202 protein-coding genes, 7 tRNA genes and 3 rRNA genes (1 of these 212 cut by a window edge) are annotated in these 230,686 nt (G+C 33.6%); 122 read left to right on the forward strand and 90 right to left on the reverse strand.

What is annotated here, in order from left to right:
- The first annotated feature begins 56 nt into the window (after positions 1–56).
- Complete coding sequence (locus OZP10_RS21065; protein WP_281632630.1) at positions 57–593, forward strand: endonuclease V; 537 nt, start codon at positions 57–59, stop codon at positions 591–593.
- Positions 594–757: 164 nt separating this feature from the next.
- Positions 758–1,813: a serine hydrolase domain-containing protein gene (locus OZP10_RS21070; protein ID WP_281632631.1), complete on the forward strand. Its 1,056-nt coding sequence runs from the start codon at positions 758–760 to the stop codon at positions 1,811–1,813.
- 42 nt (positions 1,814–1,855) lie between these two features.
- Here the strand turns inward: OZP10_RS21070 and OZP10_RS21075 are convergent, their stop codons facing one another.
- Positions 1,856–2,437, reverse strand: a complete 582-nt coding sequence (locus OZP10_RS21075; protein ID WP_281632632.1) for an HD domain-containing protein — start codon at positions 2,435–2,437, stop codon at positions 1,856–1,858.
- A gap of 129 nt (positions 2,438–2,566) precedes the next feature.
- Here OZP10_RS21075 and OZP10_RS21080 point away from each other — a divergent pair, with 129 nt between their 5' ends.
- From OZP10_RS21080 to OZP10_RS21095, 4 genes are all read left to right on the forward strand, one after another.
- Positions 2,567–3,373: a hypothetical protein gene (locus OZP10_RS21080; protein ID WP_281632633.1), complete on the forward strand. Its 807-nt coding sequence runs from the start codon at positions 2,567–2,569 to the stop codon at positions 3,371–3,373.
- 28 nt (positions 3,374–3,401) lie between these two features.
- Complete coding sequence (locus tag OZP10_RS21085) at positions 3,402–3,956, forward strand: hypothetical protein (RefSeq protein ID WP_281632634.1); 555 nt, start codon at positions 3,402–3,404, stop codon at positions 3,954–3,956.
- A gap of 12 nt (positions 3,957–3,968) precedes the next feature.
- Entirely contained in the window at positions 3,969–4,532 is a 564-nt protein-coding gene (locus OZP10_RS21090) for a Crp/Fnr family transcriptional regulator (protein ID WP_281632635.1), read from the forward strand.
- Between the two features lie 74 nt (positions 4,533–4,606).
- A complete protein-coding gene (locus OZP10_RS21095) occupies positions 4,607–5,407 on the forward strand; it encodes an MBL fold metallo-hydrolase (RefSeq protein ID WP_281632636.1) in 801 nt (266 codons plus the stop codon).
- Positions 5,408–5,510: 103 nt separating this feature from the next.
- Here the strand turns inward: OZP10_RS21095 and OZP10_RS21100 are convergent, their stop codons facing one another.
- Positions 5,511–5,918 carry an XRE family transcriptional regulator gene (locus OZP10_RS21100; protein WP_281632637.1) on the reverse strand — a complete coding sequence of 136 codons (408 nt, stop codon included), beginning with the start codon at positions 5,916–5,918 and terminating at the stop codon, positions 5,511–5,513.
- A 93-nt stretch (positions 5,919–6,011) separates the two neighbouring features.
- Positions 6,012–6,593, reverse strand: coding sequence for an RNA polymerase sigma factor (locus OZP10_RS21105; protein WP_281632638.1), 582 nt, complete (start codon positions 6,591–6,593; stop codon positions 6,012–6,014).
- A gap of 251 nt (positions 6,594–6,844) precedes the next feature.
- Here OZP10_RS21105 and OZP10_RS21110 point away from each other — a divergent pair, with 251 nt between their 5' ends.
- Positions 6,845–7,507: a hypothetical protein gene (locus OZP10_RS21110; protein ID WP_281632639.1), complete on the forward strand. Its 663-nt coding sequence runs from the start codon at positions 6,845–6,847 to the stop codon at positions 7,505–7,507.
- A 51-nt stretch (positions 7,508–7,558) separates the two neighbouring features.
- Here the strand turns inward: OZP10_RS21110 and OZP10_RS21115 are convergent.
- The 3 genes from OZP10_RS21115 to OZP10_RS21125 all read right to left on the reverse strand — a co-directional run bounded on the left by OZP10_RS21115 (position 7,559) and on the right by OZP10_RS21125 (position 7,957).
- Positions 7,559–7,639 (reverse strand) — tRNA-Tyr (locus tag OZP10_RS21115).
- 79 nt (positions 7,640–7,718) lie between these two features.
- Positions 7,719–7,793: transfer RNA gene (locus OZP10_RS21120), tRNA-Val, on the reverse strand.
- Positions 7,794–7,882: 89 nt separating this feature from the next.
- Positions 7,883–7,957, reverse strand: a tRNA-Val gene (locus OZP10_RS21125).
- Between the two features lie 267 nt (positions 7,958–8,224).
- Between OZP10_RS21125 and OZP10_RS21130 the strand changes: the two genes are divergently transcribed.
- Positions 8,225–10,009, forward strand: a complete 1,785-nt coding sequence (locus OZP10_RS21130; protein WP_281632640.1) for an ABC transporter ATP-binding protein — start codon at positions 8,225–8,227, stop codon at positions 10,007–10,009.
- 185 nt (positions 10,010–10,194) lie between these two features.
- Here the strand turns inward: OZP10_RS21130 and OZP10_RS21135 are convergent, their stop codons facing one another.
- On the reverse strand, positions 10,195–11,364 hold the full coding sequence (locus OZP10_RS21135) for a proline dehydrogenase family protein (protein ID WP_281632641.1): 1,170 nt from the start codon (positions 11,362–11,364) through the stop codon (positions 10,195–10,197).
- Positions 11,365–11,611: 247 nt separating this feature from the next.
- On the opposite strand from OZP10_RS21135, the gene aroB reads away from it, so the two are divergent.
- The 5 genes from aroB (at position 11,612) to recQ (ending at position 18,125) form a co-directional block, all read left to right on the forward strand.
- The gene (gene aroB / locus OZP10_RS21140; RefSeq protein ID WP_281632642.1) at positions 11,612–12,679 is read left to right on the forward strand and encodes a 3-dehydroquinate synthase; all 1,068 of its coding nucleotides are present in this window, start codon (positions 11,612–11,614) and stop codon (positions 12,677–12,679) included.
- Positions 12,680–12,982: 303 nt separating this feature from the next.
- Positions 12,983–14,386, forward strand: a complete 1,404-nt coding sequence (locus OZP10_RS21145; RefSeq protein ID WP_111424946.1) for a type III PLP-dependent enzyme domain-containing protein — start codon at positions 12,983–12,985, stop codon at positions 14,384–14,386.
- 98 nt (positions 14,387–14,484) lie between these two features.
- Complete coding sequence (locus OZP10_RS21150) at positions 14,485–15,453, forward strand: deoxyhypusine synthase family protein (RefSeq protein WP_095931202.1); 969 nt, start codon at positions 14,485–14,487, stop codon at positions 15,451–15,453.
- A gap of 8 nt (positions 15,454–15,461) precedes the next feature.
- Complete coding sequence (locus OZP10_RS21155) at positions 15,462–15,875, forward strand: DNA primase (protein ID WP_281632643.1); 414 nt, start codon at positions 15,462–15,464, stop codon at positions 15,873–15,875.
- Positions 15,876–16,016: 141 nt separating this feature from the next.
- Entirely contained in the window at positions 16,017–18,125 is a 2,109-nt protein-coding gene (gene recQ, locus OZP10_RS21160) for a DNA helicase RecQ (protein ID WP_281632644.1), read from the forward strand.
- Positions 18,126–18,299: 174 nt separating this feature from the next.
- Here recQ and OZP10_RS21165 read toward each other — a convergent pair whose 3' ends face one another.
- From OZP10_RS21165 to OZP10_RS21180, 4 genes are all read right to left on the reverse strand, one after another.
- Positions 18,300–18,815, reverse strand: a complete 516-nt coding sequence (locus OZP10_RS21165) for a DinB family protein (RefSeq protein ID WP_281632645.1) — start codon at positions 18,813–18,815, stop codon at positions 18,300–18,302.
- Between the two features lie 10 nt (positions 18,816–18,825).
- A complete protein-coding gene (locus OZP10_RS21170) occupies positions 18,826–21,411 on the reverse strand; it encodes a phosphoenolpyruvate carboxylase (RefSeq protein WP_281632646.1) in 2,586 nt (861 codons plus the stop codon).
- A gap of 91 nt (positions 21,412–21,502) precedes the next feature.
- Positions 21,503–21,982, reverse strand: coding sequence for an Lrp/AsnC family transcriptional regulator (locus OZP10_RS21175; RefSeq protein WP_008468989.1), 480 nt, complete (start codon positions 21,980–21,982; stop codon positions 21,503–21,505).
- A 77-nt stretch (positions 21,983–22,059) separates the two neighbouring features.
- Positions 22,060–23,214, reverse strand: coding sequence for a M14 family metallopeptidase (locus OZP10_RS21180; protein WP_281632647.1), 1,155 nt, complete (start codon positions 23,212–23,214; stop codon positions 22,060–22,062).
- Between the two features lie 312 nt (positions 23,215–23,526).
- On the opposite strand from OZP10_RS21180, the gene OZP10_RS21185 reads away from it, so the two are divergent.
- Entirely contained in the window at positions 23,527–23,982 is a 456-nt protein-coding gene (locus OZP10_RS21185; protein WP_281632648.1) for a helix-turn-helix domain-containing protein, read from the forward strand.
- Positions 23,983–24,066: 84 nt separating this feature from the next.
- Here OZP10_RS21185 and OZP10_RS21190 read toward each other — a convergent pair whose 3' ends face one another.
- A complete protein-coding gene (locus OZP10_RS21190; protein ID WP_281632649.1) occupies positions 24,067–24,618 on the reverse strand; it encodes a 1-acyl-sn-glycerol-3-phosphate acyltransferase in 552 nt (183 codons plus the stop codon).
- A gap of 64 nt (positions 24,619–24,682) precedes the next feature.
- On the opposite strand from OZP10_RS21190, the gene OZP10_RS21195 reads away from it, so the two are divergent.
- From OZP10_RS21195 to OZP10_RS21220, 6 genes are all read left to right on the forward strand, one after another.
- Positions 24,683–25,348 (forward strand): spermidine synthase, encoded by a 666-nt coding sequence (locus OZP10_RS21195; protein WP_281632650.1) that lies wholly within the window; start codon positions 24,683–24,685, stop codon positions 25,346–25,348.
- 5 nt (positions 25,349–25,353) lie between these two features.
- Complete coding sequence (locus OZP10_RS21200) at positions 25,354–26,031, forward strand: peptidoglycan DD-metalloendopeptidase family protein (protein ID WP_281632651.1); 678 nt, start codon at positions 25,354–25,356, stop codon at positions 26,029–26,031.
- Between the two features lie 6 nt (positions 26,032–26,037).
- Positions 26,038–26,514 carry a hypothetical protein gene (locus OZP10_RS21205; protein ID WP_281632652.1) on the forward strand — a complete coding sequence of 159 codons (477 nt, stop codon included), beginning with the start codon at positions 26,038–26,040 and terminating at the stop codon, positions 26,512–26,514.
- A gap of 12 nt (positions 26,515–26,526) precedes the next feature.
- Positions 26,527–27,051 carry a hypothetical protein gene (locus OZP10_RS21210; RefSeq protein ID WP_281632653.1) on the forward strand — a complete coding sequence of 175 codons (525 nt, stop codon included), beginning with the start codon at positions 26,527–26,529 and terminating at the stop codon, positions 27,049–27,051.
- A gap of 47 nt (positions 27,052–27,098) precedes the next feature.
- On the forward strand, positions 27,099–27,569 hold the full coding sequence (locus OZP10_RS21215) for a nuclear transport factor 2 family protein (RefSeq protein WP_281632654.1): 471 nt from the start codon (positions 27,099–27,101) through the stop codon (positions 27,567–27,569).
- Between the two features lie 111 nt (positions 27,570–27,680).
- Entirely contained in the window at positions 27,681–29,423 is a 1,743-nt protein-coding gene (locus OZP10_RS21220; protein ID WP_281632655.1) for an APC family permease, read from the forward strand.
- A 191-nt stretch (positions 29,424–29,614) separates the two neighbouring features.
- Here the strand turns inward: OZP10_RS21220 and OZP10_RS21225 are convergent, their stop codons facing one another.
- Positions 29,615–31,102: an aminotransferase class V-fold PLP-dependent enzyme gene (locus OZP10_RS21225; RefSeq protein WP_281632656.1), complete on the reverse strand. Its 1,488-nt coding sequence runs from the start codon at positions 31,100–31,102 to the stop codon at positions 29,615–29,617.
- Positions 31,103–31,285: 183 nt separating this feature from the next.
- On the opposite strand from OZP10_RS21225, the gene msrA reads away from it, so the two are divergent.
- On the forward strand, positions 31,286–31,819 hold the full coding sequence (gene msrA, locus OZP10_RS21230) for a peptide-methionine (S)-S-oxide reductase MsrA (RefSeq protein ID WP_281632657.1): 534 nt from the start codon (positions 31,286–31,288) through the stop codon (positions 31,817–31,819).
- Positions 31,820–31,917: 98 nt separating this feature from the next.
- Complete coding sequence (locus tag OZP10_RS21235; RefSeq protein WP_281632658.1) at positions 31,918–33,486, forward strand: protein adenylyltransferase SelO; 1,569 nt, start codon at positions 31,918–31,920, stop codon at positions 33,484–33,486.
- A 72-nt stretch (positions 33,487–33,558) separates the two neighbouring features.
- On the opposite strand, the gene OZP10_RS21240 is transcribed toward OZP10_RS21235, so the two are convergent.
- Both OZP10_RS21240 and OZP10_RS21245 read right to left on the reverse strand, forming a co-directional pair.
- Complete coding sequence (locus tag OZP10_RS21240) at positions 33,559–34,527, reverse strand: YpdA family putative bacillithiol disulfide reductase (protein WP_281632659.1); 969 nt, start codon at positions 34,525–34,527, stop codon at positions 33,559–33,561.
- A gap of 2 nt (positions 34,528–34,529) precedes the next feature.
- Positions 34,530–35,003: a CYTH domain-containing protein gene (locus OZP10_RS21245; protein ID WP_281632660.1), complete on the reverse strand. Its 474-nt coding sequence runs from the start codon at positions 35,001–35,003 to the stop codon at positions 34,530–34,532.
- Between the two features lie 184 nt (positions 35,004–35,187).
- On the opposite strand from OZP10_RS21245, the gene OZP10_RS21250 reads away from it, so the two are divergent.
- Positions 35,188–36,099 carry an OmpA family protein gene (locus OZP10_RS21250; RefSeq protein ID WP_281632661.1) on the forward strand — a complete coding sequence of 304 codons (912 nt, stop codon included), beginning with the start codon at positions 35,188–35,190 and terminating at the stop codon, positions 36,097–36,099.
- A 16-nt stretch (positions 36,100–36,115) separates the two neighbouring features.
- On the forward strand, positions 36,116–36,661 hold the full coding sequence (locus tag OZP10_RS21255) for a hypothetical protein (RefSeq protein WP_281632662.1): 546 nt from the start codon (positions 36,116–36,118) through the stop codon (positions 36,659–36,661).
- Positions 36,662–36,791: 130 nt separating this feature from the next.
- Here the strand turns inward: OZP10_RS21255 and OZP10_RS21260 are convergent, their stop codons facing one another.
- The 7 genes from OZP10_RS21260 to menD form a co-directional block, all read right to left on the reverse strand.
- Positions 36,792–37,829: an o-succinylbenzoate synthase gene (locus tag OZP10_RS21260; protein ID WP_281632663.1), complete on the reverse strand. Its 1,038-nt coding sequence runs from the start codon at positions 37,827–37,829 to the stop codon at positions 36,792–36,794.
- Positions 37,830–37,919: 90 nt separating this feature from the next.
- Entirely contained in the window at positions 37,920–39,158 is a 1,239-nt protein-coding gene (locus tag OZP10_RS21265) for a tetratricopeptide repeat protein (protein ID WP_281632664.1), read from the reverse strand.
- Positions 39,159–39,343: 185 nt separating this feature from the next.
- Positions 39,344–40,021 (reverse strand): metal-dependent hydrolase, encoded by a 678-nt coding sequence (locus OZP10_RS21270; protein ID WP_281632665.1) that lies wholly within the window; start codon positions 40,019–40,021, stop codon positions 39,344–39,346.
- A 28-nt stretch (positions 40,022–40,049) separates the two neighbouring features.
- Entirely contained in the window at positions 40,050–41,012 is a 963-nt protein-coding gene (menA, locus tag OZP10_RS21275) for a 1,4-dihydroxy-2-naphthoate octaprenyltransferase (protein ID WP_281632666.1), read from the reverse strand.
- An 85-nt stretch (positions 41,013–41,097) separates the two neighbouring features.
- The gene (locus OZP10_RS21280; RefSeq protein ID WP_012024845.1) at positions 41,098–41,931 is read right to left on the reverse strand and encodes a 1,4-dihydroxy-2-naphthoyl-CoA synthase; all 834 of its coding nucleotides are present in this window, start codon (positions 41,929–41,931) and stop codon (positions 41,098–41,100) included.
- Between the two features lie 733 nt (positions 41,932–42,664).
- On the reverse strand, positions 42,665–43,519 hold the full coding sequence (locus OZP10_RS21285; RefSeq protein WP_281632667.1) for a CvfB family protein: 855 nt from the start codon (positions 43,517–43,519) through the stop codon (positions 42,665–42,667).
- Positions 43,520–43,672: 153 nt separating this feature from the next.
- The gene (gene menD, locus OZP10_RS21290; protein ID WP_281632668.1) at positions 43,673–45,334 is read right to left on the reverse strand and encodes a 2-succinyl-5-enolpyruvyl-6-hydroxy-3-cyclohexene-1-carboxylic-acid synthase; all 1,662 of its coding nucleotides are present in this window, start codon (positions 45,332–45,334) and stop codon (positions 43,673–43,675) included.
- A 177-nt stretch (positions 45,335–45,511) separates the two neighbouring features.
- On the opposite strand from menD, the gene OZP10_RS21295 reads away from it, so the two are divergent.
- Both OZP10_RS21295 and OZP10_RS21300 read left to right on the forward strand, forming a co-directional pair.
- Positions 45,512–46,687 carry a thioredoxin family protein gene (locus OZP10_RS21295; RefSeq protein ID WP_281632669.1) on the forward strand — a complete coding sequence of 392 codons (1,176 nt, stop codon included), beginning with the start codon at positions 45,512–45,514 and terminating at the stop codon, positions 46,685–46,687.
- A 16-nt stretch (positions 46,688–46,703) separates the two neighbouring features.
- Complete coding sequence (locus OZP10_RS21300; protein ID WP_281632670.1) at positions 46,704–47,201, forward strand: GNAT family N-acetyltransferase; 498 nt, start codon at positions 46,704–46,706, stop codon at positions 47,199–47,201.
- 190 nt (positions 47,202–47,391) lie between these two features.
- Here the strand turns inward: OZP10_RS21300 and OZP10_RS21305 are convergent, their stop codons facing one another.
- A complete protein-coding gene (locus OZP10_RS21305) occupies positions 47,392–47,979 on the reverse strand; it encodes a glutathione peroxidase (protein WP_281632671.1) in 588 nt (195 codons plus the stop codon).
- Between the two features lie 781 nt (positions 47,980–48,760).
- On the opposite strand from OZP10_RS21305, the gene OZP10_RS21310 reads away from it, so the two are divergent.
- From OZP10_RS21310 to OZP10_RS21330, 5 genes are all read left to right on the forward strand, one after another.
- Entirely contained in the window at positions 48,761–49,291 is a 531-nt protein-coding gene (locus OZP10_RS21310) for an RNA polymerase sigma factor (RefSeq protein WP_281632672.1), read from the forward strand.
- Positions 49,291–50,079 carry an anti-sigma factor gene (locus tag OZP10_RS21315; protein ID WP_281632673.1) on the forward strand — a complete coding sequence of 263 codons (789 nt, stop codon included), beginning with the start codon at positions 49,291–49,293 and terminating at the stop codon, positions 50,077–50,079. The genes OZP10_RS21310 and OZP10_RS21315 overlap by 1 nt, the downstream gene beginning before the upstream one ends.
- Positions 50,080–50,163: 84 nt before the next feature.
- Positions 50,164–50,553 carry a DoxX family protein gene (locus OZP10_RS21320; RefSeq protein WP_281632674.1) on the forward strand — a complete coding sequence of 130 codons (390 nt, stop codon included), beginning with the start codon at positions 50,164–50,166 and terminating at the stop codon, positions 50,551–50,553.
- Positions 50,540–51,586 carry a hypothetical protein gene (locus OZP10_RS21325; RefSeq protein WP_281632675.1) on the forward strand — a complete coding sequence of 349 codons (1,047 nt, stop codon included), beginning with the start codon at positions 50,540–50,542 and terminating at the stop codon, positions 51,584–51,586. Before OZP10_RS21320 ends, OZP10_RS21325 begins: the two co-directional genes overlap by 14 nt.
- A gap of 67 nt (positions 51,587–51,653) precedes the next feature.
- Entirely contained in the window at positions 51,654–52,382 is a 729-nt protein-coding gene (locus OZP10_RS21330) for a DUF3667 domain-containing protein (RefSeq protein ID WP_281632676.1), read from the forward strand.
- Between the two features lie 70 nt (positions 52,383–52,452).
- On the opposite strand, the gene OZP10_RS21335 is transcribed toward OZP10_RS21330, so the two are convergent.
- A complete protein-coding gene (locus OZP10_RS21335) occupies positions 52,453–55,668 on the reverse strand; it encodes a cytochrome c biogenesis protein CcsA (RefSeq protein ID WP_281632677.1) in 3,216 nt (1,071 codons plus the stop codon).
- 288 nt (positions 55,669–55,956) lie between these two features.
- On the opposite strand from OZP10_RS21335, the gene OZP10_RS21340 reads away from it, so the two are divergent.
- The 12 genes from OZP10_RS21340 (at position 55,957) to OZP10_RS21395 (ending at position 70,271) form a co-directional block, all read left to right on the forward strand.
- Positions 55,957–56,718, forward strand: coding sequence for a Rossmann-like and DUF2520 domain-containing protein (locus OZP10_RS21340; RefSeq protein ID WP_281632678.1), 762 nt, complete (start codon positions 55,957–55,959; stop codon positions 56,716–56,718).
- Positions 56,702–57,229, forward strand: a complete 528-nt coding sequence (locus tag OZP10_RS21345) for a KdsC family phosphatase (RefSeq protein WP_281632679.1) — start codon at positions 56,702–56,704, stop codon at positions 57,227–57,229. Before OZP10_RS21340 ends, OZP10_RS21345 begins: the two co-directional genes overlap by 17 nt.
- An 82-nt stretch (positions 57,230–57,311) precedes the next feature.
- Complete coding sequence (locus OZP10_RS21350) at positions 57,312–58,238, forward strand: geranylgeranylglycerol-phosphate geranylgeranyltransferase (protein WP_281632680.1); 927 nt, start codon at positions 57,312–57,314, stop codon at positions 58,236–58,238.
- Positions 58,231–58,815 carry a Maf-like protein gene (locus OZP10_RS21355; RefSeq protein WP_281632681.1) on the forward strand — a complete coding sequence of 195 codons (585 nt, stop codon included), beginning with the start codon at positions 58,231–58,233 and terminating at the stop codon, positions 58,813–58,815. The genes OZP10_RS21350 and OZP10_RS21355 overlap by 8 nt, the downstream gene beginning before the upstream one ends.
- A gap of 10 nt (positions 58,816–58,825) precedes the next feature.
- Positions 58,826–59,356 carry a mechanosensitive ion channel domain-containing protein gene (locus OZP10_RS21360; protein ID WP_281632682.1) on the forward strand — a complete coding sequence of 177 codons (531 nt, stop codon included), beginning with the start codon at positions 58,826–58,828 and terminating at the stop codon, positions 59,354–59,356.
- 103 nt (positions 59,357–59,459) lie between these two features.
- A complete protein-coding gene (locus OZP10_RS21365) occupies positions 59,460–60,560 on the forward strand; it encodes an AI-2E family transporter (RefSeq protein WP_281632683.1) in 1,101 nt (366 codons plus the stop codon).
- Between the two features lie 247 nt (positions 60,561–60,807).
- Positions 60,808–62,472 carry a BamA/TamA family outer membrane protein gene (locus OZP10_RS21370; protein ID WP_349293748.1) on the forward strand — a complete coding sequence of 555 codons (1,665 nt, stop codon included), beginning with the start codon at positions 60,808–60,810 and terminating at the stop codon, positions 62,470–62,472.
- A 187-nt stretch (positions 62,473–62,659) separates the two neighbouring features.
- Complete coding sequence (locus tag OZP10_RS21375) at positions 62,660–63,163, forward strand: hypothetical protein (protein WP_281632685.1); 504 nt, start codon at positions 62,660–62,662, stop codon at positions 63,161–63,163.
- A 208-nt stretch (positions 63,164–63,371) separates the two neighbouring features.
- Positions 63,372–64,997, forward strand: a complete 1,626-nt coding sequence (locus OZP10_RS21380; protein ID WP_281632686.1) for an LVIVD repeat-containing protein — start codon at positions 63,372–63,374, stop codon at positions 64,995–64,997.
- A gap of 170 nt (positions 64,998–65,167) precedes the next feature.
- On the forward strand, positions 65,168–67,699 hold the full coding sequence (locus OZP10_RS21385; RefSeq protein ID WP_281632687.1) for a PIG-L family deacetylase: 2,532 nt from the start codon (positions 65,168–65,170) through the stop codon (positions 67,697–67,699).
- 113 nt (positions 67,700–67,812) lie between these two features.
- Positions 67,813–69,537: a sodium:solute symporter family protein gene (locus tag OZP10_RS21390; protein WP_281632688.1), complete on the forward strand. Its 1,725-nt coding sequence runs from the start codon at positions 67,813–67,815 to the stop codon at positions 69,535–69,537.
- A 107-nt stretch (positions 69,538–69,644) separates the two neighbouring features.
- The gene (locus OZP10_RS21395; RefSeq protein WP_281632689.1) at positions 69,645–70,271 is read left to right on the forward strand and encodes an MCP four helix bundle domain-containing protein; all 627 of its coding nucleotides are present in this window, start codon (positions 69,645–69,647) and stop codon (positions 70,269–70,271) included.
- Positions 70,272–70,480: 209 nt separating this feature from the next.
- On the opposite strand, the gene OZP10_RS21400 is transcribed toward OZP10_RS21395, so the two are convergent.
- The 5 genes from OZP10_RS21400 to OZP10_RS21420 all read right to left on the reverse strand — a co-directional run bounded on the left by OZP10_RS21400 (position 70,481) and on the right by OZP10_RS21420 (position 74,265).
- A complete protein-coding gene (locus OZP10_RS21400) occupies positions 70,481–71,323 on the reverse strand; it encodes a DUF2911 domain-containing protein (protein ID WP_281632690.1) in 843 nt (280 codons plus the stop codon).
- A gap of 69 nt (positions 71,324–71,392) precedes the next feature.
- Positions 71,393–72,055: an HAD family hydrolase gene (locus OZP10_RS21405; protein ID WP_281632691.1), complete on the reverse strand. Its 663-nt coding sequence runs from the start codon at positions 72,053–72,055 to the stop codon at positions 71,393–71,395.
- Between the two features lie 178 nt (positions 72,056–72,233).
- The gene (locus OZP10_RS21410) at positions 72,234–72,947 is read right to left on the reverse strand and encodes a tRNA threonylcarbamoyladenosine dehydratase (protein WP_281632692.1); all 714 of its coding nucleotides are present in this window, start codon (positions 72,945–72,947) and stop codon (positions 72,234–72,236) included.
- 71 nt (positions 72,948–73,018) lie between these two features.
- A complete protein-coding gene (locus tag OZP10_RS21415) occupies positions 73,019–73,666 on the reverse strand; it encodes a TatD family hydrolase (RefSeq protein WP_281632693.1) in 648 nt (215 codons plus the stop codon).
- Positions 73,666–74,265, reverse strand: coding sequence for a DUF1684 domain-containing protein (locus OZP10_RS21420; RefSeq protein WP_281632694.1), 600 nt, complete (start codon positions 74,263–74,265; stop codon positions 73,666–73,668). The genes OZP10_RS21415 and OZP10_RS21420 overlap by 1 nt, the downstream gene beginning before the upstream one ends.
- Positions 74,266–74,364: 99 nt before the next feature.
- Here OZP10_RS21420 and OZP10_RS21425 point away from each other — a divergent pair, with 99 nt between their 5' ends.
- The 7 genes from OZP10_RS21425 to OZP10_RS21455 all read left to right on the forward strand — a co-directional run bounded on the left by OZP10_RS21425 (position 74,365) and on the right by OZP10_RS21455 (position 81,289).
- On the forward strand, positions 74,365–75,582 hold the full coding sequence (locus tag OZP10_RS21425; protein WP_281632695.1) for an MDR family MFS transporter: 1,218 nt from the start codon (positions 74,365–74,367) through the stop codon (positions 75,580–75,582).
- Positions 75,583–75,748: 166 nt separating this feature from the next.
- Positions 75,749–76,117: a BlaI/MecI/CopY family transcriptional regulator gene (locus OZP10_RS21430; protein WP_281632696.1), complete on the forward strand. Its 369-nt coding sequence runs from the start codon at positions 75,749–75,751 to the stop codon at positions 76,115–76,117.
- A gap of 7 nt (positions 76,118–76,124) precedes the next feature.
- Positions 76,125–77,726, forward strand: coding sequence for a M56 family metallopeptidase (locus tag OZP10_RS21435; protein WP_281632697.1), 1,602 nt, complete (start codon positions 76,125–76,127; stop codon positions 77,724–77,726).
- A 28-nt stretch (positions 77,727–77,754) separates the two neighbouring features.
- Positions 77,755–78,123: a BlaI/MecI/CopY family transcriptional regulator gene (locus OZP10_RS21440; protein WP_281632698.1), complete on the forward strand. Its 369-nt coding sequence runs from the start codon at positions 77,755–77,757 to the stop codon at positions 78,121–78,123.
- A gap of 10 nt (positions 78,124–78,133) precedes the next feature.
- Complete coding sequence (locus tag OZP10_RS21445; RefSeq protein WP_281632699.1) at positions 78,134–80,005, forward strand: M56 family metallopeptidase; 1,872 nt, start codon at positions 78,134–78,136, stop codon at positions 80,003–80,005.
- A gap of 232 nt (positions 80,006–80,237) precedes the next feature.
- A complete protein-coding gene (locus OZP10_RS21450; protein WP_281632700.1) occupies positions 80,238–80,381 on the forward strand; it encodes an SsrA-binding protein in 144 nt (47 codons plus the stop codon).
- 62 nt (positions 80,382–80,443) lie between these two features.
- Positions 80,444–81,289 carry an EamA family transporter gene (locus OZP10_RS21455; protein ID WP_281632701.1) on the forward strand — a complete coding sequence of 282 codons (846 nt, stop codon included), beginning with the start codon at positions 80,444–80,446 and terminating at the stop codon, positions 81,287–81,289.
- Between the two features lie 84 nt (positions 81,290–81,373).
- On the opposite strand, the gene OZP10_RS21460 is transcribed toward OZP10_RS21455, so the two are convergent.
- The gene (locus OZP10_RS21460) at positions 81,374–81,928 is read right to left on the reverse strand and encodes a fasciclin domain-containing protein (RefSeq protein WP_281632702.1); all 555 of its coding nucleotides are present in this window, start codon (positions 81,926–81,928) and stop codon (positions 81,374–81,376) included.
- Between the two features lie 214 nt (positions 81,929–82,142).
- Here OZP10_RS21460 and OZP10_RS21465 point away from each other — a divergent pair, with 214 nt between their 5' ends.
- Genes OZP10_RS21465 through OZP10_RS21475 form a run of 3 tightly spaced genes read left to right on the forward strand, consistent with a single transcriptional unit; the run spans position 82,143 to position 83,746 of the window.
- A complete protein-coding gene (locus OZP10_RS21465; protein WP_281632703.1) occupies positions 82,143–82,667 on the forward strand; it encodes an ExbD/TolR family protein in 525 nt (174 codons plus the stop codon).
- 12 nt (positions 82,668–82,679) lie between these two features.
- On the forward strand, positions 82,680–83,207 hold the full coding sequence (locus OZP10_RS21470) for an ExbD/TolR family protein (RefSeq protein ID WP_281632704.1): 528 nt from the start codon (positions 82,680–82,682) through the stop codon (positions 83,205–83,207).
- Between the two features lie 11 nt (positions 83,208–83,218).
- A complete protein-coding gene (locus OZP10_RS21475; protein WP_281632705.1) occupies positions 83,219–83,746 on the forward strand; it encodes an ExbD/TolR family protein in 528 nt (175 codons plus the stop codon).
- Positions 83,747–83,853: 107 nt separating this feature from the next.
- Here OZP10_RS21475 and rpsA read toward each other — a convergent pair whose 3' ends face one another.
- The 6 genes from rpsA to lon form a co-directional block, all read right to left on the reverse strand.
- On the reverse strand, positions 83,854–85,629 hold the full coding sequence (gene rpsA / locus OZP10_RS21480; protein WP_281632706.1) for a 30S ribosomal protein S1: 1,776 nt from the start codon (positions 85,627–85,629) through the stop codon (positions 83,854–83,856).
- A 419-nt stretch (positions 85,630–86,048) separates the two neighbouring features.
- Positions 86,049–87,425 carry a nucleoside permease gene (locus OZP10_RS21485; RefSeq protein WP_281632707.1) on the reverse strand — a complete coding sequence of 459 codons (1,377 nt, stop codon included), beginning with the start codon at positions 87,423–87,425 and terminating at the stop codon, positions 86,049–86,051.
- 70 nt (positions 87,426–87,495) lie between these two features.
- Positions 87,496–88,188 carry a (d)CMP kinase gene (gene cmk, locus OZP10_RS21490; protein WP_281632708.1) on the reverse strand — a complete coding sequence of 231 codons (693 nt, stop codon included), beginning with the start codon at positions 88,186–88,188 and terminating at the stop codon, positions 87,496–87,498.
- Positions 88,189–88,231: 43 nt separating this feature from the next.
- A complete protein-coding gene (locus OZP10_RS21495; RefSeq protein ID WP_281632709.1) occupies positions 88,232–88,837 on the reverse strand; it encodes a murein L,D-transpeptidase catalytic domain-containing protein in 606 nt (201 codons plus the stop codon).
- Between the two features lie 107 nt (positions 88,838–88,944).
- Complete coding sequence (porQ, locus tag OZP10_RS21500; protein ID WP_281632710.1) at positions 88,945–89,964, reverse strand: type IX secretion system protein PorQ; 1,020 nt, start codon at positions 89,962–89,964, stop codon at positions 88,945–88,947.
- Positions 89,965–90,107: 143 nt separating this feature from the next.
- Positions 90,108–92,561 carry an endopeptidase La gene (lon, locus tag OZP10_RS21505; RefSeq protein ID WP_281632711.1) on the reverse strand — a complete coding sequence of 818 codons (2,454 nt, stop codon included), beginning with the start codon at positions 92,559–92,561 and terminating at the stop codon, positions 90,108–90,110.
- Between the two features lie 275 nt (positions 92,562–92,836).
- Here lon and OZP10_RS21510 point away from each other — a divergent pair, with 275 nt between their 5' ends.
- Genes OZP10_RS21510 through OZP10_RS21525 form a run of 4 tightly spaced genes read left to right on the forward strand, consistent with a single transcriptional unit; the run spans position 92,837 to position 95,720 of the window.
- Positions 92,837–93,391 carry an RNA polymerase sigma factor gene (locus OZP10_RS21510; RefSeq protein ID WP_281632712.1) on the forward strand — a complete coding sequence of 185 codons (555 nt, stop codon included), beginning with the start codon at positions 92,837–92,839 and terminating at the stop codon, positions 93,389–93,391.
- A 14-nt stretch (positions 93,392–93,405) separates the two neighbouring features.
- Complete coding sequence (locus OZP10_RS21515; RefSeq protein ID WP_281632713.1) at positions 93,406–93,939, forward strand: anti-sigma factor; 534 nt, start codon at positions 93,406–93,408, stop codon at positions 93,937–93,939.
- Complete coding sequence (locus tag OZP10_RS21520; protein WP_281632714.1) at positions 93,923–94,981, forward strand: hypothetical protein; 1,059 nt, start codon at positions 93,923–93,925, stop codon at positions 94,979–94,981. Before OZP10_RS21515 ends, OZP10_RS21520 begins: the two co-directional genes overlap by 17 nt.
- Before the next feature lie 19 nt (positions 94,982–95,000).
- Entirely contained in the window at positions 95,001–95,720 is a 720-nt protein-coding gene (locus OZP10_RS21525) for a head GIN domain-containing protein (protein ID WP_281632715.1), read from the forward strand.
- A 92-nt stretch (positions 95,721–95,812) separates the two neighbouring features.
- On the opposite strand, the gene OZP10_RS21530 is transcribed toward OZP10_RS21525, so the two are convergent.
- The 6 genes from OZP10_RS21530 to OZP10_RS21555 form a co-directional block, all read right to left on the reverse strand.
- The gene (locus tag OZP10_RS21530; RefSeq protein ID WP_281632716.1) at positions 95,813–97,117 is read right to left on the reverse strand and encodes an MFS transporter; all 1,305 of its coding nucleotides are present in this window, start codon (positions 97,115–97,117) and stop codon (positions 95,813–95,815) included.
- 150 nt (positions 97,118–97,267) lie between these two features.
- A complete protein-coding gene (locus OZP10_RS21535; RefSeq protein WP_281632717.1) occupies positions 97,268–98,077 on the reverse strand; it encodes a M48 family metallopeptidase in 810 nt (269 codons plus the stop codon).
- Positions 98,078–98,161: 84 nt separating this feature from the next.
- Positions 98,162–100,561 (reverse strand): glycoside hydrolase family 31 protein, encoded by a 2,400-nt coding sequence (locus OZP10_RS21540; RefSeq protein WP_281632718.1) that lies wholly within the window; start codon positions 100,559–100,561, stop codon positions 98,162–98,164.
- Positions 100,562–100,763: 202 nt separating this feature from the next.
- The gene (gene glgB, locus OZP10_RS21545) at positions 100,764–102,668 is read right to left on the reverse strand and encodes a 1,4-alpha-glucan branching protein GlgB (protein ID WP_281632719.1); all 1,905 of its coding nucleotides are present in this window, start codon (positions 102,666–102,668) and stop codon (positions 100,764–100,766) included.
- A gap of 91 nt (positions 102,669–102,759) precedes the next feature.
- Positions 102,760–104,040 carry a glucose-1-phosphate adenylyltransferase gene (locus OZP10_RS21550; RefSeq protein ID WP_281632720.1) on the reverse strand — a complete coding sequence of 427 codons (1,281 nt, stop codon included), beginning with the start codon at positions 104,038–104,040 and terminating at the stop codon, positions 102,760–102,762.
- Positions 104,030–105,457, reverse strand: a complete 1,428-nt coding sequence (locus OZP10_RS21555) for a glycogen synthase (RefSeq protein WP_281632721.1) — start codon at positions 105,455–105,457, stop codon at positions 104,030–104,032. Before OZP10_RS21555 ends, OZP10_RS21550 begins: the two co-directional genes overlap by 11 nt.
- A gap of 115 nt (positions 105,458–105,572) precedes the next feature.
- On the opposite strand from OZP10_RS21555, the gene OZP10_RS21560 reads away from it, so the two are divergent.
- Complete coding sequence (locus OZP10_RS21560; RefSeq protein WP_281632722.1) at positions 105,573–106,439, forward strand: alpha/beta hydrolase; 867 nt, start codon at positions 105,573–105,575, stop codon at positions 106,437–106,439.
- 48 nt (positions 106,440–106,487) lie between these two features.
- On the forward strand, positions 106,488–107,132 hold the full coding sequence (locus OZP10_RS21565; RefSeq protein WP_281632723.1) for an endonuclease III domain-containing protein: 645 nt from the start codon (positions 106,488–106,490) through the stop codon (positions 107,130–107,132).
- A 1-nt stretch (position 107,133) separates the two neighbouring features.
- Here OZP10_RS21565 and OZP10_RS21570 read toward each other — a convergent pair whose 3' ends face one another.
- From OZP10_RS21570 to OZP10_RS21620, 11 genes are all read right to left on the reverse strand, one after another.
- A complete protein-coding gene (locus OZP10_RS21570) occupies positions 107,134–107,568 on the reverse strand; it encodes a nuclear transport factor 2 family protein (RefSeq protein ID WP_281632724.1) in 435 nt (144 codons plus the stop codon).
- 12 nt (positions 107,569–107,580) lie between these two features.
- The gene (locus tag OZP10_RS21575; protein WP_281632725.1) at positions 107,581–108,033 is read right to left on the reverse strand and encodes a DUF1569 domain-containing protein; all 453 of its coding nucleotides are present in this window, start codon (positions 108,031–108,033) and stop codon (positions 107,581–107,583) included.
- Between the two features lie 107 nt (positions 108,034–108,140).
- Positions 108,141–108,226, reverse strand: a tRNA-Leu gene (locus OZP10_RS21580).
- Positions 108,227–108,232: 6 nt separating this feature from the next.
- Positions 108,233–108,305 (reverse strand) — tRNA-Phe (locus OZP10_RS21585).
- Positions 108,306–108,376: 71 nt separating this feature from the next.
- Positions 108,377–108,486: ribosomal RNA gene (gene rrf / locus OZP10_RS21590) — 5S ribosomal RNA — on the reverse strand.
- 147 nt (positions 108,487–108,633) lie between these two features.
- Positions 108,634–111,514, reverse strand: a 23S ribosomal RNA gene (locus OZP10_RS21595).
- A gap of 128 nt (positions 111,515–111,642) precedes the next feature.
- Positions 111,643–111,716, reverse strand: a tRNA-Ala gene (locus tag OZP10_RS21600).
- An 89-nt stretch (positions 111,717–111,805) separates the two neighbouring features.
- Positions 111,806–111,879, reverse strand: a tRNA-Ile gene (locus OZP10_RS21605).
- A 126-nt stretch (positions 111,880–112,005) separates the two neighbouring features.
- Positions 112,006–113,519: ribosomal RNA gene (locus tag OZP10_RS21610) — 16S ribosomal RNA — on the reverse strand.
- The 16S, 23S and 5S rRNA genes sit together here with 4 tRNA genes alongside, the layout of an rRNA operon.
- 230 nt (positions 113,520–113,749) lie before the next feature.
- Positions 113,750–113,983 carry a hypothetical protein gene (locus OZP10_RS21615; protein WP_281631418.1) on the reverse strand — a complete coding sequence of 78 codons (234 nt, stop codon included), beginning with the start codon at positions 113,981–113,983 and terminating at the stop codon, positions 113,750–113,752.
- Positions 113,984–114,585: 602 nt separating this feature from the next.
- On the reverse strand, positions 114,586–115,263 hold the full coding sequence (locus OZP10_RS21620; RefSeq protein ID WP_281632726.1) for a DUF4294 domain-containing protein: 678 nt from the start codon (positions 115,261–115,263) through the stop codon (positions 114,586–114,588).
- Between the two features lie 81 nt (positions 115,264–115,344).
- Between OZP10_RS21620 and OZP10_RS21625 the strand changes: the two genes are divergently transcribed.
- From OZP10_RS21625 to OZP10_RS21655, 7 genes are all read left to right on the forward strand, one after another.
- Complete coding sequence (locus OZP10_RS21625) at positions 115,345–116,433, forward strand: M42 family metallopeptidase (RefSeq protein ID WP_281632727.1); 1,089 nt, start codon at positions 115,345–115,347, stop codon at positions 116,431–116,433.
- Positions 116,434–116,496: 63 nt separating this feature from the next.
- Positions 116,497–117,177, forward strand: coding sequence for a response regulator transcription factor (locus OZP10_RS21630; protein ID WP_281632728.1), 681 nt, complete (start codon positions 116,497–116,499; stop codon positions 117,175–117,177).
- Positions 117,174–118,535, forward strand: coding sequence for a sensor histidine kinase (locus tag OZP10_RS21635; protein WP_281632729.1), 1,362 nt, complete (start codon positions 117,174–117,176; stop codon positions 118,533–118,535). Before OZP10_RS21630 ends, OZP10_RS21635 begins: the two co-directional genes overlap by 4 nt.
- A gap of 84 nt (positions 118,536–118,619) precedes the next feature.
- Complete coding sequence (locus tag OZP10_RS21640; protein WP_281632730.1) at positions 118,620–119,867, forward strand: TolC family protein; 1,248 nt, start codon at positions 118,620–118,622, stop codon at positions 119,865–119,867.
- A gap of 12 nt (positions 119,868–119,879) precedes the next feature.
- The gene (locus OZP10_RS21645; protein WP_281632731.1) at positions 119,880–120,965 is read left to right on the forward strand and encodes an efflux RND transporter periplasmic adaptor subunit; all 1,086 of its coding nucleotides are present in this window, start codon (positions 119,880–119,882) and stop codon (positions 120,963–120,965) included.
- Positions 120,966–120,970: 5 nt separating this feature from the next.
- Complete coding sequence (locus tag OZP10_RS21650) at positions 120,971–122,236, forward strand: carbohydrate porin (protein WP_281632732.1); 1,266 nt, start codon at positions 120,971–120,973, stop codon at positions 122,234–122,236.
- Positions 122,237–122,315: 79 nt separating this feature from the next.
- Positions 122,316–125,414 carry an efflux RND transporter permease subunit gene (locus OZP10_RS21655; RefSeq protein WP_281632733.1) on the forward strand — a complete coding sequence of 1,033 codons (3,099 nt, stop codon included), beginning with the start codon at positions 122,316–122,318 and terminating at the stop codon, positions 125,412–125,414.
- A gap of 163 nt (positions 125,415–125,577) precedes the next feature.
- On the opposite strand, the gene OZP10_RS21660 is transcribed toward OZP10_RS21655, so the two are convergent.
- Entirely contained in the window at positions 125,578–125,958 is a 381-nt protein-coding gene (locus OZP10_RS21660) for an ankyrin repeat domain-containing protein (RefSeq protein ID WP_281632734.1), read from the reverse strand.
- Positions 125,959–126,341: 383 nt separating this feature from the next.
- Between OZP10_RS21660 and OZP10_RS21665 the strand changes: the two genes are divergently transcribed.
- On the forward strand, positions 126,342–126,878 hold the full coding sequence (locus OZP10_RS21665; protein WP_281632735.1) for an SRPBCC family protein: 537 nt from the start codon (positions 126,342–126,344) through the stop codon (positions 126,876–126,878).
- Between the two features lie 57 nt (positions 126,879–126,935).
- On the opposite strand, the gene OZP10_RS21670 is transcribed toward OZP10_RS21665, so the two are convergent.
- The 7 genes from OZP10_RS21670 to OZP10_RS21700 form a co-directional block, all read right to left on the reverse strand.
- Entirely contained in the window at positions 126,936–127,346 is a 411-nt protein-coding gene (locus tag OZP10_RS21670) for an ankyrin repeat domain-containing protein (RefSeq protein WP_281632736.1), read from the reverse strand.
- A 152-nt stretch (positions 127,347–127,498) separates the two neighbouring features.
- On the reverse strand, positions 127,499–127,879 hold the full coding sequence (locus tag OZP10_RS21675; RefSeq protein WP_281632737.1) for an ankyrin repeat domain-containing protein: 381 nt from the start codon (positions 127,877–127,879) through the stop codon (positions 127,499–127,501).
- A 300-nt stretch (positions 127,880–128,179) separates the two neighbouring features.
- Positions 128,180–129,133, reverse strand: coding sequence for a phosphoribosylaminoimidazolesuccinocarboxamide synthase (locus OZP10_RS21680; RefSeq protein ID WP_281632738.1), 954 nt, complete (start codon positions 129,131–129,133; stop codon positions 128,180–128,182).
- Between the two features lie 91 nt (positions 129,134–129,224).
- A complete protein-coding gene (locus OZP10_RS21685; RefSeq protein WP_281632739.1) occupies positions 129,225–129,818 on the reverse strand; it encodes a hypothetical protein in 594 nt (197 codons plus the stop codon).
- A 111-nt stretch (positions 129,819–129,929) separates the two neighbouring features.
- Positions 129,930–130,760, reverse strand: coding sequence for a Cof-type HAD-IIB family hydrolase (locus OZP10_RS21690; RefSeq protein WP_281632740.1), 831 nt, complete (start codon positions 130,758–130,760; stop codon positions 129,930–129,932).
- 166 nt (positions 130,761–130,926) lie between these two features.
- Positions 130,927–131,499 carry a hypothetical protein gene (locus OZP10_RS21695; protein ID WP_281632741.1) on the reverse strand — a complete coding sequence of 191 codons (573 nt, stop codon included), beginning with the start codon at positions 131,497–131,499 and terminating at the stop codon, positions 130,927–130,929.
- A 142-nt stretch (positions 131,500–131,641) separates the two neighbouring features.
- On the reverse strand, positions 131,642–132,592 hold the full coding sequence (locus OZP10_RS21700; RefSeq protein WP_281632742.1) for a PhoH family protein: 951 nt from the start codon (positions 132,590–132,592) through the stop codon (positions 131,642–131,644).
- Between the two features lie 263 nt (positions 132,593–132,855).
- Between OZP10_RS21700 and OZP10_RS21705 the strand changes: the two genes are divergently transcribed.
- The 6 genes from OZP10_RS21705 (at position 132,856) to OZP10_RS21730 (ending at position 139,150) form a co-directional block, all read left to right on the forward strand.
- Entirely contained in the window at positions 132,856–133,683 is an 828-nt protein-coding gene (locus OZP10_RS21705; RefSeq protein ID WP_281632743.1) for an SAM hydrolase/SAM-dependent halogenase family protein, read from the forward strand.
- Positions 133,684–133,995: 312 nt separating this feature from the next.
- Positions 133,996–134,292 carry a putative quinol monooxygenase gene (locus OZP10_RS21710; protein ID WP_281632744.1) on the forward strand — a complete coding sequence of 99 codons (297 nt, stop codon included), beginning with the start codon at positions 133,996–133,998 and terminating at the stop codon, positions 134,290–134,292.
- 149 nt (positions 134,293–134,441) lie between these two features.
- Positions 134,442–135,167: a gliding motility-associated ABC transporter permease subunit GldF gene (gene gldF / locus OZP10_RS21715; protein WP_202006407.1), complete on the forward strand. Its 726-nt coding sequence runs from the start codon at positions 134,442–134,444 to the stop codon at positions 135,165–135,167.
- On the forward strand, positions 135,167–136,852 hold the full coding sequence (gene gldG, locus OZP10_RS21720; RefSeq protein WP_281632745.1) for a gliding motility-associated ABC transporter substrate-binding protein GldG: 1,686 nt from the start codon (positions 135,167–135,169) through the stop codon (positions 136,850–136,852). Before gldF ends, gldG begins: the two co-directional genes overlap by 1 nt.
- 107 nt (positions 136,853–136,959) lie before the next feature.
- Complete coding sequence (gene dnaN / locus OZP10_RS21725; RefSeq protein WP_111423316.1) at positions 136,960–138,078, forward strand: DNA polymerase III subunit beta; 1,119 nt, start codon at positions 136,960–136,962, stop codon at positions 138,076–138,078.
- 442 nt (positions 138,079–138,520) lie between these two features.
- The gene (locus OZP10_RS21730) at positions 138,521–139,150 is read left to right on the forward strand and encodes a DsbA family oxidoreductase (RefSeq protein ID WP_281632746.1); all 630 of its coding nucleotides are present in this window, start codon (positions 138,521–138,523) and stop codon (positions 139,148–139,150) included.
- 84 nt (positions 139,151–139,234) lie between these two features.
- On the opposite strand, the gene OZP10_RS21735 is transcribed toward OZP10_RS21730, so the two are convergent.
- Entirely contained in the window at positions 139,235–139,366 is a 132-nt protein-coding gene (locus OZP10_RS21735; protein WP_262510489.1) for a hypothetical protein, read from the reverse strand.
- A gap of 223 nt (positions 139,367–139,589) precedes the next feature.
- Between OZP10_RS21735 and OZP10_RS21740 the strand changes: the two genes are divergently transcribed.
- From OZP10_RS21740 to OZP10_RS21770, 7 genes are all read left to right on the forward strand, one after another.
- Positions 139,590–139,910 (forward strand): hypothetical protein, encoded by a 321-nt coding sequence (locus tag OZP10_RS21740; protein WP_281632747.1) that lies wholly within the window; start codon positions 139,590–139,592, stop codon positions 139,908–139,910.
- Between the two features lie 17 nt (positions 139,911–139,927).
- The gene (locus tag OZP10_RS21745; RefSeq protein WP_281632748.1) at positions 139,928–140,314 is read left to right on the forward strand and encodes a YidH family protein; all 387 of its coding nucleotides are present in this window, start codon (positions 139,928–139,930) and stop codon (positions 140,312–140,314) included.
- Positions 140,315–140,356: 42 nt separating this feature from the next.
- Positions 140,357–141,361, forward strand: a complete 1,005-nt coding sequence (locus OZP10_RS21750; RefSeq protein ID WP_281632749.1) for a ligase-associated DNA damage response exonuclease — start codon at positions 140,357–140,359, stop codon at positions 141,359–141,361.
- 84 nt (positions 141,362–141,445) lie between these two features.
- Positions 141,446–143,047: an ATP-dependent DNA ligase gene (locus OZP10_RS21755; protein WP_281632750.1), complete on the forward strand. Its 1,602-nt coding sequence runs from the start codon at positions 141,446–141,448 to the stop codon at positions 143,045–143,047.
- Positions 143,047–145,506 carry a ligase-associated DNA damage response DEXH box helicase gene (locus OZP10_RS21760; protein WP_281632751.1) on the forward strand — a complete coding sequence of 820 codons (2,460 nt, stop codon included), beginning with the start codon at positions 143,047–143,049 and terminating at the stop codon, positions 145,504–145,506. Before OZP10_RS21755 ends, OZP10_RS21760 begins: the two co-directional genes overlap by 1 nt.
- A 5-nt stretch (positions 145,507–145,511) precedes the next feature.
- Positions 145,512–146,147 carry a ligase-associated DNA damage response endonuclease PdeM gene (pdeM, locus tag OZP10_RS21765; protein ID WP_281632752.1) on the forward strand — a complete coding sequence of 212 codons (636 nt, stop codon included), beginning with the start codon at positions 145,512–145,514 and terminating at the stop codon, positions 146,145–146,147.
- Positions 146,148–146,282: 135 nt separating this feature from the next.
- Positions 146,283–148,223 (forward strand): oleate hydratase, encoded by a 1,941-nt coding sequence (locus tag OZP10_RS21770; protein WP_281632753.1) that lies wholly within the window; start codon positions 146,283–146,285, stop codon positions 148,221–148,223.
- 126 nt (positions 148,224–148,349) lie between these two features.
- Here OZP10_RS21770 and OZP10_RS21775 read toward each other — a convergent pair whose 3' ends face one another.
- The 4 genes from OZP10_RS21775 to OZP10_RS21790 all read right to left on the reverse strand — a co-directional run bounded on the left by OZP10_RS21775 (position 148,350) and on the right by OZP10_RS21790 (position 154,688).
- The gene (locus tag OZP10_RS21775; RefSeq protein ID WP_281632754.1) at positions 148,350–149,480 is read right to left on the reverse strand and encodes an efflux RND transporter periplasmic adaptor subunit; all 1,131 of its coding nucleotides are present in this window, start codon (positions 149,478–149,480) and stop codon (positions 148,350–148,352) included.
- A 1-nt stretch (position 149,481) separates the two neighbouring features.
- The gene (locus OZP10_RS21780; RefSeq protein WP_281632755.1) at positions 149,482–153,858 is read right to left on the reverse strand and encodes a CusA/CzcA family heavy metal efflux RND transporter; all 4,377 of its coding nucleotides are present in this window, start codon (positions 153,856–153,858) and stop codon (positions 149,482–149,484) included.
- Positions 153,859–153,938: 80 nt separating this feature from the next.
- Entirely contained in the window at positions 153,939–154,316 is a 378-nt protein-coding gene (locus OZP10_RS21785) for a hypothetical protein (RefSeq protein ID WP_281632756.1), read from the reverse strand.
- 75 nt (positions 154,317–154,391) lie between these two features.
- A complete protein-coding gene (locus OZP10_RS21790) occupies positions 154,392–154,688 on the reverse strand; it encodes a winged helix-turn-helix transcriptional regulator (RefSeq protein WP_281632757.1) in 297 nt (98 codons plus the stop codon).
- A gap of 90 nt (positions 154,689–154,778) precedes the next feature.
- Between OZP10_RS21790 and OZP10_RS21795 the strand changes: the two genes are divergently transcribed.
- From OZP10_RS21795 to OZP10_RS21830, 8 genes are all read left to right on the forward strand, one after another.
- Complete coding sequence (locus tag OZP10_RS21795; protein WP_281632758.1) at positions 154,779–155,027, forward strand: hypothetical protein; 249 nt, start codon at positions 154,779–154,781, stop codon at positions 155,025–155,027.
- 105 nt (positions 155,028–155,132) lie between these two features.
- Positions 155,133–157,487, forward strand: coding sequence for a mechanosensitive ion channel family protein (locus OZP10_RS21800; protein ID WP_281632759.1), 2,355 nt, complete (start codon positions 155,133–155,135; stop codon positions 157,485–157,487).
- 418 nt (positions 157,488–157,905) lie between these two features.
- Positions 157,906–158,517, forward strand: coding sequence for a phage tail protein (locus OZP10_RS21805; RefSeq protein WP_281632760.1), 612 nt, complete (start codon positions 157,906–157,908; stop codon positions 158,515–158,517).
- A gap of 10 nt (positions 158,518–158,527) precedes the next feature.
- The gene (locus OZP10_RS21810) at positions 158,528–159,124 is read left to right on the forward strand and encodes a phage tail protein (RefSeq protein ID WP_281632761.1); all 597 of its coding nucleotides are present in this window, start codon (positions 158,528–158,530) and stop codon (positions 159,122–159,124) included.
- Positions 159,125–159,134: 10 nt separating this feature from the next.
- Positions 159,135–159,731, forward strand: coding sequence for a phage tail protein (locus OZP10_RS21815; protein ID WP_281632762.1), 597 nt, complete (start codon positions 159,135–159,137; stop codon positions 159,729–159,731).
- A gap of 11 nt (positions 159,732–159,742) precedes the next feature.
- The gene (locus OZP10_RS21820) at positions 159,743–166,414 is read left to right on the forward strand and encodes an MBG domain-containing protein (protein ID WP_281632763.1); all 6,672 of its coding nucleotides are present in this window, start codon (positions 159,743–159,745) and stop codon (positions 166,412–166,414) included.
- Between the two features lie 29 nt (positions 166,415–166,443).
- A complete protein-coding gene (locus OZP10_RS21825) occupies positions 166,444–167,760 on the forward strand; it encodes an OmpA family protein (protein WP_281632764.1) in 1,317 nt (438 codons plus the stop codon).
- Between the two features lie 251 nt (positions 167,761–168,011).
- Positions 168,012–168,608 (forward strand): Crp/Fnr family transcriptional regulator, encoded by a 597-nt coding sequence (locus OZP10_RS21830; protein WP_281632765.1) that lies wholly within the window; start codon positions 168,012–168,014, stop codon positions 168,606–168,608.
- A gap of 157 nt (positions 168,609–168,765) precedes the next feature.
- Here OZP10_RS21830 and OZP10_RS21835 read toward each other — a convergent pair whose 3' ends face one another.
- From OZP10_RS21835 to OZP10_RS21865, 7 genes are all read right to left on the reverse strand, one after another.
- Positions 168,766–169,137 carry a group III truncated hemoglobin gene (locus OZP10_RS21835; RefSeq protein WP_281632766.1) on the reverse strand — a complete coding sequence of 124 codons (372 nt, stop codon included), beginning with the start codon at positions 169,135–169,137 and terminating at the stop codon, positions 168,766–168,768.
- Positions 169,138–169,168: 31 nt separating this feature from the next.
- Positions 169,169–169,936 carry an ABC transporter permease subunit gene (locus OZP10_RS21840; RefSeq protein ID WP_281632767.1) on the reverse strand — a complete coding sequence of 256 codons (768 nt, stop codon included), beginning with the start codon at positions 169,934–169,936 and terminating at the stop codon, positions 169,169–169,171.
- Positions 169,920–170,642 (reverse strand): ABC transporter ATP-binding protein, encoded by a 723-nt coding sequence (locus tag OZP10_RS21845; protein ID WP_281632768.1) that lies wholly within the window; start codon positions 170,640–170,642, stop codon positions 169,920–169,922. Before OZP10_RS21845 ends, OZP10_RS21840 begins: the two co-directional genes overlap by 17 nt.
- Positions 170,639–171,871: a nitrous oxide reductase family maturation protein NosD gene (locus OZP10_RS21850; RefSeq protein WP_281632769.1), complete on the reverse strand. Its 1,233-nt coding sequence runs from the start codon at positions 171,869–171,871 to the stop codon at positions 170,639–170,641. Before OZP10_RS21850 ends, OZP10_RS21845 begins: the two co-directional genes overlap by 4 nt.
- 81 nt (positions 171,872–171,952) lie before the next feature.
- Positions 171,953–172,918 (reverse strand): nitrous oxide reductase accessory protein NosL, encoded by a 966-nt coding sequence (locus OZP10_RS21855; protein ID WP_281632770.1) that lies wholly within the window; start codon positions 172,916–172,918, stop codon positions 171,953–171,955.
- A 91-nt stretch (positions 172,919–173,009) separates the two neighbouring features.
- Positions 173,010–174,983, reverse strand: coding sequence for a Sec-dependent nitrous-oxide reductase (gene nosZ, locus OZP10_RS21860; RefSeq protein ID WP_281632771.1), 1,974 nt, complete (start codon positions 174,981–174,983; stop codon positions 173,010–173,012).
- A gap of 32 nt (positions 174,984–175,015) precedes the next feature.
- On the reverse strand, positions 175,016–175,504 hold the full coding sequence (locus OZP10_RS21865; RefSeq protein WP_281632772.1) for a c-type cytochrome: 489 nt from the start codon (positions 175,502–175,504) through the stop codon (positions 175,016–175,018).
- A gap of 127 nt (positions 175,505–175,631) precedes the next feature.
- Here OZP10_RS21865 and OZP10_RS21870 point away from each other — a divergent pair, with 127 nt between their 5' ends.
- The 10 genes from OZP10_RS21870 (at position 175,632) to OZP10_RS21915 (ending at position 185,834) form a co-directional block, all read left to right on the forward strand.
- Entirely contained in the window at positions 175,632–176,000 is a 369-nt protein-coding gene (locus OZP10_RS21870) for a hypothetical protein (RefSeq protein ID WP_281632773.1), read from the forward strand.
- Between the two features lie 75 nt (positions 176,001–176,075).
- On the forward strand, positions 176,076–176,924 hold the full coding sequence (locus tag OZP10_RS21875) for a hypothetical protein (RefSeq protein ID WP_281632774.1): 849 nt from the start codon (positions 176,076–176,078) through the stop codon (positions 176,922–176,924).
- A gap of 60 nt (positions 176,925–176,984) precedes the next feature.
- Positions 176,985–178,982 carry a TonB-dependent receptor gene (locus OZP10_RS21880; RefSeq protein WP_281632775.1) on the forward strand — a complete coding sequence of 666 codons (1,998 nt, stop codon included), beginning with the start codon at positions 176,985–176,987 and terminating at the stop codon, positions 178,980–178,982.
- A gap of 191 nt (positions 178,983–179,173) precedes the next feature.
- The gene (gene nadA / locus OZP10_RS21885; protein WP_281632776.1) at positions 179,174–180,106 is read left to right on the forward strand and encodes a quinolinate synthase NadA; all 933 of its coding nucleotides are present in this window, start codon (positions 179,174–179,176) and stop codon (positions 180,104–180,106) included.
- A 29-nt stretch (positions 180,107–180,135) separates the two neighbouring features.
- Complete coding sequence (gene nadB / locus OZP10_RS21890) at positions 180,136–181,650, forward strand: L-aspartate oxidase (protein WP_281632777.1); 1,515 nt, start codon at positions 180,136–180,138, stop codon at positions 181,648–181,650.
- Between the two features lie 29 nt (positions 181,651–181,679).
- Positions 181,680–182,411: an iron-sulfur cluster repair di-iron protein gene (gene ric, locus OZP10_RS21895; RefSeq protein WP_281634779.1), complete on the forward strand. Its 732-nt coding sequence runs from the start codon at positions 181,680–181,682 to the stop codon at positions 182,409–182,411.
- Positions 182,412–182,425: 14 nt separating this feature from the next.
- Positions 182,426–184,549 carry a ribonucleoside triphosphate reductase gene (locus OZP10_RS21900; RefSeq protein ID WP_281632778.1) on the forward strand — a complete coding sequence of 708 codons (2,124 nt, stop codon included), beginning with the start codon at positions 182,426–182,428 and terminating at the stop codon, positions 184,547–184,549.
- On the forward strand, positions 184,530–184,697 hold the full coding sequence (nrdD, locus tag OZP10_RS21905) for an anaerobic ribonucleoside-triphosphate reductase (RefSeq protein WP_198858071.1): 168 nt from the start codon (positions 184,530–184,532) through the stop codon (positions 184,695–184,697). Before OZP10_RS21900 ends, nrdD begins: the two co-directional genes overlap by 20 nt.
- Entirely contained in the window at positions 184,651–185,367 is a 717-nt protein-coding gene (locus OZP10_RS21910; RefSeq protein ID WP_281632779.1) for an anaerobic ribonucleoside-triphosphate reductase activating protein, read from the forward strand. The genes nrdD and OZP10_RS21910 overlap by 47 nt, the downstream gene beginning before the upstream one ends.
- Before the next feature lie 20 nt (positions 185,368–185,387).
- Positions 185,388–185,834, forward strand: coding sequence for a CopD family protein (locus tag OZP10_RS21915; protein ID WP_281632780.1), 447 nt, complete (start codon positions 185,388–185,390; stop codon positions 185,832–185,834).
- Between the two features lie 33 nt (positions 185,835–185,867).
- Here OZP10_RS21915 and aspT read toward each other — a convergent pair whose 3' ends face one another.
- Positions 185,868–187,544, reverse strand: coding sequence for an aspartate-alanine antiporter (gene aspT / locus OZP10_RS21920; RefSeq protein ID WP_281632781.1), 1,677 nt, complete (start codon positions 187,542–187,544; stop codon positions 185,868–185,870).
- 238 nt (positions 187,545–187,782) lie between these two features.
- On the opposite strand from aspT, the gene OZP10_RS21925 reads away from it, so the two are divergent.
- The 3 genes from OZP10_RS21925 to OZP10_RS21935 all read left to right on the forward strand — a co-directional run bounded on the left by OZP10_RS21925 (position 187,783) and on the right by OZP10_RS21935 (position 189,749).
- Positions 187,783–188,553 (forward strand): helix-turn-helix domain-containing protein, encoded by a 771-nt coding sequence (locus tag OZP10_RS21925; RefSeq protein WP_281632782.1) that lies wholly within the window; start codon positions 187,783–187,785, stop codon positions 188,551–188,553.
- A 78-nt stretch (positions 188,554–188,631) separates the two neighbouring features.
- The gene (locus OZP10_RS21930) at positions 188,632–189,258 is read left to right on the forward strand and encodes an NAD(P)-dependent oxidoreductase (RefSeq protein ID WP_281632783.1); all 627 of its coding nucleotides are present in this window, start codon (positions 188,632–188,634) and stop codon (positions 189,256–189,258) included.
- A 5-nt stretch (positions 189,259–189,263) separates the two neighbouring features.
- Positions 189,264–189,749 (forward strand): anthrone oxygenase family protein, encoded by a 486-nt coding sequence (locus tag OZP10_RS21935; protein WP_281632784.1) that lies wholly within the window; start codon positions 189,264–189,266, stop codon positions 189,747–189,749.
- 214 nt (positions 189,750–189,963) lie between these two features.
- Here OZP10_RS21935 and OZP10_RS21940 read toward each other — a convergent pair whose 3' ends face one another.
- From OZP10_RS21940 to OZP10_RS21955, 4 genes are all read right to left on the reverse strand, one after another.
- Complete coding sequence (locus OZP10_RS21940; protein ID WP_281632785.1) at positions 189,964–190,464, reverse strand: GNAT family N-acetyltransferase; 501 nt, start codon at positions 190,462–190,464, stop codon at positions 189,964–189,966.
- 129 nt (positions 190,465–190,593) lie between these two features.
- The gene (locus OZP10_RS21945; protein WP_281632786.1) at positions 190,594–190,962 is read right to left on the reverse strand and encodes a hypothetical protein; all 369 of its coding nucleotides are present in this window, start codon (positions 190,960–190,962) and stop codon (positions 190,594–190,596) included.
- Between the two features lie 46 nt (positions 190,963–191,008).
- Positions 191,009–191,704 (reverse strand): LytR/AlgR family response regulator transcription factor, encoded by a 696-nt coding sequence (locus OZP10_RS21950; protein ID WP_281632787.1) that lies wholly within the window; start codon positions 191,702–191,704, stop codon positions 191,009–191,011.
- Positions 191,701–192,723 (reverse strand): sensor histidine kinase, encoded by a 1,023-nt coding sequence (locus tag OZP10_RS21955; RefSeq protein WP_281632788.1) that lies wholly within the window; start codon positions 192,721–192,723, stop codon positions 191,701–191,703. Before OZP10_RS21955 ends, OZP10_RS21950 begins: the two co-directional genes overlap by 4 nt.
- A gap of 141 nt (positions 192,724–192,864) precedes the next feature.
- Between OZP10_RS21955 and OZP10_RS21960 the strand changes: the two genes are divergently transcribed.
- The 3 genes from OZP10_RS21960 to OZP10_RS21970 all read left to right on the forward strand — a co-directional run bounded on the left by OZP10_RS21960 (position 192,865) and on the right by OZP10_RS21970 (position 196,888).
- Positions 192,865–195,252, forward strand: coding sequence for an outer membrane beta-barrel family protein (locus OZP10_RS21960; RefSeq protein WP_281632789.1), 2,388 nt, complete (start codon positions 192,865–192,867; stop codon positions 195,250–195,252).
- 169 nt (positions 195,253–195,421) lie between these two features.
- Positions 195,422–196,009 carry a TetR/AcrR family transcriptional regulator gene (locus OZP10_RS21965; protein WP_111423278.1) on the forward strand — a complete coding sequence of 196 codons (588 nt, stop codon included), beginning with the start codon at positions 195,422–195,424 and terminating at the stop codon, positions 196,007–196,009.
- 69 nt (positions 196,010–196,078) lie between these two features.
- Positions 196,079–196,888: an SDR family NAD(P)-dependent oxidoreductase gene (locus OZP10_RS21970; RefSeq protein WP_281632790.1), complete on the forward strand. Its 810-nt coding sequence runs from the start codon at positions 196,079–196,081 to the stop codon at positions 196,886–196,888.
- A gap of 75 nt (positions 196,889–196,963) precedes the next feature.
- Here the strand turns inward: OZP10_RS21970 and OZP10_RS21975 are convergent, their stop codons facing one another.
- On the reverse strand, positions 196,964–197,695 hold the full coding sequence (locus OZP10_RS21975) for a beta/alpha barrel domain-containing protein (RefSeq protein ID WP_281632791.1): 732 nt from the start codon (positions 197,693–197,695) through the stop codon (positions 196,964–196,966).
- Between the two features lie 227 nt (positions 197,696–197,922).
- On the opposite strand from OZP10_RS21975, the gene OZP10_RS21980 reads away from it, so the two are divergent.
- Positions 197,923–198,915: a hypothetical protein gene (locus OZP10_RS21980; protein WP_281632792.1), complete on the forward strand. Its 993-nt coding sequence runs from the start codon at positions 197,923–197,925 to the stop codon at positions 198,913–198,915.
- Between the two features lie 62 nt (positions 198,916–198,977).
- Here OZP10_RS21980 and OZP10_RS21985 read toward each other — a convergent pair whose 3' ends face one another.
- Both OZP10_RS21985 and OZP10_RS21990 read right to left on the reverse strand, forming a co-directional pair.
- Positions 198,978–200,078 (reverse strand): PepSY-associated TM helix domain-containing protein, encoded by a 1,101-nt coding sequence (locus tag OZP10_RS21985; RefSeq protein ID WP_281632793.1) that lies wholly within the window; start codon positions 200,076–200,078, stop codon positions 198,978–198,980.
- A gap of 55 nt (positions 200,079–200,133) precedes the next feature.
- A complete protein-coding gene (locus OZP10_RS21990; RefSeq protein ID WP_281632794.1) occupies positions 200,134–202,515 on the reverse strand; it encodes a TonB-dependent receptor in 2,382 nt (793 codons plus the stop codon).
- Positions 202,516–202,857: 342 nt separating this feature from the next.
- On the opposite strand from OZP10_RS21990, the gene OZP10_RS21995 reads away from it, so the two are divergent.
- The 5 genes from OZP10_RS21995 (at position 202,858) to OZP10_RS22015 (ending at position 209,565) form a co-directional block, all read left to right on the forward strand.
- Positions 202,858–203,757, forward strand: coding sequence for a carbohydrate kinase family protein (locus OZP10_RS21995; protein WP_281632795.1), 900 nt, complete (start codon positions 202,858–202,860; stop codon positions 203,755–203,757).
- A 229-nt stretch (positions 203,758–203,986) separates the two neighbouring features.
- On the forward strand, positions 203,987–206,167 hold the full coding sequence (locus OZP10_RS22000) for an HAD-IIB family hydrolase (RefSeq protein WP_281632796.1): 2,181 nt from the start codon (positions 203,987–203,989) through the stop codon (positions 206,165–206,167).
- A gap of 205 nt (positions 206,168–206,372) precedes the next feature.
- Positions 206,373–207,884 (forward strand): glycoside hydrolase family protein, encoded by a 1,512-nt coding sequence (locus OZP10_RS22005; RefSeq protein WP_281632797.1) that lies wholly within the window; start codon positions 206,373–206,375, stop codon positions 207,882–207,884.
- Between the two features lie 325 nt (positions 207,885–208,209).
- Entirely contained in the window at positions 208,210–208,800 is a 591-nt protein-coding gene (locus tag OZP10_RS22010) for a Crp/Fnr family transcriptional regulator (protein ID WP_281632798.1), read from the forward strand.
- Between the two features lie 75 nt (positions 208,801–208,875).
- Positions 208,876–209,565, forward strand: a complete 690-nt coding sequence (locus tag OZP10_RS22015; RefSeq protein ID WP_281632799.1) for a CPBP family intramembrane glutamic endopeptidase — start codon at positions 208,876–208,878, stop codon at positions 209,563–209,565.
- Between the two features lie 61 nt (positions 209,566–209,626).
- On the opposite strand, the gene OZP10_RS22020 is transcribed toward OZP10_RS22015, so the two are convergent.
- A complete protein-coding gene (locus tag OZP10_RS22020; RefSeq protein ID WP_281632800.1) occupies positions 209,627–209,983 on the reverse strand; it encodes a hypothetical protein in 357 nt (118 codons plus the stop codon).
- Between the two features lie 172 nt (positions 209,984–210,155).
- Between OZP10_RS22020 and OZP10_RS22025 the strand changes: the two genes are divergently transcribed.
- Genes OZP10_RS22025 through OZP10_RS22055 form a run of 7 tightly spaced genes read left to right on the forward strand, consistent with a single transcriptional unit; the run spans position 210,156 to position 215,510 of the window.
- Positions 210,156–211,283 (forward strand): NAD(P)/FAD-dependent oxidoreductase, encoded by a 1,128-nt coding sequence (locus OZP10_RS22025; protein WP_281632801.1) that lies wholly within the window; start codon positions 210,156–210,158, stop codon positions 211,281–211,283.
- Positions 211,284–211,997, forward strand: coding sequence for a methyltransferase domain-containing protein (locus tag OZP10_RS22030; protein ID WP_281632802.1), 714 nt, complete (start codon positions 211,284–211,286; stop codon positions 211,995–211,997).
- The gene (locus tag OZP10_RS22035; RefSeq protein ID WP_281632803.1) at positions 211,994–213,046 is read left to right on the forward strand and encodes a type III polyketide synthase; all 1,053 of its coding nucleotides are present in this window, start codon (positions 211,994–211,996) and stop codon (positions 213,044–213,046) included. The genes OZP10_RS22030 and OZP10_RS22035 overlap by 4 nt, the downstream gene beginning before the upstream one ends.
- 11 nt (positions 213,047–213,057) lie before the next feature.
- A complete protein-coding gene (locus tag OZP10_RS22040) occupies positions 213,058–213,495 on the forward strand; it encodes a 3-hydroxyacyl-ACP dehydratase FabZ family protein (protein ID WP_281632804.1) in 438 nt (145 codons plus the stop codon).
- On the forward strand, positions 213,492–214,760 hold the full coding sequence (locus OZP10_RS22045) for a beta-ketoacyl-[acyl-carrier-protein] synthase family protein (RefSeq protein ID WP_281632805.1): 1,269 nt from the start codon (positions 213,492–213,494) through the stop codon (positions 214,758–214,760). The genes OZP10_RS22040 and OZP10_RS22045 overlap by 4 nt, the downstream gene beginning before the upstream one ends.
- Before the next feature lies 1 nt (position 214,761).
- Positions 214,762–215,016: an acyl carrier protein gene (locus OZP10_RS22050; protein WP_281632806.1), complete on the forward strand. Its 255-nt coding sequence runs from the start codon at positions 214,762–214,764 to the stop codon at positions 215,014–215,016.
- Entirely contained in the window at positions 215,013–215,510 is a 498-nt protein-coding gene (locus OZP10_RS22055; RefSeq protein WP_281632807.1) for a 4'-phosphopantetheinyl transferase superfamily protein, read from the forward strand. The genes OZP10_RS22050 and OZP10_RS22055 overlap by 4 nt, the downstream gene beginning before the upstream one ends.
- 3 nt (positions 215,511–215,513) lie before the next feature.
- On the opposite strand, the gene OZP10_RS22060 is transcribed toward OZP10_RS22055, so the two are convergent.
- Positions 215,514–215,864, reverse strand: a complete 351-nt coding sequence (locus OZP10_RS22060; RefSeq protein ID WP_281632808.1) for a DUF488 domain-containing protein — start codon at positions 215,862–215,864, stop codon at positions 215,514–215,516.
- 133 nt (positions 215,865–215,997) lie between these two features.
- Here OZP10_RS22060 and OZP10_RS22065 point away from each other — a divergent pair, with 133 nt between their 5' ends.
- Entirely contained in the window at positions 215,998–216,816 is an 819-nt protein-coding gene (locus tag OZP10_RS22065) for a helix-turn-helix transcriptional regulator (protein WP_281632809.1), read from the forward strand.
- On the opposite strand, the gene OZP10_RS22070 is transcribed toward OZP10_RS22065, so the two are convergent.
- Positions 216,813–217,262 carry a YybH family protein gene (locus OZP10_RS22070; RefSeq protein ID WP_281632810.1) on the reverse strand — a complete coding sequence of 150 codons (450 nt, stop codon included), beginning with the start codon at positions 217,260–217,262 and terminating at the stop codon, positions 216,813–216,815. The two genes, OZP10_RS22065 and OZP10_RS22070, sit on opposite strands and share 4 nt — an antisense overlap.
- 203 nt (positions 217,263–217,465) lie before the next feature.
- Here OZP10_RS22070 and OZP10_RS22075 point away from each other — a divergent pair, with 203 nt between their 5' ends.
- The 3 genes from OZP10_RS22075 to OZP10_RS22085 all read left to right on the forward strand — a co-directional run bounded on the left by OZP10_RS22075 (position 217,466) and on the right by OZP10_RS22085 (position 220,837).
- Positions 217,466–218,251, forward strand: coding sequence for a polysaccharide deacetylase family protein (locus OZP10_RS22075; RefSeq protein ID WP_281632811.1), 786 nt, complete (start codon positions 217,466–217,468; stop codon positions 218,249–218,251).
- 77 nt (positions 218,252–218,328) lie between these two features.
- Complete coding sequence (locus OZP10_RS22080) at positions 218,329–219,402, forward strand: response regulator transcription factor (protein ID WP_281632812.1); 1,074 nt, start codon at positions 218,329–218,331, stop codon at positions 219,400–219,402.
- An 82-nt stretch (positions 219,403–219,484) separates the two neighbouring features.
- A complete protein-coding gene (locus OZP10_RS22085; protein WP_281632813.1) occupies positions 219,485–220,837 on the forward strand; it encodes a hypothetical protein in 1,353 nt (450 codons plus the stop codon).
- Positions 220,838–221,114: 277 nt separating this feature from the next.
- On the opposite strand, the gene OZP10_RS22090 is transcribed toward OZP10_RS22085, so the two are convergent.
- The 5 genes from OZP10_RS22090 to OZP10_RS22110 all read right to left on the reverse strand — a co-directional run bounded on the left by OZP10_RS22090 (position 221,115) and on the right by OZP10_RS22110 (position 227,320).
- Positions 221,115–222,896, reverse strand: a complete 1,782-nt coding sequence (locus OZP10_RS22090; protein ID WP_281632814.1) for a mechanosensitive ion channel family protein — start codon at positions 222,894–222,896, stop codon at positions 221,115–221,117.
- A 92-nt stretch (positions 222,897–222,988) separates the two neighbouring features.
- Positions 222,989–223,495: an acetolactate synthase small subunit gene (locus OZP10_RS22095; RefSeq protein WP_281632815.1), complete on the reverse strand. Its 507-nt coding sequence runs from the start codon at positions 223,493–223,495 to the stop codon at positions 222,989–222,991.
- A gap of 361 nt (positions 223,496–223,856) precedes the next feature.
- Positions 223,857–224,882 carry an NAD(P)-dependent alcohol dehydrogenase gene (locus tag OZP10_RS22100; protein WP_281632816.1) on the reverse strand — a complete coding sequence of 342 codons (1,026 nt, stop codon included), beginning with the start codon at positions 224,880–224,882 and terminating at the stop codon, positions 223,857–223,859.
- 216 nt (positions 224,883–225,098) lie between these two features.
- Positions 225,099–225,701: a murein L,D-transpeptidase catalytic domain-containing protein gene (locus OZP10_RS22105; protein WP_281632817.1), complete on the reverse strand. Its 603-nt coding sequence runs from the start codon at positions 225,699–225,701 to the stop codon at positions 225,099–225,101.
- A 338-nt stretch (positions 225,702–226,039) separates the two neighbouring features.
- Positions 226,040–227,320: a S28 family serine protease gene (locus OZP10_RS22110; protein WP_281632818.1), complete on the reverse strand. Its 1,281-nt coding sequence runs from the start codon at positions 227,318–227,320 to the stop codon at positions 226,040–226,042.
- Positions 227,321–227,516: 196 nt separating this feature from the next.
- Between OZP10_RS22110 and OZP10_RS22115 the strand changes: the two genes are divergently transcribed.
- Positions 227,517–228,734, forward strand: coding sequence for a M24 family metallopeptidase (locus OZP10_RS22115; protein WP_281632819.1), 1,218 nt, complete (start codon positions 227,517–227,519; stop codon positions 228,732–228,734).
- 410 nt (positions 228,735–229,144) lie between these two features.
- On the opposite strand, the gene OZP10_RS22120 is transcribed toward OZP10_RS22115, so the two are convergent.
- Positions 229,145–230,686, reverse strand: the end of a protein-coding gene (locus OZP10_RS22120) for a M43 family zinc metalloprotease (RefSeq protein WP_281632820.1). Its footprint extends 2,307 nt past the window's final position; only the last 1,542 of its 3,849 coding nucleotides appear in the window; the start codon falls outside the window, past its right edge — the gene reads right to left on this strand; the stop codon is at positions 229,145–229,147.

Consider the following 230,686-nt stretch of genomic DNA (forward strand, 5'->3'; position numbering starts at 1 on the left):
AGAAGTTTCTAAACGATTTTTCTATTTTTAGGCTTTAATACTTTATTAAACAATATATGATCCTAGCTTTTGATACTTATTACTTTGACCAAAAAGCAAAAACAATCTGTCTTGACTTTGCGAATTGGAATGAAGATAGAGATTTTAAAATTCATTCTGAAACAATAGACAATGTATCAGAATATATTCCTGGCGAATTTTATAAAAGAGAATTACCATGTATTTTGAGTTTGTTAAACCAAATAGATTTGTCTAAGATTGAAGTTATTGTTGTTGATGGTTTTGTATACTTAAATGACGAACAGAAATATGGTTTAGGAGGTCATCTGTACGAAAAGCTAAATAAACAAATTCCGATTATTGGTGTTGCTAAAACGAATTTTGCTTCTATAGAAAAAAATAAAAAAGCTTTGTTTAGAGGAGATAGCAAGAAGCCGTTGTACATTACTTCTATCGGAATTGATTTGGATGAAGCTTATAAAAAAGTCGAAAGCATGCATGGAGAATTTAGAATGCCAACTTTATTAAAAGAATTAGATAGATTGACGAAGGAAAATTTAGAAACAGAAAAAGAGGAAAAGACACATATATAATTCACTTATTATCAATATATTAAAATTAGTCATACTCGTTCTAAAAAAAGTCGAACCATTTTTTTTAAAGAAAATGCGTTCGACTTTTTTTATTCGGTCGCCCGAGTCTGGTTTCTTTTTCAATTTTGTATCGAAATAAAATTCTAACATCAAAAAACGATACAATGAAAACTTCAGTAAAATTTTTAGCAGTTCTTTTAGTAAGTAACTTTTCTTTTGGACAAGATATCAACAGAAAAATTGATTCTATAATAAAAGACAATTATCAAAAGAATCCCAACGTTGGTATCAGTGTTGGTTTTATCAAAGACAACAAAGAATATTACACTTCGTATGGTAATCTAGATTCTAAGAGTGATGCCAAAATTGATAAAAACTCGATATTCGAAATTGCTTCGATCACTAAAATTTTGACTTCTAATTTAATTGCACAAGCAGTGAATGAGAATAAAATTAAAACCGATGATTTTATAGACGCTTACCTTCCTACAGCATATGTACTGCACCCAAATCTTCAAAAGAAAATAAGAATTTCAGATTTGGCCTCTCACCAATCTGGTTTGCCTGATATTGATTTTGGGAAACTGATTGAACTTAATCCGCAACAGCCTGTAAGCAGCGTAACACAAGAAACATTATCTTCATTAGTTAATAACTGCACAGAATTAGCAGATTATGGCAAATATCGCTATTCAACAATAGGATATACTTTGCTTGGTCAAATATTAGAAAAGATCTATAATAAAAGTTATGATGAAATTATCAGAGAAAAGATGATTCAGCCATTAAAAATGAAAAGAACATTTACAAAAGATTTTAATGTAAAAAACATCACTACAAGCCATAATCCAGATGGCGGAATTCAGGAATTCTTCAAATGGAATATTACAGCTCCAGCTGGATTAATAAAATCAAACGCTTCAGATATGATTCTTTATTTAAAAGCTGTTCTAAACGAAAAAAGCGCTGTTGGTAAAGCTGCATTGATTACAGAAAAAATCTACTATAAAGACCAAAAAAGAGAAATGGGATTAGGTTTAGGTATTATGACAGATGATAAAAATACCATTTATTCAAAATCTGGAGATTCTATGGGACAGTCTTCTATTATATGTTATAATAGAGACAAAAATTGGGGAATCATTATATTATTAGATCAGCGAAATTCAAAAATGAGACAAAATTTACTAAATACAATCTATGATACTGTTTTAAAATAAACTAAAATAAAAACTCCTCAATTTATTTGAGGAGTTTTGTTATTAAAGTTGCTCAGCGGTGCTCAGAAAACGATTATACTCTAGAATCTTATTCTTTAACCTTTCTGCTAAATAAGCGTTTCCATCTTTAAGCTCATTGTGAATAATTTCGGCTTCTTCAATATATTTTAACTTTTTCTCATCATTCCAATAATACGGAGGTTGATATAAATTACATATTCTATCCGCCATTTTTACAGCCCAAACTTCTATTGGCTGCTTTTTAATTCTGTTTAAGCTATCGCGCATTTTTTCAAACGAATCCTGAATTTCCTCATTTTTAGTTAATGCCAAAACTCCCGATGCGACCTGAGTTCCAAATAAATCAATAACTTTTTCATAAGTAAATGCAGTGTCTTCAATAGTATCATGAAGCATTGCACATTTTACAGCTAAATCGGCATTCATATCTTCTGTAAACCGCACAGCATTTAAAACTTCAAAAACCACACTTCCAATATGATTGATGTATTCTACCCTTTCACCTTCATTACTGCCTCCATATTTTTGTCCGTCATGAAGTTTTGAAACCAATTGCCAAATATTTTGTATTTCGTCTATAGACCAGTCTTTTTGCTGTTGCATAATTTTAATTTTGATTGGATGTAATTTATTGCTTTTTTTCGAATATTGAAAACATTCAATCAACCTTCTGCTTTTCTTTTATGATATGATTGTATATTAGCTTCAACTAAAACTAAATCTTTAATCGGAATGAATAATACTCAAGAGCTAATAGAAATATTACCTTTTCCCGAATTTGAGAATACTTTTAATAGTATAAATTCAAATGAAAAATTTGTTTTTTTGCCTCTTGCTACACTTCAATTTAAGAAGCATTCAGAATTTGAGAATAAGAGCTTTCATTTTGTTTCGATTTGGGATACAGGAGATTATGAGGAAAGTTTTTTTAATGAGTTTAGAAAAAGTATAAGTTGTATCAAATTCAAAATAGAAAACAATAAGTATTCTTATCCAGAAGGCTTGAATTTTCCTTTTGTTGATTTATTATCTCAAGCATATGATTTAACTCACCAAAATTTCCAGCAGAATTTAGATTACTATTTAGAACCTAAAAGCTATCATGAATTTTCCTCTGAAAAAAGTATTTTCAGCCAAGGACGAGAATTTGTCTTTAATTCCTTAAACGGCATCGATAAATTTGAATCAAGTTATTATTATGAAAGGATAACACAATATTTATATACCAAAGAAAAATATAAACTTTTTGACAAAATAAATCCACAGTTTACTTATTCTGAAACTTTTATCGGTATAACAACGACCAAAGAAGAAGTTATGACAGGATTTAATGAAGAGGGAAAATCTAAAGATGAAATCATTAATAATCTGCTAGGAACGCCAGAATGGTTGCAGTCGCCTGAAGAAATTCCGGAAAAACTAAATTTAATTTTTATAGGAAGTGTTTATGAAGGAGATTTTACAAATGGATCAGCAGAAATATATCTTTTTTGGGATAAAGAAAATGATGAAGCCTATCAATTTTTTCAGTGGACATAGAGACGATTAAACATTAAGTTAAATTACGATGCAGGAAATTTTAGAAATAAAAGAACTAAATACCGAGGACATAAAATTTCTTAAAAAAGAATTAAAAAAAACGTATGTGCTTTCATTTTTTCTATCTCTCTTAGGCATTGCATTGCCAATTTACTTAATTTATCTAACTGTTACTAATAGTGATCTTGAAGACAAAGGATTTCCATTATTAATGATAGTAGTAATTTTTGGCTTTTGGACTTATGCTGCTATCAAAGCAATGATAACTACTAGAGAAGAAAAACAGAATTTATTACTGCAAAAAAAGATAGAAGGAAATCTGAAAGTTTTAGAAAAAGAAATTGTAACTAATGAAGGTTATGAATCGGATACAGAATCATATGAAATAACAATTTATTCTGAGATTGAACAAAAACACAGAAATATTTCAATTAATAGAAAAGACTATGATAAAATCGAAGTTGGAGATTTTGTTGGAATAACCTATTTTACTGATAATACTTCTATAAAAGCACTAATTTTTAAAGAGCAAGATTTAAAGTATAAGTCTTTTACACACAAGAGAAAGTCTGATCAAAAGTAAACAGAAGCTTTTATGACATCATTAATAGAATATTTTGAAAAGTTAGGCTTTCCAGAACATACATTAGCTGAATTTTTAAGCTGTATAAAAACAAGACAATTTTTGGCAAATGAGCTAATTTTAGTCCAAGGACAGTCAGAAAATTATTTATCATTTGTAGATTCAGGAGTTGTTAGATATTATGTGGTCGCAAACGACAAGGAAATTACTTTTGATTTTGCGTTTAAAGATTCCTTTTACTGCGCCTACGACTCATTTTATAATAGAGCTAAAACCGAAATTTACGTTCAGGCATTAACTGATTGCCTATTATATTCTATATCATACGAAAGTTTACAGCGTCTTTACGAAAAATGCGAAACAGCAAAGAAACTTGGACGCATCGCAACTGAATATTTGCTTGATAAAAAAGTAAAAAGAGAATTGGATCTTCTGACCAAAACACCGCAAGAAAGGTATGAAAGGTTGCTATTTGAACAGCCAAAATACATTCAGCAGATTCCGCTAAAGTATCTTGCTTCTTATATTGGCGTGGTACCAGAAACTTTAAGCCGAATAAGAAAACGCATTTCTTGACCAAAGTCAATTTGCAGACCATTTATTAGACTCAGATTTGTACGAACATTTTAACAATTTAAAATCAAGTACAAATGAAAGTTACAATTACACATATCGACACGGCTTGCGTGCTGATAAACATAAATGGATTTAAAATTTTGACTGACCCTACTCTTGATAAAAAAGATGGATTTTTTCCTCAATATGTCAGCAGTCCGATGGCATTTTCAAAAAAATACTGCAGTCCTTCCCTATCTATTGAAGAAATTGGAAAAATAGATTTGGTTTTGTTAAGCCATGATCATCATAGTGATAATTTGGACAAAAAAGGGCGTGTATTTATTCAAACAGTTTCAACTGTTCTCTCCACAAAAGACGCTGTAAAACGGTTAAAAAACACCAATACAATAGGACTTGACAACTGGCAGGAATATGAAGTTGAAACTGAAAAGGTAAAAAAACTAAAAATTACTGCTATACCGGCTCAGCATACTAATATCAAAAGATTGAACAAAGTTATGGGAAAAGTGATTGGTTTTACATTAGAATGGGAAGGTCAGCAAAACGGCTGTTTGTATATTTCGGGAGATACAGTTCTTTTTGAAGGTTTGCATGAACTGGAGCAAAAGAAAAAAGTAGAGATTGCTATTTTGCATTTAGGAGCTGGAGCATTTCCGTACTTAAAAAAGAATCTAAGAGTTACGATGAATGGCGAAGAGGCAATTGCCGCGGCTAAACTTTTAAAACCTAGTATTGTAATTCCGATACATTACGAAGGCTGGTGGCACTTTAAGCAATCTGTAAAATCTTTAAAGAGCGAAATTGAAAAGTCTGAGGTAAAGGGGAAATTTTTGTGGCTAAAAAGTGGTGTTGAGACAATTCTAGCAAAATAGAGTCTTAATAAACTTAGCTATGGAATTAAAATATCAGAAAACATAAATTAAAACAAAAAGAGACCGTGAAAGTCTCTTTTTGTTTTAAAAATATCTGAAAAGCTTATTTATCTTTAATTAGTTTTTCCAAAGCTTTAATATGTTCGTCTTTAGCTTTTAAAAGTTCTGTATTTAATCGTTTAATTTCTTCTAAAGCTTCAATCCATTTGTCTATCGGGTTCACATTAAAAGTTGGATAATAATTATAGCCGTTAGATTGATCATTAAATGTATTAGAAATAATATTTATGGCTTGTTCTTCATCCAAGTTTCGAAACGCTTCGACAGGAATTCTCAAAGAATTAGAGATCTGTTTCAGCAGACTGTCTTCAATTACGTCTTTCTGCTCTAGCATAGAAATTTTCTTCTGGTTCCAGTCTTCTCCCAAATCATAAGCCAATGCCTCTTGTTTTATGCCTAACATTTCTCTGAAACGCTTAACGTTTCTTCCCTGATGAATTTTCTGTTCCATAATGAATATTAATTTTCTGAAATTTCAAAGATAAAAAACATCTCGTAAAATATCTTTTTTATTAGATATTATATCCAAATCTAGAATGTTTTTTTATGCTAATACAATCTTTTTTTTCTCAATAATTTTCCGCAAATTATTCAATGCATAACGCATTCTTCCCAATGCTGTATTTATACTAATTTCTTTCTCCTCAGCTATTTCTTTGAAACTCATATTGCAATATATTCTCATTATCAATATTTCTTTTTGATCGTAAGCAAGCTCTTCTATAAGTTTTTTAAAATCAATTTGAAGCTCGTCTACAATTATTCTATTTTCAATATTTGGAGAATTATCAAATAGAATAGAAAAAAAAGAAAATTCATCAGTATCTCTTTGCATTGGCATTCGTTTTATTTTACGAAAATGATCAATAATCAAATTGTGAGAAATTCTCATTACCCAAGAAACGAATTTTTCTTCTTCCTTATATGAGTTGTTTTTAAGTGTCTTAATTACTTTAACAAACGTATCTTGAAAAATATCATTTGCAAGATCTGTATCCTTAATCTTCGAATATATAAAACCATATATTCGTGATTTATGTCTATTTATTAATTTTGAGAGTGCTTCTTCGTTGCCTTCTACATATTTTTTTATCAATAAAGAATCAGGCATAGTCAATTCAGTCATTATTTTAAACTTTTAATTTTTGGAGTTGCAAAATTACAGATGAATTGAATGTATCTTTTTGCTTATTAGGGCTTTAAAGTATAAAAATAGGATCATTTTTTTGTATAGTTCCAGTCTTCTTCAAACACATAAGTGTAACATTTCTAACTATTCTTGTTGTAGAGGTTTTTGTTTATATTAAAAAGTCTAAAATATTACTTAAAATATTTTTTAAATTGCCTGAAATAGAAATCATTTATTATTCGCAGAAAATGAATAAAACAACAATAATACTAATTTTAGCAACAGTAATTTTTTCTTGCAAGCAAGAAAGTAAATCGGAGCTGAATTCTATTAATGTACAAACTTTAGATTCAGTAAAAACCACAGAAAAGAGAAAAAAGTCAATAAGTAATGATGATAAAAGCATTTATACTAAATATGAATACACTGATTCTGCCGGTAAAAATCTAATACTGCAAAACAGCCTGCCAAAAGGTGGAATTAGTTATACTGATCCTAGAGGGCATAAATATATTTATGCTATATTTTGGACTCGAATAATTAATGAAACAGATAATTCTATTGAATTGAAAATCAACTTTCCCATGGATTCTTATGAGATTCCTGCTTTGCCTGGGAAATATTATAAAACATTGATTCCTTCTGACACGATGACAATTCAGAAAATACCTTTATTTAATTATGGTTTGACAAATTTGGAACCTTTTTTTGATAAGAATATTGATAAGCCGTCTTCATTAAAAAGAATTATAAGACCAAAAGAATTGACTGGTTTTTATGTTGTAACACTTCGTTTGGTTGGAGGTGAGAAATATGGTGTCTTACGAACAGAATTTAGTTTAAAAGGACAAAATCTTTTTTATAAAATAAGAGATAAAGAAATTCAGTGTGGAAGTATAGAAATAAAATAAACTTATTAAAAGCAAAAAGCCTGCATATCTTTCGATTTACAGGCTTTTTTGTGGGGAGAGCAGGATTCGAACCTGCGAAGTTCACACAGCAGATTTACAGTCTGCCCTCGTTGGCCGCTTGAGTATCTCCCCAAATCTGAGTGCAAATAATGATTCATTGCATTCAGGAAAGTCAAAAAAAAAAATCCTTAATTTCTTAAGGAGTTTTTTGTGGGCGATGAGGGGTTCGAACCCCCGACCCCCTCGGTGTAAACGAGGTGCTCTGAACCAGCTGAGCTAATCGCCCTATTTTACTAGGTTGCTATCATTTGTGATTGCGAGTGCAAATATACATTTAGAATTTATATTTGCAAGCCTTTTTTATTAAAAAATTTGTGGGCGATGAGGGGTTCGAACCCCCGACCCCCTCGGTGTAAACGAGGTGCTCTGAACCAGCTGAGCTAATCGCCCTATTTTACTAGGCTGCTATCGTTTGTGATTGCGAGTGCAAATGTACAGCTAGATTTTATATTTACAAGCCTTTTTAGAAAAAAAATGAAATATTTTTTTACGTTTTTATTTAGAAGGCTATTTTTCAAACCTTTAAAAAATGAAGTTTTTTTACTATTTTCTTATAATTTCGTTAAAAAGCCAAATTGAGAGCTGTAATTCTTAATATTCCTTTGTAGTGATTCGACTTAGTTATACATTTGCATACCTAAAAAATAGTATACTCTAATGGCACGATTTAAAGAAAATGATTTGCCTAAATCAAAAATAACGGCTACCTCACTTAACAAAGCAAAAACAATTTTCACATACGCAGGACATCACAAATGGAAATTCTTCATTGGTTTGATTTTTCTGCTTTTAACAGGTGCTACCGCCCTAGCCTTTCCAAAATTAATGGGAATGCTGGTAGATTGCGTAAAAAATAAGAACAACGACGAAGCAAATACAATTGCTTTGGGGTTAGTAGTAATTCTGTTTCTACAGTCTTTTTTCTCATTTTTCAGATTATCATTATTTGTAAATTTTACCGAAAATACACTAGCAAACTTACGCTTGGCTTTATACACGAATCTGGTAAAATTGCCCATGACTTTCTTCTCTCAAAAAAGAGTTGGTGAATTAAACAGTAGAATTAGTGCCGATATTACACAGATTCAAGATACTCTAACAACAACAATTGCGGAGTTTTTACGTCAGTTCATCTTAATCATTGGTGGAGTTATTCTTTTAGCAACTGAAAGCTTCAAATTGACGCTATTAATGCTTTCAGTAGTGCCTTTAGTAGCAATTGCAGCGGTTGTATTTGGTCGATTTATTAGAAAATATTCTAAAAAAGTACAAGATCAGGTTGCCGAAAGCCAGGTAATAGTAGAAGAAACAATGCAAGGAATTAGTATCGTGAAAGCTTTTGCTAACGAATGGTATGAAATTGCAAGATATAAAGGAAAAATTAGCGAAGTGGTAAAATTGGCTATTAAAGGCGGTAAATACCGAGGTTATTTTGCCTCGTTTATCATTTTCTGTTTATTTGGAGCAATTGTAGCAGTAGTATGGTATGGCGTTCGTTTAAGTATTGCTGGTGAAATGAGCGTTGGCCAGTTAATTTCGTTCGTGTTGTATTCTACTTTTGTTGGAGCTTCATTTGGGGGAATTGCCGAATTATATGCTCAAATCCAAAAAGCAATTGGTGCAACAGAACGTGTTTTTGAATTGCTAGACGAAAATCCAGAGAAAATCAATTCAGATTCAAGTCAAAATCAAGAAAAAATAAAAGGAAATGTTACTTTTAAAAATGTAGCATTTAGTTATCCTACACGTCAAGAAATACAAGTTTTGAAAGATGTAAACTTCTCAGCAGAATTTGGTCAGAAAATAGCAATTGTTGGCCCTAGCGGCGCCGGTAAATCTACTATTTCTTCTCTTCTGCTTCGTTTCTACGATATTACTTCTGGAGAAATTACTGTGGACGGAAAAAATATTTATGACTACGATTTAGAAAACCTTCGCGGAAATATGAGTATTGTTCCTCAAGATGTAATTTTATTTGGAGGAACCATTAGAGAAAACATCGCATACGGAAAACCAGACGCAACAGATGAAGAAATTATGCAAGCTGCAAAACAAGCCAACGCATTTAATTTTGTTGATGGTTTCCCTGAGAAATTTGAAACTTTGGTAGGAGAACGCGGCGTTAAGCTTTCTGGAGGTCAGCGTCAACGTATTGCGATTGCAAGAGCCTTGCTTAAAAACCCAAGTATTTTGATTTTAGATGAAGCTACATCGTCTTTAGATAGTGAAAGCGAAAAACTAGTTCAAGAGGCTCTAGAAGTATTAATGGAAGGCAGAACGAGTATTATCATTGCTCACCGTCTTTCGACAATTAGAAACGCAGATAAAATCCTAGTTTTGGATAACGGAAAAATTTCTGAAGAAGGAACACATCAAGAATTAATAAGCTTAGAAAACGGAATCTATAAGAATTTAAGCAACTTGCAGTTTAGTAACTCTTAAAAGGAAATTTCAGTTTTATAAAATCCATATTCCAATAAAAAAAACTCCATTTGAAAATCAAATGAAGTTTTTTTTTAAAAACCTCAAATAGCAAATCCGAGAGGTTTTAAATAAAAAAGCTTCAATGGAAATTGAAGCTTTTTTATATAAACTGTAGACTATAAACTGAGACTGAAAATTAAAAATTATTTCCCTTTTCTTCGTTTACGTTCTGCTTTAATCATAGATAATTCGCGGCTTGTTTGTCCAGCTACAGAAGTATTTTCTTCTGCACGACGAATCAAGTATGGCATAACATCTTTTACAGGTCCGAATGGTAAATATTTTGCAACATTATAACCGTTTTCAGCTAAGTTATAGCTAATATTATCACTCATTCCGTATAATTGACCGAACCAGATTCTAGAATCATTTTTAGCGATTCCTTTCTGAGCCATCATTTCCATTAACTTGTATGAACTTGATTCGTTATGAGTTCCGGCAAAAATGGCCATTTTATCAATATGCTCTAACATATATTGTACAGCATTATCATAATTTACATCGGTAGCTTCTTTAGAAACACAGATTGGAGAAACATAACCTTTTTCTTCGGCTCTTTTGTTTTCTTTTTCCATGTAAGCGCCACGAACCAATTTCATTCCAATATAAAAACCTTCTGTTTTTGCAACATCGTGAAGTTTTTTAAGATAATCTAAACGATCCCAACGGTACATTTGCAAAGTATTAAATACAATTGCTTTTTCCTTATTGTACTTACGCATCATATCAGTCACCAAATCATCGGCAGCATCCTGCATCCAGCTTTCTTCACCATCAATTAATAATGCAACATCTTTTCTGTGAGCTTCGCTGCATATTTTATCAAAACGAGCTACTACTCTATCCCATTCTGCTTGCTCAGCAGGGTTTAAAGTTTGTTTCTCGCCTAATTTTTCATACAGTTCAAAACGTCCTAAACCTGTCGGCTTGAAAACAGCAAACGGAATTGCCAAACGTTCTTTAGCAAAATCTACTGTTCTTAAAGTCATTTCTAAAGCAGCATCAAATTGCTCTTCTTCTTCTTTTCCTTCAACTGAATAGTCTAAAACAGAAGAAACTCCTTTTGTAAACATTTTGTCTACCACAGTAAGGCAGTCATTTTCGTTTACACCGCCACAAAAATGGTCAAAAACAGTTGCTCTAATTAATCCCTCTACTGGTAAATGAGCTTTAATTGCAAAATTAGTTACAGCAGTCCCAATTCTTACTAAAGGCTCGCTGTCAATCATTTTGAAAAGAAAATAAGCTCTATCAAGTTCCGTGTCACTCTTTAGTGAAAATGCAACTTGCGTGTTATCGAATATCTTTTCCATTAAAATTTATTTTTTATGCAAATATAGAGAGTGTTTTGAATATTTTTCACTAAACAGCATCATATTTTTCAATATTCTTAACAAGAACATCTCAAATGTTAATTTGTGAAGTAAATATTTATTTCTTGAATAATTTTAGCTTAATTTTAAAGATGCAAACCTGCATTTTAAACAAATTAGCCCGAAAGTTTGAATATTATTACGTTTAAAATGCCTTATTTTGCGCTTTCAAAACAACAAAAGAATTATGCAATCTATTCAAGCCAATAATTATCTCGTACATTTTAATGAGAATGCTTACGAAGCTTTAAATAAACATTTAAAAGAAAGTAAATATTCTAATATATTTATAATTGTTGATGATCAAACTAATGAGTATTGTTTATCTAAATTTATTCCAGTTTTGGAAACAGATTTGGCAATCGAAATCATCGAGTTTGAAGCTGGAGAAGCAAATAAAAACATAGAAACTTGTATTGAGATCTGGAATATTTTGACAGAACTTGGAGCTGACAGAAAATCGCTTATTATTAATTTAGGAGGCGGTGTTGTTACAGACTTAGGCGGTTTTGTTGCTTCTACTTTTAAAAGAGGTGTAGATTTCATTAATATCCCTACTACTCTATTATCTATGGTTGATGCTTCTGTTGGAGGAAAAACAGGAGTTGATTTAGGGAATCTTAAAAATCAAATCGGCGTTATCAACGTGCCGCAAATGGTTTTGATTGATACACAATATTTGGAAACTTTGCCACAAAGCGAAATGCGTTCTGGTTTAGCAGAAATGCTTAAACATGGTTTAATTTATGATGCGCCTTATTGGAGACAGTTTTCAGATTTAAAATCGATTGTTTTTGATGAATTGGATCAATTGATTTATCGTTCTGTAGAAATTAAGAATGAAATCGTTATTCAAGACCCAACAGAGAAAAATATTCGTAAAGCTCTAAACTTCGGACATACGTTAGGTCACGCTATTGAAGGCTATTTCTTAGAAAGTGAAGAAAAAACAACTTTATTGCATGGAGAAGCGATTGCAGTCGGAATGATATTAGAAAGTTATATTTCGCTTCAAAAAGGATTGATTTCTGAACAAGAATACAGAGAAATAAAAGCGGTAATTAAAGATATATACGATGATGTAATTTTTGAAGAAAATGACATTGATCCGATCTTAGAATTGCTAATTCACGACAAAAAAAATGAATACGGTTTAATTCAATTTGCATTGATTGAAGGAATCGGAAAAATAAAAATTAACCAATCCGTTGAAAATAAATTGATTCTAGAAGCGTTTCAGGATTATAAATCTTAAACTTTTTTTAATCAAAAGCGTTGCATTTGGTATATATTATTTTTTACATTTGCCCCATGAAAACAAACAAGCAGCAAAGGCACTTTAGCTCTTACAGAAACAGACTCAACAGTTCTTTATTAAGAATGTTGAACCGTTTTTATAATAGTAAAAGCCCTTTTTGTTTTGATGTTTTCCAATGTACAAAAGCTGAGCATGAAAAACTGCCTATTATATTTGCCAATATTAGAGTTTGAATTTAAGATTAAGCCCCAAAAAGCATAAAATTAAAGTAAAATACAATCTCTAAACATTGATAAATAAATGAATACAAAATATTCTGATCTAATAAACCAAACATACTACTTTCCACAAGAGGAATTTAAACTAAACAAAGACAACCTATTATTTCACAACATCGATTTGATGAAATTGGTTGAACAGTATGGTACGCCATTAAAGTTTACTTATTTACCTCAGATTTCTGAAAACATCAACAAAGCAAAAGCATGGTTCAGAAAATCAATGGAAAAAAATAAATACGAAGCAAAATATTACTATTGTTATTGCACAAAAAGCTCTCATTTTGAATATATTATGAATGAAGCTTTCAAGAATAACATTCACATCGAAACATCATCTGCTTTTGATGTAAATATTGTGGAGAATTTATTAGAAAACGGTAAAATCAATAAAAGCACGTATGTAATTTGTAACGGTTTTAAAAGAGACGAATACATTACTAATATTGGTAGATTAATCAACAACGGACATAAAAACACTATTCCGATTATTGACAACTACGAAGAATTAGATTTGCTTCAGGCAGAAATTAAAGGAAAATTCAAAATTGGAATCCGTATTGCAGCCGAAGAAGAACCTAAATTTGAGTTTTATACTTCTAGATTAGGTATTGGTTACAAAAACATTGTTTCTTTCTATAAAAAACAAATCCAGGAGAATGATAAATTAGAGCTGAAAATGCTTCACTTTTTCATCAATACTGGTATAAACGATACTTCATATTACTGGAATGAGCTTGTAAAATGTATAAAAGTATACATTGCTCTTAAGAAAGAGTGCCCTACTCTAGACGGTTTAAACATCGGAGGTGGTTTTCCAATTAAAAACTCACTTGCCTTTGAGTATGATTATCAATACATGATTGATGAAATTATCAATCAGATTAAAATTGCTTGTGATGAAGCCGAAGTTGATGTTCCAAATATTTTTACGGAATTTGGATCGTTTACTGTAGGTGAAAGCGGTGGTGCAATCTATCAGATTTTGTATCAAAAACAACAAAATGATAGAGAAAAATGGAATATGATCGATTCATCTTTCATTACCACTTTACCAGATACGTGGGCTATAAACAAACGTTTTATTATGCTGGCAGTAAACCGCTGGAATGATACTTACGAACGGGTTCTGTTAGGAGGTCTTACTTGTGATAGTGACGATTATTACAATTCTGAACAAAACATGAACGCCATTTATTTGCCTAAATACAACAAAGAGAAACCTTTATATATCGGATTCTTTAATACTGGCGCTTATCAAGAAACAATTGGAGGATACGGAGGTCTGCACCACTGTCTGATTCCGCAACCTAAACACATTTTAATTGATCGTGATGAAAATGGAATTCTGGCAACCGAGGTTTTCTCAGAACAACAGACTTCAGACGATGTATTGAAGATTTTAGGATACAAAAAAAAGGTGTAAAAAAAACGGCAGATTAAGTAATAATTTTTCTTAAAAAATTCTTAATTTGCATTAACATCCTAAAAGGTTAAACTTTTTAATTCAAAAAAAACAAAAAAATGAAAGGACCAATCAGTCAGTTTATTGAAAAACACTATTTGCATTTTAATTCTGCTTCATTAGTAGATGCAGCAAAAGCATACGAGCAGCAATTAGCTGATGGTGCTAAGATGCTGGTAAGTATGGCTGGCGCAATGAGTACAGCAGAAATTGGAAAAATTTTTGCCGAAGTAATCAGACAAGACAAAGTGCATATTATTTCATGTACTGGAGCAAACTTAGAAGAAGACATCATGAATTTAGTAGCTCATTCTCACTACGAGAGAGTTCCTAATTACCGTGATTTGACACCAGAAGACGAATGGGCCTTGTTAGAAAGAGGATTAAACCGTGTTACAGATACGTGTATTCCTGAGCATGAAGCTTTCCGTCGTTTACAAAAACACATTTACAAAATTTGGAAAGATGCAGACGACAAAGGAGAGCGTTACTTCCCACACGAATTTATGTATAAAATGTTGTTATCTGGCGTTTTAGAAGAATATTATGAAATTGATCTAAAAGATAGCTGGATGTATGCAGCTGCAGAGAAAAATTTACCAATTATCGTTCCAGGATGGGAAGATAGTACAATGGGTAATATCTTTGCTTCATACGTAATTAAAGGAGAATTAAAAGCGTCTACCATGAAATCTGGAATTGAGTACATGACTTTCCTTGCAGATTGGTATTCTAAAAACAGTTCAAACGGAATTGGATTCTTCCAAATCGGTGGTGGTATCGCTGGTGACTTCCCTATCTGCGTAGTACCAATGTTGTATCAAGATATGGAAATGCACGATGTTCCATTTTGGAGCTATTTCTGCCAAATCTCAGATTCAACAACTAGTTATGGTTCTTATTCTGGGGCAGTTCCAAATGAAAAAATCACTTGGGGTAAATTAGACATCAAAACCCCAAAATTTATTATTGAATCGGATGCTACGATTGTTGCTCCGTTAATTTTTGCATATTTATTAGATTTATAAAATAATTTATGAAAAGAGTTATAGTAGACTACGCCAAACTTACCAACGAAATTTTAAACCTTTTGGTAGAAAAATTTCCTGATGGTTATGATGATTCGGATGTAATCCGTTTTAGAAATGCTAAAAACGAATTGGTTGAAGCTGTTGAAGTTCGTACTGAAGACACAATTTATTTGGTAAAAATTAGTACTAAACTTGCTGACAGAATTGAAAACTACGATGAAGATGATGATTTAGATGTGGATGTAGATGCAATTGCACCAGTAAAAGGATTGGATCTTGATGATGATATTAGCAATGACGATGACGAAGATGATGATAATCAAGACAAACCTGATTCTGATGGTGGCGACGACGACGATGATGATGACGATGATAAAGCAGACACTGATTATGATGAAGATGAAGAAGATGAAGATTAATACATTTTCTTTTCTATAAATAAAAGGAACTCTATTTGGAGTTCCTTTTTTTATAATAATGCAATACAAATTCAACAAATTATATTTTTATTTTTATAGGATTATTTTTACATTTAAATCTTAAACAAAAAATATACGCCTATGACTTCAGAAATTTTACATACTACATTAAAAGAAAATTTTGGTTTCGAGAAATTTAGACCAAATCAAGAAACTATAATTAATACGATACTATCTGGACAAGATACTTTGGCAATTATGCCTACTGGTGGTGGAAAATCAATATGTTTCCAGCTCCCAGCTTTAATCTTGCCTGGAATTACAGTTGTAATATCACCTCTGATTGCATTAATGAAGGATCAAGTAGATAGTCTAAAAACCAACGGAATATCAGCTTGTTACATTAATAGTTCCCAATCATCACAAGAACAGCAATATTATATTGATAACTTAAAATCAAATCATTTTAAATTAATTTACATAGCTCCCGAAAGTCTTTCTTATTTAGATATGGCTTTCAACGAGTTAAATATTAGTTTAATAGCAATTGACGAAGCGCATTGTATTTCATCTTGGGGACATGACTTTAGACCTGCCTATACTAATTTGGGTTATCTAAAAAGCCGCTTGCCTTCTACTCCAATATTGGCGCTAACTGCTACAGCTGATAAAGCAACGCGTACCGATATAACCAAGCAATTAAATCTGAAAAATCCGAAAACATTTATCGCTTCTTTTGATCGGGCAAATCTAAGTCTGGAAGTCCGTCCTGCTTTGGATCGAGTTAAACAAATAATTGATTTTATTGAAAACAAACCCAACGAATCGGGAATAATTTATTGCTTAAGCCGTAAAACTACCGAAGAGTTAGCAGAAAAATTGAAAAAAAACGGTGTAGAAGCTAAAGCGTATCATGCTGGTCTTGATAATGAAACGCGTGCTAAAACGCAAGATCAATTTATAAATGACGATTGTCAAGTAGTTTGCGCTACCATCGCTTTTGGAATGGGAATTGACAAATCGAATGTCAGATGGGTTATCCATTACAATTTGCCAAAGAATATCGAAGGTTATTATCAGGAAATAGGACGCGCCGGACGTGATGGTCTTCCAGCCGAAACAGTTTTGTTTGAAAGTTATGCCGATGTGATTCAGTTACAAAAATTTGCTTCCGAAGGATTGAACTCCGATATTCAGCTTGCAAAATTAGATAGAATGAAGCAGTATGCTGACGCTGTAAGCTGTCGTAGAAAAATTCTGCTTTCTTATTTTGGTGAATTGGTCACTGAGAATTGTGGAAACTGCGATATTTGCAAAAATCCGCCAACTTTTTTCGATGGAACGATTCTCGCGCAAAAAGCTTTGTCTGCTATTGTACGTTTAAAAGAATCTGAACCTTTGGCTGTAATTGTTGATTTTATAAGAGGTTCGAGAAATGCGTATATTTACGAAAAAAATTATCAAGAGCTAAAAACGTACGGAATTGGACACGACGTTTCTTGGTACGACTGGAATCAATATCTTATTCAGCTTATCAATTTAGGATATTGCGAAATTGCCTTTCATCAGCATAATAAAATTCTGCTTACTCCTTTTGCAAAGAAAGTTTTGTTTGAAGGAGAACAAGTTAAACTGACAACTGTTGTGAAAAAGGTAATTGACAAAACTGAGGTTAAAGAATCCAAACCAAAAGCGTCTAAAAATTCTCTTTTTGAAACTCTTAGAAAACTACGCTACGAAATTGCTCAAGAAGAAGAAGTTCCTGCTTATGTTATTTTTAGTGATGCTTCTCTTCGTCAAATGGAAATCTTAAGACCTATGAGCGATGAAGAGTTTCTTTCTGTAGAAGGTGTCGGGAAAGCGAAACTGGAAAAATATGGAGCAGATTTCATTAAAGCAATTATTGAATTTGAAAGAAATAAATCTGTTGTAAAAAAAGAGAAAAAAGACAATACTTATAAAAAGACTCTGGAATTATTTCAAAATGGAGTTTCAGTAGAAGAAATTGCAGAACAGCGCGATTTGAGCTCAACTACAATTATTTCGCATTTAGCAAAATTATATGTTGATGGTCATGATTTAGATTTAAGCCAGTTTGTCTCTGAAGACGAAATCTTAAAAATTGAAAAAGCTCAGATAGAACTAGAAAATCCAAATGCATTAAGACCTTACTTTGATTATTTTGAAGAAAAAATGTCTTATGATAAAATTCGATTTGGATTGGCGTTTTTGGAGAAAAAACTTAAATAAGTTTGTCATCTTGACGAAGGAAAGATCACACTAGAAATTTGACAAAGAGTAGTTAAGCACCAAACCCGACAGGTTTTTAAAACCTGTCGGGTTTACTGAATATAAAATCAATAAGAAATCCCAAACTCCAACGAAATTGGAATTTGGGATTTTAAATTTTCAAATATTTAATTTTTACAAATATCTTTCTTCAAAAACTTTTTGATGATGTTTCTGATGCCCAATCATGACAAAACCTAAAGCACGAACAGAAATCGGATTATTAGATGCTGTTCCAATTCTTTTTAGTTGTTCTTCAGATAAACTTTTGTAAAACAATAAAGTCGAATGTCTTACAGCTGAAAACTCAGTAAGCAAATCTTGAATACTTCTGCTGTTTGAGTTTGTGTTATCTGCATAATCATTTTCTTCAAAACTTGGCAAAGGCGTTTTATCGTTTCTTGAAAAACGCAAAGCGCGATATGCAAAAATTCTTTCAGTATCAATAACATGCTGAATGATATCTTTGATCGTCCACTTCCCTTCCGCGTAGCGATAATCAAATTTATCCATTGGAATATTTTGCACAAATCGGATAAACTCATGAAGTGAAATTTCTAATTCTTCAATCAAAATTCCATCTCCAGCTGCTTTTACATAGGTTCCAAAATGGCCTGAATATTCATTATCTAATAATTCTGCTGCTTTCATTTTTTATATTTTAAGCTGAATTTCTACTTGCGTTCGTATTTCCAAATAATGATCTTGTTACGATTTTCTCGTAAACTTTAACTAATTCTTCATTAGGAACTTCAGCTTTGTTTAATTCGTTAATTCTCAATAAAGCATATTGCTGAATAGTCAATAACGGCAAAACAATACGCTCTCTAATCTGAATTGAGGCAATACCATCAGGATAATTTTCCATCAAGGTTTTGTGTCCAGCAATTTTCAATAAAAGACGTTTCGTTTCTGAGAATTCATCGTAGATAATCTGCCAGAATTCACCAAACTCAGGATCATTTTTCATATAAGCGGTCAATGGCAAGAAAGATTTTGCTAACGACATCATACTATTTTCAAGCAATGTTTTGAAAAATAATGAATTATGATACAAATCACTTACTTTATCCCATTGTCCAGATTCCTCAAAATGTTTTAAAGCTGAACCAACTCCAAAGAATCCTGGTACATTTTGTTTCAACTGACTCCATGAACCTACAAACGGAATTGCTCTTAAATCGGCAAAATCCAATGATTCAGATTTGCTTCTTTTTGAAGGACGGCTTCCAATGTTCGTTTTTGAATAATATTTCAGCGTACTCATTTTTTCTAAGTACGGAATAAATTTCGGATGATTTTTGAAGCTTAAATATTTATCATAACCCAAATTAGCTAAATCTGTCAAGATTTGAGTTTCATCTGCAGTCAGTTCATTTTTCTCTTTGCTAAAAACTTGATTGGTAACACCTGCACTTAATAAATTCTCGATATTATAACGACAAGAATCTAAAGTTCCAAAATTAGAGCTAATCGTTTGCCCTTGAACTGTAATCTGAATTTCGTTGTTTTCAATTTTTGGCCCAAGAGATGCATAGAATTTATGTGTTTTTCCACCGCCACGAGCAGGAGGTCCACCACGTCCATCAAAGAAAATAGCTTTAATTCCGTATTCTCGAGAGATTTTTGTTAATGAAATTTTAGCTTGATAAATACTCCAGTTCGCCATTAAATAACCGCCATCTTTAGTTCCATCAGAGAATCCAAGCATAATTGTTTGTTTGTTTCCTCTAGATTTCAAATGTTTAGCATATTCTGGATTGGTATACAACTGCTCCATTATAGAATGCGCATTTTGCAAATCGTCTACAGATTCAAAAAGCGGAATAATATCTACAGTTGGTTTTTCCCAATTATTCAAACGAATCATCGCAAAAGTTTCCATTACATTCAAGGCACTTTCGTTATTACTAATGATATAACGATTTGCTCCTTCTTCGCCATTATTTTGCTGAATGGTTTTAATTGCTTGTACGGACTCTAAAGTGTATCTTGTAATTTCACTTTCAAAATCAGCAGGATTTAGATTCCCCTTAACTTTCGATAAAACATCAATTTTTTGATCTTCTGTCAATTCGAAATAATTTTTCGGAAAAACATCAGAACCCGAATTCAAATAATAGTTTACAACATCTTTGAAAACCGCGTTGTGAATTTTACTATTCTGACGAATATCTAAAGTAGCAAAATGGAATCCGAATAAATTAATTTTTACTAGAAGCGCGTCCAATTCATCCAAATATAAAGATTGATGTTTCTCAATAATTATACTTCGAATTTTGTTCAGTTGTGTTAATAATTCCTCTAATGTGATAAAAATATCTCCTTTAGAATAAAATACAGAACGATAAAGTTTATGTTCAAGTTCTGCAACCAAATCATCTACACCAGAGAAAGTTAGCTTACGTTTTAAATTTCTCATTTCTACATAATAGCACTTTAAAATTGAAGTACGCAAACGATCTGCAACTTTAAGCGTTATATCTGTAGTAACAAAAGGATTTCCATCACGATCACCACCTGGCCAAAATCCTAATTTGATTAATTGGTTCTCAATTGAATTTCCGTGTAAAATATTTTTCTGCAGATAATGCACAATTTCTCCAGCAGTAGCATAAAATACGTTCTCTAGATACCAAATTAAACTTACAGCTTCGTCGTAAGGATTTGGCTTTTCTTTCTGAATGAAAGGTGTTTTTCCTAACTGAGCAAGTAATTGTTTAATCTCCAAAAGATCATTTTTACGAATCGCTTCTGTCAAGTCATTGATAATTCCTAAAACTGGTCCAGGATAAAATTGAGTTGGGTGTGCTGTTAAAACTGTACGAACATTAAAGCTTTCAAGAAATTCGATCAATTCATCATCTTTCTCTTTTGCATCAGATTTCTCTTTAATGTCACGAAGAGATCCGCGTCCTTCCATATTGTTAACCTCTGGAAAAGCAGCGTCTTCAATAGCGTCAAACAATACAATTTGACGTTCTATATATTGAATAAATCGAAACATTAAATCGATTTTTTCATCTTCAGAAACGTTGTTTAAGAATTTATTTGAGAAGAAATCTACAATTTCTTTTGGTGTTTCCTGTTTTTTAAAGCCCGTTTCGCAAGTCTCTGTAAACAAAGGAAGTAAAACTCCCGTATTGTCTATAGAATCAAAAGGTAATGTTATAAAAACACTATTATAAATGTGGTATTTTGAGAGAACGTCTTGATTAAAACGCTCAATTTTCGGCAACGTATACATAATCGTGTTATAGTTGGTTGGTTAATTAGTCATAAAAAAACCCCAAGAATAAACTTGAGGTATATTTTAATATAGCATTCAAGAAAAGTTATTACATATTTTTGAAAATAGTATGCATCAAACGCTTCTTATCGTTTATACTTTCCTCTAATGAAATCATAGTTTCTGTTCTGTAAACACCATCAATATCGTCAATCATAAAGATAACCTCTTTCGCGTGCTTAGTGTCTTTTGCTCTAATTTTGCAAAAGATATTGAATTTTCCAGTAGTTACAGAAGCTACAGTTACGAATGGAATTTGATTGATTCGCTCTAATACAAATTTAGTCTGAGATGTATTATTAAGGAAAACCCCAACATAAGCAATAAATGAATAACCTAATTTATCGTAATCTAAGGCTAATGAAGATCCCATGATGATACCGGCATCTTCCATCTTTTTAACTCTAACGTGTACTGTACCAGCAGATATCAATAGTTTTTTTGCAATGTCAGTAAACGGAACTCTCGTATTGTCTATTAACATATCTAAAATCTGGTGATCTACTTCATCTAAACGAAATTTACTCATAATTGTTTAATTAATATTACTAATTGCTATTACAAAGTATAAAATTATATATAAAAAACAACAAATTCACATAAAAATTAACTTTTTATTAATCCGTTAACAAATTTAACATTTTTATTTAAATAAAAATTTGCTTTTTGATCCGTTTTAGGAAAGTTTTGGAAATCGTCCGAATATTCTGCGCCTTTTGCGTCGTATTCGTAGTGACCAAAATAATTTTCCAACTCGCCTACTTCAACAATGTAAGCGTTAAAATGAATCTTATTTTCGATTAATTCTTCTTTGTATTGTGCGACAAAATTCGTAATAATTTCGATACCATCATAATTTATTTTGACATTTTTATACATAAAATCATAAAAAACCACATTATTTTGTGAAATATTCAAATATTCGCCAAATCTATTATCAACTAAATCGTTTTCGGATATCAGTTTGAAGCTCTGAATTAACGCGAAAAATATGAATTTTCTTGTAATTTCGCGCTCATAATCCCCAGGAAAGTGTCCTGCCTCAAATAGTATAGTTGGAACACCTAAAAATTGAAAAGTGTCTCCTATACAATTAATATTGAAGGAGTCATCGAAACGTCCAACTTGTCCTGGAATATATTTTTGAAGTTCTTCATTGATTCCAGCAATTACATTTATAGCTTTTAATCTATTGTCATTCACTTCCCTTTCTTCATTATAAGAAGGAGCCAAAAAAGATACTGTTGCAGGTTTTCCAGTTGTGCCTGCTCCAAATATTGTACGCTGATCGTGTAGATTAAAACAGAAATCTGGTTTAAATTTTTCAAATACTTCACGTAAAACTTTACTTTCTGGTTGTGTAAGATCTTGCGAATCACGATTTAGATCTATTTCATTAGCATTTGCTCTTGTGTAAAGTCTTGCTCCATCTGGATTAAGCATTGGTATACAGTAAAACGTAAAAGTCTCTAGCATTTGCTTTGCAAAATCGGTATTATCATTCAATAAATTAATGAAATCAAATAGAGCTTTTGTCGTTGTGCTTTCGTTTCCATGCATTTGTGACCAAAGATAAGCACGAGTTTTTCCAGTTCCGACTTGATAACTATATATAGGTTCGCCTAGAACAGATGTGCCAATAGTCTGCACTTGACCATTTGTATTTAGTTTATCTAAAAGTGGTTTAATATGGTCTAAAGTGATATATCTGCCAGAGATAGACTGTTCCTTGTATTGAGTAAAAAGCTGTTCTAAATTCATTGTGTTTCTATTAGTTTACAAAAGTAAACATCTTTATTTTTACAATTGTAAACAGTAGAAAAAATTAATAATTTAGAATTGTAAACAGTTTTAAGAGAGAGGCGATCTTACTATTGATAACTTGTTTTAATTGAGCTTTTTAAATTTACATATAGTATCTAAATTGATTAATTTCAGTTAATTATAAATATTTATTTCAATTTTAAATTTAACATAAAAATGAACTCTATTTAAAATTGCAACAATAATATTCGAATACTGTTTCTTTTTGTTTACATTTGTAAATGATAGAATTTAAAGCAGGAATTTACAATGGTAAACATAGATGATTTTGTAAAAAGACTTGAATCTGTATTGGATTATTATGGTTTAAACGCATCTGCATTTGCTGATAAAATTGGTGTACAACGTTCTAGTATGTCTCACCTTTTATCAGGAAGAAATAAGCCAAGTTTAGATTTTATAATGAAAATTCTAGAAGTTTTTCCAGATGTAGATTTATATTGGATTCTGATCGGAAAAGGAACTTTTCCTAAAAGCAATAACGAGGAATCGACAGAAATTGAAAAAACTTCCTCTCCTATTGTATCGAATGAGAATATGGGGAATGATTTATTTTCGGTTGTAGAAATAAATTCGGAAGAAGAAAAAATAGAAACCAAAAAATCTCATGTTCTAAAAAATGAAAAATTTAGTTTGCAAGATGATGAAATTGAAAAAATAGTGATATTCTATAAAAACGGCACTTTTAAGGCCTATTCTCCATAGTTCAAAAATTAGCGCGTATTTGACTATTTGTCCAGAAAAATTTCAAATATGCGATTCTCACGCGTTTGGAAAAATTCTCAGAAATTACAATTTAATTCCGTTTTCAGGAATTTTTCCTAAAACACCTTTATAATGTTCTTTCAAAACTTCGAAATCGGCTTCATAATCTCCGGTTGGCAAAAATGGCTTACCAAGATTTACTTCTTTTTTTCCCCAATCAAAAGCAACAGGAACAATTGGCACTTTCGCTTTAAGCGCAATAAAATAAAATCCTGTTTTTAGCTCATTCACTTTTTTTCTAGTTCCTTCTGGAGCCACAGCCAAACGAAAGACTTCTTTTCGTTCAAAAATTGTGGCTATTGCATCAACTTTGTTCAATCCGCCAGAACGATCTAGTGGTTCTCCACCAACATTTCGAAAATAAAATCCAAAAGGAAATCTAAATAATTCCTTCTTTGCTACAAAATTCATCTGTAATCCAGATATGCCTCGGGTAAAAAGACCAATGTAAAAGTCATGATTACTCGTATGAGGCATCACCACCAATACACATTTTTTTACTTCGGCGTTTTCGATTCCTACTATTTTCCAGCCCATTAGCTTGAAAAAGATGAATTTGTAAAATAGTTTTTTCATTAAAGGTTTATTATTTGGTGCAAAATAAAAGATTTAATGGTAAATTTGAGTAAAAGCATAAGAAATGATTCGAAAATTTTTCAGTTATATAATTCCAATAAAAATATTTAAGAAAAAATCGGCCAGAAGTAAAATGATCGAAGTTACTTGGGCAAACGGGGAATTAGTACTGGACACTGAAAACACAAATTATTCCTATGGAAGTTTACAGCGTATATTAAGGTATGGGCTTCGAAACATTGGTTACGATAAAATAGTAGAAATGGATCACATTCTATTATTAGGAGTTGCTGGCGGAAGTGTCGTTAAGACATTAGTAGACGAAATAGCATACAAGGAAAAAATAACTGGAGTTGAAATTGACCCAGATATGATTCAGATAGCCAATCAGTATTTCAATCTTAATCAAATTAAACAGTTAGAAGTTGTTATTGACGATGCTTTTGAATTTGTACTGAAAACGAAAGACAAATACGATCTAATTATAATAGACATTTTTGAAGACACCCATATGCCAAACTTTTTGTTTGAAAAGTTTTTCGTTGATAGAGTTTGCACACTTTTAAAAGATGATGGTTTTGTTTTGTTCAATACCATGATTTTAGACGAAGCGCACAATGTTAGAAATAGAAAGTATGTTGCCGAAGTCAATCCAAAAATATTTAAAACAAAGATGCTGCCCCGCATTGAAGTCCATAACGAATTAATAATTATAAACAAAGTTGCTTAAATTTTATGAAACCCCTTTCTTCAATCTTAAACGCCCTGCCACCTACTAAAGTTATTGATGCCTCAATTAATCTTTCTGAATATGTCCCATTAAATTTGTCCGTTTCAAATCAGGAATTGGTCGATAAAAAACTGGACACTTCAGAAGATTTTGAAAAATATATTTCAAATTATCTAAAAGAAAACAATGCCAAAGTTGCCTTTGGAGGTTATATAGAAGGTCGATTTTTATATCAAAGAAGTCCCATTTTTTTGGATGCTTCAAAACCAGAACGTAATATTCATATTGGATTAGATTTGTGGGCAGAAGCCGGAACCACAGTGCTTGCAGCTTTAGATGGAAAAGTGCATAGTTTTAAAAACAACGAGGGTTTGGGCGATTACGGCCCTACTATTATATTAGAACACGAAGTTGAAAAGGAAAAATTTTATACTTTATACGGACATTTATCGTTAGAAAGTATAGAGAATCTAAAGATCGGAGACTATTTTAGGAAAGGTGAAAAGATTGCCTGCTTAGGAAACGCCTCAGTAAATGGAGATTACGCCCCTCATGTCCATTTTCAAATTATTCACAATATTGGTGATTATCAAGGAGACTATCCTGGTGTCTGCAATACAGGCGACCTTAACTTTTATATCGAAAATTGTCCCGATCCTAACTTATTATTAAAAATTACTTAAATAGTTATGAAGAAAGCAGGATTGATTATATGTTTGTTGTTATTAATTGGATGTAAATCTAAAACCGTAAGCAGAGATACAGAAGATTTAAAAATAAAAAAAGTTTCTGGAGCAGATGTAAATGCAAATCAGCAGCGTAAAGCTTATGATTTAGGAAAAAGAGTTTTAGAAACTTGTAATACTTCAAAATTTAAACCTTTTAATGAAACTGAAGTTACTAAATCGGTTATGGAAAATACAACAGAAGAACGTTTAACCAAAACCTGCCAAAGATTTAGACAATACTACGGAAGTTTTATAGATTTAAAATTAGATGGAGTTTACAGAACCAAAAATGAAGTCATTTACCGTTATCATGCTTTGTATACAAAAAAAGTTGCCAATAAAGAATTACGCATTTTTGTAAATGAAGACAATCTTGTTTCTGCCATAAAATCTATGGATTGGGATGAGAAATTTGATGCCAAATTAGCCGATCAATAAATTAAGATACCTATGAATTTTAAACTGCCACTTTTTCTTTTATTATTTGTTTCAATACTTGCTTCAGCACAGCAAACTATAAGTGTAAAAGGATCTGCACCTTATCCTGCAACACAAGAATATACTTTCATCTGCGAAAAATATGCTTATTCTGGCGAAATAAATGTTCAAATAGCTAAAACAGAAAAAGGAGGTGTTTTAAAACTAACTGTTTCTACAGCAAATGACAAAGCAAAGATTGCTGGTGGTGTCTACGTCGATTTGACAAATGCCGATGTAATTGCATGTACAGACAAAAATGTAAAAGAATCTTCAGAGGGTAAAACAACTGCCTACTATTATTTTACGCCTGCAGAATGGTTGAAGCTTAAAAAGACTGATATTTATGCAATTAGATTTATAATTGCTGGTGGGCCAGATATTTCAGGAAATCTAACTGGACATTTTACAGCATATAGTAAAGTAAAGTATTTCTCAACAGCATTTGATAAGTCAAAAAAAACATTTGATACAGCTAAAGAAATTAGTGTTTTGTAATGATTTTTTAATATAATAAATCTTATATTTAACATAAATATTTTTTTATGAATGCAAATGAAACCTTGATTACAAAATTCTATACTGCTTTCGCGAATGCAGACGCCAAAACAATGAGCGAATGTTATCATCCAAAAGTTCATTTTATCGATCCAGCTTTTGGTTTGTTGAAAGAAGAACAGGTTTCTAAAATGTGGGAAATGTTGCTTTTAAAGAGTAAAGGGAATTTAAAAATTGATTTTTCAAATGTAAAAGCTGATGATTTTACAGGCTCTGCAAATTGGACAGCAACCTATAATTTCAGTAAAACCAATAGAAAAGTCATCAATAAAATTGCAGCCGAGTTTGTTTTCCAAGACGGATTAATCATCAAACATACTGATAATTTTGATGTTTGGAAATGGTCAAAACAAGCCTTTGGCTTAACAGGTTATTTATTAGGTTGGACTGGTTTTTTCCAGAAAAAAGTACAGGCACAAGCTTTATCGTCATTACAACAATTTCAGAAAAATAAATAAAACTACATCCTTTAAAAAGTATATTAGATTTAAACCTCAGTATCTGCCTCTCTCCGATTATAATTATTTTGTTGCTTATTATTTTACTAAAAGTATTAATTCTAAATGCTGATGAAAGAAATCGTACACAAAAAATTAAATCAATTACAGGCAACTGCAATCTGCGGAAACGATATTAGTTCTTCTTGTCTTTATGTTTCTGCTTTAACCATTTTGTATGCAGGACAATATGCTTGGATTTCTCTTCTAATTGTTGCTGTTGTTTTATTTTTGTTTAGAAAAATTTACGCCGAAGTCGTTGGTGCAATTCCTTTAAATGGTGGCGCTTACAACGTTTTATTAAATACTTCAACAAAACGTTTGGCTTCTATTGCAGCAACTTTGACTGTTCTGTCTTATATGGCAACTGCCGTAATTTCAGCATCTGAAGGTATGCATTATCTACACGGAATTTTTGAAGGTCTTAATGTTACCATCGCTACAGTAGTGGTTTTAGTTCTATTTACAGGATTAGCAATTTTAGGAATTGGAGAATCTGCATTTGTGGCCGTTATCATTTTTATGACTCATATTGGTACTTTGACCTTGCTGGTTTTGGCATCTGTTTGGTTTGTTTTAATGCATGGCTTAGACACATTTCATATCAATTGGCAAACTCCGATTGCTTCAGGAAATATAAAAACAGCTCTTTTTCTTGGATTCTCTGCAGCTATGCTTGGAATTTCTGGATTTGAAAGTTCTGCTAATTTTGTTGAAGAGCAAGAACAAGGCGTTTTTCCTAAAACATTACGAAACATGTGGGGAATTGTCAGTTTCTTTAATCCTGTAATCGCAATATTATTGATAAGTGTGATTCCACTCGCAGAAGTTGGAGAAAACAAAGAATCGCTTCTAGCTCATTTGGGAGAAACAACAGGCGGATCTTGGCTTGCTTGGCTAATTTCTATAGATGCCGTTCTTGTTCTTTGTGGAGCTGTTCTGACTTCATTTGTTGGTGTTTCGGGACTTTTAAACCGAATGACGTTAGATCGAATTTTACCTAACTATTTTCTAAAACAAAACAAAAGAGGTTCACATTACCGAATCGTTTTAAGTTTTTTAATTCTTTGTTTGTCTGTTCTTTTTGCCACAAATGGACACTTAGAATCTTTGGCAGGAGTGTATACGTTTTCTTTTCTAGCAGTAATGGCTCTTTTCGGAATTGGAAATTTGCTTTTAAAGTATAAACGCAACAAACTCCCGAGACCAGAACGTGCGCGTGGGATTGCGGTTGTAACTGCTGTAGTTTTTGTGATTGCTGCCTTTTTTGGAAATATGCTTCTCAATATCAATTCGTTTTATACTTTCTTGCAATATATGGTTCCAGCATTAATCTTTGTCTGGATTATGCTAAATCGTGTTATTTTAATACGTTTATTAATCGAAGCATTAGAATATTTTTATCAGCCTCTGCGTAAAATGGTCGTATTAAGCAATCGTTATTTAGAGAAATTAAGCTCCAAGATTAATTCTCAAGAATTTGTATTTTTTACAAAAGGTGACGACATTACCATTTTGAATAAAGTTTTGCAATATGTTGAAGACAACGAAACTACAAAGAAATTGAAAATTGTTCATGTCAAAAAAGATGCTGTAGATAACGAAGCGCTCAAAAAAGATTTGGAAGTCTTAGATCGTGCTTATGACAGTCTCGACATTGAATTTATAGAAATTGAAGGCGTATTTGGTCCAGAAATAATTGACGAACTTTCTCAAAAATGGAACATTCCAAAAAACTTTATGTTCATTGGTTCTCCTGGAAATAAATTTTCTTATCGAGTTGCCGACTTAGGCGGTGTTCGATTGATTATGTGATTTTTTTTAAGTTTTTCTCCTTTGAGACCTCAATAAACGCAAAAATTATCAAATAAAATTTATAAAAATCTTTACAATCTTTGCGTTAAAAGAAATAGCCACAAATTATAAAGATTAAAAGGATTTAAAAAAAATCTGCGTTAATCAGTATAATCTGTGGCTAAAAAATCTTTATTTTTTTTTAGTAAAATCTAAGATTTAAACCAGCTTTCCACTAATTCATCTTCAAACGAAGTTGCATCCTTATGAATAAACTCATTTCGATTTTTATCGTAAGAATAATCTAAAGCCCAAGTTTTATGGTTTGCGGCCAATTCTTTGATACTATTACAAACAAAAGCAATTTCGTCATCAGTTGTCGTTGGGTGAATTGACATTCTAATCCATCCCGGCTTTTTGATTAAATCCCCAATCGTAATTTCATTAACCAATTTATTAGAAGTTTCTTGATCAACATGCAATAAGTAATGACCATAAGTTCCTGCACAACTGCATCCTCCTCTAGTTTGGATTCCAAAACGATCATTTAAGATTTTAACTCCTAAATTAAAGTGAAGATCATCAATAAAAAACGAAATTACACCAAGGCGCTCTTTGTGCTGTCCTGCTAAAATTTTAATATTCGAAATTGGTTCTAATTCAGAGAAAACATAGTCAACGATCTCATGCTCACGCTCCATTATGTTTTCAATTCCCATTTCTTCTTTTAGCTCAATTGCCAAAGCAGTTTTGATAACTTGTAGAAATCCAGGTGTTCCACCATCTTCTCGATCTTCAATGTTATCAATATATTTATGTTCTCCCCAAGGATTTGTCCAGCTTACAGTTCCTCCGCCAGGACAATCAGGAATCATATTTTTGTATAATTTTTTATTGAAAATTAAAACTCCAGAAGTTCCAGGACCACCTAAGAATTTGTGAGGTGACATAAAAACAGCATCTAAATAAGCTTCTGGGTCAGATGGATGCATATCAATTTCTACATAAGGGCCTGAACAAGCAAAATCAACAAAACACACACCATTATATTGATGCATTAGTTTTGCAGCTTCATGAAAAGGAGTTCTTAAACCTGTAACATTCGAACAAGCAGTAATAGAAGCAATTTTGATAGTTCTATCTTTATATTTTTCCAATAAACCTTCAAGGTTTTCTAAATTAAAAAGACCTTTTTCGCAAGATGGAATAATCTCCACATCGGCAATAGTCTCTAACCAAGAAGTTTGATTAGAATGGTGCTCCATGTGCGAAATAAAAACAATTGGCTTTTTCTCGGCTGGAACATTTGTAAAACTCTTTAAGTTTTCAGGAATTTTCAATCCTAAAATACGCTGGAATTTATTGATGACTCCAGTCATTCCAGTTCCATCAGTAATTAAAACATCGTCATTATTAGCATTTACATGACGTTTAATAATATGTCTTGCATGATGGTATGCTTTTGTCATAGCAGTACCAGATACAGTAGTTTCAGTGTGAGTATTGGCTACAAAAGGTCCAAACTGATTTAATAGTTTTTCCTCAATCGGACGATATAACCTTCCGCTGGCAGTCCAATCTGTGTAAATTATTGATTTTCTGCCATAAGGCGAAGTAAATTCTTGATTTATACCGACAATATTCTTTCTAAATTCCTGAAAATAAGTTTCCAGTGTCATGGTACTATTTTTGCTATTCATTAGTTGTGCCTTGTGTTTGACTGCAAATATATATAGTTTTTTATAAAATTGCGAATTTATCAATAGTAAACTTCAAACACTATATTACCGTTTGGTATTTTTAGTTAAAACAACTTTTTTTTAATAAATTATCATAATATCCTATCGAATTAATAGGCATTAAATTTAAAGAAAGTAATATTTATGGAAAATTTATCAGTAGCTACCTTTGGTGGCGGATGTTTTTGGTGTATAGAAGCTGTAATTCAGCGTTTAAAAGGTGTAGAATCAATAAAATCTGGATATTCGGACGGATTTATAAAGAATCCAGCTTATCGCGAAGTATGTACAGGAAGAACAGGACATGCCGAAGTAATACAAGTGACTTTTAATCCTGACATAATTTCATATCATGACTTAATTTTCATATTCATGACAAGTCATGATCCAACAACATTAAATCGCCAAGGTGGTGACAGTGGAACGCAATACCGTTCTATAATCTTATACCATGATGACACTCAAAAAGAGATTGCAGAAAAGGTTTTTGAAGAAGTTCAGCCTGCTTACGCAGATCCAATTGTAACGCAATTAAAACCTTTTGAAGTTTTTTACGAAGCAGAAGATTATCATCAGAATTATTATAATGAAAATCAAGAAGTGGGATATTGCCAAGTTGTAATTGATCCAAAAATTCAAAAACTTAAAAAAATGTACGCTGACCGATTGATTGGATAAAAGTTTTTTGCCACAGATTACACAGATTAAAATGATTTTTAAAAAGAGAAATCTAAAACAATCCTTTTAATCTGTGGCAAAAATAAGAAAGACACAAAATGAAAAATTTAAAAATAAATAATCGATTTACTGTCGAACTACCAGCAGATCCAGACTTGGCTAATGAAATTCGTCAGGTTAAAAACACGTTGTTTTCATACGTAAATCCGACAAAACCCTCAAATCCAAAATTGATTCATGCCTCTGAAGAAGTTGCAGCATTAGTTGGCATTTCTAAAGATGAAATTCAATCAGAAGAATTTCTAAATGCATTTTCTGGGAAAGAAATTCTTCCAGAAACAAAACCGTTTGCCATGTGTTATGCGGGGCACCAATTCGGAAATTGGGCTGGACAATTAGGAGATGGACGTGCCATTAACTTAACAGAAGTTGAAAATAATGGTGAGTTTTATACATTACAATTGAAAGGAGCAGGAAAAACTCCCTATTCTAGAACTGCAGATGGTTTGGCCGTTTTGCGTTCTTCGATAAGAGAATACTTATGTGCTGAAGCCATGTACAATTTAGGCGTTCCTACTACCCGATCGCTTTCGCTTATTCTATCTGGAGATCAAGTTTTACGAGATATTTTATATAACGGAAATCCTGCTTATGAAAAAGGTGCCATTGTCTGTCGTGTAGCCCCATCTTTCATTCGCTTTGGAAGTTATGAAATGCTTACTGCCAGAAACGAACTGAAAAATCTTAAACAATTTGTCGAATTTACAATTAAGCATTATTTCCCTGAAATTACTGGAGAACCAAAAGAGCAATATTTGCAGTTTTTCCAGAAAGTTGCTGACACGACTCGTGAAATGATTTTGCATTGGCAACGCGTCGGATTTGTTCATGGTGTAATGAATACCGATAATATGTCTATTCACGGAATCACGATTGATTATGGCCCGTACGGCTGGCTTGAAAATTATGATCCGGACTGGACGCCAAACACAACCGACAGTCAAAATAGAAGATACCGTTTCGGAAATCAGCCTCAAGTGGCACAGTGGAATTTGTTTCAATTGGCAAATGCTCTTTATCCATTAATCAATGAAGCAGCGCCTTTAGAAAAAATCTTAGATACGTTTATAACTGATTTTAAAAGTAACTACAAAACAATGTTTTTAAGCAAATTAGGAATATTTACTTCAAGTGAAACTGATGATAAAATTATTAAAGGTTTGGAAGAAATTCTGCAGTTATCAGAAACCGATATGACTATCTTTTTTAGAAATCTTAGTAAAATTAAAAGAGAGGATTCTGTAGAACAAGCATTCGAAAAAATAGAATACGCATTTTACATTCCAGAAGAAATAAAAGAAAATATTCTAGATGCTTGGCAAAAATGGTTTACCGTTTATTTGAAAAGATTGAATGCAGAAGAACTTACGGATGATGAACGTTCAGAAAAAATGAATCAGATTAATCCGAAATATGTACTTCGGAACTATATGGCACAATTAGCCATTGATGCTGCAGATAAAGAGGATTATTCTTTAGTTAATGAACTATTCCAGCTTCTGAAAAATCCATATGATGAACAGCCAGAATCTGAGAAATGGTTTGCAAAACGTCCTGATTGGGCAAGAACAAAAGTTGGCTGTTCAATGTTGTCTTGTAGTTCTTAAAAGTTTTTTTGCCACAGATTAAAAAGATTCTAATGATTAATCCTAAGAATCCTTTTAATCTGTGGCATTTTTTTATTTCGTAGTAATATGATTTATAATCATATTAGCATGAATTCTAGAGTTCTCTATAAACCATTTATGGGTCTGCATTCCACCACAAACTACTCCAGCAAGAAATAAACCTTCTACATTAGTTTCCATCGTTTCTGGATTGTAAACCGGGATTTTCAATTCGTCATTAGAAAGCTGAATTCCAATTTTTTCCAGAAAATTCAAATCCGGTTTGTAGCCTGTTAGTGCTAGAACAAAATCATTTTTAATTGTAACCTTTCCGTTTGGAGTTTGAATTTCTACTTCATCTTCACTTATTTCAGTAATATTTGACTCAAAATAAGCTTTAATACTTCCTTCGGCAATACGATTTTCAATATCTGGTTTTACCCAATATTTTACGCGACTATTAATTTCGTTTTTACGAATTACCATAGTCACCTCTGCTCCTTTTCTCCAGCATTCCAAAGCAGCGTCTACAGACGAATTATTAGCGCCTACTACCAAAACTTTTCTAAAAGCATACTCATGTGCTTCTTTATAATAATGGCGAACTTTTGCAAGGTTTTCGCCTAAAACATTCATTTGAATAGGAATATCATAGAAACCAGTTGCGATTATAACATTCTTAGATTCGTAATTTTGCTTATCAGTTGCTATCTTAAAAATGCCTTCATTTTTCTGTACATCAAGTACTTTTTCAAATAAATTGATATTGAATTTAAAGTAACGATGAATATTTCGATAATACTCCAAAGCTTCCTGACGTCCTGGTTTTGGTGCCAAACAGTTAAACGGAATTTCGCCAATTTCCAATCTTTCTGCGGTAGAGAAAAAGGTCATATAGAGCGGATAATTAAAAATACTATTAACGATTGCCCCTTTTTCTATAATTAAATAGCTTAATTTTTTCTTTTCGGCTTCTATTGCACAAGCCAGACCAATTGGTCCGCCGCCCACAATTACAAGGTCATATATTGATTCTGTCATTTTTATTTCTGCCAGTCTTTAAAAGGATTTTTACTCAAATAAGCATTATAATATCTCTCGTCGTTGGTAACTTCTTCTCCAAGCCAATCCGGTTTTTCAAAAACTTCATCTTCAGAGTTTAATTCAATTTCGGCCATTACTAAACCTTCATTTTCGCCATAAAATTCATCAACTTCAAATACATGCTCTCCAGATTTTATTTCATAGCGCGTTTTTTCAATCTTACCCTTTTCGCACAATTTTAATAATTCTTGCGCTTCATCTAACGGAATTTCATTTTCCCATTCAAAACGCGACATACCACTACTATGGCTTATTCCTTTTATGGTTATAAAACCCTTCTCTCCTTTAATTCTAACCCTAACGGTGCGCTCTGGCGCAGAACTCAAATAGCCCTGAGCAATTTTATTCTGAGTAAAAGCTTGCTTCTTGAAGTCATCAGATTTCACAAGAAACTTTCTTTCTATTTCGATCATCTTAAATGCAGATTATTTTTTTATGCAAGTTACTCATTTTAATCAAGCCTTTTGAAGTATAAAAAATGAAAAATAAGTTAATTTATTATGTTTTATTTCAAAGTAATAACATCAAAATAATTGATTATTAACATGTTATAACTATTATTTTAATTAAATTTGATAGAATCTTAATACGAAATATATGTCTAAAAAAGCACTTTATTTGTTAGGCATTGCAATAACCATCATTTTGGGTACTTTTTTATATCTGAAATTTTGTTGCAATTGCTGTGAGAAAACCACAACGGACATTGCTCCAAAAACAGTGACCACTACTGTTGCAGAGCCTAATTTTGTTCCGTTTGTATTAAATGGTCCCGGAATTAATTATCAGACAAATGATAATTTAAAGTTCCTTAAAAACAGTGCAAAGCTTATTATGCCTGTCAGTGATTCGGTCACAACTGGTCTTGATAACTTAAAGAAATTCTTAGAGGCAAATCCGAAACAGAAAATTACGATAACCGGTTATGCGACTTCAGACGAGACAAATTCGACGACTTTTGAAAATCTAGGTCTCGCAAGGGCAAATGATGTCAAGAATTACTTTGTTTCAAAGGGATTATTAGAAAATCAGTTTTCTACGAAAGGTACCATTATAGATAAATGGAAAATGAGTGGAGATACCCTTCTAGGGCCTGCTGAATATTTATTTGAAGCTATTGATACAACGGCTGCTCCAAATGATGAATGGAGTGCATTGAAAGCAAAAATAAACGCAGATCCGTTAATTCTCCATTTTAATACAAATAAATCTAGCGAGAAATTAAGTGCTGCCGAAAAACAAAAAGTTACTGATATTGCTAAATATGCAGAGAATGTGAAAGATGCTGTGATTGTGGTAATTGGACATTCTGACAATGTTGGAAACCGTGACTCAAACATTGTTTTAGCACAAAAAAGAGCCGATTTTTCAAAAGATTATCTTTCTAAAAACGGAATTGATAATACCAGAATTGAAACGCAATCTAAAGGTCCAGACGAACCTATTGGCGATAACAATACGGCTGACGGAAAGGCTGCAAATAGAAGAACTGTAATTACCATTAAATAATTAAAAATATACGATCATGAATATACCTTGTGTCTTAATACCTATTCTAGTAGGTTTAATCTGTGGAATCTTAGGTTATTTACTAGGAAAAATGAATTCAAAAAATGATGATTCACTTTCTGCTTCACTTCAAGCTGATTTAGATGCCTGCAAGGCCAATACACGAAACTTGAATGCAAGAATCGCTACTCTAGAAGCTGATTTGGCCGCGAAAGCGAAAGCTTCTGTACAATCTTTTGCTGCTTCCGCTCCTGCTACGATTCCTTTTGATGCTGTTTTGGCTGCAAATGTTTTAGGCAAGAAAATTAAAGAGAATGACTTGAAAATTGTGGAGGGAATTGGCCCTAAAATAGAAGCTTTATTTAATGCTGCTGGAATCAATACTTGGTATGAGCTTTCGCAAACAGCTACCGAAAAACTGCAATCTATTCTAGACGCTGGTGGAGAAAATTACGCTATGCATAATCCTAGTACATGGGCAAGACAGGCTCTTATGGCTTACCAAGGCAAATGGCAGGATTTAAAAGAGTGGCAAGACAGTCTTTTAGGCGGAAAAGAGTAAAAGAAGGTTCAAAGATGCATAGCTGCAAAGGAACAGAGGTTTTTCAATCTCTGCTTATATGAACTAACAAAAAAGACGTAAAGCCTTTATACTTTACGTCTTTTTTTATTTTATCAGTTTGTATGTTTTCTTAGAAAAAATCCGATTGCCATTCTAGTTTAGAATTGTACCAAAGTTTTCCATTTTTAACTTCGAGAGGACAATCTATATTATTAGTATATAATGCTCCAGTTCCTAAACCTTGTGGCATATCTGAATGCAAGGTGTATGTCCATTGCGCAATAGCATTTAATCCAATATTACTTTCTAACGCTGAAGTGATCCACCAGCCAATATTATATTTTTCAGCTAGCGTAATCCATTCTTGAGTGCCACGGAAACCACCGATAAAACTTGGTTTTAAAATGATATATTGAGGCTTAATTTCCTGGAGTAATTTTTCTTTTTCTTCTAATGAAAATACACCAATTAGCTCTTCGTCTAAAGCAATTGGAAAAGGTGTCTGCTCACACAGTTTAGCCATTTCTAATACATTCCCTTTTTTAATTGGCTGTTCTATACTATGAAGCTGAAATTGACTCAATTGATTTAACTTATCTAAAGCTTCTGTTAAAGAAAAAGCTCCGTTAGCATCTACTCTGATTTCTATTTCTTCTGCTGAAAAATGGCTTCTTATAAATTGCAATAATTCTAATTCTTTATTAAAATCAATAGCGCCAATTTTAAGTTTTATGCAATCAAAACCATCAGCTAATTTTTCTTCAATCTGCTGTTTCATGAAAGCTGCTTCACCCATCCAAACTAGTCCATTAATAGGAATTGAAGCTGTATTTTTTGTAAAATCAGAAGGAAATAGAATAAATGGATTTTCACTTTTAAGAGACAAAAAAGCCATTTCTATTCCAAATTGTATAGAAGGAAACTCTAATAAAGCATTCCAAAGTACTGTTTCACCTAAATGAATATTATCACAAGCCCATTTTAGCTTTTCTTCATAATCTTCGCGATCGTCAGCGCTTAAACCACGAAGTATACCGCACTCTCCTATTCCTTTTTTTCCGTTTTCTTCCAAGATTATAAACCAAGTTTCTTTCTCGGTCATAACTCCTCTGGAAGTTCCTGACGGACGTTTAAAATCTAGTAAATATTTATGGTACGATGCTTTCATTATTAAAGGTGCTAAGGTAATGAGGTCCTAAGTTTAAAAAAACTAGCTTTAAGAAGCATTTCATTTCTAAACAACTTAGTTTTTTTTACCTTAATTATATAATTTTAAGATTCTTTCAAAATCTTTTGAAGGTAAACCAGCTTTTTCAAATTCGGCAAAATCAAGTTTTGTTTTTGCAATCCAGCTTAAACTGTCTGTTACATTTTGCGCCTGATACTTTTTGTAAATCGCTTTGGCAGCGCTATAGTCATCGCTTACTAAATAAGTATGTGCCAGATTCAATTTGACTAATAATTCTGTATCATCCAATTTTTCGCCCTCTTGAAGTACTTTTAATGCTTTTGCATATTGTTTTGTCAAAATGTAACAATAGCCCAACCAGCTGTAATCTAATGCAGTTGCTTTTCCTTCGTTTACAATTGTATTTAATTTCGGAATTGCTTCGTTATATTTTTGGGCTTTGATTAAAGAAGCTGTTTGCGCTCTTAAATCGTTGAATACGTTTTTAGAAATATCAGCATCTTTATAACAGCTGTTTCCGAAATCTTTGTAGACTTTTGTTTTCTCGACAGCTAATAATTTTTGAAACTCGTCATAACGATATTGTTTCATGATTTTGTTTAAGATGCAAACGCAAAAATCATCCGAATTGGCCATTTTTTGTGCCATTGTGGAAGTTTTACATAAGCTTATAATCTCATTTTTATTGTCTTGGTTCCAACCACGGTTTAATTTTGTATCTACCCAAGGCACTACTTCTAAAACTACTTTTTGACTTAGAAGCCAGTTCTTGCTTTCAAAACCGAACCAGATTGTGCCAATATTTTCTTTTAAACAAGACGATTTATTGACAGATAATCTTTTGGCGTCTTTGCTGACAGGTTCTGCTTGAGAATAGCAAGCTTTGTCAATTTTACCGTCTGCAACGTATTTTTTTGCATTTTCATTGGATGTAAAAATGGAATACGTGCACTCGTCATCGCCGGAAATCTTGGACATCAAGAAAACAGCACCTGCTGAACCTTGACTAACTCCTGTTGGATCTGGAATTGCTTTTAATAAGGAAACCAAACTATTGGCCATTTCCTGATTTTTATCTAAAAGTGTGATTCTATATACAATTTCTGTAGTTCCAACTGGTAAATCTTCTGTTGGTATAGAAATTCTATCGCGTGCGGGAACCATAATTTCTTTGGTTGTTGCACGTTCTTTGTCCCAATAACCGTCTTTTTGCGCAAAAGCGTTATAAGAAGTCGCGATAAATAGTAATAAAAGGATTTGTTTGAAAGTTGTATTTTGTGATGATGCTTTAATTGCCACAGATTTCACAGATTAAAATGATTTTTATTTTAAAAAACTTTAATTCAATTAACATAGATTATGCCAAATAACTTTCTTTTGGAATTGAGTGCCCTAGCCCCGATAGAGGCGGTATCTCCCGATTTAGAAAAACAAGGCTTTTTCAGCCGTAGTTTTTGTTAATCGGGAATTTAGCCGAAAGCGGGATTAGCTTCTTATAATTCAATAGAATCTCCTATTGGTAAAAGCATTAAATCTTTTCCTTTATCGAAGAATTTACGAATTGCTTCTTCATGATTGATTTCGATATAACCAAAAGTATCATAGTGATATCCTAAAACTTTGTCGCATTCTACAAAATCTGAAGCAATAATAGCATCTTCAACATCCATTGTAAAATTGTTTCCGATTGGAAGAATCACTAAATCTAGTTTTGTGCGAAGCGGAATCAATTTCATATCGTAAGTCAAAGCTGTGTCTCCAGCGATATAGATATTTTTATGTTCGCCCTCAATTACAAAACCTCCAGGATTTCCGCCGTAAGAACCGTCAGGAAAACTGCTTGAGTGAATTGCATTTACATATTTTACTTTTCCGAAATCAAATTTCCAGCTTCCTCCGTGATTCATTGGATGCGAATTGAATCCTTTTTTTGCATAATGGCTTGCAATTTCTGCATTTGAAACAATAACTGCATTTGTGTTTTTTGCAATGGCTTCAACATCCAAAACGTGATCAGCATGCGCATGTGTCAATAAAATATAATCTGCTTTGATTGTACTCAGATTGATTGAAGCAGCTTGTGGATTTCCGGTAATAAATGGGTCTACAATAATGTATTTCCCTCCTACTTCAATTCCTAATGAAGCGTGTCCGTAGTATGTAATTTTCATTTTGTCACTTTTTAAGTTAAACATTGTTTTATCTTCCTCCTAAAAAGAGGTTTACAATAATGTCTGAAATCAAAGAAATCATGCATACTGTAAGTAATATAGAAAGCAAGAATGTGCTTAATGCAAGTTTTTTTAATTCTGGATCTAATAATTTTGGATCTTGATTTTTGTAAACTGTGATTAAATGTTTTGTTAATGGAATATAAGCCAGTAAAAACAAATACTGATCAAAGTTATAATCGCTTAAGATAGCAAATGCAATAACCAAAATCATTGCAGTGATAATCAAGAAGAAGTGATATTTTTTAGCATTTTGAGCCCCAATCTGTACTACGATTGTATTTTTTCCTGATTTTTTATCAGATTCTTGATCACGCATATTGTTTAGGTTTAAAACTCCAACGCTCAATAATCCGATGGCAACAGCTGGAAGAATTAAAAGCGGATCTACTTCTTTTGCGTATAAAAAGTTCACTCCTAAAGTGCTCACTAGTCCGAAGAAAATAAAAACGAATAAATCTCCTAATCCTCTGTAACCGTAAGCAGAATTACCTACTGTGTAACGAATTGCAGAAATAATAGCGGCAATTCCTAACAAAAGAAAAAAGATAGAATAACCGAAATTATCCTTTCCAAAGGCAAAATAGATCAAGATTATAGCAGACAGCAAAGTAAAAAAAGAAGTAATAATAATGGCTTTTTTCATTGCTTGAGGCGTAATAACCCCACTTTGAATAGCGCGTTGCGGCCCTACTCGATCTTCATTATCAGTACCTTTTACTCCATCTCCATAATCGTTTGCAAAATTGGATAATACCTGTAATCCTAATGTTGTCAATAAGGCAAAACCAAAAACTTTCCAGCTGAATACTTCTGTTGGAGTGTTAATAGTTTCTGTTGGATTTGACAAAGCATAAATGCTTCCAACTATAATTCCGGAAACTGATAAAGGTAATGTGCGTAATCTCGCGGCTTCAATCCAATGTTTCATTATTTGTTTTGTTTGTTTAGTTTCAGCTTTCAAGTTTTAGGTTCCTATCTTGAAACCTGAAACTTGAAACTATATTATAACTTATTTACGGTAACCACTTATTTTCGCCAAAGTTTGGTTTTCTTTTTTCTAAGAAAGCGTTTCTTCCTTCTTTTGCCTCTTCGGTCATATAAGCCAAACGAGTTGCTTCTCCTGCAAAAACTTGCTGTCCGACCATTCCGTCATCTGTTAAGTTCATTGCAAATTTTAGCATTTTTATAGAAGTTGGTGATTTTTGAAGAATTTCTTGAGCCCATTCATAAGCAGTTGCTTCTAGTTCGTCATGCGGAATTACAGCATTTACCATTCCCATTTCAAAAGCTTCTTGAGCAGAGTAATTTCTACCTAAAAAGAAGATTTCACGTGCTTTTTTCTGTCCGACCATTTTGGCCAAATAAGCAGATCCGTAACCGCCATCAAAACTAGTTACATCGGCATCTGTTTGTTTAAAAATAGCATGTTCTTTACTTGCAAGCGTCATATCGCACACTACGTGTAAGCTATGTCCACCACCTACAGCCCATCCAGGAACTACTGCGATAACTACTTTTGGCATAAAACGAATTAAACGCTGTACTTCTAAAATGTTTAAACGGTGCTGCCCATCGTCTCCAACATATCCTTGGTGTCCGCGTGCATTTTGATCGCCGCCACTGCAAAAAGAATAAACTCCATCTTTTGTAGAAGGTCCTTCAGCTGAAAGTAAAACTACACCAATTGAAGTATCTTCTTGAGCATCATAAAAAGCTTGGTATAATTCTGAAGTAGTTTTAGGTCGGAAAGCATTTCTAACATTTGGTCTGTTAAATGCTATTCTTGCTACTCCATTGCATTTTTTATAAGTTATATCTTCAAATTCTCTGGCTGTAATCCAATCCATTTTGATTTTTTGTTTTAATAATTATACGGTAAAAATAAAGCATTTTTACTATTTTACCTACTCAATCCGTCTTAAGTCTTTACTAAATTGACGTGCAATGTTAACAATTGGTATTTACTTACAAAAAATAACATTTTTTAACATTAGTTTAGAAAAATAATAATTAATTTTACAGCCTAGAAATCAATGAGATACAAAAATTTCAAAGATTTCAGATTGATTTTCTTTCACTGATTTATTAACCTAAAAAATGATTTTTTTGAGAAAATTTAAAAAATTTGTCGCTCATTTTTTTAGGGTTTTAAGTAACAAACCTCAATTAAAAGAGCAAATGATTTATGTGTTTGTCGAAACTTCAAAAAGAAAAAAGTAACACCTAAGGTTAAATGTTAGAATTGTATCTATAGTTAGTATAGGAATGATAACGATAAAAGAAGAAAAAAGTACTAATTCATACTTTCTAAAAGTTATTTTATAAAACCAATGGATTAGCCGTGAAATTCTTTTTTTGCTGTTAAGATAGGTACTTCAAATCATTTAAAAGACATACCATCAATGGGATAATTTCTAAAATTCGTAAAGTTATTGTTCTGAGATGGACTCGAATTATTTTATTTCTGTTTTTTTTTAATTACAATTTTTTTTAAAACTGAATAAAAAGCGAAAGGCTGCTTGTAATGAGCAGCCTTTCGTGTTATAATAATTTTGCTAATGCAAAATAAATTTCAAATTTTTATTCTTTTACCAGATAAATCCCATCGTCTTTTATTTCGATCAATTTTTCTTTATACAGAGATCCAATCGCTTTTTTAAATGATTTTTTACTCATTTTTAAAACTGTCTTAATATCTTCGGGATGAGAATTGTCATTCAATCTAAGAAAACCTCTGCTTGCTCTTAACTCATTAAGAATTTTCTCGGCATTTGGTTCTATACTTTCAACACCTTGCGGCTGAAGCGCAACATCAATTTTGTTATCAGGACGAATGGTTTTGATATAACCGCGCATTCTATCGCCAGTTCTTATTGAATCGTCATAAACTTCATCTTTATACAAAAGTCCTTTATGTTGCTCGTTTATAATAACATTGATTCCCATATCGGTAATATGAGAAACAATTAAGTCAACTTCTTCGCCTTTTTCAACTGTTAAATTGTCGTTGCTCAAAAATTGATTGGTTTTACTTGAAGCCACAAGACGATTTGTTTGTTTATCCATGTACAAGTAAACCAAGTACCGTTTTCCTTTTTCCATTGGACGCGCTTGTTCTTTGAATGGAACCAGAATATCTTTCTCCATTCCCCAATCCATAAAAGCCCCCACATTATTAATATAATTCACCCTTAAAAGAGCAAATTCATTCAATAAAATATAAGGCACCAATGTTGTTGCCACAGGTCTCTGTTCGTGATCAAGATAAACAAAAACGATTAGTTCTTCTCCAATTTCAAATACTTTAGGTACATATTTATTGGGAAGCAAAACATCGTGAACTCCTTCTGGGTCTTTTTCAGGACTTCCTAAAAACAAACCTACTTTGGTATCACGTAATATAGTTAGAGTATTGTATTTTCCTATTTCTAGCATTTTAATAAATTTCTAAGCAGCAGAACTGCTAAGTTTCTGAGGCGCAAAGGTACGAAGTTTGGCGCGCTACAGAGAATTTAATTTAACAAATCTTACTTTATGAAGAAAACAAAAAAAATCCTTTTCAATAAATATCAAAAAGGATTGTAATTTTTAGATTAAATGTTTGAAATACTGCTTTAAAATCACATCGTTCTGGGCAGTCGGAGTAAAAATTTCCAAAATTCCAGGTGTATCATCTGAATTATATAATTCTCGCAAAGCATTTTCTAATGAATCGTTATCATTTGCCGTGAAATAATTCAATTGATACATCTTTGCCAAATGTTCTGCTGTCAGTTTATGCGATGTTTCAAAATAAGTATTAAAAACAGGCTTTTCCTGATGCCCTGGTAAAATTCTAAAGATTCCTCCTCCACCATTATTAATTAGAATAATTTTGAAGTTTTTAGGAATATAGGAATTCCATAAAGCATTACTGTCATATAAAAAACTAATGTCTCCTGTAATAAAAACAGTTTGTTTTTGGTTTCCAACAGCTGCACCAATTGCAGTAGAAGTACTTCCGTCGATTCCACTTGTTCCTCGATTACAGAAAACTTCAATAGAATTATCAATATCAATCAATTGTGCGTAACGAATAGCAGAACTGTTACTTATCTGTAACATGCTATTTTTACGTAATGATTCGATTACTTTTTCAAAAACTTTAAAATCCGAAAATTCTATTTTACTCAAATAGTCTTTTCTTTTCTCTAATCTCGTTTGGTAAACCGTATCTACATTATTAAAATAATTACTTTTTACAAAAGACGTTTTTGAAAGTAGATCTTTAAAGAAATCATTTGGTTTCATTTCAAAATGTTTTGTCAATGCTCCAAATGTATCATATGCTCGCAAAGTATCAATATGCCAATGCTCTTTTGGTTTGTATTTTCGCAAAAAGCCTTTAATTCTTTTTGAGACAACCATTCCTCCAAAAGTTATTAAAACTTCAGGGTTAAATTTCTTAAAATCAAAATCATCAAAAGGCGTAATTAAAGTATCAATTGAATTAATAAAACTCTCATGATGAAGATTTGAAGTCGTTTCTTTAAGCACTACTACCGACGGATCTGAAGCTAAATTTTCAATGATTTCCTGGTCAATACTATTTGCTTCATTAACTCCAACTAAAATTAATTTTCGTTTGGCATTATTCCAAACAGAAACAAATTCATCGCTATTTTCTATAGTGTGAGGAAAATTTTCTGGATTTGGAACTGTGATTTTTGGTTTTACAGAAAGTTCTTCTGTGGTTTCATATAAGGGTTCTTCGAAAGGTGCATTAATATGTACTGGACCTTTTTTAAGAATTGCGGTTTCAATTGCTAGATTGATTTTTAAATCATTTTCTTCTGATGCTTCTTCGGTTAAATTGGCATTAAAAACAGAATGATTAGCAAACACATTTTCCTGACGAATGGTTTGTCCGTCACCAATATCGATTTTACTTTGCGGACGATCGGCAGAAATTACAATTAATGGAATCTGGCTGTAAAATGCTTCAGCAAGAGCAGGATAATAGTTTAATAAAGCAGATCCTGAAGTACAAACAATAGCTGTCGGCTGTTTGGTCTGCTGTGCAATTCCTAAAGCAAAGAAGGCAGCACAACGTTCATCTGCAATACTATAACAAGTAAATTTTGGATTTTGAGCAAATCCGATAGTTAACGGTGCATTTCTAGATCCTGGAGAAATTATGATATTAACAATGCCTTTGGCAGATAAAATTTCGATAATGCTTTGTGCAAGCGCTATTTTGGGGTAAATCATTACGGTCGCGTATTACTATTTTAAAGAAAATCTTTTAGTCTGATTTTTCTTTATCTTGTTTACAAAGTTACAAACTTCACATTTGATTTATATTATAATTAGGAATATATTAAGGCTCTTTCTAGAAAAAGCGAATATATTTGTAAAATCGAATGATTAATAAAAGCCTGACCTTATATGCGTTTCTTATTTATACTTTTTTTATCTGTTACTTTTCAAACTATTGACGCACAAAATAAGTTTGTGCCTGTTGATGTTCCTTACAAAACAGCTTTAGAAAATGCAAAAAAAGAAAGAAAACCGGTTTTTGTAATGCTTTATGCAGATTGGTGTCCGCATTGTAATTTAATGAAAACAGAAGTTTTAAGTGATCCAGCTATTATGGAATTTTTAAATAAAAATTTCATCTGCACTTATAAAAATATAGAAAAAGAGGAAGGAATTGCTTTAAAGAATCAATTCAATACAAAATCGCTCCCTACATTTTTATTTCTTGACAGCAATGAAACGCTGATTTATGCATTAAAAGGCGAAATGAAAAAGCCTGAATTTCAGAATGAACTAAACAATGCATTAAATCCAAAAATGCAATTGCCATATTTAGAAAAACAGTTTCTTGCAGATCCTAGCAATTCTGACAAATTCTTTGTTTATCTGAATACTTTAAAAAAAGGAAAAGACAGGACAGATTTGTCAGTTCCAACTCATATTTATTTAGACACACAATCTGAAAAACAATTGGTAAGCGAATTAAACTGGCGTGTAATTGCCAATGGTGTAACCGATATTAAATCTAGAGAATTTCAGTATGTTATAAATCATCAGAAAGAATTTGCTGCTGTAGCTTCTCAAAGCCGTGTTGACCGAAAAATCGAAAGTATTGTAAATGAATTGCTTCGTCCTTTGGTTGATAATTTAGACACTATAAATTATTACAAACAAAGAGAAATTGCTAAATCTATTCGATTGCAAAAAACAGATTCTCTAGTTTTTAAATATGATTTAACTTTAGCAGAAAGAACCGAAAAATGGGATTTTTATAAAAAAGTTACGCTTGAAGATACTCAGAAATTAGTTTGGAACGATGCTAGCTTTTTGAAAGATATTGGAAATACTTATTTTAAGCATATTAAAGATAAGGAGAGTTTAAAAAAAGCTATTTTCTGGGTTGATCGCTCTTTAGAATTAAGCGATTCTTACGATGGAAATTTGCTTGAGGCCAAACTTTATAACAAAATAAAAGATAAAAAGAAAGCTTTAGAATATGCCAAAAATGCCAAAGCCATTGCAAAAGAAATGGACTGGAATTCTAAAGAAGCAGATACTTTATTAGCTGAATTAAATACCAAATAACCTGTAATAATAACCAATGAGCATTATTTTACGACCTGCAACGGCAAACGATTTACAAAAGATTCTAGAAATTGTAAATCATTCGATTTTACATACGACCGCAAATTACAGTTACCAAACCCAAACTTTGGATGTACAGATCAAATGGTTTGAAGATAAAAAAGCTAAAAATCTTCCTGTAATTGTAGCTGATTTAGATGGTGAAGTGGTTGGTTTTGGAAGTTATGGGCAGTTTAGAGAAAAAATTGGCTATCAATATACTGTGGAGCATTCTGTATATGTTGTTGACAATATTATAGGAAAAGGAATTGGCTCAAAGCTTTTAACAGAATTAATTCGTTTAGCAAAAGAACAAGGATATCATGTAATGATCGGTGCGATTGATGCTGATAACGCAGGAAGTATCGCTTTTCATGAAAAATTTGGATTTGTAGCTACAGGAACAATTCGTGAAGTAGGCTATAAATTTGATCACTGGCTGGATTTGGTTTTTATGCAGCTTATTTTAGTTTAACCGCAAAGGATGAAGATTTTTTATTCTTTGTCATTCTGAGGAACGAAGAATCACATAAGTAATTCCATATAGTAATTCTCCAATCTTTGTCGAATTCCGAGTGCGATTCTTCGTCCCTATGAATGACAAAAAAATCCACAAATTTGATTATTTCAATTTTGTGGATTTTTTGGTTTAGATAGTTATGCTTTTAACTTTTAATCCAATTGATAACTTCAGGTTCTGTTACTAAAGTTTTTGGTTTAATTACTTTAACCAATTCCCCTTTTTCGTTGATTAAGTACTTTTGAAAATTCCATTCTACTTCAGAATCCTGTAAACCGTTTCTCGATTTCTCAGTTAAGAATTTATAAACTTCACACATATCGCTTCCTTTAACAGAAACCTTGTTCATCATAGGAAAAGTCACGCCATAATTCTGTTGGCAGAAAGTTTCAATTTCTTTAGCCGTTCCTGGTTCTTGAGATGCAAAGTTGTTTGCAGGGAATCCAACAATTACGAAACCTTTATCTTTATACTCTTTATAAACCGCTTCTAAATCTTTGTACTGAGGTGTTAAACCGCATTTTGAAGCAGTGTTGACAATCATGATTTTTTTGCCTTTTAAAGAAGCAAAGTCAAAAGTATCTCCAGATAGATCTTCTACTTTAAATTGATAAATTGTTTCTTTTGCCATGGTTTTATCTTTTTTAGATAATTTGTTTGAACTAGTTTGAGCATTTAATCCTGTTACAGATAAAAGAGCGGCTCCAAATAGTATAAATAGTACTTTTTTCATCTTATAATTTTTTATAAAATTAGCTAAAATCCGTTTCACAAAACTATTTTGGATCTTTAATTTTTGCCAATCAAAAGTTAAATAAAAAATGAAGCCTAACGTTAATCAGACGTTAGGCTTCCCCCCATACAAACAAATCAAACCATGAATTAATTATTATGCAATCTTTTATAAATTATAGTTGATGACTCGGTTGTGTTCGAAAATTTCTTTCCCCCCCAATATGTCAAATGGCTTTCAAAAAATCTTTTAATGGCTTGTATTGATGTAAATTTAAATCCTAAAATATCCGAAAGACATATTAAAAAAATCTTCGACCTGGAAGTCCGAGTACATCAACTATATAATATTTTCTCTTTTCTTATTTCTAACGAATTATTAATAAGCGCGGCATTCTTTTGTGCATCGTGATAAAGTACCTTCTAAAAAATCCTTTTTAGTAAAAACAGATAATGCCAAAACTGTTGTTAATCCCACTATTAATATTTTGACTATTATTTTGCTATCCATAGGTCTTTAATAATATTATAACAACAGCTTTTTATGTTTTTGGTCACTTTGTCTAAGATCTTTCTGACCTTATTAAAAACATTTACGTAATTGCATTGTTTTTGGTTTTAAAAAAATGAAAAAAAAATGCATTTTTTTCTGACCCCTTTATTTTCTTAGGTTTTAGACTATTAAAAAAAAATAAAAAAATGAAGAAAAAATAAAGTAACTTTATGACAGGTTAGCATATAACGTCTTAACTTTTAATGTTTAAACTTAAAAATCCAAATCTATGAGTCAAGAAGAACTGTTAGTTTTAATTTACAAAAAAGACGAAAAAGCTTTTACGCATTTGTACGATATGTACTCAAAAAGTCTATTTTCTGTCATTCATGTCTTAATCAAAAATCGAGAAGAAGCTGAAGATGTGCTTCAGGATGTTTTTGTCAAAATCTGGAAAAACATCGACACTTACAACGAAAGTAAAGGACGATTTTATACTTGGATACTTAATATCGCCCGAAACACTTCAATCGATAAACTTCGTTCTAAAGACTACAACAACGGTCAAAAAAACCTTTCATCAGATAATTTCGTAAATCTCTTAGACGAGAGCAATAAATTGAGTCATAAACTTGATGCAATTGGAATTCAAGAGTTTGTAAAAAAACTAAAACCAAAATGTATCGAAATAATCAATTTATTATTCTTTAAAGGATATACCCAGCAAGAAGCTTCAGAAGAATTGGCAATGCCACTGGGAACTATCAAAACTCAAAACAGAAACTGTATTAACGATTTACGTAATTATTTGAAGATATAATGGAAGCACAAGAATATATAGAATCAGGAATTTTAGAGCTGTATGTTTACGGTCTATTAAGTGAAAAAGAAAATCTCGAAATTGCCGAAATGGCAAAAAAGAACCCAGAAATGGATCAGGAAATTATCTCGATAGAAAAAGCTGTCATTGCGCTTTCTTCTAGCTTCTCTCCTTTCCATTCTGTAGAGAATTTCGAAAAAATTAAAGCTCGTCTTGAACTTAAACACGGAAAAGTAGTCGACATGAAACCAGCATCAAACTGGTCACAATATGTTGGCTGGGCTGCGGCAGTGCTATTGCTTTTAGGTTTAGGATATCAGACTTTAGAATTGACAAAAACAAAAGAAGCGATTTCTACTGTTGGAAATGAAAAGAATAAAATTCAGCGCGAATATGCTTTTTTAGATCAGCAGAACAAGCAAACCGAGAAAAACTTGAGCATCGTAAGAGATATTAAAAATACAGGTGTAACTCTTGGCGGACAGGCTGTTTCTCCTGCTTCTTTTGCAAAAGTATATTGGAATAAACAGACTAGAACCACTTATATTGATGCGGCAGGTTTACCAACTCCTCCAAAAGGAATGGTTTATCAGGTTTGGTCTTTGAAGTTAAGTCCTGTTCTTACGCCAACAAGTATTGGTTTATTGGATAATTTTGAAGGAAATAAACAAAAAATCTTTGCTGTAGAACAAACGGATTCTGCAGAAGCTTTCGGAATTACCTTGGAGCCAGCCGGCGGAAGTCCAACTCCAACAATGGAACAGCTTTATACTTTAGGAAAAGTTTAAAATTAATCTTTTATAAAAAGCTAAAACGCATATTCAGAGTAATATGCGTTTTTTTATTATATTTAATTAACCAAAAACCAATTTATGAATGCAAACTTACTCTTGAGAATCGCTATGGCGATTATTCTCCTCACCCATTCTATTTCCGGAATGTTTAATAACGGCATTAATGATTTTGGAAATCTTTTCCTCAACCAAATTGGTTTTGCCCCGTATGGTGTATTCCTCGCTTGGAGCATCAAATTATCTCATGTTGCTGCAGCAATACTTTTATTAGCTAATAAATATATTAAACTTGATGGCTTTGTTACCATTTTCGTTCTTATAATGGGAATCATTCTAGTGCACTTTAAAGAAGGTTGGTTTGTTGTTGGCGGCGGAAGAAATGGTGTTGAGTATAATTTTCTACTGATAATAGTTCTAATGGCAATTATGTATCCTAACGGTTTTCAAGTAAGTAATGAAAAAAAATAAAAAATATCACTTTCGAAAAACAATTCTTTTTATCACTTTATTATTTAGTGGAATCATTTTCTCGCAGCATATTCCTGTTGATGAGTATAAATCTCTGAATAAAAACGACAAGGGAATAAAGAAACTGACTGTAAAATTAAATGATACAATTTCAGAAGAGTATTACTTTGATCTAAATGGGATGCCGTATTTTTCAATAGAACGTTCCTATTTTATAAAGTATTATAAATATGATATTAAGAACAGAATTATAAAAAAAATTCAAGTTGACCCAGCCAGAGGTTTTAGTTTTGAGGAGGTAAAATATTTCAAAAACAAAACAAAAGTTTACTCTTATCTTACTGAAGATGAAAAAAAGTATCAACTTGAGCATGATCAATATTTAAAAAATAAAGCGAACGGAGTTGAATATACTATTGTTGGAAAAGATACTATTAGCATTGATGATGCTTATGCAGTAGTTGGGTCTGATGAAGAATATTATAAATACGCTAAAGAGGTTGCCTCTATTCATGACACCATAAGCATGTTTAATTCTTTTGCTTTCAAAAATTTAATGAAGGAACCTAAATACATTTCATTTTCAGCTGAATATGACAACAAGTTAAGGCCATTAAATGAAAAATACTTTAATTCAAGAAATAAAATCACTTCGGACAAAAAGTTTTATTATTCTGGCAATACTGTAACTATCGTCTCTAATACTGATATGATTGGAAAAGGCAAAATAGTAAAGACTTTAGACTCTTCTAATAATATATTAACTGAAGTTGAAAAACAAAAAACTATAAAGTATAAATATGATAAAGGATTATGTATTGAAAAAAAAGAGTTTGAGGGTCATATTCTTGCGAACATAACTTCTTGTACATATAAAGATGGTCTATTAGAACAAAATATATATGAAGATTTTCAGAATGGAGGAAAATTTGTTACGAATTATGTTTATGATTCTAATAAAAGAGTAACCGAAACAATAAGCACTTCTAATCATTCAAAACAAGTGCATAAGTATACTTATGAATATTATTAGTCTATTCAATTTTATTTCTAGAGAAAAAGGTGTGCTAATAATTTAGAACTTTAAAAAAAATACAAAAATGGAAATCATTTGCAAAAATTGTCATCAGATTTTTAAAGGTCATTATTGCAACAACTGCGGTCAGCCTGCAGAAACGCACAAAATAAATGCTCATTTTTTATGGCATGATATTCAGCATGGTTTATTGCATTTTGATAAAGGTATTTTGTATTCTTTGAAACAATTATTTACCAGACCTGGGCATTCTATTCGTGAATTTATTGAGGGAAAAAGAGTTCATCATTTTAAGCCTTTATCTTTGGTTGTAGTTCTCGCAACACTTTATGGTCTTTTATATCATTTCTTTCATATTAATACTTTTGAAGCAGCAAAGACTTCAGATATCGATTCTGATTATTTAAACGAATGGTTTGCTACCCATTTTTCTTGGGTCACAGTGGCGTCAATTCCTATCTATACTATTGGCACCTATCTTGTTTTTAGAAAACAGGGATATAATTTTGTTGAATTTTTTGTACTCAATACTTTTAAGGCGGCTCAAAGAATATCTGTACAATTACTAACAATGCCTGTATTGATTTTTCTAAATCATACCTCGCACATAAAACAGTACAACAATATAATGTATGTTATTGGCATTGTTTTGATCTTTTGGACAAACATTCAGTTTTTTAATAAAATGTCTAAAATCAAAGCTTTTTTCTTAACGCTGTTGAGTCATCTTATTTTTCTAATTTGCTTTTTCCTAATAACCGCTATTATACTTCTCCTCTTTGGTAAACTTTAAAATTTGATATAAAAAAAGGTTCAACATTGTGTTGAACCTTTTTTATGAATTAATAATTATTGCAAATTATCTATTTCTTTACTTTTTTAGTTTTATAGTATTTACGGTACTTAGGATACGTAACAGCTCCAATTATAGAAATTGTAATCAAGCAGTAATAAATCCAGTTTAATGAATGTGCTTCTCCACTTGCGTAAGAGTGTAAACCAACTAAGTGGAAATTTACTCCATAGTAAGTAAACAAGATCGAAACAAAAGCATACATACTCATTAAATTAAAGAACCATTTTCCTCTTAAAGCAGGAACAAAACGAGCGTGAATTACAAAAGCATAAATCATAATCGAGATTAAAGCCCAAGTTTCTTTTGGATCCCATCCCCAGTAACGTCCCCAACTTTCGTTGGCCCATTGTCCTCCTAAGAAGTTTCCGATCGTTAGCATGATAAGACCGATTGTTAAAGACATTTCGTTGATATAGGTAATCTCTTTAATGTTTAGTTCCATTTTGGCTTTGTTTTTCTCGGTTGTAAACAAAATCAATAGTAATGATACAAAACCTAAAATCATTCCTAATGCAGTCGGGCCATAACTACCTACAATAACTGCAACGTGAATCATTAACCAATATGAATTAAGAACTGGCTGTAAATTTGCAATTTCAGGATCAATCCAGTTTAAGTATGCTGCCATTAAAATCATAGCAGTAACAAAAGCCGATGAAGCAACCGTTAATTTTGATTTTCTGTCGAAAGCCAATCCAAAGAACATAGTTGACCAAGCCACATATACAATAGATTCGTAAGCATTACTCCAAGGAGCGTGACCAGAAATATACCAGCGTGCTGTTAATCCTAATGTATGAAGCGCAAATAATAATCCAATTATTATGTGGAATGCATTTATTGTAATACGAAGCCATTTTTTCTCAAAGAAAATATTGACAATAATAAAAATGAACATAAAACTTGCTGCTGTAATATACCAATACGGTAATTTCTGAAATACGTCGTATTTGTTATAGGCAATCTCAGCATCAATTTTCTTCTCGCTTGGTCTTACTTTGGCTCCAAATTTCTTTTGAAAACCATTGATGCTTTCTACTAAATTATCAGCTGTATCAAAGTTTTTCGAAATAGAACCGTTATTCAGAGCACTAAAATATAAAGGCAGAATTTGTTTCACGTAAGTGGAATCCATTCCTTTAAATCCAGCTCCTTCACGCTCTAAATAAGAAACCCATTTGTGGTTTGGATCATTTGGAATAGGGAAAATCTTTAGAATACTTCCGCTTAAAGCAGACTCCATTAAATTTACCTTTTTATCGGTTTCAATAAAATCTTTCTCAAAACTATTTGGATTTGCTGCTTTATAAGCCGCATCTAAATATGGTGATAGTTTATAATTTCCCTGCTCATCAAAGAATTTTACAAACGGAGCATACTTATCTTTAGAATCAATACCAATGATTTTACGTATACTGTCATTTTTTGTGTTGATGTAAATAATAGGAACCTGAATCCAAACCTGAGCATATTGCGTCATAGATAAAAATACCTGGTCAGAGTTCATTTCGTTATACTTATCATCGTGGCTTACTTTACGAAGTAATTCAGATGAAAACGTATTGATTGGCTTCATTCTACCTCCAGCATCCTGAATAATCAGACGTCCAAATTTTGCAGCATGAGCTTCCGGAGCTTTATAGATATTCAATAAAGAATCTAATTGCTTTTTGCTTGGCGGCGCAGTAACGTGATTCGCGTGATCATTAGGATCTGCAGAATGCTCGTGATCATGATCATGTGAGTGAACATGCGGTGACTGCTGTGCAAAACTGCTCAAACTCAACATTAAAACTAAAATCGTAATTAGTTTTTCTTTTTTCTTTTTAACAGCTTCAAGCTTACGTTTCAAATCGCCAAAACGAGAGTTCTTTGTAAACATAATTGCCATTAAACCAATATATAATAAAAAGTATCCCAAATAAGTAATGTTAGTTCCCCAGAAATCATGATTTACAGATAAAACTGTTCCTTTTTCATCTGGATCAAATGAAGACTGGAAGAAACGATATCCTTTATAATCCAAAACGTGATTCATGAAAATATCTGCATCAAAAGTTTCTGTAGAATCCTGAACGGTAACTTTACTTTTAAAAGCAGAATAGCTTTTTTCTGTTCCAGGATATTTGTCGGCAATAAAATCATTTAAACGAATTTTGAATGGTAAAACATACGCTTTACTTCCAAAGAAAATAGAATATTCAATATTACCGATTTTAACCGTTTTAGCTTCTCCAACTTGACCTTTAGAACCAAAAACCATTACTTCTTTTTCTTGTCCTTCAGCTTTTACTTTAACTACTAAAGCGTCAGTATGAGATTTTGCTTTAAAATCATTATTCGATTCGTAATCTACTTTTCCTTTCATTGGAGGCTCTGGAAATACAATTCTAATATCTCCAATGCTATATAACGAACGCATCATTAAAGGCTGTACATTATCTTTTGTAACTTTTCCTTTAAATTGATCTGCCATTCGCATAAACTCACCTTCAAAAGGAGTTTGGATCGTATATTCTTTTCCAGTTGTATTGATGTTAATTGCACCGTCTGTCTGCTTATTTAAAGCAAATAGTACATTGTGAATGTTCTGAACTTCACCTTCTTTCAGATAATGTTCTTCACGTCCGCCTGCTCCGGCTTCAACTAGTTTAAGGTATAAAGTTCCGTTTGGATCTGGTTTAACCACTTCTTTAGCTCCCATGATATAGTTCGAATACGTAACTTCAAAAGGAGTTTCGTCGAATTTTCCTGAAATACTAAAATCATTATTGGTAACAGGAGAAAGCAAAAGACTTTTCTCAAAAACCCTTCTTTTCATTTCCCCTTTATATTCACCATCAGCAAAAATGGTTAGAAAAGTTTTATCTGAATACACTTGGTTTTCTGCCGCGCCTTCGCGAATTGGCATCATTCCTTCATAACTAATATATCTAGTGATAAAAGCTCCTAAAAGAATAAAAATAAAAGAAAGGTGCAATAAAAGGCTTGCCCATTTTTCTTTTTTATGCAATTGATATTTTTTGATGTTTCCGAAGAAATTGATCACAAAGATGGCCATAATTGCTTCAAACCACCAGGTATTGTAAATTAGTATTCTGGCTGTATCGGTATTGTATTTACTTTCGATAAAAGTTCCAACACCCATTGCAATTGCGAATGTTAAAAAAAGAACGGCCATTAAACGTGTAGAAAACAAAAAAGAGAATATTTTTTTATCCATTTCTTAGGAATTACATTGTATAAAAGTGCGACAAAAGTACTTAAAAATGTTGATTAGCAGGCTTTGCCTTTTGTTAATAAAAACCAAAAATAAGGACTATTTTTTAAACGAATTGATAATATAGAAAGTTTAAACTTACAAAACAGATACGCTTTTTTTGAATAATTGTTTTTAGCTAAAAAGTGTTAGAATTCTAACAAAAACCAGAAGACAATAAAAACCTCAAAAAAGCATTATCAATATTCAATAGTCTCCTGCATTAAAAAAAATAATACTAATTTTGCTTTCATGATTCAGATAACAATAATCGGTTCCGGCAATGTTGCACAGCATTTGATAAAGGCTTTTTCTGCCAGCAAAATTGTTGAAATTAAACAGGTTTTTGCACGAAAGAAAGAGGCTTTACTTCACTTAATTGATTCTGAAAAAATAGTTACGGATTACAGTCAATTACAATCAGCTGATTTACATATAATTTCAGTTTCAGATAATGCTATAACAGAAGTTTCAGAACAACTGCCATTTAATAATCAGCTGGTGGTTCATACCTCGGGAACATCCTCAATTGAACTCTTAAATCCGAAAAACCGACGCGGTGTATTTTATCCACTTCAGACTTTTTCTAAAAATAAAGAATTAAATTATTCTATTATCCCTTTTTGTCTAGAAGCAGAAAACACAGCCGATTTTAAGCTTTTAGAAACCGTTGCAAAAAGCGTTTCTACAGCCGTTTATTCTATTAGTTCAGAACAGCGTAAAGCGCTTCATGTAGCAGCCGTTTTTGTGAGCAATTTTACCAATCATTTGTATCAAATCGGACAAGAAGTCTGTGAAGAAAATCAAGTGCCTTTTGCAGTTTTAAGACCTTTAATTCAGGAAACTGCTGATAAAATTAACACACTCAATCCGATTGATGCCCAAACTGGACCGGCCATACGCTACGATTCAAATACGATTAATGCGCATCTGGCTTTTTTACAAGACGAAAACAAAAAAAAAATCTATAAAATCCTAACACAATCTATACAGCATAATGGCAAAAAGTTATAAAGAAATAATGAATGACATCACAACCTTTGTTTTTGATGTAGACGGCGTACTTACAGACAGTTCTGTTTTTGTAACCAATGAAGGCGAAATGTTAAGAACAATGAATATTCGTGATGGTTTTGCGATGAAAGCAGCTATCGAAAGCGGTTATCATGTGTGCATTATTTCTGGCGGAAGCAATGAAGGTGTACGCATTCGTCTTCGCAATCTAGGTATTTCTGACATTCATTTGGGAACTCCTGATAAAGTAAAAACTTTTAACGCTTACTGCGAAAGCAAAAATATTAAACCTGAAAATGTATTGTATATGGGAGACGACATCCCTGATTTTCATGTTATGAAATTAGTTGGACTACCTACCTCTCCTCAAGATGCAAGTCCAGAAATTAAAAATATCTGTCGATACATTTCACACGTAAAAGGCGGACGTGGTGCTGCAAGAGACGTTATAGAGCAAGTGATGAAAGTGCAAGGCAAATGGATGGAGTATTTTAATGGACAGCACGATTAGTTTAATTGTGAATTGTTAATGATAAATTGTTAATTTAAAAACCTTAGAACCTTAGCATCTTAGCCACTCAGAACCTCAGAAAATGAAATTCCTCAAACTCATTCGTTATAAAAACCTTTTAATGCTTGCTTTCATGCAGCTGCTTTTTCGCTATGCTTTTTTAAAACAGCAACAAGTTCCTTTGGCATTAGCTGACTGGCAATACGGATTACTAGTTTTAAGCACTGTATTACTTGCCGCGGCAGGTTATGTTATTAATAATATTTATGACGTAGGAACCGATACCATCAACAAACCAAATGATGTTGTTGTAGGGAAAGGAATTACAGAAACTGCAGCTTATAATATTTATATTGGTTTAAATATTTCTGGGGTTGCAATTGGTTTTATTCTGTCGAATATTATCATGAGACCAACTTTTGCATCGCTTTTTATTTTAATCGCATCACTTTTATATTTTTATGCGACAACTCTAAAACAAATCATGATTTTGGGCAATTTTGTTGTAGCATTGCTTTTGGCTGTTAGCGTTTTGATTATAGGAGTTTTTGATCTTTTTCCAGCTACAACGAGCGAAAATCAGGCACAAATGGCTAGTCTTTTTTCTATTTTAACAGATTATGCTCTTTTTGCTTTTATGATTAATTTTATTCGCGAGATTGTAAAAGACATTGAAGATGTAAATGGCGATTATAATATGGGACTGAATACATTACCAGTTGCAATTGGAGTTAATAGAGCTGCAAAAATAGCATTAGGTTTTGCTATAATTTCTTTTATTTTATCGGGACTTTACTGCAATACATACTTCATGCAAAACAAGCTTTATATAGCTGTATTTTATGCTTTTGCAACTGTTTTAGCACCTTTGCTTTATTTTATTGTCAAAATATTTAGTGCAAAATCTCAAAAAGATTTTCATCATTTAAGCACTATCCTGAAACTTATTTTATTCTTCGGAATTTTATCAATCTTGGTTATTGCCTTAAATATCAAATACAATGCTTAAAGAAAAATTAAAAAAATATAAAATCATTTTAGCTTCGGGTTCGCCTCGCAGACAGCAATTTTTTAAGGATTTGGATCTTGATTTTGAAATTCGTTTAAAAGATGTTGAAGAAATTTATCCGCCAGAATTAAAAGCAGCTGAAATTACCGATTATCTTGCTGTATTAAAAGCAAATGCTTTTGAAGGAGAATTGAAAGAAAATGAAATCTTGGTTACAAGCGACACCATTGTTTGGCACCAAAATAAAGCTTTAGGAAAGCCAAAAAATGCTGAAGAGGCTTTTGCAATGATAAAATCGATGTCTAATGCAACACATGAAGTAATTACTTCTGTTTGTTTTAAAACGGCAGACTCCTCTACTCTTCTACATGATATTACCAAAGTAACTTTTAATGATTTATCAGACGAAGCTATTCTATATTATATTGAAAACTACAAACCTTATGATAAAGCTGGCGCATACGGAATTCAGGAATGGTTTGGTTTTATGGCAGTTGCAAAAGTAGAAGGCTCTTATACCAATGTAATGGGACTTCCGACAGCCAAAGTTTACGAATTTTTGACTACATTAGTGTAAAAATTTATTTATGTTTTCTTTTAAAGAGTATAGCCGAGAAATAATCGCAACAATCATTCTTATTGGAGTTTTGATTGTATTACGTATAGTAATTGCTAAACTAATAAGGCGTTTTGCGGCTACAAGCCAATTATTTGAACATCGTACAAATCTGGTTATTAAGTATATTAATATTTTAATGAATATACTTCTTGTAACCATTTTGATCATAATCTGGGGAGTTCAGACAGAAGATATTTTTATTACTATTTCTTCTATTGCAACTGTAATTGGAGTTGCCATGTTTGCACAATGGTCTATTTTGAGCAATATTACTTCAGGAATGGTTCTGTTTTTCTCTTTTCCTTTTAGGATTGGAGACACCATTAAAATTCATGATAAAGATTTTCCTATTGAAGCTGAAATCGAAGACATTAATACCTTTCATGTAAGTTTAAAAACAAAAGAAGGAGAAAAAATAGTTTTTCCAAACAATCTATTACTTCAAAAAGGAATTTCTATCATTCCTGCAAAATACGAGGAACGCGAGTTTTTCGACTAAAATTATAATGGGAATTTTATAACGGGCGGCAAAAAAGCTAGAACAGAAAAAGACAAATAAAGTGTAATATTTGTTTTATAAATTCAGCTAAATAAAATACAAAATGACTCGGCCTATAACATTACCATTTTATGCAAAACTCTCTTTTATTCTTGTTACTTTAATTTGTTTTGCATTCATTTTTTGCATGGGGAAAGATATTCTTACCCCCATTTTAATGGCATTTTTATTTGCTGTTCTACTGCTTCCGATTTTTACTTTTCTAAAGACCAAACTTAAGTTTCCGAGACATCTCGCCGCTATAGTCTGTCTTGCTATTTTTATTTCTATTGTGGTCGGAATTTTGGTTTTCATCTCGTATCAAGTCACTTACATGGCGAATGATTTTGAAACAATAAAGAAAAATGCAAACTCGTTTATAATCCAAATTCATAAATTTATAAGAGAAAATTTTCAGGTAAGTATTGGAGAACAGAAAAAATATCTGGATTCTGTCACAAAAGATTCTGTAAAAACAGGTCAGGCAAAACTCGGTTCGTTTATAATTTCGATAAGTGATGTTCTTTTAGACAGTACGATTATGATTATTTATACCTTTCTGTTTTTGATTTACAAAGAGCATTTTAAGCTGTTTTTCGCCAAACTAATCAAACAGGAAAATCATGGTATTTTGCAGGATATTCTGTCTCAGATAAAAGTTTCTATCAACAATTACATTGTAAGCTTAATTATCGAAATGATTGTTGTTTCGGTATTGACTAGTTTAGGTTTATGGATTATTGGCGTAAAATATTTTATTCTACTAGGATTAATTACAGGAATTTTGAACCTGATTCCTTATATCGGAATTTTTATCGCTGGTGTTATTACTGTTTTAGCTTCACTCACAGGGTCTGGAGAAATTTCAGTAATTCTCGGAATTCTTATTGTGAATATAATAGTTCAGTTTATCGATAATAATCTGCTTGTGCCATTAATTATTAATTCTAAAGTAGAAATTAATGCTTTTGTGTCGATCATGGGAATTATTGTTGGAGGAGCCGCCGCCGGAATTGCCGGAATGTTTTTAGCCATTCCCCTTTTGGCAATTTTGAAAATTATTTTTGATCGAATTGACTCGCTTTCAGCTTGGGGCTACTTGATGGGAAATCATGTTCCGAGAAAATTTGTCTGGAGAAAGAGAAAAATTACAACAGAAAATTAAAAAAAGCGTTATGCTAGCATAGCATTTATTTATTCCTTAAATTCATAAACCTTAAAATTATTAGAAGAAAAACTACCGCATGTCTTTAAACAAAAAAATATTATTTTTTATTTTGCTGTGCTTTTGTTTACAAAGCGGGTACGCGCAGGTAGATCAAAATAAAAAAGAGCCTAAAAAAGAGAAAGACACAACGGAGATTTACACTAAAATCAGAAATTATTCTAAGAAAAATAAATTTACGCAGGCTATGCATAAATTATTCTTTAGGTCTAAAAAATCGAAGAAAAAAGACGAACTGCTTGTTCCCATTGATTCTACGAATTATGATGGAAAGATTATTCGAAAAATCAACATTATAACCTTAGATCCTTTTGGATATTCTGTTGCAGATACTACTCAAATTCCTAAAAATTGGGGAGAAAGAATGGGTAATAGGCTTCACTTAAAAACAAAAAAAATAGCTATTTATAATTTATTGCTTTTTAAGAAAAATACTCCGTACAACACTTATAAAGTTCTAGAGTCTGAACGTTTAATTCGTGCACAACGATATGTTACAGCAGTTAGAATTTCGAATCAAAGTGTTGGGCAAGCTTCAGATTCTGTAGACGTTACGATTCGTGTTTTAGATTCATGGAGTACTATACCAAGATTTTCAATTTCTAGCAATCAAATGTCAATCGGTTTTAAAGAAAAAGACTTTTTTGGAACTGGACAACAATTGGAATATCGTTTCACTAATCGCTTTGACGATGGCCGAAATGCTAATGAAGCAACTTATACAGTTCCAAATATTAAAAATACTTATATCGGTACTGTCTTTCATTACAATATGGATTTGGATAATAACTATATTAAAAGTATAGATATTGAACGAGACTTCTACTCTCCTTTGACTAAATGGGCGGGCGGATTTTATATTGACGAAAGCTTTAGAAAAGACACGCTTCAAGCTCCAGATTCGACATTTGCTTATCAGCCAAAAAAATATACTTCGCAAGATGTTTGGGCGGGACATGCTTTTAAAATGTATGAAGATAGCAATCATGCCATAACTAACTTGATTACAACAGCACGTTTTTTGAATGTAAATTATAGCGAATCGCCTTCTGAGCTTTATGATCCGAATCATTTTTATTCTTCTGAAAAGCTCATTCTCAGCGGAATTGGTCTAAACACAAGAAAATTCATCAAAGACAGTTATATTTTTAGGAACGGACAGACAGAAGACGTCCCAATTGGGCGAATATATGGTGTTACTTTTGGATATCAATATAAAAACACTTTTTGGCGGCCTTATGTCGGGGCTCAATTCTCTTTTGGAAATTATTATCGTCTAGGCTTTTTAAGTATGAATTTTGAAGCTGGAACTTTCTTTCATCAATCCAAAACCTATCAAACCTCATTTTTGTTTGAGTCTAACTATTTTACGAAGTTATACAGTATCGGAAATTGGAAAATTAGGCAATTCGTCAACCCAAAAGTAGTTATTGGAATAAATCGAGATGATATAATTGGAGATCAATTAAACATAAATGAAGATAACGGAATTCCTGGATTTAATAGTTATTTGTACGGAACCAGCAAGGCTGTTTTATCCTTACAGACACAAACGTATTCTCCACATGCATTACTTGGGTTTCGTTTAAATCCATTTTTTAATTATTCTATCGCAGTACTAGGAAGTCCGGAAATGGCGATGACTAAGAGTAAACCCTATTCTCAACTTACTGTGGGATTATTAATTAGCAATGACTATTTGGTTTTCAGTTCATTCCAGCTTTCGTTGTCCTATTATCCAAGTATTCCGCAGCAGGGAGACAATGTTTTCAAAACTAATACTTTTGAAACTACCGATTACGGACTCCAAACTTTTGAGTTGGCAAAACCGAGGGTAGTCAATTACAAGTAATTTTTTTTATTTTTTTATGAAACTTTTAAGCATAAAAAACCACTATAAATCAGATATTTAAGCAATACATACTTTTAATTTACTCGATGAAATGCATTTTTATTCGACAAAATACATCTCTTTTATTTTTTTGGCACAGTATATGAATATCCCTATTCAAGATTAACATTTAAAAAAAACAAAAAAGATGAAAACGATAAAATTAGCAATCGCCGGATTATTTCTAATGGTTGCAAACGCCACGCAAGCCCAAGTATCGATAAACGTGAATATAGGAAACCCACCAGCTTGGGGACCTGCAGGATATACAGATATGGAATATTATTATCTTCCAGATATTGAAGCTTATTACGATGTTCGTGCTGCTCAATTTATCTATTTTGGAGGAGGAAGATGGGTAAGAACAACTTACTTACCAAGACAATATAGAAACTATGATCTATATGGTGGTTACAAAGTAGTTTTGACAGACTATCACGGAAGAACTCCTTATACATACTTTGATCGTCATAGAGTAAAATACTATAAAGGATACCATGGAGTTGCACAAAGACCATACAGACCGAGACCAGTATATGGATATAACGATCGTAGAGACTACAAACATTATGATAAACATGATAAACACCATGACAAACACGATCGCCACGATCATGATGATCACCACGATCACGGACATGGAAGAAGATAATTGCTAAATTATTAGTAATCAGCTCAAGAGAGTATCAATTAAATGATGCTCTCTTTTTTTTTGATAATTTAACTTTGAAGTTTTGTTAAAAATTTGTAATTTGTATATAAATCATTGTAAAACAGAGAGTTTTAACAAAATTAACCTTTGTTTAATGTGATTATGATATATATTTGCACCGAATTTTCAAAACCCAAATTAAAATTTTATGAGAAAGAATGTTTATTTGCTTTCATTTTTAGCAATGTCACTATTAATAGGATGTGACGATAATAATGACAACAAAAATGACGGACAGTCGTCAAATAACATTACTATTACTTCTGATCAATCTACTTTAAATCAAAGGTTAGACTTGACTAATTCAGGAGTAATTTCGATCGAAAATGGTTCGTTGACAGGGAAATCTGCAGAGACAGCCAACACTTCTTTTCCTCTAGTTCAAATTGCCGAAGTTAAACCGCCAGTTGATGCTAACGGAAGAACACTACAAGCCAGCCATGTTACGGTAAACGGAAATTATGCTTATGTTTCTTATATTATGAGAGGCGATGCTTATTCTGGAGCAATTGACGTAATTGATGTTTCAGATCCTTATAAACCAAAATTGGTTACATCGGCTTTAATTCCTAATACAGACATTACATCTCTAACTTTCTCTGGATCAAATTTAATTATTGGGGCAGCAAAAGATGTAGACAAAGATCCGCTTCTTACTACAAATCCAGCTATTGTTCTTAATATGGAGTTAAGTTCTGGACTGCTTACCGATAAATTTAAAACGAATTATTTAGAAAATAGAGTTACAACAGATGTTGCCGCTAATACTTCTAATTATTTTGCTGTAACTGGAGATAACGGAAGTTTATTCAAACTAAGCAGCTCTACTAAAGAAATTACTGGAAAAGCTACTGTAGCCGATTTACGCTCTATTGCCTTAACAAGCGACAAAGTAGTCACTTTAAGCGGAACGAAAGGCGTTAATATTTACAATCAATCTACTCTTGCTTTGCAAAAAAGCTTTACAACTTCAACTGATGTAAGTGGTGCGAAACGAACAATGGATATCGACGGTACAAAACTTTTTGTTTCTGAAGGTCCAAACGGTCTTGGCGTATACGATATCAACAGTGGTTCTAAATTACAAAGCATTGCAATTGCAACAGCTGGAGAAGATAATGTAACAAATGCTGTTTCTTTTAATGATGGCTATGCTTTTGTAGCAAACGGAGCTCTTGGCTTAAATGTTTACCAATCTTCAACACAACTTAATTTATTAGGTTCTGTAGGAATTGCAGGTTCATCAAACTATGTAAAATCAAGCGGAAATTATATCTATGTTGCAAGCGGAACAGGTGGTTTGAAAATTATTAAAATGGAAAAACCAAATGGAACTTTTGCAAATTGCACATCTTACATTGTATACAATCAAGGTAAAGATTTGATTTTGAATTCTAACGACATAAAATCATACCAAGGAGCAACTGCTATTAATTCGGCAATTATTAATTCTGGTGCTGTTTTAACACATTGTGGTTCAATTACCGTTCAAAATAATCTGACTTTAAACAGCGGTGGTACTTTCAACATGACTGGAAGTTTGTCTCAAGGTAAATACCAGCAATCGAATCCAACAGAGTTAGTTATTAATAGTAATGCACTTTTACAAGTTGAAGGTTCTGTTGTAATTTGGGGGGATTTAAGATTAAACAGTGGTGCAAAAATTAATTTTATTGGAAGCAATTCTTCTATCACTATTTACGGAAAAGTTACCAAAGGAAGTAATGTAACGATCACAGGCACTTATAAAGACACCGAGAATAAATTAAAATAAGTCATTCAAAACATTTATATAAAAGCTGTTAGATTTAATTCTAACAGCTTTTTTTGTTTGATCGTTTTAAAGAAAGGTATAATTATTGAGCGTTAACAATTCATTTAAATAATCTTACATAAAATAATTACTATTTTTGAAATGATTTCAAAAAACACCTAACATTTACCATGCGAAAAATACAGATTCAAATCTTTCTTTTATTTTTTATCGGTTTTCAGGTTTCATTTGCACAGCAGCCACAAAAACCAAATTCAGTTGAAATTTACAATCAAATCAAAAAGTTAAACTTTTTAGGTTCTGTCTTGTATATTGCCGCACATCCTGATGATGAAAATACCAGAATGATTTCGTATTTAGCCAATGATATGAATGCTAGAACAGGTTATTTGTCATTGACTCGCGGAGATGGAGGACAAAACTTAATTGGTCCACAATTGCGTGAATTATTAGGCGTCATCAGAACCCAGGAATTAATTGAAGCACGAAAAATAGATGGCGGAGAACAGTTTTTCTCAAGAGCAAACGACTTTGGTTTTTCTAAAAATCCAGACGAAACTTTAGATATTTGGGACAAAGATAAAGTCCTTGCCGATGTAGTTTGGACAATCAGAAAATTCCAACCAGATATTATCATCAATCGTTTTGATCACCGATCTCCAGGTACAACCCACGGACATCATACTTCTTCTGCGATGTTGAGTGTTGAAAGTTTCAAATTAACAAACGACCCGAAAGTTTATCCAGAACAATTAAAATACGTTTCGCCTTGGCAGGTAAAACGTCAATTTTTTAATCCGTCTTGGTGGTTTTATGGAAGCCAAGAAAAATTTGATGCAGCCAATAAATCTAAATTTACAAAGCTGGAAACTGGTGTTTACTACACGGGAATCGGAAAATCAAACCAAGAAATTGCAGCTTTAAGTCGAAGCCGCCATCAATCGCAAGGTTTCGGAAGTACAGGTGTTCGCGGTGAAGAAACCGAATATTTAGAATTAATCAATGGTGAAACCCCAAAAGAACGTGATAATCTATTTGACGGAATCGATACAAGCTGGAACCGCGTTAAAAACGGAAAACCAGTTGGCGATTTAATTTCTTCAATTATCTCAAAATACGATTTCAGCCATCCTTCTGCAAGTATTCCAGATTTAGTTAAAGCTTATTCAATGATTCAAGCTCTAGATGATGCACACTGGAAAGAGATTAAATCAGCAGCTATAAAAAACATCATCGCATCTTGTTCTGGTTTGTATCTTGAAGCTGTTGCCAATGAACAAGAAGCAACTCCAGGAAGTACAATTAAATTAAGTTTAGAAGCTATTAACAGATGTTCTGTAGGAATGGAATTAATGAGCGTAACAACACTTCCTGATCATAAAACTACACTTCAAAACATTGTTTTAAAAAACAATAACGATAACAAAATTAATCTGCAATTACAGCTTTCTAGCAACATTGAATACACACAGCCATATTGGCTAAAAGAGAAGGCTACTGTTGGAATGTATACAGTTTCTAATCAAGAAAATATTGGAATTCCTGATATTATAAGAGATACGAAAGTGATTTTTAATGTAAAAATTAACGATATCGAAATTCCGTTTGAGCGCACTGTTGTCTACAAATACAATGACGGCGTAAAAGGCGAAATGTATAACTTTCTTGATATTGTTCCAGAAGTTACTACTTCAATCTTAGAAAGAGTTCTAATTTTTAGAGACACTAATAGTAAAATGATTCCGGTGAAAGTTCGTGCTGGAAAAGATAATGTAAAAGGAAATCTGCAATTGGAATTACCAAAAAGCTGGACTGTTTCACCAAAAGAAATTCCATTTGATTTGGGCACAAAAGGTACTGAGCAGATCTTTTATTTTGAAGTAACGCCTCCTGTAAATCCAGAAGAAGTTACTGCAAAAAGTGTTGCAATTGTAGAGGGAAAACGATTTGATAAAGACCAAACGATTATTGAGTTTCCTCATATTACCAAACAAATGGTTTTAAAACCCGCTGAATCAAAATGCATTAGAATTGATTTGAAAACTTCCGGAGATGCGATTGCCTATATTATGGGTGCTGGAGACGAAGTTCCAGAAAGTTTGACTCAAATGGGATACAAAGTTTCGATTTTAAAACCTGAAGAAATTACGCCTCAAAAACTAGATTCGTTCAGCACCGTTATTACTGGAATTCGTGCTTATAATACCGTAAATGCTTTGGCAAACAAGCAAAATATACTTTTCAATTTTGTAAAAAGCGGTAAAAATATGATTGTGCAATATAATACAAACGGAAAACTAGTTACTGATAAAATTGCACCATATCCGTTAAAATTATCTAATGATCGTGTAACAGAAGAAAATGCCAAGATTACTTTCTTAGCGCCAAATCATCCTGTTTTAAATACTCCTAATAAAATTTCTGAAAAAGATTTTCAAGGATGGACACAAGAACAAGGTTTATATTATCCAAACGAATATGATCCTGCCTTCACTCCTATTATTTCGTCTCACGACAAGGGAGAATCTGCTAAAGATGGCGCTTTATTAGTAGCTCCATATGGAAAAGGATACTATATTTACACCGGTTTGAGTTTCTTTAGAGAATTGCCAGAAGGTGTTTCTGGAGCGTATCGATTATTATCGAATATTATTTCTCTAAAACAGCCAATTGAAGCTCCTAAACAAGATATAAAGCAATAAATATGGAAGCCAAAAAAACAAAAAAATGGAAAAAAAGCTATACTTACGTTTTAGTAGCTAATGCAATCTATATTGCTATCTTTTTCTTAATCATGCAATTATACTCATAACCTATGCAGCTATTTGACTGGATCGTACTTATTGTCACTTTATTGTTTATTGTTGGATACGGATCTTGGAAAACCCGAGGAAGTAAAAACGTAGAAGATTTCATTTTAGGAAACAACGAAACACCTTGGTATACTGTTGGACTTTCTGTAATGGCAACGCAAGCCAGTGCAATTACGTTTTTATCTACACCTGGACAAGCCTATCATGACGGAATGGGTTTTGTTCAGTTTTATTTTGGTCTGCCAATTGCCATGATTGTCATTTGTTTGACATTTATTCCGCTATATCATAAAAGTAAAGTTTTTACGGCATACGAATTTTTAGAGCGACGGTTTGATGTTAAAACACGTTCGCTGGCTGCAATTTTATTTCTAGTTCAAAGAGGTTTAGGAACTGGTTTAACTATTTACGCGCCAGCTATTATTTTATCGGCTTTATTAGGATGGAATTTAACTGTAATGAACATCATTATTGGAGTTATGGTAATTATCTATACTTTTTCTGGTGGTACAAAAGCGGTAAACGTAACTCAGAAACAACAGATGTTTGTCATTATGTCTGGAATGTTCATTACCTTTTTCCTAATTCTGCACTATCTTCCAAACGATATGACTTTTAACAGCGCACTTCATATCGCTGGAGCAAATGATAAAATGAATATTGTTGATTTTTCTTTTGATCCCGAAGAAAAATATACGTTTTGGAGCGGTATTACTGGAGGTTTCTTTTTGGCCCTAGCCTATTTTGGTACAGACCAATCTCAAGTGGGACGTTATTTATCTGGAAAATCAGTTCGCGAAAGTCAAATGGGATTAATCATGAATGGATTATTGAAAGTACCGATGCAATTCTTTATTCTTTTAACAGGAGTTATGGTTTTTGTCTTTTTTCAATTCAATCCTGTTCCGTTAAATTTCAATCCCAACAATAAAATAGCCATTGAAAAATCTCCTTACAAGCAGGAATATCATGTTTTAGAAGAAAAATTGGTAAAACTTTCAGAAGACAAAAAGGTAATCAATTTATTGTACATCGACCAGTTAAATCAGGATTATGACAATCCAATTTTACGTAAAGAGTTAGTTGCGTTGTCGAACAAAGAAAAAGATCTTCGCGATAAAGCAAAAGAAATTATTTCGAGAGCCGATAGTAATTCGGAAACAAATGATAAAGATTATGTATTCTTTCATTTCATTCTCCATTATTTGCCAAAAGGTCTAATCGGATTATTATTGGCCGTAATTCTATCAGCAGCCATGTCTTCTACTGCTTCTGGATTAACTGCATTGGCTTCTACAACCGCAATTGATATTTACAAACGAAATCAGAAAGAAGAAAAATCAGAAAAACATTATTTGCATGTTACTAAATTTTTCACTCTTTTCTGGGGAATTGTAGCTATACTTTTTGCTTGTGTTGGAACATTATTTGAAAATTTAATTCAGCTCGTAAATATTATTGGTTCTATCTTCTACGGAACTGTTTTAGGAATATTTCTTGTAGCTTTCTATACTAAGAAAGTTCAAGCAAAACCAATGTTTATTAGTGCGATTATAAGTCAGCTTACCATTTTTGTAATCTATTATTTTATGATTTACAGTCAAGAAAAACTAGGTTATTTATGGCTGAATTTTATTGGTGCAATCTTGACAATTGTATTAGCGCTTTTATTGCAGTTTTTATTTTTTAGAGGAAAACCAGATGATAATGAGTTAGTTTTAGACTAAGAATATTCTCTAAGTCTGAAATTATTCTAAGCAAAAATCTTATTTTAGTAAATTCTATATTACTAAAATAAGATTTTCACGTTTTTAACTTCAAATTAATCATCATTATGAAAGACCAAAAAAAATACAGCAACAAAACCAAAGCTGCTTTTATTCTGCTAATCGTGATGCTGATTATTTTACTTGGCAACTTTAATACGCTTCGAAATTCCAAAAACGTAAATGATAACATCAATGCGATCTATAAAGATAGATTGGTTGTGGCGCATTATATTTTTCAATATTCAAAAGAACTTCATTTTATAAAGGCAGAAGCTGAAAAACTAAATTTAAGCGATGTTATTAAAAAAGATGAAATTATTCATACGCTAAATATTATTCATAATATTGATGATTTGTATGCTAAAACAGTTTTAACAAATAAGGAGAAACAATACTTTGATGCATTTTTACTTTCCTGTAAAGAAATAAACAAACAGGTTGAAAGCAAAAATTGGGACAAAATAGCCAATTCTAGTGCTGAAGCTTTAAAAACACTTGAATCTCTTTCTAACATTCAGATTGAAGAAGGAAAAGCTAAACTTGCCATTGCGAACGCTATGTATAGCAGAAACAATATACTTGGCCAGCTTCAAATTGCACTTCTTATTGTTTTGGGCGGAATAACATTTTATCTTTTAATAAAGAAAATCAAAAAAACAGTAAAAATTCCTGAACCGCCAAGTTTGAATTAAAAATCATTTAACCGCAAAGGACGCAAGGGATTACGCAAAGTTCGCAAAGTTTATTTACTACAGCTTTGCGAACTTTGCGCTAAAAAACATAACAAGTCAAAAAAATCTCGCGCTCTTTGCGGTTAAAAAAAAACAAAAAAAAATCCAAAACCCGAAAGCTTTGGAATTTTAAATTTTATAAAATTGGAATTTGATAATTCAAAGAATTATTATCTGCTCCACTCAGCGATACTATCTTTATTCAATTTTACGTAATCTGCATTGTTTGCAGCTTCGGCAGATGCCAAAGAAGCTTTTGCTGTTTCGATCGCTCCTTTTTTATCACCTTGTTTTGCTTGGATTAATGCTTTTAATCTTGATACGTAATAAGGTTTTTCTGAGCTCATATCAAGAGCTTTGTCTACATAATTTCTTGCAGTTTCAATATTTCCGTTTGATTGGAATAAATATTGAGAAGCTGCAAAATAGTCGTTCCATGTTGGACCAGCCAATGCTTTATCGATACTTGCCACAGCAATTTTAGCAGTTGGCACTTCAAATTTTAAAGCTACATGAGAATTTTCCCAAGCAATATCTAAATAACCAAAATTTGGATCTAAACCATTAATACCAATTGTGAATGTCTCAACAGGAGTTGGCAACGCCTCTTCTTTTACTGTCGTTTTTAAAGCTACGTAAGAATCGCTCCAATTTTCTGGTAATCCCCAGTTGTCTGTAGAAAGATAAAAAATGATATCCCAGCTTTCGATTCTAGGAACTGTATAAATTGCATATTTTCCTTTCTTTAGCGTCTTTCCGTCAATGATTACATCATCACTAAAATTAATGATAGTATTTTCATTAGCTCCAGTTCTCCATAATTTTCCAAACGGAACTAAATTTCCGAACACAGCTCTTCCTCTTGCTCCAGGTCTTGAATAGGTAACTTCAACGTCGGTTAAACCAACAGTTTGTTTAATATATCCTTTTGGACTTGCTTGCGGCGTTTTTACTTGTGCTTCTGATGCTAATGGTCCTAATATCAGGGCTAAAGCAATAAGTAGTTTCTTCATTATTTTAAGTTTTATTTTTATTCAAATTTACAAATTCAATCAGGGAACAAATGTTAAATTTTCTATAATTCAACCCTTTAGCTGTGATATTTTTTCAGCGTTTAGTTCGTCAAAATGTTCTATAACCAAATCAGCTTCAGACAAATCTTGAAGATGAGAATGCTCGCTCTTATAACCTACACAATAAATTCCTGCTCCTTTTGCCGCTTTAACTCCATTTGTACTATCTTCAATAATTATGCATTCTTCTTTTGGTGCGATTGACAAAGAAGCTGCATGAATAAATATCGCTGGATTAGGCTTTGACTGCGGAAAATCTTCTCCGCTTACAATATGTGTAAAATACTGATGAAGGTTAAATCTAGTAAAAACGCGATCGATAGTGACTTTTGAAGCCGAAGAAGCTAAAATTAACTGTATTCCGTTGCTGTACAAATCTTTAATTAAATCTTCTACACCATCTAAAAGGTATAAATCTTCCTTAGTGTCAAAAGCATCATTAAAAATCGTTCTTTTTCTCTGAATCAAATCTTCAACTTCCTGTTCTACCGTCGGAAAATAACTCTTTAAAGTCTGAAATGTATTTCGAGTTGAAAACCCTGTAAATGTGGTATACATTTCTTCAGGAACTTCAATATTCAATTCCGAAAATTGTAAATAATAGGCATAACGATGAACGGGTTCCGTGTCAACGATTACGCCATCCATATCAAAAATTACTGTTTTAATCATTTTTTTTTAAGGTGCTAAGGTTCTAAGAGTCAAAGGCTCTAAGGTTTCTCTTTTGTCTGTTTAACTTTGTCAAAGTTTTAAACTTTGACAAAGTTCTTTTTTTAAGTTCAAGAAAATAAGATTCAATGCTTCAGCTATAAAAACCTTAGCACCTTAGAATCTTAGTATCTTAGAACCTTTATTTTTTAAGTAAATATCTAATCACCGTTTCGGCAGCATGCAAACCAAATAATCCTGGCATGTAGCTGTTTGTTCCGTAGAATGATTTTTTGAAGTTTTTACCGTCTGTTAATTTTAAGCTTTTTTCGTCTTGAATCTCAGAAGAAAATACCACTTTCAGTTTGTTGATTTTTACTTCTTTTAAACGCTTACGAATTGTTTTTGAAAAATAGCAGTTAATTGTTTTTGAAATATCTGCTACTTTTACTTTTGAAGCCAACATTTTTCCGCCAGCTCCCATACTGCTAATAATTTTTACTCTTTTGCGTTTCGCGGCAATAATCAGATTTAATTTTGGAGTAATACTATCAATGCAATCCAAAACATAGTCAAATTCTGGAGAAACAATCTCGAAAGCACGTTCTGGAGAAAGAAATTCCTGAACGCGGGTTAAATTTAATTCTGGATTAATATCCATTAAACGATCACCTACAATTTTGATTTTTGGCTGTCCAACCGTTGAATGCAAAGCTGGCAATTGACGGTTAATGTTGGTAATATCCACAACATCTCCGTCTACAATTGTCATGTTTCCTACTCCTGCTCTCGCTAAAAATTCAGCTGCAAAAGATCCAACTCCTCCTAGTCCAACGACTAAAACATTAGACTTTTGTAAATTTTCTAATCCTTCTTTTGTAAATAAAAGCTCAGCTCTTTCTGTCCATTCTACCATATATTCTTATTATTATTTTTTGTTTCAAGTTTCAAGTTTTAAGTTTCAAGTTCTTCTTGATAAATTACATTTTACAATCCAAACACAGTTCGATAATTACTTGAAATAACTCCTTCTAATTCTATTAAATTTAACCCTTTATACTCTGAAGCCAATTCGTATACTTGCTTAATCGATTCTTCAATAGTATCCGTCTCTAAGAAAAAACGATTGTTTGGAACATTTTGAAAAACCGATTTTAAATCTGGATTTTTCAATAAGTATTTTCCAAACGAAAGATAAAATCCAGTAGCAATTAACTGTTCCGCCAACTGCTTATTTTTTGAAAAACCATGAATAATCATTGGAACATTTATCTTCATTTTTTTCTTTATTTCCATGACTTCTTGGAAAGAGGCAACGCAATGAATAACTACAGGTTTCTTACATTTTTCTGCTAATTCTAATTGCTTCTCAAAAACTGAAATTTGCAAATCAAATGGAACTTCAATTCTTTTATCCAAACCACATTCTCCTATTGCTAGACAGTTTTTGTTTTGCAATTTCTCTTCAATAATTTTCAAATCTTCATCAATACGACTTTCATCAATATACCACGGATGAATTCCAATGGAATAAAACGGAATCGATGCATCAAAATCTTTTGGATACTGATTAACCAATTCTAAAACATCTGATTGATTGGTAAATTGATGTGTATGAAAATTAAAATATTCCATTAATGAAAAGTCTTTACACCAGCTTTAATTTCGATTTTTAAATCGTTTTCCTGTGGCACAAGCGGACAAGAATACTTATAGTTATAAGCGCAATACGGATTATATGCTTGATTGAAATCTACTGCTATCGTATTTCCTTTTGGAATTTCTAAATCAATATAACGGCCACCGATATAACTCTCTTTACCAGTTGTCAAATCTGAAAAAGGCAAGAAAAGATGGTTTTTATATTTTTCCTGAACTATAAGATCTAAACTCTGATAAACAGCAAGCTGAAAAGCTTTTCCGTTTATTTTGAAATTTAAAGTTCCATATTTTATATATTTTGGTGTACGAGTTCCTGAAGTTTTCATTTCGAAAGCTTTTCCTCCTTTAGCTTTTACCAAAGTTGCATTCACAAAATAAGTTTCAGAAATAGGAAAAAACTCTAAGCTTTTAAAAGTTTTTAAATCTTCAGCCATCAACGGACTTGTCTTAGGATCAGCATATTCGGAGTTAATTTTCTTTTGAAACTTCTGAACATCAGTTTTACTAAACTTTTTTTGTGCAGAAGCAAAATTAAATACCAACAATAAAGCTAGGGCGTTTATAGTTTTCATCTTAGAAATTTTCTGCAAAAATAGTTCAAAAGTAACAAAACAACAACCACTTAACGAGACAAAGTTTCCTAACTTTGTGACGATAATCTATCACACAAAATGCTTAAAAACGCCTTAACCCACTACATTAACAATTTTCGAGGTTTCACTAGAGAAGTTTGGATTCTTGCCATTATTACTTTTATCAACCGCGCCGGGACAATGGTTCTTCCTTTTTTATCTAAATACTTAAAAGAAGACCTTCATTTTTCTTACAATCAAGTTGGATGGATTATGGTTGCTTTTGGTTTGGGTTCAATGTTGGGTTCTTGGCTGGGTGGAAAATTATCTGATAAAATCGGGTTCTATAAGATCATGATTTTTAGCTTATTTACAAGTGGTGTTTCTCTTTTCTTTGTACAATATATTACTACTTTTTGGGCACTTTGCGCAGCGATGTTTGTTCTTATGACAATTGCAGACATGTTTAGACCAGCTATGTTTGTTTCTCTGGGAGCTTACGCTAAACCCGAAAATAGAACTCGTGCCCTTACACTTGTGCGTCTAGCTGTAAATTTAGGTTTTGCTGCTGGACCAGCCCTTGGAGGTTTAATTATTATGGGAATGGGATATTCTGGGCTTTTCTGGGTTGACGGTGCTTCTTGTATTATTTCAATCTCTATTTTCGCTTTATTGGTAAAAGAAAAGAAAAAAGCCACTCACGACGATAAAACAGAAAGTGCTACCGATGTAAAATCGGTTTTTCATGATAAAATTTTCTGGGTTTTCTTATTCGTAAGTTTTATTACGGCTATGATTTTCTTTCAGCTTTTTACCACCCTTCCTTTATATCATAACGAAAAATTTGGCTTAAGCGAATTCCAGACAGGTCTTTTAATGACTTTAAATGGTCTCTTGATCTTTTCTCTCGAAATGCCAACAGTTGGATTTTTAGAACGAAAAGCTTTTCCTAAAATTAGAATTATAATAGTCGGCTCTTTTGTAATGGCATCCAGTTTCTTTTTGCTCCTCATTAATTTTTGGGCAGGAATATTGGTTGTAAGCATGGTCTGCATTTCTATTGGTGAAGTACTTACTTTTCCGTTTTCTAATGCATTTGCCTTAAGTCGTGCACCGCGAGGACAAGAAGGCCGTTACATGGCGCTTTATACCATGAGTTTTAGCCTTGCTCATATTATAAGTTCTAAGCTTGGCTTTGAAATTATAACTCGATTTGGTTACCAAACCAACTGGCTTTTTATGGCCTGCATTGGTGTTCTTGCAACAGGATGCTGCATTTGGATTAAAAACGCTCTTCTAACAGAGAAAACTTTCTAAACAAATTTTAACTTCTTAATGCATTATTATTCAATTTATTACAATTAAATTTGAATAGCTTTTTTATGCTTTAAAACGAATTCAAACTTAATTTTTAGTTAAATAACTATTTTTATAGTTGCGTAACTAAAAAAATAGTTGTACGTTTGAATTAAAATTAGAGAAGATGCAGAAGTTAACAAACAAAGAAGAAGAAATTATGATGATTTTATGGAAGCTAAAGAAAGCTTTTGTAAAACAAATTCAAGCTGAAATTACCGAGGATCAGCCACATTACAACACCTTATCGACTATCGTGCGTAATTTGGAAGAAAAAGGATATGTTGGGCACAATGCTTTTGGAAACACACATCAATACTTTCCGATTGTACCAATTGAAGATTACAGAAAAGGATTTATGAAAACCGCAATCGATAATTACTTTAATAGTTCATATAAGAGTATGGTTTCCTTTTTTGCCAAAGAAGAAAAAATTTCAGCAGATGAATTGCGCGAAATTTTATCAATGATCGAAAATAAAGAAGAAAATAAATAATCAGGTTATGGAAGCACTTTTTATCTATATCATCAAATCAAGCGGTTTAATGCTTTTGTTCTATTGCGCTTACTTTTTCTTATTGCGCAAAGAAACATTCTTTAACAGTAACAGATGGTTTCTTTTGTCTGGATTAATCGTATCGGCAATTTTGCCTTTCTTGACTTATACAAAAGAGGTATGGATTGAAGCTGCTCCCGATATCAACATCAATTTTCAAAACAATATACAAAACATTCCACAAGAAGAATCAGCAGACTTTAACTGGACATATTTGATTTTAGGTCTTTATTCTATTGGTTTTTTAATTTTCCTTATAAAATTAGCAATCGATTTTTATAGTTTAAATACAGTAATTAAAGGAAAAAAGATCCAACAGCAAGCCGATTTTAAATTCATAGATACAAACGAGAATATCGCGCCTTTCTCCTATTTTGAATATATCGTTTACAATTCATCACTGTACACGCCTTCAGAATTAGAAAACATTATTGAACACGAAAAAGTACACAGCGACCAGAATCATACGATAGATGTATTGGTTTCACGAGCATTCAGTATTATTTTCTGGTTCAATCCGATTATCTGGTTTTACAAAAAAGCAATAATGCAAAATTTAGAATTTATTGCCGATAATGAAGCCGCTAAAAAACTGCAAGACAAAAAAGCCTATCAATACACGCTTTTAAAAATAACAACACACGAAAATTGTGTTGCAATCACTAATCATTTTTATCAATCATTAATCAAAAAACGAATCGTCATGTTAAACAAAAATCAATCAAAAAAGAGAAATTCTTGGAAGTATTATGTTATAATCCCAGCTCTTGCTGCATTTGTATTATTATTTCAAGTTGAAGTAGTTGCAAAAGAAAGACATCAGACTGTAAAAGCAGTCTCAAACGAAATTGAATCTGTTGATATTTACAAAATACAAAAGAATACCACAGATTTGGAGTTAAAAAGAATCAAAGAGAAATTAAAATCACTACATAACGTCGAATTTGAAGCTTCAAGAATCAAAAGAAACTCAGAAAATCAATTAACGTCTCTTAAAGTTGAAGTAAGCTATCAAAACCAAAAATCTCAATCTATTCAAACAGGTGGAAAAGTAGCCATTAAAGATTTCGGGATAGTTGTTGTTACAGGGAAAAATGGCGCTATTAGAGCTGGCATCAAAACCGATGATGAAAAAAGCGCTGTAAGTCAAAAAGTTGCTTTAAATGAAAAGCCAAACAATTCAGAAGTTAAAAATACAATTACTAATACAGAAACCAATGTTAACACTAATTCTATTACTAGTACAAAAACTGACAGTGATACTAATGCAAATATTAGCACTACTGTAGTTATAAATAAAGACAATAAAACTAAAGTTATTACAACTGGAGGCACAACTGTTGCTGTTTCAAATGGCACGAAAACGAATGCTAAAGCATCTAGCCTGCTTGTAATTGTAGACGGTGAAGAAATGCCTTCTGGTTTTGATTATAATAGCATTAAACCAACTGATATTGCATCTGTAAATGTTTTAACTGGAGTAAATGCAACGGACCAATATGGCGACAAAGCTTCAAATGGAGTAATCGAAATTGTAACCAAGAAATAATACGTTTCTAATTTTAAATAGAAAAGAAATGCAAAAACTAACCAACAAAGAAGAAGAAATCATGCATATTTTATGGAAGCTGAAAAAGGCTTTTGTAAAAGAAATTCAAGCAGAGATTTTAGAAGATCAGCCGCATTACAACACTTTGTCTACCATTGTTCGTAATCTGGAAGAGAAAGGTTATGTTGCGCACAATGCTTTTGGAAATACACACCAATATTATCCAGCGGTAAGCATTGAAGATTATCGAAATGGCTTCATGAGTACTGCAATAGATAATTATTTTAATAGTTCATACAAAAGCATGGTTTCCTTTTTTGCTAAAGAAGAGAAAATTTCAGCAGATGAACTACGTGAAATCTTAGATATGATCGAAAATCCAAAAGAAGGTAAATAATCAAAATACTATGGAAGCACTTTTCATTTTTATCTTAAAATCAAGCGGGTTATTAGCAATGTTTTATTTTGCTTACATTTTTTTACTCCGTAAAGAGACTTTTTTCAACAGCAGCCGATGGTTTTTAATTGCCGGATTAATTACTTCTGTTATAATGCCTTTTGTAGTTTACACTAAAGTAATTTGGATTGAAGCACCTCCTATGCCCTCTCCTGTTCCGGTAATTACAACTACGGCAAATACTATAGAAAGCATTCCGACTTCAAATCATGATGTAGTTGCTTATAAGCCTCAATATAAACCGACAACCGTAACCGTTGTTGAGAAAGAAAATTTTGAAATTAATTGGAGTTTGGTTTTAACTGCTGTTTACGGAATTGGCTTTCTGGCTTTTATGATCAAATTTGCTCTTGATTTTTACAGCTTAAATGCTGTTTTAAAAGGAAAGAAAATTGAACAGCAAGATGATTTCAAATTTATTGATATCAAAGAAAACATTGCTCCCTTCTCCTACTTCGACTATATTGTATATAACTCATCACTATATACAGCAGCAGAATTAGAGAATATTTTAGAGCATGAAAAAGTGCATAGTAATCAAAAGCACACTGTCGATGTTTTGATTTCGAGAGTCTTTTGTATTCTATTTTGGTTCAACCCAATTGTGTGGCTTTATAAAAAGGCTATTTTACAAAACCTCGAATTTATTGCCGACAGTGAGGCTTCTAAGAAAATTGCAGACAAGAAAGCCTATCAGTACACACTTTTAAAAATCACAACGCATGAAACTTGCGTTGCAATCACCAATCATTTTTATCAATCATTAATCAAAAAACGAATTGTTATGTTAAACAAGAATCAATCAAACAAAAGAAATTACTGGAAATATTCGGCAGTAATTCCTGCTCTAGGCGCATTTGTTCTTTTATTTCAAATAAGGACTATTGCGCAAGAAAAAAAGCAAAATGAAGCTACAGTCACTCAAAGAGATACAATCAAAGATTCTGATGAAACTATCAAAATAACAAAAAACACAACCGATAAGGAACTAAACGAACTTACTGGGAAATTAAAAACCAACCATAATCTTGATGTTGTAATTTCTGATGTAAAAAGAAATACCAAAGAAGAATTAACTGCGATTCAGATCAATGTAAAATCAGACTCTGGCAAAAAACAAACTATAAAAATTGATGGAGACGAAGCTATTAAAGATTGTGAATTAGCCATTGGTACTGATGAAAATGGAGCAAAATCTATCAACATTAACACTGACAGAAATTTTAAAGTACCAGTAATAATTAGAAACGAAAGGGTTATTGTTAGAAATCACGGAGAATCTGATGTTGCTACTCCAGTTCCTCCAGCACCGCCTGCATTTCCTACTGGACCACTGCCAGTAGCACCGACAGTAGATATGTCAAAAATGCCTAAACCTCCTGTTGCTCCAAAAAATCCAAAGGATAAAGTAGCAATGCAGAAGTTTGAAAAAGAAATGGAGGAATTTGAAAAGAAAATGGAAAAATTTCAGCCAAACATCGATGCTATGACTGCTTACGGAGATGCTGTTAGCGAAATTATGTCTAAGCGTGAAGCTATTTATGAGAAAGAAATGGCGAAGTATGAGATTGCAATGGAAAAATTCAATGCTAAAATGGAAAAATTCAACTATGATTTTAAGTTTAGCTTTGGAGATGATTCTAAGGACTACGAAAGCAATATGAAGCAATACGAACAAGACATGAAACAGTATGAGCTTGATATGCAACAGCATGCGAAAGATATGAAACAACATGCCAAGGACATGAAACAACATGAGAAAGACATGAAACAGCATGAAAAAGATATGAAAGAAATGGAAAAACAAAATAAAAAAGCATAGTCGTATCATTTTAAAATATAAAAAACCAGTGCTCAAACACTGGTTTTTTTTTTTAAATTTATCATCAAAAAAGCAAGATGGATAGAAACTCCCAAAAAAGCCATGCACCAGTAAACAGATGCTAACGAAAACCTGATTCTCAAAATTTAAATACTTTTACATTTTACTCCCAAAAGACTTTGTTTCAACCACAAAGTCTTTTTTTTTGTATCTTTGCCTAAACAAATCTACTATGTATAAATTATTAGCCAAACTAAATAAACTACTTTTGCCAAGCTTTACCAAACAAGGTCTAGATATTTCGAAAGCAAAGAAATGGCAAATGGCAATTATTGGTTATCGCGCCTATATTACAAAAAAAGCTTTAGGCAATTAATTTAGAATACATTTTATTTATCTGGCAGAAGCATATCTTTTTAGGATTCTGCCATACTTTTTATGAAAAACAGAGACATCAGCTTATCTCCTGTTCCAGCAGTATTATTAGCAATTATCAGTGTGCAATTCGGAGCCGCGATTGCAAAGACACTTTTCCCAACAATCGGAGCAGCAGGCACAGCATCCATGCGTATTGGTATTTCGGCAATAATTTTATTATTTGCTTATCGAACTAATTTAAAAACTATAACAGCAAAACAATGGAAACTTGTAATTCCTTATGGTTTATCATTAGGAGCTATGAATTTGATATATTATTTTGCCATAGAAAGAATTCCAATTGGTTTAGCAGTAACCTTAGAATTTGTTGGCCCACTAATACTTGCGATAGCAGGTTCTAAACGCTTGGTTGATTATTGCTGGGTTTTACTTGCTGCAATCGGTATTTTGTTAATTGCTCCATGGGCAAATAACCGTTTAGATCCTGTTGGTATTTTATGTGCTCTTTTAGCAGGGGCTTTCTGGAGCGCATATATTGTTTTAGGGGGCAAAGTTTCGAAAATTATGAATGATGGAGACGCTGTAACTATAGGAATGTTATTTGCCACAATTTTAGTTTTACCTTTTGGTTTACTAGAAAGCGGATTAAATAATCTTACGCCAAAACTTTTCGGAATGGGCATTGCTCTTGCCCTTTTATCAAGTGCAATTCCATTTACTTTAGAAATGAAAGCATTGGGTAAACTTCCACCTCGAACTTTTAGTATTTTAATGAGCTTAGAACCAGCGGCAGCTTCTATCTGCGCTTTTATTTTTCTTAAAGAGAGTTTAAATTTTTACGAAATTCTCGCCGTAGTCTGTGTTGTTATCGCTTCTGCAGGAAGCACTCTAACTGCAAAAAAATAGTTTAAAAAAATCTGAAAATTAAAATTCCAAATTCCAAGTTTTACATTGGGATTTGGAATTTTAATTTTTGGGATTTGGGCTTATTTATTTTTTAGGAAGCAAAACAGCATCTACAACATGAATAACACCATTTGACTGATTCACATCTGCAATGGTAACTTTTGCTTTATTACCATTCTCGTCAGTAATATATAAGTCTTTTCCTTTCATCCAAGCTGTTAATGTTCCTCCGTTTACTGCTTTGATAGTTGCGTTTCCTTTACCTTCTTTTATTGCTTTTGCAATATCCGAAGCATTCCACTTTCCTGAAACAACATGATAAGTCAAGATGTTTTGAAGCATTTTTTTATTCTCTGGTTTAAGTAATGTTTCAACGGTTCCTTTAGGCAATTTATTAAAAGCTTGATTTGTTGGAGCAAAAACGGTAAAAGGGCCTTTTCCTTCTAAAGTCGTAACTAAATCGGCCGCTTTTACTGCAGCAACCAAAGTCGTGTGATCTTTTGAATTAACGGCATTTTCAATAATATTTTTATTTGGATACATCGCCGCACCACCAACCATCACCGATTTTTGCGCATTTGATGTAAATGCAAATCCTAAAGCTAAAACTGCAAGAGCTAAAAATTTTCTAGTTTTCATGTTAAATGATTTTTAAGTTATAAGGTCATTTACGGGGATAAAGTTGTTTTGGTTTTCTACTAAAAATACATTTGATCCAAAATCAACCAATTACTCCTCAAATTTCCAGCAAAACAGGGCATTTACGCATTCAAATATTTTTTCATAAAATTTTAAGAATACATAATTTTTGCTTTGATTTTATTATTAAATTTAAAATCAAAATCGTATTATCATGAATAATCTTCCAAAAAAAGTTCGAAGTAAAAAGCTAAATTCAAGGGTAGATTTAACAGCAATGGTTAGCGTCTCTTTTTTGCTGATTATATTTTTTATGCTTGTTGGTGAATTATCAAAATCTAAAGGAATGGATCTCGCATTGCCTGAAAAAGATACATGTAGATGGAGCCATGCATGCATCAAAGCTGATCGGGTCTATACCATATTATTAGACAAAAACGATAAAATAATAACTTATTCTGGAATATTAGAATTTCCAATGGAGGCGCCAAAGGAATTTAAATCTGGAAAAAATGAAATCCACCAAGAACTGTTTCGTAAAAAGAAAGAAGTTCATAATTATATGATTTCAGTAGGAAAACCAATGAATGGAGTAATTGTAATAATAAAGCCAAGTAAAAAATCGAACTATGGTAATTTAGTAAATATACTCGATCTAATGAAAGTTGCCAATATTGAAACGTATTCAATAGTTGATGAATTTAGTGCAGCAGAATCAAAATTATTAGCTTCAAATTAATAACTAAGTCTTATGAAAAACCTACCTCAAAAAGTCAGAAGCAGAAAGTTAAATTCAAGAGTTGATTTAACAGCAATGGTTAGCGTTTCTTTTTTACTGATTATATTTTTTATGGTTGTTGGGGAATTATCTAAGCCAAAACTTATGGAACTATATTCTGGAAGAGGAGGTTGCGGTCCTGAGCCTCAATGTAATAAATCTGACGAAAATATTGTTTTAACTTTATTGCTTGATAAAAACGACAAAATAATAACTTACCATGGATTACTAGCATTTCCTATACAAGCCCCAAAAGAAGTTAACTATGAGAAAAATGGAATACGAAAAGAACTAATGGAGAAAAATAAAATGGTTTTAGAATATTCAGCAAGACTTGGCAAACCAGGAAGAGGAGTTACAGTCATTATAAAACCAACAGAAAAATCTAATTATGGAAATCTTGTAGATATATTAGATGAGATAAAAATGGCCAATATAACTTCTTATGCAATTGTACCTCAGTTTACACCAGAAGAATCAAAATTACTAGCCTCAAATTAAATATAAAGTCTATGAAAAACCTACCTCAAAAAGTCAGAAGCAGAAAGTTAAATTCAAGAGTTGATTTAACAGCAATGGTTAGCGTTTCTTTTTTACTGATTATATTTTTTATGGTCACAATAGAATTGCGAAAAAACAAAGCTATGTATTTAAGTCTACCGGATTATGATGCATATACATGCGAGTGGACAGGTGGCTGCGGAGAAAACCGATCCTATACAATTTTACTAGGGGATGATGATAAATTAGTATCTTATATGGGATTGCTAGAAGTCCCTAAAATTGCTCCAAAAAAATTTGGATATGGAAAGGACGGAATAAGACAAGAGTTATTAAAACAAAATAAAAAAATGCTTAATTATTCTGCTCAATTAGGAAGACCAGGACAAGGAATGGTAGTTATTATTAAACCTAGCCAAAAAAGCAATTTTAAGAATTTAGTTGATATTTTAGATGAAATGGCAATTGCAGATATAAGTGCATATGTAATTGTAAATGACTTTACACCTGAAGAATCAAAATTAATAGCTTTGAAATAAAAGGAAATCATTTTAAGGTCCGACTCCCTCAAATTAAAAAACTTAAACTTGAAACAAAAAAAAGTCCCACATTACTGTGGGACTTTCTATTTAGAGGAAACTAAGAATTATTTTTTCTCAGTTTTTTCCATTTTAGCTTTTAAAGCAGCTAATACATCATTGTTGTCACCTAAAGTCGCAGCTGGTGCGTTAGTAGATGCAGATGTAGTAGTTTCAGCAGCAGCTTTCACGTTTTTCTCTTCTTCTTCACGGAAGATAGCAGTATGAGAAGCAACTACTCTTTTGAATTCTTTGTTGAACTCGATTACTTTGAAATCAGCTGTATCACCTTTTTTCAATTTCTTTCCGTCTTCTTTTTCAAGGTGACGAGTAGGAATGAAAGCAACGATATCATCTCCGAATTCTACAGTAGCTCCTTTGTCAACGATTTCAGAAATCTCACCTGTGTGGATAGTTCCTACAGCGAAAGAATCTTCGTATTGATCCCAAGGATTAGCAGTAGTTTGTTTGTGACCTAAAGATAATTTACGTCCTTCAACATCTAACTCTAATACAACAACATCAAGTTTTTCTCCAACGTTTACAAACTCAGATGGGTGTTTAATTTTCTTAGTCCAAGAAAGATCAGAAATGTAGATTAATCCATCAATTCCTTCTTCTAATTCTACGAAAATACCAAAGTTTGTGAAGTTTCTAACGATACCTGTATGTTTAGAACCTACTGGGTATTTAGAAGTAATGTCAGTCCATGGATCTTGAGTCAATTGTTTGATACCTAATGACATCTTACGATCTTCTCTGTCAAGAGTTAAGATAACTGCTTCAACAACATCTCCAACTTTCACGAAGTCCTGAGCAGAACGTAAGTGAGTTGACCATGACATTTCAGAAACGTGGATTAAACCTTCAACACCTTCAGCAACTTCGATGAAAGCACCGTAATCAGCGATTACAACTACTTTACCTTTAACTTTATCACCAACAGTTAAGTTAGCATCTAAAGCATCCCATGGGTGAGCGTTTAATTGTTTCAATCCTAATTGAATTCTTGTTTTCTCATCATCGAAATCAAGGATTACAACGTTTAATTTTTGGTCTAATTCAAGAACTTCACTTGGGTGGTTGATTCTACTCCAAGAAAGGTCAGTAATGTGAATTAATCCGTCAACACCACCTAAGTCAATGAACACACCATAAGAAGTAATGTTTTTAACAACACCTTCTAATACTTGTCCTTTTTGTAATTGACCGATGATCTCTTTTTTCTGTACTTCAATATCAGCCTCGATAAGTGCTTTATGAGATACAACAACGTTTTTGAATTCGTGGTTGATTTTTACCACTTTGAATTCCATCATTTTGTTTACATATACATCGTAGTCTCTAATTGGCTTAACGTCAATTTGAGATCCAGGTAAGAACGCTTCGATACCGAATACGTCAACAATCATACCTCCTTTAGTTCTACATTTAACAAAACCGTTAACGATTTCTCCAGTTTCATTAGCTGCAATAACTCTATCCCAAGATTTGATAGTACGTGCTTTTCTGTGAGATAATACTAATTGACCTGTTTTATCCTCACGGATGTCGATTAATACTTCTACTTTGTCACCTACTTTTAAGTTTGGGTTGTAACGAAATTCGTTTAAAGAAATAACACCTTCAGATTTAGCATTGATATCAACGATAACGTCTCTATCTGTAATTCTAACTACAACTCCTTCAACTACTTCTTCTTGATCTGTAGCGATGAAAGTTTTTGATACTAGTTCTTCAAACTCTTGTAAGTTTTTTTCATCTACTGCATCGATTCCTTCTTGGAAGTTGTGCCAGTTAAAATTTGCTAAAAACTCTTCTTGTGATTTTGTTTGTTCAGACATGCTGATAAAAAAATTTGTATTCTGTTTTTCTCGAGTTTCTCTATGCGATAGAAAATACAGAAGTTGTTTTACATAAATGGTTGATTCCTAATAGAAACTCTTCTCTGCCAAAAGGACTGCAAAATTAGTACATTTTTCTGAATTAACAAAACAAAACCGATATGATTATGAGTCAATTGTTTAAGAAGCAGAACATTTTAGCTTTTTCATCACGTTTAGTCCCGCTATCCGCTACAATCTTTTATGGCGAACCCCGCCATAAAAGGATTTCCACTTCTATCGGGGCTAGATTAGGAAGTCTCGTTTTCATTAGAACCTTGAAAAGCGAAACCCGACAGGTTTTTAAAAACTATCAGGTTTACTATGCGTAACTATCTTTGTCAAAATTCGAAAAAATTATCAAAGATTATTTTTCAATCTTAATGACTCAAATTTTCAATTTCCTTCGGATCATGTTTGTGTTTAAACAAAATGGCAAAAGCTATTGCAATAACCAATGCATAAGCCGCAAACGACAACCAGATCGTATGCCAGTCTTTCATTAAAACTGGATTTGTAAACATTCCGTCTGCAGAAATTGAATTTCCTTGACTTTTTACAAATTCTACCATCTTTTCGTTTGAAGCATCTGTTTGTAAAAATCCAGCTAATTCTGTTGTATTAGCAAACGATTTTGTAAAAAAACGATCAATTGCCCAGCCAGAAGTCAAACTTCCTAAAACCGCTCCTACTCCATTGGTCATCATCATAAATAAACCTTGTGCAGAAGAACGAATTTTAGAATCGGTATTGCTTTCTACGAATAAAGAACCCGAAATATTAAAGAAATCAAATGCCATTCCGTAAACGATACAAGAAAGGATAATCATCCATAAACCATTTACAGGATCTCCAAAAGCAAATAATCCGAAACGTAAAACCCACGCCAACATACTAATAAGCATCACTTGTTTGATTCCGAAACGTCTTAAGAAAAACGGAATCGCTAGAATAAACAACGTCTCAGAAACCTGTGAAATCGACATAATAATAGTTGAATATCTAATCACAAAAGAATCTGCATATTTTGGAAAGTGTTTAAACTCATCTAAAAACACATCTCCATAAGCATTTGTCAATTGAAGCGCTCCTCCTAAAAACATAGAAAAAACAAAAAACAAAGCCATTTTGTAGTTGGCAAACAATTTAAAAGATTCTAGTCCGAAAGTTTCAATCCATGTTGCATTTTCTTTAATCAAACGCTGCGGCTCACATTTTGGCAAGGTAAAAGCGTAAAAGCCTAAGATTAAAGCTCCAACTCCAGCAATATAAAATTGATATTCTGTAGCTTTACTTCCACTCAAATTTGTAATCCACATCGCTACAATAAAACCGATTGTTCCCCAAACACGTATTGGCGGAAAATCTTTTACAATGTTCTTGTTATTTAATTTAAGTGAAGTGTAAGATATTGAGTTACTTAAAGCGATTGTTGGCATATAACAGCACATTGCCAAAAGCATTACAATAATAAAAGTATCTGGCGTTGTAACTTGTGCAATTCCAAACAAAACAGCTGCATACAAAATATGAAGAATTCCATACAATTTTTCAGCGTTTACCCATCTGTCGGCAATAATTCCGGTTAATGTAGGCATAAATAAAGAAGCAATTCCCATGGTTCCAAATACTAAACCAAATTGTGTTCCTTCCCAATTTTTGGTTCCAAACCAATAATTTCCAATTGTTATCAGCCAAGCCCCCCAAACAAAAAATTGAAGAAAGCTCATAAAGATTAACCTGTTTTTAATTCCCATATAGTGAAATTGTCTTTAAAGTAAAAAATGAAGCGGTAAAACTACCATTAAAAATAATATCTACAAAAAATTATATTGTTTTAACAACATCATTTACCAATTCTAAAACAGCGGCAAATTGTTCCTCTTTATTTAAGTAAGAATTATCAATTTCAATTGCATCATCAGCAATTATTAAAGGAGAATCTGCACGGTGAGTATCTATATAATCTCTATCTACAACATTTTTTAAAACTTCTTCATAAGAAACATTATCACCTTTTTGCTGTAATTCATCAAAACGTCTTTGTGCACGTGTTTCTGCGCTGGCAGTCATAAAGATTTTAAGTTCAGCATTAGGAAAAACCACGGTGCCAATATCACGACCATCCATAACAATAGCTTTATTAGTTCCCATTGCCTGCTGCTGTTCTACCAACTTGGCACGAACTTCTGAAACTGCCGCTACAGTGCTAACAAAATTAGAAACTTCGATAGTTCTAATTTGCTTTTCGACATTTTCACCATTCAAATACATTTCTGCAAAGCCCAAATCAGCATTAAACTTAAATTCTAATGTAATATCAGACAAGGCTTCAACCAAAGCTTCCTTTTTAAAGAAATCGGCTCCTATAAGATTATGCTGCATAGCAAAAAAGGCAACCGCACGGTACATTGCCCCTGTATCTACATAAACATATTCCAGTTCTTTTGCTAATTGTTTTGCTAAAGTGCTTTTTCCTGTAGATGAAAATCCGTCGATTGCAATGGTAATTTTTTTCAATTTTTTATTTTTAAATTTTTATTCTTTTAAAGCCTTTATGTTTTTAATAATAAATACTCATTAAAATATCTGATTTAGAACCATCAATTAATTTTGCTATTCTTTCAAAGTATTTTTTATTAACCATAGGGCAGCCATAACTATTGCAAATGTAGCCATCTTTCTCTTCATACGGAACATCATAATAATAATGAAAAACAATATCCCGTTTGAAAGCATTATTATTTGTCTCATCTAACCCATACAATCTATAGGCTTTTCCAAACTTTCCATAATAATGATTTCCGATAGAATATCTACCTAATGAAGTACTTAATGAATTTGGAACATTGCTAAAGCGAAGTTTTCCTTCTTTCCCTGTTTCAGAACCAGATCCATGCGCAACCAAACCTTTGTCTATAATTTTATTTGTCTTTAAATTATAAACAAAAAAACGATTCTTCCCTGAAGGAATCTTCATATCTATCAAGAAAGCAATTTTATCATTGTATTTCGGATTCTTACGAATTAGCTCTTTAATATCAGTAACATGAGCTTCAATTCTTTTATAGTCAGAAGACGATAAATCAACTTTATTTTTATCAGAAACTATAAAATAAACAAATAGAATCGCAAAAACAAGAAGGGATATGATAATTACTTTTTTCATTGAATGATTATTATATAGATATTTACTTCTTAATTAAAAAAAAGTTTTTATTCTGTAAAAAAAAACTAATTATAATAAATAAAACCAAATAGAATAGTTTTATGCAGTTATTGAAAATTTAAGGTTAAACCAAAAAGACTTGTATTTGCCGCTAGAGTATATCTAGAATACGAATAATTGAATTTTAGTTTATTCATTCTTAAACCAAATCCCAACGAAACTCCAGAAAAATTACGTTGTTCTTCCACCCTTAATTCTTCTCCTCTTCTAAAGTTATACCCGATACGAAAATTGAATGCTTTTTTAGGAAAAAGCTCCACTCCAAATGCAACGTGCCTTAAAGCATTGTTTACAAATGAAACTTTTTCTGGACTTGTACTTCCGTCAATATTAGTTTCTCCACGATTGGGATTAGAAAAAGAAATGTTCCATTGCTGCAAATTTTCTAGCGAAAGATGCCAGCGAATTGGCACATGTTCTAATTCTTGCGAAATACCAGCTACGATTTCAAAAGGAAGATTTTCTTTGATTCCAGAATAAGTCGTAAACTGCGTTCCCATATTTCTAAACACAAGAGCAAAATTCAGATCATTCATTTCATTTACATACAAGAAACCCAAGTCAACAGCACCACCAATTGAATTATAACTTTCTAGTGACGAAGTAATCAATTTGGCACTTGCTCCAATGTAAAAATCGGTATAAGGAACATTGTAGGCATACCCAAGTGATAATGCGCCTTCACTTCCCGTAAAATTAGAAGTAGCCTGACCATTTTCGTCATAACCTTCAAATGTACCGTAATTCACGTAAGTAACACCGGCATAAAAAGTCTGAACATGGCGATCATAAGTATAAGCATACGACGCAGTACCATAAGAGGCTTCTCCGTAATAACTTCCATAATTTAGTGCTAAATGATTATCCATGTCTGCGTTTATTAACGCGGGGTTTGACATGGCCTGATTTACATCATCGTCATATATCGTAATTATATCTCCTCCTAATGCCGCTTGCCTTGGCGAAGTAGTAAGATTTAAAAATTGATAAGTGTAACGCCCACCGACCTGTCCGAAAGAAAACGAACAAATTAAAACAGTAAAGAATAAAACAACTTTTTTGAGCATTTGTCTTGGGCGTACGTAATATGGGCATAACGCAACTGCAAATATAAAATTATATAACTCTTAAAATAATGTGAAATAAAAAAAATCCAAATCCCAATCATTAAAATTGGAATTTGGATTTTATATAATATGATTAAAAAAATTTATTTCAAATCTTTCGCATTTTTAACTTTCTGATCTGTTAAAGCTAGAACCAAAACTTCACTCATTTCTTTTACATAATGAAAAGAAAGACCTTCTAAATATTCCGCTTTTATTTCATCAATATCACTTTTGTTTTCGTGGCAAAGAATGATTTCTTTAATTCCAGCTCTTTTGGCAGCTAAGATTTTTTCTTTGATTCCGCCAACAGGAAGCACTTTTCCTCGTAAAGTGATTTCTCCAGTCATCGCTAGATTTTTTTTTACTTTTTTCTGAGTTAAAAGTGAAACTAAAGACGTTAGCATTGCAATACCGGCACTTGGTCCATCCTTTGGAGTCGCACCTTCAGGAACGTGCAAGTGAATATTGTATTTCTGAAACAATTCTGTACTAATACCTAATTTCTTAGCATTTGCTTTAATATATTCTAAAGCAATTGTAGCAGATTCTTTCATTACAGTTCCAAGGTTTCCTGTAATAGTCAACGAACCTTTTCCTTCAGAAATTAGAGATTCAATAAACAGGATATCTCCTCCAACACTTGTCCAAGCTAAACCAGTTACAACGCCAGCAACATCATTATTTTCGTATTTATCACGCTCTAATCTTGGCACTCCTAAAATCGCTACGATATCTTCATCTGTAACTTTTTTGTTGTACTCCTCTTCCATTGCAACAGATTTTGCTGCATTACGAATTACCTGAGCAATTTTAGTCTCTAAATTACGAACACCAGATTCTCTTGTGTAACCTTCAATGATTTTTTCTAATTGCTTTTTGCCAATAGTCAAATCTTTTGCTGTTAAACCGTGAGCTTCTAATTGTTTTGGAAATAAATGTCTTTTAGCAATTTCTACTTTTTCTTCAATAGTGTAGCCTGACATTTTAATTACTTCCATTCTGTCACGCAAAGCTGGTTGAATTGCGGCCATATTATTTGAAGTCGCAATAAACATCACTTTAGACAAATCATATCCCATTTCAAGGAAATTATCATAAAAAGCACTGTTTTGCTCGGGATCTAAAACTTCTAATAATGCTGAAGATGGATCACCGCTATTACCATTTGACAGTTTATCAATCTCATCTAAAATAAATACTGGATTTGATGTTCCTGCCTTTTTTAAACTCTGAATAATACGTCCAGGCATTGCTCCAATATAGGTTTTTCTGTGTCCGCGGATTTCAGCTTCATCACGTAAACCTCCTAAAGAAATACGAACATACTCGCGTCCTAAAGCTTCCGCCACAGAACGGCCGATAGAAGTTTTACCAACTCCTGGAGGCCCTGTTAAACATATAATTGGTGATTTCATGTCATTTCGCAATTTTAAAACTGCCAAATGCTCAATCATTCTTTTCTTTACTTCATCAAGTCCGAAATGGTCTTTATCTAAAACTTTTTGTGCGTGTTTTAAATCGAACTTATCTTTAGAGTATTCACCCCAAGGCAACTCTAAAAATAGCTCCAAATAATTACGCTGAATTCCAAAATCTGGTGATTGCGGATTCATACGACGCATTTTAGATAATTCTTTTTCGAAATGTTTCTGCGTTTTTTCGTCCCACTTTTTGGTTTTCGCCTTCTGCCCCATTTCGTCCATTTCCTCTTCCTGAGAAACACCACCCAATTCTTCTTGAATGGTTTTCATTTGCTGGTGAAGGAAATATTCTCTTTGCTGCTGGTCTAAATCAAAACGGACTTTTGATTGAATATCATTCTTCAATTCTAATTTTTGAAGTTCAACATTCATATAACGTAAAGTTTCTAAAGCACGCTCTTTTAACCCATTTATCGATAAAAGACCTTGTTTTTCTTTTACTGATAAATTCATGTTAGAAGACACGAAATTGATTAAAAACGATTGGCTTTCAATGTTTTTAATCGCAAATGTAGCTTCCGAAGGAATGTTTGGACTTTCTTTGATAATTTGAATCGCCAATTCTTTTACTGAATCTAAAATAGCTGTAAACTCAGTATCATTTTCATCTGGGCGTTCTTCTGCAACTTCTTTAATTGTTGCTGTCATGTACGGATCTTCTAAAACAACTTCGTCAATCTCGAAGCGCTTTTTTCCTTGAAGAATAACTGTTACATTTCCATCAGGCATTTTTAAAACACGTAAAATACGTGCTACAGTCCCTACTTTGTGAATATCATCTTTTGACGGATCTTCGTCTTCCTCATTAATTTGAGATACTACACCAATAATTTTTCCTCCAGCGTTAGCATCATTAATTAGTTTAATTGACTTGTCTCTTCCTGCAGAAATCGGAATTACAACTCCTGGAAACAATACAGTATTTCGTAAAGGTAAAATTGGAAGCGAAATAGGCAGTTCCTCATTATTCATTTCCTCCTCGTCTTCTGGCGTCAATAATGGAATTAATTCTGCCTCTGAGTCAAATTCTTGAAGTGACAGATTGTCAATAGTAAGTATTTTATGGTTTGACATAATAAAATATAAGTCGTTTTGTCATTAAAATTGTTATGCTATCTGTAAAAGGAGTATTGCTTATTGAAGGTTTTACTGAAAACAGGTTTCGTTTTTCAATTACAAGATAGGGCATAAAAATAGACAATCATTATGCCAAAAGCAAAAGAAGTCAGTTCTAAAAAATTATATTTTCACTTTCTGTCTAATGAAATTAAAAAAAAATAAAATTAATTTTATAAAAGTGTAACAAATAAAAAAAAGTAAAGTCATTACTAAAAACCAAAAGCCACTACTTGAATACAAACAACCAAAATATCGAAGAACTGATTGCGCTTTGTAAAAACAATAATCAGAAAGCGCAATTTGAAATATACAATCGCTATTGTAAGGCGATGTATAATGTGGCTTTTCGTATTGTAAAAGACGAACATTTTGCACAAGACGTCATGCAAGAAGGTTTCTTAAAAGCTTTTACAAAAATCAATGACTATAAACAAGAAGTGGCTTTTGGAGCATGGTTAAAAAAAATAATCATCAATTATAGCATCGATTTTTACAAAAAAAACAACTCTTTTCAAGTAGAAGACTTAAGCAAACAGCTTTATAAAATCGAAGAAAATGATGGAATTGTTTCTGAAAATATTGACTTAAACTCTCTAAAAGTAAAACAGGTTTTGGATACCATTCTACAGATGAAAGATAATTACAGAATGGTGCTGACACTTTTTTACATAGAAGGTTATGATCAGGAAGAAATCTGCGAAATTTTAAACATCACATACGCAAATTGCAGAACAACCTTGAGTAGAGCCAAAGATAGTTTGAGAAAAAAATTGGAAGAAATATAAAATGAATTGGAATTATGAAAAATGAAAAAGACAATTTAGACGAATTATTCAACAGATTTGAAAACCAATGGGATGTTCAGGAATTAAATACTGACCATCAACTGGATTTTCTCCAAAAACTAAACAAAAAGGAACCTAAGAAAAGATATTGGTCTGTGACTGCTATTGCCGCCTCGATTGTATTGATGCTTGGTGTATCTCTTTTTTATAAAAATGAAAAACCAAAGGAATTTAAATTTGCTTCTAAAGAAACTAAACGCACCGATTCTATTTTCAACATTCTAATTGACAACGAACTGGTTAAACTGAAAGAGAAAAACTCGCCGGAAAATCAGCAGATTATTGATGATGCAATGAAACAGATGAAAGCTTTTGACGCTGATTATCAGAAAATCATAAATGAACTGCAAAAAAATGGAGAAAATAAACAAATTATCTATGCCATGATTAGCAATCTCCAAACGCGTATTTCTTTTTTACAAACCGTTCTAAAAAGAATTGAAGACAACGAAAAACTAAAAAACACCTCTAATGAAAAAACACTATAACTTACTAATCTTGCTTCTTTTGATACCTTTTCTCGGGTTTTCAAATGATGACACTTTTATAACTAAACAAAAAAACATTAAAAAAACGTATATCGTAAATTCAAATGCAGGAATCGATATCGATAACAAATACGGAAGCATTACTGTAACAACTTGGGACGAAGATAAAATTGATCTTGACATTACCATAAAAGTTAATGGTCCAAATGAAAATTGGGTAAACGAACGCTTGAACAGTATAGATGTAAATATTACAGCCCTTAAAAGTATGGTTACAGCTGTAACATCGTTAGGAAGCTCTAGCCTAAAAAGCAAAGGAAGCAATAATAGTTTTGAGATTAACTATGTTGTTAAAATTCCAAAAAACGGAACAATAAAACTGGCTAATAAATATGGTAATATTTCGATTCCAAGTGCCGAATCTTCGACTGATATAGATTGCAAATACGGAAAAGTTACTTTAGGAAAACTAAACGGGTCTAGCAATCAAATTTCCATTCAATATTGCCAAAATTCAAGTATAGATTATATAAAAGCAGGAAATATTGATGCTAGATATTCAAATCTTAAAATTAATGATTCTGGAAACCTAAATATTAATGCAAACTATACAGATATCAATCTAAATGACGGTCAAAACATTAAAGCTGATTGTAGTTATGGCACATTTAAATTTCAAAAAATCAATTCTTTAAGCGGTTCAGGAAATTATCTTACATTTATTATTGGAGAAGTTTCAAGCAACTTTAGTTACGATACCAATTACAGTAAAATCAATATTGGAACAGTGTCAGAAAAGGCCGGAAATATTGCAATAAACTCCGGATATACAGATATTACAATCGGTTATGCGCCAAATTATGCTTTTGATTTTGATATATCAGGAAGATATACAAACATCAAACATGATAATTCTTTAGAACTTTCTGTTACTGAAATCAAAAGTAATAGCAAAAGAATTGCTGGTTTCTACAAGAAGAAAGGCCAAAACAAAATCAACATCACATCCAACTACGGAAATATTTCGCTAACAAAAAATTAATCATCTAAAAATCAAAAAAATGAAAAAATCACTCTTACTATTAGCATTTGCAGTACTTTCTTTTAATGGTATTGCCAATGCACAAAACAAACTTCAAGGAAACGGAAAAGTAGTTACAGAAACCAGAACTACTGGAGATTATGACGGCATTAAAATAGCAGGATCTTTTGATGTGGACTTGGTATCTGGAAAAGAAGGAAAAATCACTCTAAAGGGAGAAGAAAATTTATTAGCTGTAATCAAAGTTGAAGTTGAAGATAATTCGCTAAAAATTTATGTAGAAAAAGGAACTCAAATCCGTACAAGTAATGGTAAAATTCAAGTTACAGTTCCATTTGATAAAATATCTGAATTAAGTTTGTCTGGTTCAGGCGATATTCAGTCAAAAGACGTAATTAAAAATGATAACCTTGCAGTAAAATTATCTGGTTCTGGAAATTTCAATTTGCCAGTTGACACAAATAACTTAGAATTACATGTAAGCGGGTCTGGAAATATTAATTTAAAAGGAACTGCCGATAAACTTACAACCAAACTTTCTGGTTCTGGTGACATTGACGCTTCGAACTTAAAATCTAAAGTTGTAGAAGCAAACGTTTCTGGTTCAGGAAACAGCAAAGTAACTTGTGCTGAAAGTATAACTGCAAGAGTTGCTGGTTCTGGAAATATAAAATATATAGGAAATCCTGAGAAAAGAGATGTAAAAGTTTCTGGATCTGGAACTATTACAAAAGGTTAATTTTCTAAAAAAATATCACGAATTACAAAAATAATCATCAATCAAACAATCAATTGCAATTCGTGATATTTGTTATTACAAAAGGCGTTTCATTAATTTGAAACGTCTTTTTTATGCACTCTTCTTAAAAGGAAAATAGACGTAATAAAGAAAATTGCCAAAATAACAATCGCCGCACGCGGACTTCCTGTAATTTGGTCTATAATTCCATAAACGCACATACCTATTACGATTCCAATCTTTTCTGCTACATCATAAAAACTAAAGAATGATGCTGTATCTTCTGTTTCTGGTAATAATTTAGAATAAGTAGAACGAGATAATGCTTGAATACCTCCCATTACAAATCCAACAATAGTTGCCATTATATAAAAATGAATTGGCAATGTCATAAAATAAGCCATAACACAAAATACAGCCCAAATACCATTAATAAAAATCAAAGTGGGAACATTACCCCATTTCGCTGAAGCTCTTGAAGTAAGAAGAGCACCAAAAACAGCTACTATTTGAATTAATAAAATACAAAATATCAAACCAATCGTACTTTCTTCTTTTGATGACCATTCAATTTCCTGTGCTCCAAAATAAGTAGCAACCAGCATTACGGTTTGTACTGCCATACTTGAAACGAAAAACCCTCCTAAATATCTTCTTAAAGGAACATTATCATTTAATAAACCCCATACTTTTTTTAATTCTTTGAAACCATTAAACACAACATCTTTTGTTAATTTCTGGCTCTTTTCTGAGCTACCTTTTGGCAAATAATAGTAAGTATATTGGCTGAATAAAATCCACCATACTCCTACCATCACAAAAGAATAACGCATAGCTTCCATTCTTGCGGCATCATTTTCAGCTCCCATTATCATCCATAGATTAATGCCCAACAAAAGAACACTTCCTATATATCCTAAAGAATATCCCTTTGCACTAATTCCGTCCTGCTGTTCTTCAAAAGCAATATCTGGCAAGTATGAATTATAAAAAACCAAACTTCCCCAATATCCTAATAGTCCTAGAAAATAAAAGGCCAATCCAACATAAATATTTTCAAGCTCAAACCAATATAATCCCATACAGGATAAAGCTCCCATATAGCAGAAAAATTTCATGAAGGATTTTTTATTTCCAACATAATCGGCAATTCCAGACAATAACGGTGAAATAAATGAAACCACTAGAAACGCAGCTGCAGTAATAAAACTAATTAAAGCAGAGTTTTTAAGATGCATTCCGAAGACATCAATATAATGATCACGATCACTGAATAAAGCTTCGTAGAAAATCGGAAACACAGCAGAAGCAATTGTTAAAGTATAAACTGAATTTGCCCAATCATAAAATGCCCAAGCGTTTAAAAGCTTCTTATCTCCTTTTTGTAGGTTTTTCATAGAAATGGTTTTGTTAATAGGCTACGAATTTATCCATTTTTTGCGATAAACAAATAGAATTTATTCAAATCATACATTATTAAATCATGGAGTGTACTAAAATAAAAAAAGCTACTCCTAAGAATAGCTTTTAAATATATTTTTTATGTATTATTTTATCGTTCCCACTTTAAGCGCAATAGCTTTTGCTTCTGGAATTAACGCTTTAATATTGGCAATTCTCGTAGCATCTGACGGGTGTGTACTCATAAATTCTGGTGTAGAAGCCCCCCCAGATTTAGCAGCCATTCTGCTCCAGAATGCAACAGCATCATCTGGATTATAACCTGCAATGGCCATTAAAGTCAAACCAATTTTATCTGCTTCACTTTCGTTGCTTCTGCTAAATGGAAGCATTACTCCAACTTCAGAACCAATTCCGTACGCCTGTGCAAAAATTTGCTGTGTCGCTTCAGATTTTCCGCTTGTTGCCGCACCTAAAGCTGCTCCACCAATTTGTTGTAATTGTGCTGCAGACATTCTTTGCGCTCCATGATTTGCTAAAGCATGCGAAACTTCGTGCCCCATTACGGTTGCCAAACCTGATTCATTTTGCGTTACTGGAAGAATCCCAGAATACACGACAATTTTACCACCTGGAAGACACCAAGCATTTACTTCTTTATTATCAACCAATTTATATTCCCATCGATAATCTTTTAAGTATTGCGTCTGACCTAAATAATTCAAATATTTCTCTGCAGCTGCTTTTATCTTAAAACCTACCGTTTCTACCAGTTTTGCATCTGCAGTTCCAGTAATGACTTTGTTTTCTGTTAAAAACTGATTGTATTGCTGAAACGAAGATGGAAATAATTCGCTATTTGAAACAAAATTAAGATTTTGCTTACCTGTAATTGGATTGGTTGCACAAGCTATCATAAGTGCTCCAAAAACCCCTAAAAACACATATTTTTTCATAATTCACGCTATTTTTATAACAAAAATACGATTAAAAAAGATATAATGTTTTACAGAATAATTCAAAAAAATATCAAAATTTGATTACTCGCCAATAATATGCAACTCATTAAACTCTTTATCAATTAGTAAGAAATTATTTTGTTGGAAACTAATTTTATCAAATTCTACTTTTTCGTTGTCTATTTCTATTTCAGAAACTTTAAATGGCAAACCGATAAGATTAATTTTGTACTTACTGTAAGGAGTGTCATATTTTCCTTCTTTATGAAGCTGGATAATCAGTTCTTTTTCTTTTCCAATATTTCTTAAAGATAAATAGCTATAACGTCCTTTTTTATAATCATAGCCATCTTGAGCATCTTCATAAACTGCCGACTGCTCTTTGCCATTTTTATAGTAAACATCAAGTGTTAGTTCATCAAAATCTAATTGACCCACATACTGCTGAACTGGATATTTTGGAATAATTGCGCCAGCTTTTACGAAAACCGGAATCTCATCAAATTTAGTATCAATCCAAATTTCTCTTCCGCCAACAAAAAGCTCATTTGTCCAATAGTTATACCATTCTCCTCTAGGAATATACATACGTCTACCTACAGCATTAGGTTCAAGTATCGGGCAAACTAAAATCTGATTTCCAAAGATAAATTCGTCATTGCGATAATGGGTTTGTGTATCATCCTGATCAAAGTAAACTAATGGTTTTAGCATCGGAATCCCCTCTTCTATATATTGCCAAAACATTGTATATAAATAAGGTAATAATTGATAACGAAGGCTCACAAATTTTCTTGTAATGTTAATGACTTCTTCGTCAAATGCCCAAGGTTCTTGATTTCCATGATCACCAGAAGAATGCGTTCTACAAAATGGATGAAAAACACCTAATTGAATCCAGCGTGCATATAATTCACCTGTTGGCTGTTCTGCGAAACCACCGATATCAGAACCTGTGAATCCCATTCCTGAAATTGACATTCTCTGCACCTGAATATTAGCAAGCCACAAATGTTCCCACGTTGCAACGTTATCTCCTGTCCAAGAAGATGTATAACGCTGTGCACCCGAATAAGCTGATCTTGTAATTACAAACGGACGTTTTGGATAAGCAAATCGTTTTACTCCATGATAAGTCGCTCTTGCCATTTGCGTTCCATAAATGTTATGGGCTTTTCTATGACTGCACGGATTTCCATCATAAAAGTGACGAACATCCATTGGAAATGTTTTATTTGGAACCTCCATCACAGCAGGTTCGTTCATATCATTCCAAACTCCTTTCACTCCTATCTCTGAAACTAATTCTTTAAATAAACCAGCCCACCATTCTCTAACTGTAGGATTTGTATAATCTGGAAAATTACATTCTCCTGGCCATACTTTTCCTTTCATATAAGGCCCATCTGCCCTTTTGCAGAAATAATCTTTTTCTAAAGCTTCTTTATAAACCCAGTAATCTTTATCAATTTTAATTCCGGGATCGATAATTACGACTGTTTTAAAACCATCTTCGGCTAATTCAGCGACCATTTTTTTCGGATCAGGAAAATAGTTTTTATTCCAAGTAAAACATCGAAAACCTTCCATGTAATCAATGTCTAGATAAATGGCATCACATGGGATTTGAAGTTCTCTAAATTTTGAGGTTATTTCTTTTACTTTGCTTTCAGGATAATAACTCCATTTACACTGGTGATATCCTAAAACCCAAAGCGGCGGTAATTCTGGTTTTCCTGTTAAGTCTGTATAAGTAGTTACAACATCCTGCATTTGAGGCCCATAAATGAAATAATAATTCATCTCACCACCTTCTGCCCAAAAACTTGTAACGTTTCTTCTTTCTTGACAAAAATCGAAGAAAGTTCTAAAAGTGTTGTCAAAGAAAACACCGTAGGATTGTTTATTATGAAGACCAATATAGAACGGAACAACTTTGTAAAGCGGATCCTGATCTTTTTGGTAGGCGTATTGATCTGTGGCAAAATTTTCTACTCTTTTGCCTTTCAGATTCATTTGAGTTGCTTTATCTCCAAGACCGTAGTAACATTCTCCGTCTTTAGAAAATTTACTCATTTTTACGATATTTCCACCATATTCATAACTTTCTTCCCAATGAAAACCAAGTTCATCTTCTAAAATTAGAAAATCATTTAAATCGTAAATGGAAAGGCGAAGATCTGATTTTTGGATCTTACATTTTACTTTACTAGTTCTAATCTGGAAATATGTTTCTTCTTCTGTAAGTTCCAAAAAATTATAGCCATGAAGCTGTGTTTTATCAATTGCATACGAGAAATCGTTACTAAAATAACCTTTTGTCGTAAAACGAAATCGGATTAAACTATCACGAAGAATTGTGACTTTTAAAATTACTTTGTTATCCGTGTTAAAGAAAATTGAATCTCCTTCATGTTCATAAGAGACAATTTTTGATGGATATAAATCGCCTTTGTATTCTAATGATGTGTTTGTAATCATATCTCAAATGAATTAATTTATAACATTTCTTTACTATCAAACATACAAAAAAAGTTGGTAACACCCTATGAATAAAAGGTTTATTCACGAAAACGTTTTTCTTGAATGCCTTTCAAATTACAAAACAAAAAATCAACAATTTGATAATTTTGAAACGATAAAATGATAAAATCTTAGTTCACAAAAATGATTACCTAATTTATTACACCAAAGAATATACTGTAACACTTAAAGGCGGTAAAACTAACTCAGCAGAAAAATCTCTTCCATCATAAGAAATAGATTCAGCTTTCAATGATTTAGAATTTCCAGCACCACTTCCACCGTATATAGCAGCATCACTGTTAAAGATTTCTTGCAACTTGCCTTTTTTAGGAATACCAATTCTATAGTTTTCTCTTAGCACTTCAGTAAAATTACAGACAACAATTAGATTCTCATCTGGATTATTCCCTTTTCGGATATAGGATAAAATGGCATTTTGATGATCCGAATAATTAATCCATTCAAAACCATCTCCTCTAAATTGTTTTTCGTACAATGCGGGTTGCGATTTGTACAATTGATTCAAATCTGTAATCAACCTTTTTATTCCAGAATGAAAATCATATTGCAACAAATGCCAATCTAAACTTTGTTCAAAGTTCCATTCACTAGTTTGCCCAAATTCGGCTCCCATAAAAAGCAATTTTGTTCCAGGATGCGTAAACATATATCCGTACAATAATCTCAAGTTTGCAAAACGTTGCCATTCATCGCCGGGCATTTTATAAATAAGAGACTTTTTACCATATACCACTTCGTCATGTGAAAACGGAAGCATGAAATTTTCAGTAAACGCGTATGTCATCGAAAAAGTCAATTCATTTTGATGGTATTTTCTATAAACCGTTTCTTTTTGAAAGTATTTTAAAGTGTCATGCATCCATCCCATCATCCATTTCATTCCAAAACCTAAACCTCCCACAGAAGTTGGTCTTGAAACCATCGGAAAAGAAGTGCTTTCTTCCGCAATAGTCTGAACTCCATTAAAATTAGAATAGATTACTTCATTAAACTCTTTAAGAAAGCTAATGGAATCCAAATTTTCTCTTCCTCCAAAAATATTAGCTTCCCACTCGCCCTCTTTTCGAGAATAATCCAAATAAAGCATAGAAGCTACAGCATCAACTCTGAGTCCATCGATATGATAATTTTGAAGCCAAAAAACAGCATTGCTTATTAGAAAAGCACGAACTTCATTTCTTCCATAATTAAAAACTAAACTCTTCCAATCTGGATGATATCCTTTTCTGCGATCTGGATGTTCGTACAAATGCGATCCATCAAAATAACCTAAGCCATGTGCATCATCAGGAAAATGTGACGGCACCCAATCAAGGATAACTCCAATTCCCTCCTGATGTAATTTATCCACCAAAACCATAAAATCCTGCGGTTTACCAAAGCGTGAAGTCGGCGCAAAATATCCTGTTAATTGATAACCCCAAGAAGGATCATAAGGATATTCCATAATAGGCATAAATTCAACATGTGTAAAACCTGTCTCTTTTACATATTTAACCAAATCATCGGCAAGTTCCAGATAAGTCAAAAAGCGATTATGATCTGCTCTTTTCCAAGATCCTAAATGCACTTCATAAACCGAATATGGTTTATCCAATGCATTATAATCCTGACGATTTTGCATCCAATTTTGGTCTTTCCATGTATAATCCAAATCCCAAATTACAGAAGCAGTATGAGGCGGTTTTTCACAATAAAGTGCAAATGGATCTGCTTTTTCAGTAATTACTCCGTTAATATTTGACTGAATTTTATATTTATACAATGCGCCTTTTGAAATATCAGGAATAAATCCTTCCCAAATTCCGGAAGAATCCCAACGAACATTTAAAAGATGTTCTCCTTGTGTCCAATAATTAAAATCTCCGACAACAGAAACAGACTGAGCTGTTGGAGCCCAAACTGCAAAATAAACACCTTTAACTCCATTTACTTCAATTAAATGAGCCCCTAATTTTTCATATAATTTAAAGTGTTTTCCAGCCTTAAATAAATCAATATCAAAGTCGGTAAATAGAGAATGTGCGATTACTTTTGTCATGTTTGGTTTTTAAGGCAATTATTTAAAAATACTCCCGAAGCCACGAGATGAATTTGGTATTTGGAATTTGATTTTTTAAAACTTATAACATTTATTCAATTCTAAAATTATCAGATAATGTTACTCCTTTTTTGACAACAACAATTCCATCTTTTATACTGTATAATTCATTCGTGAAATTGTCTAAATGCTTTCCACCCGAAATGTGTACATTATTTCCAATACGAACATTTTTGTCAACCAAAGCATTTTTAATAAAGCAGTTTTCACCTATTCCAACATGAATTTTATTAATACTGCTTTCATGATTTAATTCGTCAAGATCCTGATAAAAATCGTTACCCATAACATAACAGTTTTCCAAAACAGTTCCTTCGCCAATTCTAGAGCGAATTCCAATTACAGAACTTTTAATTTCTTTGGCATTAATAATACAGCCTTCAGAAATTAAAGATTGATTGATAATCGAATTTCTAAATTTAGAAGGTGGGAGTAATCTTGGTCGAGTGAAAATTTTATTTTCGTTATCGAACAAGTTAAATTCTGGAATATCCGCAGTTAAACCAATATTTGCCTCAAAAAAAGATTCAATATTTCCGATATCTGTCCAATATCCTTCATATTGATAACTTAAAATTTTATGTTTCCCAACAGATTGCGGAATAATTTCTTTACCGAAATCTTTAGTTTCCTGATCTGCCATTAATTCTTCCAATAATGATTTATTGAAAATATAAATTCCCATTGAAGCCAGGTATTTTTTTCCCTTTTCCTGCATTTGTTCGCTTACCTCAGATTCCCATTCTGGCAACAATGAAGCATTCGGTTTTTCTATAAAAGCATGAATATTATTTTCGTGATCCGTTTTAAGGATACCAAATTCAGGAGCATCTTTAGCATTAACAGGTAAAGTGGCAATAGAAATTTCAGCCTCAGCAGCAATATGCGCTTCTAGCATTTCATTAAAATCCATCTGATATAATTGATCTCCTGACAGAATTAAAGCGTGATCAAAATCGTGCTTCAAAAAATGTGACATGCATTGTCTTACGGCATCAGCTGTTCCCTGAAACCAAGTTGGATTGTCTGGGGTTTGTTCAGCTGCCAAAATATCAACAAAAGACTGGCTAAAAATGCTAAAATTGAAAGTGTTTTTGATGTGAGCATTCAGAGATGCTGAATTAAATTGTGTCAAAACAAATATTTTAAAAATATCAGAATTGATGCAATTTGAAATTGGAATATCGACCAAACGGTATTTTCCTCCAATTGGGACTGCAGGTTTTGATCTTGTTTCTGTTAATGGAAATAAACGTGAACCTTGTCCACCTCCTAAAATAATGGCAACTACATTTTTCTTTTTAAATTTCATTTTGCTGAATTATTAAGTTGTATATTTCGATATATTCTTGGCAAACACTTTCCCAGGAATGATCTGCTGTCATTCCTCTTTTTAAAACTTTATTGAAATTTATTTTATCCTCATACAACCTAACTGCACGGTTTATTGAATAGCATATATCAGCCACAGAAGCTTGATCGTGACAAACTCCATTCCCTTCATCTCCAAAATCAATAACCGTATCTCGTAATCCTCCCGTTCTTCTCACTATCGGAATTGTTCCGTAACGCATCGCGTACATCTGATTCAAACCGCAAGGTTCAACTCTTGAAGGCATTAAAATATAATCTGAGCCTGCATAAATCAGATGTGCCAATTCTTCGTTATAACCAATAAATACATTGTAATTTCCTTTGTAATCATTTCGAAGCTGAGTCAATTGCGCTTCTATTTCTGAATTTCCTGAACCTAGAATCAAAATATTAATTTCTTCGAAATGTTCAGACAAAGCCAAAGCAGAAGCATGAGGAAGCAGATCACCTCCTTTTTCTTCAAACAATCGGCCAATGAAACTAAATAATGGTTTCGAAGAATCTAAATCAAACTCTTCACATAGCTTATCTTTATTTTTTCGTTTTCCTACTTCAAAATCTTCGATCGAATAATTTTCTGCTATCATTTGATCCTTCAACGGATTCCAAACTTCAATATCAATTCCGTTTAAAATTCCTCTTGATTTATTTCTAACAGAATTAAACAGCGATTCTAATCCATTCGCAGAAATATTTATTTCGTTTAAATAGCTTGGAGAAACTGTAGTCACAGCATCTGCACATTTGATCGCGACCGCTAGAGAATTTATCGAATTATTCCATTCCAAAAATCCAACATGTCTTAAATCAAACTCTGGCAGATAATAGAGTTTATCAAAACCAAACCATCCTTGATAAAGTCCATTATGAATTGTTATAACCGTCTTTACATTTTTTAAAACTTCATACTTGTAAGCGAATTGCAATAAAAAAGGAATAACACCTGTATGATGGTCGTGGCAATTAATAATATCAGGAACTTTATTACGAGCTATAATCCAATCTAATGTAGCAATTTGAAAAGACAAAAATCTTTCAATATCATCTTCATAACCATAAACGTTTGGTCGATCAAATAATTCATTAATTTCTATTAGATACAATTCAAAACCTAATTTATCTGTTGTTTCCTTTAGAACGCTAAAAGGAAATTTAAAGTTTCCTAATTTAACTGTGCCCCAATGAACACATTCAAAATTATTCTCGTTCTTAAACTTAGTAGCGTAACAAGGAATTACAACCCTAACATCATGTCCAGCAGATTGCTGATATTTTGGTAACGCACCCACAACATCTCCCAAACCGCCAACCTTTGCCACAGGATAACACTCTGCACTAATATGAAATATTTCCATTTAAGAAATTAATTTACGATTATAATAAGAAGCAATCATTTATATACTACTTTTATGTTTTTTAAATTTAGCAAAAAAACAAGCAAAATCCCTCTTTTAAATAAGTTTTATTGAAATGGCAAAAAAGGCAAACAATCCTACTAAATCATTAAAAATTCCCACGATTATCAAAGTTTCTGCGAAAATTTGCGCATTTATATCCACAAAATTGGTTACAAAATTTGCCGCAAAGATCTTTACAACACCTATAAAGCATAAAGTTCCAAAACGCGAATTGGAGATGGATACCAAAAGTTTGCAAAAGTTAATTTATGTTCCTGCCATCGATAAGAGTGTAGTGACTTATTTGTACGGAGAAGGCCAACCTAAGATATTATTAGTCCATGGCTGGTCAGGAAGAGGAACTCAGCTATTTAAAATTGCTGATGAACTTTTAAAATATGGCTATTCAACTGTTAGTTTTGATGCTCCCGCACATGGAAAATCAGAAGGGTCAACAACAATAATGTCCGAATTTATAGCATCTATTCTAGAAATTGAAAAACAATTTGGTCCTTTTGAAATTGCTATAGGACATTCTTTGGGAGGAATGTCGGTTTTGAATTCAATTAAAGATGGACTTCAAGTTAAAAAAGCAATTGTTATTGGAAGTGGAGATATTGTTCAGGATATTTTGGATGAATTTACTTTTAAACTTGGGTTAAAAAAAGAAATTAGCTATCATCTAAGAGATTACTTCGAAGATATTTATAAAGTTAAAATGGATGATTTTTCAGCTTATAAAGCTGCGCAAAAAGTCAAAATTCCTGTTTTAGTTATGCACGATAAAGATGATCCTGAAGTTTCTGTAAAAGCAGGAATGCATATACATGAAAATCTTGAAAAGGGTTCTTTATTTTTAACTGAAGCGCTTGGGCATAGAAAAATTTTAGGAAATCAGAATGTCATTAAAAAGATTTTAGATTTTATTAAAAATGCTTAATTTTATTTATATAAAAAACTAATTATCAACACTTTAAACTCAAGCGGAATGAATTTATTTAGTGAAGATGAAGATTGGGAAGCTAAATTGAAACCAATTTTAGAAAAATATAAAGGCAAGAAGCATCCGTTAGAATACAAAAACACCTATCAATTGCTTGTGATGGTTATTCTCTCTGCACAAGATTCTGATGCTAATATAAATAAAATAGCACCAAATTTATTTGAGAAATATCCAACATTAAAAAGTATATCACAAACCGATATAGAAACTTTCACATCTCACATTACTAAAGTTCGAAATTATACCACAAAAGCACAATGGATTCTAGATATTGCAAAAACTATTAAAGAAGACGCAAATATTCCGTTAACAATGTCTGGATTAACAGCATTGAAAGGTGTGGGAAGAAAATCTGCAAATGTTATACTAAGAGAAACGAATAAACCAGCTGAAGGAATTATTGCAGATTTGCACGTTATACGCGTTGCCCCAAGAATTGGAATAATAAAAGAAAGCAAAGATGGAAATAAAGTGGAAAAAGATTTAATGCAGGTTTTACCAAAAAATATATGGTCAGAAATAGGAATGGCAATTTCTTTTCTAGGAAGAGAAACCTGCCGACCAAAACCAAAATGCATTGAATGTCTTTTAGCAGATATCTGTCACTATTACCAAACAGAAGTAGTTTAAGCTATTTTCTTCTAGTATCAATTAAATAAATAATCTTCCAAGAATCTTTTTCTTTAAACAATGTAAAAGCATTCACGCCAGTGTGGCTAAGTTTATCATTTACATAAAATTCATACGGAATCCAAACATGCGCCATAGTTCCATCAATTTGGATAGAATAACTCAATATTTTTTCTTGAAACTTTAATTTTTCTGGAATTGTGGCAATTGATTTGTAAAATTCTTTTGCGCTTTCATTAGTAAGTTTATTTCCTTTAGCAGCATTTTCGCTAATGGACTGTAATATCATTTTATCTGCACAAACCAATTTTATCTTTGCTGAATCTCTTTGGTGAAATCCTTCAAAAAAAGACTCAATGCATTTTTGAACTTCTTGTTTTTGAGCACTACAAGACAATCCGAAAAGAAAAACTAAGATAATTGCGTAAGTTCTCATTGTTCTAAAATATTAAACACCAAATTGAGAAAAATGATGATCCAAATGTTTTGCAAACATATTATTCCACTCTTTAGATGATAATTTACCAAATGAAAGAGATTCTTTTCCTTCAAACTCTTTTTCTCCTAATTCTTCAGTTTTTAGAATATACGAAATTAATCTACTTTTTTCCAGTTCAAAATCACGATCTCCTTTAATAATAAATTGCGGAGCCGTACTAAGGTTTCTTGGATAAGGCGATTCGCTTACTACTTTGCTTTTAGCCAATAGTTTTAGAAGAAGCTTCATTAAAACATTCGGCTTTGGGTGAATATTATCATAAACCATTTCATATGTAACATTACAATGAGCCAACATCTGATCAACAGACATTTTACCCCAAAGTGGTTTAGAATCAGATTTAAGCTGATTCACTCTATTTATAAATTGATCACAATCTTCTTTAAGAAAAACATTTTGCATAGTTTATAAATATTATAATAATAAAGTAAAAATATAAAATTTCGAGGCTGATCTCAATTTAATCCCAAAAAAAAACTTCAACTAGCAAAAGCTAATTGAAGTTTTAGTACTCAGAGCGGGACTTGAACCCGCACGAACATTGCTGTTCACTGGATTTTAAGTCCAGCGTGTCTACCAATTTCACCATCCGAGCATTATGTGGTACCTCCAGGGATCGAACCAGGGACACATGGATTTTCAGTCCATTGCTCTACCATCTGAGCTAAGGTACCTTATTTACTTATATTTCTATAAGCAAATGTTAGAATAAAAAACCCCGTTAATGTAAACAGGGTTTTCAAAAGAAAGGCGACGACATACTCTCCCACAATGATGCAGTACCATCTGCGCAGGCGGGCTTAACTTCTCTGTTCGGGATGGGAAGAGGTGAGCCCCGCCGCAATAACCACCTTAAGAAGTTACAATTGCTTTGGGCAATCTTTTAATTGTTAATTATGAATTGTTAATTATCAATTAAATAATATTTTAACATATTGAGATAAAGAAAAGAAGAATATTTTAGAAAGTTTCCTCCCCCGATTTTCATCGGGGGAAAAGGGTGTACATAAGCTTACGGATTATTAGTACTACTCGACTATGACATTACTGCCTTTACATCTGTAGCCTATCAACGTGGTCATCTTCCACGATCCTTAAAAGAAATCTCATCTTGTGGTGGGTTTCGCGCTTATATGCTTTCAGCGCTTATCCCTTCCCAACGTAGCTACTCTGCGGTGCCCCTGGCGGGACAACAGATACACTAGAGGTTAGTCCAATTCGGTCCTCTCGTACTAGAATCAGATCCACTCAAATTTCTAACGCCCGCAGTAGATAGAGACCGAACTGTCTCACGACGTTCTGAACCCAGCTCGCGTGCCACTTTAATGGGCGAACAGCCCAACCCTTGGGACCTTCTCCAGCCCCAGGATGTGACGAGCCGACATCGAGGTGCCAAACCCCCCCGTCGATATGAGCTCTTGGGGGAGATCAGCCTGTTATCCCCGGCGTACCTTTTATCCTTTGAGCGATGGCCCTTCCATGCGGAACCACCGGATCACTATGCTCTACTTTCGTACCTGATCGACCTGTATGTCTCTCAGTCAAGCTCCCTTATGCCATTGCACTCTACGCACGGTTACCAAGCGTACTGAGGGAACCTTTAGAAGCCTCCGTTACTCTTTTGGAGGCGACCACCCCAGTCAAACTACCCACCAAGCACTGTCCCCCGCAGCACGGGGTTAGGCCTCAGATAAACAAAGGGTTGTATTTCAACAATGACTCCACAGCGCCTGGCGACGCCACTTCACAGTCTCCAACCTATCCTACACATCATTTATCCAAGGTCAATACTAAGCTATAGTAAAGGTGCACAGGGTCTTTTCGTCCCACTGCGGGTAAACGGCATCTTCACCGTTACTACAATTTCACCGAGCTCATGGCTGAGACAGTGTCCAGATCGTTACACCATTCGTGCAGGTCGGAACTTACCCGACAAGGAATTTCGCTACCTTAGGACCGTTATAGTTACGGCCGCCGTTTACTGGGGCTTCAATTCAATGCTTCTCCGAAGATAACATCTCCTCTTAACCTTCCAGCACCGGGCAGGTGTCAGGCCCTATACTTCATCTTACGATTTTGCAGAGCCCTGTGTTTTTGATAAACAGTCGCCTGGACCTCTTCACTGCGGCCCCGATTGCTCGGGGCGACCTTTCTCCCGAAGTTACAGGTCTATTTTGCCTAATTCCTTAGCCATGAATCTCTCGAGCACCTTAGGATTCTCTCCTCAACTACCTGTGTCGGTTTACGGTACTGGTTCTTACTGCCTGAAGTTTAGAGGTTTTTCTTGGAAGCCCTTAGGCGCACTATCTCTTTGTCCGAAGACTCCGAGTACTATCGCATTTCACCAAGATCTCCGGATTTGCCTAGAGACCCTATAGCTAGGTGCTTTAACGAACTATTCCGTCAGTTCGCGGCGCTTTCATCACTCCGTCACCCCATCACAGCAATAAGAAGTACGGGAATATTAACCCGTTGGCCATCGACTGTCCCTTTCGGGTTCGCCTTAGGTCCAGACTAACCCACAGCTGATTAGCATAGCTGTGGAAACCTTAGTTTTTCGGTGTGCGGGTTTCTCGCCCGCATTATCGTTACTTATGCCTACATTTTCTTTTCTGACCGGTCCAGCACCCCTTACGAGATACCTTCAGCCCTGTCAGAATGCTCCCCTACCACTTGCACATACATGCAAATCCATAGCTTCGGTAATATGCTTATGCCCGATTATTATCCATGCTCGTCCGCTCGACTAGTGAGCTGTTACGCACTCTTTAAATGAATGGCTGCTTCCAAGCCAACATCCTAGCTGTCTGGGCAGACAAACCTCGTTCTTTCAACTTAGCATATATTTGGGGACCTTAGCTGATGGTCTGGGTTCTTTCCCTCTCGGACTTGGACCTTAGCACCCAAGCCCTCACTGCTATCAATCATTATACAGCATTCGGAGTTTGTCAGGAATTGGTAGGCGGTGAAGCCCCCGCATCCAATCAGTAGCTCTACCTCTGTATAACTAAAATAACGCTGCACCTAAATGCATTTCGGGGAGTACGAGCTATTTCCGAGTTTGATTGGCCTTTCACCCCTACCCACAGGTCATCCGAAGACTTTTCAACGTCAACCGGTTCGGTCCTCCACTGTGTGTTACCACAGCTTCAACCTGCCCATGGGTAGATCACACGGTTTCGCGTCTAACACTACTGACTAAAGCGCCCTATTCAGACTCGCTTTCGCTGCGGATCCATGGCTTAACCACTTATCCTTGCCAGCAGCGTTAACTCGTAGGCTCATTATGCAAAAGGCACGCCGTCACCCCACGAAAGGGCTCCGACCGCTTGTAGGCGTATGGTTTCAGGATCTATTTCACTCCGTTATTCACGGTTCTTTTCACCTTTCCCTCACGGTACTGGTTCACTATCGGTCTCTCAGGAGTATTTAGCCTTAGCGGATGGTCCCGCCAAATTCAGACAGGGTTTCACGTGCCCCGCCCTACTCAGGATACCGCTATCCTTTACATTCATTACTTATACGAGGCTATCACTCTCTATGGCCCTGCTTTCCAGCAGATTCTAATTCTTCATGCAAGAAATGTCGCGGTCCTACAACCCCAGCAATGCCGTAACAATGCTGGTTTGGGCTAATCCGCGTTCGCTCGCCACTACTTACGGAATCACTTTTGTTTTCTTCTCCTCCGCCTACTTAGATGTTTCAGTTCAGCGGGTTTGCCCACCTATCGGTGTGCTATATCTTCAATATAGCGGGTTGCCCCATTCGGATATCTGCGGATCAATCTGTGTGTGCCAGTCCCCGCAGCTTTTCGCAGCTTATCACGTCCTTCATCGCCTCTGAGAGCCTAGGCATTCCCCATACGCCCTTATTTTGCTTATTGTACCAATCATAAAATTAATTATGACCGTTTTTTTTTGTTTTTTACAATAGAATTGTAAAAAACGCTTTCTACTTTCTTATTATTTTCTTATCTCAATATGTCAATGAACTTTTATCCTTTCGGACCAGTGGAGAATAACGGAGTCGAACCGTTGACCTCCTGCGTGCAAGGCAGGCGCTCTAGCCAGCTGAGCTAATCCCCCATTTTTTAGTGATGAGTTATTAGTTATGAGTTATGAATTATTTCTCATAAGGCCTCAACCTCTAAAATTTCCTTTTTTAAGTCAAATAGTAGTCCCGGGCAGACTCGAACTGCCGACCCCTACATTATCAGTGTAGTACTCTAACCAGCTGAGCTACGAGACTCTGTTTTACTTAAGTTTTATCATTTTTTTAAATTAACAGCAAGAGCAATACAATCTTCAATCCCAAACCTTTAGTCAGGCATCTTATTTCCCAAGCGTGCTTTTCAGCTAACGCTTTGGGCTCTAGAAAGGAGGTGTTCCAGCCGCACCTTCCGGTACGGCTACCTTGTTACGACTTAGCCCTAGTTACCAGTTTTACCCTAGGCAGCTCCTTGCGGTCACCGACTTCAGGCACCCCCAGCTTCCATGGCTTGACGGGCGGTGTGTACAAGGCCCGGGAACGTATTCACCGGATCATGGCTGATATCCGATTACTAGCGATTCCAGCTTCACGGAGTCGAGTTGCAGACTCCGATCCGAACTGTGACCGGCTTTATAGATTCGCTCCCCCTCGCGAGGTGGCTGCTCTCTGTACCGGCCATTGTAGCACGTGTGTAGCCCAAGGCGTAAGGGCCGTGATGATTTGACGTCATCCCCACCTTCCTCACAGTTTGCACTGGCAGTCTTGTTAGAGTTCCCGACATGACTCGCTGGCAACTAACAACAGGGGTTGCGCTCGTTATAGGACTTAACCTGACACCTCACGGCACGAGCTGACGACAACCATGCAGCACCTTGTAAACTGTCTTGCGAAAGATCTGTTTCCAAATCGGTCAGTCTGCATTTAAGCCTTGGTAAGGTTCCTCGCGTATCATCGAATTAAACCACATGCTCCACCGCTTGTGCGGGCCCCCGTCAATTCCTTTGAGTTTCATTCTTGCGAACGTACTCCCCAGGTGGGATACTTATCACTTTCGCTTAGCCACTGAGATTGCTCCCAACAGCTAGTATCCATCGTTTACGGCGTGGACTACCAGGGTATCTAATCCTGTTCGCTACCCACGCTTTCGTCCATCAGCGTCAATCCACTGGTAGCAACCTGCCTTCGCAATTGGTATTCCATGTAATCTCTAAGCATTTCACCGCTACACTACATATTCTAGTTGCTTCCCAGTAATTCAAGTCCAGCAGTATCAATGGCCGTTCCACCGTTGAGCGATGGGCTTTCACCACTGACTTACCAGACCGCCTACGGACCCTTTAAACCCAATGATTCCGGATAACGCTTGGATCCTCCGTATTACCGCGGCTGCTGGCACGGAGTTAGCCGATCCTTATTCTTACGGTACCGTCAAGCTCCTTCACGAAGGAGTGTTTCTTCCCGTACAAAAGCAGTTTACAATCCATAGGACCGTCATCCTGCACGCGGCATGGCTGGTTCAGGCTTGCGCCCATTGACCAATATTCCTCACTGCTGCCTCCCGTAGGAGTCTGGTCCGTGTCTCAGTACCAGTGTGGGGGATCTCCCTCTCAGGACCCCTACCCATCGTTGCCTTGGTAAGCCGTTACCTTACCAACTAGCTAATGGGACGCATGCTCATCTTTCACCGTTGTGACTTTAATTACAGGATGATGCCATCCCGTAATGCTATGAGGTATTAATCCAAATTTCTCTGGGCTATCCCTCTGTGAAAGGCAGATTGCATACGCGTTACGCACCCGTGCGCCGGTCTCAAGCACCGAAGTGCCCTACCCCTCGACTTGCATGTGTTAAGCCTGCCGCTAGCGTTCATCCTGAGCCAGGATCAAACTCTTCATCGTATATTTTAATATTATTATTCGATGCTATTCCTATCGGTTCTTTTTCGAATCTCACGATCCTACTGCTCTTATTCTTCTGTCTCGTTTTAAACGAGACGGCTGTCAATTCAATATGTCTACGAACGTAATTTCTCTGTCTTTCGCTTATCTCTCAAAGCGGGTGCAAAACTAAAACTTCTTTTTGTTTCCTGCAAGAAAAACTTGAAAAATTTTTGAAGCTTTTTTTTGCCTCATTTTCCCAATTCTTCTTCCAATCTTTCAAAGAGCTTTCCGTGTTTTGCGGGGTGCAAATGTAAAAAGCATTTCCGAATCTCGCAAGCTTTTCCGGATCTTTTTTTCTGGAAATTTCTTTCCCTTAAATCCTTCTTTCCTGCCAGTATTTCGAAGAGCGCCTTTCGCTGTTGCGGGTGCAAAAGTAGAACCTTTTTCCGCTTTTCCAATACTTTTATGCGTCTTTTTTCCATCTTTTTTTGCCTTTTTTCTTAACACTCTGATAACGGACGGTTTACACCTCAAAGTTTTTTGCCCTTCCGTAGCCTTTTTCTGAACTTCGCCGCGGTTTTCATGATTTCAGGACGTTTTCATCTGCAGATTTTATCGGTTTTTTATGCTCTACCACTCTTTTTTGGAAAGAAGACACCATTTAAGGCTTCTTTAAAATGCATTTTCTGATCCCGAAAAGACGCAAAAACGCCAAGTTTTCCCTTTTGAAGTTCCATTTTGACATCATTTCTTATGAAAACCGATGCCCTAGCCCCGATAGAAACGGAAATCCTTCTGCTTTTTTCTTTAAAAAGCAGAAGATTGCAGCGCATAGCGGGAAATAGCTCCTTAATTATATATGTGCAAAAAAACAGACAGATTCTGGAACCATATCGGGTTAACGATAACTTTATAAAAAACTTCGACTTCGCTCAGCCTGACAATAGAGCTTAAAACTTGATTCTAGATCTGCTCCGTTTTACTTTCATATATTATAGTATGACTTTCTCCTTAATATATGTATAAAAAATAAACCCGACAGGTTTTTGAAACCTGTCGGGCTGTATACTATATATAGGGAGAGTTATTTTTTAAGCTCTTTTGCTTTTTGCTGCCACTTCTCTGATAAATCTTCATAATCTATAGGATGAGATGGTCGTTGATTCACCAATCGACCAGATTCGAACGCTCTAACCAAAATGGTTTCTATTAAATAGTCTTCATTTACATCATATGGCTTGTACTCTTCTTTCAGACTAATGTCAAATAAATTGGCTGTTGTATTTGATACAAAGGCTTTGAATCCGCTTTTTAATGTTTTTATTAACTCATAGGTCGTGATTCCTGTTTGACGATGAACTAGTTTTACTAAAATCTGTCCTTGTTTTCTTGATAGTTTTTTTAGTCTTTCCTCGAATTCATTATTCAAATAATCTTCTACAATTTTAAAGTACTTCTTTTTTTCGCGACTTGTTTTTAAACGAGCCATTCCGTTATTCAAAGCAGTTAATCGTTCTGAAGCTAGTTTTGCATAAGGATATACTTTATAGACTCTATTTTGAAGAATTTGAAATTGTTTCATTTCTTCTGGGCTCATCTTCTGTCCTTTTGAAATGATGATTTCGGGAAGCTGAATTGTATCGCTTAAAATAGAATCTTTCTCAGTTAATATATATCCCATCTGTTCGTTCTCTTTTGGAGTAACTTGGGCTTTAGAAGAAAAACAAACTAGTAATATAAATAAAAAGGTGGTTAGTCTCATTGAATCATAATTAAAGTGTAAAATTATATATTTATACACAACTCTAATACCAAATTTATATTTTAGCGGAAAAATATTTTTATGAGCACGAAATCTATCTTAAAAGATACTTCTATAGCTTTCCTAGAAAGCTACCTAAATAACGCTTCTCCAACAGGTTACGAAAGTGAAGGGCAAAAACTTTGGATGAATTACTTAAAACCTTATGTAGATACTTTTATTACAGACACTTACGGGACAGCTGTTGGGGTAATTAATCCAGATGCTCCTTATAAAGTTGTAATTGAAGGACACGCTGATGAAATTTCATGGTATGTAAACTATATTACTGAGGATGGTTTAATATATGTAATACGAAATGGAGGTTCTGACCATCAGATTGCTCCTTCAAAAAGAGTTAACATTCATACTAAAAAAGGAATTGTAAAAGGTGTTTTTGGATGGCCAGCAATTCATACTCGTTTACGTGACAAGGAAGAGATTCCAAAATTAAGCAATATCTTTATTGATTTAGGATGCGAAAATAAAGAACAAGTCGAAGCATTAGGTGTTCATGTAGGATGTGTAATTACATATCCAGACGAATTTATGATTTTGAATGAAAATAAATTTGTGTGCCGAGCTATTGACAATAGAATGGGTGGTTTTATGATTGCCGAAGTTGCTCGTTTATTACATGAAAACAAGAAAAAGCTTCCGTTTGGTCTATATATTGTAAATTCTGTTCAAGAAGAAATTGGCCTTCGAGGTGCCGAAATGATTGCTCATCGTATAAAACCAAATGTGGCAATTGTCACTGATGTATGTCACGATACTACTACTCCAATGATTGATAAAAAGGTTGAAGGTGATCTTAAAATGGGCAAAGGTCCAGTTATTGGATATTCTCCTGCAATTCAGAATAAGCTGCGTGATTTGATTGTAGATACTGCAGAAGAAAACAAAATTCCGTTTCAGAGACATGCTACTTCGCGTGCAACAGGTACAGATACTGACGCCTTTGCATATAGCAATGGTGGTGTACCATCTGCTTTAATCTCCCTTCCGTTAAGATATATGCACACTACTGTAGAAATGGTTCATAGAGATGATGTTGAAAATGTGATTCAGCTTATTTATGAAGCTTTGTTGAAAATTGAGAACAACGAGACTTTCTCTTATTTTAAATAATATACCCTTAATGTAAATCCGATTTGATAAGTTCAAATCGGATTTACAAATAACAAATTATACATGAAAATATTACTACTCGAAGATGATTTTACTTTATCTAAAGAAATCTCAGCTTTCTTTGCATCAAAGGAATTCGAGTGCGTTCCTTATTATGACGGTTCTCTTCTTCTGAAAAAATATTTTCCCTATGAATATGATCTGATTATCCTTGATATAAATGTTCCTGGTATAAATGGAATTGATGTTTGTAAAGGTATTCGAGAAACCGATAAAAAAACACCAATTATAATGCTTACTGCTTTTAGTGAAATTGAAGATAAGTTGTCTTCTTTTGATAATGGTGCAGATGATTATCTTGTAAAACCTTTTCATTTTGATGAATTGTATGCGCGTGTACAATCTCTTTTAAGAAGGAAAGAAGTTCCGCAACAAACAGAAAGTAAAATAGTCATTAAAGATTTAGAAATCTTAGAGGAAGATATGAAAGTTTTTAGGGCTGGCGAGGAAATTAAACTTACACCAAAAGAATTTAAATTGATTTTGATTTTAGCTCATGCCAAAGGGAAAGTGCTTTCAAAACAATTTATCGCAGAGAAACTTTGGGATTATCATATCGAAACCAATCAAAATACAATTGAGGTTTATATTAATTTTCTAAGAAAAAAAATTGATAAAGATCACGATACAAAACTTCTCCGTACCAAAGTTGGATATGGTTATTATCTAAGCGATCAGGAATGACATTAAAAAATAGGATATCACTTTTAGTAAGTTTACTGTTTACCATTCTTTTTGGATTGGCTTCTACAGTGATATTCATTTTATACTCCAATTACAGAAAAGAAGAATTTCGGGATCGATTAGAAATCAAAGCGTTATCAAATATTAAATTATTAGTAAACGTAAAACAGGTTGACAATCAGCTTTTAAAAATAATAGATCAAAATTCTATTAATAAATTGTATGATGAAAAAACCTTGGTTTTTGATTCTAATTATAAGTTGATTTACAGCAGTATTGACGACGCTAAAATCAATTGGTCTATTGATGATTTAAAATATCTTAAAAAGAACAAAACCTTTTTTAAGCAACAAGGCAATTACGAAGTTTACGGTGTTTTCTATGATACCAATGATAAAGATTTCTATGCTTTAATTTCTGCTACAGATGATTATGGAAACCGAAAACTGCTTTTCTTACGATATACTTTGGTCATTTCGTATATCTTTTTTACCACAATCTGTTGGCTGTTAACTTCATTTATGGTGAGAAAGGCCATGAATCCTTTAAATGCTTTTCATCAGAAGATAAAAAATATCAACGAAAACAATCTTGATACCAGAATTGAATCTAAAAGCAGTAAAGACGAAATTGATCTTATTGCTGGTGAATTTAATTTTATGATGGATCGGATTGAAATTTCGTATCAAAAACAGAAAGAATTTACAGCTCACGCCTCACATGAACTGAGGACACCGCTTTCGAGAATGACTTCACAAATTGAGAATGCCATTGCTGATCCAGAAACCAAACCCAACACCAAGTCTTTCTTAAATACTATTTTAGCCGATGTTAATCATTTGACGGAGTTAATAAATTCCCTTTTAATTCTTTCAAAAATCGATAATCGAAATGCAGACTATAGTGAAATTCAACGCATAGATGAAATTTTGTTTTCTTCAATTGAGAAGATCAACAAAACATATCCTGATTTTATTATTCTATTTGAAATGGAAGAAAGTGAAGATCTCGATACTGCATTAGAATTTAAGGGCAACAAAAACCTTTTGGAAATTGCCATTACAAATGTTTTAAAGAACGCTTATATTTATTCTGATAACAAGCAGGCTCAAGTAAAAATAAATACTGAAAATGGTTTGTTGCATTTATCAATTTCAAATTCTGGTTCGACTTTAAACGATATCGAGCAGAAAAATCTTTTCCAACCCTTTATGCGTGGCGAAAATTCTAAAGGAATTACAGGATTTGGATTGGGTCTGCGTATTGTAAACCGTATCTTAAATCTTCACAATTCTTATATAACTTACAGCATTCCAAGTGATAACATAAATTTATTTTGTATTATTTTTCGTAGATAATTTATTTTAAGCTATTTTTAAGGTAGATTTTAAGGTGTCTTAAAGTCGGCCAATAGCATATTTGTATAAAATAAATTTGATACAATGAAAAAACTATATGCATTCTTGCTACTTGCATTCTTCAATCAGGTAGTTATGGCTCAGAAAACAGTCACTCTTCAAGACTGCGAAAGCCAATTCTTAAAAAAGAATCTATTTTTACTGGCATCCCAATATAATATTGATGCCTCGAAAGCATTAACCATTCAGGCTCGTATCTGGGACAACCCTACACTTTCGGCAGAATTGAATGCCTACAATCCTGAACGGGATAAGTTTTTTGACATTGGGAAAGATGGCCAGAAAGTTTTTGCAATTGAGCAGCTAATCTATCTTGGTGGCAAAAAGCGTAATGAAGTAAAATTAGCACAGGCTAATGAAAAGCTAGCCGAGCTTCAATTTAATGATTTGCTTCGTACATTAAAACTGCAATTACGCAAAAGCTTCTATACAGTTTATTACAACACTAAAAATCTTGAGAATACTGATAAGCAATTGGCTCATATAGAAAACTTGATTAATTCTTATTCTGTACAAGCTCAAAAAGGAAATATTCCCTTAAAAGATGTTGTTCGTCTGCAGTCATTGTATCTTAATTTTAAAAATGAACGTCTGGAAGTTGTAAACAACAACATAGAAGAGCAGGCCAATTTAAAATTGCTGTTAAATGAAAGAGAAAATGTGATTCCGGTTGTAAGTAAAGATGATTCGAATAAATATTTAAAAATAATCAATTTTGACCTTAAAAGCTTTGAAGAACAAGCTATTGCAAATCGTCCTGATTATTTAGCCAAACAAAAAGAAATAGATGCCAACGAGCTTAATGTAAAATGGCAGAAATCGCTTTCTGTGCCAGATGTTACTTTAGGAGCAAATTATGATCAGCGAAGCGGTGCTTTTAACAATGAAGCAAATTTAACCGTTGGAATTCCTTTGCCTCTTTGGAATAAGAACAAAGGAAACATCAAATATGCCCAAACCATTTTAGAACAATCCAAAATAGATAAACAAAATTTTGAACTGCAATTGCAAACTGAAATTACTTCTGCATGGACAAAATGGGATGAATCAAGACAAAATTATGCGGTTATAAAACCAACCGTAAATTCAGATTTTGAGGCAGTATATAATGGAATGCTAACCAATTTCCAAAAACGAAATGTAAGTCTTTTAGAATTTACAGATTTCATGGAAAGCTACAATCAGGCAATAATTCAGTTAAATGAATTAAAGAAAAAAGTAGTAATAGCAGGCGAAGAATTAAATAGTACCATCAACAAAGATTTATTTTAAAAAATTACAGAAATGAAACATCTATTATTCATCGGAATTGCATTAGCAGGTTTATCTCTTACAAGCTGCAAAAAAGAAGTTGAAAATCCAGAAACAAATTCGTCTTTTGTTTTAAGTGATGCGATGCTAAAAACTACAACAACAGCCGAAGCGGTAACAGAGCCACTAAAAAATGAACTTAGCTTTTATGGAAAAATCACAGCTGACAATAATAAAATGATCGACGTTTATCCGTTAGTTGGCGGAAATGTAATGAAAGTAAATGTTGAACTTGGTGATTATGTTAAGAAAGGACAGGTTTTGGCTACTATAAAAAGTACCGATGTTGCCGATTTTGAAAAACAATCAATCGATGCCAAAAGTGATTTGCTTGTTGCTAAAAACAATTTGAAAGTTGCACAAGAATTATTTGACGGAAAACTAAACTCTGAAAGTGATGTTCTTCAAGCTAAATCTGAAGTAAATAAAGCGCAATCTCAATTGAGTAAAATTCAGGAAACGTATAAAATCTATAATATTAAGGCTGGATCTATTTATGAAGTAACGGCTCCTATAAGTGGTTTTATTATTCAAAAAAGCATTAATCAAGACATGCTTTTACGAAATGACCGTTCTGAAAACATATTCGATATTGCAGAAATCAGTGAGGTTTGGGCAATGGCTAATATAAATGAAATTGATATTAACAAAGTAAAATTAGGAACAAGCGCTTCTGTAACTACATTGAGTTATCCTGATAAAACATTTCACGGAAAAGTGGATAAAATCTACAATGTAATTGATCCTGAAACAAAAGCCATGCAAGCCAGAATTAAGCTGAACAATCCAGATTATATGCTTAAGCCTGACATGAATGCGAATATCAAATTGTCTTTTAACGAAAACCAATCTATGATAGCCATACCTAGTAAAGCTATTGTGTTTGATAAAAGCAAAAACTTTGTCATGATATTTAAGGATCGTAACAATATTGAAACTAGACAGGTCGAAGTATACAGAGTTGTGGGAGACACTACTTATGTTTCTAGCGGATTAAAAGAAAACGAAAAAGTCATTACCAATAATCAGTTATTTATTTATCGTGCATTAAATGAGTAAATGAAATGGGAAAATCTGTAAACATATTGACTTTTGCAATGTTATTCATCTCCGTGTTTTCATTTTCGCAAGAAGCTGATTCGATACGAAAATATAGTCTGAGATTTCAAATGACATCTATATATCAATATCATCCAGATTTTCACGCTGATTATTCAGGAACAAATAGTATGAATCCAAAAGAAGAAGGCGCTTTATCATTAACATCTACCCTCTTTTTTGATCTTCCGCTTTGGAAAGGAGCTACCGCCACTTTTAATCCTGAAATGTCAGGCGGACAAGGTTTGTCACAAGCCAGAGGATTGGGAGGTTTTTCTAATGGAGAAACATTTAGAATTGGAGATGCAAAACCAGTGGTTTATGTAGCAAGAATGCTTTTAGAGCAAAAGTTCCAGTTTAAAGGCAACAAATCATTGCAGTTGGTTTTTGGAAAATTTGGGTTATCAGACTATTTCGACAATAATAGCTATTCTCATGATCCCAGAACTCAATTTTTAAACTGGTCACTTATGACTTACGGCGCTTGGGATTATGCGGCAAATACAAGAGGATACACAGACGGATTATATGCAAATTATCAGTTTGACAGCTGGCAAATAAGAGCATGCTTAAGTGCCATACCAACTTATGCCAACGGACCAAATGTCGAGTTTAATTTTAAAGATTCTAATGCCATCAATGTAGAAATCGAGAAACAGATTGTTTTTAAAAACAATGATACCAGTAACATTAAATTATTAGGATTTCGAAATATAGCAGGAATGGGAAATTACGACGAAGCAAATTCTAGTTTCACTACTATTCCAGATATAAAAAGCACAAGACAAAGTGGCCGCACCAAATACGGAATTGGTTTAAACATGGATTATACCCATGGCGACAATTGGGGGCTTTTTGCGAGAATAAGTTATAACGATGGTAAAAATGAAACATGGGCATTTACAGAAATTGATAAATCGGCTCAATTAGGCATTAATCTAAAAGGAAAAATGTGGAACCGAAAAGATGATTTTGGAGGTATTGCAATAGTTGCCAACGGATTATCTGGCCCACATAAAGAATATCAAAAACTGGGCGGTAATGGATTTATGATTGGAGACGGGACTTTAAATTACGTAACAGAACAAATCGTAGAGGTTTTTTATTCCTTTTTAGTTCCCAATACCAAAATCACACTTTCTCCAGATTATCAATTTGCAATGAATCCAGCGTACAACAAAGATCGAGGACCAGTTCAGTTTTTAGCGATACGCTTTCATACAGAATTCTAATACCAATAAAAATATTTATGCTTAAAATGAAGCATTATAAATTAAATAATAAAATTCATCATTAAAAATACTTTTTAAAATGAACAAATTCATAAGAAACATTATTGCTTTTTCCCTTAAGAATAAAGCGTTTACCTTTTTCTGGGTCGGAATATTAGCTGTTGCAGGATTCATTTCTTTCAAAAACATGCCTATCGATGCCTTTCCTGACGTTACCAATACGCAAATCATTATTATTACGCAATGGAACGGAAAAAGTGCTGAAGAAGTAGAGCGTTTTGTTACTTCTCCAATCGAAATTTCGATGAACTCCGTTCAGAAAAAAACAAGCGTTAGAAGTATTACCATGTTTGGATTATCGGTTATCAAAATTATTTTTGATGATGGTGTTGATGATACATTTGCCCGTTTTCAAGTAAACAATTTACTTAAGAATGTTTCTCTTCCAGATGATGTCGAACCAGATGTTCAGCCTCCTTATGGTCCAACAGGTGAAATTTTCAGATATATTGTAAAAAGTAACAGCAGAGATAGTAGAGAATTATTGACTTACCAAAACTGGGTTATCGACAAACAATTGCGTTCTCTTCCTGGTGTTGCCGATTTAAATGTTTTTGGAGGTCAGACAAAAACTTATGAAGTTGGAGTTGATCCTATCAAATTAGCAAAATACAACATTACACCTTTACAAGTTTACAACGCTGTAAATGCGGGTAACTTAAATGTTGGTGGTGATGTTATTGAAAAAAACGGACAAGCTTTTGTTGTGCGCGGTGTCGGTTTATTAAAGTCAAAAGAAGATATCGGAAATATTATTGTTGATGATGCTGGAGGGAATCCAATTTTAGTTAAAAATTTAGCTGATGTTTACGAAAGCTCAATGCCAAGGGTTGGACAAACTGGTATTGGAGATAACGATGATGCTGTTGAAGGAATTGTTGTCATGCGTAAAGGCGAAAACCCACAGGAAACTCTTGCCTTAATAAAAGCAAAAATAAAAGACCTTAATGATAGTGTTTTACCGAAAGACATAAAAATAGAAACTTTTTACGATCGTGATAATCTGATGAATTTCACGACCGAAACCGTAATGCACAATTTATTTGAAGGTATTATTTTGGTTACTGTTGTCGTATTTCTTTTTATGGCCGACTGGAGAACTACTTTTACGGTTTCTATTGTTATTCCACTTTCTTTATTATTTGCATTCTTATGTCTTAAAATAATGGGAATGAGCGCCAACTTATTAAGTTTAGGTGCAGTCGATTTTGGAATTATTATCGATGGAGCCGTCGTAATGGTTGAAGGTCTGTTTGTGGTTTTAGATCATCGAGCGCATCAGCTGGGAATGGAAAAATTTAATAAAATTGCAAAAGGTAGTTTGATTAAGAAAACGGGAACAGAAATGGGTAAAGCTATTTTCTTCTCCAAATTAATCATCATTACTGCTTTACTACCAATTTTCTCTTTCCAAAAAGTAGAAGGGAAAATGTTCTCTCCCCTAGCCTTTACATTAGGTTTTGCATTATTAGGAGCACTTATTTTCACTTTAACATTGGTTCCTGTTCTTTCTCATATTTTATTAAATAAAAATGTAAAAGAGAAACATAATCCTTTTGTGAACTTTTGGGATAGAATTGTTGGTAAAGGCTTTAAATGGACATTTAGACATAAAGTACAAACATTAATTGCTTCATTAGGATTACTAGCTGCAGTTTTCTTTTCTGCAGGTTTCTTAGGAACAGAATTTTTACCACAATTAAACGAAGGAGCTTTATGGGTTACGGCAGAACTACCAATGAGTACTTCACTTCCAGAAAGTGTTAAAACGGCAGCCATAATTCGAAAAGATTTAGAGACCTTTCCTGAAGTTAAAAAAGTCTTGTCTCAAACTGGACGAAGCAACGATGGAACCGATCCGAATGGTTTTGGATTTATCCAGCTTCAAGTTGATCTATTACCAAAAGCCGAATGGAAACGAAAAATTTCTATGGATGAATTAATTAATGAAATGGATAATAAACTCAAAGTACATCAGGGAATCACATACAATTATTCTCAGCCAGTAATTGACAACGTTGCTGAATCGGTTGCTGGATTTAAAGCTTCTAATGCTGTAAAAATTTATGGTGATGACTTAAACAAACTAGATGAACTTGCTAACGAAGTTTTAAATAAAATTAAAAATATCCCAGGTATTAAAGATGCCGGTATTTTACGAAATGTAGGTCAGCCAGAAATTAGCGTTATTCTAGATCGTGAAAAAATGGCAGCTTACGGAGTAACATTAAGTGATGCTCAGGCTGTTTTAGAATTAGCTTTTGGAGGAAAAACAGCAACTGAAAAATATGAAGATGAGAAGAAATTTGATGTTCGTGTTCGTTTTTCTAAAGAATATCGAAAAGATGAAAAAGATTTAGAGGAAATTAAAGTTCCAACCATTAGCGGAATCAAAATTCCTTTAAAAGAAATCTGCGATATTAAAACTATTACTGGTCCTGCGTTTATTTACAGAGATAATACCAAACGTTTTATCGGAGTTAAATTCTCAGTTCGTGATCGAGATTTAGGAAGTACAATTGCAGAAGCACAGAAAAAAGTAAACGAGCTTAAACTTCCTACAGGTTATACAACTGGCTGGACAGGAGAGTTTGAAAATCAGGTTCGTGCCAGTGCTCGTCTCGCTCAAGTTGTGCCTATAAGTTTAATTGGAATTTTTGTTCTTTTATTTATTCTATTTGGTAATTTCAAAGATTCTCTTTTGGTTTTAGCGAATGTTCCTTTTGCGATTATTGGAGGAATCATTGCGCTTCATATTACAGGAATGAATTTCGGAATTTCTGCTGGAGTTGGATTCATAGCCCTTCTTGGAATTTGTATTCAAAATGGTGTAATTCTAATATCCGAATTTCATCATAATCTGAAAGCAAAACATTCTCTCGAAGAATCTATTTTTAGAGGAGTAAAAGCCAGAACCAGAGCAGTAGTAATGACCGCTTTAATGGCTTCCATCGGATTAATGCCTGCAGCAATTTCTACAGGAATTGGATCAGAATCACAGAAACCGCTTGCCATTGTAATTATCGGCGGACTTATGACAGCAACTGTCTTGACGCTATTAGTATTTCCAATTTTATTCTGGATATTCAACAGAAAAAAACATGTGCCAATAGAATAAGCAATTAAAATATTTAGTTTTAAATCAATTTGTTGGGATTTAAAAAAGAAGAAGCATCATTTTCGTAATGATGCTTTTTTGTTTAATTGAATTTTGTTTAAACAAAAAAAAATGACCTTTTGCTCAGAAAGGTCATTTTTACTAACTCAAAACTTTTAAACTGTTATTTCAAATCTTTCAAAAGTGCAATTGCTTCAGAAGCATTTGATCCTTGTGCATATTTTAATGCAGTATAACCTTTTTCATTTTTTACATTTGGATTTGCTCCATTAGCCAATAAAATTTTTATGATTTCGTGTTTATTGTAAAGTGCGGCCGTCATCAAAGGAGTGAAATCTTCAGATAATTGGTTTACATCCGCGCCGTATTCAATAAATTTCTTAACAGTTTCAAGATCTCCTTTGCTAATAGCAACATTTAAAGGAGTTCCTACATAATTTCTAAGCTCAACTGGATTTTTACTAGTTGAAATTTCATTTGAAGCCATTGCTACATTTCCAAATGTTACTAAGGCTAGTCCTAAATAAATAACTGATTTTTTCATAATGATTGATGTTTGTTAAATGATTGATGATGATTTTAATTTGATGAAGTAAAGGTAATATATTTTTACGTATTATGTATTACAAAGTACCATGTTTTAACCAATTCTTAACACTTACTTAATAAAACGCTAATTAAAGAACCTGAACGTTATCAAATTATTGATTTTACTATAATAGACTACTGAAAAGGAAAAATGTTACAATAAATCTTATTTTTTTTCTTCTTTTTAAAATCAATGCTCTTCCAACACATAAAATATTTTTTTAAATTTACTATATCATTAAAAATCAAAACAATAACATTTTAATCCTAAAGTCTTATAATGCTGAACTTCACAAATAAAATCAACCAAAAAAAATAATAACCTTAAAACCACAAACCATGATTTTTATAAAAAGAATTTTAGTTATTTTAATTTTACTTATTTCAATTGTTTTAATCGCTGCTTATTTTATGCCGAAGGAATATTCGGTTGAAAGAGAAATAACAATCAATAAACCCGCTGATAGCATTTTTAAATATGTTAGATCACTTAAAAATCAAAACGAGTTTAGCGTTTGGGCTAATATAGATCCAAAAATGAAAGTCCATTATAGAGGAATTGACGGCATGGTAGGTTCTGTTTCTTCTTGGGAAAGCAATGTCAAAGAAGTTGGTGTTGGAGAACAGGAAATTACCAAAATAATAGAAAACAGACGTTTAGATTTTGCGCTTCGTTTTAAAAAACCAATGGACGATACCGCTGTTGGTTTTATGTCGACAGAACCTGTTTCTGGAAATCAGACAAAAGTTAAATGGGGAATCAGTGGTGTAATTCCATACCCTACTAATATTATGCTTCCAATGTTAAGAATGGATCAGATGATTGGAAACGATTTACAGAAAGGTCTTGAAAATTTAAAAGATGAAATGGAATAGATTCTATAATTGCAAAAAGAAAAAGGGCAATTCAATCGATCGAATTGCCCTCTTGTTTTATTTACCTTTTCTATTTCTTTTATACTTCTTCTCTTGCTTCTCTTTCAAAATGACAATGGATTCTGTCGATTTTCCAAATTCTGCAAAATTCAGAGCTGTAAGCCCCCTATCATTTTCAATTGCTATGTCTGCACCTTTTTCGAGCAAAATATTAATAATTTCAACTTGGTTAAATCTTGCTGCTACCATTAAAGGCGTCATATTATTTACAATATTGTTGATATTGGCACCATACGATATAAACTTTTTTACGCTTTCAACATCTCCCTTGCTTATAGCTAGATGAAATGGTGAATTAGAATAGTTTAAGAATTCACTTCGATTCTTAATACTTAACGGGCAAGTTGATGCTTTTGATTCATTTGTAAAAATGAAAATTGCTCCTAAAATAATTACTGCTTTTTTCATAATGATTGTTTATTAAATGATTGATGATGAAATATTTACCATTTAGACGACTATCAAAGTAATTAGGTTGCAGGTTTTTGAAAAAAAAATTAAAAAAAAGCATCACCTTTTAGAAAGATGATGCTTTTTCATTTTTTTTACTTTTAAAAATTTTATCTAAGCCCTTTTAAAATAGCAGCAGATTCTATTGCTTTTGCATATCTGGCATAATCCAATGCTCGAAGTCCATGTGCATTTTCAATTGACGGTTTAGCTCCATTTGCCAATAAAATTTTTACAATTTCGACATTGTTAAAACGAGCTGCAAGCATTAAAGGTGTCATGTTTCGCACAATTTTGTTTACATCTGCACCATATTCAATGCTTTTCTTTACGGTTTCTATATCGCCATTACAAACCGCCAAATGTAAAGGCGATTCTAAATCAAAAGGTATTTCAATTTGATTTTTACTTTCTAACTTCAAATTAGAAGCTGTTGCTAAATTTGCAAATACGACCAAAGCCGTTCCGAAAACGATTACTGTTTTTTTCATGATTGATTGATTGATTGATTGTTTAATGATTAATGATTGTGATGATTACTTGTTAGACGCTCATTATGCATAAAACGTTGCATTAAAAATGAAAAAAAAGATAATTTTCTTAAAAAAAGACAAAGAAGTGCAATCAGACAGGCTCAATTACACTTTTCGCATAATTAAATTGGTATAATTTCAGATTAGATTTCAGATTAGATTTCATATCGAAAACCTATTTAAACGAAAAAAAGCCTCGCTGAATTTGTAACAGCAAGGCTTTTTTTATATTGATTTTTTTAGCTTAAATCAAAATTATTATTTTGAAGAAAGATAATCTAATACATTTTTCTCGATACGCTGATCAATATTGGCAATATCAGCTTTTACAAATTTTTCTCCTAAAATATTCTCATACAATTCGATATATCTTTCAGAAACTGACTCGATATATTCGTCTGTCATATTTGGAATCTGCTGTCCTTCTTGCCCTTGAAAACCATTTTCGATCAACCAACGACGAACAAACTCTTTAGATAATTGTTTTTGCTCCTCTCCTTTTTCTTGTCTTTCTTCATATCCTTCAGCGTAGAAATAACGAGAAGAATCTGGAGTATGAATTTCATCAATTAAAACAATAACACCATCTTTTGTTTTTCCAAACTCATATTTTGTATCTACCAAAATCAATCCGCGTTTAGCAGCGATTTCAGTTCCTCTCTGAAATAAAGCACGAGTATATTTTTCTAAAACTAAATAATCTTCTTCAGAAACAATTCCTTTTGCTAAAATATCTTCGCGAGAAATATCTTCGTCATGAGAACCATTGTCTGCTTTTGTAGTCGGCGTAATAATTGGCTCAGGAAATTTATCGTTTTCTTTTAAACCTTCAGCCATAGTAACGCCGCAGATTTGTTTTCTACCTGCTGCGTATTCACGAGCTGCATGTCCAGACAAATAACCACGAATAACCATTTCTACTTTAAAAGGATCACATAAATGTCCAACAGCAACGTTTGGATCTGGAGTAGCAATCAGCCAGTTTGGAACGATATCTTGTGTCAATTCCATAAATTTTGTTGCAATCTGATTTAGGATTTGTCCTTTATACGGAATTCCTTTTGGCAAAACTACATCAAAAGCAGAAAGTCTATCGGTAGCCACCATTACTAAAAGTTCGTCGTTAATATTATAAACTTCTCTAACTTTTCCGCGGTAAACTGATTTCTGATTCGGGAAATTAAAATTTGTAGTTGTGATTGTATTACTCATTATCCTTTTGGTTGTGTTGTTTTTAATGAATGCAAATTTAAAACTATTTGACAGAGCAAACAAAGAAAATATTACTTCAATTTTAAGTGATTTATTTAAAGCTTAAAATTCCTTTTCCAAAAGATTTTATTGACTCATCTAAACTTGCCAATGTGGTATCGTTCAATTTTTTATAATCCTCAGACTGCACGATTAGAATTTGTCCCACATTATGGGCTGGCGCATTGGGCAAAAAAATTACAGCTCTTCCGTCTTCTCCTTCTTCAATTAAATGTGCTGGTTGCCAAAAATTTCCATTTTTAAGCAGAATAGGCAAATCTGTAACAGGTTTTGGCACATGATTTCTTTTCAAAAGCTTATCTTCGGCCTCCTTTTTATTTTTTTCATAACCAGGCAAAAAGATCATTAATTTCTCGTCTACCCAATTGGTAAATCTTTTTAGAATAGATAAACGCATCAAAAAGCCACTTAAATAAATTAGGACCACCAAAATCATTCCACCCACAATATCGGTAGCGTATTTTCCCAATATCAAATCCAAACGCAGAAAGTGTGCAAATTTTTCTCCATAATTCTGAAAAAACTTCCAGACTTTTCCCAACAAAATAAAAAAAACTAAAAGCGGTAATAAAACTAATGCCCCCGAAATCAAGTTCCGTTCAGCTTGAAGTAGAAATTTTTTCATGGTTAAATAATTAAGGTTAAAAAAATAAGAGCTAACCCTCTATGAATTAGCTCTTATAAAAATAACTATTATTTGTTATTCGGCAACAAACCGAATATAAAACATTCTCAATTAAGTCGTTGCAAATTCTTTATCCAGAATTTTAGCAGCAATATATCTTGCAACTCCATCCTCGGCATTGGTATTAATTACTTCTAAATCTGGTAAGGCATCTTTTAAAATTGATGGGGCATTTCCCATAATTAAACCTTTTCCCGTTGCTGACAACATTTGCAAATCATTAAACCCATCTCCAAACGAAATAGCTTCATCCAAAGTAAAACCTTCTTTTTCTAACACTTTTTCAATTGCAACTGCCTTGTCTACCGATTTATCCATAAATTCTAAACAAGTTGGCAAGCTAAAAGCGTGGTGCAAATGTTCTGAAGAATTGGCTAAAACAGCATCTCTTACTTTTACCAATTTCTCATGATTGTCGCAAGAAAAGAAAATTTTGATCGCTTTAAAATCTTCAATTGTTTTATAGTCGACCAATTCAGGACGATATTTCAATTCGGCTTGAAAAGAGTTTAATCTTTCATTCCATTTATTAGTCTGCCAAACGTTTTCTTTGAACAATACAACTGTAACATCTGGGTCAATTTCTATATTTAAAGCTGCTTTGACAATATCGCTGTCTAGATTAAAAGCAAAAAGTTCTTCTTTGTTTGGCGAATGGATTCTTCCTCCGTTAGAACTTACAAGATAAACTGGCACTTCAAGTGTGTCTATAATAGCGAATGCGTCTAGGTGATGACGTCCTGTAGCTACAATAATCAAGTAGCCTTGATTGTGAAGTTCTTGAAAAATTGATTTTGTATATTCTGAAATTCTGTGTTGTGGGTTGAGTAAAGTTCCGTCAAGGTCACTTACTACAGCTTTTATATTTTTAGGTTTTGTCATATTAATTATCAAATTCGATGAAATGCAAATTTAAAGCTTTAAGACCGTTTAGCCAAAGATTACGCGCTTTGAAAGCTAGATTTGAGGTAAGTTTATTATTTATTTAACTTAAATACCCAAACAAATTAAACAAAACAGCAATAACCAAAATCACTTTATAAATATTTTATTTCAGCAGATTTTGTATGCTAAGGCCAGATAAATTAATTAATTCTTTTGAAATTGTTTCGCTAACAACTCCACCCGCTACCATTTCAAAACCTTTACCAACTAATAATGTTTTCCAATTCTTCTTTCCCAAATAAAAGAGTCCTTTCATTTCTTCTATTTCTTCTGAAAGATCATCATAAATAACATTTTGACCCTTTTTTAGGATTTCAATTTCATCTATTATTTTATCTAATTTATCGCAAAACATTTGTTTTTCTTCTGAAGTAAAACAATCATTTTTATCTTCAGAAATTGAATAGTCTTCTAACAAATTATTAACATAAAAAATTGATTTTAAGTGCCATTTCAATTTTTCACAATCCTTTTTTTCCTTACAATTAGCAAAATGGTCATCATACATTTCTTGTATGGAGCTTCTAACACTTTTCAAAAATATAATTTTATCAGCTTCTTTTTTGTACCTAGACAATTCTTTATCAAGTCCGTTTAGAAAATAGTTTTTATTTTCTGAACTTACATAATATTCATCTAAAAACTCATTAGCAATTTCTTCAACTATATTTACCATACTATTCTAATTTTATAATCAATTCTTAAATTAAAAAAAATATTCGTTTTGCAATTTTCAAAAGAAAACATACAAAACGAATATTAATAAATGTTAAAACACAATTCACGATTTACATTTAACATTTCACTAAAATTTATAATTAATCGTGATTTTCTATTTGCTTATATGCATCGATTACCTTTTTAACCAATCTGTGGCGAACGATATCTTTATCATCCAAATAAATAATTCCGATGCCATCAATGTCTTTTAGAACCAAAAGTGCTTCCTTAAGACCAGAAATGGTTCTTCGCGGTAAATCGACCTGTCCAGGATCACCTGTAATCATGAATTTGGCATTTTTCCCCATACGGGTCAAAAACATTTTCATTTGTGAGTGAGTGGTATTCTGAGCTTCATCAAGAATTACAAAAGCATTGTCAAGAGTTCGTCCACGCATGAAAGCCAAAGGTGCAATTTGAATAATTCCTTTTAGAATATAATCTTCCAGTTTTTCATTCGGAATCATATCGCGTAATGCGTCATAAAGTGGCTGCATATAAGGATCTAGCTTTTCTTTCATATCTCCAGGCAAGAAACCTAGGTTTTCACCAGCTTCAACTGCAGGACGCGTCAGAATAATTCTTTTTACTTCTTTATCCTTTAGCATTTTTACAGCCATTGCAACTCCCGTGTACGTTTTTCCTGTTCCGGCTGGACCTACTGCAAAAACCATATCGTTCTTTTTTACAGTATCAACCAGCAATTGCTGATTTGGAGTCATTGCCTTTACAATCTTACCGCCAACACCATGAACTAAGATTTTGTCATGATCGTAAGCTCTCTTTTCATCCTGACCATCACTCATTATTACACGTTCTATTACATTATCGTCAATATTATTGTAACGTGTAAAGTGAAGCATTAATCTTTGAAATCTTTTTTCGAATTCGTCTAAAACTTCTTTTTCGCCAAATGCTTTTAAAGTTGTCCCTCGTGCTACGATTTTAAGCTTTGGGTAATACTTTTTAATGATTTCTAGATGGCTATCCTGTGCGCCCCAAAACTCTTTTGGAGCAATGTCTACTAGCTCGATTATTCTTTCGTTCAAATGAAGTAGTTTTAAATTAAAAATTCCTTTTAATATTTAGTGGTTGTCGGGTCTTTTTTATAGTCACACTATTCGATTGCAGTTTTCAGTTTTTCTATTTCTTAACATAAATCCGTGTTTCTGAATATTGTAACTTGCAAATACTTTAAAAAACACAATTTGTCTTTTCTTTCTTTCAATTTGTGTTTACTATTATTAGCTTTGCATTTCTCAAATTTAATGAAAATTAGATTTAAATACTATCAATAGTTATAAACAAAAATATGTCAATAATTACCCTTACTACAGACTACGGCTTAAAAGATCACTTTGTGGGGTCGCTGAAGGGTAAAATACTTTCTGAAAATCCAGAGGTTCAAATCGTTGACATTTCTCATGACATTGATCCCTTTAATACTGCCGAAGCAAGTTATATAATTGGCGCAGCTTATATGAGTTTCCCAAAAGGAACGGTACACTTAATTGGTGTTGATATTGAACGCAATAAAGAGAACCAGCATATAGCCATGCAATGGAACGATCACTACTTTATTTGTGCAGATAACGGAATCTTGAGCATGCTGACACAGAAAATCGTTCCACAAAAGATTGTGGCAATCAATATTCACGATCGTTTCCCGATTGAAGCTACAGATTTAGATATCTTCATTCAGGTCGCTTCTCACTTATCAAAAGGCGGTTTATTGAATGTAATTGGAAAAGAAATCCCTGCCATTAAAGAAGCTACCGAATTGCAAGCTCTTGTAGCAGATGACGGAAATTCTATAAAAGGAAACATCATTTACATTGACCATTTTGGAAACGTTGTAACTAATATCTCAAAAAAGCAATTCTTAGAAATTTCGCGCGGACGTCCGTATGAAATTGTGATGAATCCAAAAAACATCAAAACGATTCTGCCAAATTATTCGGCTATTGCAACTTCAGACAAATATCCGATTAAAACTTATGAAGGAGAAAAATTGGCTATTTTTAATGAAGCTGGTTTTCTTGAAATCGCTATTTTCAGAAGCAATCCTTCTAAAGTGGGTTCTGCAAATAGTCTTCTTGGATTGAATTATCGTGATGTGATTACTATTAAATTCTCCTAAAATTAATTCTTAGACTTTATTTTTTTTGCTCGCAGATTTCACTGATTGAGCAGATATACACTGTTTTTTTTTGTGCTTTCTGTCATTTCGACGAAGGAGAAATCTTCGCAAGAAACTCCACAAAAAAAGTCGCCAAGCTTTATAGAGCTACTAGTGAAGATTTCTCCTTCGTCGAAATGACAATATTGTCTAAAAAAAGTATTCAAAATATTTATAAAAACAACAATCTATTTTGGTATTTTTGCGCACCTGTAAGACTTTAGGCAATTCAAAAAATCTAAAATCAACAGTCTAAAATCTAAAATTACAAACATGTTTGTTCGAATAGTAAAAATGAGTTTTCACGAAGAAAAAATTCCTGATTTTCTAGAAAATTTTGAATCGGTGAAACACAAAATACGAAATGCCGAAGGAAATCGTTTTTTAGAATTGTATCAGGACAAAAATGACAAATGCATCTTTTTCACTTACAGTTACTGGGAAACCGAAGAAGATTTAGAAAATTATAGAAATTCTGAACTGTTTGATACTGTTTGGAGTTTTACAAAAAAACTATTCAATGCAAAGCCAGAAGCTTGGAGTGTTGATAAATTGGTGAGTTTAAATTAAAACTATATTTAACCGCAAAGAACGCAAGTTTTTTTCTTAAAAAGCTCTGTAAAAACGCTAAGTTCGCAAAGCTTTAAGTAAAAAACTTTGCGAACATTGCGTAAAACTTTGCGTTCTTTGCGGTTAAAAAAAAACTTGAAACAAAATATATGAAGTCTATAATATTACGAGAAATAAAATCCTTTTTTGGTTCTCCTATTGGCTATTTAGTTATTGCGATTTTCTTAATCAGCAACGGACTATTTCTATGGGTCTTTGAAGGAGATTATAACATTCTAAATACCGGTTATGCCGATTTAACTCCATTTTTCACGTTAGCACCTTGGATTTTGATTTTCCTAATTCCAGCCGTAACCATGAGAAGTTTCTCTGACGAAAAAAAACAAGGAACTTTGGAATTACTTTTAACAAAACCTTTATCAATCTGGGAAATTGTAAATGGTAAATTCTTTGGCTCATTTTTACTGATTATTTTAGCCATTATTCCAACTTTAATTTACGTAAAAGTAATTTCAGATTTAGGTTCACCAGAAGGCAATATTGACATGGGAAGCACAATTGGTTCTTATTTCGGATTGTTGTTTTTAATCGCTTCCTATTCAGCAATCGGAATCTTCACTTCTACCCTTTCAGAAAATCAGATCGTGGCTTTTATTGTTGCCGTTTTTCTTTGCTTTTTCTTTTATTTTGGTTTTGAAGGTCTAGCTTCTTTAATTCCTGGCTCAAACAATTTTATTTCGATTTTAGGAATGCAGAGCCATTTTAAAAGTATGAGTCGTGGTGTCATTGATACTCGAGATATTATTTATTTCATAAGCATTGCCATTGCTTTCTTGTCTTTTACTGTTTACCAATTAAAATCTTTTAAAGCCTAATGAAACTATCTACTAAACATAACTTAAAGACGTTAGGCATCACAATTTTTATTTTAGTTGTATTAAATGTCCTTGGAACCTTATTTTTTCACCGTTTTGATTTAACCAAAGACAAACGTTATACCTTATCGCCAACTTCGTTAGGAATTGTAAAACAAGTCAAAAATCCGCTTTCTATAAAAATATATATGGCAGGTGATCTTCCAGCCGATTTTAGACGTTTACAACAGGAAACCAAACAATTATTGGAAGAATTTCAAGCCTATAATAGCAATATTGTTTTTGAATTTGTTGATCCGTTAGAAAATGAAGAAGAAAGTGACGAATTGACAAAATCGCTTTTCCAAAAAGGATTAACTCCAATAAACATTACTGTTGATGATAAAGGAAAACAATCTCAGGCGATGGTTTTTCCGTGGGCAGTTGCGGTTTATAACAACAAAGAAGTTAATATTCCATTATTAAAAAACATAATGGGAGCTTCTACAACTCAGAAAGTAATAGGGTCAATTCAGCATTTAGAATATTCTATTGCAGGTGCTATTAATAAAATCACAAAAGACAAACAGAAAAAAGTTGCGATCATAAAAGGAAACGGTGAATTAAACGAAATTCACGTTGCTAAAATGCTAATGCAGATTCGCGAAAGTTATTTTATTGGACCATTCACTTTAGATTCAGTTGCTAAAGATCCGAACGGAACTTTAAATGCATTAAAAAAATACGATTTAGCCATTATTTCTAAACCAACAGAAAAATTTTCTGACGAAGAAAAAGAGGTTCTGGATCAGTTTATTATGAACGGCGGAAAAACACTTTGGCTAATTGACCAAGTCGCTGCCGATATGGACAGTTTATATAATGATATGGGCGCAACTCTGGCATATCCAAGAGATTTAAATTTGAACGATATGTTCTTTAAATACGGATTCAGAATTAACCCTGATTTAATTAAAGACGAGCAAGGAAGCCCGATTAAACTAGCAACTGGCGAACAAGGGAGTGCAACGCAATATCAGGATTTTATCTGGAAATTTGCACCACAGGTTTATCCAACTAGCCAACATGCTATCGTTAAAAATCTAGGCGGAATTAAATTCGATTTCGCAAATCCGATTGACACTTTGAAAAACGGAATTAAGAAAACCGTTTTATTACAATCTTCTCAATACTCTAAAACAGTTGGCTCTCCTGTAGAAGTTAATCTGAATATGGTTACCGAAAAAACAACTCCGCAGGATTATTTGAATAAGGGAAATAAACCGCTTGCTGTTTTATTGGAAGGTTCTTTTCATTCTGCTTTTGAAAATAGAGTATTGCCTTTTAAAGACAATTCTTTTGCAACAAAAGGAAAGCCAAACAAAATGATTGTTGTTGCCGACGGAGATATTGCAAGAAATCAATTGGATAAAAATATGATGCCCGTTGAGCTAGGTTACGATCAAAGAACAGGAAATCTATATGATAATAAAGACTTCGTTATGAATTGTATCAATTATCTTTTAGACGATACTGGACTTATTAACATTAGAAGTAAAGATGTAGAATTGCCTTTGTTAGATAAAGAAAAAGTATACGAAAGCTATACCTTTACTCAATTCATAACTATCGGAGTTCCAATTCTAATTTTATTGGTTTTCGGACTTGTATTTACTTTTGTAAGAAAAAGAAAATACAGCAAATAGATGTTAATAAAAAAATGTCATACTTTAGATAGTTTAAGATATATTTGTAATCCGTATATTTAGCCCTTTATTGGCTAGAGCATCCATCAAAAAATAAAATAAAACAGATGAAATTTATAGTATCGAGTTCATACTTATTAAAACAATTACAAGTTTTAGGTAGTGTAATCAATAGTAACAATACGTTGCCTATTTTAGACAACTTTTTATTTGAACTAAACAGCAATGAGTTGACCGTTTCGGCTTCAGATCTTGAAACAACAATGTCGGCTACATTATCGATCGATTCTACAAGCAAAGGAAGCGTAGCAGTTCCTGCTAAACTTTTGCTTGAAATTTTAAAAACGTTCCCAGAGCAGCCGTTAACTTTTACTGTTGAAGACAATAACACAGTAGAAATTAGTTCTAATTCTGGTAAATATGCATTGGCTTATGCTGCAGGAGAAGAATTCCCTAAAGCAGTAAGTCTTGAAGATCCATCTGTAACACTTGTTCCTGCAGAAGTTTTGGCAACTGCGGTTAGTAAAACTATTTTTGCTGCTGGAAACGATGATTTACGTCCGGTAATGTCTGGAGTTTTCTTCCAGTTTTCACCAGAAGGATTAATTTTCGTAGCAACAGATGCTCACAAATTGGTAAAATATGCGCGTACAGATGTAAAAGCATCTCAAGTAGCAGATTTCATTATGCCTAAAAAACCTTTAAACATTTTAAAAAGTATTTTAGGAACTTCTGATGCTGAAGTAAAAATTGAATATAACGATTCGAATGCGACTTTCTCATTTGACAATTATATCTTAATGTGTCGTTTAATCGACGGAAAATACCCTAATTACGAAGCGGTAATTCCAAAAGAGAATCCAAACAAATTAATGATTGACCGTTCTTTATTCTTAAGTTCTGTTAAACGTGTTGCGATTTTCTCTAACAAAACTACACATCAAATTCGTTTGAAAATTGCTGGAGCAGAATTAAATGTTTCTGCAGAAGATATTGACTACTCAAACAAAGCAGAAGAAAGATTGACTTGTGATTATCAAGGAGATGATTTACAAATTGGTTTCAACTCTCGTTTCTTGACTGAAATGCTGACAAACCTACAATCTGACATGATTATGCTTGAAATGTCGTTACCAAATAGAGCTGGTATTTTAACGCCAGTTGATGGTTTAGAAGAGGGAGAAACAGTTACTATGCTTGTAATGCCTGTAATGTTAAATAGTTAACATTAAAGTTTCTTTCTGTTACAGGGATATTTTTTAGTTCTAAATAAAAGATATATCATTGTAAAAAAAAAGATATCGCTATTAACCAACCATTTTTTATACCTAGAAACCGCAATTCCCATAAAGAGTTGCGGTTTTTTATTTGATTTTATTTGTTTCAAGTTTCAGGTTTCAAGTTGATATACTATGCGTATATTTTTTACCACAAAGTTCGCAAAGGTTTTACGCAAAGTTCGCTAAGATTTTACTTAGGATTGTTTTAGAATACTACGAAAGTAAAGCTTTATGTACTTATAGTCTTTACAAAGACTTTAGAAAAAAGAAAACTTTGTGACCTTTGCGTAAAACCTTTTCGAACTTTGCGATTTAAAAAACACAAAGCAGATCAACTTGAAACTTGAAACTTTAAACCTGAAACAATTTTTTTCCGTAATTTTGCAAAATGAAAATAGAAATTTGGTCGGACATCATGTGTCCGTTTTGTTATATCGGAAAAAGACAGTTGGAAACTGCGCTTGCAGTATTTCCAAATGACGAATTTGAAATTGAATGGAAAAGTTTTCAGCTTGATCCAACTATTACTGCTCAACCTGATATGGACGTTTACACGTTCTTAGCAGAAAGAAAAGGCATGTCGATTGAACAATCTAAAGAAATGCACAAAGGTGTCGCAGAACGCGCTAAAAGTGTTGGTTTAGATTATAATTTCGACAAAGCGGTAATCTCTAATTCCTTAAATGCTCATAGAATCATTCAATTGGCCAAAACCAAAAATATGGGCGATCGAATGGAAGAAATATTATTTAAAGCTTATTTTACTGATGGACGAGATTTAAACAACGGTCCTACGTTAATAGAATTAGGTATTCAGGCTGGTTTGGAAGAAAATGAAATTAGAGAAGTGTTAGAAAGCGATACTTTATATTTAAAAGAAGTGCAATCTGACATTAAAGAAGCTGGAGAAATTGGCGTTCAAGGCGTTCCGTTTTTTGTATTTGATCGTAAATATGCTGTTTCAGGAGCACAACCTGTAGAAACTTTTGTAAAAACAATTCAAGAGGTTTTAAAATAAATCTTGCCTTATAAAACTTAAAAGCGTGCTGTCTATATATAAACAGCACGCTTTTATTATTTAGTTATTTAATAAACTAAAAAATTAATGCCCAGCTCTACCTTTAGAATCATTTGATTTTGTTGTAGTGCTTTTTCCTCTAGAACCAGAAGTTGATTTTTGAGTTTTTCCAGAATCTTTCATTCCAGATTTCGAATCTTTTCTTGAAGTTTCCATAATGTTATAATTTTTTAAATAATTAATATATACAAAGTTGCAAAATACGTAAATGCTTATTTTACAGAATTGTAATTGAATTTTATAAAATAAAAATTAAGACAAAAATTTGCAGAAACGAATCATGTAAAATTAAAATCGAATCTTATAATTTTTTCAAGTATCTAATTTTCAAATTTGTATATATCAAAAGTCGAAAAATTACAACTTAAAAATAGTAGTTATGAGTACAGATAGTAACAACCTAAAAATTGCAAGATTAAACAATCTTAAGTGCAGAAAACCTGATCATATTGATACTGCACATGAAAATGAAGCTTTGGATGAAGAGTTTACTTCAGGGCAAAATCCAGATACCAACTACAAAAATCAATACAATTGCTATTCTAATGATTGCTATCAAATTATTGAAAGCGGATTAAATGTTGCTGAGGATAATACTCCTTTTTCAACTTATGATGATGCTAATCCTTATGATAGCTATAATTTAGATAATGAAGATGATAAATACAACTGTCCACCTTATACAAATTTTGAATACTAAAAAATCTTAAAACAGTTATGTCGCCAAAAAATGATCAGGAAGTTATGAATGAATATTTGTCTAATGAAAGAACTTTATTAGCATGGCTTCGTACTGGAATTGGGATCATGGTTTTTGGATTTGTGGCAGTAAAATTTTCTTTATTTCTAAAACAGGTTCCCGCTAAACATTTAGCAGAAACTGTCCCGCCCAATAGTAACTTTACCATCTATTTAGGAATTGGTTTATTAATTGCTGGCGCATTAACTATTTTGCTGTCTTACCTACGGTACATTCACACTATCAAACTATTAAAAAAAGGAAAGTATCAATATTCAACCGCAATGCTTACCTTTATTACAATGATGCTTTTTATATTGAGCATATCACTTATAGCTTATCTAATTATCGCAGCAAGCGCGTAAAAATTATCTAATTGCCAAATTTCCTGATGATCTAATTAAAAAATGAATCCGCCATTATTACAATTTAACGACAAAGGAATTTACTGCCAACAGGCAGATGTTTATCTTGATCCGTGGCGGCCAGTTACCAATGCCATAATAACACATGGTCATTCTGATCATGCACGTTGGGGACATCAAAACTATATTACTCATTATTCCAATATTCCCATTATAAAATATCGACTTGGAGACATTAATGTTTCGGGAAAAAACTGGAATGAAACTTTTACTATAAACGGCGTAAAATTCTCTTTTCATCCAGCAGGACATATTATTGGTTCGGCACAAATTAGAGTGGAATACAAAGGTGAAATTTGGGTTTTTACAGGCGATTATAAAACAGAAGACGACGGAATTTCAGTTCCATATGAAGTCGTAAAATGCCATTCTTTCATAACCGAATGTACTTTCGGACTTCCCGCTTTTAAATGGGAACCGCAAGCAGATGTTATGACTGAAATTAATAATTGGTGGGCTGAGAATCGTGCAGAAGGAAAAACCTCTGTCCTCTTTGGATATTCTTTAGGAAAAGCACAGCGATTATTAAAAAATCTAGATACAAACATTGGGCAAATTTACACTCATGGCGCAATAGAAAATATGACCAATATTGTGCGCCCAATGATTGATTTGCCACCAACTATACGAGTAACTGCCGAAACTAAAAAAGAAGATTTATTAGGCAATATTGTAATTGCTCCGCCAAGCGCACACGGAAGCACTTGGATTAGAAAAATGACTCCTTTTGTAACAGGAACAGCAAGCGGTTGGATGGCTTTTAGAGGAGCAAGACGCAGACGAGCCGTTGACCGCGGATTTGTTTTAAGCGATCACTGTGACTGGACCGGTTTATTGGAAAGCATAAAAGCAACCGGCGCAGAAAGAGTCATCTGCACTCATGGCTATTCAGATATTTTCTCGAGATATCTAAGAGAATTAGGCTATGATGCCAGAACAGCAAACACGCAATATGAAGGAGAAACTAATAATACAGATGAAGAATAATTGTAAAATGTAAAAAGTTAAATGTAAAAAGACAACATTTAACCTCCTCTCACATTTTACATCTAACGTTTTACAACAAAAAAAATGAAAAACTTTGCCGAGCTTATAAAAACCTTAGACAGTTCTAATAAAACATCGGTAAAAGTTGATGCGCTGACGAATTATTTCCTAAAAGCAAACGACGAAGACAAAGTCTGGACAATCGCTATTCTTTCGCATCGTCGCCCTCCCCGACCCGTTAATACGACTTTATTACGTTTATGGGCAAACGAATTGGCTAATATTCCGCTTTGGCTGTTTGAAGAAAGTTACCATATTGTGGGTGATTTAGCCGAAACGATTGCGCTTGTAATTCCAACCACAAAAGAACATTCTGATAAAAGTCTAACTGAATTTTTACAGGAAATCATTGCCTTAAAAAAGAAAACTGACTCAGAGAAAAAAGAATATTTACAAACCAACTGGCTGAATTTAAATTATTACGAAAGATTCGTTTTCACTAAATTAATAACGGGCAGTTTCAGAATTGGTTTAAGTCAAAAATTAATGACTCGAGCACTTTCTAAAGCCGAAAATATTGATGAAGATACACTCGCTTATAAATTAATGGGCGACTGGAATCCGAATACGATTACGTTTCAAGAATTGATTTTGGACGAAAGAAGCAGCGATTATTTATCGAAACCTTATCCTTTTTATTTAGCTTATCCAATTGAAGGTGAACTTGAAAATCTTGGAAATCCCGAAGACTGGAGCGCCGAACATAAATGGGACGGAATTCGATCTCAAACCATTATTCGCGATAACGAAATTTATGTCTGGAGCCGTGGCGAAGAATTAGTAACCGATAAATATCCAGAATTTCAATCTTTCATTGGCAATATTCCCGACGGAACGGTTATAGACGGCGAAATTCTTCCTTTTATAGACAATCAAATTGGGACATTTAATGATCTACAAACCCGAATTGGTCGTAAAAATGTATCGGCTTCTGTTTTAAAAAATACGCCAGTTATTATTAAAGCTTACGATTTATTGGAATGGCAGGGAAATGATATTCGCAATCTTCCTTACGAAGAACGCCGAACCTTATTAGAAGAATTATTTACTGGTTTAATCGGAAAAGAGATTCCGTTACAGCTTTCCGAAAGAATTCATTTTTCAACTTGGGAAGATGTTACAAACGAAAGATTAAAATCGCGTGAAATGAAAAGCGAGGGTTTAATGCTGAAACGAAAAGATTCTCCCTATTTAGTTGGAAGAAAAAAAGGTGATTGGTGGAAATGGAAAATTGAACCTTTAACGATTGATGCCGTTCTCACCTATGCCATGCGCGGACACGGAAGACGATCTAATCTATTTACTGATTATACTTTTGCGCTTTGGCAGGAAAATGAAAATAAGGAACGTGAACTCGTCACTTTCGCGAAAGCGTATTCTGGTTTAACTGATGCAGAATTCAGAATGGTCGATGATTTCATCAAAAAAAATACTTTAGAAAGATTTGGACCTGTTAGAAGCGTTACGCCGAAGTTGGTTTTCGAAATTGGTTTTGAAGGAATTGCACTTTCAAAAAGACATAAAAGCGGAGTTGCAACCCGTTTTCCGCGTATTTTAAGATGGCGACACGACAAAAAAATTGAAGAAGCCAATTCAATCGAAGATTTAAAAAACATGATTTTATAATGAATAGAGAGCAATTATTTAAGATCGCCAGCGAATGGTTTGAAAGTCAGGGATGGAAACCTTTTCCGTTTCAGACTCAGACTTGGACAGCTTTCTTGCAGGGCAAAAATGGCTTGCTAAATGCTCCAACTGGAAGCGGAAAAACCTATGCGCTTTGGCTTCCTATCATTTTAAATTATATTAAAGAAAATCCGAATTATAAAACTAAACATATTCCTGGTTTAAAAGCGATTTGGATTACGCCACTTCGCTCATTATCTGTCGAAATTAAACAAGCCGCAGAAAGAGTTTTAGCAGATTTAGACATTCCAATGACAGTTGGGATTCGGTCGGGAGATACATCTTCTGCAGAACGCTCCAAGCAAAAAACCAAAATGCCAGATTTGCTGATTACAACTCCCGAAAGTCTGCAACTGCTTTTAGCCACAAAAGGGTATTCTAATATTTTTAAAAATTGCAGTTCCATCGTAATTGACGAATGGCATGAATTACTCGGAACCAAACGTGGCGTACAAGTTGAATTAGCCTTATCAAGATTAAAAACCGTTGCTAAAAATATTCGAATCTGGGGAATCTCAGCCACAATTGGTAATCTACAACAAGCGCAGGAAGTTTTGCTTGGAGTAGATTCTGAAGCGTATCATAATTCCGTTTTAATCAAAGCGGTAATTAACAAGAAAATAAAAGTTGTTTCCATTATTCCAGACGAAATGGATACCTATCCGTGGCGTGGACACATGGGATTACATCTGATTGATGAAGCCGCAAAAATTATAAAAGCCAGTAAAACGACGCTTATTTTTACCAATGTTCGTTCAGCTTGCGAAATATGGTATCAGAGATTGTTAGAAAAATATCCTGAATTTGCTGGAGAAATGGCCATGCATCACGGAAGTATTGATCGGGAAACCAGACTTTGGGTTGAAAATGCTATTCGGAACGAAGAATTAAAAGTCGTAGTCTGTACTTCTAGTTTAGATTTGGGTGTTGACTTTGCTCCTGTCGAATCGATTATTCAGGTCGGAGGCCCAAAAGGCGTTGCCCGTTTCATGCAGCGCGCTGGACGAAGCGGACATCAGCCTGGAAAAGAAAGTGTTATTTATTTTCTTGCCACTCATGCCATTGAATTAATAGAAGCTTCTGCATTGAAAAAAGCGGTTGAAAACAGCGTGATAGAAGATCGTGTTCCGTATTTAAATAGCTGGGATGTTTTGGTGCAATACCTTAATACGCTTGCCGTTTCTGACGGATTTTATCCAAACGAAATTTTCAAAGAAATTCAGGGAACTTTCAGTTATCAAACCATTTCGGATGAAAACTGGAACTGGATTTTAAATTTCATTACACAAGGAAGTCAAAGTCTTCATGCTTACGACGAATTTAAAAAAGTGGAAATTGACGAAAACGGCTGTTACAAAATAAACAGCAGAATGATTGCCATGCACCACAGAATGCAGATTGGAACTATTGTTGGCGATGCTGTGATGAACGTAAAATATCTCAGTGGCGGTTATATCGGCACGATTGAAGAATGGTTTATTTCGAAATTAAAACCGGGCGATACTTTTATTTTTGCTGGAAAAAAACTGGAATTATTCAAAATCAGGAATATGCAGGTTTTGGTAAAAAAAGCGAGTCCGAAGAAAGAATCTAAAATAGCGAGCTGGATGGGCGGACGTTTGGCTCTTTCTTCTCAAATGAGCGAATTGCTTCGAAAAGAATTATATCGCGCCAATACCGACAATCTTTCGCCAGAATTAAAAGCTTTACAGCCTTTATTTCAAAGGCAGCGAAAAGAATCTATTGTGCCGAGTTCAGATGAATTTTTGATTGAAACTTTTAAAACCCGAGAAGGATTTCATGCTATTTTTTATCCGTTTGAAGGGCGCTTTGTTCATGAAGCTTTAGCCAGTTTATTGGCATTTAGAATTAGTTTACTGCAATCGATCACATTTTCTTTGGCTTATAATGATTATGGTTTCGAATTGCTTTCAGATCAGGAAATAGATATCGAAGCCGTTTTAGACAATAATTTATTTTCAACCGAATATGTGCATCACGATTTGCAGAAAAGTTTAAATTCAACCGAAATGGCGAGACGAAAATTTAGAGATATAGCGGTAATTTCAGGATTGGTCTTTACAGGTTTTCCAGGAAAAATGGTTAAGACCAAACATTTACAAAGCGGTTCTCAATTGCTGTTTGAGGTATTTAGAGACTTTGAACCTGACAATTTATTATTGCATCAAGCGTATCGTGAAACCTTTGAACATCAATTAGAAGAAGGACGTTTGATTTTGGCTTTGGAACGAATTGCAAATCAAAAAATTATCCGGAAACAATGCTTGAAACCGACTCCTTTTAGTTTTCCTATTATTACCGATCGATTGAGAGAAAAGCTTTCGAGTGAAACTCTAGCCGAAAGAATTCAGAAAATGACTGCATCATACATGAAATAGACCTTATGAATATTCAATTAAAAAACGAAAACTTTATACTTCATGCCAGCGGTGCTGTTTTTTGGGAAAAGCAAAAAACGGTTATTATTTCTGATGTGCATTTGGGAAAAGTGACACATTTTAGAAAACACGGAATCGCAGTTCCGCAAAATGCTATTTCAGAGAATTTTAGAAGAATAACTGCCGTATTGGATTATTTTCTTCCTGAAAAAATCATTTTTTTGGGAGATTTATTTCACAGCATCAAAAATACAGAATGGAATTTATTTGAGGAATGGCTTTCGAATCATAAACAAGAGACCTATTTAATAACTGGAAATCATGATATTATTGATGAAATTCATTATAAAAAAATTGGAGTGATTGTTACAGAGATTTTAGAAATTGACCGTTTCTTTTTCACGCATCATCCAACCGAAAAAGAAAATTTATTTAATTTTTCAGGCCACATTCATCCTGGAATTGTCTTGCGTGGCTTGGGTTTGCAGACTTTAAAGCTTCGCTGTTTCTTTTGCAGACCCAATCAGATTATACTTCCGGCTTTTGGTGAGTTTACTGGAAAATATTTTCTAAAGCCTAGTTTCGAAGATACTATTTATGCTATTGCCGGAAATGAAGTTATCCAAATTAACAAAGAATAACGTAATGTTTTGGTAAAAATAAATTAATAAATTATTAATAATCAGCAAAATATACGGTTTTTATATATAAAATACAATATCGATGTTTTAGAATTTAAGCTTACATTAGTTGGATTAACTTATAAAGCTTTGAAAATGAAGAATATCACATCAAAATTTGACAAAGTCCTAAACAATTCTACAACCTACGGAAATGTTAATCATGAACCCGATTCAAGTACAGAAACGCAGTTAAACACCCCAGAAAAATCAATGCCGTTTTCGGATCAGATTGGAAATTACCAGCGTAATATTGGTATTCCGCTCAAATCGTATGAAAACAGCAAAATTTATATTGTAGGAAGCGGTATTGCCGGAATGGCCGCTGCTTATTACTTCATTCGCGATGGAAGAATTCCCGCTAAAAATATCACTTTTTTAGAGCAGCTTCATATTGATGGAGGTTCGCTGGACGGAGCAGGAAATCCAAAGGAAGGCTATATTATTCGAGGCGGACGAGAAATGGATATGACTTATGAGAATCTATGGGATATTTTTCAAGATATTCCAGCCCTAGAAATGCCACCTCCATACACAGTTTTAGACGAATATCGATTAATCAACGATAATGATTCCAATTATTCTAAAGCGCGATTAATCCATAAAAATGGAGAAATAAAAGACTTTAGCAAATTTGGTTTAAATAAAAAAGACCAGCTGGCAATCGTTAAACTTTTATTGAAAAGAAAAGACGAGTTAGACGATTTGACCATCGAAGATTATTTCAGCGAAACGTTTCTGGAAAGCAATTTCTGGACCTTTTGGCGCACCATGTTTGCTTTTGAAAACTGGCACAGTTTATTAGAACTTAAATTGTATATGCACCGTTTTCTTCACGCGATCGACGGATTAAACGATCTTTCTTCTTTAGTTTTTCCAAAATACAATCAATACGATACCTTTATTACACCGCTTCGAAAATTTCTAGAAGAAAAAGGTGTGAACATTAAATTTCATACATTAATCAAAGATCTAATTATTCAAAGTAATACTGAAGGTAAATTAGTCGAAGGAATTATTACTGAACACGAAGGAAAAGAAACCAGACACCCTATAGGCAAAGACGATTTTGTAATTGTAACCACTGGTTCTATGACTGAAGATACTTTTTATGGAGATAATAAAACAGCTCCAATTATTAAAATCGACAACTCGACTAGCGGAAAAAGTGCTGGCTGGATGCTCTGGAAAAATCTTGCCGCAAAATCTCCTATTTTTGGTAAACCAGAAAAATTCTGTTCAAATATCGAAAAATCATCTTGGGAATCGGTTACGCTTACATGCAAGCCTTCTGCTCTTGTAGAAAAATTAAAAGAATACTCGGTAAACGATCCGTATTCTGGAAAAACAGTTACTGGAGGAATTATCACGATTACCGATTCTAACTGGTTAATGAGTTTTACCTGCAACAGACAGCCTCATTTTCCAGATCAGCCAGATGATATTTTAGTACTTTGGGTTTACGCCTTATTTATGGATAAACCAGGAAATTATATCAAAAAAGTAATGCCTGAATGTACTGGAGATGAAATCTTAACCGAACTATGTTTCCATGTAGGAATTCTAGACAAATTGGATAATGTGGTAGAAAACACGATCGTGCGAACTGCTTTTATGCCTTACATCACTTCCATGTTTATGCCGAGAGCAAAAGGTGATCGTCCTAGAGTTGTTCCTGAAGGATGCAAAAATCTTGGCTTAATTGGACAATTTGTAGAAACAAATAATGATGTTGTCTTTACTATGGAAAGTTCTATTAGAACGGCTAGAATTGCGGTTTACAAATTGCTGAATTTAAATAAACAAGTTCCAGATATTAATCCGCTGCAATATGATATTCGACATTTGCTAAAAGCAGTTAGAACACTGAATGATGGAAAAGCATTTTTAGGAGAAGGCATTCTGCATAAAGTTCTTAGAGGCACTTATTTTGAACATGTTTTGCCACCAATTGAAGAAGATAAAGAGGAACATGAATCTTTTATTGCCGAACAGGTTAATCGATTTAAAGATTGGATAAAAGGCGTAAAAGATTAATCTATAAAAAATACGTCTTTAAAACTCTTTAAATGTTTTTATCTAAAGCATTAAATCAAAAACCCAGTAAAACTAAATTTACTGGGTTTTCTTGTTTAACTCTAAATTGTAATCAGAAAATAAACATTATTGTTCATCGTTATTCATGGCAGACATCAATAAAGTGTAGGCATTTTTTACAATTATTTTTGAAGAAGTAGAAATCGCATCAGAAATAATCTGATTATAACCTTCATTTTTAACTCCAGACTTTACTTCTACCATTTGAAACTGATTGTTTCCAAGTTCTGTAAACACATAAAATTTACCTTCCCAACGCACTACAGCATCTTCTGGAACTGTCAATGCTTTTTGGTTTTCAATTTCAACTTCTGCATTCACAAACAAACCAGGCAAAAGTGCCGGATTATATGTATTGACTTTACAGATGATTTCGGCTGCACGGTCTCCGTTTAAACTTTGGTTGATAAAAGCAATTTTTGCTCCGTATTTTTTAGTATCAGATGCATTTGCATAAACCATCACACTTTGGCCTATAGAAAGAGAAGCAACATCTTTTTCGAATGCATTTAAAGTCAATACAATGTCTTTTTTATCGATTAATTCAAAAAGCATATCGGTTGAATTCACATACTTTCCGATATTGACATTTACTTTAGAAACCAAACCATTAATAGGCGAAACCACTTTTATGGTTTTACTTATATTATTTACGTTTAATGTTTTAGCATTAATTCCTAATAAGTTTAATTTTTGTTCCAAAGAAGACATTGTAATACGTTGCGTACGCATTTCGGTTGTAATCTGCTCCAAAACCTTATCACTCGCTGCCTTGTTTAGATTAAGTTCTTTTTGTCTTTTATGTTCGTTTTGAGCCAATTCAAACTTTTCTTTAGCCATAAGATAATCTTGCTGCAATTCAATAAACTGCATATCTTCTAAAACGGCCAAAACTTGTCCTTTCTGCACATTCATTCCTGCAATTAAATTGGTGCTTTTTACATAACCTCCCAATGGAATGCTAATACTTATCACGCTTTTTGGCGGAACAGTTACTGTTCCTTGAAGCTGTAAAATCTCTTTTACATTTTTCAAAGTCGGATTACCGCTTACTAATCCAGCATTTTTAACCTGTTCAGGACTTAATTTAATGATATTAATGCTTTTAGTTTCAGCATCTTTATTTTCTTCCGTTTTCTTATTTCCGCAGGAAACTAGAAAGATAGCGCCTATAAACGCTGCAATATATTTTTTCATTTTAAATGTTATTTAGATTTTGAAGAGTTACAACTGCTTTGTTATAAGCATTGAGTGCATCTAGATATTCGCTTTTGATTGTAATAGCTTGATTCACTACTAAAACCCATTGCAGATAATCAATATCACCATTTTGCAGCTGACTGCTTGAAGCCTCAATAATGGTCTGAGCATTCTTTAACCCTTCTTTTTCGTAGTATTCTAAACTTTCCTGATATTTTTTCACTTCTCGATCAGCGTTTTCCAGATTGGTTTTCATCTCAATTTTAGCTGCTTCAGAAAGCTCAACGTAACTCTCATATTCTGCTTTTGCCGCACGCTTTCGCTCTGTCTGACTTGTAAAGAAAATCGGAATTGAAAGTCCAGCATTGATATAATTAAATCTTTGGGAACTATTGTAATAAACTTCCTGACCTAAAGCATTGGTTTGATCACCAATAATGCTTAAATTATTATACCCTAAAGTAATTTCTGGAAGCAGTTTTGCACTTTCTGTTTTCCATCTCCACTTTGCAGATTCCGATTCAAATTGCGAACGCTGAACAGCTGGAAGATTCTCTGCTTTTAAATTTTCAATTAATGACGGATTCAAAACTGCTTTTACTTTTTCTCTTTTCGGAGCATAGGCTACTTTATCCTGAAGAACAGAATTAAACAGATTTAAAGCAATTTCAAGATCTCGGTTTACCATTACCAATTGATTGCTGTAAAATTGTCTGGCAGACTGCGAAGCACTTTTTTCTAGAACATTGGCTTCACCAGCTTTAAATCGTAAATCTGATTTTTTCTCCATAATTCTATAAATGGAATCGGCATAAACCAAAAGTTCTTTTTTACTTTCGAGCCATAAATAATCATAATAGCTGTTACGAACTCTGGTTTTAATTTCCTGAGAAGTCAGCTGCACTTCGGCTTTAGCTTTATTAAAATCGGCCTGTAATGCCTTTTTCTGATTGCTGTAAACAGTAGGAAAAGCAAAAGTCTGACTGATTCCAAAACGAGTATCTTTCTGCGCGCTATTAAATTGACCATAATCTGCATCTATTTGTGTTTGCGGAAGATTATAAGCCGTTTTCTGCAAATGGCTTTTAGATTGTTCGTTTAACTTAGCCGATTTAATTGTTCTGTTATTCTGAATCGCAATTGAAATTGATTCGTCTAACGAAATTGGTAATTGTTGCGCATTTGCCATATTACCAATAAAAAGAATGCTTAATAAAATGGTTAGATTATTCATTTGTTTTTTTCTCTTTTTCGTAAAAACTTTAGCGTGGTACGTCATTAAATAAATGGCAGGAAGTACAAACAATGTTAAAAGAGTTGCTGTTACCAATCCGCCGATTACAACGGTTGCTAACGGACGCTGTACCTCTGCTCCTGCTCCGTTGCTTAATGCCATTGGCAAAAATCCTAAAGAAGCTACAGCTGCGGTCATTAAGACCGGACGCAATCTGTTTTTGGTTCCTAATAGAATAATATCAAATGGATCTGTGATTTCGCCATGTTTTTGAATTCGGTTGAATTCGGATATCAAAACGATTCCGTTTAATACGGCTACTCCAAAAAGCGCAATAAATCCGACACCTGCAGAGATACTAAAAGGCATATCCCTCATAACTAATGCAAAGACACCTCCAATTGCAGAAAGCGGAATTGCGGTAAAAATGATAATTCCTTCTTTAAACGATCTAAAGGCAAAATATAACAGAGCAAAAATCATTAATAAAGCAGCAGGAACTGCAACTCCCAATCTAGCTTTGGCTTGCTGCAAGTTTTCAAAAGCACCACCATACGTAATATAATAGCCTGGATCAAATTTGATTTGCTGATTAACTTTTTTCTGCAATTCTTCCACTATCGACTGTACATCTCTACCTCGAACATTAAATCCGACGATGATTCTACGTTTTGCATTTTCTCTCTGAATCTGATTTGGGCCTTCTACTTCATCTACTTTTGCTACTTGATAAAGCGGAATCTGCATTCCTGATGGTGTTGCAATTAGAAGATTTCGAACGTCTTCGATACCTTTTCTTCCGTTATCTTCCACACGAATCACCATATCAAAACGTTTTTCACCTTCATAAATACTTCCGGCAACGGCACCAGCAAAAGCGGCATTAATTGTTGCATTTACATCTGCAACACGTAAACTATATTTTGCCATTTCTGCCCAATTGTAATCAATTACGATTTGAGGCATTCCGGTTACTTTTTCTACATATAAATCGGCCGCACCTTCAACAGTTTTGCTAATTGCTCCCAGTTTTTCAGCATATTCTGAAAGTTTCTGAAGATCTTCTCCATAAATTTTACAAACCAAATCCTGCTTGGCTCCTGTCATTAATTCATTAAAACGCATCTGAACCGGAAACTGAAATCCTGTTGTCACTCCAGGCGCTATTCTTTTAACGGTTTTCGTCATTTTATCAGCCAATTCTGGAAACGAAGAAGCACTTGTCCACTCTGATTTGTCTTTTAAAACAATAATCATATCTCCACCTTCAATAGGCATTGGATCGGTTGGAATCTCGGCACTTCCAATTCTCGATACCACCTGTTGCACCTCTGGAAATTCTTTCTTTAATTCTTTAGAAATTTTCGTGATGGTTTCTGTTGTTGTAGAAAGATTAGTTCCTAAAAGCAAGCGCGTTTCTACAGCAAAATCTCCTTCTTCCAATTGTGGAATAAACTCTCCTCCCATTCTTCCGAATAATAAAACCGCTATTCCGAAAAGCACAAATGCTCCGATAACAATTGCTTTCCTGATGCCTAAAGCCTTAGTCAGCCATCCTTCATACGCTATTTCTAATCTTTCCATAATACGATCAGAAAGATTCTTTTTATGGCTGATTTTTTTACTTAAAAATAAAGCGCTAACCATTGGCACATAAGTCAATGACAGAATAAAAGCTCCCAAAATGGCAAAAGCAACAGTTTGTGCCATTGGTTTAAACATTTTTCCTTCGATACCTTGCAAAGAAAGAATCGGCAAGTAAACAATCAGGATAATAATTTGTCCAAAGACAGCCGCATTCATCATACGCGCAGCAGATCCAGTCACTTCTTTATCCATTTCGTCTTGAGAAATATTCGAAACCGACTGGTATTTTTTAGAACTGTGAAGATGATGCAGAATAGCTTCTACAATAATAACGGCTCCATCTACAATTAATCCGAAGTCTAAGGCTCCGAGACTCATTAAGTTCCCGCTTACGCCAAAAGTATTCATCATAATAATGGCAAAAAGCATCGCTAGCGGAATAACAGAAGCAACAATAAAACCTGCTCTAAGATTTCCGAGGAATAACACTAAAATCAGAACAACTATTAGAGCGCCTTCAATCAAGTTTTTTTGAACTGTTCCTATGGCATTATCTACCATTTTTGTTCGATCTAAGAAAGGCTCAATTTTTAAACCTTCAGGAAGGATTTTTTCAATTTGAGCAATTTTATCTTTTACATTGACAATAACATTATTGGCATTTTCTCCCTTTAACATCATCACAATTCCACCAACAGATTCTCCGTATTCGTCTGTCGTTAAAGCACCATAACGAATAGCTGACGAAATTTTGACATTCGCCACATCTTTTACCAAAATTGGCAGTCCGCCTTGAGTACTTTTAACTACAATATTCTCAATATCTTCAATACTTTTAGCTAAACCTGTACTTCTAATATAAGAAACCGTTGGCCCTTTCTCGATATAAGCTCCACCTGTGTTTTCATTGCTATTATTTAAAGCGGTAAAAACATCGCTAATCGTTAAGTTCTGCGCTTTCAATCTGGCCGGATTTACAGCAATTTCATACTGTTTAAGTTTTCCTCCAAAAGTCGAAACATCGGCAATTCCTACAGTTCCTAAAAGCTGTCTTCTAATAGTCCAATCCTGAATTGTCCTTAAATCTTCAAGAGAGTATTTTTCTTCGTAACCTGGTTTTGGTTTTAATACATATTGATAGATTTCGCCTAAACCAGTTGTAACTGGAGCCATTTCTGGTCTGTTGGCATTTCGGTCAATTTCTACCTGCTGGAGTCTTTCAGCAATTTGCTGTCTGGCCCAATACACATCGGCATCGTCTTCAAAAACAACACTTACTAATGAAAGTCCAAAACGAGAAATACTTCTGCTCTCTTTAAGATGAGGAATATTACTGATCGCCTGTTCTATTGGGAAAGTAATTAATCTTTCGACGTCTTCGGCTCCTAATGATGGCGCTGTGGTAATAATTTGCACCTGATTGTTTGTGATGTCTGGTACGGCATCTATAGGTAATTGGGTAACCTCGTACACACCGTAGATGATCCACAGCAGTGTAAAGATTCCAATTGCCAGTTTGTTCTTAACTGAGAACTGAATTACTTTATTAAGCATAAATGTATTAATTAGAAAATAATAAATGAACCACCAAAACATTACGTTTCAGTCGCTTCAATAAAAATTTTAAAAAATACTTATACTACCGGAGGTCGGAATAAGGAAAGTAAATTTGGATCTGAATGAAGATCAGATCTATAAGTTGGTATTTTTAACTGTGGTAATTCTGGATTGAAAGGAATTGGAAGCAAATCTTTGTCATCTATAATAAAAACAAAGTGAAACGAACTGCTGCTTATGGTTTTAAAAGGCAACTGCATGTCGCGATCGCCGTCGTTGTCTTTGAGATCTTCTCCCCAATAATGCATCGATAAAAAGTCTACAAAACTTAAGTCCATCAGTTTTTTGTGCTCTCCATAATGCTGAATCAATATTGGCAGTTTATAAAACTGCTGTACAAAACTGCTGTTTGAAGCTATTAGAAAAATGAATATGTAGACAATTTGTTTTCGCACAAAGCAAATTTAACCCAAATTATATAATTTTTCACTACAAAAAATAGTTTGAATATATCTATTAACAATTTAGACTTATTGAGACAACCCTTCTAAATGCTGAAAAACAGGAATTAAAGCTTTTCCTTTCTCTGTCAAATTATACTCGATATGGAGCGGTTTTAGTTTAATTGTAGTTTTCTCCAAAAGCCCTTCCTCTTCCAACTCTTTTAGGGCTGTAGATAATGATTGTTTATTGGAACCCTGAATCTGACGCAGTAGATTATTAAAACGCAAAGGCGCTTCTACAGCCAGACGGAAAATTTCGGCTTTCCATTTTCCAGATAGCATTTTTAAAAGTCTTTGCGCCGGACAAGTTTCTGTTTCTTCCATAATGATTGTGGGTAGTCAAAAAAAGTTGACTTATTGTTTTGGAAAGTTTTTTAATTAAAATTTGTTGTAATTCTAAAGTAAAAATATAAAATGAAAGCCAAGAAACCAAGCGAAATGAGTATTGAAGAGCTATTAAAAATGCAGAAAACAATTCAGTCGACAATTAAGATTTTGATTGTGATTGCCATTATCGTTCTATTTCTGATTGTATTATTATTTCTAAAAAAAGGGTTTCTTATTTTAATACTATTCCCTTTTTTGGTGGCTTTCATTATGATTACCCACTCTAATTCTCTTAAAGAAATTGAACAAGAAATTACTTCTAGAGATCTGGAATAAAATTTACTGCTCAATATTCAGTTATAGTTTTTTTATTTTAATTTTTCTTAACTGAAAGTCATTCAAAAAAAATTAAATTTGGGCTCCCAAATAAGCCTTTAAATTATGATTATTCAAAAAAGAACCTTTTATTTTTTCTCTTTATTTTTACTTCTTTTCTTCTCGCAGATTAATTACGCTCAAGAGCAAAAAACAATCAAAAAAGAAAGCCGCGGAAGACTTTTTAATGACACTACAGCTACAGACAGCGATTACTTAATGGCAATTGAAAAAGCCGGAGAAGTATTAGAATCTGCCTATAATGATATTGATTTTGCTGGTGATACGCGCCATCTTTTTGGCGATATGAAACGTACAGAAAGCAAACTGGATTTAATTTTGGCCAGTTTAAAAGGCGCAAATCCTAATGTACGCAATCAGCAGATGTATCGTGTTGTATTGCAGGAAATTCAGCAGGAATTAGAAGAACAGAACAAAGCAATCAATGCAAAAAATCTGGATCTAGAAAACATTAAAAAACGCGTAATTGATCTTCGCAAAGACAAAACTTTAATTACGCTGTTAAAGGATACTATTCGCCGTAAACAATTTCAAAAAGAGTTCGGAAATCTTAGAAAGAGATATGTTGCCACTGATAGTTTGATGACTAAAAACCAGACTACTTTAAACAATAAAAAAAGGTTAACGGTTCAACGCAAGATTTCAGTTTCTAATGCTTTGACAACTGTTGAAGGCAAACTGGAAAAATCTGGAATCAGCATTTTTAAGAAAGAATATCCTTCTCTATGGCAGATTAATGACACAGCTTCTAAGAAAAGAGTTACTCACAACATTAAAGCAAAAATTATAATTGAAGAAAATGTTGCGGCTTACTATCTGAGCTATAAAGCTGGCGGACTTATTACGCTATGTTTCTTTATGGGACTTTTATTTTGGTACATTTCTCGAAATATCAAATTCCTTAAAACAAACGGTTATTCTGAAAATCTTCTGCTTTTAAACTTCAAATATTTAAATCGTGGAGTTTTACTTCCGGTATTAGTAATCGCTTTGAATATTGCTGTTGTAACCAATTTGTATGCTCCTGCTTTGTTTTTAGAATTGATCCAGCTTTTCCTTTTAGGTGTTTTAATTTTCCTATTCAAAAATCAATGGTCTGGTGTTGCCATGAGAAACTGGCTTTATCTTTTAGGATTATTCTTCGCACTTTGCTTTCTGGATTTGTTTATTACAATAGGATTATTGCAGCGTTTTGCTTTTGTTGCGATTAATGTTTTAGGAATTCGCTATGGGTTTGTTCAGATCAAAACACTTAAAGAAGAGCTTTATATAAAAGGCTTTTTAAAATGGGCAAGTATCATTTTTATCGGGTTAAACATCTTATCAATTCTTTACAATTTATTTGGAAGAGTTTCTCTTTCTAATACGCTAACCATTACGGCTTTTATATCACTTACTCAAATTGTAGCTTTAAGTGTTCTTTTGAAGATTATTTTGGAAATTATTCTGCTTCAAATCTATACTACTAGAGTAAAAAGAGGAATTGAAAAAATGTTTGATTATGAAAGTTTATCAGATACTTTAAAAAAACCTTTTATTATTGTCATTAGCTATATGTGGCTCATTGTGATTGCGTCAAATTTGAATATTTGGGAATCGCTTCGTGCTTCTCTGACTAAGCTATTAAGTCATCCAAATACAATAGGAAGCATTACGTTTACTCTTGGTAATATTGTTTTATTCTTTATTATTATCTGGGCTGCACATTTGCTGCAAAAATATGTTGCGTATTTCTTTGGTGAAATTGATGATGAAAATGAAGAAAACATTAATAAAAGACAGCACTCAAAATTGCTTATCACAAGATTGGTTGTTCTTATAAGTGGATATTTGCTTGCTGTTGCGGCTTCTGGAATGCCTTTAGACAAATTGAGTATTCTTCTTGGTGCTTTAGGTGTCGGTGTCGGACTTGGGCTTCAGAACGTTGTAAACAATTTTGTATCGGGAATTATCTTGATTTTTGATAAACCTATTCAAGTTGGTGATGTCGTAGAAATTAGTTCTGAATCTGGCCGAATCAAATCGATGGGACTTCGTACAACTAAAATCAATGCTCCAAACGGTGCGGAAATCATTATCCCGAATGGTAACTTATTATCGCAAAATATTACGAACTGGACATATACCGATAACTTTAAATTGGTTGAAATTACTGTTGAAATCAACGGAGAAACAATTCCAGAGGAAATTAATGCAATCGTAAACGAAACGCTTGCTAACCTTCCATTAGTAAACAATTCAAAACCATCACAAATATATTATAGTTCAATTTCTGACGGTAAATATAAACTTTTAATCAAATTTTGGTGTAGTATTTACAGGACGGAAGAAACGATAAGTTCAGCAAGGCAAGAGCTTTATATCAGTTTTAAAAACAAGGGTTTAACTTTTTCCAGTTAATCAAAACCAAGCCAAATAAAAAAAGAACTGCCTTATAAAAGGCAGTTCTTTTTTTATATAAACGGGTTTATTATGTACTAAAAGTATTTTTAATGCACGATTTTATTGAATTGTTATGTTTGAAATATCTGAAGCAGTATTAACCTTGTGATATTTAAAATGCACTCTGACAAATCTTTATAATATTTCAATAATTTTCAACAAAATATTAAAAAAGGGTGTTTTCACCTATTTTAAAAGTGCCTGCGGAACCTTACTTTTGTCTTATTACAATAGGCTTATTCCTTTCTTTATAAAAAACTAAACATCAATTGATTAAAGAAATTAAAAACTAACTTTTTACGAATAATCATTTTTTAACATTCTAATATTAGGTCGGAATAAAAAATCTATTTGCAACTAACACTAATATCTATTTATGAAAAAAAACTACTTTTTAACTTTTGTGCTATTATTTTTTACGAGTTTTCTTTTTGCTCAAGTAGATGAATACACAGGAGAAATTCGTCTTTTTGCTGGTACTTATGCACCTAATGGCTGGGCATTTTGTGATGGTAGCACATTACCAATAAGCCAATACACCGCTCTGTATTCTATCATTGGCACAAGTTATGGCGGTGACGGAAAAACTACGTTTAATCTTCCGGATTTACGTGGCCGAGTTCCTATTGGTGCTGGACAGTCAAACTCGGGATCGCTTTACGTTGTCGGGCAAACAGGTGGCCGAGAACAAATAACTATTTTACCTAATGAGATGCCTTATCACACTCATTCTGCATCAATTACTGTTAGTAACGAAAATGCCTCTACAACCGTTCCCTCTTCGAGCTCAAGCATTGCAGTTTCAGGAATAAATTCGGGTAGAACTTTTGTTGCCAATTCAGGATATAGTTCTGGTGCAGGCAATATAGACATTCAAACTATTAATACTACTCCCACAGGTTCAGGAAATCCTGTTAAGCTATCAAGACCAGCTCTTGGACTAAACTATATCATTTCCTTGAATGCTACTTATCCTCCACGTCCATAAATTTAAACATATGAAAAAAAAATACTTACTACTCATTATTCTTGTACTATTAGCTAAATCAACTTTTGCACAGATTCCTTTTGTGGGTGAAATAAGATTGTTTCCCGGCCAAATTGTTCCAAAAGGATGGATGAAATGCGAAGGACAAACTTTGTCCATAAATTCAAACCAAGCTTTATTTAGTATTTTAGGTGTCATCTACGGCGGCAATGGAACAACAACTTTTATGCTTCCTGATCTTAGAAATAAAATGGCTATTGGAGTTGATCAAACTAACACCACTTTAGGACAATTAAAAGATGGAAATAATACCATAAAAACGGCTAATTTGCCTGCTCATGTACATTCTGTTACAATAAAAGCATCTTCGGCTACAGCAAATTCAAAGGCACCTTCATCAGCCGTATCATTGGCTGCCCCTTTTCAAAACTTTAATAATTCTAATCGAAATATTAATTATTACAATTCATCTTCTGCAAATGTAACGCTTCCAGCTACAAGTTTATCCATATCAAATTCTGGAGCAGGGAATCCTGTTCAACTTCAGCCTTGTTTGTCAGGCAACTATTGTATAGCACTTCAAGGAGTTTATCCACCTCGCAATTAATAAAAAAAATATGAAAATAAAATACATTTTAATATTTGTTCTTTTTCTATCCACAAAAGCAATTCACGCGCAAGTCGATTGTTACATAGGAGAAATTAGGCTTTTCACAGGTAATTATGCTCCTCAAGGATGGCATATTTGTGATGGAAGTGTTTTACAAATTAGCAATAATGAAATATTATACACTTTAATAGGCACCACTTATGGCGGTGATGGCATAACAACATTTGCCTTGCCAGATTACCGAGGTCGTGTCGCAACAGGGGCATCGTCCAATTCACCTGAAGGAACAGTAGACGGAACAGAATCGATTACTTTAACAGTCAATAATTTACCCACACACACACATACCGGAAATATCAAAGTGAGTTCTGCAAAAGCAACAGCAAACGTTGCTTCCACCAACTCTTCTATTGCATCTCCTTCTATAACGGTAAACAATATAACAAGAGATGTGTTGGGTTATAATGAAAAGACACCAAACACTACTTTGGCTCCTGTAAGTTCAACTCCTGTTGGTAATAATTTACCCATAAATGTGATGCAACCTTACACAGCAATTAACTATATAATAGCCTTACAGGGCATATACCCACGTAGTAATTAAAAACAGACAACATGAGAAAAATATACTCTATAATACTGGTCATATTCGTCTTTTCTAGTTCCATTTTTGCTCAATCGACAGAAACATTTGAGACAGAAAGTGCTGGTAGTCTTTCTTTTACAGATAATGGCGTAATTTTTAATATTACCTCACAAAAGGGAGGGACATTTGCAATATCAGCTTTTAGCGGAACAGGATGGAGCGGTACAGCCCCCGATAATAAATATATTGACAATTCAAATACCGCAGATATTGGCTTTCCAGTTCAATTTACAATTAAAAGCACTTCTTCTCCATTTAAATTAAAATCAATTTATCTTCTTCTGAGACAATCAGATTTAGATACTGGAGCAGGAACTTGCACAATAACAGGAAAACTAAACGGAGCTACTGTCTTTACCACAACTGCAATTTCTGGATTTAATACTGATAACTCAATTAGTAATGGTTACACGAACATAGATTTGAGTACTTATGGTGGTTTAGATTATTCTAATGCTATAATAGATGAATATGTAATAAGTACTACCGGAACCTTTGAGTATGCTGCACTTGATGCTATGAAATGGGAAAAGATTCTCTCGACAATTAATACAACTGCTAATTTGACAACTTTTGCAGCGTGCTCAGGCGCACCTTCTGCGCAACAATCCTTTACTGTTTCTGGCACAAATTTAAATAGCAATGTAACAATAACGCCTCCAACGGGTTATGAAATATCTCAAAGTTCAGGCAGTAATTTTACTTCTAGCATTACTTTAACTCCAGGCGGTTCAACACTATCTCCTACTCAGATATATGTACGTACAAATTCGAGCGCTACCAATAATCCATCAGGAAATATTGTCATTGCATCACCAGGAGCGCCAAGCGTTACTGTTGCTGTGTCAAGCACAATAACTTCTTCACCAACAGTAAGCCAATCACCTGTGAGTAAAGTAGTATGCTTTGGATCAAATACTACCTTTAGCATTACTGATTCGGGAGCAACTTCTTACCAATGGTATCAAGATGCAGCTGGTATTATAACTCCTGTTTCCAATGGAGGCACATCTCCTTCATTCTCCAATGCTACTACAAAGACATTAAGCATATCGAATGTAAACTCAAGTATAAACGGATATAAATATTACTGTATTGCTTCAAATGGCTCGTGTTCTATTACTACAAGTGCGGCTGTTTTGACCGTTTCTCCTGAAATTACCAGCAATGTTTCAGCTAACACCCCAAGTACTTATGGAGCAAACGATGGTACAGCAACAGTAACTGTAACTGGAGGTAGTTCACCCTATTTTTATTCTTGGGCTCCTAGCGGTGGTACTCGTGCTACAGCTTCTGGCCTTGCTCCAATGACATATACCGTTACTATTACAGATAACTTTGCCTGTACCAGCACGCAAACAGTAATAATAGCAGAATCTCCAGGAGCTTCTACTAGTATAACTTCACTAAGCGGATTTACTACTTGTCCCAATTTAGCTTCTACTCCACAGAGCTTTAAAGTAAAAGCTGGTCAGTTATCTTCAACTTTAGATTTATCTGCTCCAGCAGGTTATGAAATAGCAACAACGGCTGGAGGTCCTTACACCCCTAACTTATCTATCGCACCTTCCGGTGGTATTGTAACGGAGCGAAACATATTTATACGTATTGCTACAACAGCTACAGGAACACCATCTGGAAATTTAACTGTTTCTTCTACAGGAATTCCAACAAAAAATGTAGCATTGTCTGGGACTATAACTCCAGTGCCTGCTATAACTACACAACCTTTTTCGAATACAATCTGTGCAGGTGGCAGTACTACATTTAATATAACTACAACTAATGCAACTTCATATAAATGGCAAGCAGATCAAGGTAGTGGATTTAGAGACATTTTAGATGGTGGTCCATATTCTGGTGCTACTAGTACTACTCTTACAATAACTGGGGCAACAGCTGCAATGAGGGGCTATGTATATAGAGCTTTGGCAACAAATAGCTGTAACACTACTGCCTATTCAAACAATGCTACACTAACTGTAAATTCTGCTCCGTCTATAACAACACAGCCTTCATCTACATCAGTTTGTATTGGTGACAATACTGCTTTTTCTGTTACAGCATCTAATGCAACAGGGTATCAATGGCAGGTAGATCAAGGTTCAGGATTCGGACCTATATCAAACAATGCTCAATTTTCTGGTGCTACTACCTCTACTCTTACAATAACTGGAGCAACTGCCGAACTAGGTGGTTATGCATACAGAGTAGTAGTGACAGGAGGATGCAATCCTTCCGCAACTTCAGGTAATGTAAACTTAACAATAGATTCTGCACCTTCTATAACAGCACAGCCTTCTGCAAGCTCTGTGTGTCAAGGAGCTAATACTACTTTTACCGCTACTGCCTCTAACGCAACAGGATATCAATGGCAGGTAGACAAAGGTGACGATAACGGATTTGCTAATGTATCAAACGGTGCTCCTTATTCTGGAGTCAATAACGCAACTCTTACTATAACTGGAGCGACAGTGGCAATGAACGGGTATTCATATAGAGCTGTTGTAACTGGAACATGTACCCCATCAGTTACTTCAAATAGTGCAATTCTAACTGTAAATTCAGCTCCAGCAATAACAGCACAGCCTTCTGGAACACCGATATGTACGGGAGACAATATTGCTTTCTCTGTAACTGCATCTAATGCAACGGGATACCAGTGGCAGGTAAGTCAAGGAGGAGGAGGTTTTATTAATATCTCTGACTCGGCAGTATACTCTGGTGTAACAACTTCTACCCTTTCTATAACTGGAGCAACAGCTATAATGAACGGACTCTTATACAGAGCTGTAGCAACCGGCACTTGTACCCCGGCTGCAGTTTCTAACTCCGTAGTCCTAACGGTTAACCATATTAATATACTTACCCCGAAAGTGGACATAGCCTGTTTTGGTGATGCCACTGGTCAAGCAACTGCAAATGCTACGGGCGGAACGGGTTCTTACACATATTTGTGGTCTAACGGAGGAAGTACCGCTACTGTAACCGGATTAATAGCTGGAACTTACAGTGTAAAAGTAACTGATGGAAACGGATGTTCAAATACAGCAAGTGTAACAATAGGACAGCCTTTAGCTCCTCTTACACTTACGAAAGGCACTATAAACAATACTTCTTGTTATGGAGGCGCTAATGGAACAGCAACGGTTATAGCATCAGGAGGAACTCCTAAATATTCTTATTCTTGGAATACAACTCCTGTTCAAAATACCGCTACCGCAACAGGTCTTTCTGCTGGTACTTATAGGGTAACGGTAACCGATTTTTTTGGCTGTGAAGCAATCAGAGACTTTACCATATCTCAGCCACCTGCTCTATCAATAACTCCTAGCCAAACTAATGTTTCTTGCAATGGAGGAACGAATGGTACGGCCTCGGCATCTGTTAGTGGAGGAACTGGAACTTATACTTACTCTTGGTCTCCTACTGGAGGAAATGCTGCAACAGCAACTGGTCTTCAAGCTGGTATCTATACGGTTACAGTTACAGACGCTAATCAATGTCAGGTTACAAAGAGTTATGATATTACGCAGCCACCAGTCCTAACAGCCACCCAATCACAAACAGAAGTGTTGTGCAACGGTTCTGCGACAGGTACAGCAACTGTTACCGCTTCTGGAGGATCTGGAAATTATAGTTATTCATGGTCACCATCTGGAGGAACTGCTGCAACAGCAACTGGATTAGCCGCTAACACTTATACTTGTACCATCACAGATAAAAATGGTTGTTTCATAACAAAAACATTCACTATTTCTCAACCAACTGCTCCATTAACCGCTACTACTTCTCAAATTAACGCTACCTGTTCAACAGGCGGGCAAGCAGCTGTAGCACCAGCTGGGGGTGCGGGAGGTTATACTTACTTTTGGTCGCCTGGAGGTCAGACAACGCAAATCGTTACAGGTTTAGCCGCAGGTAGTTACAGCTGTAAAATTACAGATGCTAATCAATGTTCTATAACTAAGACTTTTAATATTAGCACTACCAATACACTAGTTGCTATTGCAGGTCAGACAAATATACTTTGCAATGGCGCAAATACTGGCTCTGCTTGGGTTATGCCATCTGGAGCTCCAGGACCATTTACTTATGTTTGGTCTCCATCTGTAAGTAGTTCAGATACAGCAGCGAATCTTAGTGCCGGAAACTATTCGGTAACGATCACTTCTGCAAATGGGTGTTCTATTGTCAAGAATTTTACAATTACTGAACCTTCAGCAATTAATATAACTCCATCGCAAACAAATGTTAGCTGCAACGGCGGATCAAATGGATATGCTTCTGTAACTGTAACTGGAGGAACTGGAACTTACACCTATTCATGGTCTCCTTCTGGAGGAACTGCTGCAACTGCAAATGGACTTTCTGCTGGAACGTATATTGTAACTGTAACAGATGCAAAACAATGTACGAAAATACAAAGTTTTACCATAGCAGAACCTGATGCACTTACTCCATCAGTATCTCAAACAGATGTTTCTTGCAATGGAGGTTCAAACGGATCTGCAACTGTAAGCGTTACAGGAGGAACTGGAACTTATAGCTACCAATGGTCTCCTTCTGGCGGAACTAACGCAACTGCCAGCGGATTATCGGCGGGAACCTATACTGTACTTATAAAGGATAGCAACTTATGTGAGGCGATAGCAAGTGTAACTATTGCTGAACCTGCCTTACTTACTGCGACAATAGACAAAACAGATGTTTTATGCAATCAGGCCAATAATGGTACTGCAACCGTAATTCCTTCTGGAGGAACTGGAACTTATACTTACTCTTGGTCACCATCGGGAGGAACTGCTGCAACAGCAACAGGATTAAGTCCAAACACTTACTCTGTTACCGTAACCGATGCAAATGGATGTACTGTAACAGAAACTGTACAAATTACAGAACCTACGGCTCTTTCTGCTACAAACACACAAACAAATGTATCTTGTAACGGAGGAAGTAATGGTGCCGCATCTGTAGTGGCTTCTGGAGGAACAGGAACCTACAGCTATTTATGGGCGCCTTCTGGCGGAACTGCTGCAACAGCAACTGGTCTTACAGCAGGAACTTATACGGTAACCGTTACAGATGAAAACTTATGTTTTGTTACCAATACCATTACCATTACAGAACCTGATGCTTTAAATTTAACTACAACTCCAGTAGACGTATCTTGCCATAACGGAAATAATGGCTCTGCCACTGTTAGCGTAACAGGTGGAACAGGTACTTACTCTTACTCTTGGTCTCCATCTGGTGGAAATGCAGCAACTGCAACTAATCTTACTGCGGGAACTTACACCGTAACGGTTACAGACGCGAATTCTTGCTCTGCTTCTGCAACTGTCAAAATAATGCAGCCTGCTAATCCAGTTATTTTAAATACTAATCCTGTTTCAGGAATAACAGTAACTGGAGCTTCTTTATCTGGTACTGCATCTTCTGACGGAATAAACACAGATAATGGATCTTGTTTAACAGAGGTTGGTTTTGTATATGCACAGCATGCCAATCCAACAATTGATGACACTAAAATTAATGCTACAGCAACATTAGGAGCATTTACAAATTCTTTATCTGGATTAAGAGGAAATAAAACTTACTATGTTAGAGCGTATGCTGTAAACAGCAATGGTTTTGTCAATTATGGAAACGAAGTAAGTTTTACAACAGAAAAATATACTCTTACTATAACGGCGACAACAGGTCATACCAAAGTGTATGGAACAGCCGATCCTGTATTCAATTATACTGCTTCAGGTTTTGCCAACGGAGACACAAACTCAATACTTAGCGGTCTACTTACAAGAGATGCTGGAGAAAATGTTGGAAAATACAACATCAAACTAGGAACAATCACTGCTGGTGCGGATTACGTAATTGCTTTTACTGAAGCAGAATTTGAAATTACAAAAGCTAACCAAACGATTACTTGGAATCAGACTCTAGAATTTGGCTGTGCCGATTCTAATAGTGTGGCTTTAACTGCAACAACCGACAGCGGTTTGCCAGTTTCTTATGCCATTGCAAATGCAGCATTGGGTACAATTTCTGGATCGACATTAAATATTACAGAATCAGGAAACTCAACCATTACTGCAACACAAAATGGCGACGAAAATCATAATGCAGCGACAGCTATAGTTAAGCCATTAGAAATAAGCCAGTCCGGACTTGTTATACAGCAATGGGCAGATGTTCTGCTCTTTGACAACAAATCAAATAATTTTGTGGCTTGGCAATGGTATAAAAACGGAACAGCTATTTCTGGCGCTACCCGTCAGTATTACAGCGAAATTCAGCCTTTAAATGGTACTTATTATGTAATTGCAAAAGACAAAAACGGAAATTCAATTAAATCTTGTCCAACTGAGACTACTGGAACGGCGTTCAGCAAGAAAATCAAAATCTATCCAAATCCAGTTAGACCAGGAGCAGAATTTACTTTAGAGTGTGATTTTAGCGAATCTCAACTAAACGGATCTGAGATAGTTATTTATGACATCACAGGAAAATTACTGCAGACTATTTCAAATGCAAAAGCCAAAAATCAGATTATTGCTCCGTCGCAGGCAGCCTTATACATTGTGGTTCTTAAACTGGCCGATGGTCAGCTTAAAACAATCAATTTATTGGTTAAATAAAAATGAGATTTAATTTAAAATTACAAGTAATGAAGATTAAAACCACTATAGCTATACTACTGCTGTTTAGCGTCACAATAAAAGCACAGGAAATTAATTTTAAAATTAATGGCGGTCCGTCGGGTATTCTCTATGATAGTACTATTGGAGACGGTAAACTGAAATTTGGCGGAGGAATAGGTGTTGGATACACCTATTTCTTCAGCGATCACTGGGGAATCTCAACAGGAGTTGATGTTACGTACAATCAAAATAGTTTTAAGTTGAATAACGGAACTACAATCTCAACTTATGAAGTTGACGACCAGACTTCTGCATTTGAGTATCAAGTAACACCAACTAATTATAAAGAAGAACAGCATTTTATTGGTGTAGCGATTCCGTTAATGATGCAATACAGAACCTCAATTGCTTCTCAGACACAATTGTATTTTGGATTTGGAGGAAAAATTATGTTTCCTGGAAAACAAACAGTAAAAGCTTCTGCTTCTGAGTTGCAACTGAGCGGTTATTATCCAGATTTAAATCTTTTGATTGATGATCTGCCTTCTCACGGATTTGGCAAAGTAACCAACTGGCAGGATAAAACAACGGTAAGCTTAGATCCAGCTTTTATGTTAAGTTTTGAAACTGGTCTTACATTCAAATTAAAAGAGAAAACAAAGCTTTACACTGGTTTGTATGTTGATTACGGTTTAACTGATTTAGCAAAAGAAACGCCAAGCACCAATATCGTGGCATACGATCCAAACGGGCTTGACAATATTCAGGCAAACGGCACAATTGGAAATAGTAAAATAGTTCAGGAAAGCCGTTATTTATCTGCTGGTATTCAGCTGAAATTAGGCTTTTCATTAGCAAAAGAAAGACAAGAACCAATTCAGCCAAAAGCAGAAACAGTTACTCAGACAGAGACAGTTCCTGTTCAGCAGCAAGCTCCAGTACAGCAAAAAACTGTTGAAACTCCGCCTGCCAAAAAAGAACTGACAGCTACTGAAAAAACCTATGTTGAAAAGCCTCTTGCGTTTCAAGAAGTCGGAAATACCAGCGTAACGCCAGAACTTGCTTCAAGATTAGATGAAATTGCTAAAATCTTAAAAACAAATCAAGATACAGAACTGAATATTACTGGGTATACTTGCGATATAGGAACAGAAAAACGCAATCTTGAAATTGGAATGAAAAGAGCCGAAGCTGTTGCCGAGTATTTAAAAAATAAAGGAATAGAATCTAACCGTATGCATTTATTTTCAAAAGGAGAAAGCGAACCTTTGGTTCCTAATACTCCAGCAGAAAATAAACCTTTAAACAGAAGGGTTTCGCTTATACTGATAGACGCACAATAATTTTTTTAATCTTCAATTGTATAAAGCATGATGCAAGAGTTTAGCTCTTCATCATGCTTTTTCATTTTCATAAAACGCTCCTTTATCGCACCATTATTTTCCAAATTTCATTTGAGTAAATTTTTATTTAAAAAACAAATCAAAAGCTAACAATTATCATATTTTCTTTCTTTTTTAATTCCTTCATTTGTTTTAATTAAAACAATACCAAACACTTAACCAATTTCAAATAACGTATTAATTGTTTCGCTATGCACATTGATACTGATTTGCTTTATACATGGGGAGCTGTAGCCAAAAAGGTTCCTAAAAACACCATTATTTTTTTTGAAAATGATGTTGCTCTTTCCTATTTTCAAATTTTAGAAGGAACTGTAAAAATGAGTTATACCAATGAAGATGGTAAAGATTTGACCGTTGGCATCTTTAATAACGGAAATAGTTTTGGCGAACCGCCACTTTTTATCGGGCAGCCCTACCCCGCTTCAGCAATTGCCCAGACGGACTGCGTTATTTTGAAATTATCCAAAACAAACTTTTTTTCTTTTCTTGAAGAAAACCCCGAAATGCAATTTAAGATACTCAAATTATTTGCATGGAAAATCTATAATAAAATTGTTTTTTCTAAAAATATAGTCAATCATAAACCGGAGCATCGCATTCAGTATTTTTTAGATAACTTAAAAAAACAGCATGATATCGCGTCTTGCACAAAAATGAAAATTCCGTATACTAGACAAGAAATTGCAGATTTTACAGGTCTTCGCGTAGAAACCGTAATACGAACATTATCTCTTATGAATAAGAACAAAAAAATTGAAATCGTAGATCATAAATTATTTTATTAATATTAATATTAATATTAATATTAATGCTTATGATTTGAATCATACCCTAAAAATTCTATTTTTTCTTTATTTGTATAAGAGTAAAAGAAATTATTAATTCAGTTCTAATATCTTTAAAAATAAAAACGGGAGCTTTAAAAAAGTTCCCGTTTTAATATTAAGAAATGACTTTGTTCATCATCCATTTTGAAATATTTTCTGCCCTTACTTTTATCTCATCGGCTTTTTCTCCTTCAAACAAATCATCTACTGTCTTTTTCCAAAGTTTTGTCCAATGTTTAAAATGAGCTTCTGTTAGCGCACTTTTCTGATCTAACATTCGATGTTTCAACATAGGATTACCATCAAAATTTCCTGTATGAAAAAGTATGTTATCCCAAAAATCATACATAATCGGGAGGTGTTTTTGCCAATTGACCATCGCCACATCTGTAAACAAATACCCTATAGTCAAATCTGATTTTACCTTTAAGTAAAAAGAATCGACCAATACAATTATGTCATCTTTATTTTTAATATCTGTTTTCATATTTCTTTTGTTCTGAATAAATAATAAAAGATTAAAGATCCTTACGGTCAAATTTTCTAACCGAAATTACAAACGGAACAGCAATCCACAAAATGAGCAGCAGAAAAGAAATCAGCAACCCGACAGTTGTTCCGAAAAAATCTTTGAAAATGGCTCCAGTATAGCCCATCATGGCAGACTGATCCAGATGCAACAGTATTTGTATTCTAGCCAAATCAATTGGACTTGATGCTGTAACACCAACCATAGCTTCTTCAATTGGGTATTCTGCAAACTGAAACAAAAGGAACAATACAATGGCATCAAATAGTATCGCAAAATACATCCAAAATAAAATTGCCAGACCTATTCCTTTTGCTTTATCTCGAGTTAAAATACAGCTCAAAAAAGCCAGCGATACAAAAACAATCGAAATTAGACTTCCAGACAGCAGCATCATCAATCCTGCCATTCCTGGCGCATTTAATAAAAGAGGAATTCCTGCTCCCAGAAAAAAAGCCAAAAGCATCGCTATAGAAAGTCCTGTAAACAAACTAATCCAGATTTTTTTTCTTTTGATAGGCTGGCTCAGTAACAGTTCTATAAACTCGGAACTGTTGTAAATATAAATGGTTGAAAAAAGTATCGATACCAGCGGAACTGTGAATAAAATAACATTCAAAACAGTCAATAAACCTTTGGCTGTATTATCTTCCAGCATAAAAGATCCCCAAGAAAGCAATGCGAGAATTAATGCATAACTCACAACAATCTTGTTTTTAAGAATATCCAGTAAGACTATTTTAATTATTCTGTTCATGCTGTTTTTCTTTTAATATTGTGGCAATAGATTTTGAAATTTTAGTTTCTCCAGTTGATTCCAAAAGATCTTTTATAGTTTTATGAAAATGTACTTTTCCGTCCTGCATAAAAATGATTTGAGTAATCATATCGTCCAGTTCACTTAGCAAATGCGAAGTAATCAAGATTAATTTTCCTTTGTTTTTCTCTTTAATGATTTTCTCCTTCAAGATTTCAGCTGCCAATGGATCTAGTCCTGCAGTCGGTTCGTCTAGTATTAAAACATCTGGGTTAAAAAGGAAAGCTAATGTTGCACTTACTTTCTGCGTTGTTCCCCCAGAAAGTGTCCTCATTTGTTTGTCGCTCATTTTATCCAATTTGAAAGCTTTAATCAAATCTTCATCCAATTCCTTCTTCGAATTCCGAATCTGCTTGATCATTTCTATAATCTGAGAAATAGTCATATTATCAGGATAACGGCCAATTTGGGGCATGTACCCTATTTTATTTCGATATTCGAACTTCTTTAAAATAGATTCTTCATAAAGTAAAATATCACCACTGTCAGGCAATACCATTCCTAAGATCGATTTTATCAAAGTTGTTTTTCCACAGCCATTCGGACCTATAAGCGCAATGCATTCTCCTGCTTTAAACTTCAGGTTAACATCTTGTAAAACCTGAAGTCTTCCAAATTTTTTATTTATATTTTTTAAAGTAATCATAGTACAAAAGATTTCATTTCGGGAGATTCATCGACAAAATTATCGGGTGTTATACTGGGCAATATTTTTTCTGATTTATCCAAAAGCGTAATCATGAAACTTCGGAACAAAAGCATAGCCGACGGATTGTTTTCTGTAATAACAGCAAAAAGACTCAGCGGATGAAAAGGCACATCGCCAATTCCGTCCCGATTTAAATCGTAGCCTTCATATTTATCCCAATAATTATTATTGAAATGATTTAGAACAAGGCTTCCATTAGTACTGATATCGAAAGTATTGGAAAGAAAATTATTAAACGAAATCACATTATCCATACAGCTTGCCTGCACTTTCATTCCCCAGCCGTTGTCTTTAAAAATATTACGTTCCAGTTTTACACGGCTTGTTCCTTCCATGTAAATTCCAGAAGTATTTCGGATAAATTTATTTCCAACAATATAGCTGTCTGAAATTTCTTTGAGCAATAAACCATAAGCGGCATCACCCCAATTCTCTTCAAAATAATTGTTAAACATTTTTACATTTCTGGTAAACATAACCGCCACTCCAGCGCCATTATTTTTAAAAACATTGCCGATGTAAGCATCATCATTGGAGAACATAAAATGTAATCCGTAACGAATGTTGGCTTTAGATACATTTCGCCAGATAACAGAATTGGAAACAAACTCAAAATAAATTCCGTCACGATGTCCCGAAATTCTATTTCCTATAATCTGCATGCTATCGCTTTTCCAACAATGAATACCATTCCCGATACGCTGTTCTTCTTTTTGATAGGCTTTTATAGTATTGTTTTTTACGATGCAGTTTGATCCTTTCTGAACATAAATTCCGAAAAAGTTATTCTCTAAAAAATTGTCTTTTACGACCACTCCGATTTTATCATATATTTTAATTCCACAGGGATCATTAAGGGAAGCATATCCTGAATTGATCACTTTAAATCCAGAAAAAATTACGCTGTCGGCTTTTATTGAAACTACTTCATATTTTTGCTGTCCGTCCAGAACTGGCATGTCTTTTCCCTGCAGAACTATTTTTTTATCTATAATAATATTGCCTTCTCGATAAATGCCTTTATTGACAATAATGGTATCTCCAGTTTTAGCAAGCTCTATTGCCTTTTTAATTGTTTTAACTAACTTATCTGAACCTACTTCAATCTTTTGAGACCAGAGACAATTAAAAAACAATAGGAATGAAAGGCAAAAATGAAATTTCATGATTTAAGATTTTTATTAAGACGCCCTTTTAGGAATCATTATTTTCAAGACATAGAAACATATTCCCGAAGCTTCGGTTTTCTAGTTATTCAAAATTGCCGTCCATTCTATTTCAAGTCCTTTTGACTGTGCTTCAAAAGCCTTGGCCTCACTCTTATTAGAAAAAGCGGCAATATTTCCGTTCATTGGACTTTTTATCGTGCCACCCGAAACAAAAAAGGCATTTTCTGCCTTAATGAGTTCATTATTTTTGTTGTAATCGTGTACGTAATATGCTTTTATTTTGGTGTCTTTGTGCTCCTTACAATAATGTGCCATACAAGCAATATCATCAAACTTGTATGCCCTTCCTTTCTCCGTAATAATTTCGGCTCCATGTCTTCCGTCACTAATTCCCATCATACAGAAATCACAATTATCTGTATTTAGTTTAATAGGAACAGCCTTGTCTCCAGAACATGAAAAAAGAAAAGCAGGAACCAGCAAAACGCCCAAGAGCCGACCAGATGGTTTAGTATATTTTTCCTTTATAATAGCAGCAAACAGCAAAGCTCCTACTGTAATCAGCATCCAACCTCCAATATCAGGAACTGAATAAGCACCAAAATTTAACAGCTGTTTGTAGCCAAGCATTGGTGGCTGATATGCCATTCCAGGAACTCTAATGGCAGCATTCGGATCTAGATTATGACCGTATTCGTAGTTCCATCTGTAGAAATCGCAAGCAGATAATATCCCGAACAGCACAAAAGAAAAAAAGAAAACAAAGAGTCCTTTTCTTTTTGATTTCCAAGCACAAGCAATAGAACTAATACCTAATCCTGCAAGAATAAACGGTAGCACTTTAAACTCAATAAAATCTTTAGTATGCAATGTTTTCATTCCAATGTAATGATTCAATCCGTTGATGATATCTACATCACCAGCAATCTTAGAAGCATGAAGTTTTAATACCAAACCTTCTGGATATTGTGGCGCTGTAAGCTCGATTTTCCAGATTGGAAAAAAAATAGCACTAATTAATAAAAGTCCTGATAAAAAGAGCATTATTTTGGAAAAAGGGGATAGTTTTTTATTTCTCATAATAATTCAAAATAAAAGGGAACAAAGAATACTTTGTTCCCTTATGGGTTACTGGCTATTCTTTTGGTAAATTGGTACCTACGCTATACGTAATTGGAACATTGCTTCCTGCTGGCGAAACTCGCACATATCCTTGCATTTCTTGGTGCAAAGCACTGCAGAAGTCTGTACAATAGAATGGGAAAATTCCTTTTTTCTCAGGAACCCATTTTAATGTTAAGGTTTCTCCTGGCATGATTAGCAATTCGGCGTTGTTTGCTCCTTTTATGGCAAATCCGTGAGGAACATCCCAGTCTTGCTCAAGGTTGGTGACATGGAAATACACTTCGTCTCCAACGCGAATTCCTTCGATATTATCTGGGGCAAAGTGCGAACGAATACAAGTCATATAAATATGTACTTTATTGCCTTCTCGAACTACTTTAGATTCTTTTTCACCTTTAGTCGCAAAAGGATGTTTGTTGGCTGCAATATCATAATATTTCAGCTGTCCATTATTTCTAACTTTATCTGCTGGAATACCTTGTGCATAGTGCGGTTCTCCAATAGTCGGGAAATCCAGAAGCAATTTCATTTTATCTCCGCTGATGTCAAACAGCTGAGCACTTTGTGCCAATTCTGGACCAGTTGGCAAATAACGGTCTTTGGTAATTTTATTGTAAACCACCATGTATTTTCCAAATGGTTTTTCTGTATTTCCACCAGGAACCATTAAGTGTCCAGGAGAATAATAAGTTGCTTTTCTGTCTAAAACTTTTAAGTCTTTGATGTTCCATTTCACTACTTCAGATGAAACGAACATTGTAGTATAAGCATTTCCTTTTCCGTCAAATTCGGTATGAAGAGGTCCTAAACCAGGTTTTTGAACTTCTCCATGAAGAGCAGCTTCGTATTTTACAACCGGAATTCCAGCATAATTGCCATCAAATTGTTTTTTAGCAATAGCATCTTTCAATTTTGTAAAGCTAAATACAGGAATTAAAGCCGCCAATTTTCCACTACCTACAATATATTCTCCTGTTGGATCAATATCACAGCCGTGTGGTGATTTCGGACATGGAATCATGTAACAAATATCTTTCAATTCAGAAGCATCTAGAGTTAAAACCTCATTCTTAATTTCAGATTTAGCACTTTGAGTTTTTTCATCCCAAGTATTGTGGGCATATTTTGCAGGAATTCGTTTTCCTTTTCCAGCTTTAATATATTCTTCTGCTTTTTTCCAGTTTACTGCCATGATAAAATCCTTATCATTTTTAGAAGCATTAACTTCCAATAAGGTATTGGCTTGTTCTGTATTATAACATGAGAAGAAAAACCATCCATGAGATTCTTTTTTACCAGGGTGGCTAAGGTCAAAATTAACACCCGGAGCTATAATTTGGAAAGCAAGATCCAATTCTCCTTCTTTTCCAACTTTCACAAAACTTAAATATCCTTTAAAGTTTTTCTTGTACGTATTAATTGGAACATCTCCATTGTCATTATCCGCAGGAACACTAAAACGGCTGGCTCCTACCACATATTCTGTATTTTGGGTAATAAATGGCGAAGAGTGATTTCCTCCGCAATTTGGAAGCTCAATAATTTCTGCTGTTTTAAACGTTTTCAAATCAATACGCGCAATACGTGGCGTATTATTCGCATTAGCGAAAATCCATCGTCCATCTACTTCTCCATTGGTTTGTGATAAATCTAAGTGATGCTGATCATCCCAAGGCACATAACCATGTGAAGTATTCAACATTGGTTTTGTTTCTTCACTATAACCATAACCGCTTTGCGGATCTTGAGAAAAAACCGGCATTACCTTTAGCAATCTTCCGCTCGGAAGTCCGTAAACACTGACCTGACCGCTAAAACCGCCCGATACAAAGTTGTAGAATTCATCATATTTTCCGGGTGCTACATAGACTTTTTGGGCCGCATCGCCTTCAACAGCATCTGTAGAATCTTTCGGTTTGCACGAAACAAACAAAGCACACCCTAACGTAACAACGAAAATCGATTTTAAAAATTTATTTTTCATAAGGCTATTATTTTGATTTTGATTCCTTTTAATTATTTTACTCCATCATTCTGGCGCATATATTCCAAAATAGATCTTGCTTCATCTTCTGTTAACCCTTGGTTAGGCATACGAATCATGCAAAGCTCTAATTGCGCTTGCAATTCTGGATCTTTATCAATCATTGGGTCTGGATTGGTAATAAAATTCATGATCCATTGAGGTGTTCTTCTTTCTGTTACCCCTTTCCATCCCGGACCAACTAATTTTTCATCTGTTGGTTTATGACAGGAGGTGCATTTTACTTCGGCAGTCTTAAGCCCTTTTTCAGCTAATGCTTTATCTAAAGAAGCTCCTAATTCAACTGTTTCATACTTCCCAAGACCTCTTTTTGGATCATAAGATTCTGCATCAGCTGTTTTTTCAGCTGTTTTCTCAGCTGCAGTTGGAGTAGAAAAATCCTGATCGGTGTTTGACTTTTCTTTCCCGCATGATGTTAGCAGGACAAAACCAAACATTGTTAATAAGAATAGTTTGTTCATTACTTTGTTTTTTACTTGTTAAACTTTTGATCAAAATTCCAAAACTTGTTTTTCTCAAAGTATGATTACAATCATATCCTCAAAAAAAAGTTCATAATACCTTCGTATTCTCAAAAATCAACAAGCAATGAAATTTTGCATTTACATATTTTTGTTTGCAGTGGTATTTCGTCCAGCATTTCCATTTCTGGATTATGTGGTCAACTACCATTACATTGCAACTGAATTATGCGAAAACAAAAATGCCCCTGAACTTCATTGTAACGGAAAATGTCATTTGAAAAAAGAATTAGCAAAAAGCTATAAAAATGACACACCAGCTTCTAACGAAAAGAAAAGTGAAACAACCGAAACTGTGGTTCTGTTTATTGTAAAAATTCCAGTATTTTCTTTTGAAAAAAATAGAGCTCCTACATTTATAGTAAATGCTTTTTACAACAACTTATATTCTCATTTAGAGGCAGTAAATATCTTGCGTCCTCCAATTTTCATTTGATTTTTATTTCATTCTTTTCCTTCTATCGAATTCATTCGGCAGACCTTTTATTATCATTATTTAAATTAAAATCTCATGAAAATTTTAAAATACACAGCCATTTTATTTCTAGTAATTACCTTATTCTCTTGTTCTTCTGACGACGATTCTTCTTCATCTCCAGTTGATGAAACAAGCGGACTTCATAAAATACAGGAAATCGCAAATGACACTCATATTATAGAATTGTATTCATCAACAGGTTCTTTGGTGCAGGGTTACAATCATATTTCACTTCGAATAAAAGACAAGAAAACCAGTACTTATATTACCGATGCTAAACTTGATTGGGCACCGCTTATGCACATGAGCATGATGCAGCATTCTTGTCCTAAATCAGTTGTTAGTAAAGCATCAGACAAAAAGACTTTGTACGAAGGCGATATCATTTTTCAGATGGCACAAAATGCAACAGAGTATTGGGAACTCAGTTTTAATTACACCGTTAATAATGTTGCTTATACTGCAGCAGACAAAATAAATGTTCCTGCATCGGCAAAACGAACTGTAAGCTCTTTTAAAGGAAGCGACGGAAGCAATTACGTAATTGCCTATATCGCACCATCTTCTCCAAAAGTGGCAATAAACGACATGACAGTAGGAATTTACAAAATGAAGGATATGATAACTTTTGAGGCTGTAAATAATTTCAAAATCAAAATCGATCCAAGAATGCCAAGTATGGGTAATCATGGTTCTCCAAACAATACAGATTTGCTTCAATCTGAAACCAATGGATTCTATAAAGGAAAACTCTCTCTAACCATGACAGGATATTGGAAAATAAATCTGCAGGTTCTCAATGAAAAAGATGAAATTCTAAAAGGAGAAGCTATTACTGCTGACAAAACAGAAAGCAGTCTCTATTTTGAAATTGAATTTTAAATCTAAAAAATAATCAGAAAGAGACATAAAACAATTTGTCTCTTTCTATTAAAGTAAGAAATGATGAAAAATCTAACAGCAACCTTCTTGGCTGTATTTTCAACAATATGCTGGGCGCAGGAAAAACCAAATGACAGTCTTGAAACCGTAAAGCTTAACGAAATAATTGTCATTGGAAGTAAACCTTCTTTACATCTAAAACAATCAAAATCATTAACCTCTGTAGAAGAATATCTCTCAAAATCATCAAAAGTTAATATGATTAAAAGAGGGGCCTATGCTTGGGAACCAGTTATAAATAACATGGCTACAGAACGCACCGTGATTACGATTGACGGAATGCGCATATTTGGCGCCTGTACCGACAAAATGGATCCGATTACTTCTTATGTTGAGGTTTCAAATTTGGCCGAAGCCAGCGTCGCATCTGGACAGCAGGCAAGCTGTCACGGTGCCGGAATTGGCGGATCTGTCGATTTAAAACGCAATCAGTTTAGTGATAAAAATACAGGCTGGAACGGCAGTTTAAATTCTGGTTTTGAAAGCAATAATCTTCAAAAAATTATTGGTGCGTCTTTAGGCTATAATGATTCTCGATTTTATACCCATATCGATTTTATGCATCGAGATGCCGATAATTATAAAGCAGGAGGCAATAAAGAAATCAGTTTTTCTCAATTTACCAAATACAACATTTCTGCCAGTGCAGGATATTTTATAAACAAACAAAACCTTTTGGAAGCTTCTGTAATTTATGACAAAGCGACAAATGTGGGCTACCCTGCCCTTCCTATGGATGTTTCTTTAGCCGAAGCTAAAATTGTATCTCTAAGTTATAAATATGTACCAAAATCAAGTCTGATAACAAACTGGGAAACAAAAGGATATTTCAATTCTATAACCCACAAAATGGACGATACCAAAAGACCAAGCGTACCGATACACATGGATATGCCAGGATGGTCTGATACTTATGGTTATTATTCGAGAATTAATGGAAAAATTAAAAACCATAGTTTTCTAGCTGACTTGAATGGTTTTTACAATAAGTCAATTGCAGAGATGACAATGTATCCTTCGGATCCTAACGAAAATCTGATGTTTATGTGTACGTGGCCGGATGTCAGAACTTTGTACAACGCATTGTCTTTAGAAGATAATATTACTATTTCCGAAAAAGATCATCTGAGAATTGGCGCAAATCTCGGATTCCAGAATAATACCGTAGCAAATGATTTCGGATTAGCGAGTCTCCGCATTTTTTATCCTGATATGGATGCTTCAAAAAACCGATTTCTAAAAAGCTTTGCCACAAATTATACCAAAAATAAAGGGCAGTTTGAGTTCGGATTTGGTTTGGCTTATGCCGAAAGAGCTCCTTCGGTTTCTGAAGGCTACGGATTTTATCTGTATAACAGCAGTGATTTTTATGATTATATCGGAAATCCCAATATAAAAAATGAAAATGCTATCGAAGGAAACTTTTCTGTTGGGTATAAAGCATCGCAAATCAAAGCAAAAATTACAGGTTCCTACTTCTATTTTTCAAACTATATAATAGGTAAAATTGATCCTAATACGCTTCCTATGACTATTGGTGCTTCTGGAGTAAAAAGATATGAAGCCATTGACAATGCCAAAATATTCAACACTGATTTTAATCTGACTTATGATTTTCTGGAAAATTGGCAATTTAAATCGCAACTGACTTATAGTTTTGGAAAAGATAATGAAGGAAATAATCTGCCATTTATAAGTCCGATTAAATACAGCGCTGGAATCGATTTTAAGAAAGAAAAAATTAATGCTGGAATTAATGCTTTAGGAAATCTGGCTCAAAATGAATTTGCAAAAGTGTACGGACAAACCAAAACTCAAGATTATCTCATTTTTGGACTTAATGCAGGCTATACTTTCAATTGGAGCCAAAACAGAATAAAAATACAAACTGGTGTAGAAAACATTTTTGACAAATATTACACCACTTATGCCGACTGGAATAAAATTCCGCGAATGGGACGAAATGTCTTTGTAAATCTCACTTTCAATTTTCATTAAAATCCAATCAATCAGGTTAACATATAAAAACAAATGTAAAACAGTATGATTAGAATCATGTTTTGAAAAAAATGATGATAATATATTTACCCTATTAAAATTATGTATTAAAATATATTCTAATACAAGCTTAAAAAAATAAACACCATCAGCTTTATAGGTTGGCAAAGCCGAAAATACAAAGAAAAAAAATGAATAAGAACTTTTTAGTACAGGAAATAATCCGATTGAAAAAGGAAAAAAATGCTGTTATCCTAGCTCATTATTATCAAGATGAGGATATTCAGGAAATAGCAGATTTTATTGGAGATAGTCTTGAACTGGCAAAAAAAGCTCAGAATACAAATGCAGATATTATTGTTTTTGCAGGAGTCCACTTTATGGCAGAAACAGCAAAAATTTTAAACCCAAACAAAAAGGTAGTACTGCCCGATTGGAACGCTGGCTGTTCGCTTGCTGATGGCTGTCCGCCTGAAGATTTTAGATTATTCAAAGAACAGCATCCCGATCATATTGTGGTTACTTACATCAATTGTTCTGCCCAAATAAAAGCTATGAGCGATTTAGTCTGCACATCGGCAAATGCAAAAAAGATAATCGAATCTATACCAGCAGAACAAAAAATCATATTTGCTCCAGATGAAAACTTGGGCAAATACCTTCAAAAAGAAACCAAACGCGAACTGGTCTTATGGAAAGGCTCTTGTGTTGTACATGAAGCCTTTTCATTAGACAAACTAATCGAAATATATAACAAAAATCCGACTGCAAAAATTGTAGCACACCCTGAATCTGAAGACCATATTTTAAAAGCAGCACATTACATTGGCTCAACTTCGGGAATTATTAATTTCATTAAAACGGATCCTGCTGCCGTTTTCATTGTGGCCACAGAAGCCGGTATCCTGCACGAGCTTTCAAAAGCTGTACCTGATAAAAAGCTGATTCCGGCTCCTACCACAGAAGACAATAGCTGTGCCTGCAGTGAATGTGCCTATATGAAAATGAATACACTCGAAAAATTGTATTTGTGCCTCAAAAATGAAAGACCAGAAATGCTAATTAAAGATGAGCTGAGAATTGAAGCCTTAAGGCCTATTAAAAGAATGCTCGAATTATCATAATATACGCAATAACCTTAAATCAAAATAACATGCTTAAAACAGATATACTTATCATCGGTTCTGGTATTTCAGGATTATTTTTTGCTATGAAAACGGCAAAAAAACGTCCAGACTTATCTATTGTTATAATGACGAAAGAAACAGCCAAAAATACCAATACGCAACTCGCTCAAGGCGGTATTGCCGTAGTGACAGACCTTATTAAAGACAGTTTTAACAAACACATACATGATACACTTCGTTCTGGAGGCGGCCTATGTGATAAAGAAGTAGTTAGTATGGTTATCAAACAAGCTCCTGACAGGCTTCGAGAACTAATTGAAATAGGCGCTTCATTTGATAAAAATGAAAAAGGACAATGGGATCTGGGTTTAGAAGGCGGGCATTCACAACATAGAATATTGCATCATAAAGATAGCTCCGGACAGGAAATCGAGCAGAAACTGCTCAAAATAATCAAGAAAATGCCCAATATTGAACTTTTAGAGAATCATATGGTCATTGACTTAAATACCGAAACAAAAAAAGCTAAAACTACTTGTACCGGGGCATTTTTCTTTGAAAAGAAACACAATCGAATTAAATACATTAGAGCAAGAACTGTTGTTTTATGCACAGGCGGATGCGGTCAGCTTTTTGAAAACACAACAAATCCGAAAATAGCAACAGGAGACGGATTGGCAATTGCGGCTCGTGCTGGCGCAGAAATTGTCGATATGCAGTACATTCAGTTTCATCCAACAGCTTTATATACAGGAAAAGAAAATCCGCTGTTTTTGATTTCTGAAGCTGTAAGAGGCTTTGGCGCACATATTGTAAATGAGGAAGGAAAAAGATTTTTATTTAAATATGACATCCGAGGCGAATTGTCTACGCGAGATATGGTTTCAAATGCCATTAGTAAAGAACTTCAAATAAGCGGAAAAAGTCATGTTTATTTAGATTGCAGACATTTAGATGCAAAAGCTTTTTCAAATCAATTTCCTGTAATTACAGCTCATTGCAATGAGTTAGGAATTCGTCCAGAAAAAGATCTGATTCCTGTTGTTCCTGCAGCTCATTATCAGTGTGGTGGAATTAAAGTGGATCAAAATGGAGTTACCTCAATAAAAAATCTTTACGCAATTGGGGAATGCGCTAGAACAGGTCTTCATGGTAAAAATCGTCTCGCATCAAACTCTCTTCTTGAAGGTTTGGTCTTTGCACATCAGGCTTCAGAAAATGTAGATAAAACTATTGCCGAATTTATCTTTTCATCACAAATACTAATTCCGAAGTTTCCAAAGGCACATCAAGTTGATGATTATCTTGCTTTTGAAATACTTAAAAAAGAATTGCAAAAACTGGTTACTTCATTTTATACAAGTGAAGAACGTGATGCTGAATTAGCTTTTGAAAAAATAAAAGAGCTTCATAATTACGCCGTTTCGCTTACAGAAGCACACGAAATTACGATTCCATTTATCGAATTTTCAAACATGATTGCGGCTTCTTTGCTGATCATTAAACAATGTAAAGCTGCAGCAGACCAAAAAATATGCTGAAACCAAAATTAATCTATACCCCAACCATTATGAAACTAACAAGCAAAACAACCATTGGTGAAATCGTCGCAGATGATTTCAAAACAGCAGCCATTTTTACAAAATTCCATATTGATTTTTGCTGCAAAGGATACCGAACTATCCAAGAAGTTTGCAAAAAAAGAGATATAGAAGAAAGTGTTCTTATAGAGCATATTGAAAAAGCAAGAAGCAGTTCTGCCAATCAGTCTTTTGATTATAAAAGCTGGTCTGCAGACATGATTGCAGATTATATAACAAAAACTCATCATAGATATGTTACAGAAAAGTCTCCTATCATTTTGGAGTATTTAAATAAATTATGCGGTGTTCACGGTGCGATTCATCCTGAGCTACATGAAATTCATACTATTTTTTCAAAAACGTATTTGGATCTCACGGCTCATATGAAAAGAGAAGAGTTGGTTGTTTTTCCTTTTATTAAAAAAATGAAAGCCGCACACAGTAAAGGTACAGAACTGGAAACACCGCCTTTTTTATCTATTGAAACGCCAATTGTAACCTTAAAAGATGATCATATTACAGAAGGGCAGCGCTTTAAAAGAATTGCGGCATTAACCAATAATTACACACCGCCTGCTGACTCATGCAACACCTATAAAGTAGCTTTTCTTATGTTAGAAGAATTTGACAAAGATTTAAAAAAGCACATTCATCTGGAAAACAACATCTTGTTTCCTAAAGCAATTGAGCTCGAAAAAACATTTGAAAAAGTGTCATAAATAAAAACGAAACCATGGAAAAATATGTAATCAAACGTAATGGGGATTATAAGCCTTTTGAAGCTTATAAAATTCAGGATGCCATTCAAAAAGCCTTTCAGAGCGTCAGTCAGCCTGTCGACAAAAGAATTTTCAAAACTGTTCTTTCTGGTCTTGAGGCAAAGTTTTCTTGGCCTGTAGAAGAAATTCAGGACATCATAGAAAGAGTACTTTTTGAAAATGGATATTTCCAGACCATGCGTTCGTTTATAATTTATCGCCATACGAGAAAATTGCAGCGAGAACATATTAATGGTTTAAACGATGACACCACTTACATAGACAGTACGCAAACTGTTGAAGAATACATCAACCAATCAGATTGGCGAATTAATGCGAATGCAAATATTTCGTATTCAAACGCGGGACTAGTCAGCAATACCGCTGGAAAAGTAATCGCCAATTATTGGCTGGATAAAATATATAATAAAGAAGAAGGTTCTGCTCATAGGAATGGCGACATACATATCCATGATTTGGATTGTCTTACCGGATACTGCGCTGGTTGGAGCTTGCGTGTGCTATTAAATGAAGGTTTTAATGGCGTGCGTGGCCGTGTCGAGAGCAGACCTCCTTCTCATTTTAGAGAAGCATTAGGGCAAATGGCTAATTTCTTAGGAATTCTGCAAAGCGAATGGGCAGGCGCTCAAGCTTTCAGTTCTTTTGATACCTATTTGGCTCCTTATGTTTTTAAAGATCAGCTTTCTTATGATGAAGTTTTAAAAGGAATTAGAAGTTTTGTTTACAATCTAAATGTGCCGGCACGCTGGGGCCAATCGCCTTTTACGAATATTACCTTGGATTGGAATGTGCCAGAAGATTTAAAAGAACAGATTCCAACTCGAAATGACGAACATTTGTTTTTAAAGGTTACTGATGAAAATCTGATTCTGGAAGCTAAAAACAGAGGCGTTTCAAAATTGATAGATTTAAAATATGCTGATTTTCAAAAAGAAATGAATCTTATCAATAAAGCGTATTACACCATTATGACCGAAGGTGATGCAAACGGACAGCCTTTTACGTTCCCTATTCCAACAGTAAATATTACAGAAGATTTTGACTGGAACGGAGAAAATGTCGATTTGCTTTTTGAAAACACAGCTAAAATTGGTTCATCTTATTTCCAGAATTTTATTGGAAGCCAATATCTTTTGGACGAAAATGGAAATCGAATCGAAAATCCAGATGCTTATAAACCAAATGCGGTACGCAGTATGTGCTGTCGTTTACAGCTCGATTTAAGAGAATTGCTAAAACGCGGAAACGGTCTCTTTGGAAGTGCCGAAATGACGGGAAGTATTGGCGTCGTAACCATCAACATGGCGCGTCTCGGATATTTGCATAAAGGAAACATCATTACTTTATTTGAACACTTAGATGAATTGCTTCAAATAGCTAAATCGACTTTAGAAAAGAAAAGAATCTTCATCCAGCAAATGTATGACCGCGGACTTTATCCGTATACGCAGCGTTATTTGAAACATTTTAGAAATCATTTTTCTACCATTGGCGTAAACGGAATGAACGAAATGGTTATAAATTTTTCTGAAGGAAAACAAAATATAACGGATACCTCAGGAATTCATTTTGCAACCGAAATTCTCGATCATATTCGACTGCGAATGAAAGAATTTCAAGAAGAAACTGGAAACCTTTATAACCTAGAAGCAACTCCAGCAGAGGGAACAACGTATCGTTTTGCAAAGGAAGACAAAAAACGTTTTCCTGAAATACTGCAAGCGGGACAAAATGAAAATATATACTATACGAATAGTTCACAAATTCCAGTCGATCATACCGATGATCCTTTTGAAGCCTTATTGCTTCAAGATGAATTACAATGCAAATATACTGGCGGTACAGTTTTGCATCTTTATATGAGAGAAAAAATAAGCAGTTCTGAAGCTTGTAAAAACTTCGTTAAAAAAGTTCTCACCAACTTTAAACTGCCCTATATAACCGTAACACCAATTTTCAGCATCTGCCCTATTCATGGCTATTTAAATGGTGAACATGAATACTGTCCAAAATGCGATGAAATTTTACTCAATAAAAACAATCAAAAACACTTGGCTTATGAAAACGAAAACGCGTAAAATTCTAGAAGAGAACAAATCCCAAAGAAGTAAATGTTTGGTTTATACACGTGTAATGGGATATCACAGACCTGTAGAAAGTTTTAATATTGGAAAAAAAGGTGAACACCAACAGCGTACACATTTCGAAGAAACCATTATCTATTAAAGGAATATATAGCCTCACGCCTTTTACTTTATTAGATTATCCGCATAAAACGGCCTGCATTGTGTGGTTTGCAGGCTGTAACATGCGGTGTTTATACTGCTATAATCCAGATATTGTTTTAGGAAAAGGAAAAATAGATTTTGATTCTGTTCTTTCCTTCCTAAAAACTAGAAAAGGATTATTAGACGGCGTAGTATTAAGCGGTGGCGAATGTACTTTACACAAAAAAATAATTGATTTTATAAAAGAAATCAAAACAATGGGATTTGCGGTAAAAATAGACACCAACGGTTCCAGCCCAAAAATATTGAACAGCCTGATTCATGATCAATTAATTGATTATGTAGCGTTAGATTTCAAAAGTCTTCCTCATACCTTTAAACACCTAACGCAATCAGGCTTATTTTCAGAATTTGAAGAAAGTTTAAAACATTTGATTCACTCGAACCTTCCATTTGAAGTTCGTACCACTTTTCATTCTTCTTTGATTGAAGAAAAAGATTTCGCAAAAATGATTGAATACTTAGAGAATCAAAATTTTGAAGGAAATTATTATGTACAGCATTTTATGAATAATGTGCCAACGCTTTCAAAACTAGACGTTTCAAACAAAGAAATACAACTTAAAAACTTCTCTACTCCAAAAATAAAAGTTATTTTTAGAGATTGATAATCCAAAATGAACACGTTATGACTTTGCATCATTTTGTACTAATACTTCATCTATTGGCGGCCACAATATGGGTTGGCGGTCATTTACTTTTGGCTATCTGCTATCTTCCGACAGCACTGAAGAAAAAAGACCCTAAGATTATTTTAAATTTTGAAAAGAAATACGAAAAACTCGGTATGTCTTCTCTCGCTTTACTTATCATAACTGGAATCTGGATGGCTTATGATTTTGGCATCACTGCCGAAACCTGGTTTCACTTTTCCAGCGGATTTGAAAAAGTAGTTTCTATAAAACTGATATTGCTTTTCTGTACTTTCTTTTGTGCGGTCTGTGCACAATTTTTTATTATTCCAAAACTTAGACCCAATAATATCAATAAAATGGCTGTTATTATATTAACGGTTACTTCAATTGGTGTTGCAATGCTGGTTTTAGGGTCAACAATTCGTTATGGTGGAATTTAAAAATTCTTACCCAAATTCTATCAGTTCATTTAGTTAAGACATCATCCCTACAAGTATAGGCCCAAAAGCAGTCAGTAGTATATTGGCCAATGCGTAAGGAATAGTATAGCCTAAAACTGGAAATTTACTCCCTGATGCATCTTGAACAGCTTTTAATCCGATTGTTGATGTTCCTGCTCCTGTTTGTGCTCCAAGTAAGATTAAAGGATTAATTTTTAATATATACCTTCCAAAATACAGTCCAATGATATGAGGGATTATCGCAACAGCCACACCTGCAAGTAAAATACCGAATCCCGTTTCTTTAAGGCCAGAAATAAAACTTGGCCCGGCAGCTAAACCAACAAGACCAATAAACGCTGCAAGACCAACGTTATCAAATATCCACAAGGCGGGTTCTGGAATTCTGCCAAAAACTGGAGTTCTAGAATGCAGCCAGCCAAAAATAAGTCCCATTACCAAAGCGCCACCGCTTGTTGTTAAAGTTACCGAAACTCCAAATAATGTTACCGAAAGCAAACCTAAAAGTCCGCCAAGAACAATACCTAAACCGACAAAAATAATATCGGTCTCCGGAGTTAAACGATCCAGATAACCTATTTCTTTCGCTGCTTCTTCCAGTTTTGCAGGTCTTCCTGAAAGATTCAAAATATCACCTCTATTTAAAACCGTTCTCGACTGAAGCGGTATTTCATGATTCTCTCTCGTTATTTTGTTTAACATTAGTCCATGATAAAAACTGGCTTTTCGAAGAGCTTTTACTGTTATTCCTTCAATTGCTTTATTAGTGATTGTAACATCTAAATGTGCTAATGGGAAATTTAACAATTCTTCATCCAAGATTTCTGGCCCAATAGAAAAGAGACTGTCTAAAATGATTCCGTGCTGTCCCATAATAACCAAAACATCATCTTTATAAATTATAGTATCAGGTTTTGGGTCTAGCAATTGATGCTCATGGCGTATCCTTTGGATCACAATATTCTTGTTAGATATTAATCTTTCAAACTCGCTTATACTGATTCCTATCCATTTCTCGTTGGTTATTTTATAGGCTCGGATAATCCATCTCTGGTAGGCACTTCTCATTCCAGGACCATACTCAGTTTCACCAGAAATGGTTTCTGCCAACTTTTCACTTTCTTCAACTAAATTAATTCCAAGTAGTTTCGGAGCAATTCCGGTTAAAAAGAAAACAAAAGACGCTGCTCCTACTAGATAAGTTACAGAATAGGCTACGGGAATATTATTGATTAATCGGCTTTTTTCTGCATCAGCAAGATTTAAGTGACTAATAGCATCTGAAGCAGTACCAATCACAGTTGATTCAGAAAATGCCCCTGCTAACAATCCTGCTGCCGTTCCTATATCATAACCTAAAAAAGTAGAGACAGAATATGCTACTAAAAGGCACGATAAACAAATCACCAAAGTAAGCAGTAATTGTGGAAATGCATTCTTTTTAAAACCTTGAAAAAATTGAGGCCCAACTTTATACCCTGTAGAAAAGAGAAAAAAATCAAAGAAAATGGTTTTTACAATACCGGGGATTTCAATATCCAACTGACCAATTAGTACTCCAGCAAATAAAGTCCCTAATACAACACCTATTTTAAATGTTCCTATCTTAATGCGTCCGATTAAGAATCCAAGAGCTAGGCATAAAAAAAGTGCCAATTCAGGATGTTCTCTAAGTATAGCTGTAACCATATTACATTTTTTATATAAATTTAAACAAAAAAAGCAATCAACACACTATATTTCAATTATTTACAAACAATTAATTATAATCATATTGTAGTAAACAGAAAACTAACCGTGGTAGAATTAAATCAAAATGGCTATTTTTGATGGTGAGCCAATTTGGAATAAACAGAAGGTACAAACTGTTTTTTTAGCATAAGAACCTTCGCAATTATTCTATGAAACCCATGTTACAAATACAAAAATGAATTTTCAAACCATAATACCAGATAGATCTATTTCGCTTTTTGTAAAAAATATTTGGGTATTTGAAAGTGAAGAGAACAACGCTACAACGAGTTTGCCATTTTTTGCAGATGGTTTTCCTGGTTTGATGTTCCATCAGTCCGAAAATGGATTGACGGTGAAACCTCACGATAAAAAAATGCCAGAAATTTTTGTTTACGGGCAAACCATCAATCCCATTGTGCTAGAACTTTCAGGATCTTACTCTATTCTAGTTTTTCAGCTGTATCCTTTTGTGCTGCAAACCTTCTTTGGTATTCTTCCACAAAGCATAAATGACAACTGCTATTATTTAGACAATGCAGACAACAAAATCACAGCACTTAATCTGGAATTGATTTCCTGCAAAACTGCAAATGAAAAAATTGACATTATTTCTAATTTACTTTTACATTATTTTGAAACCAAAAAACAAAACCTCGATCTAGAAATACGTCAAGCAATTGCAGAAATTATAGATGCAAAGGGACAAGTGCCTATTCGAGCCATTGCTGAGAAGCAAAAAATCAATCTGCGAACTTTTGAAAGGAGATTTTTAAAAGAAACAGGACTTTCGCCCAAACAATTTGCGCAAATATTGCAATTTCAAGCTTCATTGGAACAATTATCCATAAAAAACTACACAAAATTGACTGACATAGTTTACGAAAATGGCTTTGCAGATCAATCGCATTTCATCAAAGTGTTTAAAGCATTTACAGGCAAAACACCAAAAAAATTCAGTAAATAGCCGTACTGTCGTTTTTATTCTATTTTCTAAAAAATCCCTGTTGCACCTTTGTATCATTAACTTAAAAAATGATATAAAATGAACATTATAATTTTTGGAGCAACAGGAACAGTAGGTCAAGAACTCGTAAAACAGGCAATAGCACAAGGCCATCAAGTCACAGCCTTTGTTCGCAATCCTGAAAAAATGCAACATGCAGACAACACGAATTTAATGCTATACAAAGGAGATGTATTAAATAGCAAAGAAGTAGAAAATGCATTAAAAAATCAAGATGCGGTCTTGTGCGCCTTAGGTGATGGTAGAACAGGAACAATCAGAGCTGCGGGAACCAAAACGATCATTGAGGCAATGGGAAATACCGGAATAAAAAGATTGATCTGCCAAACTACATTAGGAATGGGTGAAAGTTACGCAAACCTAAATTTTGTCTGGAAACACATCATGTTTGGAATGCTGCTAAAAAAAGCTTTTGCAGATCATAAATTACAGGAGCACTATATTTTAAACAGCGATTTGGATTATTCCATTGTAAGACCAAGTGCTTTCACAGACGGAGAAATTACCAACCAATTTAAAATTGGGTTTGATGGGAATCTCAAAGGGCTCAATTTGAAAATTTCCCGCGCAGATGTTGCGAACTTCATGCTGCAACAGGTTTTAGCAAAAGAGTATTTGAAAAAAGCGGTTAGTATTTCTAATTAATGGCTATGAAACTGACTGATATCATACTTATTATTGCGGCAACTTTTACTGCTTTAATGGCTGGTCTTTTCTTTTCCTACTCTGTTTCTGTTACGTTAGGTTTAGGAAAATTGAACGATAAAGAATTTCTTAGCGCTATGCAGCACATAAATAAAGAAATTCAAAATCCATTATTTTTCACTTGCTTTTTTGGTGCTTTAATAATGCTTGTTATTGTGTGTATATCACGTTACAATCAAAACTCATTTATATTTTTAATTACCGCAACGTTGATCTATTTATTAGGTGTTTTTGTGGTAACGGCTTTTGAAAACGTTCCGCTGAACAACAAACTTGAAGTTTTCGACATTTCAAATTCAACAGAAATAGCCGTAAAGCAAATGCGAAATATATTTGAAAAACGTTGGAATTTTTGGAACAACATAAGAACCGTTTTCTCAATATTAAGTTTACTACTTGTAATTTTAGCCTGTATTCAAGAAAACAAATAAACAGGACTGCTACTAAAAGCAATACGACTTTGTAAAAACAAAAAAGCGAAAATATTTTCCAAGCATAAAAAAAGCCTGAGACCATATAATCTCAGGCTTTTCTTTATTTTATTTGCCTCGATGAAACAGAATTCGATCCAACATCTTAATTTCTGTTTTTATCTTATAAAGTCATTTGGACCAAATTAAAGTTTTAATGCCATCATAAATAAAATTATAATCTCTCTATTTTAAAATAAGCAATTTCCTCCTCATTTCTTATCAGATTGCTTAATCGCTTAAACCCTACTTTTTGCAACACATTTTGCGATCCAGTGTTCTCAAGATCTGTTATGGCAACGACTTCATTTGTATTTGTATTTTCAAAACAATACTGCGTTATAGCTTTGCATACTTCTGTAGCAATGCCTTTTCCCCAGTATGCCCTACTAAGCACATACCCTATCTCTATCTGATCTGTATTTTGTACAAAAATACGGGCAACACACATTCCTATAAAACTATCATCGACAGAGTTGAATATTGCCCATCGGCTCAGATTTTTATTTTTATAATTTTCTAGGAGTTCGCTAAACATTTCGATATATCTCTCAGGTGAAGTATCAGGAAGATATTGCGTCACTTGATTATCTTCAAAAAGATCTAAGAATGTCTGTTTTTCCTCAGGCAAAAATTCGCGTATAATTATTTTGGGGCTTTGATAGATAATATGCATTTGGTACTATATAATATAAATGAATTAGAATCTGTCTTCTAAAATTAGTAACAGGATTTCTCTTTTGTAAATATATCGAAAATTTCCAATCACAAAAAGCACTGATTAGCGCAAGGGAATAAAACAAAATTAAAAATAGTCTGAATCTTTCATCCATGTTATCTGATCATCCTCATGAAATATTGGACAAAGAATTATACTTTTCTCGCCCTTCTCGTCGAGAATATACCAATCTGTAGCAGTATCAACTATTAAATCAAGAAATTTTTTTTCCTCTTCCGCTTGAGCAAGAATCAAATCATCATCCTCAACTCCTTCGCCTAGTAAAATGCTATCTTTTATAGAGAATCTTATAAAGTCAGCTAAATGTTTATTTTCAGATGGCTCAGCCAAATAATCAAATTTAAACGAAATATTACCAGAGCTTCTCATATCCCAATTGGTTTCAACAATCGATCCGATATTAAGGTCTCTCCAATACAATTCCAACTTCTTCATTTCTTTTTAGTTTACTTTAATTTTCTATTTATAAAACATTCTAAACTTACATCAACCACTCACTAACCAATTTCCTATACGTCTCTCCTATTGGCAAAGCATTTCCGCTTTTCATTACAATCTGGTTTCCATCTATTACCTTTATTTTATCCTTTGGAATAATATAAGAACGATGAATTCGAATAAACTGATTAGGAAGTTTCTCCAAAATATCTTTCATATTCTCCAGTGCCATTATCTTTTCATCATTAGTGTGAATGCGAATATAATCTCGTAATCCTTCAATATACAAAATATCGTTTAGAGCAATTTTATAATGCTTTCGATCCGCTTTTACAAATAGATAATCATCTCCTGCTTTTTCAGGAATTTGAAAAGTTTCCTGCCAACGAATGAACTTTTCTACACTTTGATAAAAACGATTAAACGTAATCGGTTTTAACAAATAATCGATCACATGAAACTGAAAAGCTTCCAGGGCATATTGCGGATAAGCTGATGTGATAATGAAATTATACTTCTGATTGAACATCTGCATCAATTCGATTCCAGTCAATTGCGGCATCTGGATATCAATAAAAATCAAATCGACCGATTCTGTATTTAAAACTTCAATCGCTTTAAAGACATCGCTATCTGCATACAAAACATTTAATCTTGAGATTTTAGAAGCGTAATCGGCAATTAATTTTACAGCAAAAGGTTCGTCGTCTAGAATAATGCAATTTATTTTTTTATTCATTTTAAATCTATTTCAAGTTCGGCTGTAAAATGTTTTTCTTCTTTTGTGATTTTTAATTGATGTTTTTCGGGATAATGAATCTGTAAACGCTTTTGCAAATTATCTAAACCAATTCCGCCTAAACTATCTTTTTTCTGTGTTCCGATTTTATTCTTCACTTTAAAAATCAATTTTTCAGATGAAACTTTTAGCTGAATTTCTATTGGTTCTAAGCCTGAAACTTCTCCGTGTTTTAAAGCATTTTCTACCAAAGGCGACAAAATGTATGGCGGAATTTCTTCACATTCATTTTTCAGTTCGACATTAAAATCAACTCGAACATTGTCTTGATGACGCAATTGTTCGAGTTCAATATACGCTTTTATATAATCAACTTCGTCTGAAAGTTTAATCTTTTCTTTCTGTGATTCGTAAGTTGTAAAACGCATAATCTGACTCAATTTATCAATTGCAATCAACGACTTATCTGACTGAAAATAAACCATTGAGTAAATGTTATTTAAAGTATTAAATACAAAGTGCGGATTAATCTGAGCTTTCAAAAATTTGATTTCGGTATTCTTATTTTCTTCCAAAATGAGCTTGTTGTATTCCAAAAGACGAATCGAATAAATCACGAACCAAAGAAACGAACTCAAAATAATTGCCATACTGCTATAATGCAAATTATCGAGCATATAACTCAGAAAATTAACGTTGGTATAATTTACTCTATCAAACAAAAGTTTGGTTATGATCTGCTCTAAAACAAATCTTAGAAAAGTAAAAATAAGATATGAAACGAAAACTCCCGCAAAAAGCCTTTTCCAATTGAAAGCTTTGAAAACCTTTTTCATTACGATCAAATAATGAAAATAAAACGTAATAATGAAAACGATAAAATAAGTGCAAAGAAATAGATCGGGTACAGAAAATCGTGCTCCAATCGGATTTTTCACGAAAGTGAAATATGAAATTAAAAGCCAATAAATAATATGAATTAGACATTCGAGCCTTTTGGTAATGGTTCCTTTATACATTCGGTATATTTTTAAAACAAAGATATACATTCAGTAAAAAGCATTTTAATGGGTTTGCAGATTAATCGAAGGGGTTTGTCGATAAAAGTGGTTTTTAGGTTTTAATTCTAACAGTTTTGCCCTGTAATTAAAACCCAAACCATGAACAGAATCATTTTATTATCCGTTTTATTTCTATTTCAAATCAATGCTTTCAGTCAACAATTTTCAGTAAAAGGAAAAATCATCAATCAGAATAAAACACCGCTGGAATTTGCAACGGCAACTTTATTAAAAGAAGACAAAACTTTATATCAACAAGCTTCAACTGATAGTTTAGGTAATTTCATTTTAAATACTGAAAAAGTGAACTATAGATTAATTATAGAACAATTTGGAACCGAATTTAGCAATAAAGAAATAATCGTAAATCAAGATCTTGATTTAGGAATAATCGAATTGAAAGAACTAGTGCAATTAGACGGCATAACTATAAAATCAAGAAAAAAACTGGTAGAACAAAAAGTAGATCGATTGGTTTTTAATGTCGAAAATTCTGTTGTTGCAACTGGCGGAACAGCTTTGGATGCGTTAAAATCTACCCCGACAGTGAGAGTTCAGAACGAAACCATTTCTATTGTTGGAAAAGGAGAAGTTTTGGTTATGATTGATGATCGTTTGAACAAAATGACGCAGGAAGATCTCGTTGCATTTCTTAGATCAATTCCTGCAGATAACATAAAAAGCATCGAAGTAATTACAACGCCTCCAGCAAAATATGAAGCGGAAGGAAACAGCGGTTTAATCAATATTAAACTGAAAACTGCTAAAGCGAATTCTTGGACTGCAAATCTTGGCTCTACTTATGTACAAAGAAGTTACGCCAGCGGAAACATAAACGGATTATTTATCTACAATTATAATAAATTGTCGCTTCAGGCTTCAATTAATAAAGGAACAGATCAATTTCGCACTACTTCAGATAATAGAATTTATTATCCAAATGAAGTTTGGAAACAAGATATTACAACCAAATCAAAAACCCATTTATTGAGCATTGGTTTTGGTGCCGATTATAAACTAACTGAAAATTGGACGTCTGGAGTAAAATATTTAGGAAGTTTTAATGACAGAACTTCAGCAAATAATCCGCTCACAACTCGTTACAATACTGCTGGAGAAATCAATTCTTATGTATTATCTGATGTAAATGCACAGAACAAACCGCAGATGAATTCAGTAAACTGGAATAATGTTTTCAATTTAAATAACGAAGGTAAAAACATTACGGTTGATTTGGATTATTTCAACTACCAAAAAAATGATTCTAGAGGTTTTTCAGGTAATGAATTGGACAAACAAAAGGAGAATATTCCAGGAACTTATTTTGCAGCAATTAATTCTAACCTGAACCGATTGAAAAATTATTCGGCAAAAATTGACTTTTCGTTTCCTTATTCTTGGGCGAATATAAGCTTTGGAGGAAAAGGATTTTATACCAACACCAAAAACAATCTGACCGTTTGTGATAACGAAACCAGAACTCCGATTCTAGACACCAATTATTCTAATATATTCACATACAAAGAATACAATGAAGCAATCTATTTTTCTGCAAACAAAAAATTAAACGAAAAATGGGAAACACAAATTGGCTTAAGAACAGAAGCTACACAAACAGAAGGCTATTCTGAAAATCTAAACCAAACTAATAAAAACAACTATATTAAATTGTTTCCAACGGCTTACGTTACCTACAATGCAAACGATAACAATTCGTATTCTTTAAATTACAGCCGAAGAATCCGCCGACCAGATTTTGATTATTTGAATCCGTTTGTGATTAGAACCAGTCCGTTTTACTATTCTCAAGGAAATCCGTTTTTAAAACCTTCTATTATAGATAATTTTGAGTTTTCTTATATTAGAAATCAAAAATGGGTAAATACAATCTATTTTTCTCAGGTTTCTAATTTCGGACAAGAATTAGCAATTATCGATCCTGAAACGAATATTACCAAAAGTACACCAATCAACTATGCTGACACTTACCAAATTGGTATTTCAACCTATTACAATTTCAATAAATATTCATGGTGGAACAGCTTTATGGGATTCAATTTAAACTATCAAAATGTAAAATCGAGAACGAATCTAATTGCTTCTGTAGATGGTTACAACGGTTATATTTACAGCAATAATGATTTTACGGTAAATCAATCTAAAACTCTTTTTCTGGGTTTAAATTATGGTTTGCAATTGCCAGGACGCTATCAAGTTTTTAATATTTCGACTTTGAATATTTTGGATGTTTCCGTGAAATTTCTAGCATTAAAAAAGAACCTTTCGATTACTTTAACTGGCGAAGATTTATTGAATACGCAAAAGCCTTTAATTTCTTATTATTCAAACGGAATTAAAAACACAATGAAAAATTATGGTGATTCTAGAGCTTTTAGAATTGCATTGAGTTACAAATTCGGAAACCAAAATGTAAAATCTAAGGATAGAAACTTTGGAAATGAAGAAGAAAGAAATCGTACGAATTAGTTTTTTACAATAAACTCAATTGAGACAAAATGGCTTTAAACATTACTATTTTCAAATGATCGAGGCTGTTTTATCTCTTTAAAAAACAATCAAATACATAAAAAAAGCATTATTTGTTTGTTTTTATGACCAATCGGTCATATATTTGCATCGTTAAATACAACCTATCATGACAAAAGGTGAAGAAACCAGACAATTTATTATAGAAAAAGCGGCTCCTATTTTTAATACAAAAGGAATTGCAGCTACTTCTATGAGCGATATTATGGAGGCCACGAAATTGTCTAAAGGAAGTATGTATGTACATTTTGAAAACAAAGATGTTTTGGCCTGCGCTGCTGTAGATCATAATATGAAAATATTAAGTTCTAAACTTGAAAATGCACTTAGAGAAGGTAAAAGTGCCAAAGAGCAGCTTTTTGCTTATATCGATTTTTTTAGTAACCCAATCAATCCACCAGTAATAGGCGGATGCCCTTTGCTAAACTTTGGAACTGAAGCAGACGACACAAATCCAATTGTAAAAGAAAAAGTAAACGCTGCCATCAAACGCGGACAAGTGCTTTTAACTTCGATTATAGAAAAAGGAATTGCCGATAAAGAATTTGATTCTGATTGGAATGCATCAGAATTTGCCATTACACTTTTTGCCATGCTTGAAGGAGGACACCTAATGTCTCGAGTGTCTGGCAATAACGATAACATGAAAACAATAGAGAAAACGCTTAAAAAAATTATATCTGAAAAATTAATATAATTTTTTTTGCTAAAAAAATGACCGATTGGTCATGAATAAATTTTTAATTAATTATAAAAAACAAATACCATGTCAAAAACAATTTTAATTACAGGAGCTTCAAAAGGATTTGGAAGAGCTTGGACAGAAGCTTTTTTAGCTAAAGGATACAACGTTGCTGCAACAGCAAGAAATCTAGAAACGTTAAACGATTTAAAAGAAAAATACGGAAGCGCAATTCTACCTTTAAAATTAGACGTAAACAATCGTTTAGAATCTCTAGAAGTAGTTCAGAAAGCAAAACAGCATTTTGGAACCATTGATGTTTTGATCAACAATGCAGGTTATGCGCTTACAGGCGCGATTGAAGAAGCAAGCGAACAAGAAGCAAGAGAACAATTTGAAACTAATTTCTTTGGAACATTATGGTTAACACAAGCTGTTATTCCAATAATGAGAGAGCAAAAAAGCGGTCATATTATTCAAGTTTCTTCTATTTTAGGATTGGCGACTTTACCAACAGGAATGGGACTTTACAGCGCTTCTAAATTTGCTGTTGAAGGTTTAAGCGAAACATTGGCATCTGAGGTAAAACAATTCGGAATCAACGTTACTTTATTGGAACCAAACGGTTACGAGTCTAACATCTGGCATACTGGAATTACCAGCGAAAGTTTACCATATTATGACGAAATCAAAAAAGCTTTGGCTGAAAGAGAAAACATTTTTGGTAAAGTTGAAGCGACTGCTCCAATAGTTGTAAAATTAGTAGAAAATGAAAATCCACCTTTACGTTTATTACTTGGAAAAGTGGCATTTCCGTTTGTAAAACAAAGCTATGATCAAAGATTGGAAAGCTGGGAAAAATGGAATGATGTTTCAGTTGAAGCGCATGGTTAATTAATTTTCAATTTTAAAATAAGAAAGACAATCTAGCATGATTGCCTTTCTTATTTTATTTACTAAATCGTTAAATCAAAAATTGCCAAACGTATTTCGATATTTAACCATCACTGTTTTGAATAAATCCTTATTTGACGGTGGCGAAAGCACAATCGCTTTTGAACCCGAATGAATGGATTCTTCGATATTATTTAGACTTTTTCCGCCTGTAGCCATTACTGGAAAATCGGGAAATTTAGCTGTAATCTCTTTCACAATTTTAGCTGTGTTTGCTCCTCCAGAGACATGAAAAACATTTACCCCTGCTTCTATCTTTCCTTTCAGAAAATCATAATCAGATGAAGTTACGGTTGCGATAATTGGAATAGAAACTTTCTCTCTTATTTTTTTGACATCTTTATTCTCAAACGGAATATTTACAATAATTCCCGATGCACCCGCTTGTTCAGCATAGAGAGCCATCTCTACAGATTTCTTACCTTTAGTTGTTCCGCCTCCAACACCGCAGACAACAGGTTTTCCAGCAAAATCAATCAACGTTTTAAAAATTTTTGGAGATGGCGGAAAAGGATAAACCGCCAGAATTGCATCGGCATCATTATTTTCGATAAGTGCCATATCTGTAGAAAAAAGAAATGATTTTATGTTTTCATTTTTCAGCAACAAACCTTGGCAGTTTTTACCAATAATCTCTGGTGTAGTGAGGGCTTTAGTAACGATTTTATTTCTTCTGAATAACCGATCCCAAAGTGAACTTTTCTTTTTATTTTCCCAGAATGAGCCTGAAATTGAACTAATCTGCATGGTCTTATTTTTTACATTTCGGCCAAATTTAATACAGCAAAATCTAAATTTTCTTAAAATAAAAAGTGAAAATTCAGATTTTGTAATGAGTTAGGAAAAATTTGTAGTGAAATTAAATCTAGTAATTAATTCAATAAAAATCTCAGAAAAACTAAAATCCTATATTGTAATTTACAGTATATTCGCTACAAACCAAAAAACTAACTAAATTTAAAAACCATTAAATTATGATTCGCAAAGCATTATTAGTTCTCATTTCTATTTTTTTACTCCAAAGCTGTAATGTAGGTACATCTGGAACCTGGAAAAACGAAAGCATTGAAAAAGATAAAAAAGAAGAAATAAAACTTTTGAATGATAAACTATTTAAAGCAATAATGAGCAATGATGTGAAAGGTGTAAGAGCATTGCTTGTCGATAAACTAATCGAAAAAGATGGAGATAAAATCGACAAATTGATTAACGACATAAGTACTACTTATAAATCTGAAAGTTATAGAGTTCTCGATGAATATAATGTTGAAAATTCGTCAACTAATATTAGCAACACTTTATTGTCTGGAGCGTCTAAAGACAATGATTATGTCATAAATTATTTGGCTTTAAATAAAGACATGTATACATCACTATTTATACCTAATGGGCATTCTAATGAAATATTATTTACCATAATTTATGGAAAATATGACGATGAATGGAAAATAAATATATTTAGAGTTGGCCAATATAGCTTGCTTAAACAAACAGCACCTGATTATTATAAATTAGCACAAGAAAGCTATAAAAAAGCGTCTCTAATAGATGCCGTAAATTATAGTAGTTTAGCAAAACAGTGCTTGAGACCAGCAGATGAAAATTTTAAATATAAAAAAGAAAATGAAATAAATGATTTTCATAATAAGCTAATGAATGAAGTAAACTCGAAGTTCTCTTTACCATTAACTTTTGAAAATATTGAATCTAAGCCAAAGCTATGCAGCATTTATCCACAAGTAACAGCTGAAGGATATTTTCCAATGATTTGCTACTATTCAAATATTAACCTTAAAGACACCACGGCTTTAAAAATAGAAAATAATAAAGTTAAAACTGAAGTAAACAAATTATTCACTGGTCTTTACAAAGATAAAAAAGCTGTTTTATACAGAATATATAATGAAATGCCTGACGGAAAAAAAATAATTGACCACTATGGCATTGTTGATAAGATAAAAAATTAATTGTTGTAAATAAAAAAAGCGAAAGGTTTAAACCTTTCGCTTTTTTTATGATTTCAGAGATATTAAGCCTTATTCTTCTTAGTTTTAGATTTTTTTCTCCCTTTCTTCCACCAAATTATAAATCCAGTTATAGGCAATGAAGCTCCAATCAAACTGACCAAACTCCAGATTATTTTTCCTGTAAGACCAAAGAAAACTCCTGTATGCAGATCGTGATTACTAGCTTCATAAATATCAGCAGCGTTATTGTCTTTGTATAATTTAGTTCTAAGCAACTGACCTGTTTTTCCATCAAAGAAAAGCGTATTTTGATTTCTTGCCCAATCATTTGGATACGTCATTCTTAATCGCAATTCTCCTGTTTTTCTGATAGAAAATGAAACTGAAGTTGCTCCAGGATATTTTTCATTTGCATTTTCGTAAATAGTATTATAACGAACAGGAATTGTAGTCGAATCAATTTTAGCATTAGAAACCACTTCGTCCCCTTTTCTAAGCTTGCTTCCGGTAACCAAACTAACTCCTTTTTTTACTGCATCATATTTAAAATACGTTCCAGAAAAAGCAATTAAAAGCAGAAAAATTGAAGCATAAAATCCGAGAACTTGGTGTAAATCAAAATTGATTCTTTTAAACGAACCGCTCCATTTTATTTTTAAGGATTGTTTAAGCTGGCGTCTCTGTTTTGGAAACCATAAAATTAATCCCGTTATCAGCATAATAATAAAAATTACCACTGCCCAACCTTGAATAAATTCGCCAACTTCTCCTAACAACAAAGTGCGATGTATTTCTAGTACCGTATTCAGCCAATCTGCTCCCTGCTGATTGATTAAAGTTCCATCGTACGGATTGAAATAATATGTCTTTTTCTTTTTCGTAGAAATTTGAACGGCAGCATTCGGTTCCACTTTATCGATTTTTAAAGCGGTAATTTTCTGTTTGGGTTCAAGACGTTCGTAATTTTCAATTATAGTTTTTAAACCTATAAAGGGCTTTTCCTGAACAGGAACATGCATGTATTCTTTGTTCGTAAAATCGCGAATTTCTTCTTCAAAAACATAAAGAAAACCCGTGATGCTCACTATAAAAACAATGAGGCCCGATGCTAAACCGAGCCACAAATGTATTTGTCTAATTGTATTTTTAAAACCTTTGGTCATAATTTGCAATAAAATCCAAATGTAGAAATATCATTTTAAATGACGAATTGTATTCTTAGAATTTAAACGTAATATTTCCTGTAACTCTTGTTGGGTTTTGAGCTGCTAAACGATATGACCAATATTTCTCATTCGTAAGATTGTCAACTTTTAAGCCTAATCTGAATTTTGGTCTGTCGTAAAACACAGAAGCATCCAAAACGGTATAAGAAGGAATACTGAATTTAAATGTTGAAGTATTGGTTTGGTAGTACTCACTTCCATAAATTCCACCAAATCCAAATCCAAGACCAGAAGCTGCTCCTTCGGTTAATCTATAACTTGCCCAAAGATTGGCTGTTGTAGGCGAACCAGCTGTTGTAGGTCGTAAACCATTAATACTCGGATTTGCTTTTGTATATTCACTATCATTATAAGTATAACCAGCAACGATGTTTAAACCTTTAATCGGATTTGCAATAAATTCTGCTTCAAAACCTTTACTCAATTGTGTTCCGTCTTGAATCTGGAAATTTACATGATCTGGATCATCGCGAGTTACATTAGTAACTTTAATATCATAATAACTAAAAGTTGCGCTAATTTTATTAAAGTCAAACTTAACTCCACCTTCTAGCTGATTCGCTTGATTTGGTTTGAAAGTATTTCCGTAGAAATCAGATCCACCCACATTATTGAATCCGTTCATATAATTTCCAAAAACAGATACTTTATCTTTAACCACTTGGTAAACGGCACCAAATCTAGGAGAAAATGCCGTCTGATTGTAATTTCCTGCAATAGAATCACGGCTTGGGTAATACACTCCTTTGTTAATATAACGATCGGCTCTAACACCTCCCATTACCAATAATCTATCGGTAACATTTAATACATCTGACACGTAGGCACTATAAGTTCTTTCGTTGTTTGACACCATGTTGGTATAAGTAGCATTTTGAAATAAAGGCTCAATTTTATTTAGAGTAAAATTGTTATAAGCATCACCAGGTTTTCTAAAATTAAGCGCTGGCATATTTACCGTTGCATCATTACGAGTTGCGCGAAGGCTGTAAAAATCTAATCCTGCTACTACTCTATTTCGCAATTTTCCGATTTTAAAATCTCCATTAAAGTTTTGCTGAATATCAGTTCCGTAATAAGGATAATCTTGATTGGTAACTTGCTGTCTCAACGTTTCATTACTTAACATAGTCAAAGCCACAACATAGCCTTCAGATGAAGATCTTGTGCGCGAAACGATAGTTTGTGAAGTCCATTCATCAGAAATTTTATATTTCAATTGTGCAAAAATATTGTATTGCTGACCTGTGTAATTTACTGTATTATTGGCAAAAGAAAGATTGTACGGAATTCCTAATTCTTCAATGCTGTGCGCTGTAGCATCTGCTTTTGTATAAGGCGTTAATCGCGTTGGCGAAGTCCCTTTTGAAGCACTAAACTCAGCATCAATTAATAATGTCAATCTTTCATTTACTTCATAAGAAAAACTTGGCGCAATAAAAAAGCTTTTGTTGAATCCAGCGTCCTGAAAACTTCTTTCGCTATGTAAAGCAGTATTGATTCTAAAAAGAGCTGTTTTGTCTTCGTTAAGTGGCGTATTGATATCAGCCGTTAAACGATTCAAATCCCAGTCACCAGCTGAAAAAGAAACTTCTCCTTTAAAGAAATTAAAAGGCTTTTTGGTTACTCTGTTAAACAATCCTCCAAAAGAAGAAATCGTACTTCCAAACAACGTTGCCGATGGTCCTTTTATGACTTCAATACGCTCTAAATTTGACGGATCGATTGAGTTATACGTAAAACTTCCAACTCCGTTTCTAACCAATTGCGGTGTCGCAAAACCTCTAGAAATGTTGGTTGTTCTTCCTTGGTTTCTCACTTCGGCAATACCAGCACCAGGAACGTTTTTAAAAGCACTGTTATAATCTGTTATAACTTGTTCTTTCATCAATTCCTTGCTTACAATAGTATAAACCTGCGGATTTTCCATGTTTTTCAGTTTCATTTTAGAAACCTCTTCACTTTCTTTTCTAGCAAATCGATTTCCTCCAGAACTTACAATTACTTCCTCTAATTTTTGAGAAGTATAAGTCAGTTCAAAATCAAGTGTTACTTCAGTATTATTCTGATCCACAATAACTGAAGCTGGAGAAGATTCATAACCGTTTAGTTTTATTTCAACTAAATAAGTTCCAAACGGAATATTTTTTAATTGATATGTACCATCAGAATCGGTAGTTGCAGTTTTATTTAATTCTGAAATTTTAACTGTTGCACCTTGTAAATAATTTCCGTCTTTAACGATTGCCTTACCAGAAATTGTACCCACAGTTGATTGAGAGAAGGCTTGTTCTGAACATAAAAAAATGATCAAAAAAGCAATAAACACTTGACATAAATATTTGTCATTTAGTGTTTTAAAAATTGTTTTCATATAAAATTCGTAATTTATCCTTATTTAGACTGGTTACAAATATATAAACGAGAACTGGATTCTTAAAGAAAGATTAAAACTTTCTTAAAAAATAATTAAGAGAGCGATATATGATACAAACTCTTTTAGAATTGAAAAAAAATCTATCTAAAAACCAACCACACCACGGAAATTAAATTATAATTTTTCTTGTGTTTCATCAACTAGTTTTCAGTTATTTATAAGTCAATCAATGCGTTTCAAATAAAAATCGGGTTGCACAAACCGTTATTCTTTTCTATTTTTATAAAATCTGGTGAAACTCTTTAACCTGATTTTAATAATAAATAAGAGAAAATTAAAATGAGCAACGACAAAAAACTAAAAGCTGTCGCTTTCGGAGAAGTACTTTGGGATATTTTTGGTAATGAGAAAAAAATTGGTGGAGCGCCTTTAAATGTAGCCCTTCGTATGAAAGCTTTAGGAGCCGATTCTAATATGATTAGCTGTGTAGGAAACGATGCAGACGGAGAAGCAATTATAACCGAAGTAAAAAAATTAGGATTGAATACCGATACTATTCTAAAATCGGATGATTTTCCAACTGGATTGGTAAATGTCACGTTGGACGAAAGTAAATCGGCTACTTATGAAATTCTTTACCCTTCTGCTTGGGATAAAATTACCTTAAACGAAGAAGCAAGAGAACTAGTTGTAAACTCCGATGTTTTAATCTACGGAAGCTTAGTTTGTCGAGATGAAGTTTCTAGAAATGCTCTAGAAGAATTGCTCAACACGCACACCTATAAAGTTTTTGATGTCAATCTAAGAAAACCTCATTACGATTACGAAATTCTACAGCATTTAATGCAGTCTGCTAATTTTATCAAATTTAATGATGAGGAAATAACTGAAATCAGTGCTGCTTTAGATTCGCCTTATACGACTATAGAGGAGAATATGAATTTTATTTGTTCGCTAACAAATGCCACAGCAATTTGTGTCACAAGAGGAAAAGATGGTGCGCTTTTATTATGGGATAAACATCTATACGAAAATGAAGGCTATACTGTAAAAGTCGAAGATACGGTTGGTGCTGGCGATTCTTTTTTAGGAGCTTTAGTCACTTCACTTTTAAACGGAAAACAACCACAAGAAGCTTTAAATTTTGCTTGCGCAACAGGAGCTTTGGTAGCTGGATCTACAGGCGGAAATCCTGATATTCGTATAACTGATATCGAAAATCTGATTAATAAAAATTAATATTCTTTTAGATAGAATAGTCAAACCCGTCAGGTTTTTAAAACCTATCAGGTTTACAACACATAAAATAAATTATTTGCGAAGCCTGATTTCTAAAATCAGGCTTTTTTATACTTAAATCATTCCTTTTTGCTTTCAAACATGGGAAATATGTAAATTTAAAATGGAATTATTTCTTCCTAATCAATATGGGCGCAGTAACTTGTGATTTCAAATAATTTAAGGAAGAATGATGAAAAAATTACGAATTTCTCTTATCAATATTCACGGACTTTTAAAAGGTTCTGGTTTAGAAATCGGACGAGATGCAGACAACGGAGGCCAGACCAAATATATTTACGAATTAGCCGAATTTTTATCGCAGCATGAAGATGTAGAACACGTTCATCTTTTTACAAGATTAATTGATGATCCTGCTCTTTCGCCAGAATATGCTGTGCCTGTTGAAATTATAAATGATAAACTAGACATAAGAAGAATTCCGTTTTTAGGAAAAAAATACAAAGCAAAAGAACAGCTTTGGGAAGGGCTTGATCTTTTTGTAAATGGTGCAATGCAGCACATTAAACAGCATAATATTTTCCCAGATTGGATTCACTCTCATTACGCCGATGCTGGTTACGCCGCCGCCGAATTATCAGCTGTTTTAAATATTCCTTTTGCTCACACCGGACATTCATTAGGATTTTATAAAAAGAAAAAATTAATCGAAGGCGGAGAAACAGAAGAAGAACTCGAAAAAAAATTCAAATTCAGCACCAGAATTGCGGCAGAAGAAAGAACTCTAGAACTCGCTGAATTTATTGTTACTTCGACCGAGCAGGAAATTGAAACCTACAAAGCCTACAAAAATTTCGAACTGGGAAAATACCACGCCATTTCTCCCGGAATTGATACCCGAAAATTTGTTCCTTATTACTATCAGGAAAATGATTCTGAGAAAAACATGGAAGAAATACAACGAAAATATTGGGTTCAGGAAAGCATTTCGAAATTTCTAACCAATCCGCACAAGCCAATTATTCTGGCACTTTCGAGGCCTGACCGACATAAAAACTTGAACACTTTAATTGAAGTTTACGGAAAAGACAAAGAACTTCAAAGCATTGCCAATCTGGTCATTTTTGCGGGTATTCGAAAAGACATTGCCAAAATGCCAGAATCTGAAAAGAACGTCTTAACCGATTTGCTTCTTTTGATGGACAAATACGATTTGTACGGAAAAATGGCCATTCCGAAAAAACATGATGTCGAAAATGAAGTTTCGATTATCTATCGTTATGCCGCAGAAAAAAGAGGCGTTTTTGTGAATTTAGCTTTGCATGAAAACTTTGGCTTAACTGTTATCGAATCGGCTAGTTCTGGACTTCCTGTTGTGGTAACTAAAAACGGTGGACCTTCAGAAATTATTCCGGTCTGTCAAAACGGAGAATTAGTCAATCCGCAAGAAGAAAGTCAGATTAAAAAAGCGCTTCGCAATATTTTAACCGATGAAAATAAATGGAAATATTATTCGAATAATGGAGCCATCAATATCCAGAAATACTACAGCTGGCTGAGTCACGTCAATCAATATGTTGATCTTGTAAAAGAAAACCTCTCCCTTTCTTCGGGTGCTGGAATTAAAAAACAGCATTATCCGAATATCAACATCGAGAGATTAAAAAGAAAAATCGATCATTTATTGGTTTCTGACATTGACGGAACTTTAATTGAACCAAAACTGGCAAATCCAGGTTTAAAAGAACTAAAAGCGCACCTTATCAATCGTACCGATAAAATGGCTTTTGCTATGGCCTCTGGACGAAATTTAGCTTTAGTAAAAAAAGTCATCGACGAAGAAGAGTTTCCCCTACCCGATTTCATTATCTGTTCTGTCGGAACCGAAATTTATTACACCAACGGAAACGATTATATTTTAGATAAAGGTTGGGCAAAATTTCTTTCTGGAAGATGGAAAAGAGAAGAAATTGTCAATAAACTAAAAGCAATTAAATGGATTAAACTTCAGGAAGAAGAAGCTCAGAATCCATATAAAATCTCTTATTACTATGACAAAGAAAACTACAATCATGATGAATTAATTGCGGTTTTAGGAACAGGCTGGTATAAAGTGAATATTATTCCGAGTCACGGACAATTTTTAGACTTTATTCCGAAAAGAGCCTCCAAAGGAAATGCCATTAAATTTTTATGCCGAAAATGGTCAATTCCGCTCAGTAATGTAATTGCCGCTGGAGATTCAGGAAATGACGTCGATATGTTTAGAGGTCCTGTTAAAGGAATTATTGTTGGAAACCGAAGCGCAGAACTGGCAGATTACGAGACAACAAAAAGCATATATGTCGCTAAAACTTCGGCTTCAGAAGGAATTTTGGAAGGTTTAAAACATTATAAAGTCATAAAATAACATTGTTGAGTTTATAATTTTAAACATATAGAAACATAGATTTATATTTTGAATTAAAAAAGAGTATTAAAAGAAACTAATTTCTAACACATAGAGCTATGTGTTTTTATTATTAGTGAAATGCCTTTCTAGACAAAGTAAAGTTATGATTCTATGTGTTTAAAAAAATTAAAAATATACTAACAGTTTAAAAATAAGTAATAAAATGTATTCAGGTTCAGGATTTAGCAACTGGGAAATTGGAGATGTTGATGTATTTATAGATGAAAAAGGAATTCATCATTTATTTCATCTAATTATTCCCAATCACGATTATATCGCTCACGCCATTTCTAAAGACGGTCTTTCGTGGAAACGAGTAAAAAATGCCTTATTTGTTGGCGATCCAGGAGAATGGGACGATGATATGTTATGGACAATGCATATCAGCAAAAAATCGGATGGCGAGGGTTATGAAATGTATTATACAGGACTTAAACGTCAGGATAAAGGAATCGAGCAAAAAGTAGGACGTGCAATTTCTACCGATTTGCTCACTTGGAAAAAGGAAAATCTATACGGACTTCCGTTTAAAAGTGAAGCGCCACATTATGAAGGCAAAAATAATAATCCGCGCCAATGGATTAGCTTTCGTGACCCGTTCAAATACCAATACAAAGGAGAAGATTATTTGTTAATCTGCGCTCGAAGCGCCTCTGGACCAACATACCGAAGAGGCTGCATTGGTGTGGCTAAAAGAGAAAAAGAGGGTTATGTGCTGCAAAAACCGCTTCATATTCCGTACGTTTATGATGATGTAGAATGTCCGTGCGTTTTCGAGATAAAGGGAACACATTACCTTTTGGGATCAATTAGGGAAGATATTAAAGTTCGTTATTGGTCTTCGCCTGAGTTTAGAGGAGAATATTCGGCATTTCATAACAATGTTCTGATGCCTCAAGGAAACTATGCCGCAAGAGTGGTTAAAGATGGAAAACATTTCTTGGTTTACAATTTCTATTTTGCCGACGGAAATGTCAACACACATCGTGTGATTCCGCCACCAAAAGAGCTCGATGTCGATAAAAACGGACGCCTTTTATTGAAGAGTTATTATTATTGGGAGAAACTCTATCAGAAAACAATTCTTCAAAAAGATCTTCCTCTACCCTTACCTATTTTAGGAAATCCAACAGCCGATTTTATTGTAGAAAATGAAAGCAAATGGCGATTTGGATGCCGAAGCGGTTATGAAATTTACGGCTTCGAAAAACCATCAAACGATTTTGTCTGGGAAGGAACATTATCTGTTGAAGGAATGGGAAAAACAGGTTTTGTGATAGAATGTGACAAAGAAGGAACAGGATATTATATTTCGATTGATTTTATGAATGGTTTCGTTCAATTTAGAGCTTGGGGGTTTAATGAAAAAGACGTTAAAAATAATTTTATTTTCGAAAATATTCAGACCAATCAGTTTGAAATTGTAGAAGAAAAACAAATTTCTTTTAAGATTATCCGTTACGGAAATTATTATGAACTTTCGATAAATGACATTGTAAAACTGACTTTATTGGATTTTAAATACAACGAAGGAAAAATTGGCATTTATGTCTGCTCGGCAGTAATTTCGATTAGTGATTCTAAAATTCACGTTATTCCAGAACCAGAGAATGAATATGCTGCATCAGATCCTGAAAAATATGATAATGAATTACAGCCAAATTCTTTAATTTAATGTCTTTACTTATAATACAATCTGTTTAATTTAAGTATATAGTCTCGATTTGCGCATTTTTGTCATTTCGACGAAGGAGACTCGAGCGATAGCGAATTGGCGAAGCAAATCTCCACAAGTAGCTCGACAAAGATTGTCAACCATAGGAACGGAGTTTTTTGCGAAGATTTCTCCTTCGTCGAAATGACAATTATTGTGGTTATAAATGTCAAACTTTGGCAAAGTTGTCCTAACAGTCTTCTCAAAAGAATAACAGTTAATACAGTTGTTTTTCTTTTGAGAGATAAAACTTATATTGGCATTTCAAAACTGATAATTTAATAAGATGCCACAAAATCCCTCTGCCGAAGATGTAAAAAGAATTTTCGAAAATTATTTTACTGCCGATATGAGTATCTGGAAAGGATTCTCGGAGAAAATTAAAGTCCGTGAATTTGAAAAATCTGAAATCATAAAAGATTATCACGGTGTCGAAAAATATCTTAACATCATCATTAAAGGATCGGCGGGATTGTTTGTTTGGGACGGCAAAAGAGACATCTGCATTAATTTATTGTATGAAAATAGTTTTATAAGCGATTATATGTCTTTTCTAAATCAGCAACCATCGGTTATAAAAACTGAAGCTTTAGAAGATATAGTGCTTTGGTCTATTTCTCATCAAGATTTGAATGAATTGTATCAAAGATCTGAAACAGGTTTACGAATTGGAAAAGCCATTTCTGAAATGCTCTTCGTGCGTAAACAGCAAGAACAGATAAATCTTTTGACACTTTCTCCGCAAGAGCGGTACTTAAAACTCATAGAAGGAAGACCAGAAATTTTTCAGAGAACACCTTTAAAAATCATCGCTTCTTATCTCGGATTAACAGCAGAAAGTTTAAGCCGAATTCGAAAAAGAGTTATGGAAAAATGATTTCTTACCCAAAGTCAATTTTATTTTCATTTATGCGTCATAAGTTTGCTTCACTAAACCAAACAAATTTACATCATGAAAAATAAAATCAACTTTGGAGCTATTATAGTTTTTTACGTAATCGCGGTAATCTGCAGATATGCCGCTGTAAAAACCAATTTATTATCTGGAATCGAAAATCCGTATTTAGTGATTCTGCTACGCGGAGCTGGTCCAGCTTTAGGCGCTCTGGCTGCCATAAAAATATTCTCTTTGCATAACCCGATGTCCTTAAAAGGAATATACAAAAACGCAATAATTCCTTTTGCTGTATATTGGATACTTCCAGCTGTTTTAATCGCTGGTGTATATTACGTTACAATTGGCAAATTCCCAATTTTATTAATGTTTACTGTTTTAGTTTATGGCCTTTTGGAAGAAATCGGATGGCGAGGCTTTTTGCAAGAACAGCTAAAATCACTTCCTAAGTTTACTTCTATCGTAATTATTGCCGTTCTTTGGTTTGCTTGGCATTTAAATTTAGAAACGACGCCAAACAATATGATTTTCCTTGGAATTATTTTCTTTGGAACATGGGGAATCGGAAAAGTATATTCTTCTACAGGTTCTTTGCTAGCGGTTGCAGGAGTGCATTCATTAAACAATTTCTTCCGTGATGGCTTGCATGAGAGAGAACTTATTTTAATTGCGGTTTTATTAGCAATATGGATTGGTTTTATTATTCTTTATAACAGAAAATACAAGACTGTAGCAAATCCAGCATAAACTTTTAACACTAAACTTTGTCAAAGTTTTGAACTTTGACAAAGTTGACTTCTAGTTTTCTTTAATTTAATCGTTCTGTAGTTTCCATTCTCAAACAATGCTCACTTCCTAAATAAAGCGGATTTCCATGTTTTTCTGACCAAAATCCATCTAGAACATCTTTTGTGATGCATCTGTAAACCGCAACTCCTTTATAAATTTTATGATCATCTCCTTTGTAACTAAAATTGATCACTAAAATATTATCCTTAAAAAAACCTGTTCCTTTCTGTTTAGAACTATTGATAATCCAATCTGCTTTTATCCGGTTGTTTTTATCCAAAGTTAGCGTCAAAACACCTTTGTATGTTATTTCATTACTTTCATCCTGATTGCTTCCTGAAATAGAAAAAGTTCCAACTAAATCCTGTATCGTCATTTATAAATGCTGCTATTTTTTGGCAAAAGTAAAGATTATCTTTTAAATGATTTTTCGTCTAGATTTTTCTCTACCTAAACATTTTTACTCTTTTAAGACAAAGGTTGAAATTTTGTTAATTTCTTATCGAATTTCATAAAGTTCTTTCCAAATTAATAACTAAATTGGTAGTATGAGAACAAATCCTGATGTACTTATTATTGGAGGCGGTCTTGCTGGTCTGGCAGGCGCTTTGCACTTATCCAAAAAAGGATTAAAGGTTGTTCTTATCGAAAAAAATGCCTATCCAAAACACAAAGTTTGCGGCGAATATATTTCTAATGAAATTCTTCCCTATTTATTCTGGCTCGATGTAGATGTTAAGAAACTTGAGCCTACTGCAATTTCAGATTTCGAATTTACAGCACAAAACGGAAAAACAGCAAAGACCAGACTCCCATTGGGCGGTTTTGGAATCAGCCGTTTCGAATTGGATCATTTTCTATTTCAAAAAGCAAAAGAAAAAGGCTGTACAATTCTAACGGAAACGGTTACTCATATTTCTTTTCAAAATGACATTTTTACCATAAACACTTCCGAACAGATTCTTACAGCAAAAATCGTTTTGGGCGCTTATGGCAAAAGATCCAATATCGATCAGGATCTATCTAGAGAATTTATTTCTAAAAAATCGCCTTGGCTAGCCGTAAAAGGACATTACAGGGGAAATTTTGATGAAAGTCTTGTTGGCTTATACAATTTTCAAGGCGGTTATTGCGGAGTTTCAAAAGTTGAAAACAACGTTATAAACATTTGCTATTTAGCCGATTTTGAGACTTTTAAAAAGTATAAAAATATTGAAGATTACCAAAAATCAGTTCTTTATAAAAACAAGAAACTGAAAGCTATATTTGAAAACAGCACTTCCCTATTTGAAAAACCTCTAACTATAAGCCAGATTTCTTTTGATAAAAAAGAACCTGTAGAAAACCATATTTTAATGATTGGCGATACTGCAGGACTCATTCATCCAATGTGCGGCAACGGCATGGCAATGGCCATTCACAGCGCTAAAATTGCTTCTGAGCTAATACTTGATTTTTATTATGGAAAGATAAAATCCAGAAGCGAATTGGAGAAAAAATACATTCAGGAATGGAAAAAGCATTTCAGCAAAAGATTATTCTTTGGACGAATATTAGCCAAAACTTTAACATTCAAAAATTTTACACATGTAATGACCACAATTGCAGCTTCGGCTCCATCATTACTTTCTCTTATAATAAAACAAACACACGGCCGACCAATAACAGTTGAATAAATGAGTGTAGACACTAAATATAGAACAGAAAAAATTGAAATAATGGACGATTTTTCGCTTGAAGGCGAAGAACTCAGTGGCGCTTTAGATCAAATTGCTTCTATTAATCAGTTGCTTGGCGGTAATAAGCTTACGCTGCATGGCATAAAACAGCTTTTAAAAAAAGCAGATACTATTCAAACTATTACTATTGCCGACATAGGTTGCGGAAATGGAGATATGTTGCGAATGCTATCTAAATACGGAAAAAAGCAAAACCTGAATTTTAGACTTATTGGTGTCGATGCCAATGCTTTTACGATTGATTATGCTAAAAAGCTTTCTAAAGATTTTCCGAACATAGAATATCGCTGTATGGATATTTTTAGTGACGATTTTAATCAGCTTAAATACGATATTGTTTTGTGTACGCTAACACTGCATCATTTTACAACAAGCCAGATTGCAGATGTAATGCATACGCTAAACAAAAATGCTGTTATAGGCATTGTGGTAAACGATCTTCATCGAAGTAAAATTGCTTACCGATTATTTGAACTTATTGGTGTTGTTTTCAATCTCAACGACATGTCGCGCAACGACGGATTGATTTCTATTTTGAAAGGATTCAAAAAGAACGAATTGGAGCATTTATCCGAAAAATTAAATTTAAAAAACTACTCCATTAACTGGAAATGGGCTTTTCGCTACCAGTGGATAATCACAAAAATATGAGTGTAAAGATAATCACAGCTGTAAAACAGCTTCCGCAATATTCCCGTACTACAGAAGAAATACTTCCGCTTGTCGACGTATGGCTCGAAGGTCAGGAAGAACGTTTTGTCAAAAAAGTAAAAAAGATTTTTGAAGGAGCTTCTGTAGACCAACGCTATTCAATCATGGAACCTTCAGAGGTTTTTACCGCTACTTCATTCGAAGAAAAAAATGATATTTACAGCCGTGAAATGATTATTCTCGGACATCAAGTTCTGGAAAAAGCGTTAGAAAAAACAGGCTGGGATCCGCAGAGTTTAGACTATATTATTACGGTAAGCTGTACCGGAATTATGATTCCTTCGCTTGACGCTTATCTCATTAATAAAATGAAATTACGACAAGATATCGTTCGCCTTCCTGTTACCGAAATGGGCTGTGCGGCTGGAATATCGGGAATTATTTATGCAAAGAATTTTCTGAAATCAAATCCAGGCAAACGTGCTGCGGTAATTGCAGTAGAATCGCCAACAGCTACTTTCCAGCTAAATGATTTTTCGATGCCAAATATTGTCAGCGCCGCTATTTTTGGAGATGGAGCTGCCTGCTGTTTGTTGTCTTCAAAAGAAGAAGATTCAGGGCCAGAAATTATTGATGAACAGATGTATCATTTTTATGATGCAGAACATATGATGGGTTTCAAACTCACTAACGGCGGACTGCAAATGGTTCTCGATATTGAAGTTCCAGATACGATTGCTTCTCATTTTGGTGATATTATTCATCCTTTTCTAAAACAGAATAATCTCGAAATTAAAGATATTGATCATATGATATTTCATCCAGGAGGAAAAAAAATTGTAACAACGGTAGAATCGCTTTTTGCTGGACTGGAGAAAAATATTGATGATACTAAAGAAATTCTACGAGAATACGGCAATATGTCGAGCGCTACGGTTTTGTATGTTTTAGAAAACATCATGGATCGAAATCCGAAAAAGGGAGAAAAAGGTTTAATGCTGAGTTTTGGTCCAGGATTCTCGGCACAAAGAGTTTTATTGCAATGGTAATTTGAAGGCTTATGGAATTAAATAATATTATAAAACAGCTACCGTACAGCGAACCATTTTTGTTTGTAGATGAACTGCTTCATGCTGATGAAAACGGCGTAACAGGAACCTATACATACAACGAAGATCTCGATTTTTACAAAGGACATTTTAAAGACAATCCTGTAACTCCTGGTGTAATTTTGACTGAAACAATGGCGCAAATTGGAATGGTTTGTCTCGGAATATTTTTGTTAGGAAATGATCTAGGCAAAAATACCGTAATTGCTTTTACTTCTGCCGATATGGAGTTTTTAAAACCTGTTTATCCAAATGAAAAAGTAACGGTTACTTCTGAGAAATTGTTTTTCCGTTTTGGAAAATTAAAATGCAATGCGGTCATGAAAAATGAAGCGGGACAAGAAGTTTGTCGAGGCGTTCTAGCAGGAATGATAACAAAGAAATTATGAAAAAACGAGTGGTAATAACAGGTCTTGGAGTCGCGGCGCCAAACGGTGTTGGCATTCCTGCGTTTACTCATGCGCTGCAAAACGGCCTTTCGGGAATTCGCCATGATACACAACTGGAAGAATTGCAATTCTCTTGTCAGATTGCGGGTCAGCCACAAATATCTGACGAATTAAAACTGCAGTATTTTACAGAACTAGAACTTCGCGGATTTAATAGTACAGGGATTTTATATGGCGTTATCGCAGGCATGGAAGCTTGGAATAATGCTGGATTGCCAATAAATGAAAATCCAGATTGGGACAGCGGAGCTGTTTTTGGATCGGGAACTTCTGGAATAGACAAATTTCGCGAAAGCATTTATAAAATTGATGAACTCCAAACCCGAAAATTAGGAAGTACAGTTGTGGCACAAACCATGAATAGCGGCGTTAGTGCTTATCTGGGCGGTAAAATCGGATTAGGAAATCAGGTAACAACCAATTCATCAGCTTGTACGACTGGTGCTGAAGCTATTTTAATGGCTTATGACCGAATACAATCTGGACAAGCAAAACGAATTCTGGCAGGAAGCACTTCAGATAGTGGCCCTTATATTTGGGGCGGTTTTGATGCGCTTCGTGTCTGTTCTTCTAGATTTAATGACAAACCCGAAGAAGGCTCAAGACCTATGAGTGCTTCGGCTGCAGGATTTGTTCCTGGAAGCGGTGCCGGAGCTTTTGTCATTGAAGATCTAGAAACTGCATTGGAACGTGGAGCTACAATTTATGCCGAAATATTGGGCGGAAATGTCAATTCTGGCGGGCAAAGAGACGGCGGAACCATGACAGCTCCTAATAGTATAGCCGTACAGAGATGCATTAAAACAGCTATCGAAAATGCCGGAATCAACTCAAATGAAATTGATGCTATAAATGGACATTTGACCGCTACCACAAAAGACAGTCTCGAAATTGAAAATTGGACAAAAGCATTGGAACGAAGCGGTTCTGATTTTCCGTACATCAATTCATTAAAAAATCTAACGGGACATTGTTTAAGCGCTTCCGGAAGTATTGAAAGTGTTGCTTCGGTTCTACAACTTCATGAAGGATTTATATTCGGAAACAAAAACTGCGACGATCTTCATCCTGAAATTGCAGCGCTTATTGATTCTTCAAAAGTGCTTTTAAAAACAATTAAAGTCAGCCCAAAAATAATTGCTAAAGCCAGTTTTGGTTTTGGCGATGTAAACGCTTGTATACTATTTAAAAAATTTGAAAACTAAAATGGATAGAAAAGAACTTACCGCAAGATTAAAAGTAATTATAAAGCCTTTTGTTACCAATCAAGAAGCTTATGATAATTTAACCGAAGAGACCGATTTCATAAAGGATCTCAATATAAACTCAGCCAATCTGGTTGATATTGTACTGGATCTTGAAGAAAACTTTGATATCGTAATTGACAATGCCGATATGGAGCGTATGCTTGATGTAAAAACTGCCCTAGAAATTATTGAAACGAAACTCGCCCAAAAATGATTGGCAATGATGTTATAGATCTTGCGCAGTCACGCGTTGAAAGTCGTTGGCAACGCAACGGTTTTGTTGAGAAGCTTTTTACTGCAAATGAGCAACAATACATAAAAGATTCTGACCAACCCGAAACGATGGTCTGGCTTTTATGGAGCATGAAAGAAGCGGCTTATAAAATTTATAATCGTAAGACTAAAATTCGGGAGTACAGTCCAAAAAAGCTTTCTTGCTCATTGGATACTTTAAGTGCTAATTTGGCTTTTGGAAAAGTCAGTTGTAATGAAAATGTGTATTATACTAAAACTATATTTTCTTTAGAAAGTATTCATACAATCGCAGTAGATGATCAAGAAAATATCAATAATGTAGTTGAAGTTGAAAATAAAGAAATTCTAAAAGACGAAAATGGAATTCCATATTTGAAAACGGGTAATATGCTTCAAGATATTTCAATAAGTCATCACGGAAGGTTCGAGAAATGGGTGATTATTGACAAATGATTTTCATGCCTTTTGTAAAAATTCTTTCAGCACAATAGCATGATTAATCTCGGGATCTTTTGCTCCATACAATAAAGTTAATGGCTGTTTTTCTGCAATTTTTCTTAAATGCTCTACTTCTTCAGTTTTAGACTTTAATTCTTCTACGTATAATTTAGAAAATTCATCAAAGCGTTCTTTTTTATGATCGAACCATATTCGCAATTTAGGCGAAGGCGCAATCTCCTTGTTCCATTCATCAATAGCCAAATCTGTTTTCTTAATTCCGCGTGGCCACAAACGATCAATCAGTATTCGATACGTATCGTCTTTTTCTTTATGGCTGTAAACTCTCTTGATAGTAATTGTTTTCATTTTTAAATATCCAATGTTTCATCTTAAATTTAAGATAAAAATTCGACAAGCTTCTGTTGATATTGAATTTATTATTAATTTAGAATCTACTATTAATCAATAAATTAACACCAAAATAAAATTCTAGAATCCAATGCAGATTTTGCCTTCGCCACTATTAGTGCCTTATATAAAAAACTATACGGTTGTTACTATAGAAAAGAATCTCGATAACGAAGTTTTCTATCCAAGTGGTTATGTCGATCTAATTATCAATATTTCAGGAGGCGCTGCGGCGACGATTATAAACGGAAAACGAAAAGATACGCCATCCGTAGAATTGCTTGGACATCTTACGTTACCAACACGTCTTACAGTTGCAAAAGGAACTTCGGTATTGATTGTACGCATTTATCCGCACGCGAGCGCATTGTTTTTCTCAGATCCTTTGTCTGAATTTACCAATTATGCAACCGATATGTACGATGTAGCTTTGGGCGAAAATAGAGATTTATATCATAAAATAATGGAGGCAAGAGAACTTACCTCCAAGATTAGTCTTTTAGAATCTCATTTTTTGCAACAGCTTAAAAAGAACGAAACCCGATTAAAAAAAGTAGCCGTTGTACAAGCGTTGAGCCATCATATTTTAACAGATAATCAGTCGTTTAATATAACCGCTTTAGCGAAAGATTCAGGTTTATCAGAACGATACATTCAAAAACTCTATCAAGCCAATATAGGTTTAAGTCCTGCTGCATTTACCGCTGTTGTTCGGTTTAACAAAAGCCTTCAAATGGTGCTTCACACCCAAGAATCACTAACAACAATAGCTTATGAATGCGGTTATTACGACCAAGCACATTTTATAAAAGAGTTCAAGAAATTTACGGGCATCACGCCTTCTTCATCAAGAAATTCACTTATTCAAAACGGTTCCGATTTTCAGCAGGCCGTAAATATTGGTTTTTAAGCTTTTGACGGACGATTGCTGCTAAACATATCGCGATGCATTTTCCAGCCGTCTTTTGTCTTTTTCCAGATTACAATTATTTTTCCTTCGTCTAACTTCTTGCCTTCAAGATTAGTCATTTCATAAAAACTTTCCTCTGTTACAGACGATTTTCCATCTCCATAAAGATGCTGAATAGTGAACTTGACATGCACTTGCGGAGCCGCTTTAAAAAAATTAGCTATTTGTGCCGCACCGCACATTGGTTCTCCATTTGGAGGAAACAAACAGGCATCTTCTGTATACCTTGTCAAAATAGATCCGTCGTTTTTGTTGGCAAGATCTGCAAAAATCGCATTACTGGCTTCAATTGCCTTTCTGGCTTCTTTCAAATTAGACTCTGTAGTTTGTGCATTACACCAAAAGGTAAGCATCAACAATCCGCTTAAAATAAGTTTTGTTTTCATTTTTAATATATTTTTTGACAAAGTACGAGAATCGCAAAAACGGAAAATTGTAAAATAACGAACAACTCATACTTTTTCAGAACTTAAAATATCCTTTCACTTTTTAATCTTTTTAGATTACCCCAATAATCGCTTATTAAGAAATTTCTTTATATTTGATTTGAATTATATTCTAAGTTTAATTCATTAGAAATCTGAAATCTATGAAGATATTTTTTACCAAAACCCTACTACTTTTATTGTTATTCTCGTTGTTTTCATGTGAAAATAAAAAAGCAAAACCAGTCGCAAAACCAGCCTACAAAGCGGGTGTCATTTTATCTTTTGATGATGCTTATGTCGACGAATGGTCGGAAGCGGATCAAGCTTTACGAAAATATTCTTGGAAAGCCACTTTTAATGTCTGCCGAATAGATTCTATTGGAGCGCCCGAAATTAAAACATTGCTTGAAATGCAAAAGTATGGTCATGAGATAGCTGGACATGGTTATCATCATTACAATGCTGTGAAGTTTACGCAAAAGTATCGAGTTAAAGAATACATGAAGCAGGAAATCGATCCTATGATTATTTCTATGAAGAAAAAAGGATTCAACGTTACTTCTTTTGCTTATCCTTACGGCGAAAGATCAGATTCTCTAGATCAGGCATTGTCTCCGTTATTTAAAATTATTAGAGGAAGAGCTTTTGGAGGTGAACTTCCAGAAAAACAAGACAGTTATTTCAATAATTCAAAAATTGTATTTGCTTTTGATATAGATAACAGCCACATCCATTTTAGCATTCCTTATTTATTAGAATTATTAGATTATGCCAAAAAAAACAATAAAATTCTAATTCTATGCGGCCACAAACCTGTTAAGGAAATAACCGAAAACTATCAGACCAAAATAGAAACTTTAGAATTTATCTGCCGATACATGAAACTAAATGATCTTAAATTCTACCGTCTTTCAGATTTAGACAATTTGGTTCAGCCAAAGCTTTAATTAAAAAAGACCTGTCTTCTACCAAAAACAATATTGGACTTTTTTATAATCTTAATCTTTCCTAAGTCTTTTGTAAAATGCTAAAAGAAAAAATATCACGAGTTTTATACTTAACACTTCTTGTAGTTAGCTTCATCCCGACTTGTTATGGACAATACAAGATTTCAGGTTATATTGACACAGAACAGAAAAACAAAACCGTTTATTTAAGTCTACTGAAATATGATGAAGAAACGATGATTACAGAAAATCAGATTCTTTTTTTTACAGAAACCGACAGTTCTGGTTATTTTGAATTTAAAGGACAGCTATTATCTGAAAAAGACAAGCTTTACCGCATTCATTCTAATATCAACTCGATTAAAGGATTGCAATTGGTTGCAGATAATGAGAAAAGCAATTTTCATAATTTCATTTTTTCAAACAGAGATACCATTTACTTTCCTAAATCTGGAAAAAACTGGTTTAGCGAATCTAAAAACAGTAATTTGACTGATAAAGAATGGAAAAAACTGAAATCTTTTGAAGAACAATTAGAGAAAAATAATGCTCAAATAAAAAACAAAGAAGCACAACAGCAGGCAGTAAATGATTTTGCTGAGAAAGTGAAAGCATACAGCGAAAAGAACATTAAAAACCCACTGCTTAAACTGTTGGCCTTTTCGGATATTAAGCGAAATGAGTTTAATATAAAAAACGATTTTGAAAAAAATGAAGCTTTTTATGATGCTATCTCCAATTCGCTTAAAAACTATTATGGCGAAACCTCTTATTACATTCAATATCAAGATGAAATTTCAAAAATCTCAAATGTTATTCTACAGCAAAAATATGCGTTTCATAAAAAGCTGAATTATGCTCTCGCCATCCTAGTTTTCATTTTTGCCTTTATTTCCGTTTTTCAATTCCGAAAAATAAAAACTCTTGAACCTAAAAAAGTAAAATCCGAAATTTCAAATTTGACCTTAACCAATCAGGAAGAAAAAATTACCAGATTGATTTTAGAAGATAAATCAAACAAAGAAATTGCCGATGAACTTTTTATCTCGTTAAGTACTGTAAAAACACATATCAGAAATCTTTACGCGAAATTAGATGTGGCAAACCGCCATGAATTGGCTGAGAAATTAAAAAATCATCCTTGGGATTAGTCCCAATTTCAGCCTCTGTATAACCAATTTTCAAAATCACCCATTCTACTTTTGTTTCCGAAATCTTAAACATCAATCGGAAATGAAAAAGAATCTTTTATTACTAATCTTTACCACAATCTTGCAATTTACCTTTGCACAAGGAACAGATAAAGCTTTAGAAAACAGACAAAACATACAGCAAAAACTTTTGGAAGCAAAAGAACTTTTGGAAAAAGATAACGGAAAACTATGGGGGAAACCAATCTGGAACGACAGTATTATTGTAATCGATTTTGACAATTCTATTTATAGCTTGGTTCCATTATCCAATAGCAAAAAAGAAAACCTTTTGTATTCTAAAATTATGGAACCCAACTCGCTTGTTTTTGTTAATACCACACAGAAGTATGAAGGAAAAGAATATGCAACAGTATTAAATAATTATCTAGATGATAAAAGTGCAACAATCATTCATGAGCTATTTCATTTACTTCAAATGAAATCCAGAAAATTCAACGGAAATCCGATTGAATATCTTGATGAAACCAATGCTCGCATTTTATTGCGATTGGAATATCAGGCATTAAAAAATGCCTTGAGAGCTGTTGTCAAAAAAAAGAAATCCGAAGAAGTCAAATGCTATTTGAAAGATGCTGTTCTCTTTCGTAAAGAAAGACAAAGTCAATATGCAAAATACCTGAATGATGAACTTGAAATAGAAACCTTAGAAGGTTTAGCCAATTATACTGGTTTTGCTTTATCTTCTTATGATAATAAATATGAAGAAGCCATAGAAGAAATCAACCAGCGAGAAGAAGCCAAAACATACACAAGACCTTTTCCTTATGCTACAGGCCCAGCCTATGGATTGCTTTTTGACTACCTGAATATCTCTTGGAGAAAAAGTTTAGATAACATTTATAATTTCACTGATATTTATGAAGTTATGGTTTTAAAATCAAAAATAGCTATCAATAAAAAAGAACTAGAATCGGCCAAATCTAGAAACAATATTGATGAAATAAGCAAACAGGAAAATGCGCGAGAAGAAGAGCAGAAAAAACTAATGGACTATTATACAGATTTACTTCTTGAGAAACCAACTTTAAAAGTAGCGATTACCGATATTGAACATTATGGACGCACTTTTAATATGAACGGAACACTAACTTTACATGATAAAGGAATTGTGTATTCGAGCATTAAGGGACGAGATAAATCGGGAAATAATTTTGGAAATTTTGCTACAGTTGAAGGAAAAAACCAATTGGGTAAAGCTGGAATTTTAAGTTATGACAAAGACGGAAGAACTTATCTTGTTTTTCCGCTTCCTGCTAAAATCGAAGGCCAAAAAATTACAAGCGAATTTTATGAGATTACCTTAAATCCTGATTGGAAAATTGCCAAACAAAATGATGGCAATATGGAAATTGTAAAAGAACCAAAAAGCTAAATTACAGCTGTTATAAAACAAAAATATGTTGTTCAAATGGACAGTTTTTTTCTAAGCTTCAAAGAAGCTAAATATTTATAGCAAAAGATAAATCTTTACAACATAAAGCTCCGGAGGAGCGACCTATTTTTTCTACAGCCTTTAAATATGTTGCTCCTCCGGAGCTTTTTATTTGTCTTATTGTAATTCTATAAATATTTTACCCCACTGGGGTTTTACCTATAAAGAATATTTCGTTCCAACTAAAAAGATATCTTTTTGAAACAGCCTATTCTTTTTACAACAAAGTTTCCTCGTCATCAGGATTATAACTGCCTTCGCTTGGATATTTTATAGTTCCTCTTAATTCTTCAACCCGTTTAGGGTCAAATTTAGGAAGCTGCAATTCATTGTCTTTCTTCCATTTTTTAACTGTTTCTGAGATTTCATCTGCTTTTTCTTTTGAAAAAGGAGTATCTCGTGTCATGTATAAGGTCTGTGAAGGATAAGCCAAAGAAGTTCCGCTTTTTTCTATAATATCCAACATTCTCAATAAAAGATCTTCTTGAACCTCTTGTGATGTTTCTAGGTTTACAGCTTCTATATAAGCTGTTATTTCAACTTTTAAAGCATCGGCTGTAATTCCAGTGAAACGAACTATAGGAGGTGAATTTAGAACCGCTGGATGCGCATACAGTAAAGACTTTAACTCTACAAGCAGATAACGCATCTGATCTGGAGTGGTTTCCATTCTAAAACCAAAAATCGGATTGAATATAAAACGGTCGCGATGCGCATAATTTTCTATTTTACTAGCCGAAAGCTGTCCATTCGGAATTGTTACAATTGTGCGAGCTGCTGTACGAAGCGTTGTAGAACGCATTCCGATTGCTTCTACGGTTCCTTTTATATCGTCAATTCGGCAATAATCACCCACACGTAATGGCTGATCTGCGATAAGACTCACACTTCCCACAAAATTCTCTATTGTTTTTTGTGCTCCCAGAGCCAATGCAATCCCCCCAATTCCAAGTGCCGCAAGTCCAGCCGTAACATCTACTCCAATAATTCCCAAGATTGCAATTATTCCGATTACGACAATTGCCGCTTTCATAGTACGGCTTAAAAACAATACCGCAGATACTGCAGAAGCTCGGCCACTGTTGCTCATTCTGCTTCGAGTATACATGCTCACAAAATCGGTCATTCTCCAAAGCAGGATCAAGAAAGCTAAAATTCCGATTGTAATGATGATGATACTAAAACGCTGACGAACTATTATCGAGATTCCCATTCGCTGTGTCGATGCCACAAACAAAATCACCGTAAGATACATTTGAACTGGAAGCGTAAATGCATCTATTATTGCCGTTCCTTTTTCAGTATCTGCTTTTTTCCATACTTTTTGAATGAGAAAAATGAGCACAAAAATAAGGAGCCTCGACAATAAATAAGTAACAACTGCCATCACCACCACTACTCCCCAATGGCCAATTGGGACATTTCCTAATTTTCTATCTTTTAAGAATCTAGGCAAAACTCTATCTAAAAAAGTTTTTTCTCCGCTCACATCTGCTGCAAGAATTGCTTCTATCGTTTCAGCAGAAAAAAGCCATAAAGCTGGCTGGCTATCATCTGACTGATTTTCTAAATAAAGCTGTATGTTTATTTTGTCTGTAGATATATTTCCGACCAAATCTATGCCTGTTGCCAGATTATCGTCTATTCTCCCTAATTCTTTATTGCTTAAAATTGATGATGGTGAGAAATTACCTCCTTGATCCAACAGCTGCTGAAAAGTCTTTGCTATTCGCACTCTTTCTGCTGTTTTACGATACGAACGTTTACTTAACACAAGATACTGACTCGCACGCAGATAATTCTGATCACCAAGAGCTTTAATGAATCCGTTGACAGTTCCTTGAGGTGTTCTTCTTCCAAGTGAATCATCTGGAATCTTAGCTGGTTCTTCTGTTGTCTTTGGAGCGCCTAAAAGCTGTGCTTCAGCTGTATTCGGCTTTATAAGTAAAGTCAAAATCAACAAGAAAAAAAACAATAAACGTTTGGTATCTAAAATCATACTTTATCTGCTTTAGTAATGACTATTAAAAATAAGAAATATTGAAGAAAAACAGCAAGGTTTCTGTAAGAAAAACAGAATCGGATCATTTTTTACATTTCCGCACAAAACCCTTTATTAGATTTTTCAAGAGCAATTCTCGAAGTTTTTACAAATTCAATTATTCCCAATGTATTTAATTTCTCTGTTAAAGATACTATTTCATCATCTGTTCCTGTTCCCTGCAATATGGTATACTCTTTTTGTATTTCAGCAATTTTAAGGTAATTTTCCCGAAGCACAAATTCCGTATTTAAATCAGCCATAAATACAGCAGTTGGAATTTTGAATAATGCTGTCTGTCTAAACACAATTTCGTCATTCAAATAATAATCACATTTAAAAACTTCAATAATTTTCTCTATTTGTGCTACCAAATTAATGACTTGATCCAGCGTTTCATTTACTACGATGGTATGTCTGTACATGTTTTCAATTTCGCAAATAGACATATTAAGGCTTAAAATCTGTATTTGTTTCCTTAAAAACATACTAGATAATTTGCTTATTAATCTTATTTGATCTTCGGAGTAAATAGTTAGAGTAAATTCGTTTTTCATTGTTTTTTTTTATTTGTGCTTTTTTAAATGAGTTACTGAGAAATAAAAAAGCCTTTCACGTTTGACTGAGAAAGGCTTTTATGAATAGACAATAGAATCCTGACTCGTCATGTGATACGAATAATGATAATTGAAATAATAATGCTATTTTGAACTAAATTTTTCATAATTGCTGTAAACAAAAAAACCTCCCGTATGAGGGGAGGTTTTAAATAATATATTTTGATTTATTTATATAACATCCCTACACCACTATCGAATGATAATTGTGATAATAATAAAAGTGATGTTAATTATGTTTTTCATTTGCTTGATTTGATGTGGCAAATATAAACCTATTTTTTAATCTGTAAATATTATTTTAAGGTATTAAAACAGCTCTACCTTTTATTTTTCCTTGACGCATCCTATCGTATACTTCATTGGCGTCGTCAAGTTTATGTTTTTCAATTTCTATATGAATTTTCTTTTGTCTCGCAAGACCCACCACTTCCATTAGTTCTGTTCTTGATCCCCAATACGGATTGGTCATGCTTACACCAAAAGGCAAAACGTTCATGCTATATTGATAGTGTCCTCCTCCAAGACCAACAATAGTAAGATCTCCATCAAGGCTTACTACTTTTGTTCCTAGATCTATTGTAGAAGTTGCTCCAACAAAATCAAGCACTACTTTTGCTTTTTTGATTCCCGTAATTTTCTGAATTTGTTCTGCTGCATCAGCATCTTTAGAATTTACTGTATAAGCCGCGCCCAGTTCTTTTGCAAAAGCAAGTTTATCTTCGGTAACATCACAAGCAATAATTTCGGCTCCGCTTATTTCTCTTAATATCTGTAACGCAACGTGACCTAATCCGCCAACGCCAATTACGACAACATATTCGTCAGCCATTAATTTAGGAAGTGAACGTTTAATTGCGGAATAAGGTGTAAGTGCAGCATCTGTTAACGGAGCTGCAATAACAGGATCTAAGTCAAATATAGGCACTAGAAGTCTAGAAGATGGAACCAGCATATATTCGGCCATACCGCCGTCTAATCCTAATCCGCCACCGTAGGCTTGCTCCGATTGATGATCACAATAATTTTCTTTTGACTGCTGGCAAGGTTTGCAATGCCCACATCCCCAAGGACCGTATACCAGAACGGCATCTCCTTTTTTGTACCCTTCGACATTTTCTCCAATTTCTTCGATCCATCCAGCATTTTCATGTCCTAACGTAAAAACTGTTCCAACCACTGTTCCTTCATCGATAATGTGCAAATCTGAATGGCAGACACCTGCTCCACCAATCTTTAGTAAAACTTCATCACCTTTAGGAACCGGTCTTTCAATATCATTAACAACACGGACATCTTTGTGTCCAAAAAAACGTACTGCTTTCATAAAATAAACTTTTGATTACTATCTCACTAATTTACAACTTGTATTTTCTAACTACCTTATCACACAAGTTAAGTTTATCCTAATTTATTACTGATAATGAGCATTTTAAGAAAGAAGCAACGGTTTAGAAAATACAAATGAATAAAATTGGCAACTATTTGACATAAAAAAAGAGAACCTAAGTTCTCTTTTAAATTTATATTTTGCTGTTTCTTTTTAATAATATACAGATAGTAAGATTTTAGAATTTGTACTTTCGATATATTTTGAAAGTCTACCTAAAAACTCTTGACTAACCATTGGGCAGCCGTGACTATTGATTATATAATATTCTTTTTCATCTGACGGAACCTCTTTATAAGAATGCAATACAATGGCGCGTTTCATGGCATTACTATTTGTTTCGTCTAATCCTGCAAGTCTGAAAGCTTTTCCAAATATTCCTTTATATGGTTTTTCTACTGAATATCTTCCTAGCGAAGTGCAGTTAGATTCTGGAGAATTACTGAATTGTAATATGTCCCCTTTTATTCCTGTTTCAGAACCTTTCCCATGGGCAACTAAACCTTGATCAAGAATTTGATTATTCTCTAGATCGTAAACAAAAAAACGATTTTTTCCTGATTTAATCTTCATATCTACAAGAAAAGCAATTTTGTTGCTATACTTGTGATTAGCAGCTGTAAAAGCCTTAATTTCATTTACATGCTCATTAAGTCTTGCGAATTCAACTTCGCTTAAAATCTCATCCTCATCCCACATACTTATAGAAGTGAAAGAACTCAAGGAAAAAAGCAGTGCCATTAAAAATACTCTCATATCAGGCAGACAGTTAAGTTAATATTCATAATTTGGGGTAATTGTTAATTTAGTGTTGCAAAATTATACACAAAGTTTATACAATTCCCATATCATAAGTTAAAGATATTATAAATATCTGAAAACAACAAAATTATATGTTAATTTTCGTTTAAAATACCTGATTTAATGTTGAAATGCTACATCTAGTGTTAATATAATTCCTTTTCACCCCCTCTTTTTCTATTTTATTAAGAATAGCCATAAAAAAAGATAATTTCTGCCAAATGAAAACTCATTTGACAAAAATTATCAGAAACGTAATCGCAATAGTAAATTAAAAGTTTAACTGTCAACCTTTAATTAAGCCATTTATGTAAAGTATCCATAATCAATTTCTTGTCATTCTCAGGAAAATCTTTGACTCTGGTCGAATGGCTTCCTCCTGGAAGTACCATTTTCAGAGCATCAACACCCGATTTTGGAGTTGGCGAACAAGAGAACCAAGTATCGTATCCTCCATAAACATATAAAATTTTATCGCCTTTATTTTCAACATATTTACGCACCTTTTTTATGTATTTCGAATTGTATTTAATTGCAACATCCTTAGGTGCAAATCGCGCATTAGAACTGCTTTTAACAATAGTTAATAAATCGGCGACAGGTTCTAGATCAAAACCATAATAACCCAATTCGCTTAAATGCTGATAATAAGACGGTAAATAGACAAACGACATTTTATCGTTGTAAGTTCCTACTCCAACAATTTTATTCAAATAATCAAAAAGCTCTTTTGCAGAAGCGTTTACTGGCGGAACCTCATCGCATTTTCCTCCCCACTGCCAAAACGAAAAAGGAAATTCTAAAACAGCATATTCTAATGCTTCAGCAAAAGGAACTTCTGTAAATTGCATTTTTTTCTCAACTGAAAAGTCTTTAAAAACCTCTAAGACAGCTTCTCTATTTTGCAAAACAGCTCTTTGAAAAGCCTTTATTTTTGCTCTGCATTCTTCTGTTCCAACTGTTCTTGTATGAGTTATAGTTCTTGGATCTTCACAAGTATTAATTAGTGGCGCTACGTAAGGCATTGCCACATCAACATCTTCTGGGTATATTGATTTATAAATTAACGATGTTTCTCCTCCTTTACTAATTCCAGTTGAAATCCATTTTCCTGAGTATATTTTCTTCAATTTTGTCACAATGCTATGATAATCTTCAATGGCCTGATCATTGGTTAAATACTCCCATTGAATCGGATTTGGTCGTGATTTTCCGTAAAAACGATATTCAACCGCAACCTGATTTGCTTGTAACAGACTACTGACTTCGCTTTTAATATTATTCGTATTGTAACCATGAGTTTCAATTACTGTTGGTCTGTCATAACCTAAATGCGAAAGATAAATATAATGCTGAAAAGTACCTTTTTCCGGGTCTTTATGATCTAAAGGTTGGTCTAAAATTAATTGATAAGACTCTGTATAATTTTCTAAATTATCAATTCGGGTGATAATGGCTTTGGGGAATAATTCGGTTAGTTTTTGCTGAAGATCTGCTGAAGATTCCTGTGCAGAAACGGCAAAATAATTCAAACAAAGAAAGAACAGCGTAATAATAAAGGATTTTCGATTCATTTTAATCTTGTTATTTTGAAATTTTAAAAGTAAGCGCAATACAAAGCAAAAACTGATACTATATTACCCTTAAAATGTAATATTTTATCTTGTTTACATCAACATAGGACAAAATAGAAATATTCCTTTAATTTTATTGAAAATTTCAACTTTGTATAAATTATAGCACTTTAAATAATAACTAAAAAATAAAAAAATGACAATTGGAGTTGGCGGATCAACTATAGATATCGAATTAGGAAAAATACAAAACATGACACTTGATGTCGTGCCAATCGCACTTCCAGAGTATAAACAACGCATCAAAAAAGCGGTTGCTTTAATGAAAGAGCAAAACTGCAAAGCGCTTTACGTAAATGCAGGAACGAACTTATATTATTTTACAGGAACAAAATGGAATCCGTCTGAACGTATGGTTGGCGCCATAATTCTTGAAGATGAAACAGTTGAATACATTGTTCCAAAATTTGAAGAAGGAACGTTTAAAACTTTCATGAAAATTGAAGGAAATTTAAACTTCTGGGAAGAACACGAAAGCCCTTCTGAATTGTTTGGTAGTATTCTGAAAAATAAAAATATTTCTGATGGCAATATTGCGTTGGATGAATCTGCAGCTTTTTTTCTAATTGATGGAATTTCAAAAGCAAATCCTAATTTTAGTTTTATAAATGCCCAGTCAATAACAGCAGGATGCCGAATGCATAAATCGGCAAATGAGATTGCTATTATTCAAAAAGCAAAAGATATAACTATGACTGTGCAAAAAGCAGCGGCAAGTATTTTATATCCAGGAATTCCAGTAAGTACCGTTGTCGATTTTATACATAGAGCCCATATTAAGGCTGGAATTTCTTCTGGTTCTTATTTCTGTATTGTTCTTTTTGGAGAAGATTCGCAATATCCTCATGGAGTTACTGCTCCTCAAAATTTGGTAGAAAATGATGTGGTGCTAATTGATACTGGATGTCGTTTAGAAGGCTATTTGTCTGACATTACTAGAACTTATGTTTACGGAACTCCAAGTGACGAGCACAGAAAAATATGGAATCTTGAGAAAGCAACTCAAAAAGCAGCTTTTGATGCTGCACAAATTGGAGCAACATGCGGCTCTGTAGATGATGCTGCGCGTAAAGTTTTGGCAGAAGCTGGTTTGAGTGGAGATTACGAAATTCCAGGTTTGCCACACCGAGTGGGGCACGGAACAGGTTTAGATATTCATGAATATCCTTATTTAGTAAGAGGCAATCAAACTATTCTAAAAGAAGGAATGGTAGTTAGTAATGAACCTATGATCTGCATGCCAGGACAATTTGGTATTCGTCATGAAGATCATTTTTATATGACTGCTGAGGGTCCTAAATGGTTTACCGAACCAATGCAGAGTATTGATAATCCGTTTGGATTAAATGTTTAAATAATATTGAATTTAAATTTTAGAGAAGAGAGCAGTCTGTTTTAAGGCAGCTCTTTTTTTGAAATATATGTCGCTCCGCTGGAGCTTTTTGATCTTTGGAAATTGCAATTTCTATAAATATTTTGCTTCTCCGAAGCTTTCAAATCTTTGGCAAATTGAGTTTCTATAAACATAACGCTCTTCCAGAATTTTAATACTATTAAAAAAATCCCGGAGGGATAAAATATTTATAGAAAACAATCATTTCAAAATATAAAAAAAGCTCCAGCGGAGCGAAATATGTATAGAAATATATTATGTCCTAAAAAAGAAAAAGCTCCAGAGGAGCGAAATATTACATCATTAACAAACAGAAAAAAATAGGGCTGTCTCAAAAAGACAGCCCTTTTCATTTTTAACTAAATCAACTATTATTCAACCAATAATTTTTTCTTTTCTACAAACTTTCCATCTGTAGCCACAACGATATAAACTCCTTTATTTAAATATTTAAGAGAATAAACAGTTGTATTATGCATTGTAGCAATTAAATGTCCTGTACTATCGTAAATTGATACTTTAACTTTATTGATATCAATATTTTCAAAAGTAAAGTTTACCACATCAGAAGCTGGATTTGGATACATTGTAAATGCTTTTGCAGTATTTACATCTGAGCCTGGCAAACCTGAACTTCCAGATTGCAAATCAATTGTGTGAGAAGCGCTCCATTCGCTAAAAGCGTCACCATTTTTTGCTTTTACTCTAAATTCATATACGGTTTGGGTTCCTTGTTTTGGAATCCATAAATAATATGTCGTAGAAGTTCCGGCTGATATCCAACCCGATGCAGTATTTAATTGCACTTCATAAGATGTAGCATCTGTTGATGTTGCCCAAGAAGCGTAAAATCCTGATGAATATACTCCCGCATTACTAAGATTAGCAGGAATTGTTAAAGTTGCAGGGTTTGTTGGTACAGAAGTCCCTGCTTGAACTGTATAATCTTCGATTTCACCATCGCCTAAACTTCCGCATGTAGAAGATGGATTGGCGTTGTATTTCATAACCACTCTCATTCTTGTTGTTCCTGTAAATGATTGAGGTGTAAAACTTGTTGTTACAGCAGCATTTGAAGAAACATTATTAACGACTCTCTCTGATGCTTCAAACTGATTGTTTTTATTGTAATCAATCCAAACTCCCCAATATTCGGTATATGCAGAACCGCTAAAACCTGGAGTCAAAGTAACGCTTGTATTCGCATTCGGATTTAACGTAATCACTTTCGATGTGTAATCGGCGTAACCGTTAGTTTCTTTTCCTGATGCGTTTACAAAACTTCCTACTGCTACAGAACTTATATATTCGTAACCGTTTGTCCCTTGCGCATCACATAATGGAGCTGCTGGAATTGTCACAGTAACCACATTTGAATAAGCAGAATAATCAGCACCTGATTTTGCTCTGGCTCTATATTTATAAGTAGTATTAGCAGTTAAACCCGCATTGGTATATGTCGTCGCAGTACTAGCCAATGTCGCAATTTCAGCATAAACATCATCTGAACCCGCTCTTTCAATAATTACATTTGTAGCATTTGTAGCATTATTAGTCCAGTTAAGAACCGCTTCTAAATTCGTTACAGAAGCCGTTAAATTTGTTGGAGCCAATACCGAATTTCCTGTTTGCACCCCTGCTAAGATTGGTTCGTTTGGTTTGGTGTTATAAGCGAAATCTAAGACCGTATATCCTACTCCGCCCGCTTCCACTTTTACATGCATCCATCCGTAGCAAATACGACCTCTACTTGTATATTCAAAACCAACATATCCTGTTTTATTATCCCAAGTTGTATACGTAGCTGTTCTCAAATCTAATTGATTCGGATAATTTCCTGGTGCCGCAAAATTACTAGAAGCTCCAATAGAAGTACCTTGCGATAAGAATGATATATTTCTTGTTCCCGCTTC

This window comes from Flavobacterium luteolum (assembly GCF_027111275.1).
Classification (GTDB): domain Bacteria; phylum Bacteroidota; class Bacteroidia; order Flavobacteriales; family Flavobacteriaceae; genus Flavobacterium; species Flavobacterium luteolum.

Excerpts from the sequence above, each read along its gene's own strand:
- OZP10_RS21065 (WP_281632630.1), top strand. The coding sequence starts at position 57 with ATGATCCTAGCTTTTGATACTTATTACTTTGACCAAAAAGCAAAAACA.
- OZP10_RS21070 (WP_281632631.1), top strand. The coding sequence starts at position 758 with ATGAAAACTTCAGTAAAATTTTTAGCAGTTCTTTTAGTAAGTAACTTT.
- OZP10_RS21075 (WP_281632632.1), bottom strand. The coding sequence starts at position 2,437 with ATGCAACAGCAAAAAGACTGGTCTATAGACGAAATACAAAATATTTGG.
- OZP10_RS21080 (WP_281632633.1), top strand. The coding sequence starts at position 2,567 with ATGAATAATACTCAAGAGCTAATAGAAATATTACCTTTTCCCGAATTT.
- OZP10_RS21085 (WP_281632634.1), top strand. The coding sequence starts at position 3,402 with ATGCAGGAAATTTTAGAAATAAAAGAACTAAATACCGAGGACATAAAA.
- OZP10_RS21090 (WP_281632635.1), top strand. The coding sequence starts at position 3,969 with ATGACATCATTAATAGAATATTTTGAAAAGTTAGGCTTTCCAGAACAT.
- OZP10_RS21095 (WP_281632636.1), top strand. The coding sequence starts at position 4,607 with ATGAAAGTTACAATTACACATATCGACACGGCTTGCGTGCTGATAAAC.
- OZP10_RS21100 (WP_281632637.1), bottom strand. The coding sequence starts at position 5,918 with ATGGAACAGAAAATTCATCAGGGAAGAAACGTTAAGCGTTTCAGAGAA.
- OZP10_RS21105 (WP_281632638.1), bottom strand. The coding sequence starts at position 6,593 with ATGACTGAATTGACTATGCCTGATTCTTTATTGATAAAAAAATATGTA.
- OZP10_RS21110 (WP_281632639.1), top strand. The coding sequence starts at position 6,845 with ATGAATAAAACAACAATAATACTAATTTTAGCAACAGTAATTTTTTCT.
- OZP10_RS21130 (WP_281632640.1), top strand. The coding sequence starts at position 8,225 with ATGGCACGATTTAAAGAAAATGATTTGCCTAAATCAAAAATAACGGCT.
- OZP10_RS21135 (WP_281632641.1), bottom strand. The coding sequence starts at position 11,364 with ATGGAAAAGATATTCGATAACACGCAAGTTGCATTTTCACTAAAGAGT.
- aroB (WP_281632642.1), top strand. The coding sequence starts at position 11,612 with ATGCAATCTATTCAAGCCAATAATTATCTCGTACATTTTAATGAGAAT.
- OZP10_RS21145 (WP_111424946.1), top strand. The coding sequence starts at position 12,983 with ATGAATACAAAATATTCTGATCTAATAAACCAAACATACTACTTTCCA.
- OZP10_RS21150 (WP_095931202.1), top strand. The coding sequence starts at position 14,485 with ATGAAAGGACCAATCAGTCAGTTTATTGAAAAACACTATTTGCATTTT.
- OZP10_RS21155 (WP_281632643.1), top strand. The coding sequence starts at position 15,462 with ATGAAAAGAGTTATAGTAGACTACGCCAAACTTACCAACGAAATTTTA.
- recQ (WP_281632644.1), top strand. The coding sequence starts at position 16,017 with ATGACTTCAGAAATTTTACATACTACATTAAAAGAAAATTTTGGTTTC.
- OZP10_RS21165 (WP_281632645.1), bottom strand. The coding sequence starts at position 18,815 with ATGAAAGCAGCAGAATTATTAGATAATGAATATTCAGGCCATTTTGGA.
- OZP10_RS21170 (WP_281632646.1), bottom strand. The coding sequence starts at position 21,411 with ATGTATACGTTGCCGAAAATTGAGCGTTTTAATCAAGACGTTCTCTCA.
- OZP10_RS21175 (WP_008468989.1), bottom strand. The coding sequence starts at position 21,982 with ATGAGTAAATTTCGTTTAGATGAAGTAGATCACCAGATTTTAGATATG.
- OZP10_RS21180 (WP_281632647.1), bottom strand. The coding sequence starts at position 23,214 with ATGAATTTAGAACAGCTTTTTACTCAATACAAGGAACAGTCTATCTCT.
- OZP10_RS21185 (WP_281632648.1), top strand. The coding sequence starts at position 23,527 with ATGGTAAACATAGATGATTTTGTAAAAAGACTTGAATCTGTATTGGAT.
- OZP10_RS21190 (WP_281632649.1), bottom strand. The coding sequence starts at position 24,618 with ATGAAAAAACTATTTTACAAATTCATCTTTTTCAAGCTAATGGGCTGG.
- OZP10_RS21195 (WP_281632650.1), top strand. The coding sequence starts at position 24,683 with ATGATTCGAAAATTTTTCAGTTATATAATTCCAATAAAAATATTTAAG.
- OZP10_RS21200 (WP_281632651.1), top strand. The coding sequence starts at position 25,354 with ATGAAACCCCTTTCTTCAATCTTAAACGCCCTGCCACCTACTAAAGTT.
- OZP10_RS21205 (WP_281632652.1), top strand. The coding sequence starts at position 26,038 with ATGAAGAAAGCAGGATTGATTATATGTTTGTTGTTATTAATTGGATGT.
- OZP10_RS21210 (WP_281632653.1), top strand. The coding sequence starts at position 26,527 with ATGAATTTTAAACTGCCACTTTTTCTTTTATTATTTGTTTCAATACTT.
- OZP10_RS21215 (WP_281632654.1), top strand. The coding sequence starts at position 27,099 with ATGAATGCAAATGAAACCTTGATTACAAAATTCTATACTGCTTTCGCG.
- OZP10_RS21220 (WP_281632655.1), top strand. The coding sequence starts at position 27,681 with ATGAAAGAAATCGTACACAAAAAATTAAATCAATTACAGGCAACTGCA.
- OZP10_RS21225 (WP_281632656.1), bottom strand. The coding sequence starts at position 31,102 with ATGAATAGCAAAAATAGTACCATGACACTGGAAACTTATTTTCAGGAA.
- msrA (WP_281632657.1), top strand. The coding sequence starts at position 31,286 with ATGGAAAATTTATCAGTAGCTACCTTTGGTGGCGGATGTTTTTGGTGT.
- OZP10_RS21235 (WP_281632658.1), top strand. The coding sequence starts at position 31,918 with ATGAAAAATTTAAAAATAAATAATCGATTTACTGTCGAACTACCAGCA.
- OZP10_RS21240 (WP_281632659.1), bottom strand. The coding sequence starts at position 34,527 with ATGACAGAATCAATATATGACCTTGTAATTGTGGGCGGCGGACCAATT.
- OZP10_RS21245 (WP_281632660.1), bottom strand. The coding sequence starts at position 35,003 with ATGATCGAAATAGAAAGAAAGTTTCTTGTGAAATCTGATGACTTCAAG.
- OZP10_RS21250 (WP_281632661.1), top strand. The coding sequence starts at position 35,188 with ATGTCTAAAAAAGCACTTTATTTGTTAGGCATTGCAATAACCATCATT.
- OZP10_RS21255 (WP_281632662.1), top strand. The coding sequence starts at position 36,116 with ATGAATATACCTTGTGTCTTAATACCTATTCTAGTAGGTTTAATCTGT.
- OZP10_RS21260 (WP_281632663.1), bottom strand. The coding sequence starts at position 37,829 with ATGAAAGCATCGTACCATAAATATTTACTAGATTTTAAACGTCCGTCA.
- OZP10_RS21270 (WP_281632665.1), bottom strand. The coding sequence starts at position 40,021 with ATGAAAATTACATACTACGGACACGCTTCATTAGGAATTGAAGTAGGA.
- menA (WP_281632666.1), bottom strand. The coding sequence starts at position 41,012 with ATGAAACATTGGATTGAAGCCGCGAGATTACGCACATTACCTTTATCA.
- OZP10_RS21280 (WP_012024845.1), bottom strand. The coding sequence starts at position 41,931 with ATGGATTGGATTACAGCCAGAGAATTTGAAGATATAACTTATAAAAAA.
- OZP10_RS21285 (WP_281632667.1), bottom strand. The coding sequence starts at position 43,519 with ATGCTAGAAATAGGAAAATACAATACTCTAACTATATTACGTGATACC.
- menD (WP_281632668.1), bottom strand. The coding sequence starts at position 45,334 with ATGATTTACCCCAAAATAGCGCTTGCACAAAGCATTATCGAAATTTTA.
- OZP10_RS21295 (WP_281632669.1), top strand. The coding sequence starts at position 45,512 with ATGCGTTTCTTATTTATACTTTTTTTATCTGTTACTTTTCAAACTATT.
- OZP10_RS21300 (WP_281632670.1), top strand. The coding sequence starts at position 46,704 with ATGAGCATTATTTTACGACCTGCAACGGCAAACGATTTACAAAAGATT.
- OZP10_RS21305 (WP_281632671.1), bottom strand. The coding sequence starts at position 47,979 with ATGAAAAAAGTACTATTTATACTATTTGGAGCCGCTCTTTTATCTGTA.
- OZP10_RS21310 (WP_281632672.1), top strand. The coding sequence starts at position 48,761 with ATGAGTCAAGAAGAACTGTTAGTTTTAATTTACAAAAAAGACGAAAAA.
- OZP10_RS21315 (WP_281632673.1), top strand. The coding sequence starts at position 49,291 with ATGGAAGCACAAGAATATATAGAATCAGGAATTTTAGAGCTGTATGTT.
- OZP10_RS21320 (WP_281632674.1), top strand. The coding sequence starts at position 50,164 with ATGAATGCAAACTTACTCTTGAGAATCGCTATGGCGATTATTCTCCTC.
- OZP10_RS21325 (WP_281632675.1), top strand. The coding sequence starts at position 50,540 with ATGAAAAAAAATAAAAAATATCACTTTCGAAAAACAATTCTTTTTATC.
- OZP10_RS21330 (WP_281632676.1), top strand. The coding sequence starts at position 51,654 with ATGGAAATCATTTGCAAAAATTGTCATCAGATTTTTAAAGGTCATTAT.
- OZP10_RS21335 (WP_281632677.1), bottom strand. The coding sequence starts at position 55,668 with ATGGATAAAAAAATATTCTCTTTTTTGTTTTCTACACGTTTAATGGCC.
- OZP10_RS21340 (WP_281632678.1), top strand. The coding sequence starts at position 55,957 with ATGATTCAGATAACAATAATCGGTTCCGGCAATGTTGCACAGCATTTG.
- OZP10_RS21345 (WP_281632679.1), top strand. The coding sequence starts at position 56,702 with ATGGCAAAAAGTTATAAAGAAATAATGAATGACATCACAACCTTTGTT.
- OZP10_RS21350 (WP_281632680.1), top strand. The coding sequence starts at position 57,312 with ATGAAATTCCTCAAACTCATTCGTTATAAAAACCTTTTAATGCTTGCT.
- OZP10_RS21355 (WP_281632681.1), top strand. The coding sequence starts at position 58,231 with ATGCTTAAAGAAAAATTAAAAAAATATAAAATCATTTTAGCTTCGGGT.
- OZP10_RS21360 (WP_281632682.1), top strand. The coding sequence starts at position 58,826 with ATGTTTTCTTTTAAAGAGTATAGCCGAGAAATAATCGCAACAATCATT.
- OZP10_RS21365 (WP_281632683.1), top strand. The coding sequence starts at position 59,460 with ATGACTCGGCCTATAACATTACCATTTTATGCAAAACTCTCTTTTATT.
- OZP10_RS21370 (WP_349293748.1), top strand. The coding sequence starts at position 60,808 with ATGCATAAATTATTCTTTAGGTCTAAAAAATCGAAGAAAAAAGACGAA.
- OZP10_RS21375 (WP_281632685.1), top strand. The coding sequence starts at position 62,660 with ATGAAAACGATAAAATTAGCAATCGCCGGATTATTTCTAATGGTTGCA.
- OZP10_RS21380 (WP_281632686.1), top strand. The coding sequence starts at position 63,372 with ATGAGAAAGAATGTTTATTTGCTTTCATTTTTAGCAATGTCACTATTA.
- OZP10_RS21385 (WP_281632687.1), top strand. The coding sequence starts at position 65,168 with ATGCGAAAAATACAGATTCAAATCTTTCTTTTATTTTTTATCGGTTTT.
- OZP10_RS21390 (WP_281632688.1), top strand. The coding sequence starts at position 67,813 with ATGCAGCTATTTGACTGGATCGTACTTATTGTCACTTTATTGTTTATT.
- OZP10_RS21395 (WP_281632689.1), top strand. The coding sequence starts at position 69,645 with ATGAAAGACCAAAAAAAATACAGCAACAAAACCAAAGCTGCTTTTATT.
- OZP10_RS21400 (WP_281632690.1), bottom strand. The coding sequence starts at position 71,323 with ATGAAGAAACTACTTATTGCTTTAGCCCTGATATTAGGACCATTAGCA.
- OZP10_RS21405 (WP_281632691.1), bottom strand. The coding sequence starts at position 72,055 with ATGATTAAAACAGTAATTTTTGATATGGATGGCGTAATCGTTGACACG.
- OZP10_RS21410 (WP_281632692.1), bottom strand. The coding sequence starts at position 72,947 with ATGGTAGAATGGACAGAAAGAGCTGAGCTTTTATTTACAAAAGAAGGA.
- OZP10_RS21415 (WP_281632693.1), bottom strand. The coding sequence starts at position 73,666 with ATGGAATATTTTAATTTTCATACACATCAATTTACCAATCAATCAGAT.
- OZP10_RS21420 (WP_281632694.1), bottom strand. The coding sequence starts at position 74,265 with ATGAAAACTATAAACGCCCTAGCTTTATTGTTGGTATTTAATTTTGCT.
- OZP10_RS21425 (WP_281632695.1), top strand. The coding sequence starts at position 74,365 with ATGCTTAAAAACGCCTTAACCCACTACATTAACAATTTTCGAGGTTTC.
- OZP10_RS21430 (WP_281632696.1), top strand. The coding sequence starts at position 75,749 with ATGCAGAAGTTAACAAACAAAGAAGAAGAAATTATGATGATTTTATGG.
- OZP10_RS21435 (WP_281632697.1), top strand. The coding sequence starts at position 76,125 with ATGGAAGCACTTTTTATCTATATCATCAAATCAAGCGGTTTAATGCTT.
- OZP10_RS21440 (WP_281632698.1), top strand. The coding sequence starts at position 77,755 with ATGCAAAAACTAACCAACAAAGAAGAAGAAATCATGCATATTTTATGG.
- OZP10_RS21445 (WP_281632699.1), top strand. The coding sequence starts at position 78,134 with ATGGAAGCACTTTTCATTTTTATCTTAAAATCAAGCGGGTTATTAGCA.
- OZP10_RS21450 (WP_281632700.1), top strand. The coding sequence starts at position 80,238 with ATGTATAAATTATTAGCCAAACTAAATAAACTACTTTTGCCAAGCTTT.
- OZP10_RS21455 (WP_281632701.1), top strand. The coding sequence starts at position 80,444 with ATGAAAAACAGAGACATCAGCTTATCTCCTGTTCCAGCAGTATTATTA.
- OZP10_RS21460 (WP_281632702.1), bottom strand. The coding sequence starts at position 81,928 with ATGAAAACTAGAAAATTTTTAGCTCTTGCAGTTTTAGCTTTAGGATTT.
- OZP10_RS21465 (WP_281632703.1), top strand. The coding sequence starts at position 82,143 with ATGAATAATCTTCCAAAAAAAGTTCGAAGTAAAAAGCTAAATTCAAGG.
- OZP10_RS21470 (WP_281632704.1), top strand. The coding sequence starts at position 82,680 with ATGAAAAACCTACCTCAAAAAGTCAGAAGCAGAAAGTTAAATTCAAGA.
- OZP10_RS21475 (WP_281632705.1), top strand. The coding sequence starts at position 83,219 with ATGAAAAACCTACCTCAAAAAGTCAGAAGCAGAAAGTTAAATTCAAGA.
- rpsA (WP_281632706.1), bottom strand. The coding sequence starts at position 85,629 with ATGTCTGAACAAACAAAATCACAAGAAGAGTTTTTAGCAAATTTTAAC.
- OZP10_RS21485 (WP_281632707.1), bottom strand. The coding sequence starts at position 87,425 with ATGGGAATTAAAAACAGGTTAATCTTTATGAGCTTTCTTCAATTTTTT.
- OZP10_RS21495 (WP_281632709.1), bottom strand. The coding sequence starts at position 88,837 with ATGAAAAAAGTAATTATCATATCCCTTCTTGTTTTTGCGATTCTATTT.
- porQ (WP_281632710.1), bottom strand. The coding sequence starts at position 89,964 with ATGCTCAAAAAAGTTGTTTTATTCTTTACTGTTTTAATTTGTTCGTTT.
- lon (WP_281632711.1), bottom strand. The coding sequence starts at position 92,561 with ATGTCAAACCATAAAATACTTACTATTGACAATCTGTCACTTCAAGAA.
- OZP10_RS21515 (WP_281632713.1), top strand. The coding sequence starts at position 93,406 with ATGAAAAATGAAAAAGACAATTTAGACGAATTATTCAACAGATTTGAA.
- OZP10_RS21520 (WP_281632714.1), top strand. The coding sequence starts at position 93,923 with ATGAAAAAACACTATAACTTACTAATCTTGCTTCTTTTGATACCTTTT.
- OZP10_RS21525 (WP_281632715.1), top strand. The coding sequence starts at position 95,001 with ATGAAAAAATCACTCTTACTATTAGCATTTGCAGTACTTTCTTTTAAT.
- OZP10_RS21530 (WP_281632716.1), bottom strand. The coding sequence starts at position 97,117 with ATGAAAAACCTACAAAAAGGAGATAAGAAGCTTTTAAACGCTTGGGCA.
- OZP10_RS21535 (WP_281632717.1), bottom strand. The coding sequence starts at position 98,077 with ATGAAAAAATATGTGTTTTTAGGGGTTTTTGGAGCACTTATGATAGCT.
- OZP10_RS21540 (WP_281632718.1), bottom strand. The coding sequence starts at position 100,561 with ATGATTACAAACACATCATTAGAATACAAAGGCGATTTATATCCATCA.
- glgB (WP_281632719.1), bottom strand. The coding sequence starts at position 102,668 with ATGACAAAAGTAATCGCACATTCTCTATTTACCGACTTTGATATTGAT.
- OZP10_RS21550 (WP_281632720.1), bottom strand. The coding sequence starts at position 104,040 with ATGAAATTTAAAAAGAAAAATGTAGTTGCCATTATTTTAGGAGGTGGA.
- OZP10_RS21555 (WP_281632721.1), bottom strand. The coding sequence starts at position 105,457 with ATGGAAATATTTCATATTAGTGCAGAGTGTTATCCTGTGGCAAAGGTT.
- OZP10_RS21560 (WP_281632722.1), top strand. The coding sequence starts at position 105,573 with ATGGCAAAAAAGGCAAACAATCCTACTAAATCATTAAAAATTCCCACG.
- OZP10_RS21565 (WP_281632723.1), top strand. The coding sequence starts at position 106,488 with ATGAATTTATTTAGTGAAGATGAAGATTGGGAAGCTAAATTGAAACCA.
- OZP10_RS21570 (WP_281632724.1), bottom strand. The coding sequence starts at position 107,568 with ATGAGAACTTACGCAATTATCTTAGTTTTTCTTTTCGGATTGTCTTGT.
- OZP10_RS21575 (WP_281632725.1), bottom strand. The coding sequence starts at position 108,033 with ATGCAAAATGTTTTTCTTAAAGAAGATTGTGATCAATTTATAAATAGA.
- OZP10_RS21615 (WP_281631418.1), bottom strand. The coding sequence starts at position 113,983 with ATGGAAAAAAGACGCATAAAAGTATTGGAAAAGCGGAAAAAGGTTCTA.
- OZP10_RS21620 (WP_281632726.1), bottom strand. The coding sequence starts at position 115,263 with ATGAGACTAACCACCTTTTTATTTATATTACTAGTTTGTTTTTCTTCT.
- OZP10_RS21625 (WP_281632727.1), top strand. The coding sequence starts at position 115,345 with ATGAGCACGAAATCTATCTTAAAAGATACTTCTATAGCTTTCCTAGAA.
- OZP10_RS21630 (WP_281632728.1), top strand. The coding sequence starts at position 116,497 with ATGAAAATATTACTACTCGAAGATGATTTTACTTTATCTAAAGAAATC.
- OZP10_RS21635 (WP_281632729.1), top strand. The coding sequence starts at position 117,174 with ATGACATTAAAAAATAGGATATCACTTTTAGTAAGTTTACTGTTTACC.
- OZP10_RS21640 (WP_281632730.1), top strand. The coding sequence starts at position 118,620 with ATGAAAAAACTATATGCATTCTTGCTACTTGCATTCTTCAATCAGGTA.
- OZP10_RS21645 (WP_281632731.1), top strand. The coding sequence starts at position 119,880 with ATGAAACATCTATTATTCATCGGAATTGCATTAGCAGGTTTATCTCTT.
- OZP10_RS21650 (WP_281632732.1), top strand. The coding sequence starts at position 120,971 with ATGGGAAAATCTGTAAACATATTGACTTTTGCAATGTTATTCATCTCC.
- OZP10_RS21655 (WP_281632733.1), top strand. The coding sequence starts at position 122,316 with ATGAACAAATTCATAAGAAACATTATTGCTTTTTCCCTTAAGAATAAA.
- OZP10_RS21660 (WP_281632734.1), bottom strand. The coding sequence starts at position 125,958 with ATGAAAAAATCAGTTATTTATTTAGGACTAGCCTTAGTAACATTTGGA.
- OZP10_RS21665 (WP_281632735.1), top strand. The coding sequence starts at position 126,342 with ATGATTTTTATAAAAAGAATTTTAGTTATTTTAATTTTACTTATTTCA.
- OZP10_RS21670 (WP_281632736.1), bottom strand. The coding sequence starts at position 127,346 with ATGAAAAAAGCAGTAATTATTTTAGGAGCAATTTTCATTTTTACAAAT.
- OZP10_RS21675 (WP_281632737.1), bottom strand. The coding sequence starts at position 127,879 with ATGAAAAAAACAGTAATCGTTTTCGGAACGGCTTTGGTCGTATTTGCA.
- OZP10_RS21680 (WP_281632738.1), bottom strand. The coding sequence starts at position 129,133 with ATGAGTAATACAATCACAACTACAAATTTTAATTTCCCGAATCAGAAA.
- OZP10_RS21685 (WP_281632739.1), bottom strand. The coding sequence starts at position 129,818 with ATGAAAAAATTTCTACTTCAAGCTGAACGGAACTTGATTTCGGGGGCA.
- OZP10_RS21690 (WP_281632740.1), bottom strand. The coding sequence starts at position 130,760 with ATGACAAAACCTAAAAATATAAAAGCTGTAGTAAGTGACCTTGACGGA.
- OZP10_RS21695 (WP_281632741.1), bottom strand. The coding sequence starts at position 131,499 with ATGGTAAATATAGTTGAAGAAATTGCTAATGAGTTTTTAGATGAATAT.
- OZP10_RS21705 (WP_281632743.1), top strand. The coding sequence starts at position 132,856 with ATGTCAATAATTACCCTTACTACAGACTACGGCTTAAAAGATCACTTT.
- OZP10_RS21710 (WP_281632744.1), top strand. The coding sequence starts at position 133,996 with ATGTTTGTTCGAATAGTAAAAATGAGTTTTCACGAAGAAAAAATTCCT.
- gldF (WP_202006407.1), top strand. The coding sequence starts at position 134,442 with ATGAAGTCTATAATATTACGAGAAATAAAATCCTTTTTTGGTTCTCCT.
- gldG (WP_281632745.1), top strand. The coding sequence starts at position 135,167 with ATGAAACTATCTACTAAACATAACTTAAAGACGTTAGGCATCACAATT.
- dnaN (WP_111423316.1), top strand. The coding sequence starts at position 136,960 with ATGAAATTTATAGTATCGAGTTCATACTTATTAAAACAATTACAAGTT.
- OZP10_RS21730 (WP_281632746.1), top strand. The coding sequence starts at position 138,521 with ATGAAAATAGAAATTTGGTCGGACATCATGTGTCCGTTTTGTTATATC.
- OZP10_RS21735 (WP_262510489.1), bottom strand. The coding sequence starts at position 139,366 with ATGGAAACTTCAAGAAAAGATTCGAAATCTGGAATGAAAGATTCTGGA.
- OZP10_RS21740 (WP_281632747.1), top strand. The coding sequence starts at position 139,590 with ATGAGTACAGATAGTAACAACCTAAAAATTGCAAGATTAAACAATCTT.
- OZP10_RS21745 (WP_281632748.1), top strand. The coding sequence starts at position 139,928 with ATGTCGCCAAAAAATGATCAGGAAGTTATGAATGAATATTTGTCTAAT.
- OZP10_RS21750 (WP_281632749.1), top strand. The coding sequence starts at position 140,357 with ATGAATCCGCCATTATTACAATTTAACGACAAAGGAATTTACTGCCAA.
- OZP10_RS21755 (WP_281632750.1), top strand. The coding sequence starts at position 141,446 with ATGAAAAACTTTGCCGAGCTTATAAAAACCTTAGACAGTTCTAATAAA.
- OZP10_RS21760 (WP_281632751.1), top strand. The coding sequence starts at position 143,047 with ATGAATAGAGAGCAATTATTTAAGATCGCCAGCGAATGGTTTGAAAGT.
- pdeM (WP_281632752.1), top strand. The coding sequence starts at position 145,512 with ATGAATATTCAATTAAAAAACGAAAACTTTATACTTCATGCCAGCGGT.
- OZP10_RS21770 (WP_281632753.1), top strand. The coding sequence starts at position 146,283 with ATGAAGAATATCACATCAAAATTTGACAAAGTCCTAAACAATTCTACA.
- OZP10_RS21775 (WP_281632754.1), bottom strand. The coding sequence starts at position 149,480 with ATGAAAAAATATATTGCAGCGTTTATAGGCGCTATCTTTCTAGTTTCC.
- OZP10_RS21780 (WP_281632755.1), bottom strand. The coding sequence starts at position 153,858 with ATGCTTAATAAAGTAATTCAGTTCTCAGTTAAGAACAAACTGGCAATT.
- OZP10_RS21790 (WP_281632757.1), bottom strand. The coding sequence starts at position 154,688 with ATGGAAGAAACAGAAACTTGTCCGGCGCAAAGACTTTTAAAAATGCTA.
- OZP10_RS21795 (WP_281632758.1), top strand. The coding sequence starts at position 154,779 with ATGAAAGCCAAGAAACCAAGCGAAATGAGTATTGAAGAGCTATTAAAA.
- OZP10_RS21800 (WP_281632759.1), top strand. The coding sequence starts at position 155,133 with ATGATTATTCAAAAAAGAACCTTTTATTTTTTCTCTTTATTTTTACTT.
- OZP10_RS21805 (WP_281632760.1), top strand. The coding sequence starts at position 157,906 with ATGAAAAAAAACTACTTTTTAACTTTTGTGCTATTATTTTTTACGAGT.
- OZP10_RS21810 (WP_281632761.1), top strand. The coding sequence starts at position 158,528 with ATGAAAAAAAAATACTTACTACTCATTATTCTTGTACTATTAGCTAAA.
- OZP10_RS21815 (WP_281632762.1), top strand. The coding sequence starts at position 159,135 with ATGAAAATAAAATACATTTTAATATTTGTTCTTTTTCTATCCACAAAA.
- OZP10_RS21820 (WP_281632763.1), top strand. The coding sequence starts at position 159,743 with ATGAGAAAAATATACTCTATAATACTGGTCATATTCGTCTTTTCTAGT.
- OZP10_RS21825 (WP_281632764.1), top strand. The coding sequence starts at position 166,444 with ATGAAGATTAAAACCACTATAGCTATACTACTGCTGTTTAGCGTCACA.
- OZP10_RS21830 (WP_281632765.1), top strand. The coding sequence starts at position 168,012 with ATGCACATTGATACTGATTTGCTTTATACATGGGGAGCTGTAGCCAAA.
- OZP10_RS21835 (WP_281632766.1), bottom strand. The coding sequence starts at position 169,137 with ATGAAAACAGATATTAAAAATAAAGATGACATAATTGTATTGGTCGAT.
- OZP10_RS21840 (WP_281632767.1), bottom strand. The coding sequence starts at position 169,936 with ATGAACAGAATAATTAAAATAGTCTTACTGGATATTCTTAAAAACAAG.
- OZP10_RS21845 (WP_281632768.1), bottom strand. The coding sequence starts at position 170,642 with ATGATTACTTTAAAAAATATAAATAAAAAATTTGGAAGACTTCAGGTT.
- OZP10_RS21850 (WP_281632769.1), bottom strand. The coding sequence starts at position 171,871 with ATGAAATTTCATTTTTGCCTTTCATTCCTATTGTTTTTTAATTGTCTC.
- OZP10_RS21855 (WP_281632770.1), bottom strand. The coding sequence starts at position 172,918 with ATGCTCTTTTTATCAGGACTTTTATTAATTAGTGCTATTTTTTTTCCA.
- nosZ (WP_281632771.1), bottom strand. The coding sequence starts at position 174,983 with ATGAAAAATAAATTTTTAAAATCGATTTTCGTTGTTACGTTAGGGTGT.
- OZP10_RS21865 (WP_281632772.1), bottom strand. The coding sequence starts at position 175,504 with ATGAACAAACTATTCTTATTAACAATGTTTGGTTTTGTCCTGCTAACA.
- OZP10_RS21870 (WP_281632773.1), top strand. The coding sequence starts at position 175,632 with ATGAAATTTTGCATTTACATATTTTTGTTTGCAGTGGTATTTCGTCCA.
- OZP10_RS21875 (WP_281632774.1), top strand. The coding sequence starts at position 176,076 with ATGAAAATTTTAAAATACACAGCCATTTTATTTCTAGTAATTACCTTA.
- OZP10_RS21880 (WP_281632775.1), top strand. The coding sequence starts at position 176,985 with ATGATGAAAAATCTAACAGCAACCTTCTTGGCTGTATTTTCAACAATA.
- nadA (WP_281632776.1), top strand. The coding sequence starts at position 179,174 with ATGAATAAGAACTTTTTAGTACAGGAAATAATCCGATTGAAAAAGGAA.
- nadB (WP_281632777.1), top strand. The coding sequence starts at position 180,136 with ATGCTTAAAACAGATATACTTATCATCGGTTCTGGTATTTCAGGATTA.
- ric (WP_281634779.1), top strand. The coding sequence starts at position 181,680 with ATGAAACTAACAAGCAAAACAACCATTGGTGAAATCGTCGCAGATGAT.
- OZP10_RS21900 (WP_281632778.1), top strand. The coding sequence starts at position 182,426 with ATGGAAAAATATGTAATCAAACGTAATGGGGATTATAAGCCTTTTGAA.
- nrdD (WP_198858071.1), top strand. The coding sequence starts at position 184,530 with ATGAAAACGAAAACGCGTAAAATTCTAGAAGAGAACAAATCCCAAAGA.
- OZP10_RS21915 (WP_281632780.1), top strand. The coding sequence starts at position 185,388 with ATGACTTTGCATCATTTTGTACTAATACTTCATCTATTGGCGGCCACA.
- aspT (WP_281632781.1), bottom strand. The coding sequence starts at position 187,544 with ATGGTTACAGCTATACTTAGAGAACATCCTGAATTGGCACTTTTTTTA.
- OZP10_RS21925 (WP_281632782.1), top strand. The coding sequence starts at position 187,783 with ATGAATTTTCAAACCATAATACCAGATAGATCTATTTCGCTTTTTGTA.
- OZP10_RS21930 (WP_281632783.1), top strand. The coding sequence starts at position 188,632 with ATGAACATTATAATTTTTGGAGCAACAGGAACAGTAGGTCAAGAACTC.
- OZP10_RS21935 (WP_281632784.1), top strand. The coding sequence starts at position 189,264 with ATGAAACTGACTGATATCATACTTATTATTGCGGCAACTTTTACTGCT.
- OZP10_RS21940 (WP_281632785.1), bottom strand. The coding sequence starts at position 190,464 with ATGCATATTATCTATCAAAGCCCCAAAATAATTATACGCGAATTTTTG.
- OZP10_RS21945 (WP_281632786.1), bottom strand. The coding sequence starts at position 190,962 with ATGAAGAAGTTGGAATTGTATTGGAGAGACCTTAATATCGGATCGATT.
- OZP10_RS21950 (WP_281632787.1), bottom strand. The coding sequence starts at position 191,704 with ATGAATAAAAAAATAAATTGCATTATTCTAGACGACGAACCTTTTGCT.
- OZP10_RS21955 (WP_281632788.1), bottom strand. The coding sequence starts at position 192,723 with ATGTATAAAGGAACCATTACCAAAAGGCTCGAATGTCTAATTCATATT.
- OZP10_RS21960 (WP_281632789.1), top strand. The coding sequence starts at position 192,865 with ATGAACAGAATCATTTTATTATCCGTTTTATTTCTATTTCAAATCAAT.
- OZP10_RS21965 (WP_111423278.1), top strand. The coding sequence starts at position 195,422 with ATGACAAAAGGTGAAGAAACCAGACAATTTATTATAGAAAAAGCGGCT.
- OZP10_RS21970 (WP_281632790.1), top strand. The coding sequence starts at position 196,079 with ATGTCAAAAACAATTTTAATTACAGGAGCTTCAAAAGGATTTGGAAGA.
- OZP10_RS21975 (WP_281632791.1), bottom strand. The coding sequence starts at position 197,695 with ATGCAGATTAGTTCAATTTCAGGCTCATTCTGGGAAAATAAAAAGAAA.
- OZP10_RS21980 (WP_281632792.1), top strand. The coding sequence starts at position 197,923 with ATGATTCGCAAAGCATTATTAGTTCTCATTTCTATTTTTTTACTCCAA.
- OZP10_RS21985 (WP_281632793.1), bottom strand. The coding sequence starts at position 200,078 with ATGACCAAAGGTTTTAAAAATACAATTAGACAAATACATTTGTGGCTC.
- OZP10_RS21990 (WP_281632794.1), bottom strand. The coding sequence starts at position 202,515 with ATGAAAACAATTTTTAAAACACTAAATGACAAATATTTATGTCAAGTG.
- OZP10_RS21995 (WP_281632795.1), top strand. The coding sequence starts at position 202,858 with ATGAGCAACGACAAAAAACTAAAAGCTGTCGCTTTCGGAGAAGTACTT.
- OZP10_RS22000 (WP_281632796.1), top strand. The coding sequence starts at position 203,987 with ATGATGAAAAAATTACGAATTTCTCTTATCAATATTCACGGACTTTTA.
- OZP10_RS22005 (WP_281632797.1), top strand. The coding sequence starts at position 206,373 with ATGTATTCAGGTTCAGGATTTAGCAACTGGGAAATTGGAGATGTTGAT.
- OZP10_RS22010 (WP_281632798.1), top strand. The coding sequence starts at position 208,210 with ATGCCACAAAATCCCTCTGCCGAAGATGTAAAAAGAATTTTCGAAAAT.
- OZP10_RS22015 (WP_281632799.1), top strand. The coding sequence starts at position 208,876 with ATGAAAAATAAAATCAACTTTGGAGCTATTATAGTTTTTTACGTAATC.
- OZP10_RS22020 (WP_281632800.1), bottom strand. The coding sequence starts at position 209,983 with ATGACGATACAGGATTTAGTTGGAACTTTTTCTATTTCAGGAAGCAAT.
- OZP10_RS22025 (WP_281632801.1), top strand. The coding sequence starts at position 210,156 with ATGAGAACAAATCCTGATGTACTTATTATTGGAGGCGGTCTTGCTGGT.
- OZP10_RS22030 (WP_281632802.1), top strand. The coding sequence starts at position 211,284 with ATGAGTGTAGACACTAAATATAGAACAGAAAAAATTGAAATAATGGAC.
- OZP10_RS22035 (WP_281632803.1), top strand. The coding sequence starts at position 211,994 with ATGAGTGTAAAGATAATCACAGCTGTAAAACAGCTTCCGCAATATTCC.
- OZP10_RS22040 (WP_281632804.1), top strand. The coding sequence starts at position 213,058 with ATGGAATTAAATAATATTATAAAACAGCTACCGTACAGCGAACCATTT.
- OZP10_RS22045 (WP_281632805.1), top strand. The coding sequence starts at position 213,492 with ATGAAAAAACGAGTGGTAATAACAGGTCTTGGAGTCGCGGCGCCAAAC.
- OZP10_RS22050 (WP_281632806.1), top strand. The coding sequence starts at position 214,762 with ATGGATAGAAAAGAACTTACCGCAAGATTAAAAGTAATTATAAAGCCT.
- OZP10_RS22055 (WP_281632807.1), top strand. The coding sequence starts at position 215,013 with ATGATTGGCAATGATGTTATAGATCTTGCGCAGTCACGCGTTGAAAGT.
- OZP10_RS22060 (WP_281632808.1), bottom strand. The coding sequence starts at position 215,864 with ATGAAAACAATTACTATCAAGAGAGTTTACAGCCATAAAGAAAAAGAC.
- OZP10_RS22065 (WP_281632809.1), top strand. The coding sequence starts at position 215,998 with ATGCAGATTTTGCCTTCGCCACTATTAGTGCCTTATATAAAAAACTAT.
- OZP10_RS22070 (WP_281632810.1), bottom strand. The coding sequence starts at position 217,262 with ATGAAAACAAAACTTATTTTAAGCGGATTGTTGATGCTTACCTTTTGG.
- OZP10_RS22075 (WP_281632811.1), top strand. The coding sequence starts at position 217,466 with ATGAAGATATTTTTTACCAAAACCCTACTACTTTTATTGTTATTCTCG.
- OZP10_RS22080 (WP_281632812.1), top strand. The coding sequence starts at position 218,329 with ATGCTAAAAGAAAAAATATCACGAGTTTTATACTTAACACTTCTTGTA.
- OZP10_RS22085 (WP_281632813.1), top strand. The coding sequence starts at position 219,485 with ATGAAAAAGAATCTTTTATTACTAATCTTTACCACAATCTTGCAATTT.
- OZP10_RS22090 (WP_281632814.1), bottom strand. The coding sequence starts at position 222,896 with ATGATTTTAGATACCAAACGTTTATTGTTTTTTTTCTTGTTGATTTTG.
- OZP10_RS22095 (WP_281632815.1), bottom strand. The coding sequence starts at position 223,495 with ATGAAAAACGAATTTACTCTAACTATTTACTCCGAAGATCAAATAAGA.
- OZP10_RS22100 (WP_281632816.1), bottom strand. The coding sequence starts at position 224,882 with ATGAAAGCAGTACGTTTTTTTGGACACAAAGATGTCCGTGTTGTTAAT.
- OZP10_RS22105 (WP_281632817.1), bottom strand. The coding sequence starts at position 225,701 with ATGAGAGTATTTTTAATGGCACTGCTTTTTTCCTTGAGTTCTTTCACT.
- OZP10_RS22110 (WP_281632818.1), bottom strand. The coding sequence starts at position 227,320 with ATGAATCGAAAATCCTTTATTATTACGCTGTTCTTTCTTTGTTTGAAT.
- OZP10_RS22115 (WP_281632819.1), top strand. The coding sequence starts at position 227,517 with ATGACAATTGGAGTTGGCGGATCAACTATAGATATCGAATTAGGAAAA.